Below are 230,686 nucleotides of genomic sequence, written 5' to 3'. Positions count from 1 at the left end.
ATCAGGGACGGCTGAAACAAAAAATGGTGGTGTTAGATAGTCCGATGGCAATTGAAATCACCAAAATTTACAACAAGTTAATTGACGAGTTTGACCAGAAAGACACCAAAGTATTTGCCCGGTATGGAGCAACAGACTTACAAAGCTTTTTGCCAATTTTACATGTAACCGAAAAGGTTGAGCAGTCGATGGCGCTCAATCGCATCAGTTCTGGCGCCATTATTATCGCGGGTTCCGGCATGTGTAATGGCGGTCGGATCACCCACCATTTAAAACATAACTTGTGGAAAAATGCCAACCATCTGATTTTTGTTGGTTTCCAAGCCAAAGGTACTTTGGGGCGGCGGCTGGTCGATGGTGAAACCCGGGTGAAAATTATGGGGCAACCGATTGTGGTGAAAGCGGCTATTCATACCATCGGCGGTTTTTCCGCCCATGCCGGCCAGTCGCAGCTGCTTGATTGGGCAAAACATATTGGCGGCAAGCCACAATTTTATTTGGTGCATGGCGAACCGCAGGCGCAATTGGCGCTGCAGGAAAAAATGCGCGAAAGCGAAATGCAGGTAGAAATTGCGGCGATGGGGCAGACGATTACCCTTTAGTTTTGGCCGGTGCTGGTTGGATTTGTGTCTCAACCCGCATTCACCCAGCAGCAAATCGCAGCGTTGTCAGTAAACTCTGCGATTTGCGCCCGAAGATCTCATCCGTTGGCAGACATCAACTTTGCACTTGGGTTGGGCTGACATCTTCGCTTGGATAACAGCCCAACACTTTGACAAAGCGGGTGATCCGGTTCAGCTCATCCAAAGCGCGGGTCATGGCGTAATCTTCCAGATTGGCCAGCACGTCGACATAAAACATTTCTTCCCACGGGTTGCCCGGAATAGGCCGCGATTCCAGCTTGCCCATGCTGATACCATGTTGTTTCAGTACCAACAACGCATCAACTAAAGCTCCAGGCTGCTGACCGGTGTACATGATAAAAGTAGTTTTGGCCGGAATGGCTTTGGCCACTGTAATAGCTTTACGCGCGACCACAATAAAGCGGCTGACGTTGTCTTTCTGGTTGGCTAAATCGCGACCCAACACTTCCAGCCCGTAAAGTTGTCCACCTTCTTCACCACCAATTGCAACTACCGATAAATCTTTGGCCTGACGAACCCGCTCAAAGGCATCGCTGGTTGCTTCACAATATTCAATCTTCACCTGCGTCAGACTTTGCAGATAGTTGCTGCACTGCGCGATGACTTGCGGATGGGCGCAAATTTGCCGGATATTGGCGAGGTTCGTGCCAGGCAAACCCATCAGGCAATGTTTGATTGGATGTGTTAATTCGCCAACGATCGATAAGCGTGTATGCTGCAGCAAATCAAATACTTCGTTGATACTGCCACTGGAGGTGTTTTCAATCGGTAGTACCGCGTAATCGGCATGGCCGGTTTCGACCGCCTGCACGATTTCGTTAAAGCTGTCACAGCCAATTTCAATCAGCTTTTCAGCGCGGCGGGTGAAGTATTTCTGAGTTGCCCAGTAGCTGTAAGAACCTTGCCGCCCTAAGAATGCGACGCGGCAGACCGGGCCATTTTCGCCGTTTAGCTGGCCTTGCACTTTGGCCTGCTGTTGCAGCACCGAGTCTTCAATGATCACATGGTACAACTTAGTGACATAACCAGCATCAAGACCCAGCGGTTTGCCTTTTTCAATTAATGACACCAACAGTTCCTGTTCACGCTTTTGGTCGCGAATAGGCTTGTTTTGCGCCAGTTTAGCTTCGGCAACCGCCAGCGCCAGCGCCCGGCGTTTGGATAATAACCCCAGTAATTGCTGGTCGGTGTCGCTGATATCTAGCCTGATTTGGTCCAGTTCAATTGGCATCTTCGTTGGCATTTTTCTTTAATCCTTAAATGAAAAAACCTCCCGTTTGGGAGGTTTTTGACTGGTGTTTAACGCGTGCAGCCAGTTACCTCCCGTGTTGGGTGGTAAAGCTAAAAAAGAAGCGGGCTGCAAGCTTAATCTGTTTCATGTCCCTACAATAATCAGTCTGGATGGCTAAAGTCAACCACGGGGTTGTAATTCGAGCAGATATTTTTGCTCACCCGGTAAAAAGCCAAGTTCCGCTTCGTTCAGCCAAAAGGCGTGATCGGCCCGGTAAAACGGCGATAACGGATGACCAGATTGTCCGGCTGGTATTGTCAGGATGCCTTTAGCTTCCTGCCCCGGCGCCACCACCATCCGCTGTGACTGGCCATGGATCGGCTGCTGTACCCGCGGCATATGCCGATCGCCGGCCATTTCGCTGGCAGACATATTCAAAAACTGCCCGAACCAAGGAATGGCACTACTGAGTGGATGTTCAATTTTTGCCTGATTGAATAAGCCCCAGCGCGCGTTGGCCAAATCGCCATCGGTTTTTGCCAGCAGCGCATCGCGGCTTTTTAGCACCGCTTGTTCCAAAAGTTGTTGCCAGGAAATAAAGGGGGCAGGTACGGTATCAGGACGTTTCGCCTGGATCAGCGCCCAGCCTGGTGTTTCCAGCACCAATTTTAAGTCGGTCAGTTTTAATTTTTGCTGCTCCATTAAACTGGCAATGGGTGCAAACACCTGCTGCAGGCTCTGATCCCGAAAGGCTCGCACCAGACTGTAACCAACTGAAGCTGGACTTGCCGCAGCACTGTCCAGCTCGACATAACTACGGTATTGACCTAGCTGATGGCGCGCGACAAAGTCATCCGTCAGTACTTCAAGTAACAATTGCTGCCAGCGTTTTAAAAATAACGCCCGGTGATCAAGCTGAATTTGATGCAGGCTTTGTTCGGAATGTTGATCAACCGCTAGTAAGCCATCGCGGATTTGCATACCACGGGCGCCTAAATCATAACCGCCATCACCCAGCAATTTTAATGCATCACCACCAACCACCCGCGAATTGGCGGTCCATAACCGCTGTGTGTCTGGGTTTTTCACAGTTGGATAGTCGGTGTCGGATAAATATCCGTCCCAGAAATTATGGCCGGTACTCCAGTCCTGCGGCGTGTCCATATCCTGTAAGGTACGTTTGGGAATAGGGCCAATGAGGGTCCAGGCATGGTTCCCTTGCTTATCGGCGACTAACAGATTCTGTGCTGGCATACCGACTTTACTGGCAATTTTTAACGCGTCGTCAACCGTTCTAACTTGTTCAAGCTGTTGCAGCTCCAGATTGAGCGCTTGTGGATCATACGCCACCCAGCGCAGCGCAAACTGGCCGAAGGGAGCTGGCATCACCGGGCCCCATTCGGTTTCTTTGACCAGCATCACCACGTCCGCCAGACCTTTAACTTTAATCACTTCATTGTTGTAACTGTATTCTTTGGCCCCGGCTGGCGTGATGTAGCGCTGCGGGTTTTCATCGGACTGCAGCTTAATCACATCGTGCCAGTCGGCGGTGCTGTTGGTAAAACCCCAGGCAATATGGCCGTTACTGCCGGCAACAATACTCGGTGAGCCTGGCAAACTAACGCCGGCCACACTGTGTTGAGCTTCGCCTTCGCCCCAAATCAACTGCGCTTTAAACCAGGTGCCCGGCACCCGGATCCCTAAGTGCATATCGTCGGCCAGCAGCGCAGCACCGTGGCTGGTGAGCTTGCCGGAAACGGAAAAATTATTGCTGCCGATGTCGCGGCTATCACGCAGGCGACAATCCTGACAGGCAACTTTCTGGTTGGATAACACTCGCGGGTAATCTGATTCAGGCAGAGGAATAGCTGTTACTTTGCTGCCATCAATAGCAGCTTGCCAGTCACTGCTGTGCTGATTTAAAAACTGGTACCAGTCATCCGGGATTGCTTGTTTTAACACACCTTGCGCCAGTTCATCTGCACCGGCGGCGCTTTGCAAATCCAGATACATGCTGTAAGCCACCAACAGAGAATCGGTATCCTGCCATGCTGCGGGTTTTTGTTGCAGCAGCCAGTATTCAAAAGGCCGCATCGGCAATTGCGTGAGCCCTTCGTTGACGCCTTGTGTGTAGTGTTGCAGCAATAATTTTTGCGGCGCAGGCAGCGTGGTCAAGATGGCTTCAGCCCGATCGCGAAAACGATGCATCCGGCGGCTGATATCCATCGGTAGGGCGCGTTCACCAAATAATTCGGACAGCTCGCCTGCCGAATTCCGGCGCAATAAATCCATCTGGAAATAGCGGTCTTGCGCATGTGCAAAGCCGAGACCATAAGCCGCATCCAGCCGGTTTTGTGCCCGTACTGTCAGATAACCCTGCGCATCGCGGCTAAGCTGCACTTTAGCCGTCACTTCGGCACTGGTGGCTCCTTCGTACAGCGGTAAGCTACTGTGCAAGGCGCTATACAAGGTGATTGCAACAATCGCCACTAAAGTGAGGACGACATAGAACATCGGTTTGAGCCATTTCATCGATTTTTGAGCCTTTTTTCCGGTACAATCTGCAGGTTAGCACAGAAATTTTGAAGAAGGGTAACATGCAAAAAAGCAAAATCTGGGACGGCGCAGTCCGCATTTTTCACTGGAGTCAGGTGTTACTGCTGGCGGGGTTATGGTATAGCGCCGATCAGGAATGGTATGGCTTGCATATGACTTTAGCCTATACGCTGGCGGCGCTGCTGTTGAGCCGGGTGGCCTGGGGTTTTGTTGGCAGTGAAAATGCTCGTTTCAGCCATTTTGTTAAATCCCCGCGTCAGGCCTGGTTATGGCTTCGACGATCGCCAAAACCAGCTGGCACCGGCCATAATCCGTTATCCGGTTATATGGTGTTACTGATGTTGACACTGCTGTTACTGCAGTTTGTTACCGGTTTAATGACCAGCGATGACATTCTGACCGAAGGCCCCTTGGTCGCGCTGGTGCCATCCGCCTGGGTGAGTGTTGCCAGTGTGATCCATCAGTGGAATATCAATGTTATTCTGACGCTGGTGGCGGTGCATATCATTGCGGCAATCTGGCATCAATGGCGCGGCGATAAAGTGATTACGGCGATGGTGACTGGCCGTAAGCTAAGCGCTGAAAATGCTGAATTTAAATTTCGTGCTGTGGGTCTGTATCTGCTTTTTGTACTGGTGGTAGGGGGAGTATTTTATCTTTGGCAAGGCGACGTCGTATTAGAGATGTTGCGCTCAGAATGGATTTAAACTTCGGAGAATGGTGTGGGCTGTTGCCGGCACATGCCAGATTTTTTCAGTTAAAAAAACCGGTCACAACGACCGGTTTTGCTTTTGCAGCGCGAAATTAATCTGCTTTATATTTATCGTGGCAAGCTTTGCAGTTTTTGGCAAAAGCGGCAAACGCAGCTTTTACGGCGGCTTGGTCAGTGCCTTTGGCGGCAATTTGCAGCTGTAATGCGTCTTGCTGCAGCTTATCGGCGCGACTGTTAAAGTCCTGCAGATTGGCCCAAATGTCGGCTTTGGCATCGCCTGATGCTTTATCCGCACCTGGCACGGTAAAAGCTTCCCAAGGTAAGGTGGTGACAGCAGCTAAGGCGTTGGCGCGTTTTTGCACCCTGGCGGCATCATAAGGCACATTGCCGCGGATCATATCGCCTAAGTCCATCATGTTATGACGGATCAACTGGAAGCTGGCTTTGCGGTATTCGATGGCATCTTCGCTATCAGTAAAAGCGCTGCCGGCAAATAAGGGCAGGCTGAGGCTGGCGAGTACGGTGGAGGTGATCAAGAGTTTTTTCATTAGCAGATTCTCATTTGTTTGAATAGCATGCAATAATGTTAAAGCTTTTCAGCGCTTTGGTATATACCCTTCATCCTTGAAGATTCGGGGTTGTTGCCTTCGCTCTCTCACCCCAGTCACATAGACAGCTATGTTCCTGGGGCTTCGCTCCCTCGTCGCCTACCCGAATCTTCAATGATTTTGGGTATACTGAAACTGATGGACGAATAAAAAGCGCTTTACCTTATTCAGGGTCTTCGGATCCTGCTGTAACCCGATCACAAGATTGCAACTATCAGGCGTAGCGAGTGAAGGAAGCAAATTATCAAACGACCGGTTTAAATTCACTCAGCATCAAGTTTTCGGCTTTGGTGTTTTTGCTGACAGTTGTCGCCAGTACGGTGATTGCCTTTGCTATGCTAGCGCTGCAGCAAGATGTGTTAATTGAACAGGAACGGCTTGAACTGTTGCAAACCACCAACAGATACGCCAAACAACTCGACAGTGAATTCTGGCAAAAAGAGAAAAAAGCCATCAGTGCTAATCAGGTGGTCAGTCGTTTTCTTGCGCAACAATCCAAATTACCACCACTGCAGCTGGAAAAGTTTGCCGATGGCAGTATTCGCAGCAAAGATGATTTGTCGGCAGCCTTTCAAAAACACAGCACTTTTGTCGCGACTAAACACCGGTATTTTGAGCAAACCGAACTGTTGTGGCAGCAACTAGCGCCGGTATTGCTGGAAGATTTCTTTAATTTCTATTTTATTTCCAAAGACGGATTTATCCGGATATCCCCTTCAGATTGGGCGCTGGAAATTCCGGCTGACCATCAGTTCAGCACTGATATCTTTTTTGACATTGCCACACCAGCAAACAATCCAGCCCGGTTGCCCCGCTGGACGCCACTGTACTTTGATGCCATTTGGCAAAAGTGGATGACCAGTCTGGTAATCCCGGTCTATATCAACGATGAATTTGTCGGCATTACCGGCACCGATGTAGTTCTGGATGAGATATTCAGCAATTTAGGACAAATTTCACAGTGGGAATCTGGCCGCGAGGCGATGTTATTTGACGGGCAGGGCAACTTGCTGCATGACAGCCAAAACAGTCTGCAACAAGCGATTGGCAACCCGGTGATGAATCAGTTGGCGGTAGGCGTGCAGTCGTCAAATCCGCAGCTGGCGGCCTTTATCAAACGCGTGGTGAGCACACCTGCCGAGCAGCAAAACAACAGTAAAATGCTGGACGATTATGTGGCTTCGGCGGCAAAAATTGAGCGGCTGGACTGGTTTGTCGCTTTGTATCATCACAAAGACAGCGTGATTCAAAGCCTTGATGACTACCGCGACAACGTCGTGCTGCTGTTTTTGATGGTGGCGTTAATTGTTGCGCTGGCACTGCAGTTTTTTATCTACAAGTTTGTATTAAAACGCTTAACCCGGTTAGCCGGTGCCGTGCAACGCTTATCTTATGGTGAACCGGCGCAGCTGGAACTGGATCAAAGACCCGATGAAATTGGGTTGCTGAACCGGGCTTTTGTCCGGATGTCGGATGAAATCCATCAGTTGATTTCCGGTCTGAATACCCGCATTCTGGAAAAAGAAGAAGCAGAGCGAGCCACCCGTAAACTGAGTAAAGCGGTGGCTTTTTCCAGTTCCGGTATTGTCATTACCGACCATCAGCTGGTGATTGAATATGTAAATCCGTTTTTGCTGGAAATGATTGATGCCACGGCAACGGCGGTGATTGGTCAGCCGCTGCATATATTATTTGCGCAGGAGATGAAGTTTGTGGGGGCCGATATTCTGCAAAGTTTGCAGGAACGGCAGCACTGGCGCGGTGACATGTTGTTGCAGCAAGGCAACAAACAATTTTGGGCCAGCCTAGCGATAGCGCCAATCCGTGATGATAAAGGCGACGTCGGCAACTATGTGTGCGCGATGCAGGATATTTCGTTCATCAAAGAAAGTCAGCGCAAAATGGAACAGCTGGCTTATTACGATGTGCTGACTGGCCTCGCCAATCGAAGTTATTTTCGCGATCAGCTGCGTAAAGCCATTGCCATGTCGAGTCGCGGTTATTACCACTTTGCCTTGTTATATTTTGATTTAGATGAATTTAAACGGATCAACGATACCCTCGGTCATGATGCCGGCGATGAACTACTTAAAGAAGTCGCCCGCAGGCTGATCAGCCGTTTACGGGAAGAAGACACCATTGCGCGCCTCGGCGGCGACGAATTTGCGGTGATTTTAAGTGGTATTTCCGATCGTAAACAAGCCGCATCCATTGCCACCAATCTGCAACAAGCCTTTGCGCTGCCGGTTAAACTGGCCGGGCACGACGTGTCGATCAGCGCCAGTATTGGCATTACCATCGCGCCGGAAGATGCCGATGAAGAAGAATTGCTGCTGAAACATGCCGACCTTGCGATGTATGAAGCCAAAGCGCGCGGTAAAAACACCTTCCACTTTTTCAGCCAGGATTTAAACGAAGCGGCAAACGAGCGGCTTCAAATTGAAAACCAGCTGCGCGAAGCCATTCGTGAGCAGCAATTCCTGCTGTACTACCAGCCGAAAATTGATATCCGCACCGAAAAAATTATTGGTTATGAAACGCTACTGCGTTGGTTACGCCCCGACAACACCATGGTGCCACCACTGCGCTTTATTCCGGTCGCTGAATCTACTGGTCTGATTGTGCAAATTGGCGAATGGATTATCTGGGAAGCCTGCCGCTTTTTAACCCGGCAGCATGCGCGTGGTCATTTGATTACGGTGTCGATTAACTTATCTGCCCGCCAGTTTACTGATCAGGATTTACCGGCACTGGTGGAGCGTATTGTGAAACGTACCGGGGCGTCGCCGGCGCATTTAATCTTTGAAATCACTGAAAGTATGTTAATGGGCGATATCGATGCGGCTATTGTCCAGTTAAATGAGTTAAAGCGGCTCGGATTGGCTTTATCTATCGACGACTTTGGTACAGGCTATTCGTCGCTAAGTTACTTGAAGCGATTCCCGGTAGACGAGCTGAAGATAGACCGTTCATTTGTCAAAGATATCCCTGAAGATAAAAACGACATGGACATTACTGCCGCTATTATTGCGATGGCGCAGAAAATGGATTTACGTGTGGTGGCCGAGGGGGTGGAAACCATTGAACAGGTTGAATTTTTAAAGAACAACGCTTGCTACCTGGTGCAGGGTTATTACTACAGCATGCCTTTGGCAGAGCAGGAGTTAACCCGGCTGAATTTTGAGACTATTTAAAAAAATCTGATCATTCTTGCTGATCGGCAAAATAGAGATAAAACCCTGCATCATTAAGGATGACGGGGATATACCACCAGGAACCCAATATGACCCCATTTCGCTTATCGTTGCTAAGCGCGGCAATCGTCTGCTCGATTGCTCCGTCTTTTGCCGATCAAACCAGTCCGGTTTATGGCATCCGCGACAAAACTCCTAATTTACTCGCTTTTACCAATGCTACAGTCCATACCGAACCCGGTAAAACCTTAGAAAACGCCACTGTGTTGGTGGTTGACGGTAAAATCAGCGCCGTTGGCAGCAGCGCCGTGCCCGCTGGTTATCGGAAAATCGACGCTACCGGTCATCATTTGTATGCCGGTTTTATTGACGCCTACAGCAACTACGGTGTGGAAAAAGCTGCCGACGAAAAAGCCTTTGAATTTGGCGGCAAACCTGTTTATCAAAATAGCCGTAAAGGTGGTAATGCCAGCAATGGCGCGATCCACGCTGAGCAACAATGGGTCAATAGTTTTGTACCATCGGCCGAAGATGCCAAAACCTATCAGCAACAAGGTTTTACCGCGGTTCAATCTGCCCGCTTAGACGGTATTTTTCGCGGCCAGTCATTTGTGGCTTCTTTAGCCAACGGTATGCCGGGTGAGCTGATTCTTAAAGCCAATGGCCCGCAGTTTATGGCGTTTGGTAAAGGCAGTTCGAAACAAAGTTATCCATCGTCCTTAATGGGCAGCATTGCGCTGATCCGTCAGACATTATCCGATGCCAATTGGTACCGCGCCGCTTATGGCAAGCAGGATCAACTGCAAAGCCGTCAGCCGGTCGAGTTTAACGCTGCGCTTTCGGCGCTGACTAACCTTGAACAAAGTGGTCTGGTGTTTGAAACCAGTGACGATCGCGCTTTACTCCGGGTCGACAGTTTACTCAAAGAATTTAATGTAAAAAATGCCGCACTGCTGGGCTCAGGTTATGAGTACAGTCGGGTGGCTGATATCAAAAACACCGGTCGCACCGTGATTGTGCCGGTGGCTTATCCGGCGGCGCCAGCGGTAGCGAATATTGATGATCAGCTGGACGTCAGTCTGGCCGATTTACGGCACTGGGAACGTGCACCAACCAACTTAGCTGTGATGGCGAAAGCTGGGGTGCCTTTTGCGCTGACGACTCATGCGCTGGAGAAAAAAGATCAGTTCTGGCCCAATCTGCGCCTGGCGATGAAACATGGTTTAACTGCTGAGCAGGCCTTAGCTGGCTTAACCACTGTGCCGGCAAAGCTGGTTGGTTTGCCAGAGCAACTGGGTAAAATTGCTGTGGGTTATCAGGCCGACCTGGTGATTGCCAAAGGTGATTTATTCGCCGAAGGTGAAATTGTCGCAACCTGGACGCGCGGTCAGGAACAACAATTTAAACCGTTGCAACCAGTCGAATTTGCCGGTACTTACGCGGTTGACTTGGCTGGTAAAGCGCTGACGCTGGAGCTTTCTGGCACTGGAGATAAGTTATCCGGCAAACTGAAGCAGGCTGATAAACATAGCGAACTTAAAAATGTGTCGCAAAAACAGCAGCAGTTGCAATTTACCGTCGATTTGGCGGCGGCCAATGCCGGTACCGGTGTGTTGCAATTCCAGGGGGTGCTGGACGGTAATCTGTTAAGCGGGCAGTGGTTACTGCCAAGTGGTCAGACGCAAAAAGTCATGCTGAGCAAACAAGCCGCCACTGCTAAAGCTTTGGATAAAAAAGCCGATGTGGTAGATACCAAACTGGTGTCGATGCTGACTTTCCCGAACCGGGCTTTTGGGACGCAACTGGCACAAGGCCGTCAGAATGCCCATATCAAAAATGCCACGGTCTGGACCTCAGATAAAGCCGGCAAACTGGAAAATACCGACGTTATTGTAAAAGACGGTAAATTCAGCAAAATTGGCCAAAACTTGTCGACGCCATCTGGTTATCAGGTGATTGATGCCACCGGCATGCACCTGACTGCCGGTATTATCGACGAACATTCGCATATCGCCATTGAAGCCGGTGTCAACGAAGGCACCGATGCAGTGACTTCTGAAGTGCAGATTGGCGATGTATTAAACCCGGAAGATATCAATATTTACCGTGGTCTGGCGGGTGGTACCACCACTGCACAATTGCTGCACGGCAGCGCCAACCCAATTGGCGGCCAGGCCCAGGTGATTCAGCTGCGCTGGGGTGTCACGCCAGAGCAATTAAAGTTTAAAGACGCGCCGCCAAGCATCAAATTTGCTTTGGGTGAAAACGTCAAGCAGGCCAACTGGGGCGAGGATTTTACCAGCCGTTACCCACAAAGCCGGATTGGTGTTGAAACCACCATTCGCGATGCGTTCCAGGCTGCGAAAGAGTACAAAGCTGCTTTTGCGGCATATGACGATTTATCCCGTGGTAACAAAGACAAAGTTGCGCCACCACGCCGTGATTTCCGCCTGCAAGCGCTGGTCGAAATTCTGGATAAACAACGTTATGTGCACACGCACTCTTATGTTGCTTCTGAAATTCTGATGCTGATCCATTTAGCCGATGAAGTTGGTTTTAAAATTCATACCTTTACCCACATTCTGGAAGGTTACAAAGTAGCCGACGAAATGGCCAAACATGGCGCCAGCGCCTCGTCGTTTGCCGATTGGTGGGCCTATAAAATGGAAGTGCAGGACGCCATTCCAACCAATACCTGTTTGATGGCCGACCGCGGCGTGATGGTGTCGATTAACTCGGATAGCCCGGATTTACAGCGTCGTCTTAATCAAGAAGCAGCAAAATCGGTCAAGTATTGTGGTATGTCAGAAATTGACGCCTTAAATATGGTGACGATCAATCCGGCTAAGCAGCTGAATATCCAGGATAAAGTCGGTTCAGTGACCGAAGGCAAACAGGCTGATTTTGTGCTCTGGACCCATCACCCTTTGTCGGTGTACGCCCAGGCCAAACAAACCTGGATCGACGGCATTCGCTATTATGATCAGGAACGTGATGCTCAGGTGGCTGCGCAGGTTGTGGCTGAAAAACAACTACTGATGCAAAAAGTACTAGGTGCTGCCGACAGTGCGAAAAAAGGCAGTGGTGGTGCAGTGAAAAAAGATGATCCAATTTGGCATTGTGAAGACAACGGCGATTGGCTACATGCCAAGTTCAGCCAGGACCAAGTTCAACATCAGCACAGTGCGCACTAAGGAGCATCCGATGAAATTTCAAAAATCTATATTTGCACTGTTGCTGGCGGCCGTCGCTTTACCGACGTTAGCCAATGACATAGTTCCAGGCGCTAAACAAAGCGCACCGATTTTACTCAAAGGCGGCACGCTGCATACCGCTAGTCAAGGCGTGCTGGAAAACAGTGACCTGCTAATGGTCGATGGCAAAATTGCCGCCATTGGCAGCAATTTAACCGCACCAGCCGATGCCAAAGTGATTGATGTCACGGGTAAACATTTGTATCCAGGCTTAATTGCGTTGGCGAATCAACTGGGTCTGATTGAAATTGAAGCGGTGCGCGCCACCGACGATACCAACGAAGTGACCGACACCAACCCGGATTTACGGGCACGGATTGCGTACAACGCTGATTCCGAAGTTATTCCTACGGTGCGCGCCAATGGTTTTAGCTACAGCCTGGTCTATCCAAAAGGCTCGGCGCTGATGGGGCAATCAAGCCTGATGCAACTGGATGCCTGGAACTGGCAAGACGCGACTGTCGCTGATGGCGTTGGTTTACATATTAACTGGCCAAGTGCCAGTGTTGCCGGTAACTGGTGGAACAAGAAAAAAGCGGAAGATCTGGCCAAAGAAAACGCCAAACGACTGCAACAGGTGAAAGACTATTTTGTGCAGGCCAAGGCTTATGTCGACGCTGAAGCGGCGGGTCTTAACAAAGGCGTGGATTCACGCTGGCAGGCGATGATCCCGGTGTTTAAAGGCGAGCGGCCGTTGTTTGTGCACGCCGATGATATCCGCCAGATCAAACAAGCAATGTTATTGGCCAAAGAGTACCAGCTGAAACTGGTGATCGTGGGTGGTCGTGACAGCTGGCGGATGGCCGATGAACTGGCTGCGGCCAAAGTGGCGGTAATTTTTACGGCACCTTATGGCATTCCTGAGCGTGACGACGAAGCGAATAATACTGCGTTCAAAACCCCGGCCTTGTTACAAAAAGCCGGCGTACAGTTTGCCTTATCGCTCGATGGTTACTGGGATACCCGCAACGTGGTTTTTGGCGCAGGCCAAGCGATCAGTTACGGTTTAACACCTGAGCAAGCGCTGGCGTCGGTGACCATCAATGCCGCAACAATTGCCGGTGTGGAAAGCCAGATTGGCTCACTGGATGTTGGTAAAGCGGCATCGGTGGTGGTGTCGGACGGTGATATTTTCGATTACCTGACGCACAAAATCCGTTACATGTGGATTGATGGCCGGGCGGTAGATTTAAACAACCGCAACCAGCAATTACATGACAAGTACAAACAGCGGCCGGCGGGTTAAGTTTTTAGCTGAGTTGACTGTAAAAAGGGTAGCCGTGGCTACCCTTTTTTCTGGCAGATTGTGCGTCGCAGATTGTTTTAGTGCTGCTCTAACAGATTAAACAACAAGGCTCGAACCGTCTCTGGTTCAAAAGGTTTATCACAAAGGGCATTAACGCCACTTTGCGCGATGTAGCTTAGGTGCGTATCGTTCGCTTCACTGGTTACCATCAACACCGGCAAGTGGGATTGTTGGCTGTGCTGACGAATATATTCAGTCAATTCCTGACCGTTCACTTCTGGCATGTTGTAGTCGGTTACTACCAAATCAAACATCTGATTTTTCAGAATATCAATCGCTTGCTGGCCATCTTCGGCCTCAACCATCTGCACGATGCCAAGATTAGATAACACCCGTTTAATGTGATTTCGCGCTAAGCGGCTGTCGTCGACCACCAGCACCCGCACATCAGTCACATCGTACAGGCTTAATTGCAGCTCGGAAGGTGACAATAAATCCAGCGCGGCATTCAGCGCTTTGCCGAGGTGCAAGCGGGTAAAAGGTTTTGGCAAAATGGCGATCACGCCGGATTGCTTAAACTCTTCCAACTGCGCTTTACGGGTTTCGCTGGACACCAGCATAAAGGGAATATCGGCGTCGCTGGCGCTGTTTTTTAAGGCTCTGAGCAGTTCCAGGCCAGTGCCATCAGCAAAATGTAAAGCGCTGACAATAAGATCGGGCCGATGGTCGCGAATTTGCCGTAACGCAGCTTGCACTGAATCTGCTTCTTCAATTTTATGAATTTCTTCTTCTTTTAGATGTTTGATAATGATTTTACGTTGGGTATCAGAGGGTTCAACTAGCAGGATCGCTAAATCGGAAGGTGCAATATGTCGCATAAACACTACCTTGCTTTAAAAATGGCTGACTAAACCCGTCATCCTTGAAGATTCGGGGTTGTTGGCCGCCTTCGCTCACTGAAGCGTCAGTCCGACCCAGTCACTTAGAACTGCTAAGCTCCTGGGCCGGGCTGGCGTTCCAGATTCGTTCAGTTGCCGCCTACCCGAATCTTCAATGATTTTGGGTATAAACAGACCGTTGGCTCGTTTGGATGCGGGAAAACCGCAACTCAACCACCAGCCCATTTAAACTTATAGCCAAGTTTAGTCAATTCCTGCGAAATGACTTCACGTTGGTCACCCTGAATTTCAATAATGCCGTCTTTGACTGAACCACCGCAGCCACATTTTTTCTTTAAAAGTGCTGCCACTTCAGTAAGTTTTTCATGGGATTCAGCGAGGCCTGCGATGGTAATGACCGCTTTGCCATTGCGTCCTTTGGTTTCGCGTTTTAGCCGCAAGTGGCCATCGCTAAAGGCGGTACCACCTGTTTTTTCGGATTTTTCTGGTTCGATAGTGCCGCTGGCGGTGCTGTAAACCAAATTTGACGATTGTTGTTGCCAGTCGGCAAGGGAGATTTTTTTCGAAGTCATAACCGTTGCACCTGTTGTGAGCGGGGGAATAGTGGCAAGATAATGCATCTTTGCAAGCTGCGGCAAGTATCCTGCCGGCTTTGAAGTTCGCAACTGACTAATTTTGATGTAATCGGTGAAAAGTCAGCCAAAGCCGTTGGCTTTTTAGCCCTATCTGCTAGACTATCGCGGCTTTTTTGGAAATCTGGACGGCTAATGTCAATTGTTCGTTATCTCAGTTTAAGCGGTTTATTACCCGCAATCGAAACTCAGCAGCAGGCGTTACAGCAGGCTGTTGCTGATTATTTACAACAGTATCAGCTGCTTCTGCAGCAAGCTCAGGCCACAGCCACTGCGCCGGCGATTCAATGGCAGTATCAGGTGCCGGAACTGGGCGAAGGTGGAGCTTGTTCGTTGTTCGGACAGCTTGCCGAGCAACCTTACGATTTAACCGCCATTTTAGGTGGCCAAACTGCAACCAATCAGCAACTGCTGCAGCAGATGACCATGATCAGCGCCTTTTATCAATCGCAGAGCAAAAGTGACTGGTTTGGCATTTATCAGCGCCGGGTGAATCCACAGGGCGAAACTGTGCTGGTGAAATTGAGTTATTTTGGGGCGCCATCGCGCGCTGAATTCCCGTTAACCGCCGAATTTGCCGCCATCAGTAATAACAGTACCGTGGGTTTAACGGGTAAAGCGCGGATCATCAACGATGTTCCGGCGTACCTGCAGCAAGGTGGCGAGTATTACACTTGCGACCCAAAAGTTCTGGCCGAAGCCTGTATTCCGCTTTATGACGAAGCTGGCCATGTGGTTGGCATTATTGATTCCGAAGCTTTCCAGAAACAGCTGTTTGTCACTGATGAGCTGGCGTTATTGATCGCAACAGCGATTGTGGTGCCAACTTTATGGACTGAGCTGGCGGCGACTGCATCGACGGATAAAGCAACTGATTCACATTCGTTAGTTACACAATAAATTTCGCGGCGTTGATGCATATCAGCGCTGTCCATTTGCAGCAACACAAACAGGTAATTTGTCATGTTCTCTCATTTACAGCCAGTCGCTACCGATCCGATTTTAGGTTTAATGGCGGCGTACAAAGAAGATCCGAATCCACTGAAAGTCGACCTAGGTGTTGGCGTCTATAAAGACGAACAGGGCCACACCGCTGTACTTGAGTGTGTGAAAAAAGCGGAAAAACTGCGGCTGGATCATGAAGACAGCAAAACATACATCGGCATGGCTGGTGATTTAAGCTTTAACGCCCATATCGAAAAACTGGCGTTTGGCCCACACAAAGTATTATTGGAAGGCCGCACCACCACAGCGCACACGCCAGGTGGCACCGGCGCTTTGCGGGTTGCCGCTGAATTTATTAAACGCGCTAATCCGGATGCAACCATTTGGGTCACCAACCCAACCTGGGCTAATCACATTTCGATGTTTCAGGCGGCTGGCCTGAAGGTCAAAGAATACGCATATTACGACTACAGCACCAAAGGTCTGCAAGAGGAGCAAATGTTTGCCGAGCTGGCGCAAGTGCCGGCAGGTGACGTAGTGCTGGTGCACGCTTGTTGTCATAACCCAAGCGGCATGGATTTAAATTTCGCCCAGTGGCAACGTTTTGCGGCGCTGGCCAAAGAAAAAGGCTTTACGCCACTGGTCGATATGGCCTATCAGGGCTTTGGTCTGGGTCTGGATGAAGACACCGCCGGTTTACGCCATTTAGCCAACGAAGTCGACGAGCTGATCCTGTGTACTTCATGCTCCAAGAACTTCGGTTTATACCGTGAGCGGATCGGCGCAGTGTCCGTGGTTGCCGCTGACAAAAAAACAGTGGAAATCGCTCGTTCAGTGCTATTGAGTGTGGTGCGTAGCATCTACTCTATGCCACCAGCACATGGCGCTATTATCGTCAGCCATATTCTGGACAGTGCCGAACTGACCGCTTTATGGCATCAGGAATTGGCGACGATGCGGAACCGTATCAATGATTACCGTCAGTTGATCATCGACAAACTGGCCGCTGAAGGCGTGCAGCAGGATTTCAGCTTCATTACCAAACAACACGGTATGTTCAGCTTCCTCGGCATTAATAAAGCGCAAATTGACCGGTTACGCAGTGAATTCAGCATTTATATGGTGGGTTCAAGCCGGGTCAGTATCGCTGGGTTAAATCACAGCAATATTGATTATTTTGCTAAAGCTGTGGCGGCGGTGCTGAAGTAACGTCGATACCCTTTTTATTCAGCGATTTTGGGTATAGATAGCTGGTAAACATCGTGATTTATTTTCCAACAAAGGCAACTTCAGGTTGCCTTTGTTTTTGCCTCTGTTTAAGGTAAAGCTAATACAGTATCCGGAGTTGTTGCAGTTGACAGGTAAATGGAATCCACCAGTAAGTCGGGCATGGTTGCTCAGGTTGTTTTTTGGCGCTGCGCTCGGCGTCGCCATGCCACTGGCTGCAGAAAATTTACGTGTGGTGTTAGAAGTGTCACCACCACATCAAACCTTCGAAAATGGCAAAGTTTCGGGTTTGACCACGGCTGTTGTTGAGCTGATGCTGCAACAGGCTAAGCTCACCCCACAGTATGAAGTTTACCCTTGGGCACGTGCTTTTCGTCTTGCGGCTACCACCCCGAATGTGCTGATTTACAATATGGCCCGCACGCCAGAGCGCGAACAGCAGTTTGAATGGATTGGCAAAGTTGGCAGTTATAAATTTGGTTTTCTGAAACTGGCAAAACGTCAGGATATTCAGGTACAACAACTTAAAGATGTGCACCAGTATGTGGTCGGCGCCCAGCGTGATGATTTCTCCGCCGAATGGCTGAAGAATGTTGCGCGGCAACCTGCATCACAATTGCAATTGCAACCGGACGTGGTCGAAACCTGGCGCTTGCTGGTCAATGGTAAACTGGACTTGATGCTTGATGATCCCAGCGCCATTGACGATATGCTTATTAAACATAAGCTTAAGCTGGCAGAAGTCGAGTTTGTATTGTTCATTCCTGAATTGGAGCAGCAGACCTGGATTGCCCTGAAAAAAGGCTCGGATCCAAAACTGATTGAGCGTTTACGTGATGCCTATCAGCAGGTGGAAGGTTCAGCAGAATTGAAAAAAGTCATGGAGTTGGGGTTGCCGCAGGGAAAGGGAACTGGTTTTGACTTAGTTAAAACAAGCTTGCTGTAATTTATCTTACCGACGCACATCACTGTAATCCAAAATAAAAATCCCCGTAAAAACGGGGATTTTTAGTACTTGATGTAACCGCAAAAATTGCCGCTTCACCGTCATTTCGCGACAACGAAATTAGATTTTCTTATACCTAATGCGATGCGGCGTCATTGTCGTTTGCCTCTTTTACTGATTTAAGGTGAAATTTGACGGATGCGTTCACCATTTTCTGGATCTTTGGCAACGATATACAGTTTGCCATTCACTTCCGCCATTGATGATGTTGGATCAATGAAGACACCTTCGGGCAGCTTAATTTGTTCTGCTTGAATCAGTCCGTCCACAGCGTTAATTTTGGATAATTGCTCGCCCAACAAATACACGTTTTGCATATAAGTCAGCGCCTGATGGAATTTGAAGCCATTGGCTGAAGAAACCGCTCCGTTGGTGTTGAAAGTGCTTCCCCAACTGGTCAGTATTGTAGAACCGAGTACGATTACTTTTGGGTTACCCGAGACACGATAGTTACTACTATCCAGTAACTTTATCGACCCGCTTAGTAAATCGAGCTGGACCAATTCATGAATGTAGATATTGTCATAACCCCCAAGGAGTCCGAACAACTGCTGCTGAAATTCAAAGACGCTTGAAAAAAATCGACCCAAAGCGAAAGCGTTATTTGCTTCAATAGTTAAATTGTTAAGATACAAGATGCCACCATTGCGGTTATCCGAAGCGGGGCCTTTAAATGTCAGATAGAATTTGCCTTGGCTCACATTTAAAATACGTGTGATTTGTAAGTCATCAAACAGTTTGAGTTCTTGATATTGGCCTGTGATCAGACTGAATTTTCTAAAACTGCTGCTAAATCCCTGTGGGTTTTTGGGAGAGGGAAGTAACACAAAATAGTAAAAGTCGTTGTCTATAAGAATCCCTTGGCTGGTGTTTGCCATTGCGCCTTGGGTGCCATTGGCTTCAAACTTATTGGCTTCAACATTAAAACGATAAAACTCGCTCTTTTTCAGCTGCCACAAGGCTGAAGTTCCTGCCAGTAATTTTCTATCGCTTGGTTCTTTGAAGGGTTGCAACATGTCAGTATCAACTATATCGGTACGCCCCGTTTGAGGTTGGTAACGTTTAGTCAGCCACTGGCCATTGTGTTCGTACCAGAATAATTGTTGATTCCAGCTGGTTAGTTGCCGGATCGGCGTTATAGGACGGGATTTGACAGAACTTACTGGAATCTCGATGGTTTGTTGGGCATTGATCCGGTTGAGCCGTGGAGCGCCTGCACGACAGGACTGATAGTGAAAAAACAAGTTAGAACGCAGGCAGCTGTCGGCAATTGTAATGATATCAGCTTCCGTATTGTTCACGCTGGGCAGTTGTACCCATGTTAGCGGGTATGTATATCTGTCTCGTTGTCGAGCAGTGACTAATTCAATAATTTCTGGTTTCGTCTGTAATGGGGCCAATTTAAAAGTACTCTTTGCCCAATTTTGTAGCAGAAAAGTTCCATTTTCACTTAGGGCGAAGGCGGCTTTTACCGAGACGCCATCCGCCTTGGTCCGAAATAGGCTGGTATCAATCAGGTCAATCCGTTGAGTTGGGATATGTAACCGTTTTAATTCAGAGGCCCCAGTTAGAGAGTAGGTTGAGAATAAAATGTAATCCGGTGAGAAAGCCTCAATGGAATAAGACCGTTCGTTGCGTAATGCGGCGATATTAAGCGTTTGCTGTACGTTACTATTCCGATGTTGCATCACCACACGATCTTTCATTGCAAAGAAAATGTAGTTTTTTTGTACCGAAAGAGGTGGCCACCAAGTGAAGTCATCAGGCACATCATAGGTGATCATTGACGGCCATTCAGTACATCGATAAGGTTTTTCGTTCCTTTGGCAAAAAAGTCCATCTTTTTGATAGTCGAAAGAACTTGTTTGTGTTGGATTGATAGGGTCTAGATGAAATTTCATGTCGTCTGCATTTAGACGATACCGTGCGTTGTTGCCACAATTAAGGATCAATCCTTCGTCCAAATCTAATTTACACCAATCAAAGGTCGACGGATTAGAAGAGGCAAACGCATTGCTTAATGTGCCAGTGACTGGATCAAACCATTCTTTGTAGCTAATCAGGAGACGGTTGCCAATTTTATGCAGGTCTGAAAATAGATTTAACGTTGAATCTGTCGTTAACAAGCGCTGCGGTAAATCTATAACTTTGATGATCTGGTGCGTTTCCGGATCCATTTTCAGAATGGCATAAGCACCTTGCTCGAGCGCCGCAATAAAATAAACCTGATTTTCGAGTACAAAGAGATGTTGGCTTAAAGAAGAGACTGATCGCTGAATAGTCTCTTCCTGAGGATCGATGACCTGCTGCGCCAACAAGGGATTGGCGCATGCGAATATCAGTATAAAACTGAGCAATAGTTGCCGCATGATGGGTTTTCCTTGTCTATTTATCCGGCTAATCACAGAGGACTGGTTAAAAACACCGTGGTGTGTCAGTGCACGTTGGGTCTGCAATCCCAGTTTCCGCAATACGACCAAAGCGCTGAACAGGAAGAGCCAAGTGGCTGACAGAGTGCCGCCTGATTTGCCACTTTCTGGGATGGCCGGTGGTTCTGGTTTTTCCGGTGTGACGATTGGTGTTGCACTGACGTTCACTAGCACTTTTGCATTGGCACGGCCGCCACGGCTATCTTCGATGCTGTAACTGATTTCATCGCTGCCGACAAAACCCGCTTTGGGCTGGTAGCTAAGTTGCTGATTGGCCTGAATAGTGACAGCACCATGCGTTGCTTTGGCTTCGAGTACTCGAAGATTATCAATGTCCGGGTCGCTGTCATTTTTCAGCACCTCAATTGAGATTGCGGTGGTATTGTTCGTAGTGGCGGTATCATCAAGTGCCACCGGAGCCCGATTGTCCAACTGGATCTGGCGGATACGTTCGCCTTGTGCGCCATCTGTTGCCACCAGATATAGTTTGCCAGCAACTTCGGCCATCGTTGCTGTGGAGTTAACGACGGTGGTTGCGCCAAGGGATATCGGTTGCACCTGTAAAACACCATTTTTCGATTGTAGCTTTTGCAGGCCGTCACCCAGTAGATATGTACTGTCGGTAAAAGTGAGGGCCTGATGAAAACGCTCATTTAATGGTTGTCCGATCCATGTACCGTCGGCACTGAATTGCTCTCCTGAGCTGGCTAAAATGGTATTGTTGATAATAATTGCTCGACCGCTTTGGTCTGAACCCGCATCGAGGTCAAGGCGTTTTTGCTGTTTCAGGTCTAGCTTGGACAGATATATGCTGCTTCCGCGACCATAGTCGTGGAAAAAGCCTGTGCGGGAAAAGCCGAACAGTTGTTGCTGATGCATAAAGACTCTCAGCAACTGATTGCTATAGTAAATCATACCGCCAGAGGCAGAATAGCCAGCAAATGCATCGTTTTGCTCGATGGTTAGGGTGGTTAAATCCAGGATCCCACCTTTTAAATCACTGTAACTCCAATGCGACCCAATGTTAAATGACAGATATATTTTACCTTGATTAATTCCTAAGATCCGAACGTTGTCTATATCTGCAAATAACTTCAAAGTTTGCGTCTGGCCAGAGCTTAAATTAAAGCGATTTAAGCTGCTGCTCTCGCTAAACAGTGGATTATTGACGAAATAATAAAAATCATTATCAACCAGCATGCCCATCTCTTCAGTCACAGGTTCTGGTCCTTTGGCGCCAGCGGTACCGCTGCTATCAAAACGATTGGTAGTTGGGTTAAAGCGATAAAAATGATCGTCGCTGTACAACCACAACGCCGAGTTCCCCGCTAACAGTCGGCCGCTTTTATCTGTAGCGACAATATCAATTTTTCCGGTACGCGGTTGTAAGCGCTTAAAGCGTGGCTGTTCATCGGTTTCATGCCAGAAGAGTTGTTGGTTCCAGCTGGTCAGATGACGAATTGGGGTGGCTGGGCGACTGTTAACCGACTTGAGTGCTACAGATGTTTGTTGTTGGTTGCTGACATAAACAAAACCCGGAGAATCTGAAACCACACAGCTGATTGACCTGGATAAACTAGTGCCAATATGCCATTTGTAGCAGGTTTCACTGGTGATAACAGCACCATCGCCGATCAATGTCATTTCGACTTGATATACGTCATTGTATGAGCCGCTGACTTGCACCGGTGGTTGTACAACTGCAATTTTGACGTCCTGGGGCGCCAGGCGCCAGATCTCATGAACTGAAGCGTTGCCCCACCATTGCTTCCAGAGCAGGAAGTTGCCATCAGGCCCAAAGGTTTTTCCTTCAACCCCAAAAAGACTGCCGGTTGTGGCTGTAATATCTATCAGATCTATACGTTGTGATGGTAGATGCAATCGTTTGATTGTAATAGGACCGTTTGGCAGTCCTGTCTGGTACAAAACATAATCCTTGGCGAATGCGATGTAGCTGTCTTGGTTTAGCTGCTCGGCGAGCAGAGCGCTGGTATCCAATTTTTGCAGGTCGCCATCATTTCGTGATTGCATGATCACATCCCCATTGGTTTGCACCCAATACAGATGTTTTTGCTCAATATGCAGCCTGGCGTTGGGCTGGTTCTGATAGCTGGTTAAGAATGTTAAATCACCGCATACATCTGAATTGCATAACAATTCTTTACCTCTAAACGAATGAGAAGAAGTCTCGTTTATTTCCTCGATTGGGTAAAATAACGAATCGGTTTTATTGAAGCGGTAAAACTGCTGCTGCAGTTCCAAATCCTGATAATCACTGCATACCAGTAATAAATCTTTGTTCCATTGCAGTTTACATTGCGCTTTAAAAGATGGCGGCTCTGTAGCAAAAGCGCTTTTAAATGTGTTGGATGAAGGGTCAAACCATTGCCGGTAATTTGGCATGAATAACTGATTGCGTATTGGTAATATTCCTTTAGCATCGTCCTGCAGATAAATTGGCTTCGTCGGTAGTAGTTGCATTTCTTCTGGGATATCGGCAACTTTATTAAACTGCTGGCTAGTAGGATTAAACTTCATCAGCGCTGTCGATGCTATTGACCCGGTTAACTCAGCAACAAAATAAACTTCATTGTTGACTGTCACGAGAGACGAGACTGCTTTGACTTGGGCATTCACATTCTTTTCAAGCGGGTCAATGACTTCTTGAGCATGGAGTGGAACTGTCGTGCCAAACCACATGATAAATAAACGGATAAATAGCTTCAGCATTGTTCTTCCTTTTTCAGCCACCTGCTAATTTGGATTGCGCACTTTTTGACACACTAATATCAAAGCATATCAAGTCACGATATAGCCTAAACAAGCAATACAAGAGAGTGCTTCTAAAGTACCTTTTTCTGCTCTAATAGTAAATGATATGTTTCTATGTGACTTATTTATAGAAATACTGCTTAAGCCGCTATTGTCTGAGATTATGTGGAAATCTCTTGGTCGCTATTAGGACCGCGTTTCCCAAAGAGGTGCAGTGAATGCTCTCGGTTTGAGATATTTATCAATCGACCGTTTCTGCGAATGCCACTTTGGATGTGCTGTCGGTGGATTTGATTTACCTGAATGCAAAAATCCCTGACCAAGCAGGGATTTTTATCAATGAACATGGATGTTTAGTCGTTAAATCTTCTTATACCTAATACGATGCGGCTCCAGCGCTGCTGCGCCATAAGTCGCTTTGACCCAGGCTTCGTAATCTGAATAGTTACCTTCGAAGAAATTCACTTTGCCTTCGTCGCGGTAATCCAGAATGTGGGTGGCGATACGGTCGAGGAACCAACGGTCATGCGAGATCACCATGGCGCAGCCCGGGAAATCGAGGATGGCATTTTCCAGCGCCCGCAGCGTTTCAACGTCCAAATCGTTGGTTGGCTCGTCGAGTAACAGCATGTTGCCGCCGGCCTTCAGCAGTGCAGCCAAGTGCACGCGGTTACGCTCACCACCAGATAACTCGCCGATAAACTTCTGCTGATCGTTACCTTTAAAGTTAAAACGACCAACATAAGCGCGGCTTGGAATAGTGAAGTTACCGATTTGCAGCATGTCCTGACCGTTGGAGATTTCCTGCCAGACGGTGTTTTTTGGATTCATGTTGTCGCGGAACTGATCAACGCTCGCCAGTTGCACGGTATCACCTAACGAAATCGTGCCACTATCGGCCTGTTCAGTACCGGAAATCATCCGGAACAAGGTCGATTTACCAGCGCCGTTGGCACCGATAATACCGACGATGGCGCCTTTGGGAATGGCAAAACTTAAGTCGTCGATTAACACGCGATCGCCGTAGGATTTACGTAAGTTGGTCACTTCCAGCACTTTATCGCCTAAGCGTGGTCCAGGCGGAATAAACAGCTCGTTGGTTTCATTCCGTTTTTGGTAATCCTGGCTTTGCAATTCTTCAAAACGCGCCATCCGCGCTTTGGATTTGGCATGACGGCCTTTTGGATTGGTACGCACCCATTCCAGCTCTTGTTTGATTGAGCGCTGGCGGGCGTTTTCAGTTTTTTCTTCAATTTGCAGGCGGGCATCTTTTTGCTCTAACCATGAAGAGTAGTTACCTTCCCATGGAATACCTTCACCGCGGTCCAGCTCTAAAATCCAGCCGGCAACGTTATCAAGGAAATAACGGTCGTGGGTAATGGCGACCACAGTGCCAGGGTAATCGTGCAGGAAACGTTCTAACCAGGCAACCGATTCGGCATCTAAGTGGTTGGTCGGTTCGTCCAGCAGCAGCATGTCTGGTTTTTCCAGCAGCAGACGGCAGATGGCAACGCGGCGGCGTTCACCACCCGATAACACGCTGATTTTGGCGTCCCATGGCGGCAAGCGCAGGGCATCAGCAGCGCGTTCTAAGGTATTGTCGAGGTTGTGGCCATCTTTGGCCTGAATAATGGCTTCAAGTTCGCCTTGCTCGCGGGCGAGGGCGTCGAAGTCAGCGTTTTCGTCGGCATAAGCCGCGTAGACGGCATCGAGGCGGGTGAGGGCGTAAGCGACGTCGGCAACGGCTTCTTCCACCACTTCGCGTACGGTTTTGCTCATGTCCAGCTCAGGCTCTTGCGGCAGGTAACCAATTTTGGTGCCAGCCAGTGGCTTAGCTTCACCTTCAAATTCTTTGTCGATGCCAGCCATAATGCGTAATAAGGTGGATTTACCAGAACCGTTTAAACCCAACACGCCGATTTTGGCGCCAGGGAAGAATGATAATGAAATGTCTTTGAGAATGGTTCTTTTGGGCGGGACTACTTTGGACACCCGGTACATTGAATAAATAAATTGCGCCATAAAGTTGACTCTTCCAGCTGTGAAACAAGTGGCGAAATTGTACGTTATTTTTCAAGTCAACGGAAAGTGATGCAGCGGGCCTTGGCAATTAAATTCGCCGGTACGGGGCGCTTTCTGGGCTGGATTCTGTTTTAATAGCGCATCGGCTGCTATCTGGCAGCGTCTTTTTTATGCCAACAAAAGGAAACAGTCATGTCCGAGTATGCAAATGATCCGGTATTTCAAGAATTTATCGCTGAAGCTCGCACCCATGGTCAAGTTTGGGTATTGGCGCATGGCGAAGATTTATTAGTCGTCGAATCAGTTGATTTTGAAGATACCGACGTGATGCCATTCTGGTCGAGCGAAGATGCCGCCAAACTGCATTGCAGCGAAGAGTGGGCCGAATACAAACCAGAAGCTATTGCACTGGACGTATTTTGTGATGGTTGGTTAAAAGAAATGTACGACGATGGTGTATTGATTGGCACCAACTGGGACGAATCATTAAATGGCCCAGAAGTAGAACCACGTGAAATCCTGGAAGCTTTGGCTCAGGTACAGTAATTGTTAATGAAGGGGTCAGAGTCAATTGTTAACAGCTCGCTGTTAACAATTGACTCTGACCCCTTGTTATTCTGACGGCCTTTATTTAACGGCGGCGTTGCTGACGTAGCAGCATGGCAAACGCTAGCAATAGCAGGGTTGCTGTGGCAGGCGCCGAAACCAATTTGGTCGGTTGGTTTTTCAGATCCAGCGTATATTGATAACTGCCGAACGGATCAAAGCCAAAATCATTGCCACCAACGGCCAGCGTATAGCTGCCGGCTGGTAAGATGAAGTCAATCAGCGTGCCGTCGGACAATGGCGTGAATGGGTCCGTGCCGGTCAGAAAGGTCAGCGATTCACCAGCAAAGCCAAAGAAATCGGCGTAGTTAGAAAATAACATGCCCGGATCCAACAACAATTCACCGCTGTACAGGCTAAATCCAAATACTATATCGGCTAATACGGCGACCGAGAGTTTACTTTCTTCGGTTAAAGTAAGGATCCAAAAATCCACTTCACCAGCACCATAGTTGTTGGTCCAGCCATTGTCGCTAATCACTTCTGACTGGTATTGACCTGAACCATTCAGCTGGATGATTGCGGCATCGGCGTTAGCACTGACCAATGAACCCAGTCCAAGCAACAGCGCAAAAGCTGCTGTTTTTATGATAGAAAACATGAGATTACTCCAAAATTAAATTGTCAAAGGGCGCCGAAGGGCACCCGGTTTGAGGCATGGAAGTTTACAAAGCGCCTTTTTCCCATGGACCAGTGATAGCGAAAGTGACGCCTGGGGTTTGGATGTTCACAAACAACCAGCGATCGTAAAAACAAGCACCACACCATTCGTTGCCGGTCATGCTGCGACGAGCACTGCCATTGGTTGAATTGCCGACGCTGGCTAGAAAATTCGCCTTGGTGCCAGGATAAACGGCATCAATAGCGGTTAAATCGCCCTGATCCAACGCCATCCGGTTTTCAGCAAAATGGAAAGTGTTGCCTTCAAGGGTGAGGCCAATCAGCCGTTTGGGGTTAGATCCGCCATCTTCACACATCAGAATATTGCCACGCGGGCTTATCGCAATATTGTCCGGGCCGTCGACCTGGCTGCGGTTTTGCGATTCAAACACCAGCGTCAGCAGTTCTTTGCGTGGGTCATAACAAAAGATTTGGCCAAGGCGGGCAGCGCCGCCTGAAGTGGAGACAAAGAAAATTTTGCCATCGTCGTACCAGCAACCTTCGCCCCGCTCAATGATGGCGGCGTCCGATGCCTGATTAAAACAGCTCATTGTGAATGCGTCCGGATCCGGCACTTCCTGCCAGCTGACATTCCAGCTACTACCTGGCAGCAAGCCACGACGCAGGTCCACCCTGGCCGTGTTGTTCAGCACCATCGCATACAGGGTGCCGCCGGAGCGTAAGTCGCCCCAGGCACCGCTGGGTACAAATTTGTAAAAAGCAGAGCTGCCGGTATCTTCAGTTTGATAAACCGCGCAAGTTGCTGGATCTACCGCTACTGCTTCGTGCGAAAACCGGCCCATTTCGCGGATCGGTTTGCCATCAGAAATACCAAAACCCGGCACTTCAAACACATAACCGTGATAGATACCTTGAGCTGTTTGGTAAGTTTCTTCACAGGATAACCAGCTACCCCAAGGGGTGGTGCCGCCAGCGCAATTACGGATGGTGCCGCCGAGGCTGTTGTAAGAAGACAAAAACTTGCCTTGCAGCGTATCAAACAAAATATTTGAGGTGCCACCACGCTGGGCTGCGTTGTAGACGCCACGGCCACCACGTGGTGCGGTGTTATGGCCAGAACTGCCTTGTTCATGGTTACGTACCAGGCAAATTACATTGCCTTTGACCGCGGCAATGCCCATACCATCGTGGGCGCCAGGTGTTGGAGTGCCATCGGCCTGAGTGGAACCGGTCCAGCCAAATGAGGTATATTCAAAACCCTCAGGTAACGCCAGTAACATTAAGCCGGTAGCTTTACACGGCTTGACTGATAAAGGCCCGTAAGAGTCGGTGTAAGGCAGGCTGGCTGCCGATGCTTTGCTGGCTAGCATGGCAAAAGCTGTGCTGGCAGCAACCACGCCGGTGGCTTTGAGGAAATCGCGCCGGTTAACAGCGCTTTGCAGTGTTGATTCTGTTGATTCGGTAGTAATGGAACTTGTCATTTCAGATCCTATTGTTATCGGTGTTTAGCTGAAGTAGTGATGTGCAATACAAGCCCCGGCTTGCGTCAACACGGGATCCACCTTAATGCCGCTAAGTGACAAAAATCAGGCTAAAAAGTGACCGTTTTGTAACAATAAAATAGCATTTTGAAGTGGCGAAAACAGAGCTGGATTACGCGCGCGTCAGGGCTGTGTCAGAGTTGTGTTGCCGTGCCTGCCGCCGCAATACGGGCAGCTCGCTGTTGGGCTTTGGCGTCGGCGGCGGTCCAGTGGATGAACAAAATAGACAGTTCATACAACAGCACCATCGGCACGCCCAGTGCGATTTGTGACACCAGATCCGGTGGCGTTAAGATGGCCGCCACCAGGAAAATCAGCACGATGGCATGGCGCCGGTACTGCTTTAATTGGTTACTGCTGACCAGGCCGGCCGTCGCCAGCACCAATAACAGAATGGGCAGTTCAAAACACAATCCAAAAGCCAGGATCAACGCAATCACCAACCCCAGGTATTCACTAACTTTGGCTTCCAACGCCACACTGATGGCGTCTGCACTGCCGGTCGTTTCAAAGCTGATAAAGAAGTGCCAGGCCATCGGCATCACCAGATAAAAGGCCACGGCTGCCCCCAGCAGAAATAACAGTGGCGTCAGGCAGAATAAAACCTGCAGACTTTTTCGCTCATGCTGGTAAAGACCGGGTGTTAAAAAGCGCCAGCACTGGATCAGTAAAAACGGTAAGGTGAAAAACAACGCACTGAAGAATGCCAGTTTTAAATAGGTAAAAAAGGCTTCGTGCAAAGCGGTGTAAATCATCCGCCGACCGCTGTCCGGCCCAAAAATGGTGAGGAGCGGTTGTTGTAAAAACTGGTAAATCACATCGGCGTAACTATAAGAAACCACAAAGGTGATGCTAAAAAATCCCAAACAATACAACAACCGGCGCCGCAGTTCAGTCAGGTGATTTAACAGCGGGGCCGTGCTGGCGTCTGCTTTCTTTTCCGGTTGATGATTTGCCGGTTGCTGATTTGTTGCTTGAGGATCTGCCGGATTGTGTGAAGAGGTCATGGCTTCAATTCTTCGGTGGTTATTTGGTTTGCAACAGCGGGCGTTATTGCCGGAGATGCAGCTTGAGACGTTGCAAGTGTGGATTGCAAAGTGGAATGCTTTTGCTGCGCTTCGGCAATCAGTCGCTGGCGTTCAGCATGTTGCTCCGCCGTCATTGATCCAGGCAGGTAATCGGCAGGTAGATTACGCACTTCCTCCGGCAATAATTGCTCCCAACTTGGTTCAGCAACACCTGCTGGATTGTTGGTCCGGGTCACTTCTTGTTCCAGCTGGTGCATGCTGCGCAGAATACTCCGGTACAGGCGCTGACCTTTCGCAACAAGCTTGCCACCGGCTTTAAACACTGCCGGTAAATCTTTGGGGCCGATGACTAATAATGCCAGCACAGCCACCAACAGCAATTCACTCCAGCTGAGATCCAGCATTGTTAAGCTTGCCTCTGGTGCAGTGGGTCGGTTTGCACGTCAGACCTTGCATCAGCTTTCACTTCAGCCTTCGCTTCAGCGGTCACAGCTTCCGACAGCGGCGCGGACCGAACTTTTTCTGTCGCAGCACTGGTCACTGGCTGGATTTGCTCGTCGGCAATCCCTTTTTTAAAACTGCGAATGCCTTCAGCTAAATCGCCCATCAACGCCGGGATCCGGCCACGGCCAAATAACAAAATAAACAGCACCACCACCAATAAAATTTGCCATATGCTCAGACTCATCACATCGACCTTTTGTAGAAGTTGAGTGATTACCTTAGGTCTGAAATATTTCCTGCAGATGAACGAATTGTGAATGATTGTCGGCTGGTAATGGGGGTTAATATCGGCGTTAGAGTCACTTGTTAACAGCACTCGGTTAACAATTGACTCTGCTCCCAAAGTTAACATTTGGGATGAATGATTGTTAAGTCAGAGTGGCTGTTTCGTCGATTTATTCATGTTGCGCGAAAAAATCCTGAAATTGCTTTGGTTGCTGCGGTAACGTCATATCAACACCTGGCGATAACTGGGTTAGCAGCAGCTGAAAGCAATCAACCCGCGCTTGTGATTTATCATTGCCGTCAATTTGATGCCAGGGGGCATTGTGGGTATTGGTTTGCAGTAACATGTCCTGTTTTGCCGCCTGATAATCTGCCCAGCGGGCGCGGTTTCGTAAATCTTCTTCTGTTAGTTTCCAGCTTTTGGCAGGGTCTTCAAAGCGCTGGCGAAACCGTTTTAATTGTTCCTGCTCAGAAATTTCCAGCCAAATTTTTACTAACTTGACGCCTTCTTGTTGTAATGTCGCTTCAAACTGATTTATTTGCGGGTATGCACGTTGCCAGGCGGTTTCATCACAAAAACCCTCGACTCTTTCCACCAGCACCCGGCCATACCAGGAACGGTCAAACACCGCAAAATGCCCGCGTTGTGGCAAGCGTTGCCAGAATCGCTGTAACCAATGTTGTTGCTGTTCAGTATCATTGGGTGCGCTGATCGGCCACACATGTAGCCAACGTGGGTCCAGACACCAAGCAACCCGCCGGATAATACCGCCTTTACCCGCAGCATCCTGTCCTTCCATCACGATCACGGCGCTTTGCTGCTGCCGGCTCATTGCTTGCTGTAATAACGCCAGTTGTTGCTGTAATTGGGCGAGTTCTGCTTTGTTGTCCATAAAATCTCCAGTGATATTGCGCTTCAGTATAACCAGACTTTGAGCCTGACTGCGTCCCAAATCGCCTTCCGTGTCTTGTTCAAAAACGACGCTGAGTAAAGATCAGGTAAAGAGCATGGCGCCTCAGCTGAATAGCATTGCAAATGAGAAGGATTCTCAGTAAGATCGGCGTATTATTTTTCATCTGTTGTGGTGCAAGGTGTCGTCTGCAGTTCCCAAACCCAGCGTCTGGCTGAGTAAAACCATGCGGTTGGTGCATATCTACAGCTCGATGCTGGTGTTGGTGTTGTTGTTATTTTTTGCCGTCACCGGTATCACGTTGAATCATCCGGAGTGGCAAAGCACTGTTGGCGCAAGTTCAACCAGCCAACAACTGCAATTGCCGGATGCGCTAAAAACCTTGCCGTGGAGTGATGACGAACTCGAGCAAGCGGTGCAGGCCAACAAAATTGCAGCATGGTTACGAGCGCAGCATCAGGTTGAAGGTGCGGTGTTTAACTTCAGTTATGACCCGGATGAACAACTGCTGGAACTCGATTTCAAACGCCCGGCCGGTTATAGCACGGCCGTGATTGAGCTTGCGGCAGGGCAGGTAGAACTCAGTACCGAATATGCCGGCACGCTGGCGCTACTCAATGATTTACACAAAGGCCGTTATGCCGGCAGTAGCTGGAAATGGCTGATTGATATCACCGGAGTTGCTTGTCTGTTGTTTGGGCTGACCGGTTTTTATTTGTTGTGGCGCCAACCATCAAGGCGCCGTAGTGGCATCAATACCGCCGTGTTTGGGGTGATCCTGATGTTACTGGCTTATCTGGCTGCGCTGCATTAACCGGCAGCTTTTGCTTTAGAAGATCAAGCCTGAAAGGATCAGGCACCTGATCACCTACTCGAAAATGAGGGACAAATGAAATTACATTCGATGGCTTTGGCTGCAACTTTGGCTTTTAGTACTTTGCTGGTACCGGCACAAGCAGCTGACACTTTAAACATAGCACTGGAACTGCCAAAACCAGAGCATGGCCCTTATCACCGGCCTTATGTGGCGGTTTGGATTGAAGATGCCAAAGAGCAACCGGTAAAACTCATTGAGCTGTGGCGGGAAAAACCGGATTGGATCAAAGATTTACGTCGGTTCTGGCGTAAAACCGGCCGCAGTGATCAGGCATTGGTAGACGCCCGCACCGGTGCGACCAAAGGCCCGGGCAAATATCAGCTGAGCTGGAATGGCCAGGATAATTCAGGCAAAGCCGTTGCTGCCGGTCAGTACTTGTTAGTGGTGGAAGCCGCACGTGAGCATGGCGGCCGTAATCTGGTGAAACAAGCATTTAACTGGGATGGCTCTGCCGTCGATATTCAAGTCAAAGCCGGCAGCGAAATCGGTGCCATCCAATTATCTAAGGGAGCGAAATAATATGTTGTCCAATAAGCAATGGCTGTCGGCTAAAACGACTGCAAAAACAACGGCCTTGGGTCTGTTAGCTGCAATGTTCAGTCTGCAATTGTCAGCACATACCATGACCGTCGTACCAAGCCATTATGTACAGTCCAAAACCGGCGGCTGGGTCAGCGTTGATGTGTCGGCCACCAATATGACTTTTCAGTGGGATAAAGGCATTCCACTGGAAAACTTCAAAGTCTTCACCCCAGATGGCCAGCAGGGCAAAGTGGACTCGGTATATCAGGGTAAGCGTAAATCTCAGGCTGATGTCGAGCTGGCAACTGAAGGTACATACCGCTTAGAACTGGGTAACGGTAGCCGCTTTTTCACCAGCTATGAACTTAAAGGCGAGCGCAAGCGTTTGATGGCCAATAAAAAAGACCGAGCAGCCCAATTACCGGCCGGTGCTGAAAAAGTCGTGACGACGCAGGGCAACAGCCGTGCACTGGCCTTTATTACCGTGAATAAACCATCCGATGCGGTACTGGCACTGACCAACAAAGGTCTGGAATTTCAATTTGATCGCCATCCAGCGGATATAGTCGCGACCGAAGAAGTCACTGTGACTTTACTGATGAACGGCAAACCGGCGGCAGGTGTGGAACTGGATTTATCGCGTGACGGTGAACTGTACCGGAACGAGCCAGAGCGGATGCACCATAAAACTGACGCCAGTGGCAAATTCAGTTTTACCGCACCGGTGGCGGGTCGTTATTTATTAGAAGCTTCGTATCAGGCCGACGTGAGTAACGAACTGACTGATAAAGTGCGGGAAGGTTTTACGTTGAGTTTTGAAGCAGCGTTGCCGTAAGTAAGCGTACACGTCATCGATATATACCTGAAGTAACAAAGGGCCCGCAGGCCCTTTGTGTTTTGAATGGTTTGGAGATTAATACTCCAGACCCAATTCGTCATCTTCTTCTAAGTCTAACAACCGACGTAATCTTTTTTGCTCCAGCAGATCATCAATTTTGCGTCTGGCTTCGAGTTTATGTTTATTTTTGCTTTCTTTGCCGCTTGTTTTACTCAGCTTCAGTTCTGCTGCTATATCAACAGCGTCATAGTCCCCAACGATCATTTCTGCCATTTGTCGTTACTTCCATGGTTTTATTCTTGTTTTTACCGGTATAGCTGCCCTGGCGCAACAGGTTTAACTATCGGCTGACCCTAGCGTTTTAGCGTTAAAGTTTTCGCTACAAAAGCGATTTATTTTTATCGTGACGATAAATAGTACTACATTTACCGCTAAGTCGTTGCCTTTTATCGCAGTTCTGCGCCGCTTCACCGGCAGTGCCGGATTTAACGCTGGCGACTTTGCTGCTTTAGTGAACAATAAACGGATGCAGAGAGGATCCTTTACCGATCACAAAACGATCTATTCGGTATACTGCAACGTAGATAGGATCACTTCGCAACACACATCAGTCTTTAGCAGGAGAACAACAATGCGTACTTGGATTATCGGATTAGGGGCGCTGTGCCTTGGTCAAGCAGCTTTAGTACAAGCCAATCAGTGTGGTGATATTCTTGGCCATTCAATGCAGCAACTGCATAGCAAAGAAACCATTGATTTATGTGAAGAATATAAAGATAAAACGCTGCTTATTGTCAACACCGCCAGTAAGTGTGGTTTTACGCCGCAATTTAAAGAATTACAGGCCTTATCAGAAAAGTACGCCGACAAAGGCTTAGTGGTGCTGGGTTTCCCTTCTGATGATTTTATGCAGGAACATGACGACGAAGCCAAAACTGCTGAAGTTTGTTATATCAATTACGGCGTGAAATTCCCGATGTTTTCAACAAGCGCCGTGCGTGGTGATGATGTAAATCCGGTATTTAAAGCCTTGATCGCGAAAAGCGGTGAAAAACCTTCCTGGAACTTTAATAAATATCTGGTCAGCAAAGACGAAAAAACCGTGATGCACTTTGGCAGCAAAGTAAGCCCGGCCGATGCTGATTTTGTTGCTGCGGTTGAGAAGATGTTGAAGTAGTTCAGTTTGCAAAGTACCAGTTAGGCATTTCTAGAACTGGTACTTTGATTTTGGATAATTATATTAGTTTGAACATGACCCTTCTGTTACGAGCACAGACGATGCAATGTCATTAAAATTACGTGGAACCAGATCGGAAACATTGGTGCCAAATTTAATTGAGCGACCTTGGAAGTGATTGTGTTCGTACATAGTTACACAGCTTCCAACGCCAACTTTTACCGAGCTGATGTAATCATTTGCATGGTAAACTCGATTCTTGACAGTGTTCCAGTTTCCTTGACCTAAATCTCGGTGAAATCCACTAGGCGGTAATGTGAAAGAAAGTGCTTGATAATCGCGATCCCCGTAGAAGTGATTCATGATTTCGCTATCACAACGATGATGCTTAAACACTTGCAGGGAAGTAGTTTGATTGTCAAAGCCGTATTGGGCTAAATCTGAGTATTCTCCAGCGGAAAAGTATTTTGCTGTGGAGCTATATCCAGCATTCTGAAACAAAACGACACAAGATCCAGCTTCGACTTTAATTGAAGACAATGCATCGTTGTCAAAAACGTTTTGCTTCTTAACTTCGTCAATCATTTCACCGTCAGTAACATATTTTGCGCTTCCAGAAAAATAACTGTGCTCATAAAGTGTTACTCCAGCATGCGAAGATGCCGAAACTAATGCAAGAACTGCGAGTAATGTTTTATTCATATTTAGAATCCTTCTAAGTTTATATCTTGCCAAAACTGGCACTTAGAATTCTATCATTGTTTCTAATTTGTGTAAAAGGTAAGTTTTCTGCTTGTTGTTGAGTCTGTTTGGTTGTGCTTTTTATTTGTTGAAAATTTATTTTTAAATAAAGGTTATATTTTATGCGCGGTGGTTTGTCTATGCAGAATTTAGTTTTTGGCCAAAAGGGATTTATCTTGGCTTCAAGCGTGATGTGACAAAACAAGAATTAACGTTTCTCAACAATTTTGTTTAAGCCACCAGAAGTGTACCACCATCGATGCCAAGCCGCATGTAAACGGTATTTCAGGTTCCTGCCAAATGTGGTGTCACCTTTGCGGCTACCACCACTGATCGCATTGATAACACTGTCAAATTTGCTGGAAGGCCAGATGGTGTATGGCAATAACGAAAATAGTTGTAAATCCAGTTCATGGCCAAACTGTAAATCAATATCGACTGGACGAAAAAACTTGTCGCGACTGAGTAGTTTTCTGGCCCCTTGTAAATTGATGGCATATCCGGTGGCACAGTTAGGAACTTTTTTGAAATTTACCAATTCGAAGCCGGTTTCCAGGTGTAATTTTTGATGTGCTGGGGTGGCTCTATCGTCAGATAACTTGATATGGTCCCAGCCTGTCAGTGCGTTAATTTGCCTGATGGCTTCAGGAAGGCGTGTATCAACATCAATATCATCTTCCAGCACAATCGCCATCTCGATATTTTGGTCTAACATCAGTTGCCAAATGCCGCGATGAGATAAATAGCAACCTATTTCGCCGAGGGATAACGATCGGCGAAAAAGTTGTTTGTTTGCAGGTTTGTCATAACAGGCGTCAATTTCCTCCGGCGTCAAATCCTTGCCATACACCGCATTAAAACGTATCGGCTGAATACCCAAGGCCAGCAGCTGTTGCTCAGCATATTGAAAGCGTTCTTGTGAACTTTGAAGATTGATCACAAAAACCGGGACTTTTACTGGATCCGACACTGACATGAATAAACCTGCTGCTGACTTTAAAATTGGCAGTTTACGCAAATTCACGTCGAATCTCTAGCTTGAGTATATTCTGAATTACCGACTCTATAGTTCAATGTGGCTGGTGAGTTTTGCCCCCCTCTGCAGCAGACTGTTTTTATCTCATGTTACGGTTTCAAATTTAGGCGACCCGCCGCAAATCAAAGCCTAATTGCATAAAATACTGCCGCCAGTCTTGCTGCCAGCGGCTCAGTGATAAACTGCGAACGGCGGTAGCATGTGCCTGAAATGCCATACGCTTCGCGTCTTCCGGATGCTGCAGACAATAGTCCAGCTGCGCAGCGAGGATGTCGGCATCTGGCATCACTATCTGTCCATTGAATTGATCGATGATCATATTACTTAAACCACCCACATTAGTGCTGACAATAGCACAGCCGGCAGCCATCGCTTCCGCCAGACTTAATGACGAACCTTCCGAACCAATCGAAGGTAACAACACCAAATCATGCTGATAATGGATGTGCAAAGCTTCGTCCGGACCATACCGACAGATTTGAACTTGTGGGTGCCCGGCAAAGGCGGCCTGAATTTCGCCTTCCATCGGGCCTTCGCCAGCGAAGGTTACTTGCAGCTTTGGATACTTCAACAGTAATTTTTGCACGACTGCAATTGCCAGCTGAATGCCGCGGTAATCCACAAAACGACGGGCGATGAGTAAGCGGGGGGCGGCCAGCGGCTGTTGCCATTTAAGTTCAAGCTGTTGCTGGCTGATAGCGCCAGCGCTGAAATTCATAATCACCCGTACCAGAGTTTTCGCCGGGAAATGACGATAAGTGCGGTACCAGTTGACAAAATTGTGGTCGACACAGACCAGATTGCGGCAGTCCCGAATGTAATTTAAATACTTTTGATGATTGAGCAGGCTTTTGATAAAGCCAAAAACGCTGTTGGACGCGGGTTTGTCCCATGACACGCCATGCTGGATGGCGATACTGCGGCGATAATGGTTTTTCACATAATAGCTATCAGTACCAAAAATAATGCTGTCAGTCTCATCGTTATAGTTGCTGCTGATAAATTGAAATAACGCCAGTTTTTTACGATTGCCGCGATATGCCCCACAGTGAACCCCCATCACTTCAATGCCTTGAAAACAGGCGCTGAAATCATGGTCAGCGGTTTGTACCACCACACAACGTTGTCCTTCACTTTGTAATAGCCTGGCCAGTTGCAGCAGATAATTTTCAATACCACCAAGCATCAGTTGTTGGGTTTTTGGGTCATAAAAGTGCCGATAAACTAAATAGGTGGTGGCCGGAGCATCATGCTGCATCATAGGGATCCATGGCTTGGGAGTGGGATAGTTCGAATGCTGAAGGCCAATGACCCTCTACAGCTGCGCATTGTGCATGGCAAAGCCGTTAAAAAATGTTTCCGTTTGTGCAGGTTTGTCGGACCAGCGTTGCCGATGATATTGCTGATTGTTTTACTGATGGCATCGTGAGTGAGAAGTAACAACTTGATCACCAGCCAGACAAGCACTACTATCAGCGCTACTGCCAGTTCTGGTTATTACGTTATTCCATTTTAGAATATAGGAATGAAGCCCAATTGTTGCTGACGATGCTTGCCGCGCTGTTTATTGGTTTATGTCTGGGACTGTTTGGTTCTGGCGGTTCCATTATGACAGTGCCGGTGTTGCTGTATTTGCTGCAGTTACCGGAAAAAATTGCGATTGCTTCGGCGCTCGGCATCGTGGCATTGATTAGCATAGTGGCGTTGTTACCTTATCTTTATCGCAAGCATCTGCAGTGGGCATTAGTGGCTAAGCTCGCTCTTCCTGGTATTTTTGGTGCATGGCTTGGCAGTTTGCTCAGTCATCAGGTTGAGGCCTTCTGGCAAATTTTACTACTGGCGCTATTAATGAGTTTCAGTGCGGTGAATATGTGGCGGCAACAGCTGTGGCGCTGGCCACTGTCACGCAGCTGGCAATTGCTGGTGCTGGGAACCTTGTTAGGAGCTGTCACCGGTTTTGTTGGGGTTGGCGGCGGGTTTTTAATAGTACCGTTATTGCTGGCGGTGACTTCGCTGACCATGGCTGCGACCATTGCCACCAGTCTGCTGCTGATTTTCCTGCAAACCAGCAGTGGATTTATCAGCCATTATCTGCAGTTGCAGCAACAAGGTGTGCAGCTGGATCTGCAGTTAATCGCAACCATCGGCGCCTTGGGAGCCTTTGGGAGTTTACTGGCGATGCCGCTCAGTCAACGCTTGCCACAGCCTATGTTACGCAGGGCTTTTGCCGTGTTGTTATTGGTTTTAGGCATCAGTCTGATCGTGCGCCAGCTGACAGCTGGATAGCCATTCAGAGCCCAGCCAAAGCAAGATTATTATTCTGGATCAACCATTCCGACAGTATTCCGATTGTCGGAATGATTAAAAACTTTTACATTAGAAAAATCTAAATTTGAGGTTAACTATGACAGTAGAAAGAGCAATTCTGGCATTCGCCGGACTGATGGTGCTGTTATCGCTGGCTTTAACTTATTACGTGCACCCGAATTTTGTCTGGTTGACAGCTTTTGTTGGCGCCAACTTATTTCAAAGTGCCTTTAGTGGATTTTGTCCGGCAGCGCTGGTGTTGAAAAAAGTATTTGGCATGCCAACGGAAGCCGAAAGAGCCAGAGCTGTTTAAAGCAAAGGTCTTTGCGGTAAAAGCATCAGCCAGTGCTGTGGCAAAGAGTGGGGGAGACACCGCACTAGCTTGCGCTAAAGCCGGTGTCTTCTGCGGTGGCCTTTTCAGTGGCAGCAACTCGCGCCAGTTCGTCACAACGTTCATTCTCCGGATGACCGGCATGACCTTTCACCCATTGCCAGTCAATGTGATGACGGCTGCTAGCGGCATCAAGTCGCTGCCATAAGTCTTTGTTTTTCACCGGTTCTTTTTGACTGGTGCGCCAATTATTGCGCTTCCAGTTTTTTAGCCATTGGGTAATTCCCAGCCGCACGTACTGGCTGTCCGTGGTCAGCACCACACTGCAATCTTCTTTTAAACTTTCCAGCCCAACAATGGCCGCCATCAGTTCCATCCGGTTGTTGGTGGTTAACTTAAAACCGCCTGCCAACTCTTTTAAATGTTGATTGTATTTTAACACCACGCCATAGCCACCAGGGCCAGGGTTACCCAGACAGGATCCATCAGTAAAGATTGCCACAGTTTTACGCATCAATTTATGCCTTTACGCTTCCCAGGTGTTTAAACGGCGTATAATCTAACGCAAAAGCGCAAAAAAACGAACCCAAGATGGCAAAACGACAGATTATTCTCGATACCGAAACCACTGGTATCAACCCACTCGAAGGCCACCGCATCGTTGAAATTGGTTGTGTCGAGATGTTTAACCGCCGGCTGACCGGTAATAACTTCCATGTTTACTTAAATCCAGATCGTTTTATGGATCAGGAAGTTATTAACATTCACGGTATCACCAACGAATTTGTCGCCGATAAACCGCGTTTTCGGGATATTGCCCAAGACTTCTTTGCGTACATTCAGGGCGCTGAGCTGGTGATCCACAACGCCGCGTTCGACGTCGGTTTTATCAATAATGAATTTAATCTGCTCAACCCGCCACTGCCAAAAGTCGCAACCATCTGCGCCGTGCTGGATACGCTGGCGATGGCGCGGGATTTACATCCGGGCCAGAAAAACAACTTAGATGCGCTCTGTCGTCGCTACGATGTTAATAACAGTCACCGGACTTTCCACGGCGCTTTATTAGATGCGGAAATTCTGGCTGATGTGTATCTGGCGATGACCGGCGGTCAGGTTAGTTTGAACCTGGCGGCACATCAGGACAATGCAGCGCAACAACTACAGCAAACCAATCAGGGGTTAATTCGCCGTGGTGTGCTTAATGTGATCAACGCCAGCAGTGACGAATTAGCGGCGCATGAAAAACGCCTCGACTTAGTGCAGAAAAAAGGAGGCAGCTGCCTGTGGCGAAGTTAAAGACGGCGATGAAGTGTAGTATTGCGCTACTGCTGATTGCGGTGAGCCCGGCAGGCGCCCAGACCGCTGATCCAAAAGAGCCGGTGGCGGCAGTGAAGGCCGTTGAAACAAAGGCAGCCAAAATAAAAAATGCCGCAAGCAGCACCGTGGCCGAGCCGGATGACACCAGCACAGGGTTAACCGAGCTTCCTGACTTATCAGCGACTAATCAGATCCCACTGCTGAATAACCGCTTTCGTATTGATTATGAAATTGATGAAATCACCCTGGTATTTTTCCGGAAAAAGGGGGCGCCTTCAGTGGTGCTGGTCAAACCGGATGGCAGTAAAGTGTATGCCCGAACTGCCAAAGACCATCAGATGGAATGGCACGACGATAAAACCTACGACTTAATTAAAATCAAACAACCAACACCGGGTCCCTGGCAGGCGATTGGAAACATTTTGCCGGAAAGCCGGATCATGGTGCTAACCGATATCGATTTACAGGTAGATCCGTTGCCGACCGATATGATGGTAGGGGAGTCGCTGAAAGTTACAGCCCGGCTGACCAACGGTGGTAAGCCTATCAATGCGAAAGATTTTCGCGATGTGCTGAAACTGAATGTGCTGTTGATCAGCACGCAAAAAGCCGAATATGACAATCACAGTCAAACCGTGCTGGAATTCACGTCGTTTCAGGATGATGGTAAAAACTTTGATGAAAGACCGCGTGACGCCATTTTTACCGGTGAGTTTAAACTGGACTTTCCGGCTGGTGAATGGATCCCAAAATACATCGTTAAAACGCCGTTATACACCAGGGAGCTGATGCAGGCGCCGATTATCGTGCAACGGGCTCCGGTTACTTATGCCGTAGTTGAAGCTCTGGATGAAGCAAGTCGTCATCAACTCACTTACACCATTAACGAAGGGCCAGCCGATGGCAACACAGTGGCGTTTCAGGGGCGGATCCGATTTCCGAATAATGAAGTCCAGAGTTTTACCTTAGGTGAAATGCCTGGCACTAACCGGGTGTTGGCGGTTGCCAATGCCGGTATTGGGACCTATCGCGTTGAAAATATGATGTTTGGCCGTACCAAAGGCGGTCGTGAGTTTGTGATGAGTCTGCCCGAATATACCTTTGCTGTAGTAGGGCCTAAGGTAGAGGTGCCGGAAATTGCAGCAGAAAATGCAGCGCCGGCCACCACTGAAGGTGAAGGGGAAGCGGCTGCTATTACGGTGGTTGCAACAACGCCTGAACCCGTCGCCGAGCCGGAAAAACCTTTTCCGATCGGCTGGGTGATTTTCGCCAATGTGCTGATCCTGCTGCTGGGTGGTGGCTCGGTGTTGTGGATGATGCACGACAAATCCCGGCAGATGTTGTCGATGTTACTGGCGAAATTAAACCCGGCTTCCCTTATCAAGCGTAAGAAATCCGGCGCAGGTGCTGACGCAACTGCTGGCGCTGCAACATTGTCGCAAGCTGTGGCTACCGAGACCCCGGCTAAAAAAGCTCAAAAAAACAACGGTGGTGATGATATTTTAGATCTTTCATTACCGGATGATTAAGGATTAGCCAAATGCGCCAAAAAAGAGGTTGACGGCCTATCGGCGAATCCGTATTATTCCCGCCGCAACGCAGCATACCCAATTGAAAATGCTGCTGTGCTTGGCGCGGAGCGGTAGTTCAGTCGGTTAGAATACCGGCCTGTCACGCCGGGGGTCGCGGGTTCGAGTCCCGTCCGCTCCGCCAATATTTCGATGTACACCGGAGCGGTAGTTCAGTCGGTTAGAATACCGGCCTGTCACGCCGGGGGTCGCGGGTTCGAGTCCCGTCCGCTCCGCCACTACATTGAAAATGCTTCCTGATCCGGAGCGGTAGTTCAGTCGGTTAGAATACCGGCCTGTCACGCCGGGGGTCGCGGGTTCGAGTCCCGTCCGCTCCGCCACTTCAGTTAGTTACCTGAAAAAGTTTATTCTTTAACAGGATTTAAGCCAAAGAGCGCAAGCTCACTCCAGCGCGGAGCGGTAGTTCAGTCGGTTAGAATACCGGCCTGTCACGCCGGGGGTCGCGGGTTCGAGTCCCGTCCGCTCCGCCACTTTACTGGGTTGATAACTCAGTAAAAAAACAACCAGCCTAGTGCTGGTTTTTTTTATTTGGAATAAGCTGTCTGACGACAGCAGTTCAGTCGGTTACTCTCTGTTAGAGCATGGCCGGCCTGTCACGCCGGGGGGCGCGGGTTGGACGTCACATGTTCGAGTCCCGTCCGCTCCGCCACTTTTACTGATATGAGTAAAATGATTTCAGTAAAACATCAACCAGCCTAGTGCTGGTTTTTTTGTGCCTGTAATTTGTAAAACCCCCAGTGGCGCCGGCCAAGCTATCCGCAATGCTAGTTTTAGTGATAAATTCTGCCTCAATCTTTCAAATTGGACTGCTGCGATGTTGATGTTTAGCGGCAGTATCAATGACTTCAACATTTAACTTATTCCAGGCAAAACCAGTCATGAAAAAACTACAGTCAAAAGATCAAAAGGCCTTGAATGCATTATTGAGCCAGCTGGATAAATCAGCCCAGGCGGACACATTCAGTTTGAACGGCTTTGAGTCTTTGCTGGCGGTCCCTGCCGTTGCCATGCAGTTGATTGAAATATTGCTGGCGAGCACCGGAGTGCTAACTACAGAGCAACAAGAAAGTCGCGGGATGCTGTTGCAGTACAGTTTGAAGTTGTGTCTGAATGATAATGACTTTGGCAGCAGCGGTGTCGCTGAAATGAAACAGGCAATTGAGCAGCAGCTTAGTCAGTATCTCGCAACACAACAGCCGCCAGATTTTCCGGTACTGCGCGCCCTGATTAATATTTTATTCCGGGCCGAAATTATGATCAGCGACAGTCTGCTGGAGCAAATTAATCAGGCGGAATACCCACAAGCTGAGGGTTCGGCCGAATTCAGTGAACAGGTGCTGCACAATCTTTTGGCGGAGATTGCCGCTGAATCTCAGGATGCCAGTCTTTATGAGCTGACCGAGTATTTATTTGAGCAATTCAGTCAGTTACCGCCAGCGGTCGCGCCGATGATTGCGACGATGTTGTTACAAGCCAAAGACGAAAAGTTACGTCGTTGTGCCACTTTATTTCTATTACATCCACATCCGTTATTTCGAAAGGCGATGCTGGACGCGTTGCCGTCACTGGCGCAGCAGAAGCTCTTACGCTCAATCGATTTGCAGCGTCTGGTGTGGTTACGTAACTGGCTGCAACAGGACGCTCATCCAACGCTGGACCGGTGTATCAAGTTGTTGCAGCGCCAACAATTGCCGGTGGCTCCTATTCCCGAAAAGGTCACGATTACCGCAGCCTCAGCAACGCCGTTTGATAACAATGGCACCATGATGCTGATTGTCGAATTGAAGCAAGATCGTCATTTTTTGCTGTTTTCATTTATGCTCAAACAAGGTGACGGCATTAAAGATGCGTTTATTACGCCACCTTTAACCCGTAAAAACCTGAATGAAATGAAATCGAATATCCATGGTGAAATGCCGGTGGTCGCGATCGATAACGAAGTGCTGGTGGCATTGCTGGAGCATTTTTTGATCTCCAGCCGTGAGCAAAATCGCTTGCCGCTGGCGCTATTTTTGTTTCGGGAACTAACCGCTGATGTCTGGGGAACGCCACACGCCATTAGCGAAGCGCAAGTCCGAACTGCGTTGCAAGGGCAGAAAAACCGTAAAAATAAGCTGGACTTGATTGAGTTTTTGGCTGGCTGGGCAAAACTATCAAACCAGCCCAAGCAAGACCTCTCTAACTATATCAATACGCAGATGGAGCCAATGCGGGAAGTCTGGCGTGAACGTTTTTTATTGACGGCTTTGGTGTTTGCAAAAACAGCCAATGATATGCAGCAACTTTTTCAGGCTGCTACGGATATCGCTGCAGGGCTGCCATTGATTGGCATCGACGCCATCAAAGTGATTGCCATCCACAGCCTTGGTCAGTTAGATCAAGCCGATGATTTGCTGCAGCAATTATTGGCAGCAAACGGCTTGGCTATTGAAGATTTAACGCGTGTTATGGCTACCGAATTGGACAACCTTGCAGCTGGCTTCGACGTGGGACTGCCAGAGCTTGATCCCACCAAGCGGATCAAACGCGCCGTGTATCAGCTGAAAATTCAGCTCAAGGGTAGTAAACCGGTGATCAGCCGTACTTTGCTGGTGATGAATACAGTGAGTCTGGAATCTCTGCACGAAATTCTGCAAATTGCGATGGGCTGGGAGATGGAACACAGTTACGAATTCAAAAATGCCGAGTTGAGTTTTGTGCCCCCTTGGTTCGAATTTACCGATGGGTCTTTTAATAGCAATGAAGGTCAACTACGCGATTTGCTGAAAAATCAAGATGATAAGATGACATATGTCTATGATTTTGGCGATTGGTGGGAGCATCAGATCACCCTTGAAAAAGTGCTGCCGGCCGGGCGTAGCAATATCCCAACACAGCTGCTTAAAGCCAAAGGCGATTGCCCGCCGGAAGATATTGGTGGCATCAGTTTTTACAATCATATACGGGCTGTGTTAACCGATCCAACCCATCAAGACCACAAAAAATTCTGTCGCAAATATAAGATTAAATCAGGCACCTGGGATGCCGATTTTGTTGATATCGAAGAAATTAATCAGTGGTTGCAGCCTGAATAAATTCGGCAAACAGCTGCACTTCCTGAATTCTCAACAATACTGTTGCTGTCGTGGTAGCAAAACAATGGAATTTTGGAGGAATGATGATTAAGGCATATGCAGCAACGGCGGCGGGCTCCCAACTGGCGCTGATAGAATACGATCCTGGTCAACTTGGTCGGCAAGATGTTGAAATTGATGTCGATTATTGTGGTATTTGCCATTCGGATTTATCGATGATCGATAACGAATGGGGCATGTCGAGTTATCCGCTGGTGGCCGGGCATGAGGTGGTGGGGCGTATTGCCGCACTGGGGGCGGATGTCAGGCACCTGCAGCTGGGGCAAGTCGTTGGATTGGGCTGGCATAGTGGTTATTGTCAGGTGTGTGCCAGCTGCGGCAGTGGTGATCAGAATTTATGTGCCGGGGCGCAGGGTACTATTGTCGGTCGGCATGGTGGTTTTGCCGACAAAGTCCGGGCCCATGCCTCAAGCGTGGTGGCGTTGCCGGCCGGGATGGACGCCAAAACCGCCGGGCCCTTATTCTGTGGTGGCATCACCGTATTTAATCCAATGGTGCAGTTTGATGTGAAAGCGACCGACAAAGTCGCAGTGATTGGCATTGGGGGTTTGGGGCATATAGCTTTGCAATTTTTACGAGCCTGGGGCTGTGAAGTGACAGCATTTAGCTCCAGTGACAGTAAGACCTTAGAGGCTAAGGAGCTGGGTGCGCATCACTGCATCAATTCAAGAAATGCCGATGAAATTGCCGCTGCTGCCGGACGTTTTGATTTTATTCTGACCACAGTCAACGTGAAGCTTGATTGGAACCTGTATCTTTCGACGTTAAAACCTAAAGGCCGATTGCATTTTGTCGGGGCAACGCTGGAGCCTTTGGATTTAAACGTATTTAGCCTGATTATGGCGCAGCGATCGGTGTCGGGATCGCCGGTTGGTAGTCCGGCTACCATTAAAAAAATGCTGGATTTTGCGTTGCAGCACGAGATCAAACCAGTGATCGAGACCTTTAAATTTTCACAGATTAACGAAGCAATAGCACATCTGAAAAGTGGTAAAGCCCGGTATCGGATAGTGTTAGAACGTGATACCCGTCATCCTTGAAGCTGCAGGGGTGTTGGCCGCCTTCACTCACCCCAGTCGCATAGACTGCTATGCTCCTGGGGTTTCCTTCAGTTGCCGCCTACCTGCAACTCCAATGATTTTGGGTATCAATTGCAGCAGCTGTAAAATTTATTTTATGCAGGATCTACCCATTATGTTTAGGCTTTTTCAGCTGATAAGCCTGCACTGAATTGCCCAAAAAAGTCGGTACATACAGAATTTGTTTGGTGCTATCCCAGCCAATATCGGCGGTATTGAGATTGTGCGGCCGGTTGTCGAGCAATAAGTCGAGCTTGCCATCGGCATGCACGTAATAGACTAATCCCGCCCAGCAACTCACAATAAAATCGCCATTACCAACATGTTCAACACCATCGGCGCGCTCAGCAAATCCTTGGGCAACAGTGGTTAAATTACCTTGGCCGTCTGCTTTAAACAGTTTATCGCCCGCCCCGATAAACAGCTGTTCGCCAACAAAAGTCAGGCCGTTGGCTGCTTCAACATTTTCCAGCCAAGGGCTGAGTTTATTCTGCTGCAACCGGTACAGCCGGTTTTTGCGGGTATCGGACACATAAACAGTCCCTTGTGAGTCAACTGCTACATCATTCAGAAACACCGAGTCGGGCGCACTGATTTTTTCCAGCACTTTGGCGGTTTCGATATCGATCACCACCAGCTCGGTTAGATCGGCGACGTAAAGTTTGCCCTGAAAGCTGGCCAAACCTTTGGGTGCATTGAGACCACGCAGCCAGTTTTGCTGACGGATACTGCCATCGACGTTTAATAAAGCAATACCACCCTGACCATCAGCCGCATTACCCTGACCTTCAATTTCCGATACAAACAGCGTTGGAGCTTTCGCTGCAGTGCCTAGTAATACCGATTCAGGGATCCGTAGATCTTTGGTGTGCCACAACAGTTCAAGTTGAGGTGTTGCGGCGACGGGCAATGCCAGCGAAAAGCTAAGTAAAATAAACGATTTGAATGACATAGTTGACCTTCTTATGGCGATGTCGGGTTGCGTTGTTCGATACGTGGTTGACCCTGAAATAACCACAGTACCGGATAATCAGCAAAAATGCGACTTGCCATAAACGGGAAAAAGCAGCCCCATGAAGTTGGAGGCTGCTGTGGCGGGAAAGGTCATTTATTGCTTAGCAAACAAATCGTTTGCTGATTATTGCAGGTGCACCTTCAATGCCTGACCCGCCTGGTCCAACTGCATTTTCACTGCCGGCACTTCACTCAGCACATTCAGCAGACCGAAATCGTGGATCATGCCGTTGTAGCGCACCGAAGTCACTTTCACGCCAGCCTGATTCAGTTTCACCGCATATGCTTCACCTTCATCGCGCAGTACATCCAGTTCAGCAGTCTGCACTAATGCTGGTGGCAGACCTTTCAGTTGGTCAATGCTGGCACGCAGTGGCGAGGCATAAATCTCGGAACGCTCTGCCGGATTGGTGGTGTAGCTGTCCCAGAACCAGCGCATCATGTTGCGGCTTAAAAAATAACCTTGTTGAAAATGCTGGTACGAGGCATTGTCAAAGTTGGCATCAGTCACCGGCCATAACAATAACTGGAATTTCAGTTTTGGTGTCCCGGCTGCTTTGGCTTTCAGTGCAACAACTGCCGCCATATTACCGCCGACACTGTTGCCGGCCACTGCCAGACGCTGACCATCAACCTGAATTTCTGCGCCATGTTCGGCAACCCACTGTGTTGCGGCATAAGCCTGATTAATGGCGGTTGGGTATTTGGCTTCCGGTGACGGTGTGTAATCAACATACACAGCAGCAGCACCAGAGCGGCTGACTAAATCACGGATCAAGCGTTCATGGGTTGGAAAATCACCCAACACCCAACCACCACCGTGGAAGAACATAAAAGCGGGGAGGGTACCTGTGCTGCCGGCTGGCCGGACTATCACCAGCTTCAGTTTTTCGCCATTCAGGGTAATCCATTTTTCACTGACATTTGCTGCCGGTAATTTGGCACCGGCCTGCGCGCCACTTAACACGGCACGCGCATCTTTTGGACTCAGTTGTTCCAGCGGTGTGTCACCGCCTTGTGCCAGTGCATTTAAAAAAGCGGCTGTAGTTTGTTCAACTCTTGGTAATTCTGTAGCGGAAGTGACTGTTTCTGCTGCAAATATGCTCGGGCTTGCGACAGCTGACACCAGAGTGAAAGCCAACATGCTGCGGCGGAAAGTACGGTTTAAAAGTTTCATTCGATGCTCCTCGTTGAAAATGGTTGCTGTCGCGAGCCTGGAATAGCCAGTTTGCAGTTGCGAATGTGTGTCGGGCCGCTGCTAAAACGCAGTGCCCGAATCACATTTGCAGTTACAGTTATCGCGATAAGTTAATGATTAAATAAATCAGTATAAAATGGTGTTTATACTAACGTTAACCGAACTTTTAATGAGTTGCGGGTGGCGTTTGAGTAAGGACACACCTGATGCGCTTTGGCGATTAAGTCATCAGCCACTGCGTCAGCGATGCCAGGCAAATTGATAAATAGTTCAACATCCAAACCAAAACCACCTGGAATTTGGCCGATACCTACTTCTGCCCGAACGCTGCTATCTGCAGTCAACGCAATTTTGCTTTGGCCAGCGACATATTTAATCGCACTTAAAAAACAAGCTGAATAACCTGCGGCGAACAATTGTTCAGGATTGGTTGCTTCACCACCGGCACCGCCTAATTCACGTGGTGTCGACAGTTTGACATCTAAAAAGTTGTCGCTAGAAACAGCGCGACCATCACGACCTGAAGTACTGGTTACGGTTGCTTTATAAATTACTTGCATGATATATCTCCTGGGTTTGTTAGCGATAACTGTTATCGCGATAATTTAACGGTTAAAAAAATTGGTTCCTGCATTCCTGTTACGTGCACCACATCAGCAATCTGCTGTCACACTGTGGTCGTCATCAGGGTGTGATATAATATTATTGCGATAACTATTATTGTGCAAGTTTTATTTTTGGTTTTTTGCCATTCTGTAGTTAACGATTTGAATTTAAAGTGATTAAATTTTTTGTTGCCAGCGTTAATCTCGGAAGATGGGATTGCCGCTTCGATAATTTAATCGTCGCCCAGTAATTTGTACAATTCTGCACGGTTACGGCCATTGCGCTTTGCAGCGTATAAAGCTGAATCGGCCTGGGTATATAAGTCTTCAAAAGTGCTGTCGCCTTTGCACAAGGCGATGCCAATCGAGACGGTGATACAGAGTTCGACCGGTCCGGCTTTGATGGGGAAACTGGCCAATAACGAGCGAACCCGTTCGGCTACTTGCAATGCGGTTTGTGGGCTGGTTTCCGATAAAAATACTGCAAATTCTTCACCGCCAATGCGGCCAAAAATATCGTATTCCCGTAAGGCTTTTTTAATGCGGTTGGCGGTGGCCTTTAACACTTCGTCACCGGCCTGATGACCATATAAGTCGTTGACTGATTTAAAAAAGTCCAAATCCAGTAATAGCAGAGCAGAAGGAAGATCCTGACGCTGACAACGCCCTAGTTCGGTATTGGTGGATTCGACAAAACAGCGCCGGTTGGCAACTTTGGTCAGCTCATCAGTCAGCGCTAGTTCGCTCAGGGTTGCTACCCGTGAATGCAGTTGATCTTCAAGGACTTTTTGCTTGGTAATTTCTTTGGCCTGCAACAACATTTCGCCAGTTGGCAATAGTTGTTCTGACATTAAAAACCAGCGGCCATCTATAAGGTCCACTTCGAATAACCGGAATGGGTTCTGGCGACGGCGTTGATGCGCTTCTTGTAACCAAAGATCGATATTTGCGGCTTCGATACGGATGCCTTTGCGCTCGACAAAAGAGCGGCGCATCAGCTCGTCAAAATGAATGCCCTGCATGGTGCGATACTCTTGATAGAAAATATCGGCGAACGCCTGATTGCAGCCAAGCAGCTTGTCATCGGCGGTTAAAATAGCGTAGCCATCGTTACAAACATCAATAAATTCAAGGAGTTTTTGCGAAAATGCAGAGTGGTTGGTGCTCATGATGTACTCAGCCATGCAGGCTTTGATGCATTGATTAGATCAAAGTTAGCAGATGAAAACACCAATCGGCCAGTTCGCGGCTGGCAAAAACTGAACTTCGTTAAATCTTTATGTACCGACCACTAAGTGCCACAAAAAGTCCGGTACGGCACATCTGATACCGGCGCTGTTGCCGACCAGCGTTGATTGTCGGTAGTTTCAGTAAAAGGCATGGTTAAATCCCGGGCAAATTGCTGAAATAACGTGAAATCATTATGTTCAGTTACTTGACTGATAATGAGTTCAATCTGATGATTTCGTGGAATAAAATACGGATTTACCGCGTTCATGCTGTGCTGAATTGCCGCCGGATCGCCGCTTAACTGCTGTTGCCACTGCGCTGCCCACACCAGCCAGCTTTGCTGATCGGCAAACAGTGCTGCGGGCCCTTGTGGATCGGTCGTATCGCTGACGGCAAAGGCTAACTTTCTGAAAAAAATCGTAAAATCGACGTTGTTGGCGGCCAGCAGCTGCAGCAATTGTTCAGCCAGCGCTTTGGCCGCAGCGGTGGATGCTAAACCCAACTTCGCGCTCATCCGGTCTTGCCAGGCTTGGTAATATACCTCCGGGAATTCATTGAGTGCGGCGGTTGCGAGTTCAACGGCCTTGGCTTCGGACTCAGCCAGCAACGGCAACAAAGCTTCAGCCAGCCGGGCCAGGTTCCACTGCGCAATCATCGGTTGATTGCGATAGGCGTAGCGGCCTTGCTGATCAATCGAGCTAAACACTGTATTAAGGTCAAACTGGTCGATAAAAGCGCAAGGGCCGTAATCAATGGTTTCACCGCTGACCGACATATTGTCGGTGTTCATCACCCCGTGAATAAAACCAAGGCTCATCCACTGTGCGACCAGTGCGGCTTGAGCGCGGATCACCTGGTTTAATAAGGCCAGATATGGCTGTGGCGTATCTGCACACGCCGGATAATGACGATTGATCACATAATCGGCCAAACTTTTCAGGGAACTGCCATCCTGCAACATGCTGGCAAACTGAAAAGTGCCAATCCGGATATGACTAGCGGCAACCCGCGTCAAAATGCCGCCCGGCTTGGGTTGGTCGCGATACACCGTTTCGCCGGTGATCACCGCCGCCAAGGCACGACTGGTCGGAACGCCCAGCGCAAACATCGCTTCGCTGACCAGATATTCGCGGATCACCGGGCCGAGCGCCGAACGGCCATCACCGCGGCGGGAATAGGGTGTCGGGCCCGCGCCTTTGAGTTGAATATCACGCCGGCGTTGTTGTTTATCGATGATTTCAGCCAGTAACAAGGCCCTGCCATCACCTAGTCTCGGCGATAAATGGCCAAACTGATGGCCGCTATAGGCTTGGGCCAGTGGTTTGGTCCAGCCAGGTAGTTGGTTACCAGCAAGGAGTTGCAAACCGGCGGCGGTTTCGGCCAATGCCGGATCAAAACCCAATTCGGCTGCTAACGGATGGTTAAACGCCAGCCAACGCGGCGCGGCAACCGGCGTCGGCGCGCACAGTTCAAATAAAACTTCGGGCAGACCGGCGTAACTGTGGTCAATCTGCATCGTCGCTGCGGGTTGTTGGCTGGTGGAATTGGACATCAGAAAAAGACTCAGAAAACTAAAACTGTCCGGATTGTACCTTGACTGGCGTCGCTTGCCGACCCGCAGATTTCAAATTGTCTGTGCATGTAGTTTTTGTCTGCAACGGCTACACTGGAAGCTGGACCATTTTTTGGCATTGAGTTGGAGAACCTGCTTTGTCTGCTGCCAGTAAACAGTTGTCGCGTTTGCAATTTTTGTTTCGACTGACGCTGGTGGTCCTAGCCGGTTTTGTCACCAGCTTTTTCTGGTATGTCAGCACCGAACGCGCCATCGATGCGGCGAATCAGCAACGACTAAACTCCTTTGTACTGGCAGATATTTTGCGCCAATCCTCTGACGATTTAACCCGGATGGTTCGCAGTTACGTGGTGACCGGCGAGTCACGTTATAAAGCGCATTTTCAGGAAATTATGGCCATTCGCGATGGCAAAGCGCCAAGACCAAGGTTTTATCAGCGGGTGTATTGGGATTTAGTCACTGAAGATGCGATGCGGCCACGGCCATCCGAACCTGCAGTTCCTTTACTGGTATTGATGCAACAAGCCGGTTTTACCGCTGCTGAGTTCGCAAAACTGGCGGAGGCCAAAGGGTATTCGGACGATTTAACCAAAATTGAATTTAAAGCCATGCAGTTGCACGAACAGGCCCGCACTATGCCCGCGCCGGAAGCTTTGGAGCTGAACCGCCAAGCGGTGGCGATGTTGTTCGACCAACGTTACCACCAAGCCAAAGCCGGTATTATGCAGCCCATCGATCAGTTTTATCAGATGATTGATATTCGAAGTACCAATGACTTGCAGCAGGCAATGATTGTGGCCGATGCCGCTCGCTATTTGTTTGTCGCCATTGGCTGTTGGCTGTTGTATTTATTGTGGCAAATCCGCCGCTATTTCAGCGCGGTACTTGGTACTTCACTGCCGGTTTTATATCAATATATCAGTGCCTTAGGTTCAGAATTGCAAGGAAAGCCAATTGAAGTTGACGCAGCAAGACAAGATACCGTTTTAGGCTGGTTGGCGAAAACCGAACAACGGCTGATGCAGATGGATGAAAAACGGGCGTTAGTGCAGCACCGGTTGGAACATCTGGCGCATTACGATGCACTCACCGGTCTGGCCAATCGATTGTTATTGCTGCAAACGTTGGAGCAGGCGATCCGCCGTAAACCCGCAGCATTAATAGGTTTGGCCTATCTGGATTTAGACGGCTTTAAAGTGATTAATGATCGTTATGGGCATGCGCTTGGCGATCAGGTGTTGCAACTGCTGGCGGCGCGGTTGCAACAATTGATGCGGCCACAGGATATGCTGGCCAGGTTTGGTGGTGATGAGTTTGTGGTGTTGCTGAATGGGTTGAAAAGTCAGGACGAAGGCACTGAGTTATTGTCGCTGCTGCTGCAACAACTACAGCAGCCACTGCAACTCGATGAATATTCGCTGCAATTGTCCGGCAGTATTGGCGTTACTTTTTATCCACAACGGCAACCGCTGGAAGCTGATCAGTTGTTACGACAGGCCGATCAGGCGATGTATCTGGCAAAACAAGGCGGTAAAAACCGCTATCAGTGTTTTGATGCGGCGCAGGAAGAGTTGCTGCGTGGTTATCATCAGCAAATCGAAGAAATCCGACTGGGCATTTCGTTGCAACAGTTTGTGCTCTATTACCAGCCCAAAGTAAATATGCACACCGGACAGGTGATTGGCTATGAAGCGCTGGTGCGCTGGCAACACCCGCAGCGGGGTTTATTGGCACCGGCGTTGTTTTTACCGCAGCTGGAACAACATCCGGTTGGCATTTTACTGGGGCAATGGGTGGTGACCAACGCTATTTCACAATTGGTGCTTTGGCAGCAACAAGGCTTAACCTTGCCGCTTAGTATCAATATTGCCGCCAATCATCTGCAAAGCGCCGGATTTGTCGGGCAATTGTCGGCGTTATTACTGCCACAGCCACAAATTAGCGGGCTGGTGGAACTGGAAATTCTTGAATCCAGCGCGCTGGAAGATATCAGTCTGGTCAGCACTATCATGCAACAGTGCAGTGAACTTGGGGTGACCTTTGCGCTGGATGATTTTGGCACCGGTTATTCGTCGTTGTCCTATCTGAAAAAACTGCCGCTGCATTTGCTGAAGGTCGATCAGAGTTTTGTCCGTGATATCACCATTGATGATGACGACCTGCCGATCTTGCAGGGTATTCTGGCGCTGGCACAGGCATTTGCACTGGAAATTATTGCTGAAGGTGTCGAAACCGAGCGCCACGGAGTGAAATTATTGCAACTTGGTTATCAACTGGCGCAGGGGTACGCGATCGCAAAACCAATGCCCGCTGCAGCGGTGTTTGATTGGGTGGAGCAGTGGCAACCGCCTGCCAGTTGGCAGCGCAACTGTTGAACCATTCTGGCGCATCCGTGGCGCGGTTGCTGCTTTTTGTGGCAAATGACAGATTTTTGCTCATGGCTGATGAAATTTTTTAACTTATCTTAAATTCATATAAATCATGCAGATAGACCGTGATCCTATACCTCGGATTATGGTTTTTTCTTGTCAGTATCCCTGCTTTTTTTCGGTGCAAGCGGAACTTTCCCCCGGTGGCGTATTGACGCCAGAATCAAAATCACCTAAGTTGTGTAAGCGCTTACAGTTAGTTGTTTGAAGTCTGTTTACAACCTGGTCGGCGCTCAACAAAACAACGCACTTATAAAAATAGTAGCCATAACACAGTCGACAGGGATTACAGAATGAAACCGATAACATTTAGAAAGACCAGACTCGCCACCAGTTTGTCCTTGGTGTTGGGTGTGGGAACTATGCTGCCAGCACAGGCGCAGGATGCCGTGGGCACGGATACCGCGAAAAAATCCGACAAAATTGAAGTGATTGCCGTCACCGGTATCCGTGGCAGCTTAATTAAAGCCATGGATATCAAACGTTCTTCCGACGGGGTAGTCGATGCTATTTCCGCTGAAGATATTGGTAAATTCCCGGATACTAACTTAGCTGAATCGCTGCAGCGAATTGCCGGTGTGTCGATTGACCGGGTCAATGGTGAAGGTAGTAAAGTTTCAGTGCGGGGTTTTGGCCCGGATTTTAACTTAGTTACGTTAAATGGCCGTCAAATGCCGGTTACGACCGGTTCGCGTTCTTTTGATTTTGCCAACATTGCGTCTGATTCGATCAGCGGTGTCCAGGTTCACAAAACAGCTTACGCCGCCAATCCAACCGGTGGTATCGGTTCTACTATCAATGTTGAAACCTTACGGCCGTTAAACTCGCCAGGCATGAAGGCAATTGCCAACGTGGCGATGGTTGACGATAAATCAACTGAAACCGGCTCGGCGACACCGGAATTTTCTGGTTTATATTCAAACACTTTTGATGACAATAAATTCGGTGTGATGGTTTCCGGTAGTTATCAGGAGCGTGAAAGTGGTAACCAACAGGCCAATGTTGGCACCGGCTGGCGCAGCTTTTTAGGCAAAGCTGATGACAACTATGACGCAGGTACCGGCGAGTGGGGCGGTGTGCCACAAACCGGCCAGGTCAATCGTCCAGGCCCAGCGGATATTTATTCAGTACCACAAACCACTATCTACAAATTTGAAGAACAACAGCGGGTTCGTACCAACGGTCAACTGGTGTTGCAATACAGTCCAAACGATTCCATCAAGGCCACGCTTGATTACACCTACATGCGTAATGACGTGGACACTCAATACAATGATGTTTCGGCCTGGTTTACTTTTGCGCCTTCGCAAAACGTTTGGACTGATGGTCCAATTTCGTCACCACTGATTTACGCTGAAAATTACGCCACTCCTGCCGACTTATCGATGGGTGCCGGTGATTTTGGCGTGCGCAACGAAAGTGGTTCTTTAGGCTTAAATCTGGAATGGCAGCCAACTGATCGGTTAAAAGTTAATTTTGACGCGCATCAATCGGACGCCGAAATCAAACCAAACAATATCTTTGGTTCTAACAACACCTTAAGTACTGCCGGTTTTATCCGGACTTATGCTGCGACTGATTTCAGTGGTGATTTACCGGCACTGGCGGTGGGTGGTGGCAACGCTGTCAAGCCATCCGATATGCGGGTAACCGGTAGTGTGTTTGGTAATTCCACCAATCGCTCGGAAATCGACCAGTATCAGGTCAAAGCAAGTTACGATTTAGAAGAAGCCGGAAGTATCGATTTTGGTATTTCGTTGACCGATGTCGACAACCATTCAAAATCGGTCAACGTGCAGCGTAATGACTGGGGTGGCGTCGGTAAAGCCGGTGACTTTGACGACAGCTGGTTCCCGGCTGGTACTATTCACGACAAATTCTCTGCCAACAAAGGCGATTTCTCAGCAGCACCAGGTAAAACTTACGAGCTGTTAAACCGGATTTTCTTCTGGGATTTCCATGCGGTGCGTGACCGTGCCGAACAACTTTATACCCCGGCGGGTTACCAAGGTTTTGGCGATTGTGGTACTGATTTCTGCCCAACTACGGATTATGCGCGTGATACTGACCGTTACACCTTAGAAGAGACGCAAGCGGCATACGTGCAATATAACTTTGCGTCTGAATTCAAAGGCCGCCCTTATGATGTGCATGTGGGGGTGCGGGTTGAAAGTACCGACGTATCTTCAACCGCTGCGGTTGCAGCTTATAACGGTGCGAATTGGATAGCAGATACTGAAATTGCATTAGTGGCCAGCGGTCAGCGTGATTATCAGAACCTGAAAGGTGATTACGATTATGTGTTGCCAAATCTGAACTTTAACATTGAAGTTATTGACGATGTGATGGTGCGGGCAGCCTACAGTGAAACTATCGGCCGGCCGGATTATAAAGCAATCCAGGGCGGTACCGTATTGGACACGTTGGCTAACCGTTCAGGTGGCGGTGGTGCAGCTGGTAATCCAAGTCTTTTGCCACTGGAATCGGAAAACATCGATTTGTCGGTTGAATGGTACTATTCACCAACCAGTTATGCGTCGGTTGGCTATTTCCGTAAAGACACCAGTAACTTCATTAGTAACATTGTGGTAGACACGACTATTGCAGGTATTTTCAACCCAGCTGATGGTAAGAAATACCGTGAAGCTTTAGCTGCTGTCGGCGCTGATGCAGCGGCAATCCGTAACTGGATTTTCGCTAACTATCCAAACGATCCAACAGTGGATGTCACCGGTAAGAAAATCAGCGGTAAATCCGGCGAAGACAACCTGATGAACTTCAAGATCAATACGCCTTCAAATGGCGATACCTCTGAAGCGATCACCGGTTGGGAATTGGCCGTCCAGCATGCCTTTGGTGAGAGTGGTTTTGGCGTGATCGGTAACTACACGATTGTGGATAGTGGTCAGACTTATGACAACTTCCTGCTGAAAGACCAACCAGCCCTCATCGGTTTAAGTGATACCGCCAACGCCATTGTGTTTTATGAAAACTTTGGCTTTCAAGCGCGGATTGCTTACAACTGGCGTGACGAGTTCCTGAACTCCCGCGGTCAGGACACCGGCGCTAACCCGAAATACACCGAAGCCTATTCGCAGATTGATGTGTCGGTTAGTTACGACCTGCCACAAGTGGAAGGCCTGACCATTTACCTGGAAGGTCTGAACGTGACGGACGAGTATATGCGGGTACATGGGCGTGCCAAAGAACAGGTGTTAAGCCTGGTCGAAACAGGTGCCCGTTATAGTATCGGTGCTCGCTACAGCTTCTAAGCATTAGCGCGCAAGGTGTGAATGGATCGGATACTCAATGCTTTAGCCATTGATTGTCCGGTTCTATTCTCACCAGACATACTGCAAAAGCCCATGGTCAGCCGGTGCTGGCCATGACTTTAATCTGCAGCCCAGATGTTGCTTTGCACACAGATGCTGTAGATTATTTTGATGCATTTTATCAATGGCACAGGTCATCCGATGGACAACTCAATCCGCAATATTGTAATCGTCGGCGGCGGTGCTGCAGGCTGGATTACCGCTGGTTTACTGGCAGCGGAACATAATGCTGATCAGGGTGTACTGGCGGCCATTCCCAAACTGACTATTAGCCTGATCGAGTCACCCGATGTGCCTATTATTGGTGTCGGTGAAGGCACCTGGCCGTCAATGCGGCTAACGTTGCAGAAAATCGGCATCAGCGAAACCGAGTTTTTGCTCTGTTGTGAGGCCAGCTTTAAACAAGGTTCAAAATTTATCAATTGGCGTGGGCAGACCACGGCCAATCGCACTTTACCGGACAGCTACTTACACCCCTTTAGTTTGCCAATTGGCCAGCAGGAATTAAATCTGTGTCCATTTTGGTTACCCCATCAGCAGGACGTCGCTTTTGCCGATGCGGTGTGCCAGCAATTCCAGTTGACGGAACTGGGCTTGGCGCCAAAACAAATTGCCACCGCTGAATACAGCTTTATCAATAACTATGGTTATCACTTAAATGCAGGTAAATTCAGTCAGTTACTGCAGAAACACATCACTGAAAAATTAGGCGTCCGCTACATCGCCGATCATGTGTTAACCATTCATAGTCAAGTGAATGGTGATATTAAAAGTGTCGCGACCCGCGAGCACGGTGAGATTGCCGGCGATTTGTTTATCGATTGCTCCGGTCTGCGTTCGATACTGCTTGGTGAACATTTGCAGGTGCCAATGATTAGCCAACAGCAGGTGCTGTTTAACGACAGTGCGCTGGCGGTGCAAATGCCATATCCGACTGCCGACGCACCCATCGCCTCTTGCACCCATTCCACTGCCCAAAGCTGTGGTTGGATTTGGGATATTGGTTTGCCGACACGCCGTGGCATCGGCCATGTTTATTCATCGTCACACATTTCAGACAGTGCCGCCGAGCAGCAATTACGCAGTTATTTAACAGCAGATTTCGGCGAAACAGCAGCGAATAGCGCCGAATTTCGTAAACTCAGCATAGCGCCTGGCCATCGCGCCTTGTGCTGGAAAAATAACTGCATCGCCATTGGCATGGCCGCTGGTTTTATCGAGCCACTGGAAGCTTCTGCTCTGGCGCTGGTGGAATGGACCGCCAAAACCTTGAGCAGCCAGTTACCGGCCAATCGCGCTGTGATGGACATTGTTGCGGCCCGGCTGAATAAAGCATTTTTGCAGCACTGGCAGCAGATCATCGAATTTTTGAAATTACACTATGTGCTGAGTCAGCGGGCGGATCACGATTATTGGCATGATCACCGCGAATCGTCGTCAATACCAGCGTCGTTGCAGGACGCATTACGGCTGTGGCGATATCAGGTACCTTCAGCCATGGATATTAGCCACAGCGATGTGTTATTTCCTGCGGCCAGTTATCAGTATGTATTGTATGGGATGGGTTTCCAGACCCAGTTATCCGGCAGTCAGAAACCTTCGTTGCAACGCAAAGCACAGCAGCTATTTAATGAAAATATCCAACGAATTCAAACGTTAAAGAAAGCTCTGGATGATAATCGCGGTTTATTACAGAAAATCCGCCTGCATGGTTTACCGACGATTTAACCAAAAGATTGCGAAGATAAAATCATAACTACAACAAAATTAAAATGACAGGGATCTGAGATGACAAAAATTGCCTTACTGAACAGTGTTGAACATCAGCCATTAAAAGTAATCACCGCACGCGGCGCGGCATACGGCGACAACTTATGGTTTACGCCAACGTTTCCACTGGAATTTCGCAGTGTGCAGGCGCAATACCCGATTTTTTTCCATAAAGATCAACAGACCGGTAAATTATTTCCAGTGGCGTTGTTTGGCTTTAGTCATCAGGAAAACCTGTTCTTACAAACCAATAACTGGCAGCACAGTTATATTCCGCTATCTGTACTACGGTTGCCATTCTTGATTGGTCGGCAAACTGTGCGCGAAGATGGTGTCGAGCATCAGCAAAGAGTGATTCATATTGATGTCGAGCATCCGCGCGTGAGCAAAGAGCAAGGCGAAGCGTTGTTTTTACCTTTTGGTGGCAACAGTCCCTATCTGGAACAAGTGGCCGGTATGTTGGAAACTTTGCATTTTGGCTTGCAGGACAGTCAGCAGTTTGTTGAACAGCTGTTGGCGCTGGAGTTGCTGGAAGCTTTTGCGCTGGATGTGCAGCTGGACGATGGTACCAAACATCAGATGATTGGGTTCTATACCATCAACGAAGACAAGTTAAAGGCGCTGTCGGCTGAAGCTTTGACCGCTTTACATCAGCGGGGTTATTTGCAGGCGATCTATATGGCGCTGGCGTCGCAGTCGAATGTCCGTACTTTATTACGGCTGAAAAATCAGCTGGTACAGCAGGCGGCGGGTTAAGCCATGCAAGGGCTGGCTTTGTGGCAACAACAGGCGCCTGCAGTCGAATCTATCGATGCAACCGATAGTGCGGCGCTGTTACCTGAATTGCAAAACCTGCTGCAAAACCGCACCACGCCGCTGATTCTAAAAGGTTTATGTCTGAACTGGCCGCTGGTGCAAGCCGGGCTGGTGTCTGACGCCGCTGCTGCCGATTATTTGCTGCAGTTTGAGCAGGGCGAGCCGGTCAGTGTCTGTCAGCTGGCGCCGGAAACGCAGGGGCGGGTGTTCTATAATGCGGACTTTTCTGGCTTTAACTATCAGGCGGGCAAAATACCGTTGCCGCTGTTGTTCAAACAATTACAGCAAAGCGCAGAGCAGCAAGCGGCCGGGAAGCCTGCATCTATCTGGTATATGGGCTCAACCGAAATTCACCGCTGGTTTACCGGGCTCGCTGAGCACAATAGTTTGGCACACTTATTGTTGCAGCCGCTGACCAGCGTCTGGCTTGGCAATCAGGCGCGGATCCCGGCGCATTTTGATTTTCCACAAAACCTGGCTTGTAACGTGGTCGGACATCGGACTTTTACTTTATTGCCGCCAGAGCAAATCGAGAATTTATACCCAGGGCCGATGGAGTTTGCACCTGGTGGCCAGGACATCAGTCTGGTCGATTTTTTGAACCCGGATTTAGACCAATTTCCACGATTTGCCAAGGCGCAACAAGCGGCGTCGATTGCTGCATTAGCACCGGGCGATGTGCTGTTTATCCCGAGTATGTGGTGGCACCACGTGCAGGGGCACGACGCGCTGAATATTCTGGTCAGTCATTGGTGGCGCGATAGTCCGGCTTATTTGGGGCGGCCAACCAATGCCTTGTTGCATAGTATGTTAAGCCTGCGCAGTTTACCTAAAGCACAGCGCCAAGCCTGGCAAGCACTGTTTAACTATTACATTTTTGAACACGAAGATGCACCAGAGCCAGCGATGCCTGAAGCTGCCAAAGGCATGCTGCAAAAACCGCTGGATGAACTTAGCGCCCGGCAACTGCGGGCCGATTTACAGAATAAATTAAAGCGTTAGCCTAAAAACAAGGGGACAACCATGCAACAGGTCAATTTCAGTGCCGCAGCGAGTGACACGCAAAGGCCGATTAAAAAAGTAGTGATCGCCGGTGGTGGCACTGCGGGCTGGATGACCGGTGCGGCCATTAGCAAACTGCTGGGGAAAAACCTGGAAGTGGTGCTGGTGGAATCGGATGAAATCGGCACTGTTGGCGTCGGTGAAGCCACCATTCCAACCTTGCATATTTTCCACCGCTTGCTCGGCATCAATGAGCAGGAGTTTATGGCCGCTACCAACGCTACTTTTAAGCTGGGGATCATGTTTGAAAACTGGCTGCAACGCGATCAGAAGTATCTGCACTCCTTTGGTTTTCTTGGCAAAGATTGTTGGGCCTGTGGTTTTCAGCATTTTTGGAGCAAAGCACAGCAACGTGGCATCGCCCGCGAGATTGGCGATTATTGTGTGGAACATCTGGCGGCACGCCAAGGCCGGTTTGCGGTGTTACCGAATCAGGATTTAAACCATGCTTATCATATGGATGCGACGATTTATGCCAAATATCTGCGCAAGCTGGCCGAGCAACATGGTCTGAAGCGGGTAGAAGGTAAAATTTCCGAAGTACAGCAACATGCTGACGGCCACATCAGTGCGTTGAAGCTGATGTCAGGCGAGCTGATTGAAGGGGATTTATTTATCGATTGCACCGGCTTTCGGGCCTTATTGATCGAACAAACCCTGAATACCGGTTTCGAAGACTGGAGCCACTTTTTACCCTGCGACAGCGCCATTGCCGTGCAAACTAAAACCACTGAATCGCCAGTCGCTTATACCCGCGCAATCGCCCATCCGTCGGGCTGGCAGTGGAAAATTCCACTGCAAAGCCGCGTAGGTAATGGCATGGTGTTTTGCAGCAAATTTATGAGCGATGATGAAGCCAAAGCTTTGTTGCTGGCAAATATTGAAGGGGAACGGTTGATTGAACCGCGGGTGATTAAATTTCGCACCGGCACCCGCCACCAGCACTGGAATAAAAACTGTATCGCCATTGGTTTATCCAGTGGCTTTTTAGAACCGCTGGAATCGACCAGTATTCACCTTATTCAGCGCAGCATTGTGCGCTTGTTGCAGATGTTTCCATCCAACGGCATTCAAACTGCGGAAGTGGATGAATTTAATAAACAAACGCAGATTGAAATGCACAATATCCGCGACTTTATTATTTTGCATTACAAAGCCACCCAGCGCGACGACAGCAAATTCTGGCGTTATTGCCGCGATATGGCGGTGCCTGAATCGTTGACGCATCGGATGGATTTATTCGCGCAATCGGGCAAAGTGTATAAGTTTGCGCAGGAGCTATTTGGCGAAAGCTCCTGGATCCAGGTGATGATGGGTCAAGGGATTTTACCGGCGCAATATCACCCGATTGTCGATGCGATGAGCGATGGTGAACTAACGGATTTCCTTGGCACCATTGCCGCTAATGTGCAGAAAACGGTGCAGAATTTCCCAACGCATCAAGAGTTTTTGCAGTATTACTGTAAGTCGGCGATTGTCTGAGTCATGACCGATTTTGCGAGTGATGCAGCGCGCGCTTTTGCGATCAATACCGCTCTAAAACCGCAGTTGATTTATGTCGGCGCGCAGCAAACGCCGATATTGATCATTGATGATCTGGCTGCGGATCTGTCGGTATTGCTGGCGGATGCTTCTAGCGCTGATTTTCAGACCGACGCGCATTCTTATTACCCCGGCGTGCGGGCGATGTTGCCGCGGCCTTATGTGATTGCAGTGCTGGATGCGGTGTATCAGCTGATTTACCAGGTCTATCAGGTGCCGCGCGAGCGACGACTCAAGCCGCAGGATATTTATTATTCGTTGATCACCACTGCAGAACAGGATTTAAAACCACTGCAATGTTTACCGCATTTTGACAGCACTGATCCGTATTATTTTGCGCTGCTGCATTATTTGAGTCCGGAGCCCCATGGTGGCACCGGCTTGTTTCGCCATCGGCCGACCGGATTTGAAAAAATCACTGCGGCCACTCAGTCCGGGTATTTTCAGGCAGCCGAGCAGCATTTAGCCCGCTTTGGCGCACCGCGACAAGGTTATTGTATCGAAACCAACGATCATTTTGAGTTATACCAAAAGCTCGAATACCGGCAAAACCGTTTGGTCATATATCCTGGGAATTTACTACATTCCAGCCTGGTTAATCCGGCGACCGATATTGCAGCTTCCATCAGCAAAGGTCGGTTGACCGCCAATATATTTATCAACTTTTTAGCCTGAACAAGGGGTAGCGGATGATTGATCATCACCTGCATGCAAACTACACTGCTGAAACACTTTGAAAGCGCTTACAGTTGTGTTAAAAAAGAACAAATTTCAGTGCAAGCAATTGACCAGTGCAGATTTTAAAAGAGCCGAAGTGAACTTATGAAAATTGAATTACCAATAGATTCAAAGCTAAACACCCACCAGTTTTTGTTTGGGGTGGCCACAGCGTCCTTTCAGATTGAAGGCGGTGCGGACAGCCGTTTGCCTTGTATCTGGGATACTTTTTGTGCCACGCCTGGCAAGATCCGCGATGGCTCAGATGGTCTGGTTGCCTGCGACCATTTGCGGTTATGGCGTGAAGACGTGCAACTGATTAAATCACTGGGTGTCGACGCTTACCGATTATCGATTTCCTGGCCGCGGGTGATGCATCAGGACGGCAGTTTAAATGCCGAAGGTGTTGATTTTTATATTCAATTACTTGATGAACTGAAAGCAAATCAAATCAAAGCATTTGTCACTTTGTATCATTGGGATTTACCGCAACATATAGAAGATAACGGCGGTTGGCTCAATCGTGAAACCGCCTATCTATTTGCTGATTATGCCGACAAAATCAGCCGCGCTTTTGGCGACAGAGTGTATTCCTACGCCACCTTAAACGAGCCATTTTGCAGTTCATATTTAGGCTATGAAGCCGGCATTCATGCACCTGGCCTACGCAGTAAAGCCGGTGGCCGGCAATCGGCGCATCATTTGTTGTTAGCGCACGGCCTGGCGCTACGTGTACTGCAGCAAAACAGCCCGCACACCATGAATGGCCTGGTGCTGAACTTCACTCCTTGTTACGCGCAGAGTGACGATCCGGCCGATATTGCTGCAGCGCAGCTGGCGGACGACTATTTTAATCAGTGGTATATCAAACCGGTGCTGGATGGTTGTTATCCGGATAGTTTTGCCTTGCTGGCGGATAGTGATAAACCCACTATCCATGATGGCGATTTTGCCATTATCAGCACACCGCTGGATTTTATGGGGGTGAATTTTTATACCCGCACCGTCTATCAGGCTTGTGCTGAAAACGGATTTGCCCCTGTCGATATGGTTGATGCGCCAAAAACCGATATTGGCTGGGAAATTTATCCGCAGGCCTTCACTGATTTATTAGTTTCTTTGCATCAGCTTTATACGCTGCCACCAATTTACATCACCGAAAATGGTGCGGCGATGGATGACAAACTGGTGCAAAGTCAGGTTCAAGACCTTGACCGGGTCAGTTATTACCAGCAACATCTGCTGGCACTGGATTCCGCTATCCGCCAGGGTGTCAAGGTCGATGGTTATTTCGCCTGGAGTCTGATGGACAATTTTGAATGGGCTGAAGGTTATTTAAAACGTTTTGGTATTGTGTATGTCGATTATCAAAGTCAGCAGCGCGTGATTAAACAAAGTGGTCTGGCGTATCGCGACTTAATCAACAGCCGCAGCTATACCCGTCATCCTTGAAGATGCGGGGTTGTTGGCAGCCTTCGCGAACTGGTGCGCCAGCCCGGCCCAGTCACATAGACTGCTATGCTCTGGGTCGGACTGGCGTTCCAGATACGCTCAGATGCCGCCTACCCGCATCTTCAATGATTTTGGGTATAGTCTGCAAAAAATAATAAAAAGCTACTAAAAAAACTAAAAACAACAATGATAAATGGCGTTAAAGCAGGGGAAGATGATGGTCAGTGTAAGAGAAAAAATTGCCTATGGGCTGGGCGATACCGCCAGCAATATAGTGTTTCAAACTGTGATGTTGTTTTTGACATTTTTTTACACTGATATCTTCGGCATTTCACCGGCTTTTGTCGGCACCATGTTTTTAGCGGTGCGGGTGATTGATGCGATTACTGATCCGTTGATGGGGGCTATTGCCGATCGCACCAACAGTAAACACGGTAAATTCCGGCCTTATTTGTTGTGGTTTGCCTTACCGTTTGGCCTGATTAGCGTGCTGGCGTTTACCACACCGGATTTTTCTGAAAACGGTAAAATGTGGTACGCCTTTATCACTTATACCTTGTTGATGATGGTGTATACAGCAATCAATATTCCATATTGTGCTTTGGGTGGTGTGTTAACGGCCGATCCAAAAGAGCGGGTGTCGGTGCAGTCTTACCGCTTTGTGTTTGCGATGCTCGGTGGCGTGCTGGTGTCGGCTTGTACCTTACCGCTGGTGGAGTATTTTGGTGCCGGCGATAAAGCCAAAGGTTATCAGCTGACGATTTTGGCGATGAGTATTTTAGGCGTTGGGATGTTTCTGGCGTGTTTTTACGGCACGAAAGAACGGGTGCAACCACCTGCTGCGGCGCAAGGCAGTATGAAAAATGATTTCAAAATGCTGTGGCAGAATGATCAATGGCGGGTACTTTCGGTCGCGGCGCTGTTTTTACTGTCCGGCTCGGTGCTGCGTAACACCTTGGCGATTTATTATGTGAAGTACTACCTGGAATTACCAGGCAGCATTAGTTTATTTATTACGCTCGGCATGGTCGGCAGTATTGTTGGTTGTATTGTGGCGCAGCCGTTGGCGAAGAAGTTCTGCAAAGTGAAACTGTACATTGGTATTCAGCTGATTGCCGCATCCCTTTGTATTGCAAGTTATTTTGTGGCAGCCGACCAGGTAGAACTGGCGTTTGCACTGTTTATTCTGTGGAACCTGTTTTTTAACGCCGGTACACCATTGTTGTGGGCGAAAATGGCCGATACCGTTGATTACGGTCAGTGGAAAACCGGCGTGCGCAGCACCGGCATGGTGTATTCGTCGATTGTATTTTTTATCAAGCTAGGCCTCGCCATTGGCGGCGCAGCGGCGGGCTGGTTGCTGGCGGGTTATGGCTATCAGGCCGATGTCACCCAAACCGATACCGCTAAACAAGGCATTTTAATTTCTTTCAGCCTGTATCCGGCAATTGGGTCCATTGTCGTGGCCTTTGTGATGCGTTGGTACATTCTGACCAATGAAAAAATTGACCAGATCAGTCTGGATTTGAGAAGAGTGCCCGTTTAAAAGCTGATAAGCTAACGCCAACTTTTCGTGACGATTATGTGATCAAGGACTTATGGCTACCATTTACGACGTTGCAGAGCGGGCAGGTGTTTCATTGGCGACGGTGTCGCGGGTGATGAATAAAAACACCAATGTCGGTGAAAAGACCAAACAAAAAGTGTTGGCGGCGATGGCCGAGCTAGATTATCGCCCTAATACTTTTGCCCAGTCGCTGGCGTCGAATAGTTCGAACAGCATTGGCGTGTTGGTGTCGCAACTGGATGGTCCATATTACGGTCCGATGATGGCGGAAATTGAATCGGCACTACGGGCGGCCAATAAGCACGTGATTATTGCCGTGGGTCACAGTGACGCGGCGCAGGAAATTGACAGTGTTGAGTTTTTGCTGGGGCGCGGCTGTGACGCCTTGATCCTCGATGTGGAAGCAGTTTCCGATGAATACCTGATTGAACTGAGCCAGGGCGCCACACCGATTGTGCTGATTAACCGCTATATCAGCGAGATCAGCGAGCGTTGTATTTATCTTGATAACGAACTAGGCGGTTATCTGGCGACCCGCCATGTGCTGGAGCTGGGTCATCGCGATATTGCTTATGTCTCAGGGCCAAAACGTAAACACGACGCCAATGAACGGTTGGAAGGGCACAAAAAAGCTCTGGCTGAATTTGACGTGGTGTATAAGCCCTCGTTGTGCTTCGAAGGTGATTACAAAGAAGATGGTGGTGTGGTTGCCATGGAACATTTGCTCGATAGCGCGCAGCGGTTTAGTGCAGTGGTCTGCGCCAACGACCAGATGGTATCAGGCGCGATTTCGGTCTGTCTGGAACGTGGCCTGAAAGTGCCGGGCGATTTGTCTTTTGTTGGGTACGATAATATTCCTTTTGCCCGTTACATTTCGCCAAAGCTCACCACAGTCAACAACCCAATTCATGAAATGGGCAAGATGGCGGCGTTGTGGCTACTTAAAAATATTTATAAAAACGATCAGCTGGAAGTGACCAATGTGTTTGTGCCAGAGCTGGTGGTGCGTGGATCGGCGCGCCGACCGGGCAATAAATAAGCAGCTGGTCGTTGCACTGTCGTTGAAATGACTGGCTGATGTTCAACGCTGATGTTTAACCAAATGGTTATCCAGGGCGAAAAAATCATTCAGTTCATTCAAACCGGAGTCCCGATGAAAGCTGTTTTAATCTCGTCTTTATGTCTCATGCTCAGTCAGCCGTTACTTGCCAGCGAATGGCGGTCGTTATTTAACGGTAAAGACCTTACAGGCTGGCAGCCTTATGTCAGTTATCAACCTGAAACCAACGCCCACAATTTAATTTCAAAACAGCAACCGCAAGGTTTAAATAACGATCCAAACCGGATTTTTTCGGTGGTCGATGGTTTGTTGCGTGTGTCGGGCGCGGAATGGGGCGGCCTGACCAGCGTCGACGAATTTGAAAATTTCCACCTGCAGCTGGAAGTGAAGTGGGGCAAGCAAAAATGGTATCCAAGGCTGGAAGCGCCGATGGACAGCGGCTTGTTGTATTTCGCCGTTGGACCACAAGGTGCGCAAAGCGGTCATTGGATGCGCAGCCACGAATTTCAAATTCAACAAGGCGACCATGGTGATTACCATAGTCTGGATGGGGTGATTATTGATGTGCATGCCACGGATACCCATATCGGCGACTGGAAATTTTATAAATACGATCCCAAAGCGCCACTGCGCAAAAACATCGCGGATCGGGTTTTGAAGCTGGGTCTACATGAAAAACCGGCCGGAGAATGGGATCTGCTCGAAGTCATCACCGACGGTAAAACCCTGATCCACAAAGTAAATGGCCACGAAGTGTTCCGTGGTTTTAATTCCCGTCAGCCGATTGCCGGCGGTTTTGCGCCACTTACGCGCGGCAAATTACAAATTCAGTCTGAAGGGGCCGAAACATTTTTCAGAAATATTCGGGTGCGCAGTTTAACGAAGCCGGCGGCAGAGTATTAGCTTTGGCGGCGGAATTATAGCCCCGGCAATCTTAACCAGCGTGGCTGGTAGCTCAAAACGAACGCGATGATCAGGCTGGCGAGAGTTGCATATCCCAGCCAGATCAGCAGTGCCAACGCCAGGCCAAGCACATACCACAGCAGTAAAAAATTGAGCCCCAGCACGAGCCAGCCGCAGCTTCTGCGCTTGAGCTCAGCAGGATCCGGCAGTGCTTTGCCCCAAATTTGTTTGCCATGTCTGGCCATGCTTTGCGCCAGCCAGACCAATGCCAACAGCATGCTGAAAAAACAAATGACATAGCCCATCAGCTTACTTTCACTCCCTCGAACACAACTCCAGCTATCACAACGGTCTCTGAAACATCAGCCAGCACCGGCAACTGACAAAGCAGCGTCGCTACAACGCCCGCTCCCAACAGCCACAGGCTGGTGCGGACAAGTCGCTGGCTGGCAAACACCGCCATTATGATGATGCTATACAGCAGAAAACTCAGCAGCATACCGCTGAGTAAACTATTGGCCAGTGGCACGTCAAATAGCACAGCTAATAACCTGGCGGTCAGGCTAATCACAGCGACGGTACAAAAATAACCGCCAACAGTCGCCAGCAGGATCCGCCACACTAAGCTCGCTACCTGCGACAAAGGTTGTTTGGCCGCAGCAGGTGGCGCGCTGGCTATTGGGGATAGATCCAGTTTCATCGGGTGGATGCTCCTGCAGTTCCGGTTAAATCTGCAGTTGCAGCACCGCCAATAGCACTTTGGCTTCGGGTCTCTCGGCGTCGTTGTAATACTCTGGCCGTTTGCAGGCAGCAAAGCCCGGTGACTAAAAATACCAGATCAATACCGGCAAACACCCAATCGGTGTGCCATAGGCTGTAGCCGAGGTGACGGTTGCTGCTGAAAAAATTCCACAGTGGCAATAACAGATAAACCGCCGCCAATAGCTGCAGGCCATCACGCCACAGCAGTTTTGGGTTTCGCAGCAGGCTAAACAACAACATCAGCAGCCAGCCCGCAAAAAAGCCATGGATTTCCCATTCCGGACGGTCGGGCCATTGCAGCGGTAGCAAGCGGTTAGCCCAGAAAAAACAGGCCACGGCCAGCGGTAAACCGAGCACTGTACCGCCGTTTAAACAGTGCACCAATTTGTGGCCAAAATGCGCGGCACCCGGCTGACTGGCACGGCGCGCCGACCATAAAATCAGCCCGCTGCCGATCATCGCAGTCCCGGCCAGACCGGATAAAAAGTACAGCCAGCGCAGCAGCGGATCGGCAAAACGGCCGGAGTGCAGGTTGATCAGCAGATGTCGGATCTGCTCTGGATAAGGCGCTGCGATCGCGGCGTTTAGTAATAACCCGCTGCTGCCGGAATAGCGCAGTTCGCGGCCACCTGAGCCCAGACTGTTGGTGGATGCTTCGCGTAATTCAATCACCGCGGCCGCATCACCCGGCTGATGCACGGTGATAAGACTGATGTCTGCGCCCTGCAGCTCAGTTTGTGCCTGACGCAAAATCTGTTCCAGCGGCACTAATGCAGCAGGCTGGCCGCTGGCGACGATTGGCGGCGTATCACCTTGCAGCTGCGCAAAAAACTGCTGGCTGCTCGGGAAATTGGCCGATACCGCCAGCGCCATATACATAAACATCAAGGTAATCAACCCGGTATAGGTAATCATCAGATGGAACGGCAGCGCCAGCACCGAAGTCAGGGTATGACCGTCCAACCAGCTTTTATGGCCTTTGCGCCACTGCAGCGTGAAAAAATCTTTGAAGATTTTTTTGTGGATCACGATGCCAGTGCAAAGCGCCAGCAGCATCAACATGCTGCAGACGCCGACAATCCAGCGCGCCCAAACTACCGGCAGATGGTACAAATCAAAATGAAAACGATAGAAAAACTGCCCGCCACGCGTTTCGCGTGCAGTTGCTGCAGTGCCATCGCCGGCTAAACTTGCCCGTTCAAACCGCCGATTGGCTGGACGTTTTTCTTTAGTTGACTCTTTAGTTGACTCTTTATTTGACACTGCATTTGTTGCTGAATTGGCCGCCGAAGTTGCAGCTTCAGCCATCGGCGCCGGTCGCCAGAACAAATCGGTGGTGAAACCACGATCGCCTGGCAACACTATGGTCCAGCGATCCGAGCCTGCCGCATGTTGCTGTAAATACTGCTGCGCCTGCGCGACCGCCTGCTCTGGCGAAGCGGCGGCGGGCAGTTCAGGCTGCATCCAGCGGCTGATCTCATGCTGAAAATAAGCCAGGGTGCCGGTCAGGAAAACCGCAAACAACACCCAACCAACCACCAACCCAGCCCAGGTGTGCAGCCAGTTCATACTGTCTCTGAATCTGGCTTTCACCTTGACTCTCCTGTCTCTACGTTATACCCAAAAGCATTGGAGGTGCAGGTAGGCGGCAACTGAACCCATCCCCAGGAGCATAGTTGTCCTATGTGACTGGGGTGGGTGAAGGCGGCCAACACCCCTGCACCTTCAAGGCTGAAGGGTATAAGCATCAGTACTGCCATTTCACGCTGAGGTTAACTTGGCGTGGTTTACCGTAGTTGGCGTAGTCGATATTGGCCCAATACAGTTCATCAAACAGATTGGTAACACTGACGGTGCTGCTGAGGTTTTCGGCGAAATGCCAGCTGGCGTAAAGATTCGCCAGTAAGTAGGCCTTTTGGGTATAAGTAGCACCGGCTTTTTCCAGCGGATGGACAATGCCATAACCAATGGTTTCGCTTTGCCAGTTAAAACCACCGCCCAGTGTCAGGCCAGCCAGGGCGCCACCCAGATCATAGTGGCTGGATAACTGTGCCGAATGCTCCGGCAAGTTGGTCCAGATCTTGTCGTTGGTATGACGTTTGGTGTCGACATAACTGTACCCGGCGTTGACCAGCCAGCCATCCGTCAGCTGACCGCTGGCACTGATTTCAAAACCCTGGCTCTCAGTCCCATCAATACCTTTATAAGCCGAGCTGCCGTCCGGTAACGAGTTTTCCGGCTGGGTCAGATCTCGTACGGCGTAATTGTCCTGGGCGGTTTTGAAAATCGCCGCGTTCAGCGCCAGCGCGCCATCCAGCACACTGCTTTTCAGACCCAGTTCCAGGTTGTTACCAAGCACCGGCGCTAACAGGTTATTGTCTTTGTCTTTGTAGTTTTGCGGGGTAAAAATGTCGGTGTAACTCAGATACAACGCATGCTGCTCGGTCAGATCCCACACCAGACCGACATAAGGTGTGACTTCATCGTTGACTTTATAAGCGCCGCTGGTCGTGGTGTATTTGCCGGCGGTATTGAAATTATCGGTGGCGGTTTCCCAGTTGCTGAAACGCGCACCGCCGACCAGCGACCAGTCCTGACTCAACCGGAAGCGGTTGGCCAGATAAATACCCTGTTGATCAGTACTGGCAATGCGGTAAGCGCCGGTTGGGTTGTACACCGGCATTGGCGCTTTGCCGTCATAGTTCCAGGCATCCGGCACGTTGTAAGACCAACCGGCGACTGAATTGAATAGATCGGTGGTGGACTCCAGCTTTGACACACTGGCACCGGCGATGATGTCATGATCCAGACCAAAGGCCTGATAACTGCCGGTTAAGTACAGATCGAAGCTGCTGCGGGTATCCTCGCCAGCGCCGACACCGGCCAGCAGTTTTAAGCCCTGGCCGGCGGTTTTATCCGGAAAACCAGTGGCGTAAACCCGTAAGCTGGAGACATCGCCTTCGGTTTGATTGACCGCGGCTTTGAGCTGCCATGTTTCATTAAATTGATGGGTGACATCGGCAAATAAAGTGCCGGATTTACGCTGCCAGTGGGTCCATTCTGGCGCGAAACTGCTGCTGACTGGCAAATTTGCTAAGCTGCCGTCAGCGGCATAAATCGGCACCGTTCCCCAAATGGTGCCTTCTGGTTGGTTGTCCTGATCCTGCAAACCAAATGCAACTGTGGTTTGTTCGGTTAAATCAGCTTCAATAATGGCAAGGCCAGCCAGTTTCTTTTCATGATAGCGATCGCGAAAACTGTCGGAATCTAAAGTCGCCACGACCACCCGGCCGCGCACTGCGTCTTCACTATCAAACGGACTGGAAACATCCAGCACGCCACGGCGCATTTGCCAGGATCCGACCGTAGCCGACACCGATGCCGCAAATTCTTTACCTGGTCTTTTCCGGAGCAAATTCACCGTAGCTGAAGGCGAGCCGACCCCGGAAAACAAGCCATTAGCACCGCGGATCACCTCGACGCGTTCATACAGCGCCGTATCGTACTCCTGATTGGTATTACCGCTGTAAGTTGGAATGCTATCGACCTGAAAATCGGTGATCTGAAAACCGCGGGCAAAATACAGCGGCCGCTGCGTATCGTACAAAGTCACATTCACACCAGGCACATGCATCATCACATCGTTGATGTCCAGCATATTGATGGCGCTCATCAGTTCAGCCGAGACTTCGCTAATTGATTGCGGAATTTCACGGGCAGTCAGTGGCAGCCGGGTGGGGGTGCTGACGGTCATTTTTTTGCCGTTGACGGTGATTTTTTCGATGGCAGTTTCACTGTTTTTACGCTGCGCTGAAGCATCACCCTGCGTTTCTGCCAGCAGCTGCGGGCTGCCCAAAGCTAGAGTCATCGCCAGCGCTAAGGGCAATTGGCGAAATTTTGCTGCAGGGTTGGTGTTAGCATTGGTGTGAGCAATGGCTGATAGAGATTGGTGGTGACACTGACGAATTTGAAAAGTACCCATAACTGAACTGACGACTCCTGAGCTTGGACTTGCATTGGATATAAATGATAATGATTCGCATTTATGTTAAGTGAAAAGGTAACTTGATGCAACAGGGTTGGCGATTTCCGGAGTAGACAGCGGGCTGTGGCAGGCCTATGTTGTTGTAGGACAGCGCTCGATATGCCATCGCTGATAGTTTTTTGTCGATTCACATTGAAAGGAAGCCAAGATGAATTTCCGGATTGAACACGACTCGATGGGACCGCTGCAAGTGCCGGCGGATGCGTTGTATCAGGCGCAGACACAACGCGCGGTACAGAACTTTCGGCTGCATCCGGCAACGATGCCGGCGCCATTTATCCGCGCTTTATTATTGATTAAACAAGCCGCTGCCCGCGCTAATCAGCAGCTTGGTTTGTTAAGTGAAGCTAAGGCAAACGCGATCGCTGCGGCAGTGGAGCAGCAGCTGCAACACCTGGATTTGGCGCAATTTCCGGTCAGTCTGTATCAAACCGGCTCCGGCACCAGTTCCAATATGAATGCCAACGAAGTGTTGGCGACCCTTGCCAGCAAAATCCTTAGCACCAAAGCCTATGAGGGCGTCACTCAAGAGTCTGCTGAGAAAATCCATCCCAACGATCATGTCAATCTTGGCCAAAGCAGCAATGACACCATTCCAAGTGCCATTCATGTCAGTGCCAGCCTGGCGATTGCGCTCGAATTGCTGCCGGCGCTGACCCAATTCCAACACGCCATTGCCCGGTTAAGTGCGGAGCAGGGTGATATTTTGAAAACTGGCCGCACCCATTTAATGGACGCGATGCCGGTGCGGTTTAGTCAGGTCTTCAGCGGTTGGCTGGCGCAGCTATCACATGCTGAAAACCATCTTCGTCAGCAGTTATCCGGTTTACAACAGCTAGCGCAAGGCGGCACTGCAGTAGGCACCGGCGTGAATGCGCATCCAAAATTTGCCGCTTTGTGCTGCGCTGAACTTAGTAAAACCACCGGCCTTAGCTTCACGCCGTCAGACAATTTCTTTTTCAGCTTAAGCAGCCAGGATGTGGCGGTTGCCTGTTCCGGTGCGCTAAAAACGCTGGCGGTGGCGCTGATGAAAATTGCCAATGATTTGCGCTGGATGAATTCCGGACCTCTGGCTGGACTTGCCGAAATTGAACTGCCGGAATTGCAGCCGGGTTCGTCGATTATGCCGGGCAAAGTCAATCCGGTGATCCCGGAAGCGGTGGTGATGGCTTGTGCGCAGGTGATTGGTCATGATAGCGCCATCACCATTGCCGGCCAGTCCGGCAATTTTGAACTTAATGTGATGTTGCCACTGGTAGCAAACAATCTACTTGATAGCATCAGTTTGCTGGCGGGTAGTTGTTCGTCCTTGGCCAACCAAGCCATCACCGGCCTGAAAATCCGTCAGGACACCGCTGCTGCAGCGCTGGCGAAAAATCCGATTTTAGTTACGGCGCTGAATCCGGTGATTGGTTACGAACAGGCGGCGAAAATCGCCAAAATGGCCTACAGCCAGCAACGACCGGTGCTGGATGTCGCGTTGGAGCTTACTAACCTGTCGGAAGCGGAACTGCGGGTTTTGCTGGATCCGGCGAGGCTAGCGGATCCGGGCGGCTAAATTTTTTGGTCAAAGCCGCACGTTGTGTAAAGCCGCGCGTTGTACTAGACCACCCGATGCCGCTGCCAGCTCAAGGATGCAACGGATCCTGTGGCAGATAATGCCCGCTGATCCGAAAATTCGCGTCCGAGGTGCGTCGCCCTGGAATACCATCCGGTTTCACAAAAATACCCGGATGGGTGTTTAGCCATTCCTGTAAGGCAACAGCTTTAGCCTGCTGTGCTGGATCGGTAAAAGCGCGTTCGCTGTAATGCACCTGCCATTGACTGGCCTCTGCCACTGGCTGGTCGGCAAATTCAATTAAATCAAGCTCGGCCATCCGGCGCAAAATCACCGCGCAACCACATTGTTGCGACACTGCGGAATCTGACCATCGCCCGTCATGGGTATATTTGCCGCTGACATAATGATTGCTGAACCCCCACAAATAAGGAGAGGGCACATGCGGGTGGTATATGCGATAACCCATGCCATTGTATGATTCCAGCGTGTATAGCAGAGCTGGCAAGCTCCAGTCTTTCACCTTGTTTACCCCTTTCAGACTCAGTGCATCCAAAGCACTTTCTTCCCAGGTAAAAGGCGGATTGCCTTTTTTCGGATGACCGGCCGGTACTTGGACGGTGCGGGCGGTGAGTGGATCACCATTATGCAGATGGCTATTAAAATTCAGTGAAGCTTCCAGCAGATGAATCACTGCAATCACGTACCAAGGTGCGCCGCTGAGCGCACTGACGGCCTGGTAGCGCGTTTTGTTGTTCATTATTTTCTGAATGGTTTGTTCAACTAAGGGGGCTTTGGCGGAGTTAATTTGGCATTGGTCAAACAATCTTTGATAGTCCGCCCGAAGTGCGGCAGTGAGCACAATCTTAGACATGGTCGTTTCCTGTTCCTTTGCGCGGTATGTGTCGCGGTATTTATCGATCGTACCTCCGTTATCGATCGGTGATGTTGTCAGCTGCGATAGTTGCCAGACCTGAGCAAGCATAGCCGCAAATACCGCCAGAACTTATACCGTCGTATAAAAATTGATCAAATTATTTTCTAATCCAAATCCGTATGAAACACGTATCGTGATAAAAATAAGAATGATTCCTGATAGCAAAGCTAATTGACAATAATTGCTATTCACGGTTAGACTCGCGCGCAAATTTGCAGCCTGAGTATCGCTGCAATCACTACTTTAGCTAAGGACTTTGATATGTCTTCGAACCCATTCAGCACCCACTTCCGTCCATCCCGATTGGCTGTTGCCGTCGCTATTGCTGCCAGTACTCTAGCCACCGCTGCTAGTGCAGAGGATGCAGCCGAAACCAGAAAGTCTCGTTACACCGGCATGGAAGTGGTGAAAGTCGTTGGGCAAAAAGAAGATCACCGTTTTGAAGCGACCGGTTCGGTGAATCTGGTTGAGCTTAAAGATATTCAACGGGTGCAACCGTTATCGACCGAAGATGTGTTGCGTCGTATTCCTGGTGTGAATATTAAGAGTGAAGAAGAAACCTCAGTTGTCGCCAACTTTGGTATCCGCGGTTTATCGGCCAGCGAGTCTAAATCGCTGATGCTGGAAGACGGTGTACCAGTAGCGCCTGGATTATTTATTGGCAACGACCGTTATTACAACCCTCGTATTCAAAGGGTGGAGCGGGTTGAAGTGCTCAAAGGCTCATCGTCCTTACGCTACGGCCCTTCTACTATTGGCGGCGTGGTGAATTATCAGACCAAAACACCGGATGACGGTGTTGAGCTGTCTGCGCGCGCCGGTTCTTTTAATATGAAAGAAGTTGGCATTGAAGCCGGTAATAAAAACGCCGCTGGTGATGCTTTTGCCGGGATCGTTGCCACTCATGCCACCAGCGATGGTTTTATGGACAAAGGCTACACCATGAACGACGTGATGGCCAAAGCCGGCGTCGAGTTTGGCAATAACCAGAAGCTGGGCGTAAAACTGTCGTGGCATGAAAACGACGTTAATATGTCGTACCGCGGTTTACTGCTGGGTGATTATCAGGCTGGCGCCGACTATAACCCGGCACCGGATGACGATTACCTGACCGACCGGGTGGCTTTTGATATCAATCATGAATGGTTGTTAAGCGATAGCGCCACCTTAAAAACGTTGTTGTATTGGAGTGATGTCACCCGCGATTACTGGCGTTATGCGGTCAATACTGCAGCGTCAAATGCGGCTGGCCGCTGGGTTTATACCAACAGCCTGACCGGGAATAACCGCTCTTTTGAACGAGCCGGCGCCGAAAGTCGCTTGACTCTGGATCAGCCATTATTCGGGCTGAATGCCACCACTGAAGTTGGCCTGCGCTTGATGCATGAAAAGTCCAATGATCTGCGGATCACCGCAACCCGCGCCGCTGATCGCACCGGCACTATTGCCGGTCATTTACAAGACAGCGCCGACAGCGTGGCAGGTTATGTGCAAAGCCGGTTGGAACTCAGTGACAAGCTGGCGGTGACACCTGGTCTGCGGATTGAATCTTACGAACAAGAACGTCTTAATCTGCAAACCAATGCTTTGGCTAAAACTTCGAATACTGAAGTGTTGCCTGGTGTGGGTCTGACCTATGAACTGACCGAAGCTGCACAGCTGTACGGCGGTGTGTACCGGGCATTTTCACCTGCGACCAACGCCGTTGCTCTGACAGGCCTGACCGATCAGCAACTGGACGGTGAGCGTTCCGTCAATTACGAAATTGGCGTGCGCGGCGTGGCTGGTACTGCCAACTATGAAGTGGCTGCCTTTGTGATGGATTTCAGCAATCAGGTGGTGACCGGCAATAGTAACCCGGCCTTGTCTTTGTCCAATGCCGGTGCAACCAGCCATCACGGCATGGAATTTAGCTTTAGCCAGCCACTAACTGCCGGTTTGCGCCTTGATACCAACGCTACCTGGGTGCCGGAGTCGGAATTCGAGACCGGAACCAATGCCGGTAAGCGTTTGTCCTATGCGCCAAAAATTCTGGCGAACCTCGGCTTGAACTATCAGCTGGAGAAACTGGATCTGTCATTAAATCTGCACCACCGTGGCGAGCAATTTGGTGACCCGACCAACATCGTGGCCATTCCAACCAATGCCGCCAGCGGCATCTGGGGTGGTTTAATTCCGGCTTACACCGTGGTCGATTTACTCAGTCAGTATCAGGTTACTGAAAACTTTAGTGTGTCAGGTTCAGTGAAAAACCTGGCCGATAAACGGTATATCAGCGGTTTGCGTGAAGGTATTTATGTCGGCCCTGAACGTTCTTTTGAAATTGGTGCCCGTTACCGGTTCTGATCGCTTTAGAAGCAAATAGCTTGTTAAGCGGGTAGCTTTATAAAGAAATAACTGGCTATGATAAGGCCGGGACTCAGGGTTAACCCACTGAGTTCCGGCCTTTTTTATTTGCTCAGGATATTGGTATGGACATAGACAACGTTACTCAAAAAGCCGACTCACCGCATAAATTCAACACAGCTGCTAAAACCGGCGGCATCCGCATCGACTATTTGGCCAATCACTCTACGGTGATCCCTGAGCTCAGCACTTTGTTATACAACGAATGGGCCGATCTTTATCAGGCAGCAGGGCTGACCAAACAAGATCTGACGACTGCTTTAGAGCTGCGCTGTGCCACCAACCAATTACCCCTCACGCTGGTCGCTATCGCCACAGACGGCCAATTGCTCGGCGCCGGCAGCATTAAACTGGACGAACCCGGCACCAAACCAGGTTTATCGCCATGGCTTGGTGGTATTTATATCAAAGAACAGCAACGAGGCCTCGGGCTTGGCGCTTTAATTGTCACTGCTCTTGAAGACAAAGCCCGCGAGCTTGGCGTGTCTGCCTTGTATTTATCTGCTGATACCGCTGAAGGTTTTTACCAGAAATTGGGCTGGTTCGTGCTGGAGCGATTAGAGTCACACGGCGTGCGGAACGTGGTGTTGATGAGTAAGAAGTTGCAGTGATAGCTGGCTTTGTTGGTTTTAGTATTTGGGTTTGTGGCAAATGACGTACTGCCGCTGTCGCGGCGAGTATCGCCCTACTATTTTTTGAATTCAATATGTTAAGCGAATATTGACCGTAGGGCGCGACTCAGCCGCAGGCTAGTCCGCCATAAAGCCGACTCCTATCAAATCACCATCCCTTGTACTACCGCCGCCATGGCGATTACCATTGCAAAAAGACTTTATATTCCGAGGGGGTCGTTGAAGTAATTAAAAATTATCGTGATGTTATTGGCCTTTACAGCAGGTTATGGCTTATCAGAATATATCTCTCAGCGAGCGTTGCTTGTCCATAAGACCGATGATTATCAAAGAGAAATTCTTGTTTCAATACGACTACTTCAGGTGTATGCACATAGTTGCGATGTAAATGCTCATGGCAATTTTTCTGCGTATGTGGAACATGCGACAACAGCTTATGACAGGCTTAAAACAAAAGCCGAAATTTTCCCATTTTACTTAGCTAAAGAGTTTATCAACGATAATCAGACAGTGTGTCGCAGTTCTATGAGGGAATCTCACTGAGCAGACAGATTGCAGATCGATGTAGCAAAACATCACATTGACCTTGTTTTCAACAAGGGATATTTAGGAACCATCGTGGCGGTTTTTTAGCCCTGATTATTAAGCGCAGGCTGAGGGTTTTGTGGTTGCTAAAATTATAGAGTGACACTAAAGTGCTACTATCTGACTAATTCAAGGCGAGTCTATGAAAGTTGAGCTTGTAACTAACCTGAAACGTCAAGCCACCAAGATCTTGGCCGATCTTCATCTGACCAAGGAACCTGTGTTGATCACTGAACATGGCCTGCCATCCGCGTATCTGGTTGATGTGCAGGATTTTGAGTTTATGCAGCGTCGATTGGAGTTGCTTGAAGGGCTGTCGCGCGGCGAGTTGGCGGTGTTTGAGGGAAGAATGCATACCCAAAATGAAGCCAAAGCGAAAATGAGCAAATGGCTGAAGTAATCTGGACTGATCCGGCGTTACAACAGCTGGATGCTATTGCTGACTACATCGCTTTGGATAATTTCGCTGCGGCAAGCCAGCTGGTTAAAACGGTTTTTGACAAAACCGAGCGGTTAGCAGATTTCCCGCAATCTGGACGCGTCCCTCCCGAGTTATCGAATTCCATTTACCGTGAGTTAGTCGTACCGCCACTGCGGATTTTTTATCGTGAAGGTGGTAACAGAGTTTTGATCCTATTGGTGATGCGGGAAGAGCGGCAGCTTCGTGCATATATGTTGGATAAACGTTGACCAATAGATTGATTCAACAGCACCGCAGATAGCAGAACCAACAACCCGTCACTCAATTGATTTGATCAAATAGCTAGAAATCTCATTGCAATATGTTGCCTTGCCTCAAAAAACACCCAATAGATTGATGTTTTTATTTTACAAAATATCCATCTGAATTAACATTGGGTGTGGCAATCAAGAAAGGTTCAAAACCATTCCAACAGATATATCTTCCGTCACAAGCAACAAGCCATTTAATTCGCAATTTAGTTAGCTGTCGATCAGCGTGAAAAACTTAAGGAATTTATGAATATGGAACAACAAAACACCAATCTTCCCCGCAAAATAAAGCAACCGCCAGTGCTGTTCAGTAAAACTCAAGCCGTCATAGCGCAAGCGAGTAGTTTGCTTGGTGGTCCGCTGATTACTTATTGGAATAATCCACGTGGCTCGGTCTGCGCAAATGATGTGGTTGCATTAAATGAAATCCTTGAACGCGTAGGTTCGCACGAAATAATTTATCTTTTTCTAAAATCAGATGGCGGAAGTGGCCAGGCGTCACTGCGTTTTGTGAACCTTTTACGGCAACATTGCCAAAAACTTGTGGTGCTAGTGCCGCTTGAATGTGCATCTGCAGCCACCATGATTTCGCTAGGTGCCGATGAAATCAGAATGGGGCCCACGGCTTATTTAACCGCTGTTGATACGTCACTGAACCATTCACTTTCCCCGGTAGATCGCAATAACGATCGAGTCAGTGTCAGCCTTGATGAGATAAATCGGGTCATCAATCGCTGGCGCGCCGAACAGCACGATTCGACTGACAATCCATATAAAACACTATTTTCATTTGTACATCCGTTGGTGATTGGCGCGGTAGACAGAGCTGAATCGCTGTCCGTGATGTTGTGTCGTGAGCTACTGTCTTACCATATTGAAGACGAGGGAAAAGCACATGAGATCGCTGCAACGCTGAATTCGAAATATCCATCCCATAACTATCCGATCATGCTCAATGAAGCGGTTAAAATTGGCTTGAAAGCGATGCCGCTGAACAAAGAAATCAATACGCTTTTGCTTGAGCTCAATCGTCTGTATAGCGAAATGGGTCAAAAGGCGACCACAGACTTTGACGAGATGCGAGCGCATGGCAATGAAATTCTGAACATTTTGGAAGGTGAAAACCTGCAAGTGTTCTATCAACATGACAAGGACTGGTTTTATCGCAGTGAAGAACGGCGATGGATTACCATGAACGATGAAAGTAGCTGGCGGCGGATTGAAAAAGTGCGCGGCAAACTGCAGCGCAGCCCGATGCATATTGCATAGCGAATTCAAAAACAGCTTCCGCTGATGCGTTTTACCGATCCAGGCAAACGTACCAATTCAGCGGATGCTCTTCTGACAAGTTTCTATGCACTAGATGCGATGGAGGTTGCCCGTATCAGCTTCGCTCATTTATCAGAAGCCAAAACCAACAACCGGCAATTGCGCAGTGAGCAATCAAAAGTGAGCGCCGGAGGCGCGAACGGGCGAACGGAGTCGTTATCGGTGGTTGGTTTTTCCACGTCGGATACGCCAACCCACGTTTTTTAATCCGCCCCCACCAAAGGCAAAAACACGACGACCTGATAACTCTGTCCTACCCTAAACTCGCGGATCAATAACTCTGGTAATAACACTCCATCCAGCCACAACTGCGGTGTATCGACACCCGCTGCACGGCTAAACCGGATATCAAAACGCGCGCCACGAAACAACCGGACAATACTGGCTTCGGTCCATTGCGAGGGTAATTGTGGTTCGACACGTAGGCCATCGGCACAACCTTTCACCCCAAACATCCCTTCGACCAAAGCGCGATAAACCCAGGCAACGGTGCCGGTATTAAACAATTGGCTGGAGCGACCGGCGGTGCCGGGCAGGGTTTGATAGGCGCCGCGATAGTAATTGGGGATAAAGACTGGCAGTTGGCCGCGTTGTTTTTGATCGGCGACGTCGTCAGAAGGCAGCATTTGTTTTAATAGCTCGCAGGCCAAATCCGCTTCACCAATCTGATACAGCGCATACAGATAAAAGGCCGCCGCATGGTTATAGACCGAACCATTCTCGGCTGAGCCCGGAAATTTCTGGGTTAAGCGGCCAATATCCTGCACCATCCGGGTATAAGCCGGCGCCAGCATTTGTACGCCATAAGGCGTTTGTAAGTGCTCCTGGATCGCATTTAGCAGCAACCGAATTTTGTTGGCATCCGCCGCGCCCGACAGCATGGCCCAACTTTGTGGATTCAGGTACATCCGTCCTTCAGTCTCGGCACTGACGCCAAAGATCCGGCCATCATCGGTGATACCACGTCCATACCAGTTACCATCCCAAAGCTGGGTATTCACTGCCTGGTTAAACTGCGCCGCTTCTTGCCGATAGTGTGTGGTAAGTTCTGGCAAACCATGCTGCTGGCAGATGTCGGCAAAACAGTTCAGCGCGTAGGCACTGGCCAGTGACAACCAACCCGACACGCCGCGGCCCTTATAGCCCACCATATTCATCGGATCGCACCAGTCGCCTTGTTCGATATAACTTAAGCCGCGTTGGTCTTTTTTCAGCACCAGCCAGGCCATGGCGCGCTTTAGGTGCTCAAAAACCGGCTGTGCAATGGTTTCGTCGGAAAAAGGCACTAACTCATCCAGCAGCGCATAGTCAGCGGTTTCCGCCAGATAAGCAGTCAAACACACCGGTAACCAGACACATTGGTCGGTATGCGGCACCTGATTGATGTATTTAAGCATGGCCTCTGGGTGCAGCAAAATACCATCCGGCATTTCGCCGCTGGCATGTTGCTGCGACAAAGCTTTTAGCAGGGCCTGACGGAAAGAATCAGGCTTTAAATAACACATCCCCATATGATCCTGCAGATAATTGCGGGTCTGCGGATCGGTGGTAAAACGGTTACTTTCGCCATGATAAAACTGCTGGCGTGGCAGCCAGTGATTGACGAAATTATTCAGTGTTTCATCAGGCGTATGGATTTGCAGGCAAGGATTGAGCTCATTTAGACGGTTGGCGGCTTGTTGTTGGGCCTGGGTAAAACCGTCAGCAGGTGAGGCTGCCGTTGATTGCAGTGCTGTATCGCCAAAATAGCGTTGCCGTACTGCCGCAATCTCAAACTTGTCATAAGCCGGGCCAAATACAAAACGGTAAACCCTACTTTCACCCGGCGCTAAGGTCAGCGCATATTGCATGGCGCAGACCGGCGTCTGATAGTGCGCCGCTTGATTGCCTAAAGTCGAGCCCATTAGTGCATCGGGTCGCTGTAAACCACCTTCGCCTTCAAACAGGTTTTGATTGGCGCACCAGGCGATAGGCGGTTGTTCCGCCAGTAAAAAGGTCTGATCTTTAAAAAACTGCTGTTTAAAAAAGTCCGGGTATTTTTGATATGGCGTCACGCTTGTGCAAACTACCGCATTCAAATCAGCGTTAAAGTCACCGGATTGATTCATCCATGACATATAACCGACTGGAAAATAAGGGTAAATGCTGAGTTGGCGTGGCTGCGCATGCTCATCTGTGGAGCTGAAGTTTTGCACGGTCAGCTGCCACAGCTCATGCGGCGCATCCGGGCTTAACGTCACTTGCCAATTTAGTGCTAAACCAGCTTGTTGCACCTGCCACTGCACATCACTTTTGCCAACCGAAAAACAAAACTGCTCGGCCTGCTGCCTTGCCGGTTCATAGGGCAGCGAAAAAATGCGGCCATCCTGCTCATCTTTGAGATACACAAACCGCCCCGGATGATGGGCAAAATAAGGTTGCTCCGGCTGCATAAAGGTTTTGGCTTCCAGCACCGGCGCATGGGCATATTTAGCCGGCTCCGGCTGCATAAATTGCGCTGTGGCAAAACCGCGGCAATTGAGCTGCAGCAGAAGCATCGGGTTCCATAAAAAGCTGCAGGCGGCTGGCATCGCCGTTGGGCTAAATAGCTGATAACGCTGGCCATCTGCTGTGGGTTGCATGATTGGTTGCAGCGCATTTTTTTCAAGCAAAGACATAATCAGACCGCTCCGGCAGATGAGTTTGATGCTACAGCCGCAGCTTTTTGCACCTGCAATTGTTGCTGGATTTCCGAAAGCCGGGCTTCAGTCAGTGGATAAAACCGCATTACCCAGGCCGCCAGTAACGCAATCACCCCAGGAATAATCGTCATCAGCCATAAAATGCCTTGCTGCGAACCCGCGCTTTGTTCGGCATTGGCGACATAGCCAATGGCAGCCAGCAGCCAGCCAATCATCGCCGAAGCCAGAGCACCACCGAGTTTTTGCGAAAAAGTGGCGGCTGCAAAGGTCATTGCTGTGGCGCGCCGACCGGTGCGGTATTCGTTGTCATCCGCCGTGTCGGCATACATCGAAAACGCCAGCGGCGATTTTGGCCCGAGTAAAAAGCCAATCAATAAATTCAGGCCAAAGATCAGGCTGACGGCATCGGCTGGCACAAAATACAGGCTGATTGATAACAATCCGACCAAAGTCATCAGCAGCATTAATAAGGGTTTTTTATCCAAAAATTTGGTCATCAACGGCGTGCAGGCCGCGCCAAGTGCCAGTGCCAGCATATATGAGGATAAAAACTCACCGACTAAATCCGGCCGCTGCAGATAATATTTCAGGTAATACACCGCGCTGCTGGCACGCATGGTGATGGTCACCATAATGATCAGCGCCAGCGCAAACAACACCAGCCAGGCTTTGTTGTGCATTAAGTCTTTCAAATCTTGCGATACAGCAGCTGGCTTGGCGGCAATCGGTTGCACTCGCTCGCGGCAATTGGCAAAGGTGATTAAAAACATCAGTGCAGCCGCGATACCAAAACAGCCCATTGTCAGCTGCCAGCCAAGCGCTTCATTGCCCTGACCCAGCCACACCACCAGTTTTGGTGTCAGATAAGTCACCACTATCCCACCGCTAAAACCGCCGATAAAGCGCAAGCTTACTAACTGCGTGCGTTGTTGACTGTCGCCGGTCATCACACCGGACAGCGCCGAATAAGGAATATTAATCGCGGTATAACAGAGCATCAGTAGCGAATAAGTGCCATAAGCCCACAGCAGTTTGCCGTTTTCAGACAGGTCTGGCGTGGAGTAAGTGAGCACGCCAGCGCCGGCCAGCGGCAATGCCATCCACAACAAATAAGGCCGGAATTTGCCAAAGCGGCTCTGTGTGCGATCGGCAATTGCACCCATCAGCGGATCGGTAATGGCATCAATGATTTTGGTGATCAGCATCATGGTGCCAGCGGCAGCGGCTGAAATGCCAAACACATCGGTGTAATAAATTAATAAAAAGGCCGAGATATTAGCCCAATAAAAGTTAAAACCCATATCGCCCAGGCCATAACTGATTTTCTCGCGCCAGCGTAGTGGGGATGTATGGATAAGATTTGAAGTGTTGCTCTGATCTGAAAAAGCTATATCGGCCTGTTGCTGTGACATCTGGGTGCTCTTTTCATTGCAAAAAATGCAAATTACGCCGGGCTCGTGAAGCTTGTGGCTGCTAGGTGCCCGGCGGTTTTAACCAGTGCAGGATCTGCTGCAATAATGCCGCGGGCTCTTGGTCAATCGAAAAAGGTTGTACATCAACTTCGCTGCTACTATTTTGCATGCTGTCGAGCTGACTTTGCAGCAAACTGGCTGGCATATAATGACCACTGCGCTCTGCCAGTCGTGCCGCTAATAGCTCAGCCGAACCCTGCAGATAAATAAAGCGGGTCTGTGACCCGGCTTCACGTAACTGCTGGCGTTGGCTGGCAATTAAACCTGAGTAACTCAGCACACAAGGCTTGTCAGTGGCGGCATGCTGCATCAGAGTTACAGCTAGCCGGTCGACCCACTCTTGACGTAAATCGCTGCGAAGCGGGGTACCCGACGCCATCATCGCTTTGGCTTCATCACTGTGAAAATCATCACCTTCCAGAAACAGGTAATTTAATTCGGCCGCCAACAGCTTACCGACGGTGGATTTCCCACTGCCAGCAACGCCCATGATAATCAAGGTCTGAGGTTGTGCCTGCACTTTTACGTTACCAATTTTCATTTAGAACTGTTTATTTTTCATCGGCGATACTGCATCCGGCATGTTGTTCCGGGCTGGCGAACCAACCCGGAGTTTCATCGCATCAGCTTTGTGGGCACTGCAGTTTCACCGCATCAGCTGTGCCTTGTGGTAATAACTTCAGCTCGGCGAAACTTAGTTGCAACTTGGCGCTGCTGCTCAGCGCCAGCGGAACTGCAATTTGCGCTAAATCCACGCCTTTACCGGTAAAGCAACTGACGTCCACTTGTAGTTCAGTCCAGACACCGGCTTTAAGCTGTTGTAACTGTGGGCTGATATCGAAGCTGGCGCTACATTGTTCGTTACAGTGCATCGACAGATCCACCGGCGCCGTCACTGCTGCATCCACTTTCAGCATTAAACTCAGCACCGCTTCTTTGCCACCAAATGCGCGTAAATCCCGTGGGAAATTACTGCGAAGGGCCACACTGGCTTTGGCCGAACCATCAAAGCTGATTAAACGCGCATCTTCCTGTACATTGCGGTCAAAACTTTGTAATTTCACTGCACCCAGCGTCTGTTGGTTGCTGCTAACTGCGGCGGATTGTTCAGCGCTTTGCAGCACAAACTGCCATGGCGCTTTAATGTCGCGGTCAAACAACGGCAGCGCACTAAGGGTGTTGCTGGTGCTACTGGTTTCCGGCAGTGGCGCACTAAACAAGCTGGCCGCTTGCTCAGGTGTATCGGCATAAGTTAAACCATAACCATAGGCAAAGAGCGGCTGATAGTCGGTATCAGCTTTATTGACTTTGGTTTGATCCGGACCATTTGGCCAGGAAAATGATAACTTACCGCGAAAATCTTGCTGCACTTTGCCGTCTTTGTCGCTAAATAATACCGGCGCTATGGCATGGCCTTCGCTACCTGGTAACCAAACGGCGACAAAGGCGTCCGAAGCATTCAGCTCGGCATTGACCCATAATGGCCGGCCGCTGATAAACAACGACACCACTTTAATGCCATCGGCCTGCAATTTTTTCAGCAGCGTTAAATCGGTTTTATTGCCACGCTGATATTCGACATTGTCGATATCACCATTGCCTTCGGCATAAGGCTGTTCGCCAAATACCACAATCGCCACATCAGGTTTTTGCTGATAACTGCCGTCGTTACTCAGTTGTACCTGGCCACCAGCGGTTTCGACCTGGGTTTTAATACCGGCATAAATTGAGCTGCCGCCAGGGAAATCGGCGTTATTGTTGCCAGTGCCTTGCCAGGTGATGGTCCAGCCGCCACTTTGCATACCGATATTGTCAGCCCCTTGGCCTGTCACCAGAATTTTCTGGGTTGGCTTTAACGGCAGCAAGCTTTGTTGGTTTTTCAACAACACCAAAGATTGTTGCACAGCGGCAGCTGCCACAGTACGGTGTTCGGCCGAGCCGATAATTTCGGTTTTACCAGATAGTGGCCGCTTGGCCGGACTTGGTTTTTCAAATAAACCGGCACGAACTTTCACCCGTAAAATCCGGGTCACGGCATCATCAATCCGGCTTTGTGCAATGTCACCACTTTTCACCTGTGCAATCAGGTTTTCATACAATGGTTTCCAGGCCGGAGTTGGCACCATATATACGTCCAAGCCAGCGTTAGCAGCGGCAGCGCAGTTATCGTTACTGCAACCTTTAATTTGACCATGGCCATTCCAGTCACCGACCACCAGACCATCAAAACCCATCCGGGTTTTTAACACATCAGTAAGTAAGTATTTGTTACCATGGATTTTTTCACCATGCCAGCTGTTAAAAGACGCCATCACTGTTTGCGCGCCTGCCTGCAAACCACCGACATAACCCTGGGCATGGATATCAAACAGCTGTTGTTCGGTCGAAATATTGTCGCCCTGATCAATACCGCCTTCAGTGCCGCCATCACCAAGGAAATGCTTCACTGTACTGATGACCCGTTCATCACCTAAAAAGTCGGCATCCGGTGCGCCTTGTAAACCTTTGACAATAGCCGCGGCGTAGTTGCGGACAATGGTTGGATCTTCGGAGTAACCTTCATAAGTGCGGCCCCAGCGGTCATCGCGTACTACGGCAACGGTCGGTGCAAATACCCAGTCGATGCCGGTCACCATCACTTCGCGGGCGGTAGCTTTGGCAATTTGTTCAATTAAATCTGGGTTATTGGCAGCGCCAAGACCAATATTGTGCGGAAATAACGTCGCACCAATCACGTTATTGTGGCCATGCACGGCGTCAGTGCCCCACATGGTTGGAATGGTTGAACCATCCTGGCTGGCATCAATCGACGCCTGATACATATCTTCAGCCAGTTTAATCCAGTCTGCCGGTGTGGCGTGTTTATTACCGGCCGGGAAAGAACCGCCACCATTGAGGTAAGAGCCAAAACCATATTTGCGCATATCTGCAACGGTAATATCGCGGATTTCCGGCTGAATCATCTGTGCAATTTTTTGTTCCAGCGTCATTGCCGCTAATAGCTTGGCGATTTTAGCTTCTTCTTCGGCATTACCCTGACGTGGGATCTGTAGTTTGGGCCAGATAGCTGCTGGATCTGAAGTTACAGTAGCTTCGTTGGCGGCAACAGTAGGTTCTGCGGGAGATGTTGTTTCAGGTGCAGCTGATTTTGGCTGGCAACCCGTCAGCGCCATCAGCAAAGCGGCAGCAACAGGTGTCAGGCCGACGAATAAACGGCGGTGTGGTAAAGATGGCATCATTTAGTCAAGTCCTTGTTTCAGCGATTATTTTTAAAGGTAGCTTTGCAAAGCTCAACCCAATGCTGATGATATTGTGCCGTGCTCCAAAGCGGCAGAGCCGACAAAGAGCGACACAAAATCAGCAAAGATGCCACCTGATAATTATGGAATATGCTGCTGTAAGCGCTTTCATTTATATCATATTGGTTGCTGATGGCAACGTTTTTCTGCCGAATAACCACGAGCCTGCTTGCAGTTGGCTGTGGGCTTTGTCATGCTGGCAATAGATGGCTGACTTTCGCTGTAAAACAGCCGCAAAGTTTTGCTAAAAGCTGAAAATTCAAGCAAGCTGGACGCTTTAGAATTAGCTCATTCAAACCATTATCGGAGACTGCCACTCAGGATGAAGTTGTTGTCGTATTTGTCATTGCCTGTCACTTGCCTGTTGCTTGGCACTTGCTTACTGTCGCTGTTGACCGGTCATGCTGTCGCCGCTGAACGTCAGGCCCGGCTGATTTTTACCGCCGAATTGCCCCGCATTCTCGAAACCGAACAAGGCGATTACGCCGAGCTTGCCAGCATCGTCAAAACCCAGCGTAAGCAACCCATACCTACTTTTTTTCTGTTTGGCGGCGATAGCTTAGGGCCCAGTACTCTGGCTTCCTTTGACCGCGGTTCACACATTATTGATATCCTGAATTTGCTGGAGCCGGACGCGATGGGCGTGGCGAAACGTGAATTCAGCTTTTTTGAAGACGAGTTATCACTGCGCAGCTATGAAGCATCCTTTCCGGTGGTGGCCAGCAATCTGTTTGATCCTATTACCGGAGGTAATCTGGATGGCCTCGAATCGTCAGTGATTGTGCAACAAGGTGATGTTCGTTTAGGTGTAATAGCGGTGTTTTCGCCGGCAGCTGCCGAGCAATATCCGCTTAACCGGGTGATGATTACGTCGCCTGAAGAAGCAGTCCGTGAGCAATCGGTGTTGTTACGACAAGCCGGCGCTGAGCTGATTGTGTTGTTATATTCCGCCAATTTTGATTTTGTCGACGGTCTGATCCAACAACGGGTGGTCGATGTTGCTTTGCGCAAAAACGAACTGTTCCGGCTGACTAAAACCGAGTTACCCAAAACGCTGCCTGCCAATATTAACTTAAGCGCACCAGGTGAAGTGGCGGTGGTCGATTTACACTGGACCGCCGGCGCGCCGGAAACTTTGCAACTCAAACCTACCTTTCAACAGCTGAAAGCGCAGCAGGCGGATCCGGCAGTATTGAAGGTGGTGAAAAGTCACTCCGCCCGACTGGAACAATTATTAGGTGAAACCATTGGCACCACCACGGTCGAGCTGGATACCAACCGCCGTCTGGTGCGTAGTCAGGAAAATGCGCTGGCGAATCTGGTGGTTGATGCCATGGTCTGGCATACCGGCGCCGATATCGCGCTGGTCAATGCCGGTAATATTCGTGGTGAAAAACACTATCCGGCCGGGACTACTTTAACAAGGCGCGATATTGCGATGGAGTTACCCTACCGCAATCAGGTAGTGCTGGTGCAGGTGACCGGCAAACAACTGCTGGCGGCACTTGAAAACAGCTTAAGTGAATTTGAATTATTGCGCGGCCGTTTTGCCCACCTCAGTGGGATGCAAATGCAGTTTGACCCGAGCCAACCTGTTGGAAAAAGGGTGATTTCAGTGCTCATTAATGGTCAGCCTTTAGTACCCAAACAGCAATATAAGCTGGCGACTTTTGATTATCTGGCCGAAGGGGGTGATGGCTACAAAGCGCTGGTTGAGTTGCCGCAGCTTAATTACAGCAATCAAATGAACAAGCTGATTGCCGAAGTGGTGGTCGATTACATCAAAATGCAAAAAAATATTGCGCCTGTGCTGCAGCAACGGTTGGTCAATACTGCGCGGAGCCAGCCATGAGCTATGCCAGCCACGACAAAACGGGTCATGACAAAACAAGTAGCCACAAGCCGCTGACCCTGCCAATTGCTGAACTGCGCGGTATGGTGCCGATTAAACGCCGTTATTCGATTACCACCATGCTGACGTTAACGTCGTCGCTGGTATTACTGTTGTTGATTTGCATGGCTGCCATGATGCAAAGCCGGTTAATGCGGCTGCAGGGGAATATTGGTGATATCGCCACTAATGCTATTCCATCTGTGGTGCACTCAAGTAAAGTGTACAGTAAAATCAATCAGTTACTTTATTTAACCGAAGCGATGGGTCAGGCGCCCAGCCAGGCAGTAAGGCATAATCTTTATCTGGATATTCAGCAAAATTTGCTAGGTTTAGAGCAGCTGACTGCCGATCGGCAAAGTGTGTTGTATCAGGAAGCGCAATTGGTCGCGCTAACCGAAGAGCTCCACAGTCTGAACGAACTGACCAGCCAGCGGCTGGATCTACAGCAGCAAGTGCAAACGCGACTGACCCAGGTGTATCTGCTGTATGAACAATTACAGCGCGCCGCCAAAACTGAAACTTCTGCCAGCGGGCAGCAAGCCGTAGGTTTGCTGGACGTCGCTGAAGTTGTTGCGCAATCAGGTAAAGCTCTGACCATCAATCGTTTGTTGATGCTGCGGCAATTACAGCAGCAGGTGAGCAAGCAACTTGCACAAGTTGCGCCTGGAAGTCCGCAGGCTGTCGCCAGTAAAACTAATTTGTTGCAACAGCAATTACAGCAGCTACTGCTGGCCGATGATGGTGTGTTTCCACTACGTATCGAGCAGCTGGTGGTGACCGGCCGCGCCAATGGCCGTAGTAATTTTGTGCGCAATTTAGTGCTCGATTATGCCAGGCTCGCTGAAAATAGCGCTTATGATGTCAGCGTCACAGTGCTGGCCGATGCCGAGCTCAGCAATACACAAATCCGTCAGTACAGTCAGCAAATTCTGCTGGTGTCAGCGTTGGCACTGTTGTTTCTGGCGGCTGGTATTTATCTGGTGCATTTGCGGGTAGTGCGCCGGCTGGAGCAACTAAACACCAATGTGCTGAAACAGATGCAAGGTAAACCGGCAGCTCATCAAATTTCCGGTCATGACGAAATTGCTGCGATTGCCCGATCGTTTCAGTTTTTCGCTGCCACCGTGAAACAACAACAGCAAGCACTGGAATTGTTGTCTTACACCGATAGTCTGACCGGGCTTGCCAATCGCCGTGCGCTGGAACTGCGGCTGGCTGAGCAGCTGGCACAGGCGCAACGGCAACAATGGCCGTTGTCGTTACTGATGATTGATGTCGATTGCTTTAAAGCCTTTAACGATCATTATGGCCATCAGGCTGGTGATCGGACTTTACAGCAAATTGCCGGGTTGTTGCAGCAAGGTTTTAACCGCGCGACCGACAGTGTGGCGCGTTACGGCGGTGAGGAATTTGTAGTGATCCTCCCCAATACCAACAAAATCGGCGCGCTAGCGTTGGCACATCAGCTACAGGAACTGGTGGGACAGGCGGCCATTCCGCACGAGCACAATCTGGCGGCACCTTATGTAACGGTCAGTATTGGCGTGACGTCACTGGAGCGAGCCGGGCCTGCCGACTATGACATGATTTTACGGCAGGCCGATAATGCGCTTTATCAAGCCAAAGATGCGGGCCGCAATACTGTGGCCTGAACAAATGCTGACCCTTCACAGCTTCAGCATTTGTCCCGACACAAGCTGGCTTATTGTTTAATGGCCAGTTCGTTGTTCACCGCTTTCACACCATTGACTAATTTTACCAACCGCACCGTTTCATCAATCTGCGCCTGAGTGCCCAATAAGCCGGTCAACTTGACATCACCCTTGGTTGATTCGACTGCGATATCAAACATATTAATTTCCGGCGCTTCCAGCAGTGCTGCTTTCACATCTGCGGTTAACGCCAGATCGCTGGGTTCCACCGGCACGGTTTCGGTGGTGTAAGGCGCTGGTTTGACTGAAGGCGGTTTATCGCAACCACTGACTACCAGTAAGCTGCTGGTGGTCAGCAACAGTATCCCTAATGGCTTGATGATATTTCTGGTTATGTTCATGTGTGCTCTCACTGGTAAGCCACTTTCGGGCGAAAGAGGTCACCACCATACTGCACTGGTACCAAAGTCCGGTCTGTGCGCTGGCGTACCTCAATGGATGTGTGGTGTTGCGGACTGGCTTCGAAGCTGTAGAAAACTTGTACGATAAAAGCTGCAGATGCTATTTTGTATAAAAGAACGAGTCGGAGTGGTGATGAAGGCTGTTGTGTTGTTGGTATTGCCACTGATATCCGGCACTGTGCTGGCCAAACCTGGCATTGACTGGCTCAGCGTGCACTGGCCGCCATTTCGCATTGCTGATGGTGCCGAAAAAGGTCAGGGGCACGTTGATCAGATGCAGCAAATGTTGATGGCGGAATTACCGCAATATCGACATCAGGTGCACTACAGTAATTTCGCCAGAGTAGAACAGGCCTTAGCTGCACCCACAGCTCAAACTTGCATTTTTTCGTTGCTTTACAATGAGACCCGCGCCAAAACCATGCGTTACAGTATTCCGGCGGTGATTTCGGTGAATGTGATGTTGCATGTAAGGGCAGAACACCCGTTAGCACGGCAATGGCAAACCGGAGCCGGAGTGGCGCTGGCCGAAGTGACCGCCGATCCGGCGATTAATGGCATGGTTGAGCGCAATCGTGGTTACCCGGCAATCGTGAAACAATATCTGGACGTTGCCGACAGTAATTTAAGCAGTCAGTCACTGCAAAATATTAATCCGGTGGATTTGCTGCTGGCAAACCGCTTTGATTATCTGATTGAATTTCCAGACAGGGTTCGATATTTCCAATCGATTGCACCGCAAAAAAGCCAGTTGGTTGACTTGCCTATCCGCGGACTAGATCCGTTGATGGTTTCATATGCAGCTTGTCAGGATAGTGCGGAAGGGGAATTGCGGTTGCGGGATATTAACCGGGCACTCCAAAAGTTGCGTTCGACCAAGGCTTATCAGACCTCGATGATGCAGTGGTTAAGTCCACACCGCCAACTGCAGCTGCAAAAATACTTACCGCAGTTTATTAGTGATGTGAACCCACCAAAGTCTTCAAAATAATCAATCGGTGATTGATGATTTTTTTAACGGTTATTCTTTGATTGTCAGTCGGTTATTGACTGATTTTACCCCAGCGACTGCCGTAGCGACCCGCAGCGCCTGATCAACTTCGGCCTGCTTGTTTACTTCACCGCTGAGTTCAACTGCTGCATCATTACTAGTGACCATAATTTCATAACTTTTCATCATACTGTCACTTTGCAGCGCATGTTTGACGCGGTTGCTAATGTCAGTGTCGGTCTGTGCGGCGACCGTGGTCTGGTCGTTTGGTGCGTCGGCAACTGCGGCGACAGCCAGCAGCGGCGTACCCAATAACAGCAGGGCGAAAGTTACAGGTTGGAATAATTTCATGATAAAGCTCCATCTACATTTAAAGTGAGGGGGCCGGTTGATGCCCCGGTTTTACTTCCTACGAACAATTCTTTGCCAGCGATAATGGCCATCGTCAACAGCGACTGATCACTTCACCCGCATATCATTTTTAACTGATGTCACGCCTTTGACCTGACGTGCCACAGTGACTGCTTTATCGATATCGCCTCTGGAATTGACAAAGCCGCTCAGTTGCACCACACCTTTAAAGGTTTCGACGTTAATTTCAGCAACTTTTAGTGTCTCTTCGGCGAAGATCGCAGTTTTTACCTTGCTGGTAATCACGCTGTCGTCGAAGTATTCGCCGGTACTTTCTTTGTTGGTTGATGCGCCACAGCCAATCGTTGAAGCCAGTGCCAGAGTCAGAAAAAACGCGGTAATAATTTTTAAGCTCTTCATATCAAATCAATCCTATTGTTTTGGTTTAAATGGTGTTTTGGTTTAATCAATTGTGTTTTGTCGAAAGTTTAAAAAACTTAGTGCTGACCGATGTTGCGCCAGTCGGCTGCTACATGCGTCCGGTCAATGCCAGCACGATAACGATGATCAAAATCACGCCAAGGAAGCCGCCAGGCCGGTAACCCCATTCCCGGCTGTGCGGCCAGGTTGGCAGGACGCCAATCAACAACAAAATCAGTACTACCAATAAAATGGTGCTCATCAGGTCACTCCTCTGCCAAAAATCCTATGTATCAGTGCTGTAGTGTAAAAGTGGCCATCAACAGTGTCGGTGCGCTGGCGCACCAGCCGCATAATTAAATGCAACGAGTAACGAATGAGCTGCTGGCGATGTCAGTGTGTTGTGCCGTACAGACAGCGTCCGGTGTATCGCTCAGGATAAGTCTGGCGACAAACCTGTCGCCGGCAGTGACCGCGCCCGACCTTTGCAGCAGTTGTAAGCCGTTTGAGCATGCATGCCAGCGTCCGGACGCGGCCCTTTGAGATTCAATGGAGTTGACGATGAATTATCATGATCGTGATACCTATGGCATGTACAAAAGTCCTGGTTTTATTCCAGGCGTCACTGAACGTGGTCCGGGACCACAACTGATGGGCGCAGAAACCCTGATTGGTAATGACGTTTATAATTTGGCCGGTGAAGATCTCGGTGACATCAAAGAAATTATGCTGGACGTGCCAAGTGGTCGCATCGCTTATGCCGTGTTGTCGTTCAGTACTTTTCTGGGAATGGGCGAAAAATTATTCGCAGTTCCGTGGAGCGCTCTGACGCTGGATACTGTTGAAAAACGCTTTGTGCTGAATGTTGATCTGGACCGGCTCAAAGATGCGCCAGGTTTTGATAAAGGCCATTGGCCGGATATGGCGGACAGCAATTGGGGCAAGCGGATCCATGCGTATTATGGTGTGGAAACTGATCACCACGGCTAATCACCTTGGATACGCGGATTAAATCTTTGTCATAGCTGAGTCATATCAGCCCGGACTGTCGCCGATGGCATGGCAGTCCGGTTTTGTTGCATCATTAAAAGCGCGCAGAGCTGCGGCTTGGATTTGTGTGATGGGTGCAAAAATGGATGAAAAAACTGAGCTTTGATAGCCAGATCAGTTGTTAGAAATACCAGGCCGGTCTGCACTGGCGAATACGCCGACAAACATGTCGATCAATATTCTTTAAAATGGGTCTAGTAAGGCGGGTGTCGATGATTGAGTTTAATCAGCTTATGCCGGACCACATCTCGAAACAGCTGGGATTGCCATAACTGTTGCAGCAACCACCAGATACTTTGGGTTAACAGTGGCAAACTGAGTAAGGTGCTCCAGTAAGATTGCGGTTCTGCTGCAATTGGTGCCGAGGCATCTGCCGACATTTCTGATGTTGGTGCTGTCGCCAATTCGGGCGGGCGTTGTACCTGAGCATTTTCGGTGATGTATGCCCGACGCAACAAAACACCAGCGGCAATGCCACCCAGTAACACCGGCCAACTGGTCAGGCGCTCGGTCAGAATTTGCCGGAACTGAAGCTGGTTGTGTTGCTGCAACTTACGCTCGGCAGCGATCTGTTGTTGCAGTTGCTGAATTTGTTCATTCAGCGAATAGACTGGTTGTGGCGTGGTTTTTTGCTTAGACATCGCGGTTATTCCCGGTTGCTGTGGGCTGTTCAGCCGCCGCGGTGGTTGTTTTTGTGGTGGGTTCGATCGTTGGTTTTGAGGTTGGTTTTAACAGCGCCATGGTCGCCGGAAAACACAGATAACAGCTTTGTGTCCGGATAAGTTTCAGACAAAGCAGCAGTGCCAGTACGTTCAGCAACAACACGCAACAAAGTGCCGCCAGGGTTGATAATCCGACACTTTTTAATAACAACACCCCAATACCAAGCAAACCGAGCCAGCAGCTAATTAATAACAAAGCCGCGAATAACGCCAGCATCAGCATATGCACCAGACTTTGGGCCGCGCGCTGTGTTTCCAGAGTCAATAATTGCAGTTGTGAATATAGCCGCTGGCGAAAACCAAACCACAACGCCACTACCGCAGCTGTTAAACTGCGGTCGGGCGTTGCGGGTTCAGCATTGGTTGTGTCTGCTGCTGCGCTTGCCTCTCCCGGCGTTACAACAGTCGCTGCTACCTCAGAAGGTGCTGCAGCACTGTCAGCGTCGGTTAACCCAGCCGTCAGGGCCTGATCAACCGGATCAGCAGTCACTCTGTTTGCTTGTTCAGCCACCTTAGTTGCTGGACTTGCGTGATTTCAGTAACCAGCTCAGTACAATGCCAGAAGCAACGGCTACGCCAATGGTGGTTAATGGACGAGCCTGGATCTGGCCACGTACTTTTTCGGTCAGACGCACCCTCGCAGCGTTCAGTTCTGCCGTTTTCAGCTCCATATTTTCCGCAGCATGGCCAGCAGCACCCGCTAAACGGTCCACTGCATTGTGGGCGGAGGTGGTCACACTGTCGATTGCCGGGTGGATAGCATCTGACACATGGTGAATGGCACTGTTGACACTTTGACGTACTTGTTCAATTTTCTGGTCTTTGTTGTTCGACATAAAATCACTTGGATTAGACATAATAACCTCGGGTTAGGTGCCTGGTGCGCCAGTTGGCGACTAAGCTGGTAAAAAAGTCAGTATGGCCGTTGCCGGCCTGGTTGTCGGTGCGTCAACACACGCACAAGGTGAGAATACGATTTTGTCGAAAATCCAGTCAGATCAACAGCATGGCCATTGTGATGGCTGTGGGTATCGGCGCTGTAAATACTAAAACAGCTGCCACCCCGGCGTTTCGACTGGTACATTGCATCATCAGCGGCCTGAATTAACATCTGCGCTTCGGTGCCGTGGATCGGATAAAACGCGATGCCAAGACTGGCGCGGATCTGCACTGGCTTATCGACAAAAATCACCGGAGCGGCCAGTGCCTGCAGAATTTTAGTGGCGATGGCAGCAACGGCTTCGTCGCTGTCGATCGCCGACAGTAGAATTAAAAACTCATCGCCGCCATGGCGGCTGATGGTATCGGAATCACGTAACACACTGCTTAGCCGGCGCGTCACCAGCTTCAGTACGTCATCACCGGTCTGATGACCCATGTTGTCGTTAATCTGCTTAAAATGATCAAGATCGAGAAAAATTAATGCGAGTTGCCGGTGATGGCGGCGGGCATAACTGATTGAACGGGAAATGCGGTCCAACATCAGTGTGCGGTTGGGTGTATCGGTGAGCGCATCACGCTGACTGGTGCGGGTGAGTTCGCCTACGTGGCTTTTCACTTGTTCCAGTTCTTGCTCGGCTTGCATTGAGGATAACACCAATTGCTGGTTCGCAGCGATTAAATCGCTGTGATGAGTTTGGCTGAATTCTGCTTGTAGCAGATCCAGACTTTGTCGCAGCCGCAGCAGTTCGATTTTGAACTGCACGGCTTGTTGGTGGAGACTGTTTAACGTGAGATGGGCGGCGGCAAATCCTGGGTGTATTTGAGGATCAGCCATGTTGATAAGTGCTCTGCACGGTAGCGACCTGATTTAGCAAGCGACGGCTCAGCGACAATCCAAGCAGCTTGGTAATCAGCTGACAACCACGAAACCATAATGATTGCCGGGCAAAAGCAGCAGAAGCCTGCGGCAATTGTTGCAAAGTATTTTGTACTGTTGCCAGTTGCTCGGGCCAGCTATGTTTTGGGTTGATTGCACCGAGCGCCGGGTATTGCGTGCCAAGCTGGCCGATGCTGTGAAAAAAAATTGCGGCGCTGCCTTCGGTTCCAACCAACATACTGAGTTGCTTTAACAACAAACGCCAGCTTTCCATCGAGCCAACGGCGTTGATATCTTCGGGCTGAACTGAACCATAGCCCGGTTGAGGCCAATGGCTAGTGACAGTGGTTGTCGTGCGCTGCGGCGAACTTGTGTTAGGTTCCATTTGTTCGGCAGGGCGACGGCTGGCGACTAGTCGAACCGGTACTGCGGCCAAACGTCTGCCCGACAACATGTGCTGGCGGTTGCCAATGCTACTGATCGGTGAATCGGTAAGTACTGGCTTGAATTTTTTCAACATGTCATTGGCCCCTCTGCAGTATTCGGTGGTTCGTACAGATGCTCAGTTTGGCTGTTTAGCCGCAAGCTGTCTGTCTGCAATCGCACATAAACGGTGGTTTTTCGTACAGAAACAGCGGCTGGAGCAATTGTTGAAAAATGTGTTGAAAAAGAAGGGAAGGAGCCGGGCGCAGCACGTGTTAGTGCTTTGCCCGGTATGTTGTTAGTTTTAAACAAAATATTTGGTTGAGCATCCTTGCTCAGAACTTAACTTATTTCGACGCAGTCATCGCATCGGTGATAATCACTTCCACCCGGCGGTTTTGCTGGCGGCCAGAGGCACTGTCATTACCGGCGACCGGCAAAGATTCACCTTTGCCGGCGGTGGTTATCCGGCTCGATGCGATGCCCTGGCCGAGTAAATAACCCTGCACGCTATCGGCGCGGCGTTGTGACAATCCGAAGTTGTAATCTTCATCGCCCACGCTATCGGTATGACCTTCAATGATCACACCGCGCTCCGGATAGGCTTTTAAGAATGCCGATAAATTGGCTAAATGGCTGCTGGAGCTGGCTTTCAGGTTCGACTGGGCAGTGTCAAACAGCACATCGCCCAACGTCACTACCAAACCACGTTCGGTGGTTTTTGCATTCAAAGCCGCTATTTGCGCTTGTAAATCAGCTGATTTGGCGTTGGCACTGTCAGCTTCCTGCTGCGAAAGTGCCGCTGCATTACGCGCTTGTTCTGCGGCAAGACGGTCTTGCTCAGCACCAGTGCGGGCTTGTTCAGCAGCCATTCTTTCCTGCTCTGCAGCAGTTCTGGCTGCAACCGCTTCGTCACGGGCACGTTCAGCGTCATTGCGGGCGACACTGGCATCCGAACGGGCTAAATCAGCTTCGCGGGTACGGGAATCAAGGCGGGCAGCATCACGGGCATCGGTCAGCAATTTGCGTTGATCCTGCGCGTGTTTGTCTTGCGCCTGTGCCCAGGCAATATTCACTTTACGATCGGCAATAAACACCAGATGATCAGACAACGCTTTGTCTTTGGTTGGTTTTTCCGCATCCTGTACTGCGGCATCAGCCTGCCGGATTGCGACCGGTGCTAACGCAGCAAGTTCGGCACTGGCCTGCAGTTTATTCAGTTGTTGCCTGGCGTAAATGGCGCCTTCAGGTGTTGCCGGTTTGGTGGCGCATGCGCCTAACAGCATTAAACTGATCGCTGCAGCCACAGCCGTTGGAGCCGACCTTTTCAAATTGTTCATGGTTTGACTCCGCTTTGATTGCGTAACATTTCCTGTTGCAGGATTTCAGTACTTTTTTTCATTTCGTCATTGACGGCAATGGCCTCAGCAGCGCCAGCGCGGGCTAAAGCTAATTCAGCGTCTAACTTTGATTGTTGTGCCAGACGACTGGCCTGCAGCATGTCTTTTTGTACGACAGCTGCACGTGCGTCCTGTAGTTTTTTCCGGGCTTCCGCCAGTTCGGAAGCCGCGTAAGTATTCACCCGCGCCTGCTCGGCGGTTAAAATTGCCTGCTCGGCGGCGGCTAATTCAGCGACCGGTGCCGGTACTGAACTACAGGCCATCACACTGCAAAGCACTGTGGTCATGATCAGCCAGCGGCTGGTGGCACCCACAGTCCATTGTCCTGTTTGTAAACGAGATTTCATAAATAACTTCCTTTATAGGACGGTGGAGATGGCCACCGTTTGCCAGTAAATCAGCCACGCGAAAACCAGGGTGCTGCAGCCGCTGTTGACGTCGGGAGGGTCACCCCTTCGAAGTCAACAGAACTTGCTCAGCCCCTGTAATAGTTCATGTGATCAATATTTTTCAGAAGGTCAGCGCCTTCGAGCTCACGCTTTTTACCCCGCGGATATTTTGCGCCAGCTCAATGGCCAGCGAACGTTCCGCGCCGCTGTCGACTTTGCCGGTCAGGGTTACAATGCCGGCATTGGTGCTGACGTTAATGTCAGTACCAGCCACATTGCTGGAATACAAATAAGTGGATTTCACTTTGGTGGTGATCCAGCCATCAGAAATGTTGTGGCTTTCGTCAGCATTTTTGTCTTTGGCGATTTTGGTGCGTTCGGCGGCAGTCAGCGGTTTGCCGCGGACTTTCAACTCATTGTTGATTTTGCTAACACCCCGGGTGTTTAAAGCCAGTTTGCCAGCGGCGTCTTTATCCGCCTGGGTATCGGCCGGACCTGTTAAGGTGACCACGCCCATCTTGGTACTGACATCAATGTCGGAGCCGTCGGTATTTTTGCTCCATAACAATTTTGATTTCACGGCTGCTGTGATGTTGGCATCGTCCATCCGTTCGCCATAACTGCCACCTGGCAGGGTCGGCCGGTAGTCGGCGGCGATTTCAATCTGATTGTCGACATCAGTAATACCGGAAACACCCAATGCGATAGCGTTGGCCAGCTCTTTGTTGACCTTTTCATCGACTTTACCGGTGAGTACGGCTTTGCCGTTTTGTACCACTACTTTTAGATCGTTGGCGCGAAGATAAGGATTCAACGCGTAGGTAGTCCAGATTTGTGCTTCCTGACGGGCATCATTCACCGCGGTAGAAGTGGCGTCCGCAGCAAATACATTGGGTGCTGACATGGTTAACAGCACGGCGGAAGCGAGCATAAACTGGCGATAATCTTTGTTCATAGTATTTCTCCAAAATCGAAACGGCGACGCCGCTATAAAAGGCAGTACTACTGAATACACTGCCACTGTTGGTCTGTTACTGGTTATGAGCCGTCGGCTGATGATGCTGACCATTGCGCACTGAAATGCCCTGTGCTTAGCAATTGCACTTATCTAAAAACTGTTTGACCTGTTTGTTTGCGTCACCCAGGCTGATCGAATAACGCAGATGAACCAGTTCGGCCAGGTTCTTTGCATCACCTTCGGATTTGAGCAGTTCGCTGGAACTCAGCTTGCCCCAATTTGATTTGGCCGCATTCACCTTTGATTTCCATTTACTTTTTAAAGCATCAGGTCTGTCAGCAGCTTTCATTGCAGTGGTCGCAACTGGGGTTTGGGTTTTGCTGGCTTTGTCGGCCGATTTGTCAGCGGCGACCACGGCAAGCTTTTTCTGCGCCTTGCTGCTGTCATCCTGATCGTCATGACTGTTATCTTTTCGCTTGCCGGTTGGTGCCTTGTTCTGATCACTGAATTTGTTCATGTTGACCTCTGGCTTGCACCGGAAATTGCGAGTTTGCAACCGCGGCGAAATCCAAGCTTAGGGAAGCGGGCACAGGCTGTCGGTGCGCCGCCGCTCATAGCCGGTGGTTTATCGTACAAAGCTAATCTCACACCACTCAGTGGCAGTAAATTTTGGTGGAAATAAATTTCGTCAGGCAATTAGCCAGTTATGTGTGGTCGCGCACAACATTGGCTGCAACAGCGTTGCATACTCGCGTCAAACCAGCATGGTGCTGGCGGCGAACGGGGCACCTTTTATGTCGAGTTCAACCATAGGTTCAGACTTTGGCTCTGGCGCAAATCAGTTGCTGGCGAAGTTGCCACCAAGGCAACGTCAGCAGTTGCTGCAATATTGTATGCCGGTTGAACTCAGCCTCGGCCGGTTGCTCTATCAGGCAGGGAAACCAATCAGCCATCTATATTGGCCGGTGAATGCGGTGTTATCGCTGGTGGCGGAGCTGCCGGGGCATTTGCCCTTTGAGCTGGCGCTGATCGGTCATGAAGGCATGCTGGGTGCGAGTACTATACTTGGGGTGTCGTGGGCGCCGGTGGATGCGATAGTGCAGGGCCGTGGTTTGGCGTTACAGCTACCGGCAGCGCAACTGCCACTGGTGCTTAGTAAAGTACCGGCATTGGCGACTATTCTGCAGCATTATCTGGTGGTGCAGCAGGCACAGGCGGCGATGCTGAGTGCTTGTGTACACTTTCATCAGCTACAACCAAGATTGGCGCGCTGGTTATTAATGACTGCTGACCGAACTAACAGCAAAGAGTTATTTTTGACCCACGATTTTCTGGCATCAATGCTCGGAGTCAGGCGCAGCGGCATCACAGTTGCAGCCGGGCGTTTACAGCAGCTGGGGCTGATTAGTTACCATCGCGGCACCATGAAAATGGTGAATCGGCAAGGGCTGGAAGCCGAAGCCTGTTGTTGTTATCAGCAACTAAAACACTGGTATCAGTTTGGGTTTAGCCAACCATTACCTAAGAATAATTGAATATATTTGTCCGTCTGTGCGTTGGCACACATATAAATGTGAGGATCTGTATATACTGATTGCTCTGCAACCGGCAGGATGCTCGGCAATCAGGGACAATTCACATGGTCAAAGAGGATTTTTTTGAACAAAATCACTTGCTTAGAGAGTTTCCACAGGATGTGCAGCAGCGGTTGTTTCCGCTGTTGGAATTGGTTAACTTACCGCTAGGTAAAGTTTTATATGATTGTGGGGATACCTCACAATATGTCTATTTCCCTACCGATGCCATCGTTTCGTTGTTGTATGTGATGGAAAGCGGCGCTTCAGCGCAAATCGCGATGGTCGGTAATGATGGGGTCGTTGGCGTGTCGTTGTTTATGGGCGGTGAAAGTACCACCAGCCTTGCAGTGGTACAATGTGCCGGTAATGCTTACCGGCTGAATGGCCAGCGTTTAAAAGATGAATTTAACCGCCACGGCGCTTTATTGCATTTGTTGTTGCGATACACCCAATCTTTAATCACCCAGATGTCACAGACGGCGGTTTGTAACCGCCATCACAGTATTGATCAGCAGCTGTGTCGTTGGTTGTTACTGTCCAATGATCGACTGCCGAGTGATCAACTGCATATGACGCAGGAATTGATCTCGAACATGCTGGGGGTCAGACGGGAAGGGATCACGGACGCGGCTGGTCGTTTGCAACGTCTTGGTGTCATGGAATACAGTCGAGGTCATATCCGTATTTTGGATCGGCCACTTCTTGAAACCTTGTGCTGCGAATGTTATGCGGTGGTCAGAACGGAAACTGAACGGCTATTGCCCTGGGTCTATCAAAAAGGCCGAACTGTGAAAACGACGCATGCCAGTATGGCCGTAGCCGATGAGACGCACACCAGCAATGCTCATACTACGTCTTCTCATGACAGTATTACCACCATCCAGCATGACATCCAGCCAAGATTTAGCAGCGCCGGTTAGCAGTTTTGTAAACATCATCCATGTTGGGTTGTCGCTGGCTGCAACTTATGCAGCCAGCTTCAGGTCTTCAGAAAATTTCCAATATCCGGTCAAACCAGGAACGCTGTACCAGCGGGCCTGCTTTGCTGACATTCAGTTCCTTGGCAAATTCCTGTCGCCTGGTTTTGGTGAAATGGCTCGATACCTGAAGTGTGCATTCAGGAACCGGGCTGTTAAATCCTGCAGTGAGGATTTTACGTGGCCTGATAGGGTTTGGTGAATCTGGTTGCTGTGGAAGGGTGGACGCCATAACTACCTCGGTTGATGTTCAGTAAAAAAACAAAACAGCTCTGTTCAGTCAATGCGGTCGGCAGTTAAAGAATAGCTTGATTTGTAAATCTGCAGCAGCGACCGCCAGCTGCAGTTTTTGTTTTGGCAAATTCTTTAGTCTGCTAATTGTATCGGTGCTTTGTGTCAGCTTTGTGATCGTCAACCCGCGCCAATTCTGGACAGCAGGGTTCCATGACTGTTGCCACATCCAGCGGCTGTTCCTGTTTTTACTATATAATTGTAAATAGTTGTGTACGTCACTACCGCCCACAGCAGCAATTTTGCTTGGCGGCACCACAAAAAATAATAGTTGCATTAAACCGCTCCTTGTTTAGCTCATCGCGACTGTTTAGCCGTGACCTGCAGCAAAATCCAACGAGCTGGCATGATCAAGGTTTAGGTATTTCTCGTCGGTGCGATAGCTCACATAACTTGCAGAATGTTCGAATGCTGACTGCAGATTTTGACAGCCGGGGTTACAGGGCGCAAAATTGAAACTTGGTGTTTTTCGTGGAGTTGTTATGCGACTGTTATTTTACAGCTGTTGTTTGCTGATGTTGTTCAGGTATGCCAGCGCCACGGAACTGACGGTGGTCAGCAGTGAAAAAATGCCCTACAACTTTAAGCAGGACGGTCAGGTCGTGGGGATGTCGGTGGACGTTGTACATGCGTTATTGCCGCAAATTCCGCCACTGCCAATTGAGATCATGCCGTGGCCACGCGCCTTTGATACTGCGTTGAAAAACCCGGAAGTCCTGATTTTCACCCTGGGTAAAACCAAACAACGACAACAGCAAGGCTTTGTTTATATTGGCCCGCTGTCGACCCGCAATCATGCCTTATATGCCAAAGATGCTTCATTCAAACCACTGCAAAGCCTGGCCGATATTCAGCATCGCCGTCTAGTGGTGGTGGGTCTACGTGGTGGTTGGCTCAGTGCTGAACTGCGCCGGCAAGGCATTGATGTGCAGGAAGTGGGCGATTATCAGCAGGCTTTGCAGATGTTGTTGCACGGCCGGGCGCATTTATGGCTGACCAATGATTTAGAAGTGGGGTTGCATTTAAAGCAGGCCGGTCATTTGCAGCCGTTAACTATCGCTTTGCCGCTGCGCTGCTCCGAAAATTATCTGGCGTTATCACCTGGCACTTCAGCAGCAACCATTCAAAAAATGCAACAAGCTTATAAACAGTGGAGCAAAAGTGCGGCGCCGGCAAAACTGGCTTTGCACTGGCAGCAACAGCTACAACAACCGGTGCGTTATTACCCACAGCATGGTTTTGTTTCTGGGGTCGCGCCCGCTAAAAAATGCCCGGATCAGGGTTAATTGTTCAAGTGAAGCTCCCAAAGTTCAGGTTCGATATCGTTTAGGTAAGATAAAACCGCTCGCGATAGGCCTTTGGCGTCAGGCTGGTGTATTGCTGAAATAGTTTTCGAAATGACGATAAATCCTCATAACCCACCACATTCAGCAGTTGCTCAATTGGCAACTGGCTGCTTTCCAGTAATTGTTTGGCTTTTTCAATCCGTTGTTTTTGTAAATAAGCCATCGGCGTATCGCCGGTACTTTGTTTAAAGCGGCGGATCAAGGTGCGCTGGGTCATCGCAAAGTGACTGGCTACTTGGGCCAGTTCAATATTTTCCGCCAGGTGGTCCTGTAAATACTGCTGAATTTTCAGGATTTTATCATCGCGTTGCGGTGCCATTTGCGACAAGGTCAAATAAGGGGTTTGTGAACTGCAGTTTGGATCGGTCAGCATAATTTTCGCCATTTGCTGGCTGAAACGCACGCCCTGGTGCAGCTGGGTTAAGGCTAAACACAGCTGAATATAAGCATTAGTGGCGCCTGCGGTATAGAGACCGGTTTGCTCCGACACTTTATGGTCAACCTGTAATTGCACTTGCGGAAAATAATAACGGAAAAACTCCGCTAAAAACCAACAGGTGGTAGCGGCTTTACCATCCAGTAAACCGGTGGCGGCCAGCGCAAAACTGCCATTACAGCTGGCGGCAATCGGGATCTGGCGCTGATGGGCATCAGCAAAATGCTGCTTTGCTGTGCTAAACAGGCTCATTACCGCCGTTAATTCGATATTGTTGTGGGCATAACTGCCTGGGATCACTATCAGCTGGCTGTGCTGGAAATCGAGCGGCTGGCACTCGAACTTCATCATGCCGGCCTGATGTTGCCGCTGATTGCTGATATCCATCAATTGCACCTGATACAGCGGCGCTTTCAAATCCGGCTGCTGGAACTGCGCTAAATCATTACAAAAGCGAAAATAATCGGCGATACCACAAACCTGACCGCTGGCAACCCCCGGATAAAGCACAATGCTGACCTGAATCATAATGTCAATTATCACCTTTTAAATGTCAATACTGACACTTTAGGTGAATTTGCCAGCGCTGTAAAGTGGCTGCAGATGTAAAGGCATAACCAGTGAAAGCAGATAGAGCAAGGAGTTCAGGATGAAACAAATTCATATCCAACTGATGGCGTTAGCGTTGCAATGGGGCTTGATCTTATGGCTGAATCTGCGGATTGAAGCAGATCCATTTATTCAACTGGTGGTGACGCCATTATTGTTACTGTTAAGTCTGGCGTTGTTGCCGGGGCGGCCGCAACAGCAGTCAACGCATTAAAAAGAGCTGGTCAATGTCGGCGAAAAAAAAGCCACAGTCAAACGACTGTGGCCGAGCAAAAAGCTCTACGCAGGACAGACTCTTACACACAGGGTTACGACAGCTTACGCACTACAACTTTATGAATTTCAAATATCTAACATTAATCAACATCGTGCTGTTACCAGCACTTTTGGCGGTTAAAAGGTATAAGCCAGACCGATCCTGGCATAACGGCCAGGTTCACTAAAACGTTCGATTCCATTACCGAGCACGCCACCTAGCACCGCGCCAGGGCTTTGATTAATAAAGCGAATGCGCTCCCAGCGATAATATTGTTTGTCCAGCAGGTTAAACACGCCGGCAGTGAGTTGCAGCTGCGGGTTGATATACCATTGCAGCGACAAATCCAGCACCGCAGCACTGTTGCTTAAATAAGTACTTGCAGGAACCACAGTGCCATTGGCTTGGGTCATAGTTGCGTCCTCGCGGCGTTTGCCTTGCACAAATCTGGAGTTCAGCTGCAGCGACACAGCATCCAGCTGATGACTGATACCTAGCACTGCCGACCAGGGGTTGATGCTTAAATACGGATCACCATTGGCTTTTTCACCACTTTGATAAGCACCTGACCAATGCATTTGCCAGGCATTGGCGCTCTGCCAGTGACCGGAAACTTCCGCCCCATGGACCTCGACTTCGCCGATATTTTGCGTCTGGCTATACACTGTGCCCATTGATTCAGTACAAACACCGCGGAAGCAACTCTGGTAGCGGGTCCCCGGGTTTTGCACCTGCTGTACCGATTCAATCAGATCGGTATATTGGTCACGAAACAGCGCAAACTTGTGCTGACTTTGTGCCGTTTCCAGCTGATAGGCCAATTCCAGATTCAGACTGCGCTCGCTTTTAAGCTCCGGGTTGGCGATAGCGCTCAGCACCGTCACTGTTTGTTTGCTGACGGCTTCTACTGCTGTCGTGGTAGCAGTTTGCAGGTATAAATCTTCGACCGTTGGCGCGCGAAAGCCACGGCCGAGCTGCGCTGAAACCGTATGGCCCGGCGTCAGCTCATACTGCAGTTGTGACTGCCAGCTCAGCGCCGCAAAATCGACATCCTGCACAGTGCCGGTTTTATCCTGATAACGTGGACCTGTGGTTGGTTGATAGTCGAGCTTGTCGTAACGCGCGCCCAGTACCAGCGTGGTTTGCTCATCGTTAAATTTAATTTGATCCCGCGCAAACAACGCATATTCATTGACTTGCGTCTCCGGTACCAACGCCGGATCCAGCTCGGTACTGGTCAGGGTGCTGCTTTGGCCGAGGTAACGCCGGTCGACAAAATCTGAGGCGACATTTTTTTGCTGGGTGCTAACGCCATACAGCCATTGCTGATTAAATGCGCTGCCGCTGAGTTCTTTGTCCAGCGACAGGCGCAATTGCTCAGCTTTCTGGCGGAAGCTGCGATCTTCAGCCCGCAAACAAGGCGTGACATTTTGCGCACAAGGCGAGGTCACCAACATCGTGCTGAGGCCTTTATTCAAGCTGTTCTGATGGTCGTAATTCAGCGTCAGCAAGTCATAAGCGGGGGTTGCGCCGCTATGTTCGTACTGCAGCCCATAACGGAAACGTTCACTTTGATCATCACCAAACCGGGCTAAATACGTGGCATCCTGCCGCGACAAATTCGACAACAAACTTGTCGAGCGTTGTAAATCTGCAGTCAGGCCAATCTGATGATCCGGCAGCAGTTGGTACTGCAATTTTGCTAGCAGATTATCGCTGCTGCTGTTCAACGGATCGGCGCTGGTGCGCGCCGGGCCGACGCTTTGGTCATCTTTGCGATACGCCTGCTGTTGATGGCCATCGCGTTTGGTGAACACCAGCAAAGCTTCCAGGCCTTGTTCGCGCCCGGCGACAATCATGCTTTGCATCCATTCCCGGTTCGAACCACTGTACTGCGCGCTTAATAGGGCATAGGCACTGTTGCCTTCTTGCGGTAAAAAGTCTGCAGCATCTTTGGTTTGAAATTGCACCGCGCCACCTAAAGATCCACTGCCGCTGGTGATCGCATCCGCGCCTTTGAGCACAGTCACCTGCTTTAACGCCGCCGGGTCCAGGCCACCACGACCGACCCGGAAAAAATCATAAGTGGCGAAACTGGCCGGATCCAGACTTTCACCCAGCGCCATGCCATCGACGGTCATCGAGATTTGATCACTTTCCAAACCGCGGATATTGATACCTGAGGAGCCAAAACGGCCGATATCGGTGACTGCAACGCCAGGCACGTAGCGCAGCATGTCGGTCAGATTAGTTGCTTGCTGCCGCTCCAGCTGTTTACTGTTGATGCTGGTTTGATTTAATACCGGGCTTGGCGACACATCAATGATGGTTGCGATTACTTCAACCGTGGTCAGTGTGGCGGTTTTGCTGGTTGAATTAGCTGCGGAGTTATTGCCAGAGGGCGCAGCTCGGTTTGAATTATCAGCAGCTAGGGCCGGTGCATCGGCAGCTAAAGTGAAAGCGTTGGCCGCACAGCCACAACTGATGGCCAGTGCCAGAATCGACAGCGAAAATTTCATGATAGTTTACCTTTGTTGATGCAGTTATTGATGCAGGTTCAGTACTGCAGGATGGCGCACACTCTAGATCAAATGAGAATCATTCGCAACAATAAAGATGAAATAAATATATATAAAACAATGACATAGGTATTTTTCAAACGTAGAATCCCCACTCGAATTGGTTCGGGTAGGGGGCTATGATCCAGACTGCGGTTGCTATCTGGATTGGTTGCTGCGAGAAGAAGAGGCTTGCACGATCTGCGTTGATTTAACCTGCCATTGAATGTCACCGAGCTCGAAGCGGCCATTAGTTTTGCCGTTGCTACCAGCCGTGAACTGCAGCGGTAAACTGAGTTTTTCGTGCTCACCATGTTCGCGGGCTATTTCCAGATGCAATACGTATTCACCTGGCGGCACCGGTCGGCCCTGTTCGTCGCGGCCATCCCATTCCAACTGATAAGAACCGGCTTTGCGGGTCGCGCCTGCCAGACTGTCCAGCGCTAACTGCGCCGGTTTGCCAATCCGCCGCCACCATTGGCGCAGCTCCTGATACCAGCGGGCTTGTTGACCCTGCAGGCTCAGTTGCCTTACCAACTGCTGCTCCTTGGTGCTCACCCAAATCGCCAGATATGGCCGTTTTGCCGCGGCAGCTTGTGGTCGGATCTGATATTTCAGTTGCATGGCCGCCTGCGGTTGCCACCGCTGTTGCTCGGCTAACCAGCTATACCACTGGGTTGAAGGTTGCAATACCGTGCTGGTGGCAGTGGTGATCTGCATTAAAGCTGCCGCTGGCGTTTTGCCATTGTTACCAGCCAGCAACGGCGGATGCAGCTCCTTCGGCAACACCGCCAGACTTTGCGCCAGCAACCAGGCGTCGACTGCAGTGGTCGCCACTACTGCCACTTGCGGGCCATATTCAACCGGCCAGCCTTCGCTTGGGTGCAGTAACGGACTGTAGTTGCGGTAACTCAGCTGATAGCCGCCTTGTTGTTTGCTATAAGCCAGCGCTACTTGTTGCAAACTGAGATCCAGCAAAGCAGCGGTGTTACTGTTATTGATTTGCCACGGCAAGGTAACGGCCCCTGCAACGCCATCTATGACGGTTACATCGCCAAGTTGTAGCTTCAGTTGGGAGCTTTGTGGAAACAACTGCTGACACCACTTTCTCAGTTCATCGAGCAGAAACGCCTGCTCCAGACCGCGGAAATTCCAGTGGATGTGCCGGTTTTGCATCGCCACTTCAGGGGGGGGGTGTTGCAACTGCCGGCTTTGCTGACGCAATGCCACCCGATCCGGCAATTGTCCCTGTAATTGCGCGCGCTGCCATTGCTGGTGAATACTGCCAAGCCGACAGCTAAAACCACGGGTTTGTTGATACCAGTGCTCGCAGCGTGTCAGCAACGATGCTAATGCCGAGTCCGGCGCAGGCTGTACACCTTGCTGATTGAGCTGCGACAGCGCTGAATCCGCTAAACTTGTATCCAGCTGTTGCGACAACAGGGTGATTTTTTGCTGCAGTTGCCGCTGCTGACGGGCAAAATCAGCAGTGCTGACACCTTGCAGTTCCAGCTGCAAGGTGGCGCCAAATGCCGGTTGTTGCCATCGTAGCGTAGGTCCGGCGCTGACCGGGTGACCGACCAGCACTACCAGGCCAAGCAAACCGCAGCATAGCCGCTGGCTTTGGCGGTTATTGGGGTTGGTATTGGGTTTTGGCAGTAACATCTGGTGTGCTCTTGTCGCCTTTTTCAGCTGCATAAGCTGTCACCGCTTTGGTGGTAGCTGCTGTTTTTGCTGCATTTTTGGTCGCGGTTTCGGCTTTTGGTAATGCCTCAGCCATTGTTACCAGCGCATCACCGGACGTATCCCAACGCTTAAACATCCGCGCACCCGAGGCAGCATATTCGGCCTGACTGAGCCAGCTATTGTCGTCTTTATCCAAAGCTTTAAACCGGACCAATGCTTGTTTGAGTTGGCTGGTGCGTATTGAAGCGACTTGCCGATCTAACCGGTCGACAAATTCGTTCAGATACTCATCCGCTGACAACAGGCCGTCGCTATTTACATCGGTGCGGTTAAAAGCGGTTTGCCGCTGTTCGAGATATTCAGCTTTGCTGACCAAACCATCCTGGTTTTGGTCATACATTTCCAGCATGCCCGCCAGATTATGGCTGGTGGGCATTTTTAATACGCTATTTGGCCGTACAGTTGACCGCACTGTTTGACGAACAGCAGCCCGTGCGGTAGCTTTTTCGGGCTTATCTGCAGCTGATTTGGTAGCGCTGACATTTACAGCCGCAGGGCGCTCCGAACGTGGCGTTGGCGCCGGATCCTGCTTATTGATCTGTAGGTCTTTATTGGTATCTAAAAAGGCAAAAGCCCGTTCACCACTGGCCTGATATTCCGCCAGACTGATAGCGCCATCCTGATCTTTATCCAGCGCTTTGACCCTGGTATGGGTTTGCTGAATTTGGCCATCACGCTCTTGTTTTAACTTCCGATCCAGGCGATCAGCATATTCAGTCTGGTAATTAACCGCCGTCACTTGCTGGTTTTTCTGTTGATCCATCTGCTGATAACGTTGCTGGCGGATCAGGTTAAATTCGGCCTGGCTGACATTGTCATCGTTACTCTGGTCAAACTCGGTGATAAAGCTGGCTTTGGCGGCCAAACTTGGCTGATGGCCGCTATCTGCCGGCTGCTTTTTCGCTGTGGTTTCTGCAGTGGCTGTTTGTAAATACACGCTACTCAGCGCCAGAAATAACGCCACAGAGATTTTATGATTTTGCATCATGAGTCCTTATAATTTATTGCTTAGTCGGTAATTTCAACCACAGCGCTATAGCTGTAGCTATACGTTGGCGCCTTCGCACCGGCCGGGGCAGCGGCGCGGTGTTTTGCCAGCAGTAAATAAGTGGCGGCATCTTTGACTTCAAAGCTGATTTCACCGGCAGCGTTACTGGCCACTTTGCTGGTTACCGGCTCGGCATTGCCCATTGCACGATGGATTTGCACCTCGCTGTTGGCCAGCGGTTTACCTTCAAACCACAGACGGGCTTTCACCGGCTGATTAATATACAAATCATTGGGATGTGAGATAAATTCCAATTCAAGGCCTTTACCCCAGGGTTTCAACACGGCAGCCGTTGGTTTGCCTTTGCTGACATAAGTTTCGGTCAGCGTGATCGACTGAAAATGTGCGGTCAGCGGCACACCGGCGGGTGGTTGTTGTTTTGGATCGCGGCTGTTCACAGTTTTACCGTCTTGCAACCAGCTTCGAAACACCGCACCTTCGCGCACGCCGCTGCTAAAACGATAACTACCGTCGGAGGTTAGTTGATGTTCCAGCACAATTCGGCTGCGGACCGCTTGTTGTTCGGCTGGTTTTTCCAAAGTACCAGTGGGTGTACGCACCTTAAATTCGCTCTGGTCAAACTTGGCTTCCGGCAGAAAAAACTTGTCGGCAAAAGACGCTTCCAGACTGACCCAACCCCGGATCGGTTCAAAACTTTCCGGTGCCAGATAAGGCACGTGGGCCTGGGCTCCGCCGGCACTTAGCAAAGTGCCGGCGACCAGCATGCTTTGCCATGAGCAGTTGTTGAGTAATAAAGATTTCCGGCGAACGGCAGTGTGACGGGGGGCTGTCATAATATCTCCAGTTGATAATAATTCGCATTTAGATTAATGCGAACGATAACTGAAAATAAACCTATTTGCAAATGAGAATTGATATCATTTGATCTGTTCATCTAGCCAGATAAGCTATGCAGATCATTTGTGAAGTTCGCCAGTACCGATCATCAATGCAGATAATTCACCGTTGCCGATGTCAGGCCAGAAGGATGTTTATTGCCAGCAAAGTCGAACGTGGTGGTGTTATTGGTTTCACCTTGACGGGCAAACTGTTGTTCCGATAGCGCCAGTAATTGACGTTGCTCCATTAACTGGCTGACCAGCAACAATTTGCTTTGATGCATCAATACCGCCACCGTCGCAGGGTGTTCGCTGTCACAGCCGTCGAGCATTTGTTCAAACCAATACAAGCCTTGTTTTAAAGTGCGACGACAACGCCGCCAGCGCTGCTGACTGGCATAACTTTCGGCCAGATTTAATAAAGTCACTGCCAGACAATGAGTTGGCAGTGCTGCTTCGTCGGTATTGAGTTCAACCGGGCATTCTACAAAGGCACAGTGGTACCAAACCGGCCACACATCGGCCAGCGCTTGCTGATAATACTGCTGCGCCAGTTGCTGCTGATGCAGCGAAAATGCCTGATTGCCAAGGGTGATCCAATGCTGCCATTGTTGCATTTATAAACTCTCAATTGATAATAGTTATCATTTAATCTAGCGAAAGGCTGGCTTGCATACAAGAGCTGCGCTAAATTAAATGCGATTAATTCCTATTTACTGCAATATTTGAGGGTGTACATGAAAGAAATTATTTTGCAGCAACTACGCAAAAAGCGCTGGCCGTTGACGATTGTCGGGGCGATGTCGGCTTTTATATATCTGCAGCATCACTGGCAATGGTTCAGCTAATTTGTTTGAATTTTTATGCGCAAGATCAATACCTGCTTTTTCTAATCACCGATAATCATCCATAGACGAACAACCTTCGTATTCACCCTCACTGCCGCTGCGCGTCATTGTTTTTACAACGCCGCAGCTCGCGCAGTTCGCAAGCAAAAACGCATCAAACACCACTGCTGGAGTTAATTTATGTCGCAACTTGATCGCCGTAACTTTTTAAAGCTATCCGCCTGCAGTCTGGTCGGGATCACGATGGGGAGCATCAGCCTGCGGGCTGTGGCTGATGAGCAGTTAAAACCAGATGATCCGCTGGCCGCAGCGATGAAATATGTCCATCAATCAACGGTCGAAGGGGCAAAATGCGGTAACTGTGCGCATGTCAAAGGTGACGCAGCGGCGCAGTGGCGTCCTTGCAATATTTTCCCGGCGAAACTGGTCAATACCAATGGCTGGTGCGCTGCCTGGATGAAAATGCCCGGCTAGCTGAACTTCGGCTTTTGACTGCGGCAGAGTACAGGCTCTGGCGCAGTTCATTGCGCCAATCCCGATCCTACTTTTTACCGTTGATCCGCGGCTCTCTAATGAACGTAATTTTATAAAATGTCGCTTTGGATTTAACTGTGATGTCGTTGTCAGATCCCTCCGTTACCACATACAACACCGCAAATTTCACCCCGGCCGAACTTTCCCGTATCATCGAAATGGCGTGGGAAGATCGCACTCCTTTTGAAGCCATCGCCCATAGTTTTGGTTTGAACGAAAGCGCGGTAGTGCAGCTGATGCGACGCGAGCTCAAGAGTTCAAGCTTTCGAATGTGGCGTCGGCGAATGGCCGGTCGGGGTACCAAGCATCAGCAATTGCGCTCTCCGGGCATCAGTCGGGCTTATTGTCCCAGCCAATACAAGCGTTAATAGGAAAATGAGGAGTCTTTGGCATGCGGGATACACTACTTATTACCGGCGCAGCACAGCGGGTTGGTCTTTATTGCGCACTGGCGCTGCAACAGCAGGGTTATCAGGTCATAATCAGCTTCCGCACCCGCCACGCTGCAGTGGCTGAACTGGAGGCCGCTGGCGTTATTTGTCTGCAGGCTGATTTAACCGATCTTGTTAGTATGTCGCGATTTATCGCCGAAGTTAAAAGCCATAGCCCGCAATTAAGAGCCATTATCCACAATGCTTCTGACTGGCAAAAAGACTTGCCGATCGCACCGACTACAGCCAGCGACACTGATTTATTGGCACAGTTGCAACAAGATGCGGCGGTGTTTGATGCGATGTCGCATATTCATACCAGGGCTGCTTATTTACTCAACCGGGCGTTATTGCCGTTATTGCAGGCTTATGTTCGGGAAAACAGCGAGGGTAGCAGATCGGAGAAACAGGGTTTAGCAGGGGGTCTAATGGCCGATATCATTCATCTCACCGATTTCGTCGCCAGTGTCGGCAGTGAAAAACACCAGGCCTATGCCGCGTCCAAAGCGGCATTGGAAAATCTGACGTCTTCGCTGGCGCGCCAATTAGCTCCGACGATTAAAGTAAACGCCATTGCACCAGCTTTGTTGATGTTTAATGAAGATGATGACGAGCATTACCGGAAAAAAGCACTGGCCAAATCCTTACTGGGCGTGGCCCCTGGTGCTGATGAAGTGTTGGCGACCATCAATTATCTGCTACAAAGCCGTTATATCACCGGCCGGGTATTGCCACTCGATGGTGGCAGGCAGCTGCGGTTGCCGTGATGTCGGTTCATTTGGAAGCTATAAAATCTTCGCCAAGCATCCGCCGCGATTCGCAGCGACTGCAACGGCCATACTTTAGAAATGGCCCCAATCATCGTGCCGGAGCCGATGTCAGTTTCGGCGATATCGTGAAAATATTTGATTTTCAAAGAATAAAAATCGGCCGATGGGTCAGTGCAGCTGAACTACAAATTGCCGCCAACCTGTTTTTTGATGCCCTTTGTGATTTGCAGTTGTTATTGCAGGTGCCGGCGCAGGTGATTTCACTCAACGGTACTTTAGCGCTGAGTTTTGGCATTGGCGGCAGACCGGGCAGTTGTGCATTTTATCAACCGGCTGGTCGGTTGCTGGCGCTGGCAAAAAACGCTGGTGGCGGCAGTCTGGCGCACGAGTGGTTTCATGCTTTTGATCACTATATAGCCGCGAAAATGTTTGAAAATATAGGTTCAAGGCATAGTTTTGCCAGTAAATTATGGTTACAACAGAGTGCACTGCGACCACACCCGCTCAATGCGCTATTAAATCGGGCTTTTAGCCTACTGTATTTAGATAGTAGCGGTCAGCAGCAAAGTGAGTTTTTTAAGATTTGTCGTGATCATGATCACAAATCGAGCCAGCTTTATTATGCGATGCCGGAAGAAATGGCCGCCAGGGCGTTTGAACATATGTTGCAGCAACAACCGCTACAGAACAGCTTTCTGGTTTCAGGTTGTTTAACTGGACCAGCTGCAAAAGCCGGTTTGTATCCAAACGCTGAATTATCGGGAAATTTGACGCAGTGTTGGTTGGAATATTTTTTTACGCTAGGCCAGCTGTTGCAACACAAACAGCTGGCTGAGCGCACAAAAGATACTTAACCGACGATCCGCACCCGGATATTGCGGCCTTTGATGCCCTGGCTAAACATGCCAAGCGCCAGTTTGGTGATATCACTGCGCACCGCGACATAAGCCCAATCATCAAATAAACTGATTTTACCAATATGGTCCCGGCCCAGTTGCTGGTCGGCGGTTAAGGCACCAAGCACATCACCGGCGCGCAGTTTTTGCCGTTTACCAGCGTCAATTAACAAACAAGTCATCGGTGGTTGCAGCGGAGGCAAGCTCAGCACTGACAGATCCGGTAACGGCTCTGCTTCAATAGTGCCGTTCAGCGTATCTTCCAGCAGGCCAATTTTATAACCGTCTTGATCGTTAAACAAACTGCAGGCAATACCGCTGCTGCCGGCACGACCAGTCCGGCCAATACGGTGGGTGTGGGTGTCGACATCATGGGCTAACTGATAGTTAATCACCGCGTCCAGCGCATCAATATCCAGACCACGGGCAGCAACGTCAGTCGCGACCAATACCGAAACCGACTTATTGGCAAAACGCACCAGGGTTTGGTCGCGGTCGCGCTGTTCCAGATCGCCGTGTAATGCCATTACGCTGAAGCCTAAATCTGCAAGTGAATCAGCAACTTCCTGGGTTTCTTTGCGGGTATTACAAAACACTACTGAGCTGACAGGGCGATGCTTTAATAGCAATAATTGCACCGCTTGTAAGCGTTCGGCATTCGAGCCAATTTTGAAAAAATGCTGGCTGATGCTTAAATTGTTGTGGCTGGATTCGACCTGGATCAATTCCGGGTTTTTCATCAGCCGCTCGGCCATCGCCTGAATTTGTTTCGGGTAAGTGGCGCTAAATAATAACGTCTGACGCTCCACCGGCGTATAGGCCATGATTGCGTCTAACGTCGGTTGAAAACCCATTTCCAGCATGCGGTCGGCTTCGTCCAGCACCAGGGTAGTTAAGTCATCAAGTTTTAACGAACCTTTGGCTAAGTGTTCTTCCACCCGGCCCGGCGTACCAACAATAATATGGGCGCCATGTTCCAGACTGCCCAGCTGCGGACCAAACGGCACACCACCACAAAGCGTTAGAACTTTAATATTATGAATGCTGCGACCCAGTTTGCGGATTTCTTTGGCGACCTGATCAGCCAATTCACGCGTTGGGCAAAGCACCAGGCTTTGGACCCGGAATCTTTTTACATCTAATTTGGCCAGAATACCCAAACCAAAAGCGGCAGTTTTACCGGATCCGGTTTTACCCTGACCAATCACATCTATGCCGGTCAATACTTTTGGTAAAGAAGCCGCCTGGATCGGGGTCATTTCGGTATAACCTAAACCGGTTAAGTTTTCGACTAACGCAGAAGGGAGTGCCAAACTGGCAAATGTTAAATTGCTCACAATTTAATCCTGTTAAGTTGCAGCCGCGGCTGCATAAATGAAAAGAGTACAGCCCCGGAACACCCAGGATTTCTCTGAAAACAAAAAGGCCAGAAGCAATTATTAATCAACATTAACAATTGATTCTGACCTTATTACATTGGCATCACGTCATTCCGTTGATGTCACCGTTGCATGCTCCCAGCAACAACGGACATAAAAAAGGGCAACATCCGAAGAGTTGCCCTGATTTAGTTTGGTAAGGTTAACTTACCAAAGTCGGAGTTCTAATTACAGAACAACGATTTTCTCAGCCTGAGGACCTTTCTGGCCCTGAGTTACTGTGAAAGACACGCGTTGGCCTTCCTGCAGTGTTTTGAAGCCAGTGCTAGCGATTGCGCTGAAGTGAGCGAAAACGTCTGGACCTGAAGCTTGTTCAATGAAGCCAAAACCTTTAGTTTCGTTGAACCATTTTACTGTACCGGTAGTTGTATTAGACATGATATGTATCCTGTATATATTTGATAATTAAGCCTGGTATCAGGCGGTGGTGCTGGAAGTGGTGCTATGACTTATGAATACAGGACGTACTAATACAACAGTAACTGTTCGGTGTGCATAAATATGGTACTAACTTTCAAACTGTCGCCATTGTATAGTGTTTAAGCATTCCGTCAAACTTTATTTCAAAATGATTGATGAATTTACACCTGTTCAATCAATTATTATAATTAATGATGATTGAAATCATTGGCTTAGTGTTTATTTGGATGTCGATAATATTTTAGGTAATAGGCTTGAATGGCAGCTGTACGGTCTTAATGCAAAAAAAAACGCCCCCTTGCGGAGGCGAAATATTGGAGATTTTCAGGTATGAATGTCAGAAAAAGATTAAGAAGCGGCTTAGTCGTCGCTGTTCATAAAGCCTAATAACTGCAGCAGGCTGGTAAATAAATTAAAAATGGATACGAACAGGCTGACCGTCGCCATGATGTAGTTGGTTTCGCCGCCATGTACGATTTCGCTGGTTTGCCATAAAATCATCCCGGACATCAACAACACAAACATCGCCGACACCGCCAGGCTTAACGCGGCGATTTCAAAGAAAAACGCGCCAAGCCCTGCCAAAAATGCCACCAGAATACCGACCGTTAAAAAACTGCCCATAAAACTGAAGTTGGTTTTTTTAATTAAGGCATACGCCGACAACGCAAAGAAAATACTGGCAGTACCCGCCATCGCTAAGGTGACAATTTCACCGCCGTTTGGCATCGATAGGTAACGGTTGATGATCGGGCCCAGCGTATAGCCCATAAAACCAGTCAGGGCGAACACACCAACCAGACCCAGGCCGCTGTTGCGAAACTTAGTGGTAAAAAACAACAAACCAAAATAACCCAGTAGCGTGAGTAGAATACCTGGATGTGGCAAATTCAGGCTGCTGCTGACGGTAGCGGTCACCGCGCTGAAAGCCAGCGTCATGGCGAGTAAGGTATAAGTGTTACGAAGGACTTTATTGGTTTCAATCGCAGAAACCTGGCTGGTATAACTATGCTGACGAAGGGTTTCCATAAGTGGTTCCTCTTGTTGCTTAACGAATTACATCGGCTGGCAGAACGAGAGTGCTGCGCCTTTTTCCCAGATTGCAGTTATACCCAAGCTTACAATTCAGGTAAAATCGAATATACCTGAGTTATAATTCGTTAATTTCGAAGGTGTAGCATGACCCCCGTCAATTTTAATCAGCTGTTTTATTTTTACCTGGTCGCCAAAGAAGGCAGTATCGCCAGAGTGAGCGAGCAATTACATATCACGCCGCAGACCATCAGCGGTCAAATCAGTGCGCTGGAATATAGCACCGGCAGTGCCTTGTTTAACCGGCAGGGTAAAAAGTGGTCGCTGACCGAAGTCGGTCGAGTCAGTTATCGTTATGCCGAGAGTATTTTTGAACTGGGGGATGAATTGCGAGCCGTGCTGAAACATCAGAATGTGCGGCATTGGCAAACTTTTACCGTTGGAATTACCGATGTGCTGCCAAAGGCTTTTATATATGAAATGTTAAAACCGGTTTTTAGCATGCCGGAACAACTGCGGTTAATTTGTCGTGAAGGCGAGCAGGCTAGTTTGTTGGCAGAGCTTGCGGTCAATAAAATAGATTTAGTACTGACCGACCAGCCGCTATTACCCAGCAGTTCGATCAAAGCCTATAACCACCAAATCACGGAATCGACCACCAGTTTTTTTGCGGCGAAGAGCCTGGCTGCAACTTTGGCCTTGCAGAGTTTTCCGCAATGTCTGCATCAGCAACCCATCTTGTTACAGAGTAAACGCTCGTTGATCCGGCAGCGCCTTGATGCCTGGTTTGAACAACATGGCATTGCCCCTGCGGTGCGGGCGGAATTTGATGACAGTGCGCTGATGAACGCATTTGGTCAGCAGGGCCTTGGCGTTTTTTCAGCTCCGTCACAAATCGAGCAACAAATTTGTCAGCAATATGAAGTGGTGGTGGTTGGGCGTACTGATGCGGTGAAAGAAGTGTTTTATGCCATTTCACCTGAGCGCAAGTTAACGCACCCGGGCGTGTTGCAGCTTGTGAATTCGCTGGTGCGATAACTGATATCAGATTTCTAAATCTGCAGCATGCGAAAGGAAGGTCAATGGCTGCGACTTAAAGGAGCAACTATGGTGACTGCAGAAATAACAAAGCCGCAGGCGGTGCTGCGGCTTTTTGCTTGCAAAAAAACGCTTATAGTCGTTCTAACATCGCCGCCGTAAAATCGGTGGTGCCATGCACGCCACCAAGGTCACGGGTGGTACGATCGCCGGAAGCAATGACATCGGTCAAAGCTGCACGGATTTTTTGCGCTTTGTCAGCCATGCCCAGATATTCCAGCATTTGGATCGATGCCAGGATCACTGAGCTAGGGTTGGCCAGGTTTTTACCGGCAATATCAGGGGCGCTGCCATGGACAGCTTCAAACACAGCGCAATCGTGGCCAATATTTGCACCGGGCGCCATACCTAAACCACCGACTAAACCAGCACATAAATCGGACAGAATGTCGCCGAATAAGTTGGTGGTGACAATGACGTCAAACTGTTGTGGATTCATCACCAACTGCATACAGGCGTTATCGACAATCATTTCAACGGTTTGAATATCTGGGTACCGGGTAGCCACTTCACGGGCCGTTTTTAAGAACAAACCTGAAGTTGATTTCAGAATGTTGGCTTTATGCACAATGGTGACTTTTTTGCGGTTTTCGCGACGCGCCAGTTCAAAGGCAAACTCAACAATCCGCTCAGAACCTTCGCGGGTGACAATACTCATAGCTTCCGCCAGTTCGCCTTCGTTCTTCACGATTTGGCCGGCTCCGGAATACATACCTTCAGTGTTTTCACGCACGGTAATAATATCGATATTCTCGTAGCGGGCCTTGGTGCCTTTAAATGAAATGACCGGGCGGACATTGGAGTACAAATTGAATTTTTTGCGCAAGGTCACGTTAATGGAAGTGAAACCTTCGCCAACCGGCGTGGTTAAAGGACCTTTTAAGGTGATTTTGTTGCGGGCAATTGCATCTAAAGTTGCTGCAGGTAATAAGTCACCGGTTTTTTCCAGCGCGGTCAGGCCTGCATCTACATATTCGTAATTGAACTGGCACCCGGCTTTATCCAGCACCGCAATGGCCGCTTCAACGATGCTTGGGCCAATGCCGTCGCCTTTAATCACAGTAATAGTTTGCGAACTCATAAAGTTCCTTAATTCTGGTGTGCAGGAAGGGAGATGTCAGTTGGCAGGATCTGAACCAGGCTGAAAAATATCGCCTTGGCCTGACATCAAAAACGCGGGAATGGTAGCATTTTCCGTTATTCGTTTCCAGTTCAGGCAGAACCTTGCCCCATACAGCAGATTGATACTGAAAATAACTTAGTTTGATGTAAGAAAACTACATTCCTGGTTGAATTGGATAATAACAACCACAACGCGCACTGAGTTGTTGTAACCACTCGTGCCAGGGAAACAACGGTAAATCCAGCGCATGCCGGGCGTTTTTGTAGGTGTTTTCGGTGATTTCTGGTTTAACATTCACCCCAAAAAACACCGCTTCGGTCATCATCCAGCCCAAGGCAATGAGTAAACGAGCACACTGCTGCTGTGTGTAATTATTTTGTATTTCAACTAGTTGTCGATAATAAAGCGCACCATCCTGCCACATCATCGGTAAACCAACGGCTGCAACACTTTGTGAAACCTGCCGCGGATAATCCGTTTGTTGCCAGCACATTTGGTAACTGAATTGCAGCAGTGGTGATGGCTTGTCCAATGTCGCTTGCAATGGCAAGTACCGGCAGCGCTCATCTTGTTGCAGTGGCAACACAAAGCATCCGGCAAGCAATTCAGCATCTGTTGCCGAAAGCACCACTGAATTTGTATGCTCGGCCAGCAATTGCCAGGCGTTGGCGAGACACAGCTCCAATTGGCTAAACCAGCTTTGATAAGGCTGGCGGCAGAGCTGACTTTGTTGTTGCAACCAGCCCTGACGCAAAATTTGCGGCAACTGATCGGCGCCAATTAATGCGACTGCATGCGACAAACTTTCGATCTGCAGCCCCTTGCGGGTGCGTTTTCCGGCCTGTTGTAATAAATGGCTGCTCAGTTGTGGATGTTGCTCCAGCCACGCCACTTGTTTTCGCACCGGATGATTTGGGTTCAGCTGCTGAATTTCCGCGATGGCCAGTGGCGGCAATACCGTCTGCTCCCGGGCTGCAGTGACAAACAAATCCAACCATTGACTGCTCGGCAGCAGTCGTGGCGGTAACAATTTCAGGCTGGATTCGGTCAGTTCGATAGGGTGAGGCTGTAGTTTTTTGCTGGTTAAATCAAATATATGGCCGGAGAGTGCTGGCTCAGCGGTGATGATCAGAGCCACTTCACCAATAGTGTCACTGCAAAACCTGCCTGCGAGTAGCAGAGTCCGGCCTAACTTAGCAAGTTGTCCGGCAAAATGACGCTGCTCCGGATTTGCTGGCTTGTGCATAAGTTGCTGGATCACCAGCTCCAACCCAGGCACAGTTTTTGTCAGGCCAGGCGTAATTTGCAGACTCAAGTCATTGCAGAACATTAATGCGGCTGCATAAGGTACCCGCTGTGTCGTCGATTTTGGCTGCTTACTGACACTGCTGTCGGTCAGCAATTGTCGCCAGTGTCGATGTTGGAAGTCTGCGCCAAAAGCTTTGAGCGTATACAAACCGGCCTGCTGGCTGAGCTGTAGCGCTTGCTCCTGTGATGCTGGAGTGGTCTGACTGAGCTGATGAACAATGCCGGTCAGCCGAAACAAATTGCCAGCCAGTAGTTCTTCCAAAACCGTTGATGGCCAGTCGCCTGCAGTTGCCAATGCTGATAGCAGCACCGATTGTTTCATCGCCAACTGGCTGATGTACATAGTGTTGACCGGAGTTAACGCCAGTTGACTGAATGCCAGTATTGGCTGTTGCTGGCATATTTTCGCCAGCTGCACCGCAATTTGTTCGGCAATCAGCGGCAGTTTGTCGCCATCTGGCGGTGATTTTACTTGTTGGTAAAATCGATCCAGATATTGGTAAAGCTGCAGCAATGCCGTCGATTCTTTAAGCATGTGGTTTGGTAACTTGCTGATACAACGTAACTGCGTCGGTATCCAGTGCAATCAATTGTTGGTTTTTGAACAATAAGGCCGTGCATTCATGTGTAGTGGTAATACCGTCGGAAACTGCGCGTTTGGTGCGGTAGTACATCAATTGGTAAGTATCAGCACCAATCTTTTCCGCTTCAGTAATATCCGGGCCACCTAATTTTTCAATGAGGTCGGTTTGCTTGACAGCGCTGGTGTTGGTCAGTTGAGAGATGAACTTGTGATTAAAAGCTTCGCGATCACTCCAGACCATTTGTGACGGATCATCCGGGTAGTAATTCAGCACCATCCAGGTTATGACTGGATAACACAAGACCGCACCGGTCAGTATCCACCAAATTCGCTTACTCATGTGTTTTGCTCCGACACTGCCTGGCAGGTTGTGTTTGTAGCAACCGGTGGCGATACCGCCTGAAATTCGCGGCGAGTCCATCGCTCAGATCGGTGGCCATTGGTTGCCATTGATTAATACTGGTACAAAAAGGATACAAAAAGCTTGCCATATATTGTAGCGCTGCCTGATGCTAACCAATTTTATGCTGTTTGTCAGGGCAGATCAGGTCAACAACAGCCCACGACGACCAGTGTCGTGGGCTGGTTTTTCGAGACGGAATTCAGAGGGCGATTTTATAACAAGGAACATATTTGCTGCCAGGCAGTTTCATCCGGCCCTGTGCGACAAAGGCCTCTAACAGCTTGTCCATCAGCACCATTAATTTCGGCTCACCCGACAATACAAAAGGTCCGTGCTGCGCAATGGCTTTGATGCCTTCATCTTTTACGTTGCCAGCGACAATGCCGGAAAAGGCACGCCGCAGATTAGCCGCAAGCTTGGCCTTGTCTTGTTCCAGGTGCAAATTCAGCGCCGCCATATTCTGGTGAGTAGGTGCAAATGGGTGCTGGAAATCACTGTCAATTTGCAGCGACCAGTTAAAATGATAAGCATCACCGACAGTTTTACGGAATTGACGAAGGTCAGCGCAACCTTGTTTCAACTTTTGTGCGACCAGTGCCGGATCATCAATAATTACTTCAAACAATTTTAATGCCGCAGGGCCTAACGTTTGTTCGATAAATGACTGTAATTCCAGGAAATAAGCTTCGCTTTGTTTTGGTCCGGTCAGGATCACCGGTAACACCTGATCTGCATTGTCCTGATGCAACATAATACCCAGTAAATACAGCAATTCTTCAGCAGTGCCAGCGCCGCCGGGGAAAATAATAATGCCATGGGCTGTGCGGACAAAGGCTTCCAGGCGTTTTTCGATATCCGGTAAAATCACCAGTTCATTGACGATTGGATTTGGCGGTTCAGCAGCAATAATGCTCGGTTCGGTCAAGCCCAGATAACGACCGTGACGGATCCGTTGTTTGCTGTGGCCAATGGTAGCGCCTTTCATCGGGCCTTTCATCGCGCCCGGTCCGCAGCCGGTACAAATATTCAGACCGCGCAAACCCAGTTGATAACCGACTTCTTTGGTGTATTTATATTCAACTTCATTAATAGAATGACCGCCCCAGCAGACAATCATATTGGGTTCGGTGCTGGAATTGATGACCCTGGCATTTCGCAAAATATCAAACACAGTGTGGGTCAGGTGATCACTGTTTTGTAAATCAAAGCGGTTTTGATCAACGCCAAGTTGGGTGTGGTAAAACAGAATATCGCGCAGCACAGCGAATAAATGCTCGTGAATACCTTTGATGATTTGGCCGTCGACAAAGGCATTTAACGGCGGGTTAAACAACTCAATTTTTATTCCGCGTTCACGTGCAATCAGATTGACACTAAAGTTCTCAAATTGCTGATAAATTTCCGCCGAACTATCAGTGTGACTACCGACATTCAACACAGCTAAACAGCAATTGCGGAACAATCGGAAAATTTCGCTGTTGGCATTTTGTTTCAGTTGATCAACTTCCAGCTGCGACAATAAATCCATCGCACCCAGTGGGTTCAATTGTACATGCATGATGACTCCTTGTGGGCTGACATCACCACGACAAGCTGATGTCAGGATCGAATGTGCGGGTCGGCTCTGGTGATATTTCAGCGTTATTTTTTGAAAACCACCTTGTCCCGGCCATTACGTTTGGCTTCGTACAATGCTTCGTCGGCGCGATCAAAAGCTTCGCGGTTGGTGTCAGCACCACGTAATTCGGTGGCGCCAAAAGAAATGGTGATAGGCACATTGGTGTCTTTAAACTTAAACGGGATCCGTTTGATTTTTTCCCGGATCGCATTCAGCGGTACCGACAAATCTTCCATTGCAGTTTCCGGAAACAGCAAAATAAATTCTTCACCACCGTAACGGGCAATAAAATCGGTATCCCGCAGACTTTGCTTGAGAGCCTTGGCAATGACTTTGAGCGTTTTGTCACCGGCACTGTGACCATAGCTGTCATTGATGTTTTTAAAGTGATCGACATCGCCAAGCACAATGGCTAAAGGTTTGCCAGAGCGCTTAAAGCGTTTGACTTCAAGTTCGTAACGTTCATCAAAGGCGGCGCGGTTTGGTAGTTCGGTTAATGAGTCCTGTAAGCTTCTGAATTTTTGTTCGGCCAGCCGTTTTTTGAACTGAGACGCTTCTTCTTCCAGCTCTTTTAACCTTGCATCCATTTGCTGTACTGCTTGTAGCAACAGCTGACGCTCCTGACGTTCCAAATCTTCTTTATCTTTTAACGAGGCGGTGATAGCGCCTAACTTGTCCGATACCATCAGCTGCAATTGCTCCAGCGATGTGGCGGATTTGGTTTCCTGTCCCAATAATTCAATTTGACGCTCAATCTGCTGATTAAGCACCTGCATTTTTTCTTTGATGTTATTGCTGGTATTCAACGAAGTTACTAACGATTGCTGCACGCTGGTCAGGGCTTCGTTCAACTTCAGTAGGAAATGCTGGGCAGACTGGCGTTCGTCGTTGATGCTGGAAATAATAATTTCGATGGTGTGCAGACAAGCTTCCAGCAGCTTTTCGATGCCAAGTTCTGATAATAGACTCAACCGAATGCTTTCAATCGACTTGGCGTATTGCCCTTCAAACGCAAGTTCACTGAGTAAGTTAGTAAGTTCAACAGAGATTTGCCGACAAATTGCTTCATAACGCGTGGCATCACTAAGCTCTTCAATCGCCATATTTTGCTTGGCATTCAGTGCCAGTTGGTACAGTTCGGTCAGGTGCGTCAGATGAGGTAAAAAGGCCTGGACACTCGGTGTAGGCTCGTCGACTTTATTCAATAAATCGCGTAAATCCCGTCGCAGCTGGTCGGGCAAACCGCGTTGCTTTTGCAACAATTTGCCGGCAACGGTCAAGCTTAGTTGTGCCCGTTTAACTTCCTGATGCTGTTTCGATTCGAGGATTTTCAGATGTTCAGTGGTGCCGTCTACCAGCGGTAATACTTTTTCAAGATCAACGCCTTTACCCAGTTCCACCCGCAATTTTGCCAGTTTATTGTCTAACTCAATGTCAATCCCTTTACAGACTAAAGACAAACGGGACACGAACTGAGTCAGAATTTTAAACTGACCTTCGTAGGTATCTTCGAGTTGTTTTCGGGCTTTTAATGCCGCTGTGAGTTGTTGCTTGAGATTGTTTTCAGTGTCCACTACAAACGTTTTCCTGGCGCTCACCGAGTTAACTTGCCGGTAAGTATATCGTTAATAACGGAAAAAGCGCAGTCGTTTTGGCAGTTGCTTTAAAAAAAGCACGATGGATGCAAGGGGCCGTGCGGTAGGTTACAAAACGATGGTCGGCTCCATAAAAAACGGCAAGCCGTGGCTTGCCGTTTTTTGGTCCGATTCCGGACTTTATTATTATTTCCTGGTCAGGTAGTAGGGTAACCAGGATTGTTCTTCAGCAGAGGTCAGAATTGTCATCGAAACTGTCCTTCAATTATGGGTGGGTTGATGTGTCTGGCATCAACGTTGGTAATTTAAACATATTTCGTTTCGAAAGTAAAAGTCATCTTGTAATGTTTCATGTTGACCGACAAAAGTGTTTTTTTGGTAATTGAAAGGAAAAGTGTACAGCTTGAACGCATTTCGCTGGTAAAACTGCGGCATTTCCCCTAAGTTCCCGATTTAACAAAGGAGTCCTTATGTCTGTATTCGTCCGTCGTTTTGTGCTGTTGTTGTTGATGTTTCAGGCTTGGCTAGTTCATGCTGACACCCAATATCAGATTGCGATTACCCAGCCAGAGCATCATTTGGCCGATATCGAAATGCAATTTGTTGCCGAGCGTGCAGGTCCGTTGCAGGTGAAACTGCCAGCCTGGCGTAGTGGTAAATATCAAATCATGGATTTAGCCAGCGGTGTGCGGTTATTTCGGGCGACAGACAGCAATAATCAGCAGTTAACCTTTGATAAGATTGAAAAAAGCATCTGGGAATTGCAAATCCAAACCCCTGGAATTATTACCATTAAATACCAGATTTATGCCAACGAGCTGGCGCAGCGCACCCGCCATATTGACGATAGTCACGCCTATATCAATGCTTCTGCTTACCTGATGTATACCGATCAAACCCGGCACCTACCTGTGTCAGTGCAATTAAAAGTCCCTGCAGCGTGGCGCAGTACTTCTGGCATGCAGCGTGGTGAAAACCCACATCAGTTCCTGGCGGCCGATTACGATGTATTGGCCGATTCGCCGATTGAAACCGGTATCCATCAATTCTATAGCTTCGAAGCCGATGGCCGTAGTTACGAAGTGGTGATTTGGGGGGAAGGTAATTACGATTCGAAACAAATGGTCACTGACTTACAAAAATTAGTCGCTCAGGCACCGACGATTTGGCAAGGATATCCCTATCAGCACTATCTGTTTATCATTCATGCCACCCATGGTGCCAAAGGTGCCACTGAACACCTGAATTCGACGGTTATTCAGCGTGAACGCTTCAGTTTTGGTAGTCGTGAGCACTATTTGCAATTTTTGTCGACCGCGGCACATGAGTTGATCCACACCTGGAACGTCAAGGCTTACCGGCCGGCTGAGCTGGTGCCCTATGATTACTTACAGCCAAACTACAGTAAGTTGTTGTGGATCTCGGAAGGTTCCACCAGCTATTTCCAAAATCAGTTATTACTGCGCGCCGGTTTAATGACGCATGCTGAGTTTTATGCGGATTTGGCAAAACGGCTGGATAAATTTGACCGGTTACCTGGCGCCCATGTGCAATCGGTGGCACAGAGCAGCTTTGACAACTGGATTAGCCTGAACGGTGATCACGCCGACAATTTCAGTGTGAACATTTACAGCGAAGGCTATCTGGTCAGCTGGTTGCTTGATCATTATTTACTGAGTCATTCTGGCCTTAAAGCCAGTTATCGCAGCGTACACCAGCAGCTTTATCAGCGTTTTGGCGAAACAACTGCTTTCACAGCGAAAGATGTGCAAAGTATTGCCGAAGAATTGACCGGCAAGTCGTTGTTGCCATGGTGGCAACAACAAGTCGATTCACCACCACAAGTTGACAGCGACAAACTGTTAGCGGCCGCCGGATTAGAGCGGGTCTTGGTGAAAGAGCAACAAGCCTGGTTGGGTTTGACCGGTGAATTTAAAAACGGTAGCGACAAAATCAGCAAAGTTGAACGCAACTCGCCGGCCTGGAAGGGCGGGGTGACCATCGACGATGAAATTGTTGCGCTGAATCAGCTGCAATTAAAAGCGTCATTGCTGGATCGAATGAAAGATTTTAAGCCAGGGCAAACGATTGAACTGAGTTTGTTCCGCGAAGGTCGTTTGCAGCATAAGAAGGTGATGTTGGGAGCATTACCAGCCAAACCTTCGCAGATCACACCCGTAGCGAAGCCCACCGCAGCGCAGCGTAAGTTTCATCAGGCATGGTTGGGCGTGGATATCGATAAGGTTAAATTAACTCGTTGATTCTACTTGAGTTGCTGAAATGAGAGCGATTGGCTGACAGCGACAAATCACTGTCAGCCACTAGGTCGCTATTGCCGTGTTAAGCGGATATTTGGTGGATTATAAGGGCTGCTGCTGCGTAGCGGATTAATATCCAGACCACCGCGGCGGGTATAACAAGCATAAACCGCCAGGAATTCCGGTTGCGCTAACCGCATCAAATCCAGGTAAATCCGTTCAACACATTGTTCATGAAATTCATTGTGATGGCGAAAGCTGATCAGGTAACGCAGCAAACTTTCGTGATCAATGGCCGGCCCGCGATAATGAATAAATACGCTGGCCCAATCTGGCTGCGAGGTGATCAGGCAGTTCGATTTCAGTAAATGTGAGTGTAGTTTTTCTTCGATCACCGTTTCAACGCCAGTCAATTTTAATAAGCCAGCATCAAACTCGTAAGTGTCGACTTCGATATCCAGATCATCGAGGCAACGGCCCTGGATCCAGGTTGGCTGAAAGGCAATCAGTTCATTTACATGGTGAATGGTGACAGAAACTTTGTCACCGGCGCAGGCTGATAAATCATTTACCAGCGTCTGATAAAGCTGACTGATATCGCGAAATCGGGTCTGATTCAGACTGTTCAGATAAAGCTTAAAAGATTTCGATTCAATCAGGTTGGCAGAAGTGACTGGCACCACAAAAGTCGCTAATGCCACCATGGGTTTACCTTTATGGTTTAACCACGACAGCTCATATGCATGCCAGATGTCCTGGCCAAAAAATGGTAATGCCGCAGTGCTGGCTGCTAACCCAATGGCATCCCGACCCAGTTGACGAGGCACTGCCTGCAACAATGTGGCATCGTATTGATCGGTATAGGCGGTTGCTTTGCCCAGATTCAGGTGGGCCAGTAAAGATTCATCAGGTTTTGTCATGCGAGGCTCGAACCGGTTAGAATAGGGCAATTTTATCACAGGATCATCTGAGCGATATGTCTGAAGTGACACAAGTTTTCACCCTATTACTGCAAAATGCACGTACTACAGCTGAATCTGCCGGCAATAGCTGGTTTAGTTATGCCGATCCGGAATTAGCGTCACCCTGTCAGTACGGTGATGTTTCTGGTGATCAACAAGTACGTTGGTGGCCAGTTATGCGCAGTGAATGCCAGGATTTCAGCAATTTGGAACATGGTCTGGAATTTAGCTTACATCCTGATTTGCAAGCCTTTTACGGGCATTGTTATGGCGGTGGGCTCAAGGTTCAGCACCAACGCGGCAATGCTGAATTATTGATGGTGTGGCATCAGGAAGACTTTAGTCGGTTACAGCAAAATATCATCGCGCATATTCTGATGAAACGACGCTTAAAGCAGCGCGAAACGGTGTTTTTTGCCGTTACGGACGATGATGACATTATGTTGTCTATACTGAATGAAACTGGCGCTGTCTACCTTGAACACGCTGGTTGTGAAGTGAAAGAACAGCTAGCCGGCTCGCTGGCCGAATTTTTACAGCAACTGACGGTCGCTGAGTAAAGTGACAAGAGCGATCACTGGCACTGCCAGGCAATATTGCTGACCAACAAGCACTTATGGCACTGAAAATCGAACTGCTGATGTAATGGTTCTGCCAGGCGCCACGCCTGACCACATCCAGGGCAACATTTATCAGTTTCGGTCTCGCAGTTGCGACTACTGCCACTATACAAAGCAAAATACACCGGGATTTGTTGTTGGCGAGCGATTTTCGCCGCAAATTGACGGCCCTGGCGATTCAGCGTGCTATTGAGTTGTTGCAGGCTGTTTTCCGCTATTTTTGGTAGCACCCGTTGTTCCTGCATCTGAATTTCATCCAGCGCCTGAAATTGTAGCTGCCAGCGGATCAAATCCTGATGATCAGGTTCTGAAGTTGGTAAAAACCGGTACAGCGGTACCGGTGCAAAATGTTCGGCGCAATACAACACAGAATTCATCAAACCAAAACGGCAATAGAGTATAAGTGCAGTTGGCGCCTCACATGGATCGGTATGATTTGACATCAAATCTTCACCCAACAGTGTCAACTTTGGAAAAGCCAGACCTGCTTCACCTAATGCCATGAGTGCATGTTGGGCCGCGGCACTGTGATGGTGACTAGCCAACGCCGCAGTTTCCGGCAAAATAATCCGGCTGATAAAACAGTCTTGTTGCAAATAAGTCGGAAATTCCCGCCCTAAAATCTGACCATTAAAAATCAGCGTTTCCAGGTAATTGCGAATGGCTTGCTCAGCCAGAGGATAACTAGTGTCGGCGATAATATTAAATTGCAATTCAGCGACGTACATTGGCAATTCCCGCTGGTAAAATCTGCTGTGCAACGATCTGTTCAGCTAACTGTTCTATGAATAGGGTCAGTCGATCAACTTTGACATGAAGTTGGGCCACTTCCTCGCGTAATGCTTTGATTTCACAATCTTTAGACGATTCAGCTGCCGTACATTCCTGCTCTGTTGAAGTGGTTGTCGCTTGCTGCGTTTCGGTAAGCACTGCTGGCGGATTGCTGCGCCATTGTTGGTACGCTGAAAACAAAGCTGCTGCATCCAGCCCTTTACCGGCATGAGCGCGCACCAGCGCCAAACTTGGGGTTTTTCCTTCAGCCTGTAGTTTTGCCGCAGTTTGGCAAACCAAGGGATATAAATCGGTCATATCGAAGCACTCATTCGAAGCACTATGGCTAAAAAGTGGTTTAATTTACCACTTTGTGGATGCGAGAAGCGAGCGCTCATATTTTAACTTATTGAAAATTATCTGTTTTTAAACTGGCATTGCATTTGCTTGTGCCTGATTGAACCAAAACCAGTAGCTTGGATAGATATAAGAAGTTACTGATTCAAAACATAAAAAGGAATCTCTATGCATACTTTAGCTAAATTATTCGCAGCAACTGCAGTCATCGTTGGTTTATCAGGTTGTGTGGTTGCAGTTGGCAACGACAACGACGACGAAGAATGGGACAAAACCAAAAAAGCTCAGGTCAACAATCAGACGTTTATCAATCAACTACAAACAGGCGCGACTTTGGCAACAGTACGTAACAGTTTAGGCGCCCCTGATTTCAGTGAAAATTTTCAGAAAAACGGCGAAACTATCGAAGTATTTTTTTACCGCACCCACCGTACTCACGGTGATGGCATGACCACCAAAGACGAATGTACTGCACTGATTTTTAAACAAGGTTTATTGGTCGGCTGGGGTGACAAAGCTTACCAACAACTGTAAATCTTCTTTGTGTTGTGCTGCAGACCGGTTAGGTTGCCGGTCTGCAGCAAACATTTCTCAAAACCGCACTCTGCTCCACGATTTAACCCTGATCCAGATTATCCTTTTGCGCAACCGCAGCAAGAGGCGCCGCACCATAGCAACTTTCCAAAGCACCCGGCAGCAAACGGACAACGGCAACAAGTTTGATACAGCACTAGATCTGTCTGTATTTTAACCAATCTGCTGTTTGCGTCCGGCAGTTTGCCTGCTATGTTGATGAAGCCACAACAACAATAAAAGGCTACCACGCATGCACCAGACCGACACCTCAACCGAACAAGCTCTGACCGTGGAAGTACTGAACGCTGAACAGCTCAAATTAGCGGCTTCTATTTTATATATGGCCTATCACGATGATCCGCTGTTGATGCAGATTTTCCGTGCTGAACAAACCGACTATGAAAAACGTCTACGCTCTGCCATTCGCGAAGATTTGGCAGCATTCTGGGATGCAGGTCAGCCATTGCTGGGGCTAATGCAGGGTGAACAATTGTTAGGCGTTGCCTGTATCACCACGCCTTCCAGTGCGCTCAGTGGCGACCGGTTCTGGCACTGGCGGCTGAAAATGTTACTGACTGCCGGTTTGTTGTCGACCCGGCAAATGCTCGACAAAGAGCAAAAAATCCATGCTGCGATGCCGGCCGAGCGTTACCACATGCTGGCATTTCTGGCGCGTAATCCGGCGTATCATCACCCGGCCGCAATGCGGACATTTCTGCAGGCCATTGATCATTGGGTTGATCTGGAACCAGAATCGGAAGGCATTGGTGTCTTTGTTACTTTAGATAAATACCTGCCGTTATTTCATCAGGATGATTATCAGAAGGTCTGCACCCTTGAATTTCAAACAGTGAGTGGTACCTTATTGTTTAGATCTAAACAACCGGCAAGCTAACTTCAAATGACACTATCACCTGACGCGGACAAGCGGCAAAAGTTTACGACTTTTGCCGAATTTTACCCTTATTACTTATCTGAACATCAGGTGCCTGCCTGTCGCTTGTTGCATTACTTTGGCAGTTCGCTGGTATTGGCCTTGCTGGGATTTATGCTGTGGAGCGGGCAGTGGCAATGGTGGTGGTCATTATTAATAGCGGGTTATGGTTGTGCCTGGATTGGCCACTTTTTTATTGAACACAACAGGCCGGCCACCTTTAAATACCCGTTTTACAGTCTGGCGGCAGATTGGGTGATGTTTAAAGATATGCTGACCGGCCAGCTTGCAGCGAAACTCGCAAAACTTCCCGCAAGCTCGGCACAATAACCGCGTTACATTTTAAAGGCCGGTAATTCAAACGCCGCCAGTTTCTGACCTTTGAGCCAAAGTTCAGCCTGATAGCGGCTTTCACCATCGCCACTGAAATCAACCAGATACAAAGTCCGAAAGCCTTTTTTACCATTGACTGAGGTCCAACGATGGCTGTCTCTGGCACAATCTAAAAACTGGATCTGCTGCTGCTGACACAGTTGTCTGGCAAGGCCGGTCGCACGTTCGTCCTGGCGTCTTTGCAGTAAAAACAGATAAGCCACGAACATCAATAAAATCAGGATAAACACCGAGCCCATCTATTTTGGTTCCATCGTCAATAAGTTTGCAGAATATCGATCATGCGGTTCGCTGCAGCAAATTACAAGTCGTGTTAGGATCGCAGGCAATATCTTTCGTACGACGAAGACTTATACCCGAATCTTCAAGGATGACGGGGATACACCTGTCAGTAGGAATCCATGAACTATCAACAGACTACGCTGTTATTGCAGCAAATTGAATCTGAAATGAAGGCTTTACAGTGGTGGAGCCAGCAAGCCCCTTCGAAAGAGGCATTGGCCAGTACTGCGCCTTTTGCTTGTGATGTGATGACGCTGGCGCAGTGGCTGCAGTTTATTTTTTTGCCTAAGATGCAGGCACTGATTCAAGAGCGTTTACCTTTACCGCGCAACTGCCATATTCAGCCGATGGCAGAACTGGCCTGGGCACCACTGACGGCAACTCAACAGCCTTTGCTGGATGCGCTGAAAAATTTGGACACTTTGCTCAGTAACGCAGTCCCAGCCGGACGGCATTAAGATGACTATTTCGCAATCGCATCAGCGACACGAGCCATCAGATCCAGTTGTTGTTGCTACGGAGTGTCAGGACCTGGTGCCGGTGCTAACCATTTTGTACCTGGATCAGTATCTGGTGGCCGTTGATAAACCGGCCGGCATGCTGGTGCATCGCTCATTTTTAGACAAACACGAAACTTTGTTTGTAATGCAAACCTTGCGCAATCAGCTCGGCCAGCATGTGTTTCCGGTACACCGGCTGGATCGGCCAACTTCGGGCGTACTGGTATTTGCACTTTCATCAGAAATTGCCAGGTTACTCACCGAACAACATCAACAGGAAAGCTGGCAAAAATTTTATCTGGCGATAGTGCGCGGTTATGTCAAAGCGCCATTGCTGTTGGATTATCCTCTGTACGAGCAACTGGACAAAATCGCTGACAAACAAGCAAACCAGCATAAAGCGGCGCAAGATGCCCGTACTGCGCTGTGGCCTTTGGCGCAGGTGGAATTGCCGATTGCAGTTGGCCGATACGCCGCCGCGCGTTACAGTTTGCTGGCGTTGCAACCCTTAACTGGACGCAAGCACCAGTTGCGCCGCCATGCTGCGCATCTGCGCCATCCGATTGTTGGCGATACCAGTCATGGTGATGGCAAGCATAATCTGTTGTTTGCCAAGCATTTGTCGGCACAGCGGTTGATGTTGGTGGCAAAACGACTACAAATTCTGCATCCGGTAACAGGCCAGCTGTTGCAATTTGATGCAGGATTACAAGAGCTAGAGCCGTTATTTTTACAGTTTGGCTGGCCAACAGATGCAGCTTATTTTCAGCAGCTGTGGTCAACTTTGGATTATCAACAATTACCGGTACAAGTTGATCCGGCAAAACAAGGAACATAGCCAATGGCTAAAATTGCAGTAATGGTGGGGACAGTCTACGGCGGCGCCCAATATGTGGCGGAGCAGGGGATTGAATTATTGGGGAGAATGGGCCATCAGCCACGACTGTTTCATCCCGCGCGGCTGAGTGACGTACAACAGTTTGATGCTGATCATTGGCTGGTGATTACCTCCACCACCGGCCAGGGCGATATTCCCGATGATTTAGTACCGTTTTATGTTGCAGTGCAGGACAAATTTCCACTTTTTGGCAACAAAAGTTGGGCGGTGATAACGCTCGGTGATAGCAGTTATGGCGATACTTATTGTGGCTCAGGCGAGAAGATCCGGCAGTTATTCAGCGAGTTACAGGGTACTGAACTCACACCAATGCTCCGGATTGACGCCGGTGAAACCTTGCAGCCTGAAGATGTGGCGCTGCCGTGGCTTGCTGAGCACTATCGGGCGTTGTTGGCTACCAGCTAAACTCCATAATATCAGTGCTGATTGTTTGTTTTTGATTAAACAAAATCTGCTCTGCACTGGCATCGCTGATCCACAGATTGCGATCCTTCGGCAGAGCTACCAACTGTGTCTTTTGCAACTGCAAATCAACCTGCAATAATTCGCCACTTTTGGTGGTTGCCAGCAGATTTTCACCTTCTATGGTAAAAGCGCTCAGCTTGAATTCCGGCAATACAGCTTTTACAACGTTCTGATTTTTAGGAAGTTGATATAAGTTAAAACTGGCATCGCTAAACCACAAAGTACCGTATTGGTCGAGTCTGGCATCATCAAAATTACCATGCTGTATCGGCTCAAGTGTGCCGGTTGTTGGTTGATAGAGCGCCAGCATTTCCTGAAATTCGTGCTGATATTCAAGCAGTAACAGTCCCTCTGCTGTCGCCTGATGCAGGTATTTAATTCGCACCGGGCTATTCAATTGGCTCATCTGCCCATCCAATGCAAACTGATAAAGCAAGTCGTTGACAACAGCCAGCACTGAGTGGCCATCAGCGGCCCACACCAGACCATTGATTTTCACCGATGTACCAAAGGTACTCAATTGCCGCAGCACTGAGCCTTTTGCCGGCCAGGAGCCTTCGGCCAGCCAGATTTGGTTTTGGCCACTACGATCCGACACAAACACCATGTTTTGCTGTTTGCTGGTTCCTGCAGGCGACAACTTTGCCTGCGACTCAAAAGCCGGAGAGCGTTGTAGAGTCTGCAGGTTGGTACCCTTAGGATTGCTGCTGATGATATCGAGATCAATGCCGCCCATGCTTGCTACTGCGTTTTTGCCAGCAAATGCAAAACGACTTAACCTTAAGCTGGAAGGGACGGGCACAGGCTTGATCGTGCCATCTTGCAGTAAAGTAAAAAGCTGACCGTCAGATTCCAGGATCAACTGGTTGGTATCCGTCAGATAGGACAACCTGACTTGATTAAACGCCGAAGTATGCTGTCGGTACTGGATCGCTACCCGCGATAATATTTCTCCATGTAAGCTGACTTTCAGCAATTCACTCTGACCATTGCCTGCGTGGGAAATTGCCAACAATTGTTGATTGGGCAGCTGCGTAAACGTCAGAATATCGCCTTCACTTAGCAACTCTTTGAGCTGGCCATCGCTGACGGACATTTGCACCAGCGTGCGCCTGCCCGTATTTTTTGTCTGCCGCAGCATCAGCAGTTGCTGATAGTCCTGCCAGACTGGATGACTAAGTTGCTGGTGCTCACAGGCTCCAAGTTTGTTGAATGTGGCTGGGGTTTTGTCCTTAAGGAGTGCAACGAGCTCAATCAGCTGAACCTGCCAGCATTGCGAATGATCTGGCGCAACACAGTGATTGCTGCTGATCATTGCCAGTTGTGTTGCATCTGAGGACCAGGCTGATCCGCTAAATTGTTGTGGCACATGCGTCAGCTGCAATTCACTTTTATCGCTACGTTGTTGTAACCAGAAAGTACTGCTGCAAAAACTGCTAAATCGTTCAAAAGCGATAAATCGCTGGTCCGGTGAATAACTGGCATTGTCTTCATGTAAATCCGACGCGGTGATCTGGCTTTGCAACTGCAGCATTACCGGGGTTGGTAGTGGTGTTTGAAAGGCGATTATAAACAACGCCAACGCCACTGTCGTGATGCCGACAAGCCAGCGGGTAGTTTTGGCTGTTTTAGTTGATTTAGTTGTTTTGCCGGATTTCAGCGGTGATAAAGCAGCTTGTCTGTTGTCGTCAGGTGCAGTGATGGGCGACCTGAAGTCATCAGCTTCTGTTACAACCGGAACAATCAGTGCATAACCGCGTTTTGGGTAAGTTTTGATCACGTTCTGGGTTTGACTGGTTTCGCCAAAGGCTTTTCGCAGCTGAGCAATACAACGCTGCAAGGTGTTGGGGGAAACCACCGTCTGGCCCCACACTTCCAGCATCAGCGTATCAATACTAACCAACTGCCCCTGTTGTGCCATCAGGCAGGTTAATACCTGCAGCACTTTGCCTTGCACCTGCAACACAACACCTTCACGACTGATGGTATGCTCCTGAAAATCGACAATGCTGGTGTGAATACGAACACGCTGTGACATCTGTGTTACCTGTTGCTGACGTGCACTCTGCCAGAGAAACAATCGAATTCCCATAAGCCAGAACGTCTTTGATTCTGCTCAATAAAAGGTCGGGACGAGCATACCGTATAAAATCACTATTCAGGGTTAAATCAGCAAAAAATCAGCATTTCCGCCAGTGTTTTTAACCTAGGCTGTTAACGTGAACTGGCTCGTCATAGTTTGAAAATATCCTTTATCTCCAGGAGTAACTTTATGAAAAATAATCAAATTATTCTCATGTGTTTCGTCGCATGTAGTATTGGTTGGTGCAGTGCGCCTTTGATCGCTGCCGAAGCAAAAACTGCGGCGGCAACGCAAACTCACCCATCGCAAATGTCAGCGCCCCAGATCCTGGCATTGGTGCATCAAATCACCGAATTACAGAACAAAGCGATGTTGACCACTTCAGTGATAGCTGATGTTGATGCGTTGTTTGCTTTATACAGCCCGGATTTTGAATATGTGCACGAAAAATATGGTGGTACCTATAGCCGTGATTTGCTGTACCGCAATATGCTTAAAGCCATTGAAGCCAAAAGTTTTAAAGACCAACTGCCGCGTTATCAGATTGAAGTGGTGTTACCCGGCCTGAATGCCGCTGCGGTCCGGCGTTATCAACAAACCGGAACCCCGGCCTATCACCTGGCTATGTTCGAATTTGCCGATGGCAAAGTACGTCGGATTGTTGAGTATTGGTAGCGGTGCGAGGGCTTGTTAAACGCACATTAAAACATTGGTAGTTCGTATAAAAGGATTATCCATGAAGTTGACATTGTTATTTTTCGCCGTGATCTACCCGGCCATTGGGTGGGCAAATACTTCGAACATTTCGGTCACCAAATTGTGCGAAGACGCATTTATTTTAAATGCTATCGGTTATGGCACAAATATTGGTTTGTTCAAAACGACAGACGGAATTGTATTGGTCGATCCAATGCCGGGGGAAAAAAATCTAGACGCTTTGCATGCGTTGATCGATAACCTTACTGGAGGATCTGCAAGATTTATATTAAATACGCATGTGCATAGCGATCACTCCGATGGAAATAATTATTTTATTGGCAAAGGTGGCTTGCTGATGAACGATGCAGTTCATTTAACAGAGATTGAAGATTTTGTGGCTATATCTCATTCACTTGTGGATAAAGTTTATTTTCACTCTAAGAGTAACAGTATTTTTGTGGGAGATATTTATGACACCAGCTGGCATCCAACATTTTATGCGGGTGGCGTGTCCGGGTTTAGCAAGGCCATTGAAGGCATTCTAAAACTAGGCAATGACGAGAGTTTGATTGTCCCTGGCCACGGTAAACCAACCGGTAAAACCGAACTTCAAATGTTTAAGAATAATACTTTAGCTTGGGTGGCAAGAGTTACAAAGCTGAAGGGGGATGGTAAATCGGCAATCGAAATTAAGAATGATGCCCAAATGAAAATTATTTTGGGAAAGTTTAACGTGGAAAACAAAGCTGATTTTATACCAGAAGAAGCATTTGTCCGTTTTATCGAAAGAACTTTAGCAGTCATTGAAAAGGGCGACTAACAAAACATTATTGCGGAAAATTTAGCCTAACCAAAACAACAGCCGCAAAAGCGGCTGTATTAGTTTCAACCTATCGTGATCGGCAACGACACGCTGCTACTCGATACTGCGTAATAACGCATTAATCCCGACTTTAGCACGGGTTTGGGCGTCAACCCGTTTCACGATGATTGCAGCGTATAAACTATGGGAACCATCTTTACTTGGAATTGAGCCTGGCACCACCACAGCACCTGCTGGTACACGGCCGTAGGTCACTTCGCCGGTTTCACGGTCATAAATGCGCGTCGACTGGCTGATATACACGCCCATTGACAGCACTGCACCTTCTTCGATAATCACGCCTTCGACCACCTCAGAACGCGCGCCGATAAAGCAGTTATCTTCGATGATGGTTGGGTTAGCCTGCAATGGCTCTAACACACCACCAATGCCTACGCCGCCGGATAAATGCACGTTTTTACCAATTTGTGCACAAGAACCAACAGTGGCCCAAGTATCGACCATGGTGCCTTCGCCGACATAAGCGCCGATATTGACGTAGCTTGGCATCAACACCACGTTTTTACCGATAAAACTGCCTTTACGCACTGAGGCTGGAGGTACCACGCGCATGCCTTCGGCGACAAAACGCTCGTGGGTGTAGTCGGCAAATTTCATCGGAACTTTGTCGAAGAAACGGTTTTCTGCGCCGTCCATCACCTGGTTGTCATTAATGCGAAAGGACAACAATACGGCTTTTTTCAGCCATTGATGCGTCACCCATTCGCCGGCGATTTTTTCAGCAACCCGGGCCTGACCGCTGTCCAATAAGGCAATAGCGGCTTCCACAGCGCTTTTTACGTCGCTGCTGACCGTTGCCGGAGTGATATTCATGCGGTTTTCAAACGCGTCTTCGATAATGCTTTTTAAATCAGCCATGGTAGTGCTTTAGCCCTCTGTTGCATGGGTAAGTTGTTCCACCAGTACGCGGCGCAGCTGACTTTGCTCGTCAGCTGTTAACGCTTCGTCCTGGCGGGTGGAAATCATAAAAAAGTCTTCGGCACGCTCGCCAATGGTGGTGATTTTGGCGGCGTGAATATTAATTTCGCATTGCGAAAACACCTGACCGATATCAGCCAGCAAGCCCGGTGTATCTAAGGCCGCCAGTTCCAGCATGGTACGCTGTTTGTTTTTACCCGGTAAAAACACCACTTTTGGTGGAACATGAAAAGCCCGTAACTGTTTGTTTGGCCGTGCTTTTTGCCGCTCTGTGGTCGGTGGGTTGGTAATGTAAGTTTCCAGCGCTTTTTTGATGCTGGCGATGCGTGATGTCGAGGTCACCGCAGCGCCGTTTTGCTCCAACACCACAAAGGTATCCATCGCATAACCGTCTTTATTGGTCATGATTTGTGCATCAAAAATACTGACTTTTTTGCTATCAAGTGCTGCCACCATCCGGGCAAATAAGTTTGGCTGGTCGGCGGTGTAGACGAAAATCTGCGTGCCACCGCGCATCGCGCTTGGGCTAATCAGCACCATTGGCTGGCTAAAGTCAGCATGTTGCAGCAGATTTTCCGTATGCCAGGCAATCAACCGCGGATTATAGCGGGCGAAATAGTCGGCTTTAAATTTGTTCCACAGTGGATTGACCTGTACTTCGCTAAAGCCTTTTTCTGCCAACAACCGCAGTGCTTCGGTTTGGTGTTCGCGGATTTGATCGCGCAAATCCATCGGTTTTTCCAAACCACGGCGAAAAGCTTTTTGCGTGCCTAAATACAGCTCCCGTAATAACGAGCCTTTCCAGTCGTTCCACAAATTGTCATTGGTGGCGCGAATATCGGCCAGCGTTAAACAATACAGATAGTTTAGACGGGTTTCATCGCGGACTTTTTCAGCAAATTCTGCAATCACCGCCGGGTCGTGAATATCGCGGCGTTGCGCTGTCACCGACATCAATAAATGTTGTTCAACCAGCCAGACAATCAGCTTGGTATCAAATTCGCTGAGTTTATGCAGCTTGCCAAATTCACGTGCATCCATTGCACCTAAATCGGAGTGATCGCCGCCGCGGCCTTTGGCGATATCGTGGAAAATGCCACCTAAATACAGCAGCTCCGGTTTTTCCAGCCGATTGACGATATCGGTGCACAGTGGAAATTCATTGGCAAATTCTGGTTCGCTGTAGCGATGAAGGTTCTTTAATACCCGGTGCGTGTGCTCGTCTACCGTATACGCATGGAACAAATCAAACTGCATCTGGCCGACGATATTGCGCCACTGTGGCAAATAAGCGGCCAGAATACCGTGCCGGTGCATCAGAGTGATTGCTCTGTCCATGCCATGCGGATGACGGATAATCGCCATAAACAGCTGACGGCATGCTTCATAATCCTGAAGATCCCCCATCAGACGACGACGAACTTGCCGCAGCAAGCGAATGGTTTCCGAGTGAATGCCATGAATTTGCGGATGATTAGCGATATGCCAGAACAAGCGCAGGATATTTTCACGCCGCGCAAACACCGCTTTGTCGGTGGCGTGGATCAGATGGCCCTGGATTTCAAAAAAATCATCCAATGGCAGGGTTTTATACTTGCTGTGGCTTTTTAAAATACTGCCTTCAAAATGCTGCAGCAGCATTTCGTTCAGTTCGCTGACGCGTTGCACGGTGCGGAAAAAACGCTTCATCATCCGCTCTACTGAGGCTTTGCCGTCATCACCAAAACCGAGGCGATTCGCCACAGCTGGCTGATAATCAAACAGAATGCGGTTTTCGTTGCGACCGGCTTCAATATGTAGGGCAAAACGCATCTGCCATAAATAAGCTTCACACTCCATCAGCTCCTGATATTCATCTTCAGTCAGGTACTGATAGGCCACCAGCTCACGCATGGTGCGGGTACGGAAATGTTTTTTTGCCACCCAGCCGATGGTCTGAATATCGCGCAGGCCACCCGGGTTGGCTTTTAAATTCGGTTCGAGGTTGTAAGCGGTGCCGTGATACTGCGCGTGGCGGCCTTGTTGTTCGTGGCGTTTCGCCTGGAAAAAGTCTTTACTGGGCCAGAAGTTATCTTTACTGACTTCCGCCTGCAAACTGTCAAACAGCTGCTGATTGCCCGCCAGATAACGCATTTCCATCAGATTGGTGGCGATGGTGATGTCGTCTTTGCCGAGGCTGACCGATTCTTTAATGGTGCGCACGCTATGGCCAACTTCTAAGCGTAGATCCCACAGCAAGGTGACAAAATGAGCAATTTGTTCCTGCAACGCCGGGCTTAAGCGGGCTTCGGTCAGGATCAATAAGTCGATATCAGAGTAAGGATGGAGTTCGCCACGGCCATAACCGCCAACGGCAATCAGCGTTAGCTGCTTTTGTTTATTCAGATCAAAGTGTTGCCATAAGGATTGCAACACATCGTCCATAAAACGCGCCCGCGATTTCACCAAACTGTTGACGGTCTGGGTTTGCGAGCTGACTTTCAGCCATTCCAGAAAGTCGGCAAAATGTTTTTTGTAACTATCGAGGGTAAAGTGGCTTGGAATGGTCTTATCAAATGCAAGCGCCGTGTTCATGAAAAAATACCCTAAGTGGTTACTTTTTGGTGGTCTGAACTGCCAGCGCCTTAAAATTACTTTTAAAATCAACCGGCAGTCAGGACTCGTTCGATCGTGTCATCCTGGCGTAATGTCAGAATTTCGCAGCCCGTTTCAGTGACCACAATGGTGTGTTCAAACTGAGCTGATAAACTACGATCTTTCGTTACGACCGTCCAGCCGTCTTTTAACAATTTGCTCTGACGTTCACCGGCATTGACCATTGGCTCAATTGTCAGACACATACCGGTTTTTAAAATTTCGCCGGTGCCTGGCTTGCCGTAATGCAATACCTGCGGATCTTCATGGAATACCTGACCAATACCGTGGCCACAATATTCGCGGACAATCGAATAGTTGTGTTGCTCAGCGTGCACCTGAATGGCGTGGCCAATATCACCTAACCGGCAGCCGTTTTTGACTTTTTTCAAGCCCAGATAAAGCGCTTCTTGCGTCACCCGGATCAGCCGTTCGGCCAGAATGCTTGGTTTACCAATCACAAACATTTTTGAGGTATCACCGTGGAAACCGTCTTTGATCACCGTGATATCAATATTGATGATATCGCCGTCTTTCAGCGTTTTATCGTCGGCCGGAATACCGTGACAAATCACATGATTAACTGAGGTACAAATAGATTTTGGAAAACCATGGTAGTTCAGAGGAGCGGGGATCGCCTGCTGCACATTGACAATATAGTCATGGCAGATGCGATCGAGTTCGCCGGTGCTAACGCCAGCTTTCACGTGAGGCTCAATCATTTCAAGCACTTCGGCGGCCAGACGTCCTGCGACGCGCATTTTTTCAATCTGTTCCGGAGTCTTAATGTTTGCGGCCATGCCATTTCTCTCTGCTATACATCTGCTGTAAAACTACCCACTTTGCCGTAAATCTACGCAGCAGATTGTGTTTCAAGGGCGCCTATGGTATAAAGCGCGCCGCAATTTGGCAAATAGCTTGTGGCTTTTTTCACGAAATACTACAAATGATGTTGTCAGCTTAGCGAACCAAACTTAATTAAATAACACACATACACCGTCACATAAGCCGGGGTGCCAGTGAAAACTGGTCGGATTTATGGGGTGTATGGAGGCCTAACCCCCACTCAAAGGAAATAACTCTGATGGCAAAAGTTTCAATGCGCGATATGCTCCAGGCGGGCGTACATTTTGGTCACCAAACCCGTTACTGGAACCCAAAAATGAAGCCTTTCATTTTCGGCGCCCGTAACCGCGTTCATATCATCAACCTGGAAAAAACTGTTCCTATGATGAATGACGCACTGGCTTTCATCCAGTCAGTGGCTGCCAAAAAAGGCAAAATCCTGTTTGTTGGTACCAAGCGCGCTGCTTCAGAAGCAATCAAAGAAGCTGCTCAGCAATCTGATCAGTACTTCGTAAACCACCGCTGGTTAGGTGGCATGCTGACTAACTGGAAAACAGTTCGTCAATCTATCAAGCGTCTGAAAGACCTGGAATCACAAAGCCAGGACGGTACTTTTGACAAGCTGACCAAAAAAGAAGCTTTAGACCGTACCCGCGAGATGGAAAAGCTGGACAAGAGCTTAGGTGGTATTAAGGACATGGGCGGCCTGCCTGATGTTCTGTTCGTGATCGATGCCGACCATGAACACATCGCTATCAAAGAAGCAAACAACCTGGGTATTCCAGTAGTTTCTATCGTTGATACTAACTCTGATCCAGAAGGTGTTGACTTTGTCGTTCCAGGCAACGACGACGCTATCCGCGCTATCCAGTTATACCTGGCTGCCGTGAATCAGGCGATCGTTGAAGGACGTGACAAAAACATCGAAGTTCAGGCTGAAGCCGACAACTTCGTTGCTGCTGAGTAATTAGCAGTGTCTGGTGTTTCTGTCATCTGAAACACGACTATACCCGTTATCCTCAAGGGTGACGGGTGTAAAACGTTTAATTTGAACAGGGGCCGCGGCCCCTGTTTGTCTAACCTGATTGAATGCGAGGAATTCCCATGGCTGTTACTGCCGGTATGGTAAAAGAATTACGCGAGCGCACTGGCGCTGGCATGATGGATTGCAAAAAAGCTTTAGAAGAAACCAATGGTGACATCGAAGGCGCAATCGAATTAATGCGTAAAAACGGTCAGGCCAAAGCTGCTAAGAAAGCTGGTCGGATCGCTGCAGAAGGTACTGTTATTACTCGCGTTGGCAACGGTTATGCTGTTGCAATCGAATTTAACTGTGAAACTGACTTCGTCGGTCGTGACGCCAGCTTCCTGGCTTTCGCCAACTCAGTAGCTGACCTGGCACACGCCAACAAGCTGTTCACTATCGAAGAAATCAGTGCTGCTTCATTAGGTGATACCACCGTTGAAGAAGCTCGTGCGACTTTAGTGACTAAAATCGGCGAAAACATCAACGTACGCCGCATTTCATTAGCTCAGGGCGACGTGATCGGTCAATACACTCACTCAGGCCGTATCGGCGTGTTGACTGTATTAGAAGGCGGTAACGAAGAAATCGCAAAAGACGTGGCAATGCACGTTGCTGCTAACAACCCTTCTTTCTTGACACCAGACGCAGTTCCGGCTGAAGTTGTGGCAAAAGAGCAGGAAATCCAGGTTGAAATCGCTATCAACAGCGGCAAAACTAAAGAAATCGCAGAAAAAATGGTTGCTGGTCGTATGACTAAGTTCACCGGCGAAGTTTCTTTAACTGGCCAAATGTTCGTGAAAGACCCAAGCATCACTGTTGGCGAATTCCTGAAACAGAAAGGCGCCAAAGCTGTTAGCTTCATTCGCTTAGAAGTAGGCGAAGGCATCGAGAAACAGGAAACTGACTTCGCTGCTGAAGTTGCTGCACAAATCGCTGCTGCAAAAAAATAATGCAAGCTTTAGCTAATGGCTAAAACCCGCTAAAATAACCGCGACCCGGCCACGCCCGTCGCGGTTTTTTTTTAAATGAGGGAGCAAGAGTCTCAACCTTTGCTATCTGGTGTTCAGGGTCAAAGCCTGAAACTCAGTTCCTCAAAGCACAGCTGACAGAACATTTTCACGAATGATTGGTCGTAGCTGTGATGAAAAAAAGAGTATGCACCGTGATTGCCTCCAATTCCGGTGATGTTGCAGCGCGGACTGCAATAGCAGCAGCCGATTCCCGGCTGAATGGCATGTAAGGAAACCGCAATAATGTTTACAGATGACACTTCAATCCGGCCTGATGGGGATCTCATGAGCACAAGTCCAAAACCAACCTATAGAAGAATTTTATTAAAACTAAGCGGTGAAGCCCTGATGGGTGACGAAGGTTTTGGGATCGATCCCAAAGTACTGGATCGGATGGCCCAGGAAATCAAAGAGCTGGTGGAGCTTGGCGTCCAGGTTGGTATCGTGATTGGTGGTGGTAATATTTTCCGTGGTGAAGGTCTGGCCAAAGCCGGTATGAACCGGGTGGTTGGCGATCATATGGGCATGTTAGCCACTGTGATGAACGGTCTGGCGATGCGTGATGCGTTGCACCGTGCCTTTGTGAACGCCCGTTTGATGAGTGCCTTTCCACTCAATGGTGTTTGCGATAATTACAGCTGGGCAGAAGCCATCAGTTTACTGAAATCTGGCCGGGTAGTGATTTTCTCTGCCGGTACCGGTAACCCATTTTTCACAACAGATTCAGCAGCGTGCTTGCGCGGAATTGAAATCGAGGCCGACTGCGTTTTAAAAGCCACTAAAGTTGACGGCGTCTATTCAGCCGATCCGGTGAAAGATCCAAATGCGACTTTGTACAGTCAGTTGACCTACAACGAAGTGCTGGATAAAGAACTTAAAGTGATGGATTTAGCGGCATTCACCCTGGCTCGTGACCATAATATGCAAATCCGGGTGTTTAATATGAACAAACCTGGAGCATTAAAGCGGGTGATCATGGGTGAGACCGAAGGCACAGTGATCGACCACGCCGAAAATTTGCAGTAGACTAGCGCCCAGCGTTAACCAGCAGAGCCAGATCCTGGCTTAGCTTATACCCAAAATAATTGAAGATGCAGGTAGGCGACAAGTGAGTGAGACCCTAGGAGCATAGTTGTCCTATGTGACTAGGGCGAACGAGCGCAGGCAACAACCCTGCAACTTCAAGGATGACGGGTATAATAACTCAAAGGAAATAATCAGGTGATTAACGATATTATCAAAGACAGCAAAACCCGGATGGAAAAAAGCGTTGATGCGCTGAAAAACCAGTTGACGAAAATTCGTACCGGTCGCGCGCATCCAAGTCTGCTCGACAGCATTCAGGTTTCTTATTACGGTTCTGACACGCCATTGCGTCAGGTCGCCAACGTGTCAGCAGAAGACTCCCGCACCCTGATGATCACGGTATTTGACCGTTCGATGATCCAGGCTGTTGAAAAAGCCATTATGCAATCTGATTTGGGTTTAAACCCAATTGGTGCCGGCACCTCCATTCGTGTACCTTTGCCGGCGCTGACCGAAGAACGTCGTAAAGATTTGGTGAAAGTGGTTCGTGGTGAAGCCGAAGGCGCCCGGGTTGCAGTACGCAACATCCGTCGTGATGCCAATGCTGATTTAAAAGCGCTGCAAAAAGACAAAGAAATCAGTGAAGATGACGAGCGTCGTGGTTCTGAAGAAATTCAGAAAATTACTGATGTCTGGATCAAAAAAGTTGATGAAGTTTTAGCAGACAAAGAAAAAGAACTGATGGCCGTATAGCCAATTAGATCGTTGCTTTGTATACAAAGCGCCGTGCAGTTACTACGCGGCGCTTTTTTGTTCGGATAAACGCTGCAGGTTTGTACCTGTAGCCGCTGCAGGCAGGCACTGATGACAGAAGAGACACAAGCGTTTAACCACGCTTTGCCGCAACATGTCGGAATTATTATGGATGGTAACGGCCGCTGGGCTGAACGCCAGGGTAAACCTCGGGTCTGGGGACACAAAAAAGGCGTGGACGCGGTGCGTCGCGCTGTCAGTTTTTGCCGTAAGCTCGGTATTCCTTCGCTTACACTATTCGCGTTCAGCAGTGAAAACTGGCGCCGACCGGAAGACGAAGTCTCCAGTCTGATGCAGCTGTTTTTATTTGTGCTGGAAAAAGAAGTAAAAGCGCTGCACAAGAACCAGGTGCGGTTGAATATTATTGGTGATTTGTCGCGATTCAGTGACAAGTTACAGGCCAATATCGAAAAGGCGCAACAGCTCACCGCCAACAATACCGGCTTGACGCTGAATGTTGCCGCCAATTATGGTGGGCGCTGGGATATCGCTAACGCTGCACAGCAACTTGCAACACAAGTCGCGGCGGGGCAGTTACAACCCGCTGACATCACCGAACACATGCTGTCGCAACATATTCAGATGCATGAACAACCAGAGCTGGATTTGATGATCCGCACCGGTGGTGATATTCGCATCAGTAACTTTTTATTGTGGCAGGCTGCTTACGCCGAACTTTGCTTTATCGACACTTTATGGCCAGATTTTGACGACCAGGTGTTTGCTGAGGCAATAGCCAGTTTTGTCAGCCGCGAGCGCCGTTATGGCTGCACCGGTGAACAAATCAGGGCCATGGCTGCCGGTTTCACAGAAGGATTATAAGATTGTTTAAACAACGTCTGCTCACGGCATTAGTACTGGCGCCTTTGGCGCTTGGCGCCGTGTTTTACCTGCCGCCGATTGGCTTTGCCATCTTCCTTGGCTGCGCATTTTTAATCGCGGCCTGGGAATGGGCCAGTTTTTGCGGTTGGCAGACAGTGCCACAACGCTTAAGTTTTACTGTCGGGTCAGCATTTTGGTATTTACTGTGTTATCAGGCGTTACCACCGCAGCTGGCGTGGCCGGTGCAAACCAATCTGGTGGCTGAATCAGCTTTGTGGATTGGCGTGGGCTGGTGGTTGCTGGCGGTATTACTGGTGCTTAGTTTCAGTAATACGAAAGCTTACTGGCAACAGCAGAAATTGTTCAAAGCGATGATGGGCTGGCTGACGCTGGTGCCTAGTTTTGCCGCGTTATTGCTGCTTAGAAATGTCAATTATGAGCAATCGACTTTTACCGGGGCCTGGCTGATTTGCATGTTGCTGGGGCTGGTGTGGGCCGCTGATATTGGCGGTTATGTGATTGGTAAACCCTTTGGTAAACATAAGTTGTTGCCAGAAGTTAGCCCGGGTAAAACGCTGGAAGGTATGATTGGCGGCATGGCGTTTGTGATGGCACTTTTGACCGGTGTTGCTGCTTATTTGCAGTGGCCGCAAGGCGTGGCTCTGTGGTATCTGGCGGCGTTTATCCTGACGTTGTTGTCGGTGTTTGGCGATTTATCCGAAAGTATGTTTAAAAGGGTAGCAGGCCTGAAAGACAGCGGCAGCATCTTCCCTGGTCATGGCGGCATCATGGATCGTATCGACAGTCTGACCGCCACGGCACCGTTATTTGCGTTATTTGTTGCTATGTTAGGTGGCTTTTAATGCCCCGTCAGGTTGTCATTTTAGGCTCGACTGGTTCTATTGGTTGCAATACGCTGGATGTGATAGCACAGCACCCGGAGCGCTTTTCGGTGCTGGCGTTGACCGCGGGCCGGCAAGTCGAAAAACTGCTGCAACAATGTTTGGATTTTAAACCCCGTTTTGCAGCTTTGCTCTTGGAGTCTGATGCACGCTGGTTGCGTGAGCAACTGACGATATCTGGTAGTCAAACTGAAGTTCTGGTTGGCGCAGCATCATTTGCAGAACTGGCTGGTCACACAGACGCTGATATTGTGATGGCGGCGATTGTCGGAGCGGCTGGTTTGTTACCAACGCTGGCGGCAGTGAAACAAGGCAAAACGGTATTGCTGGCCAACAAAGAAGCGCTGGTGATGAGCGGAGAATTGTTTATTGATGCGGTTAAACACCATCAAGCAATTTTGTTGCCGATCGACAGCGAGCACAACGCTATTTTCCAATGCCTGCCACCCGCCTTGCAAGCCCATAGTTATCAAGGATCGTTGCCACAGGCCGGTATCTCGAAAATTCTGCTGACTGGCAGTGGCGGCCCATTCCGGCAAACTGATTTAGCCCTGTTTGATCAGATCACGCCCGAGCAAGCGGTTGCTCATCCCAATTGGGCTATGGGGCGGAAAATCTCCGTCGACAGCGCCACCATGATGAACAAAGGCCTCGAGTTTATCGAGACACGCTGGTTGTTTAATTGTCAGCCGCAAGATATTGAAGTGGTGCTGCATCCGCAAAGTATTATTCATTCAATGGTGCAATACAGTGACGGTTCGGTGTTGGCACAGCTTGGTAATCCCGATATGCGCACGCCGATTGCGCATGCGCTGGCATTTCCAGAGCGCATTGCCAGCAACGTTAAACCGCTGGATTTCTTCAATTTAGGTAGCTTCACTTTTGAACGGCCGGAGCCGCAACGTTACCCTTGTCTTGGTCTGGCGATTGACGCCTGTCGACATGGGCAGGGCGCGACAACAGCACTTAATGCCGCCAATGAAGTGGCGGTTGAAGCCTTTTTACAACAACAGATTTCATTTACCGCGATTGCCAAACTGAATGCGCTCTGCCTGGCGCGCTTTGCCAGCCATCAGGCATCACAACTGGATGATATTCTGGCGCTAGACGCTGAAAGCCGGGCTTATGCCCAACAACAACTAAGGAATTTCGTCCGATGAGTGACATACTCTGGAGCCTGATGTCTTTTGTGGTGGCATTGGGATTATTGGTCACTGTCCACGAATTTGGTCATTTTTGGGTGGCGCGTAAAAACGGCATTCTGGTGAAAAAGTTTTCGATTGGTTTTGGCAAAACCTTGTTTAGCTGGCGTGACCGCCAAGGCACCGAATTTATCATTGCTGCGATTCCACTGGGTGGCTATGTGCGGATGCTGGATGAGCGCATTGACCCGGTGTTGCCGCAATTTGCTGATTTAGCTTTTAATAACAAAACAGTACCGCAGCGGATGGCAGTGATTGCCGCCGGGCCCATTGCCAATTTTTTGTTTGCCATTTTCATTTTGGCGGTAATGTATTTGATCGGTGTACCAACGTTAAAGCCAGTGGTGGCCGATGTCATTCCAAATTCAATTGCCGCAACTGCACAGCTGCCAAACGAGCAAAAGATTGTTGCTGTGAATGGCGAAGCTGTCCGCGACTGGCAGGCCATTAGTTTACTGCTGGTCGGGCAGATTGGCCGCGACAATGTCAGCTTCACGATGCAAGATCCAGAAACAGAGGCTGAAGCAACTTATCAGCTGGATTTACGCGATTGGCGCTTTGATCCGGACAAAGACTCTATTTTTACCAGTTTGGGGCTAGTTCCGAAACAAGCAATCGCATTATTAGAGGTCGCCAGCCTGGAAAAAGGCTCTGCTGCAGAAATTTCTGGCCTGCAAATGGGTGATAAATTTATTGCCGCTGCCGGGGTCAGTTTGCAGCGTTGGGATCAACTAGTGCAAATTATTCAGAACAACCCTGGCAAGCCAATTCCGCTGCTGATTGAACGCCAGGGCGCCGAAGTCCGGCTGGATGTGACGCCGCAAAGCCGCACCATGCCGGATGGCTTTCACCAGGGCTTTCTAGGGGTAGCGCCCAAGGTGCAACCGCTTGAAGATTCAATGTTTTTTGAGCAGCAATATGGTCCGGTTGATGCCGTCTGGCAAGGCACAGTAAGGACCTGGCAACTGGTACGCCTGAGCTTTTCGATGGTCGAAAAACTGTTGTTTGGCGATGTGTCAGTCAAGCATTTAAGCGGGCCAATTTCGATTGCGCAAGGTGCTGGAAATAGTGCAGATTTGGGGCTTATTGCCTTCTTATCCTTCCTGGCGCTGATAAGTGTCAACCTTGGTGTGGTAAATTTACTGCCGTTGCCTATTTTGGATGGCGGCCATTTAATGTATCTTGTGGTGGAACTTCTCACCGGCAGGCCGGTCTCTGAGAAAGCGCAGGAGACAGGTTTTAAAATTGGAGCCTTCGTTCTGCTGATGTTAATGGGAATTGCGCTGCTCAACGATATTTCTCGTTTGTAATAAACTAATCATAAGTAGTCCAAAATAATGACAATTAAACGATTAGTAGCCGCGATGTTGTTGGCCACTGCCAGCAACTCGGTGCTCGCTGAACAATCATTTACGGTGAAAGACATTCAGGTGGAAGGCTTGCAACGCGTTGCATTAGGCGCGGCCCTGAATAATCTGCCATTTAATATCGGCGATACAGTGACAGAATACACCCTGTCCAAAGGTATCAAATCTTTATATGCTGCTGGCCATTTTGATGAAATCGCGGTTTTTCGCGATGGAAATACCATCACTTTCCGGGTGAAAGAACGGCCAACAATCAACGCCATAGAGTTTGATGGCAACAAAGACATCAAAGAAGAACAGTTGTCAGAAAGTCTGACCAACCAGAAAATTATCATCGGTGAACAGCTGGATAAAACCATCATCCGTGAAATTGAAAATGGTTTAACTGAGTTCTATCACGGTGTTGGTAAATACAACGCCAAAGTCGCTATTAAACTGACTTACCTGCCACGTAACCGCGTCAACCTGAAGCTAGAATTTGTCGAAGGTGATGCAGCGTCAGTGCGGCAGATCAATATCGTTGGTAATGAGCTGTTTGATGACGCACAAATTCTGAAAGATACCGAATCTTTGGTTGATTTACCCTGGTGGCGTTTTATGGCATCAGATCGTTATCAGAAAGACACCTTAAAAGGCGATTTGGAAAAAGTCCGCAGTTTTTATCTTGACCGTGGCTATTTACGGTTTGAGATTGAAGCCAATACGGTTGCTGTCAGCCCGGACAAAACTTCGGTTTACGTGACGCTCCAGGTGAAAGAAGGCGAGCAATATACCGTCACTGGTGTCGATTTTGTCGGTGATTTGATTGGCCAGGATGAATTTATCAAAGCCATGCTGCCGCTCAAATCCGGACAGTTGTATAACGGTGCTCTGGTCACTTACACCGAGGAAAGTATTGCCAAGTTTCTGGCAAGCTTCGGTTATGCCAATTCCAAAGTCCGCACCAGTACCAATATCAACGATGAAACCAAAGAAGTATCTTTGACCTTGTCAGTTGATCCGGGTAAACGGGTGTACGTGAACCGCATTCTGGTTAGTGGCAATGCCGCGACCAAAGATGAAGTTATTCGCCGTGAAATCCGTCAGATGGAAGGTGCCTGGTTGTCGAACGACACCCTGGAGTCTTCAAAATTATGGGTACAACGTCTGCCGTATATCGAAAAGGTTGAATTTGAAACCAAGCCAGTGCCAGGCACTGAAGACAAAGTTGACGTCGATTTTAAAATCAAAGAACGTTCGTCAGGCAGTTTTAATGCCGGCGTGTCCTTTGGTAGTTATCAGGGGTTGGCTTTCCAGTTTGGTATTGAGCAACAAAGCTTTTTAGGCTCAGGCAACGCAGCTGGTATTAGTCTGAACACCAACAAGTATCAGAAGTCGATTAACCTGTCTTATACCGATGCATATTTCACCCTGGATGGCATCAGTCTGGGCGGCAACGTCTTTTACAGTGATTTTGACGGCAGCAAAGCGGGTGCAGAAGCATATAACCAGACCAGCTACGGCACCGGTCTTAATTTTGGCTTCCCAATCAACGAATACAGCCGACTGAATTTTGGTACTGCCGTTACTTTCAGCGAAATTGCCTATATTCAGGAATTTGATCAGCTGCGTCACTTCCGTGCAGTGTTGGTTGATCCAAACCGTCCGGATCAAGCCTACAAATTTACCAACTATGATGTCTCAGTGGGTTGGATCCGTAGTACTTTAAACCGCGGTACTTTCCCGACTGACGGTTTGCGCGTATCTATATCCGGTAAAATTACCACGCCAAATTCTGATTTAACCTACTTCAAAACCAATTTTGAAGCAGCGAATTACATTGCGTTAAGTAATGATCACAGTTGGTCGTTCCTGAGCAAATTGGAAATGGGTTACGGCAATGGTTATGGCTCGAACAACGGCTACGATCATACTTTGCCATTCAGTGATAACTTCTATGCCGGTGGCCAGAATTTCCGCGGCTTTGAAAACCGGGTCATTGGTCCACGTGCGGTGTATCGTTACGTCAACTCAATACCAGGTCTGCCTGATCCAACAGGTTCAGGTTCAGGTGCTGTGTTGCCAAATCTGCCAATGTCGCCTGAATTCGACAGTTATGATATTTCGACGCGATCTTTTGGTGGTAATGCGATGGCAATTGCGACGCTGGAGTTAATTACCCCAACGCCGCTGTTAAAAGAAGATTATGCCAACTCAGTGCGGACTAGTTTGTTTGTCGATGCCGGTAACGTCTGGGATACCGAGTTCGACATCAACAGATTCGCCAACCTTACCCGATATCAGAATTCCAATTCTCTGCAAAGCGAATTGCTGGATTATTCAGATGCAGGTATGATTCGGGTCTCTGCAGGGGTCACAGTACAGTGGATTTCACCGATGGGTCCATTAACTTTCAGCCTGGCCAAAATCATCAAAAAGTATGATGGTGATGAGCAGGAGAACTTCAGCTTTAATATCGGCACAACTTTTTAAGAATAATTTTGAGGTCAAAGGACATTATGTTTAAGCCAAGCTTTACTAAAACAGCAGTGTTACTCGCCAGTGTTCTGATGGCTGGTTCTGTTACTGCAAAAGAAATGAAAATCGGTGTGGTGAATGTACGTGCCGTGTTCAGCCAAATCCCACAAACAGCGAAAATTCAGGAAGCTCTGAAAACTGAATTTGGTGCTAAGTTTGCAGAAATGCAAAAGCTGGAAAATGACCTGAAGTTTAACATTGAAAAATTTAAACGTGACGGTTCAACGATGAGCGAAGCGCAGAAAAAAGAACTGCAAACCTCAATCGAAAAACAACAGCAACAATATGAGCCAATGGCACGTAGCTTAGAAGAAAGCTACCGTCAGCGTCAGGGCGAAGAGAACAACAAAATTGGTGCTTTAATCAAAACTGCCATTGAAGGTATTGCTGCTAAAGACCAGTATGATGTGATCCTGAACGCTGAAGCTGCTGTGTTTGCCAAGCCAGAGTTTGATATTTCATCAGCTGTGGTGACTCAGGTTAGCAAAGCTAAATAATGTCGGTTTATACATTACAGACATTGGCTGAGCATTTAGGTGCTCAGCTCCATGGAGACGGCGCTGTTGAAGTCAGCGCCGTTGCCACACTTGAGGACGCAATGTCCGGACAGATTACTTTTCTGTCAAACGCCAAATACCGTAAATTTCTGCAGCAGACCAAAGCCTCAGCGTTGCTTATCAAAGCAGAAGATCTGGAGTTTTGCCCTGTTGCTGCATTGGTCGTTAAAGATCCCTATGTAGCTTTTGCCAAAGTGGCGCAGTTGCTTGATACCACACCCGCAGCGGCCAATGGTATCCATCCCACGGCAATTATCGATAGCTCTGCACAGATAGACCCTACGGCTCAACTTGGGCCTTATGTGGTAGTCAGTAAAGATGTAGTGATTGCTGCTGGTGTGCAGATTGGCGCCGGTAGTTTTATCGGCGAAGGGGCGGTAATTGCCGCCAACTGTAGAATCTGGCCTAAAGTGACGGTTTATCATCGGGTTCGTCTTGGTGAGCGTTGTATTGTGCACAGCGGTGCCGTGCTGGGCGCTGACGGTTTTGGCTTTGCCAACGAGCGTGGCCAGTGGCTGAAAATTCCTCAGGTCGGTACTGTGATTGTTGGTGACGACTGTGAAATTGGCGCCAATACCACCATCGATCGTGGTGCAATCGGCGACACGTTGATTGGCAACAATGTCATTCTGGATAATCAGGTGCAAATTGCCCATAACGTCCAGATCGGCGACCATAGCTGCATCGCTGGCTGTACAGTCGTTGCCGGTAGTACTAAAATTGGCAAATATTGTGTGATTGGCGGTGCTTGCGCTATTACCGGCCACATCGAAATTTGTGATGCCGTGCAAATTACCGGCATGTCGATGATCACCAAAGCCATCACTGAAAAAGGCATTTACTCGTCCGGGATGCCAGCAACGACCAATCTGGAATGGCGAAAAAATAACGCCCGTTATCGTCAGCTGGAACAAATATATCAGCGGTTGCGTGATGTCGAGCAGGAACTGGCTCAATTACGTAACGTCACCGGCGAATAACCACATCGTTTTGTTGTGGTTGTTTGTTCTGGTCTAATCAGTCAGAGGGTTCATTTTGACGAATTCATTAAATACCATCGAAATTCAGGAAATTATGGCGTTGTTACCACATCGCTATCCGTTTTTATTAATCGACAGGGTGCTTGATTACACCCCCGGCGAGTCGCTCACCGCCATTAAAAACGTCACCATTAATGAGCCTATTTTTACCGGCCATTTTCCGGGCATGCCAATTTTCCCAGGGGTGTTAATTCTGGAAGCGATGGCACAGGCCACCGGTATTCTTGGGTTTAAAACGGTTACCGAACGCTCAGAAAACGAATTGTACTTGTTTGCCGCTATCGACGAAGCCCGCTTTAAAAAGCCGGTAATGCCTGGCGATCAGATGGTGATTGAAGTGAAGTTTTTAAAAGAACGCCGCAATCTGTGGAAATTCGCTTGTGAAGCCAAAGTGGATGGACAAATTGTCTGTACTGCTGAATTGATGTGTGCCAGAAGAGAGCTTTAATATGATCCATCCTTCAGCAGTGATCGAACCAGGTGCTGTGATTGGCAATAATGTGCGGATTGGCCCTTTTAGCTACATCGGCGCTGGCGTGACATTAGGCGATGATTGTATTGTCGAATCACACGTGGTGATTAAAGGTCCTTCGACCATTGGCCGTGGCAACCATTTTTTCCAGTTCGCCAGTATCGGCGAAGCTTGCCAGGATAAAAAATATAAAAATGAACCGACTGAATTACATATTGGTGATTTTAATATTTTCCGCGAAGGTTGCACTGTGCATCGCGGCACCATTCAGGACAAAGGTTTGACCCTGATTGGCAGCCACAATTTGTTTATGAATTACACCCATGTCGCGCATGACTGTGTGATTGGTAACAATGTTATTTTTGCCAATGGCGCTTCCACCGCAGGACATTGTCACGTTGGTGACTGGGTGATTATTGGTGGCATGAGTGGAGTGCACCAATTCTGTCAGATCGGCTCGCACAGCTTTATTGGCGGCGGTTCTATTGTGGTCAAAGATGTTCCGCCTTTTGTGATGGCGCATGGTTCACACGCAGTGCCAAACGGGATTAACTCAGAAGGCTTAAAGCGTCGAGGTTTTAGTGCCGAGGCCATTCTGGAAATTCGTCGGGCATACAAAGTGTTGTACCGGCAGGGTTTGACGGTCAATGAAGCACTGACCGAGCTTGCTGACAAAACTGAGCAGTGGCCGGAAATTAAGTTATTTACGAGTTTTATTCAGAATTCAACGCGTGGTATTGTCCGTTAACTGATTGCAATACAACCATTTTTGAAGCGCCGTTGTCGGGTCTGACAACGGCGTTTTTATTTGCGTTCAGCAGCAAAGCAACCCGATAAAATGCTGCCGTGATTGCCTAAAGCAAGGTAAGATCGGTCGTATATATCCAGCAAGGATCCGATAATAACGTGATGCAATCTAATACTTCACCTTTAAAAATTGCCCTGATTGCCGGTGAACATTCCGGTGATATCCTCGGCGCTGATTTAATCCGGGCGCTAAAACTGGCGCAGCCAAATGCTGAATTTTATGGCATTGGCGGTGATCGGATGCGCGCCGAAGGCTTAAAAGCCGTATTTGATATGGAAGAGTTGGCAGTGATGGGGATTGTTGAGGTGCTGGGGCGGTTGCCACGGTTGCTTAAAGTACGCCGTGAAATTCTGGCGCATTTTACCACGCACAAACCGGACTTATTTATTGGCATTGACGCGCCGGATTTTAATTTACCGGTCGAGTTGAAGCTCAAACAAGCCGGTATTAAAACCGTGCATTATGTCAGCCCGTCCGTCTGGGCCTGGCGGCAAAAACGGATTTTTAAAATTGCTGCGGCCACTGATTTAGTACTGGCGTTGTTGCCGTTTGAAAAAGCCTTTTACGATTTACATCAGGTACCTTGTACCTTTGTTGGCCATACCTTAGCCGATCAGATGCCATTACAACCGGACAAAACCGCGGCCAAAGTCGCGCTTGGATTTACTGCGGATAAACCGTTACTGGCGCTGATGCCAGGCAGTCGCACCAATGAAATCAAATTATTAGCGCCAGAATTTTTACGGGCTGCCGTGCAGTTACAGCAGCAAAACCCAGGTTTACAGCTGGTTTGTAATATGGTGACGCCGGTCAAAGCCGAATTATTTAGCCAAATATGCCGCGAGATCGCGCCGGATCTTAGGTTAACCTTGTTGATTGGTCAGGCCAGGCAAACGCTGACCGCCGCCGATGCAGTGTTAATCGCTTCCGGCACAGCGACTTTGGAAGCGATGTTGGCTAAAACGCCAATGGTGGTAGCATACAAAACCAACTGGCTGACCTATCAAATTGCCAGTCGGCTGGTGAAAGTCGACTTTTTTAGTTTGCCGAATTTACTGGCGAAAAAAGCACTGGTGCCGGAATTTCTGCAGGATCAGGTGACAGTGCCGGCGCTGGTCAGCGCGATGCAGCCATTGCTGATGCAATCAGGTAGCGCAACCCAGGCCGCTTTTACCGATATTCATCAACAAATTCGCTGCGATGCCAGCGCGCAAGCCGCTAAAGCGGTGCTGGAGTTATTACATGACTGATTACCAAAGGCCAGACTTCTCATTCATCGCCGGCGTCGACGAAGTAGGCCGTGGCCCGCTGGTAGGCGCTGTGGTCACTGCCGCCGTGATCCTCGACCCAAATAATCCAATCAGCGGTTTAAATGACTCAAAAAAACTCAGCGAGAAAAAACGGCTATTGCTGGCAGAAGAAATTCGCAGTAAAGCACTGAGCTGGAGTTTAGGCCGGGCCGAAGTTGAAGAAATTGACGAGTTGAATATTCTGCACGCCACTATGCTGGCGATGCAGCGGGCTGTCGCCGGGTTACACATCAAGCCAGAGTGGGTGCTGGTGGACGGTAATAGAGTACCTGATGGCCTCAAACACTGCGGTAGTGCGGTAGTGAAAGGCGATAGTTTAGTGCCGGAAATCAGCGCCGCTTCTATTATCGCCAAAGTGGCCAGGGACGCTGAAATGACCGAGTTACATCAGCAATATCCGGAATACAATTTTGCCGGGCATAAGGGCTACCCGACTGCCGAGCATCTGGCGGCTATTGCAAAACACGGTATTCTGGCGGAACATCGTCGCAGCTATAAGCCGGTGCGGGACGCGATTGAACGTGGTCCAGGCGCCGGCGATGACAGCGTTTAACCAGATCTAATTCACAGCATTAGCAAGGATAAGCATGGAACCGGGTTTTGTGCACCTTCGGGTACACAGCGATTTTTCGATGATCGACGGCGTCAGTAAAATTAAGCCGATAGTCAGTGCTGCCAAAAAGCTCGGCATGCCGGCATTGGCGCTGACCGATCAGATGAATATGTGTGGCCTGGTGCGGTTTTACAGCACGGCGCATGATGCGGGCATTAAGCCGATTGTCGGCGCTGATGTCTGGGCGCAACATCCGTTGTTTCCGGGTGAAGCTTGTCGCATGCTCATTCTGGCGGCCGACAACGAAGGTTATCAGAACCTGACCATGTTGCTGTCCAAAGCTTATCTGCGTGGCCATGTGGCGGAAAAACCGCAAATCGACCACGACTGGCTGATTGAACACAATGCCGGGCTGATTGTGCTTTCAGGCGCCAAAGACGGCCCGTTGGGCAAAGCACTCATCAAAGGCAATAAAGGCAGTAGCGATCAGTTAGTGGCCTTTTATCAGCAACATTTCCCCAACCGGTTTTTCCTCGAAGTGACCCGCACTGGCCGGGTTGATGAAGAAATTTATCTGCAACAGGCGGTGACGCTGGCCGAAGATACCGGCCTGCCGTTGGTTGCGACCAATGAAGTGGTGATTTTAACTGCTGATGATTTTTCCGCCCACGAAATCCGGGTCGCCATCCACGATGGTTACACGCTGGAAGACAAACGCCGGCCGAAAAACTACAGCGAGCAGCAATATTTACGCAGTAGCGAAGAAATGCAGGCGCTGTTTCACGATTTACCAGAAGCCCTGGCCAACTCGGTGGAAATTGCCAAACGCTGTAACGTCACCATTCGTTTGGGCGAATATTTCCTGCCGGCTTTTCCGACCGGTGGTATGACCGACGGCGATTTCCTGGTGCTGAAATCACGTGAAGGCCTGGAAGACCGTTTACAAATTCTGTTTCCGGATGAAGCGGCACGCGTTGAAAAACGTATCCCTTATGACGAGCGGCTGCAAATTGAACTTGATGTTATCAACCAGATGGGGTTCCCAGGTTACTTCCTGGTGGTGATGGAGTTTATTCAGTGGTCCAAGGATAACGACATTCCGGTGGGGCCGGGTCGGGGTTCGGGTGCCGGTTCTTTAGTGGCTTACGCGCTGAAAATCACTGACTTAGATCCGCTGGAATTCGACTTACTGTTTGAACGGTTTCTGAACCCGGAGCGGGTGTCGATGCCCGACTTTGACGTCGATTTTTGTATGGATCGGCGCGACGAAGTGATTGAACACGTCTCCGACATGTATGGTCGGGAAGCGGTATCGCAAATTATTACCTTCGGTACCATGGCGGCAAAAGCGGTGATCCGCGATGTTGGCCGGGTACTAGGCCATCCATATGGTTTTGTTGACCGGATTTCCAAGCTGATCCCGCCAACGCCGGGTATGACGCTGGAGCAGGCTTTTATCGAAGAGCCGCGCCTGCCTGAGCTGTATGCCGCTGATCAGGAAGTCAAAGATCTGATTGATATGGCGCGTCGGCTGGAAGGCGTGACCCGAAACGCCGGTAAACACGCCGGTGGTGTGGTGATCGCGCCCACTAAAATTACCGATTTTGCCCCAGTCTATTGCGACAGCGAAGGCAATAACCCGGTCACCCAGTTTGATAAAAACGACGTTGAATATGCCGGCTTGGTGAAATTCGACTTCCTCGGCCTGCGCACCCTGACCATTTTGCAATGGGCAGTGAATATGGTAAACGAGCGGCACCTGAAAGAGGGCAAGCCGCCGGTCGATATCACGCAAATTCCGCTGGTCGATAAAAAAAGTTACGACATGCTGATGAAAGCGGAGACCACTGCGGTATTCCAGCTGGAATCGCGTGGCATGAAAGACTTAATCCGCCGCCTGCAGCCCGACTGCTTCGAAGATATGATTGCACTAGTGGCGCTGTTCCGGCCGGGTCCGCTGCAATCGGGCATGGTAGATAACTTTATCGACCGTAAACGCGGCCGCGAAGCGATTTCGTATCCGGATGCTACCTGGCAACACGAATCGCTGAAACCCATTCTGGAACCAACCTACGGCATTATTCTGTACCAAGAGCAGGTGATGCAGATTGCCCAGGTGCTGTCAGGTTATTCCCTGGGTGGCGCTGACTTATTGCGCCGCGCTATGGGTAAGAAAAAACCGGAAGAAATGGCCAAGCAGCGCGACACCTTCCAGAATGGCGCAGCCGATAATGGTGTTGATCCGGAACTGGCGATGAAAATCTTCGACCTGGTGGAGAAATTCGCCGGTTATGGTTTTAACAAATCGCACTCCGCCGCCTATGCACTGGTGTCGTATCAGACGCTGTGGATGAAAGCGCATTTCCCGGCCGAATTTATGGCGGCGGTGATGTCGGCGGATATGGATAACACCGACAAAATCGTCACTTTGGTCGATGAATGTGAGCAAATGAAGCTCAAACTGATTCCGCCTGACGTCAATTCCGGTTTGTATAAATTCACCGTCAACGAGCTTGGCCATATTGTCTATGGCATTGGTGCGATTAAAGGGGTGGGTGAAGGCCCGATTGAAGCCATTATTGAAGCGCGCACCCAAAAAGGTGCTTTTGTCGATTTATTCGATTTTTGCGCCAAAGTGGATTTAAAAAAGCTTAACCGTCGTGTCATAGAAAAGCTGATATTATCGGGTGCAATGGATAGACTAGGGCCACATCGCGCTTCGTTGATGGCAACGCTGGAAGAAGCGATGAAAGCCGCTGAACAACACGCTAAAGCCGAAGCCGTTGGCCAAAGTGATTTATTTGGCTTGTTGTCGCCAGAACCTGAAATGTCGGCCAAAGCCTTTAAACAAGTGCCGGTGTGGCCGGACGAAGTCTGGCTCGAAGGGGAGCGCGAAACGCTGGGGCTTTATCTGACCGGTCATCCGATCAACCGTTATTTGGCCGAATTGCATCATTACAGCAGTTGTCGACTGGTTGAAATGCAGCCGGGACGGCGTGACCAAACCGTGCATGCCTGCGGTTTGGTGGTGTCGGTGCGGGTGCTGATCAACAAAAAAGGCCGGCGCTGGGCTTTAGTGCAATTAGATGACAAATCAGCTCGCTTAGATGTACGTTTTTTCCCCGAACAATTCGAGAACTTCGAGCATCTGCTGCAAAAAGACCGGGTTTTGGTGGTTTCTGGACAGGTCAGCTTTGATGATTTCAGTGGCGGCCTTACAATGACCGGCCGCGAAGTGGTCGAAATCACCCAAGCGAGGGAAAAATGTCTTAAATCCCTGTTGGTTATGGTAGATTCAGCGCAGGTTGGCGCGGATTATTTGCCGAGGTTACAGCGGGTACTAACCGAATTTAAAGCGGGCACTGTACCGGTACAGGTCCGCTATCAACGCCAGGAAGGCGCTGTAACGATGGCTTTGGGAACTGAATGGTGGGTAACGCCCACAGACGCTTTGTTGCATCAGTTAAAACAATTAGCAACAATACATCTTGAATTTAACTAAGTAGGTAGTGACAGTCGATGATGCTGAATTATTTAGAGTTTGAGCAACCGATTGCGGAACTTGAAGCAAAAATAGAAGAACTGCGCAAAGTCAGCCGCAATGGCGAGTTCGATCTCGGCTTGGAAGAAGAAGTGAACAAGCTCAAAGAAAAGAGCCTGACGCTGACCAAAAAAATCTTTGCTGAGCTGGGTGCCTGGCAAGTCGCACAATTAGCGCGGCACCCGATGCGTCCTTATACGCTTGATTATATTAAGCATATTTTCACTGATTTTGATGAACTGGCGGGCGATCGTACTTTTGCCAATGATGCCGCTATTGTTTGTGGTACTGCCCGGTTAGGTGAGCGCACTGTGATGATCATCGGCCATCAGAAAGGCCGCGATACCCACGAAAAAATTAAACGGAACTTCGGCATGCCACGGCCGGAAGGTTATCGTAAAGCGCTGCGGATGTTTGAAATGGCCGAGCGTTTTAATATGCCGATCATTACCTTTATCGACACCCCAGGTGCTTATCCGGGCATTGGCGCGGAAGAACGTGGTCAGAGTGAAGCCATTGCCCGTAACTTAAAAGTGATGGCTGGGTTAAAAGTGCCAGTGCTTTGTACCGTCATTGGTGAAGGTGGTTCTGGTGGCGCATTGGCGATTGGTGTTGGCGATCAGGTTAACATGCTGCAATACAGTACCTATTCGGTGATTTCGCCTGAGGGTTGTGCTTCTATTCTGTGGAAAAGTGCTGAAAAAGCGCCATTGGCCGCCGATGCGATGGGCATTACTGCACCACGCTTAAAAGAGCTGAATCTGATTGACGAAATTATTCCGGAACCATTAGGCGGAGCGCACCGTGCTCATGAGCAAATGGCCGCCAGTCTGAAACAAGCCTTACTGCGTGATTTAGCCAAACTGGATAAATTATCAGTTGCTGAACTCTTGGATCGCCGTTATAAACGGTTGATGTCCTTCGGTTACTGCTAAACAGGAAGCCGCCTAGTGCGGCTTTTTTTATGCCCGATTTAAAACCTGATCTAACGAAAGAGCCGGTCAGCCACTTGATCCGCGAACTTGATGCGGCGATTGAGCTGCAGCTGCAAAGTTATGCCATTCAAAACGTGGTGTTGGGACTCAGTGGCGGGCTGGATTCGACGCTGCTGTTACAGTTATTGGTGCGCTGGCAGGCAAGCGCACCAAACCGACAGCTGCAGGCAGTGCATGTGCATCATGGTTTAAGCGCAAATGCTGACGCTTGGGCAGTATTTTGTCAGCAGCAGTGTGACAGACTCGGCGTGCCGCTGCGGATCCGTCATATTCGTCTTGCAACATCAGCCAATATCGAAGCGCAGGCTCGGACTTTACGATATCAGGTATTGACCGGGCAGCTGCTTGGTTCCTCCCACAACGCACTATTAACGGCACATCACGCCGATGATCAGCTGGAAACCTTGTTGCTGGCGTTAAAGCGCGGCAGTGGTCCTGCCGGGCTTGCTGGTATTTCGAGTGCAAAACCTGTGGGCGATGCCTGGATATTACGGCCGTTGTTAAATTTTGAACGAGAACAGTTGGAAGCCGCTGCCAAAGATTTGCAGCTGAGTTGGATTAACGATGAAAGTAATCTGGATCCCCGGTTTGACCGCAATTTTTTGCGCCTTGAAGTGCTGCCACTGTTAAAACAGCGCTGGGGATCAATTGCCACGACCGCCAGTCGAAGCTTGCAACAGTTAGGGCAGGTGCAGCAAGTCAACGATCACTTATTGCAGCGCCACTTGGCGGAAATTTCCGGTGCTGAGCAGTTATCGGTTGCCGGCTTGATGCAGCATGATGATTTGACGCAAAACTTGCTGCTGCGGTTATGGTTGAAACAGTTTGGGTTAAATCCTGGCAGCGAGCGGCTGCTGCGGATCAAACAGGAACTGATCCAGGCTAAAGCCGATGCCGAACCGCAAATTTTGTTGGGCGGTCATAGTCTGCGCCGTTTTGCTGGTTATTTGTATTTATTAAACCCGTCACAACATCAGTCTGTTATGACAAAACCACCCAGTCTGCAACCGTTGTTGCCGGGAGAAATTGTCAGGCTAGCGGATGGCAGAAGGATGGTGTGGCAAACACAGCAGGCTGATTTTGGTGCAGATGCCAGTTATTGGCCTTTAGCTGTAGCAACAGATGCTTCATTAGAGTTAGGTTTTGGCTGGCTCAGTTACCGGTTTAAACCGGCTGGTTACCCGCACAATAAGCCGTTAAAACAGTGGTTTAAACTTTGGAAGGTGCCGCCCTGGCAACGTGGCTCCGTGCCGTCAATCATTGCCGGGCAGCAAATTTTACTGGTGGTGGATCATGGGGCGACTTGTGGTCCAACCGCAGCACAAAGTTGGCTTTCGGTTAGTGCTGCACCCCAATCCACTTAAGCTTTGGCGAGTTCTGCCAATGAGGTATTGGCTTTTGCAGATTGCCGTACCAGGTTTTTACCGGCTTGTTTGGCCTGATATAACGCGCTATCCGCGCGATTAAACAGACTTTTGCAATCTTCCGTTTCGACCAATTGTGCCAATCCGGCACTGGCAGAAACACCAAATTTGTCGCAAGTATGGTGCTGTGAAATGGCTTTTACTAAACGATGTGCGACCAATTCGGCACTCGATGCGTCTTCTGAGGTCAATAACACCGCAAATTCATCACCACCAAAACGGAATAAATTGTCGCTGACGCGCAAGGTATTACGCATTGCATCAGCTACTGAAAGTAATACTTCGTCACCGGCGTGGTGACCGTGGTGATCATTCACCGCTTTGAAGTTGTCTAAATCGAGCAGGATTAGTGCACAAGGCTGTTGTTTTCGTTCAGAAAATTGTACGGCCTTAGCAAAGGAATCATCAAAGAACCGCCGATTGCCAAGGCCGGTCAGCGTGTCTTTTAGTGCCAGCTGTTGTAAGCGGGTGACCACCAAAGCATTTCGAAGCGGAAACAACCATTGGGTTTCCAGCTCCAGTAACCGTCTTTGTTGTAGCGGACTAATTTGCACTTCACTTTGATACACCAGTTCAGCCAGACATTGATCGTTGAGTAGCAGCATGCTGCGATATTCATGCTCTGCCGGATACGAGCCCGCCGCGCTGAACACGCCAACCGCAGTATGCATTTCAATTGCCGTCAGCGGCAAAACTTTGCCCGCAGCCATCGAGAAAATTTGCAGCTGCTGTGCCAAATCAAGACTGGTTTGCAGTTGTTCAACCAAACCTGGTCCAACGGTATTGGTCAAATGTGACCAATTTGGTTTTGATGTGACGCTGGCGTAACTTGGAACGTGATCCAAAGACATTTCGCTAAAGCTGAACAATTCCATCAGCCTGCTCCTGTAAAAGAGTGATATTTGTACAGAGCAGGATCTATGCCATTATTTAATAGCTATGGAATACATATGGTTACAAATGTTGATAACTGACAGCCTGTTGGTCGTCAGCAAATTGACGGCAATAAGCTGCCCGTTTAGCTTCAGTTGACTTCAGGCTCTTCAGCGTTTGGCGCTAAAAACGCCATAATTTCGTCCATTTGCAGCATGGCGTCGTCATAACCTAATTCAATCAATCGTTTGGTAAATGACTTTTCAAATAACAGGTAACTGGCGAGACTGGAATCCGAGTGTTGTTTGATGCCGATGCAGCGCAGTAAGGTGCGCACCGCCATCGGCAATGCCAGATAATTTTCGCTGGCGAGCTGATTAAAGTTGGTGCTGGGGTTAATTAGTAAACTTTGCACCGGTTTCAGTTCGGTTTTGATTTGATGCTGCTGCAATGTTTGAATGGTTTTATTCACCCGCAGCATCCGTTCCAGATCTGCGGTTAAAGTATCAGAAAAAATACTGTCCAGCAGATGACCAGCGATAGTGGAAAGATTCGGATGATGGGGCATTTGCTGTAGATGTTCGCGGCGTCTGGGTTGTTCCAACCCGATAATCAGAATTTTGTCGGCGCCGAGGTGAATAGGCGCACTAAGCGGTGCCAATTGATTGACGCTACCATCACCATAATAATGTTGATTGATCCGCACTGACGGCATCACCAGCGGAATAGCGGCCGACGCCATCAGATGGTGAATACCCAGCAAAGTACGCTGACCGCAGCGACGCGAACGTTGCCATTCCGGTGCATCTTTGGACTGGAAAAATGTAATGGAATCGCCGCTGTTATAGCAACTGGCGGTCACTGACACGCTGTCGAGATAACCGCCCATAATATTCCGGTCTAGCCGTTTTAAATCCAGCAGTTCGTTCAGCAGCAGTTTCAGCGGTTTGTTGTCGAGTAACGAGACTGGTTTGTGATTGGCGTAATCTGCCTGAAATGCGCTGAAAAACCCTCGCAGCAGATGATAGGAAGCTCGGAAATAATCGGAATAGTACACATGATGGGTATGAAAGTTTTTCCAGATCCATTCCAGTTTGCGCACCCCTAAGTGAAAACAACTGGCGTAACAGGCGACCGCAGTGCCATTGATCGCGCCAGCGGACGTGCCACAAATAATCTGAAACGGCGATTTACTGTTACGCGGATACTGCTGAGCTATCGCTTTAAGCACACCAACCTGATAAGCAGCTCTGGCGCCGCCACCGGTCAGTAATAAGGCTATTTTGGGGTTTTGCTTTAAATCACTCATACAACACGACAAACAGCCTGCGGCTTTAACTTTACTTTGCTAACTATTGCCGACTTTGCCATACAATGCAACGCTCTGATCTACAGAATGAATCTGTAGTTGTGCCGAAGCTGTAACTGCCGGTGGAACGCCACCGGCGCTTCGGGTACAGTAGCACACTGTTGTTATTCGTTATTTGCGAGGGATCTATGTCTAACCGCACGCCAAGTCAAACCACCGATCGAACTTCTCAACAAACGACTACAAATCCGGCAACGCAGCGCTGGATTGGCCCCGTTGTCGCAGTGATTATTCTGGCAGCTGGCGGCTGGTATTTTTTAAAACCCGAACCTGTGCCAGTGATAGTCACAGAAACAACAGCCGCAGTGCCTGAGGTGACGACACCGGTGACCGAACCGGCCGATGTGTTATCTACAGCGCAAGAGCCTGCCGATGAAATCAGCGCACAGGCGGCGGATGCTGGCATTGACGGCACCGCATTACCAGCCGAGCAGGAAGTGGTCGCCACTGAACCGCTACCGGCACTCGACGAGTCCGATGGGGTGGTAAAACAAAAATTGCTGGCGTTGCCATGGCAAGCAGGATTGTCATCGTTGTTTGTCGGCGAAGAAATGGTCCGGCGCTTTGTCGTGCAGATTGACAATATTGCACAAGGCCGGCTGGTACCGGAACAAGCCCTATTTAAAGGTTTGACACAGGATTTTAAAGCGACGCAAACCGGTCAGCAGTATCAGTTGGATATCGCCAATTATCAGCGTTATCAGCGGCATCTGGAGTTATTGGAAAGTGCGCCACAAGCCGAAGTAGTGGCGCTGTTCAATCAGCTTTATCCGTTGATGCAACAGGCTTATCTGGAGCTTGGTTACCCGGACGCACAATTTCGTGATCGGGTTCAACAAGCGATCCAGCAGCTGTTAGCGGCGCCGGAAATTGCCGATGGTCCAATGTTGGCGCTGGATTCGGTGCAATACACTTTTGCCGATGCCGAAATCGAGCAACTGTCGATGGCGCATAAACAAATGGTGCGGTTAGGTCTGAAAAATCAACAACGACTGAAATTGTTGCTGGCGGCTTATCAGCCGTTGTTGGCAAAAAAATAGCAAAACATATGAATGAAATATTGGCAGAAGAAGGTTGTTGTCAATGACACATTGGCCGGAGTTACCCAAAGAAGCCCCAAAACACCAGAGCCCGGCGGCGCAAAAATTTGGCCGCTGGGTACTTGAAAAGCTCGGCTGGCAAATTGAAGGTAATTTGCCGCCGTTGTCTAAATTTGTAGTGGCGGTGGCGCCGCATACTTCCAACTGGGATTTTGTGATTGCGATGGCCGCCAGTCTGGCGCTGGGCGTGAAAATTTCGTTTTTAGGCAAACACAGTATTTTTGTCTGGCCACTGCGGAACTGGTTATTACGTTGGGGCGGCATCCCGGTGCGCCGCTCCGAGCGACATGGTGTGGTGGAACAAATCGCCCGCCAGTTTGCTGATCAGCCGCAGTTAATCCTTGGTGTGTCGCCGGAAGGCACGCGCAAAAAAGTCACCACCTGGCGCTCCGGCTTCTGGAATATTGCCAGAACCGCCGGTGTACCTATTCAATTGCTTGGCCTGGACTATGCGCAAAAGAAGCTGGTGTTTGGACCTTTACATCAGACAGGTGATAATTTCGAACAGGATTGTCAGCAGATGCGCGTGTTTTTTCAGCAAATGACCGCGAAAAAACCAGAATTTGCGTAGTGTGATGCGAAGAATGGGTTGCGATGCGTGGCGGTTTTGCGCATAATGCGCCCGCGTCAAAGGTAAGCCTCAACTTGCCACGATGCATTTTTCGTTATGTTCGTTACAATGGTGGCCTTATCGGTCCTCTCGCAATACTAGTACGTGAACCCGGTCAGGTCCGGAAGGAAGCAGCCGAAGCGTATGACGTGTGTGCCGGGATGTGGCTGGTAAGGCTACCACCCAAATTCTCCTTTGTTTTACCTCTTTATGTTCCCCGAAATTGCAGTGTTCCCACTTATCCAGTTGGTTTTTTACTACATTAGAAAGATTTTTACACTTGAGGTTCAGCCTTGTGGCTTTATTGCTGCAAAAGCTCGCTGAAAATCAGCCTGTACTATCTCCAGCGCCGCCAGAATCACTGCCGGTGGCAACTGCTGTTGTTCCAGTAACATAATTAAATCAACGGCTAACTGTATTTCGATGGCAGCCTGCGCCAGCGGCACAGGCTTGTTTACCATCGCTATTTCAGATTTTGATTCAGATTCAGGCATCAATAGCGGTCGTGGTTGGGGCGGTTTGGTCATCAGCCTTCAGATTATCCGGACTGTCTAAAAATGCGCGGCCTTTGGCAACGGCTTCTTTCACTCGGGTCACCATTTCAAAACGTTCGGTTTGTGGCAGGTAAAACGCTAAATCCACTTCATAACGAATATATTTACAGGGCAGCTGGTTCAGCACGATACAGGATAAGTCGGCCAGATATTCAGGATCCTGATCCGTTAATCCCAGTTCCAGCAGGTGATCAAGCATCAGTTTTTCGTAATAGTTGTGGATATCATCATGTAGTTTCATCAACTGCTCCATCGTCGTTTGCGGTCAAACAGGTTGACCTGACTGGTTTTTTTGTTCGGCTAAGCATAAACCCTCACCAGCAAAAATGCCACAGCTGGTCAGACTGACATTGTGGCTGATGCACTGCTACAATGCGCAGTCGCAATTAAGGCCATCGGCCGGATCCTCATTATGCAAAAAAATACCACGCCTTGTTATTACGGCGATTACCTGCAACTCGATAAAATTTTGACGGCACAAGCGCCGGAAAGCGCCAAATATGGCAATGAAGCCCACGACGAAACCTTATTTATTGTGGTGCACCAAGTGTATGAGCTGTGGTTTAAGCAAGTGTTACACGAGTTAAAGTCAGTGCTTTCAGTATTCGCTGCGACCGAAGTTAAGGATGAACAACTGACAGGTGTGGTGCATAAGCTAAAACGGGTGATCACCATCCAGCAGCTAATGAACCAGCAGATTGGCGTGATGGAAACGATGACGCCGCAGGATTTTATGTCATTTCGCGACTATCTGGTGCCGGCTTCTGGTTTTCAGAGTGTGCAGTTCAAAATGTTAGAAATTGGTCTGGGTCTGAAAAGTGGCTACCGGATTGATTATGATAAAAACTCCTTTTACAGCCGCCTCAATGAACAAGATCGCTTGTTCTTGCAAAGTCTGGAGCAACAACCGAGTTTGTTTGAGCAAGTCGAAAAATGGCTGGAGCGGATGCCGTTTTTAGAATTTGGCGATTTTAGTTTTTGGCAGATGTACCAAAACGCTACTACCCAAATGCTGGATGAAGACGAACAAACCGTCCGTAGCATTGTGCAAATCGCCGAACATGAGCGTGAGTTGCAACTTGGCGAAATTGACAAAACCCGTGCTAAATTTGCCGCTTTACTGGATAACGATAAATATAAGCAGTTACAACAGGATGGCAGTTTCCGGCTTAGTCAACGCGCGATGCTGGCAGCGCTGTTTATCAGTTTGTATCAGGAAGAGCCGGTGTTTAACCTGCCATTTCAGGTGCTAACCTGCTTGACTGAAATCGACGAAAATCTGACGATCTGGCGGTATAAACACGCCATGATGGTGCAGCGGATGTTGGGAACCAAAATTGGCACTGGCGGCTCATCTGGCCATGATTACTTAAAACGCACCACCGAAAAAAATCGGATCTTTACCGATTTATTCCATATGGCGACTTTTTTACTGCCAAAAGCCAGTCTGCCGCAACTGCCGCAGACATTGAAACGTCAGTTAGGGTTTTATTTTGCAGGAGCAGGTCAGCCGTAACCCGAACTATTGCGCACTGTTATATAAAGCGCTGATGCCGGTTTGTTCGATGTTAAGTCTGAATGTCGATCGGCAACTGCCTGCTGGCAAATGCCGCTTTAAACAGCTGTAAATGCACAGCAGTTAATGCCACCAAATCCCGCTGATAGCCACCACCAATTACGGCGGCCAGCGGGATTTTTAACTCATGACAGCGATTGATAACGCAACTGTCGCGCGCCAGAATGCCTTGGGTGCTCACGGATAATAATCCCAAATCATCCTGCTGATGAATGTCGACGCCGGCATCATACAACACCAGATCGGGCTGATGCAGTGCCAACAAATAATCCAGACTTTGCTGCACGGCTTCCAGATAAGGTGCATCAGTGCAGCCGTTGGGCAGTGCCAGATCCCAATCTGATTGTTGTTTTCGCGCCGGGAAGTTTTTCTCACCATGCAAAGATGCAGTAATGATATTTGGATCATCGGCAAAAATTAACGCACTGCCATCGCCTTGATGTACATCACAATCAAAAATCAGAATTTTATCGACGCCTTGTTGTTGCAGGACCCGGGCGGCAACGGCCAAATCGTTAAACAGACAAAAGCCGCTACCTTCGCCGGCAAATGCATGGTGATAACCGCCACTTAAATGCAGGGCTAAACCATGTTGTAATGCAAGTTGAGCGGTTTGAATGGTGCCGCCGACGGAACGCAGGCTGCGGTTAATCAGAAACTCTGACCAAGGAAAACCAATTCGCCGTATCGCTTTGGCGTCAAGCTGTCCTGAGCACAACGCTTCTATATAAAGAGTGTCATGGACTAACGCCAGTTCAGCCTGGGTTGCCGAAGTGGGTTCGACAAAACAATCAAGAGGCACGCCAGCGGCTAACAATGCCTGATATAAAGCACAGTATTTACCAATGGGATAACGGTGCCTATCCGGTAATTGCAGTTCGCTGTAGCAGGAGTGATAAATAAGCGGTGGCCAGTGCATCAGAACTCGCGTTTTTGTTCCAGCCACTGAATTTCGGCTTCGAGTTGGCTGATAGCTTTACGACAGCGGCCCAAGCGGGCGTGCAAGGCCAGTTGCCGCACCGGATCTTGTTGTTCACGCGCTGCTTCGTTAATTAAATCCAGCAACCGCCTCTCAAACTCATGGGTTTCACTGAGCTTTTGATACAACGCCTGATGTGAACCACCCAGCTCTGCCAGCAGTTGTCCGGCGCGATGCCGTTGCGGTGTTGTTGGTGCCTGCGCCGCGGTTTTTGCCGGACGCCATTTACTTTTTTCACGCTGGCGGACATCAAGACAAGAAAAAGCCCGGCCAAGCGCCTGCATTTGCGCCGATAATTTTTCGGCGAGGCGTTGTTGGTTTTGTTGTTGAATGATCAATAATTCGCCAGCGCCACGGATTGGTTGTTGCAGTCGTTGCAACAATTGCATCGCCTCTTGTACATAATCGAGTAGTTGTGGTGAATGGCATTGAAATAAGTCGGAAGCAAACCAATCGCGACGCTGCCAGGCAGGCGCTTGTTGATCAATTTTGCTGGCCTGACTGGCCAGCTTCAATAACTGTTGTTCCAACTGGTCGGTGAGAAGCTGCCACTTGTATAGAGAAGTGCTGCTGGTCATGTCGAAAACCAGGTTTGCCAAATCAGTCGTAGGGCAATGGCCATCACCATCACTATAAAGAGTGGTTTGATCAATTTACTACCAAAGCGAATGGCGGTGTGTGCGCCGAAGTAAGATCCGACCATCAGGCATAACCCCATCGCCAGCCCCAATTGATAATGAATGTGACCAAGCATCGCAAAGGTCACTAACGCAAAACCGTTACTGACAAAATTCATCGAACGCGCGACACCACTGGTCAGCAGCAGATTGATTTTGTATAACGCCATTGTCGACACCATCCAGAATGAACCGGTACCAGGTCCGGCGATGCCATCATAAAAGCCAAGCGTTAACCCCTGTAGCCGTTGTGTCCAACGATTTTTGCGGTTTTCTTTGGGGAGCATAAGCTGATCATCAGGTTGTACTTTGGCAAACAGACTATAAATTGCGGCTACCAGGATCAGCACTGGCAGTACTTTTTCCAGCGTTTGTTTACTGATTTGATCCACCACCAACACACCCAGGCAAGCGCCAATAGCCGTTGCCAGCAGGGCATGGCGCCAGTACCTTGGATCAAATAGTTTTTTGCGGTAATAAGTAACCGAAGCGGTTAACGAGCCAAAAGTTGCCGCCAGTTTATTGGTGCCAAGCACCAGATGCGGTGGTAGGCCAGCAGTCAGCAGGGCCGGAACCGTTAATAAACCACCACCGCCGGCAATCGCGTCAATAAAACCCGCCATAAAAGCGACCCCACATAGCACCAGCCATAAACTGGGTTCAAGCGCAAATTCCATGATTATCCGTCAATTTGTTGCCGAAACGGCGGGAGTGCTTTTAGCATGGCACTGCCATACGACTTGGTGACTAAACGTCGGTCCAGAATCACAATTTTGCCTTGATCCTGTTCCTGACGCAGCAGTCTACCACAGGCTTGCACCAGTTTCCTTGCCGCAGCTGGCACCGTTAACTGCAAAAATGGATTGCCGCCGCGTTTGGTCACTGCTTCTGCCATCGCTTCTTCAAAGGGGGATGTTGGTACCGCAAAGGGTAGCTTGGTGATGATCAGATTGGTTAATAAAGCGCCCGGCAAATCGAGGCCCTCCGAAAAACTCTGAGTACCAAATAAAATACTGCCGTTGCCACCTTCAATTTTCATTTTATGCAAATCAAGCAACGATTGCCGGCCGGCTTCGCCCTGTACTAACAAGGTAAATCCTTGTTCGCGTAAGGCTTTCGCCACCTGTTCCATTTGCCAGTAACTGGCGAATAGCACCAGATTGCCGACTTGTTTATCCAGATATTGCGGCAACACAGTGATCAATTCAGCGGTGAATACATCGGAACTTGGTTCACTGTTTAATTTAGGGATATGGATTAAACCCCGTTCGGCATAGGCAAAAGGTGAACTGACCTGTAGGGTCTGTAAGCCAGGATGGTCGGTTAAACCCAGTTCTCGTTTGATGTAATCAAAGGAATTTAGCGAGGTTAGAGTGGCGGAACACAACAGCACCGTATGCGCTTGTGAAAATAATAATTCATCAAGTTGAAAACTGACTGACAACGGGCAGGCATGGCCCCGAATTTGCTGGTCGCGCTGACTAAGCCAGCGCGCCTGATTCACATAATTTGTCTGCGGCACTGACCACAGTTGCCACAACTGATGTTGCCCGGAAAACTTTTGTTCCAGCACCGACAGCTCATGTTGCAACGGCAACAGCACTTTATTGCGTACTTTGCCTTCGCTGGCGAGTTCCAATAATTGCTGGAACAACTTTTCGATACAAGACATTAACTTGCCGCTATGTTCAGCCAAGGTATCAGCCTGACGCGAAAACAGCTCTGGTAAGACCGCATCGACAAACCGGTGATGTGGCGAATTGGCGAACCACTGACTTTGTTTGCTAATAGCCTGTTGCATCGGTTTGAGCAGATTAAAAAAGTCTTGCGATAACTCAACCAACTTTAAGGTTTCACGTATGGCGCCGTGGTGGGTCAGATTACTTTGCAAATTCTGATACAGTTTGTCGATTTGTTGTTGCCAATAGTTGCAATCGATATTGAGCTGGGTGTCGGCGGAAAAAAAATCGCGCCCACAATCAGCCAGATGGTGCGCTTCATCAATGACATAAATGCATTCTTCCGGCTTTGGCAAAATACTGTTGCCTGAGGCTAAATCGGCTAGCAGCAAGGCATGATTCACCACCAGCACCTGACTGTTGTCGATTTCAGCGCGAGCCAGATGAAAAGGGCAATTTTTATGTGCCGGATGTTGTTTATGACAATGATAAGCATCGGCCTGGATACCTGCCCAGGCCTGATCCGTCAGCTGAATTGGCAGCGAATCGCGATCACCCAACCAGCTGCGGTCGTCCCAGGCTGCTTGCAACTTGGCTAGCTGTGCCGGATCACTGGCTTGCCATTGTGGTAGCAAATCGGGCTGTAATAGTTGATCACGTAGCCGCTGGATACAGGCGTAGCGCTGGCGACCTTTAATCAGTGTGAACTCAAACGGCAGTTTGCTATGACTTTGAAAAAACGGTAGATCTTTAAACACCAGCTGTTCTTGCAAAGCCACTGTCGCCGTTGCAATGACCAGCGTTTTTTTCTTGTGCAGCGCGAGCGGGGTCGCAGCCAGTAAATAAGCCAACGATTTGCCGGTGCCGGTGCCGGCTTCGATCAGGCCGATGCGATCATGACTATGATAAGAACCAGCAATGATGTTGGCCATTTCAGCGACCAGTTTGTTTTGAGAAGGGCGTGGTTGATAGCCGGGTAATCCGGTTTTGATCAGTTGATGGATGGCTTTGATTTCAGCCTTCTGTCCGGCGCTCAGCATAAGAATACTTGTATAAATTTACAGGTATCTCATTGTAAACAGTCGGTGGATGTCGTGCAAACTCAGATGAACGCCAAAAAACCGACGATGAGATGCAAGTATCCGTTAGCAAATGCCTGACTCTTTATTAACCAAATAACATTTGATTTTACTGGACGGAACTATTTACAGTCATTGTTGTGGCACGACAACGAATTAACGGTTTTGTTCCATCAAATTTGTTGACCTTTGAAAAAAAATACGTTTATTATCGAAGTCGGTTCACGGAAACGTTCCGTAACAGTTCGCCTGAAAGTATATGATTCAGGCTAAAAAAATAGAATCACTTATTACAGTGGTCCAGGGAGAATAAAACATGTTTGCTGCGAATAAACTATCAAAGTCGGTAAAAATCGCGCTGGTCTTAGGGGTTGCCTCACCTCTGTTCTTTTCTCAGGGCGTTGTAGCCCAGGAAGAACCAGCTGCTGATCAAACAGTCGAAAAAATTCAGGTAACCGGTAGCCGGATCCGTAGTGCCAACGCCATGTCGACCAGCCCAATTGCAACCATCGGCGAAATCGAAATTAAGCAACAACAGCAACCTGAAGTTGAACGTATTATCCGTAACCTGCCATCTGCGCTGCCAGGTGACGGTTCAAACGTAAACAACGGTTCTGGTGGTGCTGCTTCAATCAACTTACGTGGTCTGGGCCGTAACCGTAACTTGATCCTGATGAATGGTAAGCGGATGGTTCCGTTTAACACTCAAGGCCATGTTGATACTTCTTCTATCCCAACAGCACTGATCGATCGTATCGATCTGGTCACTGGTGGTGCATCAGCTGTATACGGTTCTGATGCAATTTCAGGCGCCATGAACGTTGTTCTGAAAAACGACTTCGAAGGTGTTGAATTCGAAACAGGCCATTCCCGTTCTGCTGAAGCCGATGCTTTCTCTCAAAATGCCAGCCTGACTTTAGGTGGCAATTTTGATGATGACAAAGGTAACGCTGTTCTGTCTCTCGGCTGGTTAGATCGTGATTCTCTGCTGTTAGGTCAGCGCCCACTGGGTAACCTGGGTATCGTGACTGCAACTGGCGGCAACTACCAAAACTTCCTCGATGGTATTGCTCCAACTCCACCAGCTGATCCAGCGTGTGGTGGTCCAGGTGCAGTAGCTGCTGGCGGTTCAGGTACTACGCTGCCAACGCGTATTGGTCTGTTTGGTGTTCCAAGTGTTGCCGGTCAGTTCCGTGATGGCGGTAATCTTGGTGCAAACTGTTCGGTATTTAACTTCAACCCGTTCAACTACTACCAGACTCCAGCTAAGCGTTACAGCGCTACAGCATTAGCACGTTACAACCTGAACGACGAACATACTGTATTCACAAACGTAAACTACGTAACGACTTCAGTAGACACGCAAGTTGCGCCATCAGGTATTTTCGGTACTGCCTTCTGGATCCCAATGGCAAACCCGTTCTTAAATACTCAAGCTCGTAATTTCATCCTGAACGGTGCAAATGCTGCTCTTGGTAGCATGAATGCGACCAACTGGCGTGACACGAACAACAACGGCGTTGTTGATCAGGCTGACTCCTTACGGATGAACATTTTCCGTCGTACTGTTGAGTTAGGGGCACGTTCAACTGGTTATGATTCTGACCAATTCCAGTTCGTGACTGGTGTGGAAGGTTTCCTGACGGATACCTGGGCTTATGAAGTTTCAGCTCAGCACGGTCAGACTAAACGTTTAGACGTCAGCGCTGGTTACACTAACGTTGCGAACATTGCAAACCAGTTAGATGCAGTATCAGAAACCGCATGTCGTAACGGCGATTCAAGCTGTGTGCCAATCAACTTATTCGGTGGTTTCGGTTCTATCACTGAAGAAATGGCTGCTTATGCTCGTGCAACTGCTTTCGTTGCAACTGAATATCAACAACGTGTGGTTTCAGGTTCTATCAACGGTCCATTCGACGCTATCGTATCTCCTTGGGCTGATTCACCATTGTCAATGAGCTTCGGTTATGAGTGGCGTGAAGAAGAAGCGTTTTCTAACCCAGATGAATGTTGGAAATTAGCTCCAGCCAGCTGTTTAGGTGGCGCCGGTGGTAACCAATTGCCAGTAGGCGGTATGTTTAAAGTAAACGAACTGTTTACTGAAGGTAAAGTGGCACTGATTGAAGATGGTTTCCTGTCAGATGTTGTCGAGCTTGAGTTTGGTTACCGCCATGGTAATTACAACACTGTTGGTGACAACGGTTCATGGAAACTGGGTGTTGCATGGCGTGTCAACGATGAGTTGTTATTCCGTGTGATGAACAACGCTGCAACTCGTGCTCCTAACGTAGGTGAATTGTTCGCGCCACTGACATCAGGTCTGGATAACGCGACGATGGACCCATGTTCAAAGGCCAACGCTGCAAATATTGATGCTACTTTACGTGCCCGTTGTATTGCAACTGGCATGACAAACGCACAAGTAGGCGCTGTTGACGACATCATTTCTGGTCAAATCAACGTATTCTCTGGTTCTGACCCACTGTCTCCACCAGATGCAGAAGATGCAAAAACCACTACCATTGGTTTCGTATGGACACCAGAATTTGACGGTGTTGAACGTGTAAACTTGTCTGTTGACTACTACGATATCTATGTTGATGGTTATATCGATACCAACACGCCACAAGAAGTACTGGATGGTTGTTATATTCTGGGTAACCAGGCTCAGTGTGACCTGATCACACGTGATGGCGGTACGCTGATTTCTGATATCTCTGGTATCCAGCAGTACATCACCAACCTTGATTATCTGAAAACAACTGGTTATGAAGTTCAGTACTCTTTTGGCTTCAACTTAGCGTCTATGGGTACTGTTGATTTCTCTGGTCAATTGAACCACTACATCGATGTTGAAACTTTAAGTGCACCAACTTCAGAAGTGATCGACTGTAACGGTTATTTCGGTACCAGCTGTGATCCGCAACACGAAACTCGTGCGAACCAGCGTGTAACCTGGAACTATGAAGATTACTCATTAGGCTTTATGTGGCGCTGGATGAGTGACATCGATGTTGAGCCTGGCATGGCAAGCGGTACTTTTGCTGCGTTCCGTCACATTGGCTCTTACAGCTATGTAGATATGTACGGCAGCTACCAGATCAGTGAAGCGATGAAAGTGAACTTCGGTGTGGATAACCTGCTGGATCGTGAAGCTCCGGTTGTTGGTAACGAAGCTGCTTCTACCACGTTTAACTCTGGTAACACCTTCCCATCTCACTACGATATGATTGGCCGTACTTACCGCATGACTCTGAACGTTAAGTTCTAATCTGCGCTGCACTGGTGACAGTGCTGAAAGTACGCTATCAGCTGCCAGAACGTCATCGATGTTCCGGCGGATGGTAGAACAAATAAAAAAACCGCCTTCACCGGCGGTTTTTTATATTTGAAGCAGCATAAAGATGTAAGTCATATATTGCTCACGAGTTCCATCAGGGAGCAATTTTTATCTATTTAACGACCACCTCATCAATTAGCGTGCTGACTCAGCAATAGCTAAAAGCTGCAGATCAGGCATAGATTTTTGCCGAGCAATGCTGACAGCGTTGCCGGGCGGGATCGCGCAATAACAGTTCTCGTTCGATACGCTGTTCACAATCGCAGCATAATCCGTATAACCCCATATCCATTAAACTAATAGCGGCCAGTAAGGCTTCCAGTCGCATTGCTTTATTTTTCAACTCCGGTGTTAACCACTGCTGTAACAATTCCGGCCAGTGACTGAGCGGACTCTGCGCCAGTTTTAATGACAGATTGCCAAATTCAGGTTGATGTTCCTGTTGAATGTACTGGACTATTTGCAACCGCAATTGTTGGATCTCTTCAAGCATTTGCGCTCTGAGCATCGTGGTCATGGCTTTTGGCATCTCAAACCTCAAATAACTTTGATGGGACTTGGCTGATTGTGGCCAGTTTTGGCAATCGATGTTCTGATACAGATCAAAGGTAAAGACATTAGCAAGCACGTCGCTGATACTTTATGCTAAACATGCAAAGTGCATGTTTTCAGAGTAACCGGAAAATATGTTGGTCATTTTTTTGTACGCTGAAATTTTATCGCGGTTATCCAGGTCTACTTATCGCAGTCGGGATATTTACCCAAAGTCATTGAAGATTCGGGTAGGCAGCAACTAATCGAAGCTCCAGGAATATAGCTGTTTTAGGTGACTGGGGTGAGTGAAGGCGGCCAACAAGCATCGTCAAGGATGACGGGTATAACCCGGCCAACCTCAACAACAGCAAAGGATTAAAATCATGACAACAATCAATCGAAAAGTTACCGCAGTGGTAGGTGTTTTTGTTTTAGGTTCGCTGAGCAGTATTGGTGCGGTGCAGGCGCAGGATTTTACTGCGACTGAGTTAAGTGGTGGTTATCAGCTGGCAGCCACGGAAGCATCTTGTGGCGCAGATAAAACTAAAACTGATGACAAGACCAAAGAAGCAAAATGTGGTGCAGATAAAGCAAAAGCCACTGCCGATAAAGCCAAAGAAGGTAAATGTGGTGAAGGCAAGTGTGGCGAAGGTAAATGTGGTTCCGACAAGGCTAAAGCTGTAGCCAAAGATAAAGTCAAAGACACCACTGAAAAAGCCAAAGAAGGTAAATGTGGTGAAGGCAAATGCGGTGGCATGAATTAAGATGACAGCTTTTGGCGGGGTAGGGCTTGGGCTGCGACGGGAGCTGTTGGATCCGGTGCTGCAGCATAAGCCTGACATCATCGATTTTTTTGAAGTCGCCCCGGAAAACTGGCTGCCGTTTGGTGGCAAGCTCGGTAAGAAGTTTCGTGCTTTGACCGAGCAACATGCCTTTATCTGTCACGGCCTGTCGTTATCGCTGGGAAGCCCGGATCCGCTGGATCTGGATTTCCTGGCCGACGTGAAAACTTTCCTGAAGACCCATCAAATTAAACTTTACAGTGAACATTTAAGTTATTGCTCGGCTGGTGGCCATTTATACGATTTAATGCCGATCCCCTTTACCAGCGCGGCCGCACGCTATGTGGCAAGGCGCATCCGCCAGGTGCAAGAAGTACTGGAACAGCAGCTGGTGATTGAAAATGTATCCTATTATGCTGCGCCAGGTCAGGAAATGTCGGAGCTGGATTTTACATTGGAAGTGCTGCAACAAGCCGATTGCGGCTTGCTGTTGGACGTCAACAATGTTTATGTCAATTCAGTGAATCATGGATATGACGCTAGAGCATTTATCGCTGCGATGCCGACACGGCAGCTGGTGTACGGCCATATCGCGGGTCATTATCACGCTTCTGATACTTTGCTTATCGACACCCATGGCGCTGCGGTGATAGACCCGGTGTGGCAGCTGCTGCAGTTTGCTTATCAGCAACATGGCGAGTTTCCAACGCTGTTGGAGCGCGATTTTAATTTGCCTGAGTTAGCCGTTTTGGCGCAGGAATTATTACAAATTAAAAGTTTGCAGCAACAAGCTTCGACAGCACAAATAAGGGTTGCCGGCTAATATGAGTGACTTCCAGCAGATCCAAAGTCAATTTGCCGAAGCTATCCGTGATCCGGCACAGCCGCTGCCGCCAGGCGTTGCACAGGAACGAATGGCTGTGTATCAGGACCTGTTTTTTAATAACTTGCTGAATTTTGTCAGCAGTGCTTTTCCGGTGCTCCGCACTTTATATAGCGAGCAACAGTGGCATGCCAAAGCCCGGCTGTTTTTTCAAAGCAGCTGCATGCACAGCCCGTATTTTCTGGATATCGCCGAAAGTTTTTTCACTTGGTTACAACAACAGCCGCTTGAGCCTGAAGATCCACCATTTTTGCTGGAGTTGGCACATTACGAATGGATAGAGCTTCACCTGGCAACCGCTCATCGCCAAGACAACCTGCCGTTGCTTGGACAAATAGATTCGACTCAACAACTGGCACTCGATGAACTGGCATTATTGTTGTGTTATCAATATCCAGTCAGTCAAATCTGCACTGAATTCAGACCTGAACAACCATCAGCGGCACCCAGTTTATTGTTGGTGTATCGTGATCCGGCCGATGACATTAAATTTATGGCGTTAAATCAATTAAGTGCCAGTTTATTACAGTTACTTATTAACACTCCGGGCGCCAGTTTGGCGGAATTAACCACGACGTTACAGACATTAGCCCCGCAATTAACTAACCAGCAGATTGGCGACGGTGCGCTACAATTGCTGCAGGAATTGGCGAAGAAAGGCGTGATCCGAGCTTTTCAATCTGCCTAAAATTCATTACCATGTTCGACCTTAATTTTAACTCTGATGAACAACGGGAATTCCCTGATGGCAGATGCAAATTTCAAAGAATCTTTTGGCCTGGTTCAGTTTTTGTTATTCCTGGTGGTATTCACAGGTTTGTTGTGTCTGGTGCCTATTCTGCGCTGGTTACAAATTCTGGGTTAAGCTACTTTCTGATCAGAAGAACCGCCGGTTGGCGGTTTTTTTGTCGATAGCACCCAGTCAGCACTGTTCTTTCCATTGTTTTTTTATCATTTATTTCAAGAGTGACCACGATTATGAGTCAAACCACAGCTTTCACCACGATGCTCGAGCAGGTGATTAAGTCAGTACCGGACTATCCAAAACCGGGTATTTTATTCCGTGATGTGACCAGTCTGATGCAGGATCCGGTCGCTTTTGCAGCTGTGATCGACAACTTCAAACAGCGTTATGCCAATCAGGGTTTTACCAAAATTGTCGGGACTGAATCCCGGGGTTTTATCTTTGGCGCACCTTTAGCTTATGCCTTAGGCGTAGCATTTGTACCAGTACGTAAACCGGGCAAGTTACCGCGTGAGCGTATTGCCGAAAGTTATCAGCTGGAATATGGTCAGGACACGTTGGAAATTCACCTTGATGCAATAGTGCCTGGCGATAAAGTGTTGTTAGTTGACGACTTATTAGCAACTGGTGGTACTATTGATGCCACGACCAAATTAGTACGCCGCTTAGGTGGCAATGTTAGCGATGCTGCATTTGTGGTGAATCTGCCGGATTTAGGTGGTGATCAACGTCTCGCGGCGTTACAGTTAAATGTCTATAGCCTGATTGATTTTGCTGGCCACTAAGCACTGAATTTGCTGAAGGGCCTCGTCAGGCCCGGTTGTTGGTAATCAAGGAAAGCAGATGAGTTATCAGGTATTAGCGCGAAAATGGCGGCCACAAAATTTTGGCCAGCTGGTAGGGCAGGACCATGTCAAAGCGGCCCTGACCAATGCGCTGACCCAGAATCGTCTGCATCATGCTTATCTGTTTACCGGCACCCGCGGGGTCGGTAAAACCACCATAGCGCGGATCTTTGCCAAAAGTCTGAACTGTGAACAAGGTGTCACCGCGACACCTTGTGGCGTTTGTAGTGCCTGCGTTGAAATCGACAAAGGTTACTTTGTTGATTTACTTGAAATTGATGCTGCTTCCCGCACCAAAGTTGAAGATACCCGCGATTTACTCGACAACGTGCAATACGCACCGAGCCGGGGTCGTTACAAGGTTTACCTGATCGATGAAGTGCATATGCTGTCCAAACACAGTTTTAATGCGCTGCTAAAAACGCTGGAAGAACCACCGCCTCACGTCAAATTTCTGCTGGCAACTACCGATCCACAAAAATTACCGATCACTGTGTTATCGCGTTGTCTGCAGTTCAGTTTAAAAGCGCTGAGCCAAAGCCAAATCAAACAGCATCTTGCTTATATTCTGGGCGAAGAAAAAATTGCCGCTGAAGATGAAGCGCTGGCGTTATTAGCGCGAGCTGCCAAAGGCAGTTTACGTGATTCACTGAGTTTAACCGATCAGGCGATTGCCCAGACCAACGGCCATATTGAGCTTGGCCCCGTGCGCGAAATGCTGGGATTTTTAGAACAGTCCTGGGCCGAGTTATTGCTACAAGATGTACTGAACCGTGATTTGCAGCTGATGCAACAACATTTAATGCAACTGATGACTCAACATAGCCAGGTGCATTCGGTGCTGGACGATATGCTGTCTTTGTTACATCTGGCTGCTTTATGCCAGTTTCAGCTCAGCGCCGCTGAACTTGCTTTGACCGAGTCAGCCTTTGTACGAGCCGTGGCAAAATCACAAAGCGCTGAAGCCATTCAGCTGTACTACCAGCTGTTATTGTCTGGCAAAAAAGATTTACCTTATGCCCCGGACGCCCGCACCGGTATTGAAATGGCGTTATTGCGGGCGATTGCCTTTGTACCGGCGGCACCAGGCCAGGATATAACTGAAAACACCGCACAGAGCGGCCGTGCTGCGGCACTTTCTGCTGCAGGGTTGCCGACAATCGCCACTCCGGTAGCACACCCGGTTGCAGTTCCGGTTCAGGCCGCTACAGTTGCAGATCAGCCTGTTGCCGAACCACACACGACACCAGCGGATATCGTTGCGGATCCGGCGATACCGCAAATCGATCCGATCACTGCCAGTATTATTGCTCGTCGTGCACAGGCGGTAGCTGCCGGAGCTGTTGACGAAAAAAAGTCTGAGCGCCAGCCGGCGCCTCAGCTCTTCAAACCTGTTGCACCGCAGATTACCATCGCGCCAGCATCGGCAGAATCAGCGCCTGCAGCACAGCTGACAACGCCAACAGCCGCTGCTGTTATTGCCGTAATACCATTAGCAGTTGAAGAGCAGGATGACGAATGGCAGCCAATAACGACGATGGCAGCCGTCAATACATCCGTCGATAATAATGATCAGGATGAAGAACCGGACCCGGTAGCCGATAGCGCCGGTGGTAATTGGGCCTGGCAACAATATCAGGCAGATGAACACACTTCTGATCTTAACAAAGACTCTGCTGCTGCGACCGGTGGCGATAATGCACAACCGATCCGCCATGCACTGCTCGATAGTTTGCAAGTGCAGGACCACGACAATACCGATTTTTTGGCCGATACTGTGCAGCAAGTGGCGATAGCCGAAGTCAGCCACCAGCCGCTGTATTTTCATGGCAGCATCGACGCTGGTAATTTTGCCGTGAAATATGCCAGTCAAATAGACCCATGGGCAGCGCGGATTGATCAACTGGCCATTGGTGGCCTGATGCGACTGTTCCTATTACATGCCAGCGCCGAGCGGCAGGACTCGCAGTTAAAACTGCAGGTGATGGCCAGCCAACGTCATTTGGATAACGAAAAGAACCGACAGACGCTGCAAACGGTGTTGTCTGCTTCTTATCAACAACCACTGGTGCTTGAGATTGAATTTTGTGAGCAAGTGCCGGACTGCCCGATCGCTATTCAGCAACGTATTGATGAAGCTCGACGGATTTATGTTGCGGCGGTACTGGCGGCAGATCCGTTGATACTGGCGCTGCAGCAACATTTTGCTGCCGAGCTGGTGGCGGATAGCTTGTTGGTTAATTAGCCGACTGCAGCTTGCGGACTCCGGATCCCTTGTATTTTGACTGTGATCTGATTATCGTGTCGGCCAGAACAAAGCAGAGCAGCGCATCGCTGGTGACTGCAGAAGTTGGGCGTCATAGCGCCAAATGACGCGACATTTTTGGTAACCATTTTTGATAACTATTAGACCATCGCCAGCGGGTTGCATCAGATCCGTATTGCCGCGATGATCCAAGCCTAACGCAAAGAGAGAGCATAATTATGTTTAAAGGTGGCATGGGTAATATCATGAAACAGGCGCAGCAGATGCAGGAAAAAATGCAGCGTGCACAAGAAGAAATTGCCAAGTTAGAAGTCACAGGCGAAGCCGGTGCCGGTATGGTCAAAGTGACGATGCTCGGTAACCACAACGTGCGTCGGGTCAGTATTGATGACAGCCTGATGCAAGACGATAAAGAAATGCTGGAAGATTTAATTGCAGCTGCAATTAACGACGCAGTGCGTCGGGTCGAAGAAACCAGCAAAGCAAAAATGTCCGGTGTTGCCGGTGGTATGCAGTTACCTCCAGGTTTTAAAATGCCGTTCTGATACGGCGCTAAGTTTCAGGATGATATGGCATGGGTAAGCATACACCGCTGGTACAGCAACTGATTGACGCGTTACGACTGTTACCTTCAGTTGGGCCAAAGTCGGCGCAGCGTATGGCGTATCAGCTGCTGGAGCGTAATCGCGAAGGTGGTTTACAACTGGCGCAGGTGCTGCAGCAGGCGATGCAAAAAGTCGGACATTGTCAGCAATGCCGCACCTTCTGCGAAGGCCTGCTGTGCCAGATTTGTTCCCATCCGGTTCGTGGCCATAGTGCAGTGATGTGTATTGTCGCCAGTGCCGCAGATTTATATGCGATTGAACAAACAGGCTTGTTTGCCGGGCGATATTTTGTGCTGCGCGGGCAGTTATCACCGCTTGATGGTATTGGTCCGGCTGAGCTGGGGCTGGATCAGCTGGCTAAACAATTGGCGCAAGGTCAGGTGCAGGAAGTGATCCTGGCGACGAACCCTACGATTGAAGGTGATGCGACCGCTTTTTACATTGCGGAACTGTGCAAGAAACATCAGATCCAGGTGTCGCGTCTGGCGCAGGGTATGCCAGTTGGCGGTGAATTGGAATATGTTGATGGCAGCACGTTGTCGTATGCCTTCAGTGGCCGTAAACCTTTTTAACCGGCCAACAATTTTATCCAGATGATTCACCAGAGCCTGACGTTTCAGGCTTTTTTGACTCAACAACCAACCAATTTCCCCCCCCTTGAAACTTTTGTCTTGCTCCCCCATATAGCTGTCAGTTCAAAACCAATTAGGTTTGAAATTTTCGGGTACATACCCTGCAATGCCCGCGGCACTGATGTGGCGTGAGTGGCGACAATATTGATAACAGGAGCGGTAAATGACTGAAACGACTCAAAAACAAACGCATGGCTTTCAGGCCGAAGTAAAACAACTGCTGCAGTTAATGATCCATTCTTTGTATTCAAACAAAGAAATCTTCCTGCGTGAACTGGTTTCCAACGCATCGGATGCGGCCGACAAACTGCGCTTTTTAGCCTTATCCGACAGCAGCTTATACGACAACGACGGCGATTTACGCGTACGGATCAGCCTCGACGATGCTGCCAAAACCATCACCATCAGCGATAACGGCATTGGCATGAGCCGCGACGAAGTGATCAGTCACTTAGGCACCATCGCTAAATCCGGCACCAAAGAATTCTTTTCCCAATTATCCGGCGAAGCCAGCAAAGACTCGCAGCTGATCGGCCAGTTTGGTGTTGGTTTTTACTCAGCCTTTATTGTCGCCGACAAAGTCACAGTCCGTACCCGCAAAGCCGGTGCCGCTGCCGACAGCGCGGTGGAATGGGAATCATCAGGTGAAGGCGAATACACTTTAACCCCAATCAGCAAACCAAGCCGTGGCACCGATATTGTTCTGCATCTGCGTGAAGCTGAATCTGAGTTTCTTGGTAAATGGAAAGTTGAAGGCATCGTCACTAAATATTCTGATCACATCTCTATTCCGGTACAAATGTGGGAAGAAGGCAGTGCTGAAAGCGAAGGTGAAGACGGCGAAAAAATTGCGGCAACTGAAGGCCATTGGAAAGTCGTTAACAAAGCCACTGCACTTTGGATGCGCGATAAATCTGAGGTCTCTGAAACCGAATATCAGGAATTCTACAAACATATTTCGCATGACTGGACCGAGCCATTAAGCTGGAGCCACAACAAAGTTGAAGGTAACAGCAACTACACCAGTCTGCTCTATGTGCCGAAAAAAGCGCCGTTTGATTTATGGAACCGCGAAGCTCGCCATGGTCTGAAATTGTATGTGCAACGTGTGTTTATCATGGATGACGCAGAGCAATTCATGCCAAGTTACCTGCGCTTTATCAAAGGTGTGCTGGACTCTAGCGATTTACCGCTGAACGTCTCCCGCGAAATTCTGCAAGACACCAAAGTGACACAAAGCCTGCGTAAAGGTTGTACTTCACGTGTTCTCAAAATGCTGGAGAAAATGGCCAAGGCTGAAGATCAGGCGGAATACCAGACGTTCTGGAATGAGTTTGGTCAGGTTATCAAAGAAGGCCCGGCCGAAGATTTTGCCAATAAAGATCAAATTGCCAAATTGTTGCGTTTTGCTTCAACTCACAACGACAGCGACATTCAGAACGTTGGACTGGAAGCCTATGTCAGCCGGATGAAAGAGTCCCAAGATGACATTTATTATCTGGTTGGCGACAGTTACGAAGCAGTCAAGCACAGCCCGCATCTGGAAGTACTGCGCAAAAAAGGCATCGAAGTGTTGTTGTTATCTGATCGCATCGATGAGTGGCTGATGCAACACCTGACGGATTTTGAAGGCAAAAAACTGCGTTCAGTGGCCAAAGGTGGTTTGGATCTGAGCAAACTGGATGACGAAGCAACGAAACAAGCTCAGCAGGAAACTGAACAACAGTTTGCTGCAGTTGCGGCACGTTTTAAAGTTGCATTGGGCGACCAGGTCAAAGACGTTAAAGTCAGTCATCGTTTAACCGACAGCCCGGCTTGTATTGTCACTGATGAGTTCGATATGAGCACACAGATGATGAAGCTGATGGAATCAGTTGGCCAGAAAGTGCCTGAAGTAAAACCAATTTTCGAATTAAACCCAGACCATCAATTGGTGAAACATATTGCCGACGTACAGGACGAAAGCCGCTTTAAACAATGGGCTGAGGTTATTTTTGAACAGGCGCTGTTGGCGGAACGTGGCAGTCTGAAAAATCCGGCTAGCTTTGTCACCCGCTTAAACAGCTTGTTGCTTGATCTGGCGAAGTAACAAAACTGCTGTTCCCGAATCGTAGTAAACGGACAAATCCGCGAGGCTTTGTCCGTTTTTTATTGGCAACAACCAGAACTACACAATTTACGCCGATATTCCTTTGCTGTTGCGGATGATGGTTATTCATATCTGCATGATAAATAATCATAAATGCTAAAATAAGTCTCAGTGTAAAGCTGGTGCAAATTTCAGCAGCATCGCAAATTTATTGTCCACCCCGGTAAAACGTATCTGGCCGCTAAGGCTTATCTTTGCTAGCACTTTGGTCTAATGCAACTTGCTGTAACCTAAAAAAAACTATCAAAAAACCAATCTTAAATAGGAAAGTTCAGGCAATCTGCTGATTTGCCATGTTACGACCAAAGTAGCCTTGACTAATCTGATGAGCAGACTTAGGGCGACAAATTTCTTGTCTGATGACGGACATTGTGTAAAGATCCGTCCCTTACAACGATTGGATCAATCCCCAGCTACTCGAGGTTTTGTATGCGTATTATTTTGTTGGGTGCCCCAGGTGCCGGAAAAGGAACTCAGGCGCAGTTTCTGATGAGTAAGTTTGGCATCCCGCAAATTTCCACCGGTGACATGCTACGTGCTGCTATTAAAGAAGGCACACCGCTTGGCGTCGCGGCAAAACAGGTGATGGACGCTGGTCAGCTGGTGTCAGATGATCTGATCATTGGTCTGGTGAAAGAACGGATCGCGAAAGAAGATTGTGCCAATGGCTTTTTGTTAGACGGTTTCCCACGCACTATCCCACAAGCCGATGCGATGAAAGACAACGGTGTGGTGGTTGATTTTGTGATTGAATTTGATGTGCCGGATGACGTAATCGTCGAGCGGATGAGCGGCCGTCGTGTCCATCCAGCTTCTGGGCGGGTTTACCATATCAGCTACAATCCACCAAAAGTGGCCGGTATTGATGATCTGACCGGTGAAGAACTGGTGATCCGCGAAGATGATAAAGAACAAACCGTGCGCAAACGGTTAGGTGTTTATCACGAACAAACTGAACTGTTGGTGGGTTATTACCGTAACCAAGCAGAGCAGGGGCTGACCAAGTATCATCATTTAGATGGTACCCAGCCGGTTGACACGGTAAGTGCGCAGTTGCTGGCATTGTTGGCATAAGTCGGTTTAAGTTGGCTTAACGCAATAGAACAACCTTACATTGAGAGCCCACCTTCAGGTGGGTTTTTTTATGTGCGCGCAAATGTGCCTTACTTTTCCAAAGAGAATAAGTCGATGACTAACATCGCTTTTATTCGATAAGCCAGCATCAAACAACATGCTAAACTTCGACACAGCTTGCTTTTGGGGATACTTCTTGTAATGACCACCAACTTAACTTTGCCACTGCAGCGTTATGCAGTTGTCCTGGTAAATCTCGGCACACCAGATGAACCCACAGTGCCGGCCATTCAACGTTATCTGAAACAATTTTTGTCAGACAAACGGGTTGTCGATTACCCGGCTATTTTATGGCAGTGCATTTTACGTGGGATCATCTTGCCATTTCGCGGCCGGCGCGTTGCGAAGTTATATCAATCAATTTGGTGGGAACAGGGTTCGCCGCTGCGGGTGATTACCGAACGGCAAACCAAAGCGCTCGGTAATGCCATGCTGATGGGTGGGCTGCCGGTGCAAGTGCGTTATGCCATGACCTATGGCAATCCTTCGATTGCTTCGGTGCTGGACGGGCTGCGTGCCCAAGGTGTTGAACGTTTTGTGGTGCTGCCGCTGTATCCGCAGTATTCCGCCACCACGACCGCCGCCATCTCCGATCAAATCGGCAGTTATTTACAGCAGCAGCGGGATTTGCCGGAAATCCGCATGCAAAAACACTATCATCATTTACTGGCTTATCGCAGCGCGCTGGCAGGTTCAGTGCGGGCACATTGGGCAAAGCAGGGGCAGGCCGATGCACTGCTGTTATCCTTTCATGGTATTCCTGAGCGTTTTGTCAGGCTTGGCGACCCCTATGAGCGGCATTGCCGGGAAACGGCCGCCAATCTGGCGACTGATTTGGGCTTAACATCAGAACAAGTGTTAGTTAGCTTCCAATCCAGAGTGGGTAAAGAGCAGTGGTTGCAACCATATACCGATCAACTGCTGGAAAAGTTACCGGGGCAAGGTATTAAAAAGCTCCAGGTGTTGTGCCCGGCATTTTCGGCCGATTGTCTGGAAACACTGGAGGAAATCGCGGTAGAAAACTGCGAAGTATTCCTGCATGCTGGTGGTGAAGACTATCAATACATCAAGGCGCTCAATGATTCGCCTTGTCATATTCAATTATTCCGGCAGCTGGTGCTGCAACAATTACAGGGGTGGTAAACATGACTTTAACCGTACTTCCTTATTATGCTGCAGCCTTGGCCGTAATGTATGTGGTGTTAGCCGGGCTGGTGGTCAGGCAACGTGTTAAGTGCAGGGTAGGCCTGGGCGATGGCCAACAACCTGCTCTGGTGAAAGCAGTGCGGATCCATGGTAACTTTGCCGAATATGTACCTTTATTATTGATTTTATTGCTGATCCTGGAGATCCAGGGCGCCGCGTTGTGGCAGTTACACCTGATTGGTGGTTTAACTTTAGCCGGCAGGCTCAGTCATGCCGTTGGTTTGAGTAAAACCAGTGGCACCTCGGCACCGAGGATGATTGGGATGTTGTCCACCTTTGTTGCTTTGTTAAGCAGTGCGGCTTTTTTGGTGTTGGGCCAGGTTTAATTCGATGAAAATTGTCGGGCAGGGTCAGCCAGTGTTGTTGCTGCATAGTTCACTGAGCAGCCACAAACAATGGTTACCGCTGGTAGGGCAGCTGAGTGAGAAGTTTCAGCTGCTGCTGCCGGATTTGTTGGGTTATGGCAGCCATCCGGTCGCTGAATTTCAGGCAGAACCCAAACATCAGTTGGCCGTCGAAGCGGATGCTGTGCTGGCGCAGATCCCAGTTGCTTTACTGCAACAACCGATGCTGCTGATTGGCCATTCGTTTGGTGGCGCGGTGGCCTTACATCTGGCACGTACCGGTAAAATCAAGCTTAAAGCGTTAATCCTGTATGAGCCGGTGGCTTTTCATTTGCTGGCGAATTCAGCAGATGCAGAGGCTATTGCGCTCACCGCTGAAGTGGTGGCGTTATCGCAGCAGATGCCTCATCTGCCAGCCTGGGACGCCGCACGGTTGTTTGTCGATTATTGGCAACAGCAGGATTATTTTCAGCATCTGCCCGCTCGAATGCAGCAGCAAATGGTGAGTCAGGTTTGGAAAGTGCCGCAGGATTTTTCCGCATTGATTGGTGAACCCGCTACGCTTGCCGACTATCAGCAGATCAGCTGCCCGGTGTTGCTGTTACGTGGGTCAGAAAGTCGCCGTTCGGCTTTATTGATTTCGGAAATGTTAGAAAGAATATGGCCAGAGGCCAGTGTCAAGACGCTGCCAGCCGGTCATATGGGGCCGGTGGCAGCAGCAGAATTAGTCAACGCCCAGATCATTGAATTTATCCGGGCGCTTAATTATACCCGTCATCCTTGAAGATTCGGGGTTGTTGCCTTCGCTCTCTCGCTGAAGCGTCAGTCCGACCCAGTCACATAGAACAGCTATGCTCCGGGCCGGGCTGGCGCTCCAGTCTCATTCGCTTGTCGCCTACCCGGATCTTCAATGATTTAGGCTATAGACAACATTAACTATTACTGGCTACGGTGAGCGCCGGTGTTTCGCTGTTGGCGGCGTTTTGTTGCGTCAGGAGAGTTGACGGCTGGCTCTGGCCAATATTAATCCGGCGTGGTTTTAACGCTTCCGGCACTTCGCGCACAAGTTCAATATGCAACAAACCGCTGTGCACATTGGCACCTGTTACCTTGATATAGTCGGACAGCTGGAACTTACGCTCAAAATTGCGCTCCGCAATGCCCTGGTGTAAAAAGCGCCGATCTTCGGTTTTATCCGCTTTTTGCCCTTTGACCACCAGCTTGTTGTGTTCGGTTTCTATCGATAATTCGTGTTGATCAAAACCTGCAACCGCCATGGTGATCCGATACTGATCTTCGCCGGTCACTTCGATGTTGTACGGTGGATAAGCGGGTTGTTTTTCATTACGGGCAGCGGCGTCCATCAGGCCAGCCAGATGATCAAAACCAATAAATGAACGGTAAAATGGAGTGAAGTCTAAAGTTGTCATCGCCAATTCCTCTATAAAGTAAGCAAATTAGTTAAGCATTTGATTAATAAGGACTGTCCACGACGGGACCAGTCCATTTCAGGATCCTGTTCAGGCATCCTGCTTTATAAAATAAGGTCGGCGATGACGGTTTCAAGGGGGAAATTTAAGGTTTTTTTGCACTGATTGTTTTAAGTTGGGCCAGTGCGGCAGCGTAGTCGGGTTCCTGACCCAAACTAGGCACCAATTGCTGGTAAACAAGCTTACCACTGGCATCAATAATTAATACCGCGCGGCTTAAAATGCCCATGTCCTTAATTCTTAACCCATAACTGCTACCAAAATCGCCCCAGACCGCATCCGATAACACCAGCAATTTGTCGACTTTTTCCTGCACACAAAAGCGTTTTTGGGCAAAGGGCAAATCGGTTGAAATAGTCATCACCACCACATCTGCAGGCAAGGCCGCAACTTCCTGATTAAATTTTTTGGTCTGGATTGAACAAACGCCCGTATCCAGACTGGGAACGACACTGAGCAATACCGTTTTGCCACTGAAATCGCTTAGTTTGACTGCTTTGAAAGCCTGATCGGCGACTTTGAAATCGGGAGCTTGTTGCTGCAACACAGCCGGAGTACCGAGTAGTTCAATTTGCCGTTCACCTGCTTTTATATCAGAAAGACGGCTGGGTAATGTTGCGGTCAAATCAACCGCCACGGCACTGAAACTTAACATCGCCAAACCAATCGTTGTGGCGCAGCGTGACATTTTTTTCATTCGAGTTCTCCTTTGGAAACAACACAAGTGGCTTGGGAATTTAATCAGTAATTCAATCTGTTAAGCACATGACGGCTGGTGCTGTGCCGGGATGTTTTTTATTCGCACTATCAAGATTTCAGCGCTACACTGAAAACTAACAATACGTGAATCAGGTGTCTAATGGTAGCTGCGGTTTTGATATGCGATGACTCGAATCTGGCGCGTAAGCAGATGGCACGTAGTCTGCCTGCCGAATGGCAAGAAAAAATTTCCTTTGCCGGGCACGGACAGGAAGCGCTGGAAGTATTAAAGCGCCAGCCGATTGATTTGTTATTCCTCGATTTAAATATGCCGATCCTTGACGGTTATGAGGTGCTGCAGGCAATTTCCCAACAAAAAATTCCAGTCAAAGTGGTCGTGGTTTCTGGCGATATTCAACCGGAAGCCCGCGAGCGAGTGCTCAGTTATGGCGCACTGGATTTTATCCGAAAGCCGGTCGCGGCAGAAAAACTGACTGAAGTACTGCAGCAGTTTATATCTGTTCATAGCGCCGCCGACAGTAAACAAGTGATTGATCGCGCGATGAATGCCAATCAGCTGGCCGGTGATTTTGCGCTGGATCCGATCCTGCGTGATGTATTTCAGGAGCTTACCAATGTCGCGATGGGGCAGGCCGGTGATTTGTTGGCGCGGTTGCTAAAAGTATTTGTAAAACTCCCCATCCCCAACGTCAACGTCATCGAAGTCAGTGAACTGCATATGGCAATTGCTTCGGTGGAGCAAAAGCAAACCACGTCGGCGGTCTGCCAGGGATTTATTGGTGGTGGCATTTCTGGCGAAGCCCTATTAATTCTGAATGATTCGAGTTTTGCCGATATTGCCAAACTACTGAATTACAATGGTAAATTGACTACGAAGACCGAGCTCGAGCTGTTGATGGACATCGGCAATATTTTGATTGGTGCGGTGTTAAAAGGGCTGGCTGAACAAATTGATATGACCTTTAGTCAGGGCCATCCGGTGGTTTTAGGGCAACACGCGCCGATCAGTGAAATGATCAAAGCCAATGCCAAACGCTGGAAGCGCACTTTGGCAATCGAAATAAGTTATGGCATTGAAAACTATAATATTAATTGTGATTTATTACTGCTTTTTACTGAAGACAGTATTAAAACCATGAATTATAAAGTCGCATTCTTGCTAGAAGAGTAGTTATGTCACAAATGAATTCAGATGTATCCGAAGTACACTGGTTACTGGACATGTTCCAGACGGTTGATGTGGGTCTGGTGGTGTTAACCATCGACTACAAAATACAGGTCTGGAACGGTTTTATGGAAAACCATAGTGGTTTGACACCGCGTCAGGTACGTGATCGGCATTTATTTGATTTGTTCTCTGAAATAGATGAAGACTGGCTGCGCCGTAAATGCGATCCGGTGATCCTACTGAAAAATAAAGCTTTTACCATTTGGGAGCAGCGGCCATATATCTTTAAGTTCCGCAACTATCGGCCGATCACCGGCTCGGCCGACTATATGTACCAAAATAGCACCATTTTCCCGATCACCGATGTGCGTGGCGTGGTGACCCATTTGTGTATGATTATTTATGATGTGACCGATGTTGCGACCAGCCGTCTGGAGCTGGAGTCGATGAACGGCCAATTGCGGCAATTATCAAAAACCGACTTTTTGACCGCACTGAATAATCGTGGCCATTGGGAAGACTCGCTGATGACGGAATTCAAACGGCTTAAGCGCAGTGGTCATCGTAGTGCGTTGCTGATGTGTGATATCGACCACTTTAAGCGGGTAAACGACACCTTTGGCCATGCCGCCGGTGATGCGGTGATTAAAGATGTCGCGCAAGCCGTGAAGAAAAACCTACGCGAGACAGATGTGGCAGGTCGTTATGGCGGTGAAGAATTTGCGGTGCTGTTAGTGGATACCACTGAGGATCAGGCGCTATTTTTTGCTGAACGCCTGCGAAAAACAGTCGAAAATTTAGCCATTGAATACAACCAGCAATTACTCCGGGTGACAGTGAGCGTGGGCATTGCTGAGTATCACAGCACAATGCTTGAGCACCGGCACTGGATTGAAGCCGCTGATAAAGCGCTTTATACCTCCAAAGCTAACGGCCGTAATCAGGTCACTTTATGTCAGAGTGCTGAGCAATTGTCGGCTGGCTAAGTTCGGATTTTGTTGAAGGTAATTTGAAAAAAACCGGCCATCTTCGCCGGTTTTTTTCAAAGTGTTGTGCACAGAGTTGAACGTTGGTGGTGCTAGTTCGGCACCATCAACAGCTGCCGCACCGTATTGTCTTCGTTCAGTTGCTCCAGCCTTACGGTAAACCCCCAGAGCCGGTGCAAGTGTTTTAACACCTGATGGTAGCTGTCGGCCAATGGCACCCGTTTATTTGGTACAAAGCGCAGCGTTAACGAGCGGTCACCACTGACGTCGACATTCCACACTTGAATATTCGGTTCAATATTACTCAGATTGTACTGGGCCGACAGCATCGAGCGAATATGCTGATAGCCTTCGTTATTGTGGATAGCTGCCACTTCCAGCGAGTTTTCCTTGTCATCATCAACAATGGCAAACAGGTGAAAATCGCGGATAATTTTCGGCGACAGATACTGGCTGATAAAACTCTCGTCTTTAAAGTTTTGCATCGCAAAATGCATGGTTTCCACCCAGTTGCTGCCAGCAATGTCAGGAAACCAAAGTTTATCTTCGGCTGTCGGATGTTCGCAAATACGCCGAATGTCACAAAACATGGCAAAACCGAGGGCATAGGGATTGATGCCGGAGTAATACTTTGAATTGTAGGGCGGCTGAAACACCACATTGGTATGATTGTGCAGTACTTCCAGCATAAATTTGTCGGTGACTAAACCTTCGCCATACAGATGCTGCAAAATGGTGTAATGCCAGAACGTTGCCCAGCCTTCATTCATCACCTGGGTTTGTTTTTGTGGATAAAAATATTGCGAAATTTTACGGACGATCCGCACAATTTCCCGCTGCCATGGTTTTAGCAAAGGTGCATTTTTTTCAATAAAATACAGAATGTTTTCCTGCGGCTCTGCCGGGAAATGCCGCTCTTCCGCTATCGCTTGTTGTCCTTTATTCGGGATGGTTTTCCACAGTTGATTAACCTGCGACTGCAGATAACTTTCCCGATCTTTTTGCCGGCGCTGCTCTTCATCCATTGAAATTTTCTGCGGTCTTTTGTAACGGTCAACCCCGTAGTTCATCAGCGCGTGACAGGAATCGAGAATATCTTCCACTTCACTGAGGCCATATTTTTCCTCACAATCGCTGATGTATTTTTTCGCAAACACCAGATAATCAATAATGGATGATGCATCGGTCCAGGTTTTAAATAAGTAATTGTTTTTAAAAAAAGAGTTATGACCATAACAAGCATGCGCCATCACCAGCGCCTGCATGGTAATGGTGTTTTCTTCCATCAGATAAGCAATACAAGGGTTGGAGTTGATGACAATTTCATAGGCCAGCCCCATAAAACCACGTTTGTAGTTCTGCTCGGTCTGGATGAATTTTTTGCCATAAGACCAGTGGTTGTAACCCAGCGGCATCCCGACGCTGGAATAAGCATCCATCATTTGTTCGGCGGTGATAATTTCGATTTGATTCGGGTAATAATCGAGTTGATAAAATTTAGCCACCCGTTCAATTTCGGCCTGATATTGGGTCAGTAGATCAAAGGTCCAGTCCGGACCATCCGACAGTGGGGTCACACTTAGTGCTGGTATTGGTGCGGTTTTCGGCTTGGCGGTCATCCTGCACTCCTTGAAGATGTTAAGCAGCTTGTTTCTTAAACAAGGTTCGAAACACCGGGTAGATGTCACTGACCTGACGGATCGGCTGGATGGCAAAATTTTCAAAGCCAACTAACAGCTTTTCGTATTCCTGCCATAAGCTTTGATGCGGCCGCTGGGTGATTTCGATATAGGCGTAATAACGCACAAACGGCAGTAGCTGCTCAGTGAGCAAAGAAGCGCATTGCGGGCTGTCATCGGCCCAATTGTCGCCATCGGACGCCTGCGCCGCATAGATATTCCATTGCGTCGGGTCGTAACGGTCTTTGACAATCTCGGCCATCAGTTTCAGCGCGCTGGAAACAATAGTACCGCCGGTTTCCTGCGAATAGAAAAATTCCTGCTCGTCGACTTCTTTGGCCTGGGTGTGATGGCGGATGTACACCACATCGACGTTTTTATAGCTGCGGCTTAAAAACATATACAGCAGAATATAAAAGCGTTTCGCCATATCTTTAGTGGCCTGATCCATCGAGCCGGATACGTCCATCAGACAAAACATCACTGCTTTACTGGTCGGCTCCGGTCTTTTGGCGAAATTTCGAAACCTTAAATCAAAACTATCAATAAAAGGCACCGCGCCAATCCGTCGTTTTAACTCCAGCACTTCGGCGCGCAGTAACTGCAGCTGATGCTGGTCTGGTACCGGATCTTGCTCCAGCAAGGCAATCTCTTGCTCCAGTTCGTGTAACTGTTTTTTCTTGCCAGCACTCATTGCAATACGTCTTGCTAACGAGCCTTGTAACGAGCGCACAATATCGATATTGCTGGGTACACCTTCCGAGCGATAACCAGCGCGGACATTTTTGTATTGCACCAACTTATCCAATTGATTTTTCTTCAGATTGGGCAGTTCTAAGTCCTCGAACAGCAAATCTAGATATTCATCTTTGGAAATTGAAAATACAAATTCGTCTTCGCCTTCACCGTCCTGGCTGGCTTCACCCTGACCAGAGCCGCCACCTTGTCCACCCAAAGGACGTTTGATTCGATCTCCCGGGCTAAACTGATCGTTGCCAGGATGGATCATTTCGCGATGACCGCCTTTACCCTGATGAAAAAATGGCTCAGTAATATCGCGACCAGGAATAGTCACTGACTCGCCACTGTCAATATCAGTAACGCTGCGTTTACTGATGGCGTCGGAAACCGCCTGTTTAATCTGGTGCTTGTAACGACGGATGAACCGTTGCCGGTTCACCGCGCTTTTGTTTTTGCCGTTCAGGCGTCGATCGATAAAATGCGCCATAAAACCTCCGGCTGACCCTTAGCATCACTGCGATTTCCGTACCCGCAAGTACCACTCCGACAGCAAGCGGACCTGTTTGCGCGTATAGCCTTTTTCCATCATCCGATCGACAAAATCATCATGTTTTTTCTGATCATCGGTCGAGGTTTTGGCATTAAACGAAATCACCGGCAACAGTTCTTCAGTACTTGAGAACATCTTTTTCTCAATCACAGTGCGCAGTTTTTCGTAGCTGGTCCAGGTTGGGTTTTTGCCATTGTTTTTGGCTTTGGCTCGCAGCACAAAGTTCACGATTTCATTGCGAAAATCTTTCGGGTTGCTAATGCCGGCTGGTTTTTCAATTTTCTCCAGTTCCGCATTCAGCGCCGAACGGTCAAACAACTGACCAGTTTCCGGATCCCGGTATTCCTGATCCTGGATCCAAAAATCAGCATAAATCACATACCGATCAAAGATGTTCTGGCCATACTCGGAATAAGACTCGAGATATGCCGTCTGAATTTCCTTGCCAATAAATTCAACATACTTCGGAATCAGGTAACCTTTTAAGTGCTCCAGATAACGTTCTGCAACATCGGCAGCGAATTGCTCCCGTTCAATTTGTTGCTCCAGCACATAAAATAAATGTACCGGATTGGCAGCCACTTCCGTGCTGTCGAAGTTAAACACCCTTGATAAAATTTTAAAGGCAAAGCGGGTTGAAAGTCCGGTCATGCCTTCGTCGACACCAGCGTAATCGCGGTACTCCTGATAGGATTTCGCTTTAGGATCAGTGTCTTTTAAGCTCTCGCCGTCGTAGACCCGCATTTTGGAATACAAACTGGAGTTTTCCGGCAGTTTCAGCCGTGATAATACTGCAAATTGCGCTAGCGAAGTTAAGGTGCCTGGCGCACAAGGCGATACTTTTAACTCACTGTGTTCAAGCAGTTTTTCGTAAATTTTCACTTCTTCCGATACCCGCAAACAATATGGCACCTTGACGATATAGACCCGGTCTAAAAAGGCTTCATTGTTTTTGTTGTTGCGAAAGGTTTGCCATTCAGATTCATTGCTGTGCGCCAGAATAATACCTTCAAACGGCAGCGCGGCGAGGCCTTCTGTGCCGTTGTAATTACCTTCCTGTGTCGCAGTCAGCAGAGGATGTAGCACTTTAATCGGTGCTTTAAACATTTCTACGAATTCCATCATGCCCTGATTGGCACGGCATAAAGCGCCGGAATAACTGTAGGCGTCAGGGTCATTCTGGGCGAAATGTTCCAGCTGGCGGATGTCGACTTTACCCACTAAGGAGGCAATATCCTGATTGTTTTCATCACCAGGTTCAGTTTTGGCGATGGCGATTTGGTCCAGTATGGATGGGTATTTTTTTACCACGCGAAATGAGCTGATATCGCCGTTAAATTCATGCAGCCGTTTACTGGCCCAGGGCGACATAATGGTTTTTAAATAACGTTTGGGGATGCCGTATTCCTGCTCCAGGATATTGCCATCTTCATTTAAATCAAACAGACACAACGGACTGTCGTAGACCGGTGAGCCTTTCAGATAATAAATTGGCACTTGTTGCATCAGCGATTTCAGTTTTTCTGCCAGCGATGATTTACCACCGCCAACCGGCCCCAACAGATACAGAATTTGCTTGCGCTCTTCCAGGCCTTGCGCTGAATGTTTCAGGTAAGCGACGATTTGTTCAATTGCGTCTTCCATGCCATAAAACTCAGAAAATGCCGGATAGCGGGCAATTACTCTATTGGAGAATAACCGACTTTGTTTCGGATCCTGGGCGGTATCAATAAACTCAGGGGAACCAATCGCCATCAACAGCCGTTCCGCCGCACTGGCGTAACAACTTTTGTCACCTTTGCACAGCGTCAGGAATTCAGAAATACTGTATTCCTCTTCCCGAGCGGCTTCGTAACGTGACTTGTAGTGCTCAAAAATACCCATATGCACCTCCGCAACCTTGTCATAAAAAACATGAGACTGAACCGGTGTTATGTTTAAAGGTTAGACAGTAAAATCTGGCTTCGCCCAGCTAATTGACAGAATTTTATGAAATTTTCGACAAACGGCGCTCTGAGGCGATCTGAAGTGCAACAAGCTTAGTTGAATGCCGGGCATGGAGAGTAAAAACAACAAACCCGGCACAGGGCCGGGTTTGTATAGCTGGCAACTAATAGTTACTCAGCTGACGATGACTTCACGAAAGTCATTTATTTAGCAAAGTTTTCCGCCGCGAAGTTCCAGTTTACCAGTGCCCAGAAGGCGTTCAGGTAAGTTGGACGGGCGTTGCGGAAATCGATGTAATAAGCGTGTTCCCACAGATCCACAGTCAGGACTGGTGTCACTGAACTGTCGGTCAACGGTGTACCGGCATTGCTGGTGTTGACGATGTCTAAAGTACCATCGGCTTTTTTAACTAACCAGGTCCAGCTTGAACCGAAGTTGTTAACAGCTTTGTCGTTAAAAGCAGTCTGGAACGCAGCAAATGAACCCCATTTGGCGTTGATAGCGTCTGCTAAAGCGCCTGATGGTTCGCCACCGGCATTTGGTGCCAGGCAGTGCCAGTAAAAGGTGTGGTTCCAGATTTGCGCTGCGTTGTTAAACACCGGGCCTTCTGAAGCTTTGATAATGTCTTCCAGCGATTTGCCAGCATGGGCAGTGCCTTCAATCAAAGAGTTCAGTTTCACGACATAAGCGTTGTGGTGCTTACCGTGGTGATAATCCAGAGTTTCTGGAGAGATATGTGGTAATAACGCATCTTTTGCGTACGGTAATGCTGGTAATTCAAAAGCCATTTCTAATTCTCCACTGACGTTGTTGATGGTGTCTGCATCACGTAGACTACAAAACCCGACTAAAATACTCAAGTTTTACCTAAGACCTTAGCCAAGCAAATGAGCTCGTGATGTTTGTTTTATGCTAGGTTTTATTTTTGGGGCAGATCTTGAAAACTCAAGTGGCTGACCTCAAATCCTCTGGTAAAATGATTTAACTTTTTTGTGCTGTAAGGCAGAGGCTCACCATGGAAACGATCGACAAAATTAAACAACAACTGACAGATAACCCAATTATTCTGTTTATGAAAGGTTCACCAAAATTCCCAAGCTGTGGTTTTTCTGCACAGGCTTCGCAAGCGCTGATTGCTTGTGGTGAACAATTCGCTTATGTCGATATTCTGCAAAACCCGGATATTCGTGCTGAACTTCCAAAATACGCCAACTGGCCAACCTTTCCACAATTGTGGGTAGAAGGTGAGTTAGTCGGCGGCTGTGACATTATGCTGGAAATGTTTCAACGGGGTGAATTGCAGCCACTAATTAAAGAAACTGCCGCGAAATTCAAAAAGCCTGAAGATACCCAAGCTGCTGAATAATTGATACAGGCCAGGTAAGAGACAACATAAAAGCAGCCAAGGCTGCTTTTTTTACTATTTAAATCATTCACTTTGAATGTTTAGTCAACTGCTGAACCGGTAAAGAAGGTTATTCCGCTGCCTGTTCTTCCGGTTCGTCATTGACGCTGCCAAGGAAGGGCGGTGGCCAACCGCCTAAGTTTTGCCAGCGATTGACGATATGACAAAACAGTTCTGCCGTGCGTTCGGTATCGTATAATGCGCTGTGGGCTTCTTTGTTATCAAAAGCAATACCCGCCGCCTGACAGGCTTTTGCCAGTACCGTTTGCCCCAATGCCAGCGCAGCCAGCGTGGTGGTATCAAAAGACACAAAGGCATGAAAAGGTGAGCGTTTGATGCTGTTACGTTCGACAGCCGCGTTCAGGAAACCCTGATCAAAAGCTGAATTGTGCGCCACCATCACCGCGCGCTGGCAACCGGCGTCTTTTTGCGCTTTTCGCACGGCTTTAAAAATTTCAGTCAGCGCTTCGCGTTCGGAAACTGCACCACGCAGTGGGTTATACGGGTCTATGCCATTAAACGCTAACGAGCTCGGGTTTAATACAGCACCTTCAAATGGCTCAACGTGAAAGTGCAGGGTTTGCGCAATTTGCAGTTGACCTGAGTCATCCATGGTCAGCAAAGTAGCGGCGATTTCCAATAAGGCGTCGGTTTGCGCGTTAAATCCGGCAGTTTCGACATCGATGACGACGGGGTAATAGCCACGGAACCGTTGAGAGAGTAATGTTGACGCTTGAGTCATGGGTAAACCTGCAGGCCAGTCGGGCGGGCAGTATGCCAAAAAAAAACAGTTTCGTCTTGTCGCGGCACAGCCTTTGCAAGAAAAAATAATCAGCGTCTGCAGCCGACATTTGCGTCAAGTTCCCGACCTGTAAGTCCTAAAGACTGCCAGAATAGTTAGATAGCGTCAGCATGACCCTTGTTGCGACGCAGGAGGCCCAATGAAATTTAAACAAACTCTGTTATTGGGTTTAGTGCTGGTGGCAACTACCAGCCAGGCGCGAATGAACATTCGGCAATATGCTGCCACGATCGAACAGGCGAACTGGGCCGTTACCAATGCCAGCGCACTAAAATGTGAACTGAGTCATAACATTCCAAATTTCGGCGAAGCGCGGTTTAGTAGCAATGCCAACAAAGAGCTGAACCTGTTATTTGAACTGAAAATGACACGTTTACCGGACGATTATGGTCTCGCCAAAGTTATGTCGGTCCCGCCCCAGTGGCGCGCCGGCGAAATTGCCAAGCCAATTGCTGATTTAGCTCTGCTGAAACAATTTGATGGTGGTTTACCGAAAAAAGCCGCCTGGACCTTGTTGACAGAATTGGAACAAGGTTTTAGCCCGACCTTCTATTTTGCAGACTGGCATAGCCCTTTTGATCAGGTGGCGGCAGCCATTAATCCACTGCGATTTTCCGATCCGTTTCAGAAATTTAATCTATGTATGGCAGGGTTATTGCGGTTTACCTTCGAAGATATCGCGATGACAGTGTTGAATTACCAATCGAACAGTGATGAGTTAACCCGTGAGTCGCAAGCCAGATTGGATCAGATTGCCGAATATTTAAAACATGACAAAGCGGTTGCAGAAGTAAGCATTGATACTTATACCGATAGTTATGGCGGCCGCTGGATCAACGAAGAACTGTCACGTAAGCGCGCAGCCACGCTGAAAGCGTTTTTTGTCAGCGCCGGTGTTGATGCAAAACTGGTGAAAACCGAAGGCTTCGGTGAGAAACGCCACGTCGCGCCGAATGAAACCAGTCGTGGCCGTGGCACCAACCGCCGGGCAGTGGTGCAACTGGCAAAGTTATAAATCGCCTTGGCACTTGATCATGGCTCGCTGTTTAAAGGCTTACGATTTCTCAAATCGTCGTGCAGAAACCAGGGCTGCTATTTCCACCGGCAGCGGTGTCGGTTCACCACAGATCTCTGCCGCCAGCTGTTCCGCCAGTAAAGGTGCGAACAGCAGGCCTCTGGCACCAAGCCCACCCAACACCCAACTTTGGTTTGCTAATTGCCCTGCAAGTGGTAAATGATCTGGAATGGTAGCTCTGAGTCCCGCCTTAGCTGAAATGACAGTCGCATGGCTAAACCAGTCAGGTTGCTGTAATACCTTATTGACCAATGCCAGATTGGCAGCATTATCTTCTTCCAGCTCAACGGCTTGCTGTCTGCTGCGATCAAAGGTCGCACCCACACAATGTTCCTGCTGCCCGCTAAAAATGTCGTTCGCCGGCGTGATATATCCCTGATGACAAATCACCGTTTTGAGCGGCGCCATGCCAGTACAATCAACATGACTGACTTGTCCGCGTACTTGCTTGACCGGCAAACCGGCGGTCATTTCAAAATCGGCGAGGGCGGCACCAGTCGCCAGACACAGCTGACTGCTTTGTAGCTTGCCTTGATGGGTGGTGAGCTCCCACTGCATGGTTTGGTGACTGAATGTCGCCGCTTGCAGTTCACAATTTAATTGCAGGGTAAATCCTGGTTGCTGCTGTAAATATGCAATGGCCGCTTGGCAAAACAGCTGCGGCGCAATCCAGCCGCCTTGCGCAAAAAATAATCCGGGAAATGGTATTGCCAAGCCAGCAACTGCACTGGCTTCGTTGTCGTTCAGGGTTTTTAGCAAGGACGAAAAGACCGGTTGCTGGCTGATTTTCTGTTGTCTGATCGCCAGTTGCTCAGTGCAGGCCAGGGTCAATACCCCGCAAAAAGCATGCGGAAACTGAAAACTCTGCGCGTGCAGCCGCTGATAAAACCGTCGGGCAAAACAAAATGCATGCGCATGAAACGCCGACACCGCGCTAAATGTACTTTGTAGTTGCGGGTATAAGGCGCCCTGGCGGTTGTGGGAAGCGCCGCTGGCTACCTCAGGATCTTTACAGATCAAATGTATTTTTTGGCCGCGGCTGACCAGTGCCAGCGCCAGGCAAACCGAAGCCAGTCCGCCGCCAACAATACAAATATCGGATACTGCTGTTGGTGTTGTTGGTACTGGTGCAGACTCTGGCGACGCAAAAGTACCGACACACATTTCCCGCTTGCGGCCATACCCTTTGATTTTTTTGACCTGAAATCCAACCTCGCTTAAACCACGGCGCACTAAACCTGCGCTGGTAAAAGTAGCGACAGTGCAACCTGGTTTACTTAAGCGCGCCATTTGGCTGAATAATTCTGGTTGCCACATTTGTGGGTTTTTACTCGGCGCAAAGCCATCGAGGAACCAGGCATCAGCCTGATTGTGCGCCGATAACTGCGGCATCGAGTCATGCACGTCACCCAACCATAAATCGAGGATCACCTGACCATTGTCCAGTTGTACCCGATGACAACCGGGAAGCGCGGGCGGATATTGCGCCAGTAATTGTGCCGCCAGCGGCGCCAGTGATGGCCATTGTGTTAAGGCCAGTTCGAGATCGGCATGAGTGATCGGATACTTTTCAAAACTGCTGAAATACAAACGCTGGCAGCGCATGGCGGGAGCGGCGGCCAAAGCTTGCCGAAAATTGTGCCAGGCCAGTAAAAAATTCAGGCCGGTGCCAAAGCCTGTTTCAATGATATGGAAGTATTCTGCAGGATGTTGTAACCAGCGATCCGGTAAACCATTTTGTTGTAAAAACACATATTGGGTTTCTTCCAGGCCACTTTCATTGGAGAAATAGACATCACCAAACAGGTCGGAAACCGGTGTGCCTTGGTCGTTGTAGTGAATTTTCGCGGATTGAATGGCTTGCATGAAAGTGCTCTGGCAGGAAAAAATCGGCACAGTTTAACCTGATTGTCATTTGGATAGATAATATACCCTTCATCATTAACAATTTGGGGTTGTTGACTTCACTCGTTCGCCGCAGTCACATAGTTAACTATGCTCCTGCGGACTCACTCACTCGTCGCCTACCCAAATCGTCAATGATTTTGGGTATATACCCTTCAGCATTGAAATTGCAGGGGTGTTGGTCGCCTTCTCTCACTGGCGTTCCAGCATCGCTCACTTGCCGCGGTTCCACCGTGGCCATCCTGCACCTTTCAATGATTTTGAGTATAGTGTACAACTGTGCGCTGAAATTGGACCAGTTGGCGCGGAAAAGTCCGTACAATAGCTTTTATTAACATATAGCAGCGTTAGTTTGCAGATCTCAGGAGTCAGAATGAAAAGAGCAGTAATCACCGGATTGGGCATTGTATCCAGCATCGGTAACAATCAGGCTGAAGTATTAGCCTCGTTAAAAGCTGGCCGCTCAGGTATTACCTATTCACAGGAGTTTGCTGATCTGGGATTGCGTTCGCAAGTCTGGGGTAATATCAAGTTAGACCCGAGCGAACTGATTGATCGCAAAGCCTTTCGTTTTATGGCCGATGCCGCCGCTTTTTCTTATATCGCGATGCAACAAGCGATCGAAGATGCAGGTTTAACCACTGAACAGGTTTCTCACCCGAGAACAGGTCTGGTCGTTGGATCTGGTGGGGCTTCTTCTAAAGTGCAGGTGGAAGCTGCAGATATCCTGCGCGAAAAAGGTGTGAAGCGGGTTGGGCCTTATGCCGTGCCAAAAACCATGGCCAGTACTTGTTCTGCTTGTCTGGCGACCCCTTTCCAGATTAAAGGCGTCAACTATTCGATCAGTTCCGCCTGCGCCACCAGCGCGCATTGTATTGGTCACGCCGTCGAACTCATCCAGTTAGGTAAACAGGACATTATTTTCGCCGGTGGTGGTGAAGAAGTGCATTGGACCTTAGCCATGGAATTTGATGCGATGGGCGCGTTATCTACCAAATATAATGAAACGCCGGAACTGGCCTCGCGCACTTATGATGCCAACCGCGACGGTTTTGTGATTTCTGGTGGCGGCGGCATTCTGGTGATTGAAGAGCTGGAACATGCCTTGGCCCGCGGCGCAAAAATTTATGGCGAGGTAGTTGGCTATGGCGCAACTTCAGATGGCTATGACATGGTGGCACCAAGCGGTGAAGGCGCAGTGCGTTGTATGCAAATGGCGATGCAAGGCGTGGACGCGACTATTGATTACGTCAACACTCACGGTACCAGTACCCCGGTGGGCGATGTGAAAGAACTCGGCGCTATTCAAGAAGTATTTGCGGGTAAATCGCCAGCCATCAGCGCAACCAAAGCGATGACCGGTCATGCCTTAGGCGCTGCCGGTGTGCACGAAGCGATTTATTCATTACTGATGATGGAGCACGGTTTTATTGCACCATCGATTAATATCGGTGAACTGGATGCGGCGGCCGAAGGTTTGAACATCATCACAAAACCAACCGAAGCGAAGCTGGAAACTGTGATGTCGAACAGCTTTGGTTTTGGCGGCACCAACGCGACTTTAGTAATGCAAAAGTATAAAAATGTATAAAAAGTATCGCGGTTAATTTTAACTTACACTGCAAGCACACTAACAAAGCCACCAAGCGGTGGCTTTGTTATTTCTGGCAGTCTAGAATGCGGTCACTTTTGGCGAACAGGGCCTGAAATGAAAATTTACGCTGATGAAAATATGCCTTACGTGCAGCAGTTTTTTGCTGAGTTAGGCACTGTGCAGTTGGTCGATGGCAGGCAATTAACGCCAGCGCAAGTCGCTGATGCTGATGTATTGCTGGTGCGTTCAGTGACGCAAGTAAATGCGCAATTATTATTACAAAACAATCAGTTAAATTTTGTTGGTACTGCCACTATCGGTGTAGATCACATTGATCAGGCTTATCTAAAAAGCCGTGAGATTAGTTTTAGCAGTGCGCCAGGCTGTAACGCCCAGTCGGTAGTGGAATATGTGCTGAGTAGTTTGTTTTTGCTGGCGGAGCAGCAACAAAAACCATTGCAGCAATGGACGGTGGGTGTGGTCGGCGTTGGTCAGATTGGCTCGCGGCTGGTGAAAGCCTTACAGGCGCTGCAGGTGAAAGTACTACAATCGGATCCGCTACGCGCCGCCAATGAGCCAGATTTTCCACATCTGGATTTCACTGAATTATGTCACAAGGTTGATGCACTGAGCTTTCATGTGCCATTGGTTAAAGGCGGAGCTCATCCAACGCTGAAGCTGTTAAACCAGCACAATTTGCCGCAGTTACCGCCAGCAGTCACCATTATCAACGCTTCGCGCGGTGAAGTGACTTGCAACCAGGCGCTGCTTACCGAAGCGAAAAGTGGTGTACACCGCCCGCTGGTGCTGGATGTCTGGGACAACGAACCCAATGTGCTGCAAGAATTGGTACCTTTCACCACGATTGCCACGGCGCATATTGCCGGTCATAGCATTGAAGGTAAGGCTCGCGGCACCGAAATGTTATATCAGGCGCTGTGTAAAACGCTGAAAATACAGCCAAAACATCAATTGCATGATTTTTGTCCGGTTCCAGTGATGGAAAAGCTGCAAATTTCTGCAAATTTTAGACTTTCAGATGTCCAAAATATCTGCCGTATGTTATATGATGTCCGCCGTGATGACGCTTTATTCAGATTTCATCTGCAAGGTCATGGCTTTGACTGGCTCAGAAAACATTATCCGCCACGGCGGGAATTTAGTTCGTTGCAAGTGCAGCTGGATAATCCAGCTCTCGCAATTCCGGAATTTTTACGTAACTTAGGTTTTAGTTCTAGGTTTTAGGTTTTAGCAGCCAGCATTAGGGGAAACAAACTATGGCGCAGCAATTCGACGTCGCAATTTTAGGTGCAACTGGTTTAGTCGGTCAGCATCTGATTGAAATTCTTGAACAACGTGATTTTCCGGTGAAACGGTTAATCCCTTTAGCAAGTAGTCGTTCCGCTGGCGGGTTTGTCACCTTTAAGGGTAAGAAAATTGAAGTGCTGGATGCCGATAAATTTGATTGGTCAGAAGCGCAAATTGGTTTGTTTTCTGCTGGCGGCAGCATTTCAGCCATCTATGCACCAAAAGCAGCAGAAGCGGGTTGTGTGGTGATCGACAACACTTCGCATTACCGCTATGAAGCGGATATTCCGTTGGTGGTACCGGAAGTGAATCCACATGCGATTGCTGACTACCGCAACCGCAATATTATCGCCAATCCAAATTGCTCTACCATTCAGATGTTAGTGGCATTAAAACCGATCCACGATGCTGTTGGTATCAGCCGCATCAATGTCTGTACTTATCAGTCGGTCAGTGGCGCAGGCCAACAAGGCATCGAAGCGCTGGCCAAAGAAACGGCGCAGTTACTGAATGGTCGGCCGGTGGAAGGGGATGGCAAGTTCAGTCGTCAGATCGCGTTTAATGTGATCCCGCAAATTGACGTGTTCCTGGACAATGGTTACACCAAAGAAGAAATGAAAATGCACTGGGAAACCCAGAAAATCATGGGCGATGACAGCATCAGCGTCAATGCGACTGCGGTGCGGGTGCCGGTGTTTTACGGCCATGCTGAAGCGGTGCATCTGGAAACCCGCCATCCAATCAGCGTTGAGCAAGTCAAAGCCTTATTGGCCAATGCTCCGGGTGTGGTACTGCTGGAAGACAATGCCGATTTCCCGACTCAGGTTGGCAACGCTCAAGGTCAGGATGATGTGTTTGTTGGCCGTATTCGTCAGGATATTTCGCATGAAAACGGCATCAACCTTTGGGTAGTGGCTGATAACGTGCGCAAAGGTGCGGCCACCAACAGCATTCAGATTGCTGAACATTTGATCCGTGATTATCTGTAAGATACGCCACAACTGAACGAGAATAAGGCTCCTGCGGGAGCCTTTTTACTTGCTGTCCCTTTCACGTATGACTCCCATCCATATTGTTTTCCTCCATCCAGCCGGTTAAGTTTCAGGCAATGTCGCAGATAACCTGTGAAATAGCTGGCTTTCTGCGGGCGGTTCGTCGCATTGACTGCTGATCTGGTTTAGAATTCAGAACAAAGTGACTGTGCAATGTGGAACATTGTTTGCAGGAGCTCGTTATCAAAAGTGTAAATGTGATGGCACCGCGCAATTCAGGTGACATATTGACGCCAAAGCGGTTAGGGAATTTTGAATGCATCAACTGCGATTATTAATCCTGTTGCTGATTGTCAATTTTATGACGGTTGCAGTGGCGGATACCACCGCAAAATTGCGTGGACCGAAAGAGTTTGACGCTCCAGCAGTCACCCGGCTGGGTCCGTTGTCTGCACGTGACACCTTGTGGCGACTTGCCGAACAAGCAAGACCAGATCCGCGTTTGAATATGTATCAAGTGATGCACGCGCTTTACTTAAAAAATCCTGACGCTTTCCTCGAACAAAATTTTAATCACCTCAAACCAGGTTCGTACCTGGAAATCCCAACTATTCGTGAAATTCTCGCCATTAATGCGGTGGAAGCGCAACGTAAATCTGAAAATGACGACCGGGTGTGGGCGGAGAAAATCCGCAGCGTGGCCAATGCCAAGCCGGATGAAAAAGCTGCCCGCCAGCAAGACGTCGCCAAGGCCACCAAGCAGATTACTGAAGAATTAAATCGGGTTGAATCACAGCAAACCGAGCAAATGAGCGATATCCGTGATCGGCTTGGCGCTTCAATGGCCAATGTTGAAACCATCGTCGTCGAAAACACCCAGCTGAAAAAACAATTGGATACTGTGGTTGAAGAACTGACGCTGGTTAAAAGTAAACTCGATAAAGACAGCGAAATTCAAACCCAGTTGCAGCAGTTATTGTTACAACAAACCGAGCTGCTGGAACAGCAACGCGAACAAATCAGAAAAGCCGAAGAGGGGTTCAATTTTGCCGAAACCTGGCAAAAACTTGCCTCAAGTCCGGTAGGCTGGGCCATTGCAGCTTCGTTGCCTGCCATTATGTTATTGTTGATTATCGTGTCGTTTATCCGTCGCCGTGGCCAAAAAGCCGCGGATGTGGTGTCAGCTGCGACAGCATCGCCAACAGTCGATCCAAATTATCGCTCGCCGTTGCCGCCGCTCGATGACAGTCTGGATTTTGATGAAAGCAGCCTGATCAATCTGGATGATTCCCTGCTCAATGACAGTCTGAATTCAGGTATTCGACTGGATGACGACAACTTTGCGCCTAAATCGGTCAAACCGGCGATGACAAATAACTTTGCTGACTTTGCCGATGATCTGCTGGATGATAGTTTTGACTCGCCAAGCCCGGTCAATAAAGGCAGATCAGAATTTGATCTGGATGATTTGCTGGACGAGCCACTGGATGCGCCTGCTGCTCCCCGCACCGAATTTGACGCCAACAACATCCTTTCCGGCGACGATCTATCATCGTTATTTGATAATCTGGACGAAGAACCGGCTTTTACTGCCAAAGAAGATTTTGATCCGAAAAATATACTGTCTGGCGATGATTTAAGTTCACTGTTTGACAATCTGGACGAAGCAGAAGATCCGGATGACATTTTTGCGCAGGCGCTGGCAGCTCAGGACGCCACGGCTGCAAGTGCAGCACCAGTAGATGATGTTGATGACTTACCATCTGATCGGCCACTTGCTGCGGATGCATTGCAAAACGCCGCCGCACAAGCCGATGAATTTGATGAACTGTTGGAAGAAATTGAACTGGATATTCCAACCGATCCAGACGATTTAGTGTCATTGGACGAAGAGTTTGATATCGATGCATTAATGGCTTCCACCCAGGCTGCACAGCAGAACACAGTAGCTCCGGCTGCTGCACCAACAACACCAACAGCGGCACCGATGCAACCGGACGATGATGATTTTGATATCGATTCGTTATTGGCAGCGAACGCCGAATCCGCAGCTGTACCAAAAGCTACTGCTATGGATGTTGCAGAGCCAAATCTGACCGCAGCGGACTTTGTTGCCGATATGCCGGAAGCAGAGAAAGTCAGCACTTTTGACAGCTCGGAGCTGGATGCATTTGCTGAATCGCTGGCCGAGGAAACACTGGCTGAATCTGTAGTTACTGAACTCAATGATGACGATTTGGCCTTAGTTGCTGCCGAGTTCGCGCTGGAAGCTGAGCATATCACCGAAGCGGTTGAACCAGACGAAGCGGATTTGGCCAGCGAACTTGACGATATTTTGTCGGAAGTTGCCGAAATCCGGGCGCAGAGTCAGTTACATGCCGCGACGCTTGCCGGATTGTCGTTGCCGGAATCTGCGCTGGCCGAAGCCAATGAAGATTTCGACGAAGCTTCGATTTCAGTGGCTGATGTCAGTTCGATGCTGCAAGACAATGATGATGACGAGCCGGATTTTGTAGCGGCACCAGCACCAGCACCAGCATCAGCGCCGGTATTGCCTGCGTCGGCAGAGTTTTCAGAACTGCCCGACAGTGACGACATTATGCTGGATGATTTTGACCCTGTTTCACCGAAAATCGTCTCTGCTGATCCGGAAGAGCTGAGTGAGTTTGCCACCCTCGATGATAACGACATCCATAAAACTCCGATGCCGGATTTAGAAGAGCTGGACGACAATTCGGTCAGTCGACTCTATGAATCGCTGTCGTCGGTCGAACGGCCCAGTAAAGTATTGGATGAATATCCGGAACTCGAATTGTCGGACGATTTGCTTGCCGACAGTGATGCGGATCTTATTTTTCCAGACGATGATTTGACGGACGAGACGGCTTTACTTGAAACCGCCTTTGACAGCGCTTTTGATACCGGGAATGAAGTTGAGGCTGGGAATGCACTAGCCACAGATCCAACTTTATTGTCTGAGCTCAAAGCGTTAGAACACACCAATTTTGATGAAATGTTGTCCGAGCTCGATCAATTTGAAGCGGTAACTGTGGCGCCGGAACAAGATCTGCAGTCGGCCAAACGCGTGCTGGCTGAATTAGACGCGGCGCAGCAAACTCAACAAAATACCGTGGTCGCAGCAGCAGATCATGATATTCCGGATTATGTGCATATCGACAAGTTGTTGGCTGCTTCGGAAGACGACGAACTGGAACCCGTCAGCAAAGGGGTGCTGAATATTGATGTCGGGTTGGCTGATTTTGAAGATTTAATTTCCGCCGATGAAATGGGCGATGTCGATCACGCCGATGCTGGTTATGCCGGACGACTCGATTTGGTCAGGGCTTATAACGAAATTGGTGATGCCGACAGCGCTGAACAGCTGATCAGAGAAATACTGGCATCCGATGCGCCAGCTCACGTCAAGCAGGAAGCGTTAACGCTGCAGCAAAGCTAAAGTATTGTTGCTGCAGTTGAAAGTCCTGCTATCAAAGCCGTCACTGTCGCCTGGAATGCCAGGCTGGCACACGCCCGTTGGGATTTACCCGCTGCTTTGTTATACTCGCGCCGGTTTAACGAGGAGTGGGCATGCGCATCGCATTGGGTATTGAATATGACGGTACTGGCTTTTTTGGCTGGCAGCGTCAGCGGGAAGTCAACAGCATTCAGGGCGAGCTGGAAAAAGCGCTTAGCCAGGTTGCCAACGAAACCATCGAAATTTTCTGCGCCGGTCGCACTGACGCTGGCGTGCACGGTACCGGTCAGGTGATCCATTTTGACACCAGTGCCGTGCGCGATATGCGCGGCTGGATCATGGGTGCCAATTCTAACTTACCTACAGGTATCGCGGTGCGTTGGGCCAAGCCGGTTAGCGATGACTTCCATGCCCGTTTTTCTGCAACTGCCCGCCGTTATCGTTATGTGATCTACAACCGTAAATACCGCCCTGCCATTTTGGGTCAGGGACTGAGTCATTATCATCAGGATTTAGATGTCAGTCTGATGCAACAAGCAGCGCCGCTGTTGTTGGGAGAGCATGATTTTTCGTCGTTTCGGGCGATCCAATGTCAATCCAATACACCATTTCGTAATCTGATGCATTTACAGATTGAACGCTATCAGGACTTTATTGTCATTGATATCAAGGCGAATGCCTTTTTACATCATATGGTGCGTAACATTACTGGCAGTTTGTTGGAAATCGGCATGAAAAAACGTCCGCCACAGTGGTTGGGTGAATTGCTGGCAGCCAAAGATCGGACTTTAGCGGCGGCTACGGCTAAAGCTGAAGGCCTGTATTTAGTGGCAGTTGATTATCCGACAGAGTTTGAAATTCCGACCACACCAATGGGGCCGTTGTTTTTGCCGGACTAAACCTTGGCTACATGCTCTGGACTGACCTGTTTCAAGGCGACAGCTAAGACCAGTTTTTTATGTTCGGCTGCGCACCTTTATGTTTTAATAACCGCCGTTTGGCATGTTTTCGCTGAATTTTGCCTAAATTCAGGCATTTGTGCGCGAAAATCGTCCAGTGTAGACAAAGGAATCCTTATGAGTTGGTTAGAAAAAATCCTGCCCAGAACTTCGTCGTCAGCGCGTCGTAATATCCCGGAAGGGGTCTGGACCAAATGTACGTCTTGCGAAGCGGTGTTGTACAAAGCAGATCTGGATCGCCAGCTGGGCGTTTGCCCAAAATGCGATAACCATATGCGCATCAATGCCCGCGAACGTCTGGCCAGTTTCCTTGATACCAATACCGGTGTTGAACTGGCTGCCGAGCTCGAGCCGCAGGATATTCTGAAGTTTAAAGACAGTAAAAAATACAAAGACCGTATCGTCGCAGCACAAAAAGAAACCGGCGAAAAAGATGCCATGGTGGTGATGCGCGGTTCACTCAAAGGCATGCCGATTGTGGTTGCCAGTTTCGAATTTAATTTTATGGGCGGCTCGATGGCGTCTGTCGTTGGTGCCAAATTTGTTAAAGGCGTGGAATTTGCGCTGGAACACAAAGTGCCATTCGTTTGTTTCTCCGCTTCTGGTGGCGCGCGGATGCAGGAAGCGTTGTTGTCCTTGATGCAAATGGCCAAAACCAGCGCTGCTTTAGCCAAACTGAGTGAAGCCGGTCTGCCGTATATTTCGGTGTTGACTGACCCGACGATGGGTGGTGTTTCAGCCAGTTTGGCCATGCTCGGTGATGTGAATATCGGCGAGCCAAATGCGCTGATTGGTTTTGCCGGTCCTCGTGTTATCGAACAGACAGTACGGGAAAAACTGCCGGAAGGTTTCCAGCGCAGCGAATTCCTGCTGGATCATGGTGCCATTGATATGATTGTTGACCGCCGCCAAATGCGCGATACAATTGCGCGATTAGTTGCAAAATTCATGCGACTGCCTTCTCCGGTGTCGGAGAATCGCGTCGCCTAAGGCGTTATGAACTCTTCTGCGTTAACAACAAGCCAATCGTGTCAGACCCTGACCGATTGGCTTGCGTTTATTGAACAAAGCCATCCTATTGATCAAATTGAACTTGGCCTGGCGCGGGTACAAACCGTAGCAGCGCGCGGTGCATTGCAGCAATTACCCGGCATCAAAATACTGTTGGCCGGTACTAACGGCAAAGGCTCCAGCGCCCGTTGTCTGGAACAACTGCTGCTGGCGCAAGGTTATTCGGTTGGCGTTTACACCTCCCCGCATTTACTCAAGTTTAATGAACGGCTGCGCCTAAATGGGGTGGATGCTGCTGACGAGCTGTGGGTGGCAGGACTACGTGAAGTCGAAAAGCTACGCGCTGATGTGCCGCTGACCTATTTTGAATTCACCACACTTGCCGCTTTTGCCATGCTGAAACAGCAACAGCCGGATGTTTGCATTATTGAAGTCGGTCTCGGCGGGCGTTTGGACGCCACCAATATTATTGAACCGGACGCTTGTGTCATTACCACCATCGACTTAGATCACCAGGATTGGCTTGGCAACGATCGCGAAAGTATCGGCCGCGAAAAAGCTGGTATTTTCCGCCAGGAGCGCTTGGCCATTGTTGGCGATTTAGATGTACCGCAGTCGATTTTAGCCGAAGCCAAGCGGTTAGCGGTGCCGCTGCGTCTGGTCAATCGTGATTATCAATATCAGTTAGCAGAAGATGGTTTGTCGTGGCAGTGGCAGAGCAAAAGTCTTAAACTTGCCAATTTACCCTTGGCGAAATTACCGCTGCAGAATATCGCCACTTGTCTGGCGTGCCTCGAAGCACTGCAGTTATTGCCGCCACCAGCCAAGATTGCTACAGTGTTGGCTGAGCTGACGCTGGCCGGACGGATGCAATGGCTGCAACAGCAACCGGCTATTTTACTGGATGTGGCGCATAATCCGCAGTCGGCGAGCTACCTCGCATCACAACTTGCATTGCTTGCACCACGTTATCAGCGTGTTCATGTGTTGGTAGGCATGCTCAAAGATAAAGACATGCGCCAAAGTCTGGCCGATTTTGCCGGTTTGGTCAGTACCTGGCATTGCGCCGGTTTACCGCCGCCGCGTGGTGCCACTGCCGAATTACTGGCAGCCCAGTTACCGGATGGGGCAAATGTTGTTTGCTACCCCGATGTAACAACGGCCTGGGCTACTTTGAGTACAGATCTTCACGACACTGATTTAGTGTTGATTTTTGGTTCATTTGTCACTGTGTCGCAGTTTTTAGCACACTGGCAACAGGGAAACGTATGACCGAAGTATTTAAAAACCGGCTGATTGGTAGTGCCATCTTGATTGTGGCTGCCATTGTGTTTTTACCGGATTTATTAGATGGCCAAAAACAAGTGGTCAAAGATGATTTTAAAGCAGTGCCGGAGCGTCCGGAATTTGCCGCTGTTGCGCAGCAACAGGTGTTTGCGCAGGATCAGCATGATGCCAGTCGTCAACAGGCGATGACCTTACCGACAGACACCAGCCCGGCCTTAGACGATCCGTCAGCTGCCGGCAGTACGACTGATCCACAACCCGGGGCTGTGACCGATCCAACTTTGATCGATCCAACTGTAACAGATAAGGCTACGACAGACCCTGCACCAACCGACACATTGCCTGATCAAACCTATGCTTCTGTTGATACCGACAGTGCTGCGGCGAAACCTGTAACCACAACTGCAGCGACCAATCCCGCTGCGACTGAAGCCAAGCCAGTCGCCGAGAAAGTTTTGGTTCCGCCAAAGCCATTAACTGAAGCGGCCTGGGTGGTGAAAGTGGGGTCATTTGGTAAAGAACAAAATGCCAATGCGTTAGTCAGTAAATTACGGCAGGCAGGTTTTGCCACCTTCAGCCGAAAAATTACCAATGGTCAGGGTCAGACCATGATTAGCGTGCTGGTGGGACCGGATCTTAAAAAAGAGCAACTTGAACGTAGCCTGCCACAACTGCAACAACTGGCTGCGGTGAAAAACTTAAAGGTGATGGCCTTTTCACCGGTTGAAAATAATTAGCCTAACCGGCGCGCCATTTGGTAGAATGCGCGCCGTCATCGAGCAGCCTTTGGAAGCACATGGTCTGGGTTGATTATGCCATTTTGGCAATAATTGGATTATCGACTGTTATCAGTCTGGTCCGCGGTTTTGTAAAAGAAGCCATTTCACTGATCGTCTGGATCACAGCGTTTTTCGTTGCCAGTCATTATTATCCCTATCTCGCCCCCTTTTTCTCCAATATTGAAAATTTACTGATCAGAAATGCAGTCGCTATCGGCTTGCTGTTTATCAGTGCGCTGTTGCTTGGCGGTTTGATCAACTATCTGGTTGGCAAACTGGTGCACTCGACTGGCTTAAGCGGCACCGACCGTTTGCTCGGTGTATTGTTTGGCGCCTTGCGTGGGGTGTTAGTGGTTAGTGCTGTGTTGTTTTTTCTGGACGCTTTTACGCCTTCAGCCGGATCAGACTGGTGGAAAGCCTCAGTTCTGATCCCCGAATTCGACTTTATTATTGAATGGTTTTTCAGTTACCTGAAAGACAACTCGAGTTTTATGCAACAGGCATCCGTGCTGACGAGGTAAGGTTCCATGTGTGGTATTGTTGGTATCGTAGGTAAATATCCGGTCAATCAGGCCTTGTATGACGGTTTAACCGTGTTACAACATCGTGGTCAGGATGCGGCAGGGATCGTCACCGTCGACCAGGACCGGCTGCGGCTGCGCAAGGCCAACGGCCTGGTCAAAGATGTGTTTGAAGAGCGGCATATGGAGCGGTTGTCGGGCAATATCGGCATCGGCCATGTACGTTATCCAACAGCGGGTTCTTCCAGCACCGCTGAAGCCCAGCCATTTTACGTCAACAGCCCTTTTGGTCTGGCGCTGGCGCACAATGGTAATTTAACCAACGCCGAACAAGTCAAAGCTGAGTTGTTTAAAGTGGCGCGCCGCCATGTCAATACCAGTTCTGACTCTGAAGTATTACTCAATGCCCTGGCGCATGAACTGCAGGGTGACGGCTCGATGCAATTGATGCCGGACGCCATTTTTCGCGCCGTGACTAATTTACACCGCAAAGTGCGCGGCGGCTATGCCGTGGTAGCGCTGATCATCGGCCATGGTTTAGTGGCTTTCCGTGACCCACATGGCATCCGTCCATTGGTGATGGGTAAACGTGAAACGGCACTTGGCACCGAATATATGGTGGCTTCAGAAAGCGTGGCACTTGATGCTGACGGTTTCACCGTGCTGCGGGACGTGTCCCCAGGCGAAGCAGTGTATATCACCGAAAATGGTGAGTTATATAGCCAGCAATGTGCTGAAAACCCAACTTATACACCATGTATTTTTGAATATGTTTATTTTGCCCGCCCTGATTCCACTATTGATAACGTGTCGGTTTATGCCTCACGGGTGGCAATGGGTAAAAAGCTGGGCGAAAAAATTAAAAAAGAATGGGCGCATCTGGATATCGATGTGGTCATTCCAATTCCTGAAACCAGTAATGACGCGGCTTTGCAAATTGCCACTGAACTGGGTTTACCTTATCGCCAGGGATACGTGAAAAACCGCTATATTGGCCGGACCTTTATTATGCCGGGGCAGGGTGAGCGGAAAAAATCGGTCAAGCGTAAACTGAATGCCATTTGGCAAGAGTTTAAAGGCAAAAATGTGTTGCTGGTCGACGATTCAATCGTACGCGGCACCACTTCAGAGCAAATCATTGATATGGCGCGTGAAGCCGGAGCCAACAAAGTGTATTTCGCTTCTGCGGCGCCGGAAATTCGCTTCCCGAATGTGTATGGTATTGATATGCCATCGGCCAATGAGCTGATTGCGCACGGACATGACGTGGAAAGCATTTGTAAAATCATCGGTGCTGACGGTTTGATTTTCCAATCGTTGCCAGATTTAGTCGAAGCGGTACGCAGTCAGAATCCGGATATCAAAAAGTTTGAAACGTCAGTGTTCGACGGCGTTTATGTCACCAATGACATTACCCAGGAATACCTGAATAAACTGGACGCTTCGCGTAACGATGCCAAAAAAGGCAATAAAACAGCGTTGATGGCCGGAAATCTGGAAACTTATAACGAAGGTAACTGAGTTCAAGTAAGGTAACTTCAGATAAAACAAAGGGAGCCGCAGCTCCCTTTGTTTTATTTTAACACCCGCGTTTTACTGGTTCAGGCAAGACCGTCGTCAGTGCGTAAACACCGGCTGGAACCCTGAGCTCCATAAAATAGCGGTAGACGCTAATACACACACCAACAAAATCAGGCCACAAGTGACGACCGAGCTGGCGTAAATAAAACCCCGTTCTTCCGGGATGTGCATCAAAATTGGCACACCGACGTACAGCAGATAGACCGAATAAGACAAACCCGCCAGCCCAACCAGCATCACAAACCACAGTTCCGGATACAAGGCGGCGATCCCCACCATAAATAATGGCGTGGACGTATAGGAAGCCAGTTCCAGGGTTTGGGTGTACGTTGGTTCAGAGCCAAAAGTATGCGCCATCCAGTGCGCTAAATAACCCAGCGCAAACACGCCGAGGATCAACGCAAAATACATGGCGGTGCCGAGCATCAGCGCGCTGTCCGAGGTTAAATGAATCGGTTCACCCACGCCAATGCTCCAGCCAATATGAACGGCAGAGACGTAAGCGCAAATGGAGGGGATGAGAGCAACGAGCATGATGTGGATTAAACTGTAGCGTAAACTTTCGTGACGAGCGTCAATGGTATGCCATTCTTCTTTCGGGTGGGCATACAGCCCCCATAAATGGTTTAGTATCATTTTTTATTATCCTTGTCGACTGCTGTACTGATGGTGTCTGAGCGACAACGTAACACTCATGATTAAGTTATGACCAACAGAACCGCACTCGTCAAGTATTGACTGTGTTCAGGGGGAAATAGACGGCTTTAAACCGGGCACCCGCTGTGAAACTTAAAATCCTCATCGGCAGTAGAAATCAGCTCAGCTTCCAACTTGCCAAAGAAGTCCACTCTCGGTTTGATATCGGTTTTGGACATCACCTGCGCCAGCTCCAGATAGTCAGCAAAGTGGCGGGCTTCGGAGCGCAATAACGAGACGTAAAAAGCGCCGAGTTTAGCATCCACCAGCTCGGCCAGTCTGGCAAATCGCTCACAGGAGCGGGCTTCGATATAAGCACCACAAATAAGTTTATCGATCAGGATTTGCGGTTCATGGGTTTTGCAGCTTTGCACCAATGTTTTGGCATAACGACTGGCAGTGATGTTTTCATAAGGGATACCCCGTTGCTGCATGATTTCCAGCACCTGGCAAAAATGATGTAACTCCTCGCGGATCAGCAATACCATCCGGTCAATAATCAGATTGGAATGAGCAAAGTCAGAACGGCCAATAATGCTTTTATTGAGTTTTTCCGCTTGTTTTAAGCTTTGTACATCACCGTTAAAACGATATGCAAAGTCCTCAAACGGCTTTAGCCAGTGTAATAACGTGGTGGAGCTTTCCTGATCGCAGGCATACCGGCGCAGCAGATACATCGCTGTTTGCGCGGCTTTTAATTCACAGATCAGATGATCCTGCAGCAGAATTGGTAAGCGTTCAGTTTTTGTCGCTTCATCCAGCCAGCGCGTAGGGGTTTCGCATTGCAAAAAGCTGAGGATCGGTATCAGCAGGTCATTGTTTTTCATCATTTACTCCATACTGCAATGCAAAGCGGACTTGTTGTCGTGAGTATCAGGTGGCACGACTTTAAAGCGGAGACGCTGCTGCCAAAGGGCAAAAATGTAAAGTCCACTCATCTTTGGTGATAGCAAGATATGAGCTTTGCTGATACCAGTCACCCACCACATAGCGGTAAGCTTGCTTACCATCAAGCCCTTGAAATTCATGGACTGCCGGGCGGTGAGTGTGGCCATGAATTAAATACTGCACCTGATACTCGCTCATCACTTTGGGTACTTCATCCGGTGTGACATCCATGATCATGGCAGTTTTTTGCTGTTTATCCTGCTTGCTGATGCGCCGTGCTTTGCGCGCCAGATGCTGGCGATACCACAAAGGAGTGGCCAAAATCAGCCATTGCCACCAGGGTTGGTCCCACCATGAGCGGAATTTCTGATACTGAAAGTCCAGCGTGCACAGACTGTCGCCATGCATCAACAATGCTTTTTTGCCATAAAAATCAGCGATATGATAAGGCGGCAGTAATTCAAAACCAGCACGCTTGGCAAAGGTTTGTTTGAGCAGAAAATCCCGGTTGCCATGACAGAAATACACCAACACCCCATGGGAGCGCAGCGAGCTAAGTGCGTTGGCGACCTGAGTCAGCAAAGGGGCAGGGTTGTCATCGCCAATCCAGACTTCAAATAAATCGCCGAGGATATACAGCGCGTCGGCTTGGCTGGCGGTGACTTTAACAAAATCGAGAAACGCCGCGGTGATATCCGGGCGTTCCTGACTTAAATGCAAATCCGCGATAACAAGGGTTAAGCCCTTAGCCATGCAGTTCTGCTTTTTCGATCACCACGTTTTCTACCGGCACATCGGCGTGGCCAAATTTACGGCCGGTTGCGACGGCGCGGATCTTATCGACCACATCCATGCCTTCAACGACTTCGGCAAAAACACAGTAGCCCCAGCCTGATGAATTCTCAGAAGTAAAATTCAGGAAGCTGTTGTCAGCGATATTGATAAAAAATTGGCAGGTTGCAGAATGTGGATCGTTGGTACGGGCCATTGCCACAGTGCCTTTTTTGTTTGGCACTTTGTTGTTGGCTTCATTTTTAATCTGACCTTTGGTTTCTTTTTGTTCCATGTCTGGAGTAAAACCGCCACCCTGGATCATAAAACCATCAATCACCCGGTGAAAAATGGTGTTGTCGTAAAAACCGTCTTTGACATAACTTTTGAAGTTTTCCACGGTAAGCGGGGCTTTGTCGGCAAATAACTGTAATTTAATCACGCCGAAATTGGTGTGTAAGCTGACCATCATTCAATCCTTCTTTAAGGGCTATCCCCGTCATCCTTGAAGTTGCAGGGTTGTTGACTTCGCTCGTTCGCCCCAGTCACATAGGACTACTATGCTCCTGGGGTCTCACTCACTTGTCGCCTACCTGCAGCTTCAATGATTTTGGGGCGGTAAAATTTGGCGCTAGTTTAGCGCAACCAGCGCTGAACACAAAGCCAGATCGACCGCCAACAGACCATAGCCGAGCCTTAACACCGGTGTTACACTATCGCTTTTTCGCCGTCAGCGTTTATCCGAGGAAGTCATGTTACAGATTTATAATACCCTGAGCCGTCAAAAAGAGACGTTTGTGCCAATGCAACCAGGCAAAGTCGGCCTTTATGTCTGTGGTATTACAATTTATGACTTCTGTCACGTTGGCCATGCCCGTACCTATGTCGCTTTTGACGTGATTAATCGCTATTTGCGGTTTTCTGGCTATGACGTCACTTATGTCCGCAATATCACAGATGTTGACGACAAAATTATTCGCCGCGCCAACGAAAATGGTGAAAGTTGTGATGCTTTAACGGCCCGTTACACTGAAGCCATGCATGCCGATTTTAACGCTTTAAGTTTATTGCCAGCCGATATCGAGCCACGGGTCACTACCCATATGGCGGAAATCATCGAGCTCATTCAGACGTTACTTGCGAAAAAACACGCTTATGTCGCTGTAGATGGTGATGTGCTGTTTGATGTTAGTACCTACGAAAACTACGGTCAGTTAAGCCAACAAAATCTCGATATGCTGCAAGCTGGCGCCCGGGTTGAAGTGGATCAGACGAAAGACGATCCGCTGGATTTTGTGCTGTGGAAAATGGCCAAGCCAGGTGAGCCAAGTTGGGAATCGCCTTGGGGCGCTGGTCGTCCGGGCTGGCATATCGAATGTTCGGCGATGAGCGCCAAGCATTTAGGTGCGCATTTTGATATTCATGGCGGTGGCTCGGATCTGCAGTTCCCGCATCATGAAAACGAAATTGCCCAGTCGTGCTGCGCGCATGGTACCAAGTACGTCAATACTTGGATCCACACCGGTATGGTGCAGATCGACAAAGAAAAAATGTCGAAATCTTTAGGCAATTTCTTTACGGTAAAAGACGTGTTGGCCGAATATAACCGCGAATCGGTGCGGTATTTCCTGATTTCCAGTCAGTACCGCAGTCAGCTCAATTACAGTGCCGAGAACCTGCAGCAAGCGCATGCGGCTTTAGGGCGCCTCTACACTGCACTGCGTGGCGTGACCCCAGCTGCTGAAGTAGCACTCGACAGCGTGTATGTGGCGCAGTTTAAACAAGCGATGGATGATGATTTCAACACCGCGCTGGCGTTACCGGTATTATTTGAACTGGCGCGTGAAATTAACAAAGAAAAAGAACTGAATCCGCAAAAAGCCTCAGAGCTGGCTGCAGTGCTGGTGAAACTGGGTGAAGTGCTGGGTATTTTGCAGGGTGATGCCGAAACTTTCCTGCAGGCCGGCGGTTCAGATGATGATGTAACGGAAATTGAAGCTTTGATTGCCAAACGTAATCAAGCCCGCATCAACAAAGACTGGGCGGCTGCTGATGAAGCGCGTACCGCACTTACTGCCAAAGGTATTGTGGTTGAAGACAAAAATGGCGTCACCAGCTGGCGTCGTGGCTAATCGCTTATACCCGTCATCCTTGAAGATGCGGGGGGGTTGACTTCACTCATTCGCCGCAGTCACATAGTTAACTATGCTCCTGCGGTCTCACTCCCTCGTCGCGGTTCCACCGTGGCCATCCCGCATCGTCAATGATTTTGGGTATATAGCGCTTTTACTGAAAGTAAAAAAACAAAAACGCGAAACCGCGTTTTTTTATGGCTTTTGTTTTTGCAGCAGACTAGCTCAAATCGTGAAACTGCTCACAGGCTTCCAGCGTGTTCTCTATCAAACATGCCACCGTCATCGGGCCAACACCACCAGGCACTGGTGTGATAAAACGGGCATGTTCAACCGCTTTGCTAAATTCGACATCGCCGACTAACTTGCCGGAATCCAGCCGGTTAATACCCACATCAACCACCAACGCACCAGGTTTTACCCAATCGCCAGGAATAAACTCAGGTTTACCAACTGCAACCACCAGTAAATCAGCGCGTCGTACCTGTTGTTCCAGGTTTTTGGTGAATTTGTGGCAGATGGTGGTGGTGCAGCCGGCTAATAACAGCTCCAGCGCCATTGGGCGGCCGACAATGTTCGATGCGCCTACCACAACAGCATCCATACCACGGATTTGTACACCGGTGCTCTGCAGCAGCTTAATGATGCCTTTCGGAGTACAAGGGCGCAGTGCCGGCATCCGCTGTGCCAAACGGCCGATATTATAAGGGTGGAAGCCGTCGACGTCTTTGAGTGGATTTATCCGTTCCAGAATGGCGGAAGCGTCTAAGCCTGCTGGCAACGGCAATTGCACCAGAATGCCGTCGATGCTGGTATCAGCGTTTAGCTGGTCAATCAAATCGAACAGTTGCTGTTGTTTGGTATCGGCGGGTAAATCATAAGAGAAGGAGGCAAAACCGACTTCTTCACAGGCTTTGCGTTTACTGCCAACGTACACTTGCGAGGCCGGATCGGCTCCCACTAACACCACGGCTAAGCCTGGTGCGCGTTTTCCAGCTGCCAGTCGTTGTTGCACGCGCAGTGCCACTTGTCCGCGGGTCGCTTGTGCAACTGCTTTACCGTCAATAATTTGTGCTGCCATGAAGCGCCTCTGATCCAAATCTGAAAAGTTGCCGTATTTTCTCACAGCAGGCGACAATGCGCCAAGTACAATGGTTGGCGCGGCGGAAATTTCTGTAAAATCAGTGAAATTGCATGCTTTTGCAGCAGAAAACTGCCGGAAGGTTCAAATTATAGGCAAACAGTTTTTTTCACTAAAAAAACGTTTGACGCATACGGGGTCGGGTTGTAATATTGCGCCCCGTTGCACTAGTGTAACTCAGTCGGTGATTAGCGCAGCTTGGTAGCGCACTTGGTTTGGGTCCAAGGGGTCGCAAGTTCGAATCTTGCATCACCGACCATCTTTAAGTTGGTATGCGCTCTGTGACTGCACTTGTTGCGTCCGTAGCTCAGCTGGATAGAGCAACGGCCTTCTAAGCCGTGGGTCATAGGTTCGAGTCCTATCGGACGCGCCATTAACTTAAAGATATGTTTGAATTGAGACCGTGGTGGCTGTAGCTCAGTTGGTAGAGCCCCGGATTGTGATTCCGGTTGTCGTGGGTTCGAGCCCCATCAGCCACCCCATTCAGTTCAGGACTTTTATCCAGAAAAGTCCAAATAAGTTCTAAAAAATATCAAAGAGTTCATAGTCGGTGATTAGCGCAGCTTGGTAGCGCACTTGGTTTGGGTCCAAGGGGTCGCAAGTTCGAATCTTGCATCACCGACCATTCTCCCTCCAAAAGTTTCTGCTCAATTTTATTTTCAATTCATCGTTTTATTCTAATTGCAGCTATGTTCTTGTTACTTCTTCAATTGGTTGCAACTGCTGCAACAAATTGCTTTATCGCCGTTAAACCCTGGCTGGCGCCTGATCCCGACTCGTGCTAATCGTCACCGAATCCGTAATAATCTCTAGCTGCAGATCGGTTTTTGCAACACTGCAGCAAGCGAAGATAATGCCGGAGTTCAGTTCGGTCGAAGTTAGCTTTGCAGTATTTTCAATGATCTGTTCGACCTTGCCGCTAATCAGCCGGCATTTGCACATGCCACAGCCACCGGCCTTACAACCATGCGGAATGTTCACACCGTGCAGCAGCGCGCTTTGCAGTACCGTCTGGTTAGGTGAAATATCGATGATCTGATGGGCTAAATGCATGCGATAGCGGGGGGCGGGCGCGAACCAAGACTTGAACATTGTTGTGACATCCTGTCCCGAATTTATTAATTAGCATAGTCGACAAAAAAGGAAAAACCAGAGTTTTGGTGACGCCGACATCCGGGCATAAAAAAAGCCGGCACTTTGGCCGGCTAGTCATCTTAAAACTTCTGATCCCGCTGTATCATCTGAGCTCGTTTAAGCAGCTTGCTCAGTCTTGCAGGCGGGTTTGGCATCAAACAGCGACTTGTCAGCGGCCAGATCCAGCGGATCAAAGTCATCAACATTAATCACATGCAAACGGCCGGCTTCAGCAATCCGCAGTTTTTCTGCTTCAGCCTGACTTAGTACACCAAGCTCCAGACCCAGATCGGCCACTTCACCTAAGCGGTAAAATGGCAGACGCTTGTTCGCAGCATGCACCACTTTATCAAACAGCGGCTCGGCGGCCAGAATGTCGGTCAGGGCTTTTTCCAGCAGACCTAACTGATTGTTCGGCTCCTGCGTCAGATACAAGTGGCTGCCAAGGCGTGTACGTGCTTCACAAGGCGTTTGCATGATGCGGGCAACCTTGTGATCCAGCGCGTCACTTGGACGACGCAGCAAGCGGCCCCAAGGGAATACCACGCGTTTTAGCACTGTTGCGACAATCCGGTTCGGGAAGTTGTCGAACAATTCGTCCAGCGCCAGCTGTGCTTTAGCCAGGTTGTCTTCACAGCCCCATTGCACCAGCGGTAAATCCTGCACCTGGCGACCTTCATCGTGGTACTTTTTCAAAATGGTTGAAGTCAGGTACAACATCGACAAAATATCACCAAGACGGGCTGAAATCCGCTCACGGCGTTTTAAGTCACCGCCCATAGTTGCCATCGCAATATCTGACATTAATGCCAGTGAAGCGCTGAAGCGATTCATTTGCTTGTAGTAAGCAGCAGTTTCATCTTTAACCGGTGCATGCGAAAAGGCAGCGTTGGTCAGCGATAACCAGAAAGTGCGGAAGAAGTTACTGATGCTAAAACCGATATGGCCGAATAATGCGCGGTCAAAGGCGGTTACTGCAGCACGTTCGTCATCCAGCTGCGCAGCCTGTAACTCTGCAAGGACATATGGATGGCAACGAATGGCGCCCTGGCCGTAGATAATCATATTGCGGGTCAGAATGTTTGCGCCTTCAACAGTAATTGCCACCGGCGCACCCTGATAACCACGGGCTAAATAGTTGGTCGGGCCCATGCAAATGCCCTTACCGCCATGCACATCCATCGCATCAATCACTGCCTGACGCATCCGTTCAGTCATGTGGTATTTGGTGATAGCTGAAATCACCGACGGTTTTTCGCCTAAATCAATCGAGCCAACTGACATGGTTGTAGAGGCGTCGGCCATATAAGCGTAACCGCCAATCCGTGCCATTGCTTCTTCCACGCCTTCCATTTTGCCGATTGGCAATTTGAACTGACGACGAATACGGGCATAAGCGCCGGTCGCCATCGCAGCGGCTTTGATGCCACCGGTACTGTTCGACGGCAGGGTAATAGCGCGGCCAACCGATAAACATTCGACCAGCATCCGCCAGCCTTGACCGGCCATTTTCGGACCGCCAATAATGTAATCAAGTGGCACAAAAATATCTTCGCCTTGGGTCGGACCATTCTGGAATGGCACGTTTAATGGGAAATGACGACGACCAATTTTCACGCCAGGGGTGCTTACTGGAATCAGCGCACAGGTAATACCTAAATCAGTTTTATCACCGAGCAATTTGTCCGGATCCTGCAACTTAAAGGCTAATCCCAGTACAGTGGCAATAGGCGCCAGCGTAATATAACGTTTGTTCCAGGTCAGGCGCATACCGAGAATTTCTTCGCCTTGCCACTGACCTTTACAGACAATACCGAAATCCGGAATAGCACCGGCATCAGAACCAGCTTCCGGTGAAGTCAGCGCAAAACAAGGAACTTCCAAGCCTTTGGCTAAACGCGGCAGGTAATGGTCCTGCTGCTCTTTGGTGCCATAGTGCTGCAGCAATTCGCCTGGGCCAAGCGAGTTAGGTACGCCAACTACGCTGGATAAAACCATGCTTTTGCTGGTTAATTTTTGCAGAACACAAGATTGGGCGAACGCTGAAAATTCCAGACCGCCATACTGCTTTTTGATGATCATGGCGAAGAAGCCCTGATCTTTTAAATATTGATACACTTCCGGTGCTAAATCGGCGCGGTCATGCGTGGTGTGCCAGTCATCAACCATCGCCAGCAGTGTTTCTACCGGGCCATCAAGGAATGCTTGTTCTTCAGCACTCAGTCGCGGTTTTGGAAAATTGTGCAGCTTGTGCCAATCCGGGTTGCCGCGAAACAAATCGCCTTCCCACCAGGTGGTACCGGCATCAATAGCTTCTTTTTCCGTGGTCGACATTTCCGGCATGATTTTGCGGTAAAGTTTTAACAGCGGTTTGGTGATATGTTGCTGGCGAATGCTGGCGATATTCAGCGGAATGGTGATTGCTGCAAAAATCAGCCAACTAAAAATCCCTACAGTTCCGGCAAAGGTACCGGCGACGAGCAAAGCGGCGATAGCGCCGGTAAATAATGTAAGACTGGCCCGGTGATAGGCCAAAATGCCGATTGCTACCAGCAATGCAGCGATAAAGATTAACACATCCATAATTATCTCCAGATAAGAGGTCTGACCACTAACCGGGTTAGCGTAAAGTGGATTGGCCGAAGATGCAAGTGATTCCTGCTGTAGTGTAGTTGATTCAGTGTCAACTTTTCTGGTCATACCCGTCATCATTGAAGATTCGGGGTTGTTGCCTTCGCTCATTCGCCCCAGTCACATAGAACAGCTATGCTCCTAGGGCCTCACGTGCTCGTCGCCTACCCGAATCTCCAATGATTTTGGGTATAGACCTGTGCATTATTGTTTTTACGGCCAAAACGGCAGGTTGAGGGTTGTGAAGTTGAACGGAACACTGCTAACCTCAGGGCATATTAAATAGAAACTTCCAATCAAATAAATATATGTGTGAACTGCTTGGGATGTCGGCGAATGTGCCGACCGATATTTGTTTTAGCTTTAAAGGCCTGAGAGAGCGGGGTGGTAATACCGGTCCGCACAAGGACGGTTGGGGCATAGCTTTCTATCAGGGGAAGGGGGTGACCACTTTTAAAGATGCACAGGCCAGCCATCAATCGGAAGTGGCAAAACTAGTGACCGACTACCCGATTAAAAGTAATGTGGTTGTTGGGCATGTGCGACAGGCTAATCGCGGTCGGGTCGCACTTGAGAACACTCACCCGTTTACCCGCGAATTGTGGGGACGTTATTGGACTTACGCCCATAATGGTCAGCTGAAAGACTACAAATCGCTGGCGCAGGGGCGCTTTAAAGCGGTTGGCACCACGGATAGTGAATCGGCATTTTGCTTTATCCTATCGGAGCTGGCAGCGCGCTATCCTGATAAACCACCTGCACGTAAGCAGCTGTTCCGCCTGATTAAAAAGCTCTCTGACCAGTTAAAGCAGCAAGGTGTATTTAACTTGTTGTTATCTGATGGCGAATATTTGTTTTGTTATTGCAGTACCAAATTGCATTGGATCACCCGCCGCGCACCATTTGGCACAGCGAAATTATCAGATGTGGATGTGGATATTGATTTCAGTCAGGAAACCACACCTAACGATGTGGTAACGATAGTCGCAACCTTGCCTTTAACCACCAACGAGCAATGGCAGGCGATGGCACCTGGCGAAGCTTGTTTGTTTAGAGCAGGAGAACAGGTTGAACTGCTGTAAGTTCAACCTATTGTTGTCTGAATTGGGTTTTGAACGGTATCAAATGCAAAACTACTGCGGCTGATACTGACTCAGCTGCACATCAAATTGCTCAACATCATCTTCTGATTGCCACAATCGAACCAACAGATAATCCAGCTCTGGTGCCAGCCAGGCATACACCTGTTTATCAGGGCCTTGGCCATACCGTTCGATGCGGATTGCTTTGACCTTGCCATAAGGCAAAGACAGCCATTCTTCGGTAGCCACTTTGTATTTATAAGTGCGGTTTTCACCATGGCGGTTAAGTACGTCGTAAACAAAATCAGTTTTGCCTTGTTGAATATCCAACACAATCTGGCCATGGAAACTCAACATATCCAGCCATTGGTCATTCCATGGAATTTGTTTGACGACTTGCTTTTTTTCCGTTTTTAACTGCTTCTGCGCCCAATCAAGACTCAGTTCATAATGACGGCTGGGGCCAGTGCCAGAACGTTGCATTAAATAATGGCTTGGTTTGAGCCGGCCTTGTTCAATCACAAAACGTGAGCGTTCTTTACGTTCATCTTTGAAGACCAACCAGCTGATTTTGCTGTTATAACCAAGTTCATAGCCGACACCATCCCGTTTTAAATAACGCGATGCTTCGCCATGCTTTTTACCTGAACGTAAAATCTGATAACTGGCTTCAAAGGGCTTAAAGCCAATGGCTGCATCGGTACTGACCGCCACCGGAACCTGAGCGGCAGGCTTCGCTGTTGCTTCTGTGGCAACCGCAGTATTTTGTGCGGCAAACACTTGTGGAATGGCGAGGCAAAAAAATGACGCCATCAGGCGCCATTTATGAATTGTCGTGATCATCATCGTCGGCATATCCATGGTCTGATAAAATCTGGCCATCCAACAATGCCTTATCTGCCTGCTGTTGTAAACGTCCCTGACAAAACCAACGGACCACAAGTGGGTAAATTTGGTGTTCCTGTTCGTGTACACGCTCGGCAATTATCGTCGCATCATCCCCGGTAAAAATAGGGACTTTAGC

The 230,686-nt window shown here is 49.0% G+C and carries 203 protein-coding genes, 8 tRNA genes and 1 other RNA gene (2 of these 212 only partly in view); 119 read left to right on the top strand and 93 right to left on the bottom strand.

Going from position 1 to position 230,686, the window contains the following annotated elements; translation table 11 throughout:
• Window positions 1-602 carry the end of an MBL fold metallo-hydrolase RNA specificity domain-containing protein gene (locus tag A5320_RS12000; protein WP_068064668.1) on the top strand. Its footprint begins 805 nt before the window's first position, so the window shows 602 of its 1,407 coding nt (coding positions 806-1,407); the start codon falls outside the window, past its left edge; the stop codon is at window positions 600-602.
• 115 nt (window positions 603-717) lie between these two features.
• On the opposite strand, the gene A5320_RS11995 is transcribed toward A5320_RS12000, so the two are convergent.
• Window positions 718-1,887, bottom strand: a complete 1,170-nt coding sequence (locus A5320_RS11995; RefSeq protein ID WP_197490074.1) for a chorismate mutase — start codon at window positions 1,885-1,887, stop codon at window positions 718-720.
• A gap of 168 nt (window positions 1,888-2,055) precedes the next feature.
• Window positions 2,056-4,407, bottom strand: coding sequence for a penicillin acylase family protein (locus A5320_RS11990; protein WP_068064665.1), 2,352 nt, complete (start codon window positions 4,405-4,407; stop codon window positions 2,056-2,058).
• Between the two features lie 65 nt (window positions 4,408-4,472).
• Here A5320_RS11990 and A5320_RS11985 point away from each other — a divergent pair, with 65 nt between their 5' ends.
• Window positions 4,473-5,138 carry a cytochrome b/b6 domain-containing protein gene (locus A5320_RS11985; protein WP_068064661.1) on the top strand — a complete coding sequence of 222 codons (666 nt, stop codon included), beginning with the start codon at window positions 4,473-4,475 and terminating at the stop codon, window positions 5,136-5,138.
• A gap of 97 nt (window positions 5,139-5,235) precedes the next feature.
• Here A5320_RS11985 and A5320_RS11980 read toward each other — a convergent pair whose 3' ends face one another.
• On the bottom strand, window positions 5,236-5,691 hold the full coding sequence (locus A5320_RS11980) for a c-type cytochrome (RefSeq protein ID WP_068064658.1): 456 nt from the start codon (window positions 5,689-5,691) through the stop codon (window positions 5,236-5,238).
• A 287-nt stretch (window positions 5,692-5,978) separates the two neighbouring features.
• Here A5320_RS11980 and A5320_RS11975 point away from each other — a divergent pair, with 287 nt between their 5' ends.
• The 3 genes from A5320_RS11975 (at window position 5,979) to A5320_RS11965 (ending at window position 13,445) form a co-directional block, all read left to right on the top strand.
• Window positions 5,979-8,945, top strand: coding sequence for a bifunctional diguanylate cyclase/phosphodiesterase (locus A5320_RS11975; protein WP_068064655.1), 2,967 nt, complete (start codon window positions 5,979-5,981; stop codon window positions 8,943-8,945).
• A gap of 89 nt (window positions 8,946-9,034) precedes the next feature.
• Complete coding sequence (locus tag A5320_RS11970) at window positions 9,035-12,139, top strand: amidohydrolase family protein (RefSeq protein ID WP_068064651.1); 3,105 nt, start codon at window positions 9,035-9,037, stop codon at window positions 12,137-12,139.
• Window positions 12,140-12,149: 10 nt separating this feature from the next.
• Window positions 12,150-13,445, top strand: coding sequence for an amidohydrolase family protein (locus A5320_RS11965; protein ID WP_068064648.1), 1,296 nt, complete (start codon window positions 12,150-12,152; stop codon window positions 13,443-13,445).
• A gap of 77 nt (window positions 13,446-13,522) precedes the next feature.
• On the opposite strand, the gene A5320_RS11960 is transcribed toward A5320_RS11965, so the two are convergent.
• Window positions 13,523-14,323: a response regulator gene (locus A5320_RS11960; protein WP_068064645.1), complete on the bottom strand. Its 801-nt coding sequence runs from the start codon at window positions 14,321-14,323 to the stop codon at window positions 13,523-13,525.
• Between the two features lie 230 nt (window positions 14,324-14,553).
• A complete protein-coding gene (locus A5320_RS11955) occupies window positions 14,554-14,916 on the bottom strand; it encodes a translation initiation factor (protein ID WP_068064642.1) in 363 nt (120 codons plus the stop codon).
• A 195-nt stretch (window positions 14,917-15,111) separates the two neighbouring features.
• Between A5320_RS11955 and A5320_RS11950 the strand changes: the two genes are divergently transcribed.
• The 3 genes from A5320_RS11950 (at window position 15,112) to A5320_RS11940 (ending at window position 18,094) form a co-directional block, all read left to right on the top strand.
• Window positions 15,112-15,876, top strand: a complete 765-nt coding sequence (locus A5320_RS11950; protein ID WP_068064639.1) for a GAF domain-containing protein — start codon at window positions 15,112-15,114, stop codon at window positions 15,874-15,876.
• Between the two features lie 63 nt (window positions 15,877-15,939).
• The gene (locus A5320_RS11945) at window positions 15,940-17,130 is read left to right on the top strand and encodes an amino acid aminotransferase (protein ID WP_068064636.1); all 1,191 of its coding nucleotides are present in this window, start codon (window positions 15,940-15,942) and stop codon (window positions 17,128-17,130) included.
• A 145-nt stretch (window positions 17,131-17,275) separates the two neighbouring features.
• Complete coding sequence (locus tag A5320_RS11940; protein ID WP_157605789.1) at window positions 17,276-18,094, top strand: substrate-binding periplasmic protein; 819 nt, start codon at window positions 17,276-17,278, stop codon at window positions 18,092-18,094.
• Between the two features lie 179 nt (window positions 18,095-18,273).
• On the opposite strand, the gene A5320_RS11935 is transcribed toward A5320_RS11940, so the two are convergent.
• Window positions 18,274-23,313 carry an Ig-like domain-containing protein gene (locus tag A5320_RS11935; RefSeq protein ID WP_068064630.1) on the bottom strand — a complete coding sequence of 1,680 codons (5,040 nt, stop codon included), beginning with the start codon at window positions 23,311-23,313 and terminating at the stop codon, window positions 18,274-18,276.
• A gap of 402 nt (window positions 23,314-23,715) precedes the next feature.
• Window positions 23,716-25,377: an energy-dependent translational throttle protein EttA gene (gene ettA, locus A5320_RS11930; RefSeq protein ID WP_068064627.1), complete on the bottom strand. Its 1,662-nt coding sequence runs from the start codon at window positions 25,375-25,377 to the stop codon at window positions 23,716-23,718.
• Window positions 25,378-25,569: 192 nt separating this feature from the next.
• Between ettA and A5320_RS11925 the strand changes: the two genes are divergently transcribed.
• Window positions 25,570-25,923: a DUF2750 domain-containing protein gene (locus A5320_RS11925; protein ID WP_068064624.1), complete on the top strand. Its 354-nt coding sequence runs from the start codon at window positions 25,570-25,572 to the stop codon at window positions 25,921-25,923.
• An 85-nt stretch (window positions 25,924-26,008) separates the two neighbouring features.
• Here the strand turns inward: A5320_RS11925 and A5320_RS11920 are convergent, their stop codons facing one another.
• The 6 genes from A5320_RS11920 to A5320_RS11895 form a co-directional block, all read right to left on the bottom strand.
• Complete coding sequence (locus A5320_RS11920; RefSeq protein ID WP_068064621.1) at window positions 26,009-26,584, bottom strand: hypothetical protein; 576 nt, start codon at window positions 26,582-26,584, stop codon at window positions 26,009-26,011.
• A gap of 64 nt (window positions 26,585-26,648) precedes the next feature.
• Window positions 26,649-28,085, bottom strand: coding sequence for an alkaline phosphatase PhoX (locus A5320_RS11915; protein ID WP_068064618.1), 1,437 nt, complete (start codon window positions 28,083-28,085; stop codon window positions 26,649-26,651).
• Window positions 28,086-28,279: 194 nt separating this feature from the next.
• Window positions 28,280-29,152 carry a twin-arginine translocase subunit TatC gene (gene tatC / locus A5320_RS11910; RefSeq protein ID WP_082971705.1) on the bottom strand — a complete coding sequence of 291 codons (873 nt, stop codon included), beginning with the start codon at window positions 29,150-29,152 and terminating at the stop codon, window positions 28,280-28,282.
• A complete protein-coding gene (locus A5320_RS11905) occupies window positions 29,149-29,577 on the bottom strand; it encodes a twin-arginine translocase TatA/TatE family subunit (protein WP_068064615.1) in 429 nt (142 codons plus the stop codon). The genes tatC and A5320_RS11905 overlap by 4 nt, the downstream gene beginning before the upstream one ends.
• 2 nt (window positions 29,578-29,579) lie before the next feature.
• Entirely contained in the window at window positions 29,580-29,861 is a 282-nt protein-coding gene (tatA, locus tag A5320_RS11900; protein ID WP_068064612.1) for a twin-arginine translocase TatA/TatE family subunit, read from the bottom strand.
• Between the two features lie 211 nt (window positions 29,862-30,072).
• The gene (locus A5320_RS11895) at window positions 30,073-30,795 is read right to left on the bottom strand and encodes a polyphosphate kinase 2 family protein (RefSeq protein WP_068064609.1); all 723 of its coding nucleotides are present in this window, start codon (window positions 30,793-30,795) and stop codon (window positions 30,073-30,075) included.
• 199 nt (window positions 30,796-30,994) lie between these two features.
• Here A5320_RS11895 and A5320_RS11890 point away from each other — a divergent pair, with 199 nt between their 5' ends.
• From A5320_RS11890 to A5320_RS11880, 3 genes are all read left to right on the top strand, one after another.
• Complete coding sequence (locus A5320_RS11890; protein ID WP_231916717.1) at window positions 30,995-31,627, top strand: PepSY-associated TM helix domain-containing protein; 633 nt, start codon at window positions 30,995-30,997, stop codon at window positions 31,625-31,627.
• A gap of 75 nt (window positions 31,628-31,702) precedes the next feature.
• Window positions 31,703-32,209 carry a DUF2271 domain-containing protein gene (locus A5320_RS11885; RefSeq protein WP_068064602.1) on the top strand — a complete coding sequence of 169 codons (507 nt, stop codon included), beginning with the start codon at window positions 31,703-31,705 and terminating at the stop codon, window positions 32,207-32,209.
• 1 nt (window position 32,210) lies between these two features.
• Complete coding sequence (locus tag A5320_RS11880) at window positions 32,211-33,047, top strand: DUF4198 domain-containing protein (protein ID WP_082971704.1); 837 nt, start codon at window positions 32,211-32,213, stop codon at window positions 33,045-33,047.
• Between the two features lie 78 nt (window positions 33,048-33,125).
• Here the strand turns inward: A5320_RS11880 and A5320_RS11875 are convergent, their stop codons facing one another.
• A complete protein-coding gene (locus A5320_RS11875) occupies window positions 33,126-33,323 on the bottom strand; it encodes a PA3496 family putative envelope integrity protein (RefSeq protein ID WP_068064599.1) in 198 nt (65 codons plus the stop codon).
• A gap of 358 nt (window positions 33,324-33,681) precedes the next feature.
• Here A5320_RS11875 and A5320_RS11870 point away from each other — a divergent pair, with 358 nt between their 5' ends.
• A complete protein-coding gene (locus A5320_RS11870; protein WP_068064596.1) occupies window positions 33,682-34,227 on the top strand; it encodes a glutathione peroxidase in 546 nt (181 codons plus the stop codon).
• A 63-nt stretch (window positions 34,228-34,290) separates the two neighbouring features.
• Here A5320_RS11870 and A5320_RS11865 read toward each other — a convergent pair whose 3' ends face one another.
• The 3 genes from A5320_RS11865 to A5320_RS11855 all read right to left on the bottom strand — a co-directional run bounded on the left by A5320_RS11865 (window position 34,291) and on the right by A5320_RS11855 (window position 37,265).
• Entirely contained in the window at window positions 34,291-34,929 is a 639-nt protein-coding gene (locus A5320_RS11865) for a beta/gamma crystallin-related protein (protein ID WP_068064594.1), read from the bottom strand.
• A gap of 247 nt (window positions 34,930-35,176) precedes the next feature.
• Window positions 35,177-35,944, bottom strand: a complete 768-nt coding sequence (locus tag A5320_RS11860) for a glycosyltransferase family 25 protein (RefSeq protein WP_068064591.1) — start codon at window positions 35,942-35,944, stop codon at window positions 35,177-35,179.
• A gap of 163 nt (window positions 35,945-36,107) precedes the next feature.
• The gene (locus A5320_RS11855) at window positions 36,108-37,265 is read right to left on the bottom strand and encodes a glycosyltransferase family 4 protein (RefSeq protein ID WP_082971703.1); all 1,158 of its coding nucleotides are present in this window, start codon (window positions 37,263-37,265) and stop codon (window positions 36,108-36,110) included.
• Window positions 37,266-37,540: 275 nt separating this feature from the next.
• On the opposite strand from A5320_RS11855, the gene A5320_RS11850 reads away from it, so the two are divergent.
• On the top strand, window positions 37,541-38,290 hold the full coding sequence (locus A5320_RS11850; RefSeq protein ID WP_157605787.1) for a sulfite exporter TauE/SafE family protein: 750 nt from the start codon (window positions 37,541-37,543) through the stop codon (window positions 38,288-38,290).
• 118 nt (window positions 38,291-38,408) lie between these two features.
• Complete coding sequence (locus A5320_RS11845) at window positions 38,409-38,624, top strand: YgaP family membrane protein (RefSeq protein WP_068064581.1); 216 nt, start codon at window positions 38,409-38,411, stop codon at window positions 38,622-38,624.
• Between the two features lie 64 nt (window positions 38,625-38,688).
• Here the strand turns inward: A5320_RS11845 and rnhA are convergent, their stop codons facing one another.
• The gene (gene rnhA / locus A5320_RS11840; RefSeq protein ID WP_068064578.1) at window positions 38,689-39,156 is read right to left on the bottom strand and encodes a ribonuclease HI; all 468 of its coding nucleotides are present in this window, start codon (window positions 39,154-39,156) and stop codon (window positions 38,689-38,691) included.
• Between the two features lie 77 nt (window positions 39,157-39,233).
• Here rnhA and dnaQ point away from each other — a divergent pair, with 77 nt between their 5' ends.
• The 8 genes from dnaQ to ahr all read left to right on the top strand — a co-directional run bounded on the left by dnaQ (window position 39,234) and on the right by ahr (window position 45,725).
• Window positions 39,234-39,941, top strand: a complete 708-nt coding sequence (gene dnaQ, locus A5320_RS11835; protein ID WP_068064575.1) for a DNA polymerase III subunit epsilon — start codon at window positions 39,234-39,236, stop codon at window positions 39,939-39,941.
• Window positions 39,929-41,491: a TIGR03503 family protein gene (locus A5320_RS11830; protein ID WP_157605785.1), complete on the top strand. Its 1,563-nt coding sequence runs from the start codon at window positions 39,929-39,931 to the stop codon at window positions 41,489-41,491. The genes dnaQ and A5320_RS11830 overlap by 13 nt, the downstream gene beginning before the upstream one ends.
• Window positions 41,492-41,598: 107 nt before the next feature.
• Window positions 41,599-41,675, top strand: a tRNA-Asp gene (locus A5320_RS11825).
• A 17-nt stretch (window positions 41,676-41,692) separates the two neighbouring features.
• A tRNA-Asp gene (locus tag A5320_RS11820) sits at window positions 41,693-41,769 on the top strand.
• Window positions 41,770-41,794: 25 nt separating this feature from the next.
• A tRNA-Asp gene (locus A5320_RS11815) sits at window positions 41,795-41,871 on the top strand.
• A gap of 73 nt (window positions 41,872-41,944) precedes the next feature.
• Window positions 41,945-42,021, top strand: a tRNA-Asp gene (locus A5320_RS11810).
• A gap of 408 nt (window positions 42,022-42,429) precedes the next feature.
• The gene (locus A5320_RS21720) at window positions 42,430-44,625 is read left to right on the top strand and encodes a plasmid pRiA4b ORF-3 family protein (RefSeq protein ID WP_197490073.1); all 2,196 of its coding nucleotides are present in this window, start codon (window positions 42,430-42,432) and stop codon (window positions 44,623-44,625) included.
• Between the two features lie 83 nt (window positions 44,626-44,708).
• On the top strand, window positions 44,709-45,725 hold the full coding sequence (ahr, locus tag A5320_RS11800; protein ID WP_068064995.1) for an NADPH-dependent aldehyde reductase Ahr: 1,017 nt from the start codon (window positions 44,709-44,711) through the stop codon (window positions 45,723-45,725).
• Window positions 45,726-45,870: 145 nt separating this feature from the next.
• Here the strand turns inward: ahr and A5320_RS11795 are convergent, their stop codons facing one another.
• The 5 genes from A5320_RS11795 to A5320_RS11775 form a co-directional block, all read right to left on the bottom strand.
• Window positions 45,871-46,716 carry an SMP-30/gluconolactonase/LRE family protein gene (locus A5320_RS11795; protein WP_068064572.1) on the bottom strand — a complete coding sequence of 282 codons (846 nt, stop codon included), beginning with the start codon at window positions 46,714-46,716 and terminating at the stop codon, window positions 45,871-45,873.
• Between the two features lie 186 nt (window positions 46,717-46,902).
• Entirely contained in the window at window positions 46,903-47,955 is a 1,053-nt protein-coding gene (locus A5320_RS11790; RefSeq protein ID WP_082971700.1) for an alpha/beta hydrolase, read from the bottom strand.
• 164 nt (window positions 47,956-48,119) lie between these two features.
• The gene (locus A5320_RS11785; RefSeq protein WP_068064569.1) at window positions 48,120-48,536 is read right to left on the bottom strand and encodes an organic hydroperoxide resistance protein; all 417 of its coding nucleotides are present in this window, start codon (window positions 48,534-48,536) and stop codon (window positions 48,120-48,122) included.
• Between the two features lie 278 nt (window positions 48,537-48,814).
• Window positions 48,815-49,750, bottom strand: a complete 936-nt coding sequence (locus A5320_RS11780) for a GGDEF domain-containing protein (RefSeq protein ID WP_068064566.1) — start codon at window positions 49,748-49,750, stop codon at window positions 48,815-48,817.
• A gap of 122 nt (window positions 49,751-49,872) precedes the next feature.
• Complete coding sequence (locus A5320_RS11775; RefSeq protein ID WP_082971699.1) at window positions 49,873-51,363, bottom strand: protein adenylyltransferase SelO; 1,491 nt, start codon at window positions 51,361-51,363, stop codon at window positions 49,873-49,875.
• A gap of 158 nt (window positions 51,364-51,521) precedes the next feature.
• Here A5320_RS11775 and A5320_RS11770 point away from each other — a divergent pair, with 158 nt between their 5' ends.
• The 11 genes from A5320_RS11770 to A5320_RS11720 all read left to right on the top strand — a co-directional run bounded on the left by A5320_RS11770 (window position 51,522) and on the right by A5320_RS11720 (window position 68,034).
• Window positions 51,522-53,759 (top strand): putative bifunctional diguanylate cyclase/phosphodiesterase, encoded by a 2,238-nt coding sequence (locus A5320_RS11770; RefSeq protein ID WP_068064559.1) that lies wholly within the window; start codon window positions 51,522-51,524, stop codon window positions 53,757-53,759.
• 347 nt (window positions 53,760-54,106) lie between these two features.
• On the top strand, window positions 54,107-57,085 hold the full coding sequence (locus tag A5320_RS11765; RefSeq protein ID WP_068064556.1) for a TonB-dependent receptor: 2,979 nt from the start codon (window positions 54,107-54,109) through the stop codon (window positions 57,083-57,085).
• A gap of 201 nt (window positions 57,086-57,286) precedes the next feature.
• Window positions 57,287-58,873 carry a tryptophan halogenase family protein gene (locus tag A5320_RS11760; protein WP_068064989.1) on the top strand — a complete coding sequence of 529 codons (1,587 nt, stop codon included), beginning with the start codon at window positions 57,287-57,289 and terminating at the stop codon, window positions 58,871-58,873.
• A gap of 60 nt (window positions 58,874-58,933) precedes the next feature.
• Window positions 58,934-59,671 (top strand): SapC family protein, encoded by a 738-nt coding sequence (locus A5320_RS11755; protein WP_068064550.1) that lies wholly within the window; start codon window positions 58,934-58,936, stop codon window positions 59,669-59,671.
• Window positions 59,672-59,674: 3 nt separating this feature from the next.
• Complete coding sequence (locus tag A5320_RS11750) at window positions 59,675-60,733, top strand: cupin-like domain-containing protein (RefSeq protein ID WP_082971698.1); 1,059 nt, start codon at window positions 59,675-59,677, stop codon at window positions 60,731-60,733.
• A gap of 21 nt (window positions 60,734-60,754) precedes the next feature.
• The gene (locus A5320_RS11745; RefSeq protein ID WP_068064547.1) at window positions 60,755-62,275 is read left to right on the top strand and encodes a tryptophan halogenase family protein; all 1,521 of its coding nucleotides are present in this window, start codon (window positions 60,755-60,757) and stop codon (window positions 62,273-62,275) included.
• Window positions 62,276-62,278: 3 nt separating this feature from the next.
• Complete coding sequence (locus A5320_RS11740; protein WP_068064542.1) at window positions 62,279-63,010, top strand: DUF6445 family protein; 732 nt, start codon at window positions 62,279-62,281, stop codon at window positions 63,008-63,010.
• Window positions 63,011-63,157: 147 nt separating this feature from the next.
• Window positions 63,158-64,504 carry a GH1 family beta-glucosidase gene (locus A5320_RS11735; protein ID WP_068064541.1) on the top strand — a complete coding sequence of 449 codons (1,347 nt, stop codon included), beginning with the start codon at window positions 63,158-63,160 and terminating at the stop codon, window positions 64,502-64,504.
• Between the two features lie 217 nt (window positions 64,505-64,721).
• Window positions 64,722-66,050: a glycoside-pentoside-hexuronide (GPH):cation symporter gene (locus A5320_RS11730; protein WP_068064987.1), complete on the top strand. Its 1,329-nt coding sequence runs from the start codon at window positions 64,722-64,724 to the stop codon at window positions 66,048-66,050.
• A 52-nt stretch (window positions 66,051-66,102) separates the two neighbouring features.
• Window positions 66,103-67,110, top strand: coding sequence for a LacI family DNA-binding transcriptional regulator (locus A5320_RS11725; RefSeq protein WP_068064538.1), 1,008 nt, complete (start codon window positions 66,103-66,105; stop codon window positions 67,108-67,110).
• A 114-nt stretch (window positions 67,111-67,224) separates the two neighbouring features.
• Window positions 67,225-68,034, top strand: a complete 810-nt coding sequence (locus A5320_RS11720) for a 3-keto-disaccharide hydrolase (RefSeq protein ID WP_068064983.1) — start codon at window positions 67,225-67,227, stop codon at window positions 68,032-68,034.
• Window positions 68,035-68,048: 14 nt separating this feature from the next.
• Here A5320_RS11720 and A5320_RS11715 read toward each other — a convergent pair whose 3' ends face one another.
• From A5320_RS11715 to A5320_RS11700, 4 genes are all read right to left on the bottom strand, one after another.
• Complete coding sequence (locus tag A5320_RS11715; protein ID WP_068064535.1) at window positions 68,049-68,339, bottom strand: DUF3325 domain-containing protein; 291 nt, start codon at window positions 68,337-68,339, stop codon at window positions 68,049-68,051.
• Entirely contained in the window at window positions 68,339-68,734 is a 396-nt protein-coding gene (locus A5320_RS11710; protein WP_068064533.1) for a hypothetical protein, read from the bottom strand. Before A5320_RS11710 ends, A5320_RS11715 begins: the two co-directional genes overlap by 1 nt.
• The gene (locus A5320_RS11705; RefSeq protein WP_068064531.1) at window positions 68,731-70,389 is read right to left on the bottom strand and encodes a PepSY-associated TM helix domain-containing protein; all 1,659 of its coding nucleotides are present in this window, start codon (window positions 70,387-70,389) and stop codon (window positions 68,731-68,733) included. Before A5320_RS11705 ends, A5320_RS11710 begins: the two co-directional genes overlap by 4 nt.
• A 154-nt stretch (window positions 70,390-70,543) precedes the next feature.
• Window positions 70,544-72,778 (bottom strand): TonB-dependent siderophore receptor, encoded by a 2,235-nt coding sequence (locus A5320_RS11700; protein ID WP_197490072.1) that lies wholly within the window; start codon window positions 72,776-72,778, stop codon window positions 70,544-70,546.
• A gap of 211 nt (window positions 72,779-72,989) precedes the next feature.
• Here A5320_RS11700 and A5320_RS11695 point away from each other — a divergent pair, with 211 nt between their 5' ends.
• Window positions 72,990-74,399, top strand: coding sequence for a class II fumarate hydratase (locus A5320_RS11695; RefSeq protein ID WP_068064529.1), 1,410 nt, complete (start codon window positions 72,990-72,992; stop codon window positions 74,397-74,399).
• A 70-nt stretch (window positions 74,400-74,469) separates the two neighbouring features.
• Here the strand turns inward: A5320_RS11695 and A5320_RS11690 are convergent, their stop codons facing one another.
• Entirely contained in the window at window positions 74,470-75,273 is an 804-nt protein-coding gene (locus A5320_RS11690) for a hypothetical protein (RefSeq protein ID WP_068064527.1), read from the bottom strand.
• A 324-nt stretch (window positions 75,274-75,597) separates the two neighbouring features.
• On the opposite strand from A5320_RS11690, the gene A5320_RS11685 reads away from it, so the two are divergent.
• From A5320_RS11685 to A5320_RS11660, 6 genes are all read left to right on the top strand, one after another.
• Complete coding sequence (locus tag A5320_RS11685; protein ID WP_068064525.1) at window positions 75,598-77,682, top strand: TonB-dependent receptor family protein; 2,085 nt, start codon at window positions 75,598-75,600, stop codon at window positions 77,680-77,682.
• Window positions 77,683-77,807: 125 nt separating this feature from the next.
• Window positions 77,808-78,353 carry a GNAT family N-acetyltransferase gene (locus A5320_RS11680; protein WP_068064523.1) on the top strand — a complete coding sequence of 182 codons (546 nt, stop codon included), beginning with the start codon at window positions 77,808-77,810 and terminating at the stop codon, window positions 78,351-78,353.
• 748 nt (window positions 78,354-79,101) lie between these two features.
• Window positions 79,102-79,359, top strand: a complete 258-nt coding sequence (locus A5320_RS11675; protein ID WP_068064521.1) for a type II toxin-antitoxin system Phd/YefM family antitoxin — start codon at window positions 79,102-79,104, stop codon at window positions 79,357-79,359.
• On the top strand, window positions 79,347-79,649 hold the full coding sequence (locus A5320_RS11670; RefSeq protein WP_068064519.1) for a type II toxin-antitoxin system RelE/ParE family toxin: 303 nt from the start codon (window positions 79,347-79,349) through the stop codon (window positions 79,647-79,649). Before A5320_RS11675 ends, A5320_RS11670 begins: the two co-directional genes overlap by 13 nt.
• Before the next feature lie 294 nt (window positions 79,650-79,943).
• Complete coding sequence (locus A5320_RS11665; RefSeq protein ID WP_068064516.1) at window positions 79,944-80,960, top strand: SDH family Clp fold serine proteinase; 1,017 nt, start codon at window positions 79,944-79,946, stop codon at window positions 80,958-80,960.
• Window positions 80,961-80,984: 24 nt separating this feature from the next.
• Window positions 80,985-81,227 (top strand): hypothetical protein, encoded by a 243-nt coding sequence (locus A5320_RS11660; protein ID WP_068064514.1) that lies wholly within the window; start codon window positions 80,985-80,987, stop codon window positions 81,225-81,227.
• On the opposite strand, the gene A5320_RS11655 is transcribed toward A5320_RS11660, so the two are convergent.
• From A5320_RS11655 to A5320_RS11640, 4 genes are all read right to left on the bottom strand, one after another.
• Window positions 81,224-83,677, bottom strand: coding sequence for a GH36-type glycosyl hydrolase domain-containing protein (locus A5320_RS11655; RefSeq protein ID WP_082971696.1), 2,454 nt, complete (start codon window positions 83,675-83,677; stop codon window positions 81,224-81,226). The two genes, A5320_RS11660 and A5320_RS11655, sit on opposite strands and share 4 nt — an antisense overlap.
• Window positions 83,678-83,679: 2 nt before the next feature.
• Window positions 83,680-85,113 carry an MFS transporter gene (locus A5320_RS11650; protein WP_068064512.1) on the bottom strand — a complete coding sequence of 478 codons (1,434 nt, stop codon included), beginning with the start codon at window positions 85,111-85,113 and terminating at the stop codon, window positions 83,680-83,682.
• Between the two features lie 61 nt (window positions 85,114-85,174).
• Complete coding sequence (locus A5320_RS11645) at window positions 85,175-85,714, bottom strand: gluconokinase (protein WP_068064509.1); 540 nt, start codon at window positions 85,712-85,714, stop codon at window positions 85,175-85,177.
• An 82-nt stretch (window positions 85,715-85,796) separates the two neighbouring features.
• Window positions 85,797-88,412, bottom strand: coding sequence for a glycoside hydrolase family 3 protein (locus A5320_RS11640; RefSeq protein ID WP_157605783.1), 2,616 nt, complete (start codon window positions 88,410-88,412; stop codon window positions 85,797-85,799).
• Window positions 88,413-88,803: 391 nt separating this feature from the next.
• On the opposite strand from A5320_RS11640, the gene A5320_RS11630 reads away from it, so the two are divergent.
• Window positions 88,804-90,324 (top strand): bifunctional metallophosphatase/5'-nucleotidase, encoded by a 1,521-nt coding sequence (locus A5320_RS11630; protein ID WP_197490071.1) that lies wholly within the window; start codon window positions 88,804-88,806, stop codon window positions 90,322-90,324.
• Window positions 90,321-92,018, top strand: coding sequence for a GGDEF domain-containing protein (locus A5320_RS11625; RefSeq protein WP_068064504.1), 1,698 nt, complete (start codon window positions 90,321-90,323; stop codon window positions 92,016-92,018). The genes A5320_RS11630 and A5320_RS11625 overlap by 4 nt, the downstream gene beginning before the upstream one ends.
• Window positions 92,019-92,068: 50 nt before the next feature.
• On the opposite strand, the gene A5320_RS21715 is transcribed toward A5320_RS11625, so the two are convergent.
• Window positions 92,069-92,419, bottom strand: a complete 351-nt coding sequence (locus A5320_RS21715) for a BON domain-containing protein (RefSeq protein WP_082971694.1) — start codon at window positions 92,417-92,419, stop codon at window positions 92,069-92,071.
• Window positions 92,420-92,612: 193 nt separating this feature from the next.
• On the opposite strand from A5320_RS21715, the gene A5320_RS11615 reads away from it, so the two are divergent.
• Window positions 92,613-93,470 carry a hypothetical protein gene (locus tag A5320_RS11615; protein WP_068064502.1) on the top strand — a complete coding sequence of 286 codons (858 nt, stop codon included), beginning with the start codon at window positions 92,613-92,615 and terminating at the stop codon, window positions 93,468-93,470.
• A 30-nt stretch (window positions 93,471-93,500) separates the two neighbouring features.
• Here A5320_RS11615 and A5320_RS11610 read toward each other — a convergent pair whose 3' ends face one another.
• The 3 genes from A5320_RS11610 to A5320_RS21710 all read right to left on the bottom strand — a co-directional run bounded on the left by A5320_RS11610 (window position 93,501) and on the right by A5320_RS21710 (window position 94,503).
• Window positions 93,501-93,821, bottom strand: a complete 321-nt coding sequence (locus tag A5320_RS11610) for a BON domain-containing protein (RefSeq protein ID WP_068064500.1) — start codon at window positions 93,819-93,821, stop codon at window positions 93,501-93,503.
• A gap of 108 nt (window positions 93,822-93,929) precedes the next feature.
• The gene (locus tag A5320_RS11605) at window positions 93,930-94,241 is read right to left on the bottom strand and encodes a BON domain-containing protein (protein ID WP_068064498.1); all 312 of its coding nucleotides are present in this window, start codon (window positions 94,239-94,241) and stop codon (window positions 93,930-93,932) included.
• A gap of 109 nt (window positions 94,242-94,350) precedes the next feature.
• Window positions 94,351-94,503 carry a DUF3309 domain-containing protein gene (locus A5320_RS21710; protein ID WP_082971693.1) on the bottom strand — a complete coding sequence of 51 codons (153 nt, stop codon included), beginning with the start codon at window positions 94,501-94,503 and terminating at the stop codon, window positions 94,351-94,353.
• Window positions 94,504-94,802: 299 nt separating this feature from the next.
• Between A5320_RS21710 and A5320_RS11600 the strand changes: the two genes are divergently transcribed.
• Window positions 94,803-95,231 carry a PRC-barrel domain-containing protein gene (locus A5320_RS11600; RefSeq protein WP_068064495.1) on the top strand — a complete coding sequence of 143 codons (429 nt, stop codon included), beginning with the start codon at window positions 94,803-94,805 and terminating at the stop codon, window positions 95,229-95,231.
• A 254-nt stretch (window positions 95,232-95,485) separates the two neighbouring features.
• Here the strand turns inward: A5320_RS11600 and A5320_RS11595 are convergent, their stop codons facing one another.
• From A5320_RS11595 to A5320_RS22150, 9 genes are all read right to left on the bottom strand, one after another.
• Window positions 95,486-95,932 (bottom strand): hypothetical protein, encoded by a 447-nt coding sequence (locus A5320_RS11595; protein ID WP_068064493.1) that lies wholly within the window; start codon window positions 95,930-95,932, stop codon window positions 95,486-95,488.
• Window positions 95,925-96,524, bottom strand: coding sequence for a hypothetical protein (locus A5320_RS11590; RefSeq protein ID WP_068064491.1), 600 nt, complete (start codon window positions 96,522-96,524; stop codon window positions 95,925-95,927). Before A5320_RS11590 ends, A5320_RS11595 begins: the two co-directional genes overlap by 8 nt.
• Window position 96,525: 1 nt before the next feature.
• The gene (locus A5320_RS11585) at window positions 96,526-96,870 is read right to left on the bottom strand and encodes a hypothetical protein (RefSeq protein WP_082971692.1); all 345 of its coding nucleotides are present in this window, start codon (window positions 96,868-96,870) and stop codon (window positions 96,526-96,528) included.
• Between the two features lie 56 nt (window positions 96,871-96,926).
• The gene (locus tag A5320_RS11580; RefSeq protein WP_068064488.1) at window positions 96,927-97,790 is read right to left on the bottom strand and encodes a GGDEF domain-containing protein; all 864 of its coding nucleotides are present in this window, start codon (window positions 97,788-97,790) and stop codon (window positions 96,927-96,929) included.
• A complete protein-coding gene (locus tag A5320_RS11575; RefSeq protein ID WP_068064486.1) occupies window positions 97,783-98,352 on the bottom strand; it encodes a hypothetical protein in 570 nt (189 codons plus the stop codon). Before A5320_RS11575 ends, A5320_RS11580 begins: the two co-directional genes overlap by 8 nt.
• 250 nt (window positions 98,353-98,602) lie before the next feature.
• Window positions 98,603-99,595, bottom strand: coding sequence for an OmpA family protein (locus A5320_RS11570; protein WP_068064484.1), 993 nt, complete (start codon window positions 99,593-99,595; stop codon window positions 98,603-98,605).
• Window positions 99,592-100,002, bottom strand: a complete 411-nt coding sequence (locus tag A5320_RS11565) for a DUF4398 domain-containing protein (RefSeq protein ID WP_197490070.1) — start codon at window positions 100,000-100,002, stop codon at window positions 99,592-99,594. The genes A5320_RS11570 and A5320_RS11565 overlap by 4 nt, the downstream gene beginning before the upstream one ends.
• 163 nt (window positions 100,003-100,165) lie before the next feature.
• On the bottom strand, window positions 100,166-100,999 hold the full coding sequence (locus tag A5320_RS11560) for a BON domain-containing protein (RefSeq protein WP_068064482.1): 834 nt from the start codon (window positions 100,997-100,999) through the stop codon (window positions 100,166-100,168).
• 136 nt (window positions 101,000-101,135) lie between these two features.
• Window positions 101,136-101,519: a hypothetical protein gene (locus tag A5320_RS22150; protein ID WP_197490069.1), complete on the bottom strand. Its 384-nt coding sequence runs from the start codon at window positions 101,517-101,519 to the stop codon at window positions 101,136-101,138.
• Window positions 101,520-101,796: 277 nt separating this feature from the next.
• On the opposite strand from A5320_RS22150, the gene A5320_RS11550 reads away from it, so the two are divergent.
• The 3 genes from A5320_RS11550 (at window position 101,797) to A5320_RS11535 (ending at window position 105,133) form a co-directional block, all read left to right on the top strand.
• Window positions 101,797-102,537: a Crp/Fnr family transcriptional regulator gene (locus A5320_RS11550; RefSeq protein WP_068064963.1), complete on the top strand. Its 741-nt coding sequence runs from the start codon at window positions 101,797-101,799 to the stop codon at window positions 102,535-102,537.
• A gap of 104 nt (window positions 102,538-102,641) precedes the next feature.
• Complete coding sequence (locus tag A5320_RS11545; RefSeq protein ID WP_082971691.1) at window positions 102,642-103,499, top strand: Crp/Fnr family transcriptional regulator; 858 nt, start codon at window positions 102,642-102,644, stop codon at window positions 103,497-103,499.
• A gap of 830 nt (window positions 103,500-104,329) precedes the next feature.
• Complete coding sequence (locus tag A5320_RS11535) at window positions 104,330-105,133, top strand: substrate-binding periplasmic protein (protein WP_068064477.1); 804 nt, start codon at window positions 104,330-104,332, stop codon at window positions 105,131-105,133.
• Between the two features lie 40 nt (window positions 105,134-105,173).
• On the opposite strand, the gene A5320_RS11530 is transcribed toward A5320_RS11535, so the two are convergent.
• The gene (locus tag A5320_RS11530) at window positions 105,174-106,157 is read right to left on the bottom strand and encodes a GlxA family transcriptional regulator (protein ID WP_068064473.1); all 984 of its coding nucleotides are present in this window, start codon (window positions 106,155-106,157) and stop codon (window positions 105,174-105,176) included.
• 121 nt (window positions 106,158-106,278) lie between these two features.
• Here A5320_RS11530 and A5320_RS21960 point away from each other — a divergent pair, with 121 nt between their 5' ends.
• Window positions 106,279-106,452, top strand: coding sequence for a hypothetical protein (locus A5320_RS21960; RefSeq protein ID WP_157605781.1), 174 nt, complete (start codon window positions 106,279-106,281; stop codon window positions 106,450-106,452).
• Window positions 106,453-106,631: 179 nt separating this feature from the next.
• Here A5320_RS21960 and A5320_RS11525 read toward each other — a convergent pair whose 3' ends face one another.
• The 5 genes from A5320_RS11525 to A5320_RS11505 form a co-directional block, all read right to left on the bottom strand.
• Window positions 106,632-109,013 carry a TonB-dependent hemoglobin/transferrin/lactoferrin family receptor gene (locus A5320_RS11525; RefSeq protein ID WP_068064467.1) on the bottom strand — a complete coding sequence of 794 codons (2,382 nt, stop codon included), beginning with the start codon at window positions 109,011-109,013 and terminating at the stop codon, window positions 106,632-106,634.
• A 198-nt stretch (window positions 109,014-109,211) separates the two neighbouring features.
• Entirely contained in the window at window positions 109,212-110,717 is a 1,506-nt protein-coding gene (locus tag A5320_RS11520) for a DUF2271 domain-containing protein (protein ID WP_068064461.1), read from the bottom strand.
• Entirely contained in the window at window positions 110,683-111,783 is a 1,101-nt protein-coding gene (locus tag A5320_RS11515) for a hypothetical protein (protein ID WP_068064457.1), read from the bottom strand. Before A5320_RS11515 ends, A5320_RS11520 begins: the two co-directional genes overlap by 35 nt.
• Window positions 111,784-111,806: 23 nt before the next feature.
• The gene (locus A5320_RS11510) at window positions 111,807-112,640 is read right to left on the bottom strand and encodes a DUF4198 domain-containing protein (protein ID WP_082971689.1); all 834 of its coding nucleotides are present in this window, start codon (window positions 112,638-112,640) and stop codon (window positions 111,807-111,809) included.
• A gap of 152 nt (window positions 112,641-112,792) precedes the next feature.
• On the bottom strand, window positions 112,793-113,302 hold the full coding sequence (locus A5320_RS11505) for a hypothetical protein (protein ID WP_068064455.1): 510 nt from the start codon (window positions 113,300-113,302) through the stop codon (window positions 112,793-112,795).
• A gap of 411 nt (window positions 113,303-113,713) precedes the next feature.
• Here A5320_RS11505 and A5320_RS11500 point away from each other — a divergent pair, with 411 nt between their 5' ends.
• The 4 genes from A5320_RS11500 (at window position 113,714) to A5320_RS11490 (ending at window position 116,122) form a co-directional block, all read left to right on the top strand.
• Window positions 113,714-114,007, top strand: coding sequence for a high-potential iron-sulfur protein (locus tag A5320_RS11500; RefSeq protein WP_068064452.1), 294 nt, complete (start codon window positions 113,714-113,716; stop codon window positions 114,005-114,007).
• 140 nt (window positions 114,008-114,147) lie between these two features.
• Window positions 114,148-114,435: a TIGR03643 family protein gene (locus A5320_RS21705; RefSeq protein ID WP_082971688.1), complete on the top strand. Its 288-nt coding sequence runs from the start codon at window positions 114,148-114,150 to the stop codon at window positions 114,433-114,435.
• Between the two features lie 23 nt (window positions 114,436-114,458).
• Window positions 114,459-115,265 (top strand): dihydromonapterin reductase, encoded by an 807-nt coding sequence (gene folM / locus A5320_RS11495; protein WP_068064450.1) that lies wholly within the window; start codon window positions 114,459-114,461, stop codon window positions 115,263-115,265.
• Entirely contained in the window at window positions 115,265-116,122 is an 858-nt protein-coding gene (locus tag A5320_RS11490) for a CLCA_X family protein (protein ID WP_068064447.1), read from the top strand. The genes folM and A5320_RS11490 overlap by 1 nt, the downstream gene beginning before the upstream one ends.
• Here the strand turns inward: A5320_RS11490 and dbpA are convergent.
• The 3 genes from dbpA to A5320_RS11475 form a co-directional block, all read right to left on the bottom strand.
• On the bottom strand, window positions 116,119-117,501 hold the full coding sequence (gene dbpA / locus A5320_RS11485; protein ID WP_068064444.1) for an ATP-dependent RNA helicase DbpA: 1,383 nt from the start codon (window positions 117,499-117,501) through the stop codon (window positions 116,119-116,121). The two genes, A5320_RS11490 and dbpA, sit on opposite strands and share 4 nt — an antisense overlap.
• A gap of 270 nt (window positions 117,502-117,771) precedes the next feature.
• The gene (locus A5320_RS11480) at window positions 117,772-117,981 is read right to left on the bottom strand and encodes a cold-shock protein (RefSeq protein ID WP_068064442.1); all 210 of its coding nucleotides are present in this window, start codon (window positions 117,979-117,981) and stop codon (window positions 117,772-117,774) included.
• A 402-nt stretch (window positions 117,982-118,383) separates the two neighbouring features.
• Window positions 118,384-119,052, bottom strand: a complete 669-nt coding sequence (locus A5320_RS11475; RefSeq protein ID WP_068064440.1) for a Bax inhibitor-1/YccA family protein — start codon at window positions 119,050-119,052, stop codon at window positions 118,384-118,386.
• Between the two features lie 150 nt (window positions 119,053-119,202).
• Here A5320_RS11475 and nhaR point away from each other — a divergent pair, with 150 nt between their 5' ends.
• Window positions 119,203-120,093, top strand: a complete 891-nt coding sequence (nhaR, locus tag A5320_RS11470; RefSeq protein ID WP_068064437.1) for a transcriptional activator NhaR — start codon at window positions 119,203-119,205, stop codon at window positions 120,091-120,093.
• Window positions 120,094-120,226: 133 nt separating this feature from the next.
• On the opposite strand, the gene A5320_RS11465 is transcribed toward nhaR, so the two are convergent.
• The 5 genes from A5320_RS11465 to A5320_RS11445 all read right to left on the bottom strand — a co-directional run bounded on the left by A5320_RS11465 (window position 120,227) and on the right by A5320_RS11445 (window position 126,762).
• Window positions 120,227-121,234 (bottom strand): isocitrate dehydrogenase, encoded by a 1,008-nt coding sequence (locus tag A5320_RS11465; RefSeq protein ID WP_068064435.1) that lies wholly within the window; start codon window positions 121,232-121,234, stop codon window positions 120,227-120,229.
• Between the two features lie 196 nt (window positions 121,235-121,430).
• Window positions 121,431-123,119 (bottom strand): hypothetical protein, encoded by a 1,689-nt coding sequence (locus tag A5320_RS11460; protein WP_068064433.1) that lies wholly within the window; start codon window positions 123,117-123,119, stop codon window positions 121,431-121,433.
• The gene (locus A5320_RS11455) at window positions 123,112-123,507 is read right to left on the bottom strand and encodes a DUF3192 domain-containing protein (protein WP_068064957.1); all 396 of its coding nucleotides are present in this window, start codon (window positions 123,505-123,507) and stop codon (window positions 123,112-123,114) included. The genes A5320_RS11460 and A5320_RS11455 overlap by 8 nt, the downstream gene beginning before the upstream one ends.
• 262 nt (window positions 123,508-123,769) lie before the next feature.
• Window positions 123,770-125,128, bottom strand: a complete 1,359-nt coding sequence (ppnN, locus tag A5320_RS11450; protein WP_068064430.1) for a nucleotide 5'-monophosphate nucleosidase PpnN — start codon at window positions 125,126-125,128, stop codon at window positions 123,770-123,772.
• An 83-nt stretch (window positions 125,129-125,211) separates the two neighbouring features.
• Window positions 125,212-126,762, bottom strand: coding sequence for a GGDEF domain-containing protein (locus A5320_RS11445; protein ID WP_068064427.1), 1,551 nt, complete (start codon window positions 126,760-126,762; stop codon window positions 125,212-125,214).
• Between the two features lie 491 nt (window positions 126,763-127,253).
• Here A5320_RS11445 and A5320_RS11440 point away from each other — a divergent pair, with 491 nt between their 5' ends.
• Window positions 127,254-129,044: a M61 family metallopeptidase gene (locus A5320_RS11440; RefSeq protein ID WP_068064424.1), complete on the top strand. Its 1,791-nt coding sequence runs from the start codon at window positions 127,254-127,256 to the stop codon at window positions 129,042-129,044.
• Between the two features lie 68 nt (window positions 129,045-129,112).
• Here A5320_RS11440 and queF read toward each other — a convergent pair whose 3' ends face one another.
• Window positions 129,113-129,961: an NADPH-dependent 7-cyano-7-deazaguanine reductase QueF gene (gene queF, locus A5320_RS11435; RefSeq protein ID WP_068064423.1), complete on the bottom strand. Its 849-nt coding sequence runs from the start codon at window positions 129,959-129,961 to the stop codon at window positions 129,113-129,115.
• Window positions 129,962-130,017: 56 nt separating this feature from the next.
• Between queF and syd the strand changes: the two genes are divergently transcribed.
• A complete protein-coding gene (syd, locus tag A5320_RS11430) occupies window positions 130,018-130,563 on the top strand; it encodes a SecY-interacting protein (protein ID WP_068064422.1) in 546 nt (181 codons plus the stop codon).
• A 14-nt stretch (window positions 130,564-130,577) separates the two neighbouring features.
• On the opposite strand, the gene A5320_RS11425 is transcribed toward syd, so the two are convergent.
• Window positions 130,578-131,351, bottom strand: a complete 774-nt coding sequence (locus A5320_RS11425; protein ID WP_068064420.1) for a DUF2310 family Zn-ribbon-containing protein — start codon at window positions 131,349-131,351, stop codon at window positions 130,578-130,580.
• Window positions 131,338-131,712 (bottom strand): DNA-binding protein, encoded by a 375-nt coding sequence (locus A5320_RS11420; protein ID WP_068064418.1) that lies wholly within the window; start codon window positions 131,710-131,712, stop codon window positions 131,338-131,340. The genes A5320_RS11425 and A5320_RS11420 overlap by 14 nt, the downstream gene beginning before the upstream one ends.
• Before the next feature lie 207 nt (window positions 131,713-131,919).
• Here A5320_RS11420 and A5320_RS11415 point away from each other — a divergent pair, with 207 nt between their 5' ends.
• The 3 genes from A5320_RS11415 to A5320_RS11405 all read left to right on the top strand — a co-directional run bounded on the left by A5320_RS11415 (window position 131,920) and on the right by A5320_RS11405 (window position 133,591).
• Window positions 131,920-132,285, top strand: coding sequence for a DUF3192 domain-containing protein (locus tag A5320_RS11415; protein ID WP_068064416.1), 366 nt, complete (start codon window positions 131,920-131,922; stop codon window positions 132,283-132,285).
• A 292-nt stretch (window positions 132,286-132,577) separates the two neighbouring features.
• Entirely contained in the window at window positions 132,578-133,222 is a 645-nt protein-coding gene (locus tag A5320_RS11410; RefSeq protein ID WP_068064415.1) for a GCN5 family acetyltransferase, read from the top strand.
• A 6-nt stretch (window positions 133,223-133,228) separates the two neighbouring features.
• Window positions 133,229-133,591: a DUF962 domain-containing protein gene (locus A5320_RS11405; protein ID WP_068064414.1), complete on the top strand. Its 363-nt coding sequence runs from the start codon at window positions 133,229-133,231 to the stop codon at window positions 133,589-133,591.
• Window positions 133,592-133,596: 5 nt separating this feature from the next.
• Here A5320_RS11405 and A5320_RS11400 read toward each other — a convergent pair whose 3' ends face one another.
• On the bottom strand, window positions 133,597-133,893 hold the full coding sequence (locus A5320_RS11400; RefSeq protein WP_068064412.1) for a DUF3301 domain-containing protein: 297 nt from the start codon (window positions 133,891-133,893) through the stop codon (window positions 133,597-133,599).
• A 162-nt stretch (window positions 133,894-134,055) separates the two neighbouring features.
• On the opposite strand from A5320_RS11400, the gene A5320_RS11395 reads away from it, so the two are divergent.
• The 3 genes from A5320_RS11395 to A5320_RS11385 are packed head-to-tail and all read left to right on the top strand — an operon-like array spanning window position 134,056 to window position 135,739.
• Window positions 134,056-134,394 (top strand): YqcC family protein, encoded by a 339-nt coding sequence (locus tag A5320_RS11395; RefSeq protein WP_068064410.1) that lies wholly within the window; start codon window positions 134,056-134,058, stop codon window positions 134,392-134,394.
• A gap of 1 nt (window position 134,395) precedes the next feature.
• Window positions 134,396-135,274 (top strand): tRNA pseudouridine(65) synthase TruC, encoded by an 879-nt coding sequence (gene truC / locus A5320_RS11390; RefSeq protein ID WP_068064409.1) that lies wholly within the window; start codon window positions 134,396-134,398, stop codon window positions 135,272-135,274.
• A gap of 3 nt (window positions 135,275-135,277) precedes the next feature.
• Window positions 135,278-135,739, top strand: a complete 462-nt coding sequence (locus A5320_RS11385; RefSeq protein ID WP_068064408.1) for a flavodoxin — start codon at window positions 135,278-135,280, stop codon at window positions 135,737-135,739.
• On the opposite strand, the gene A5320_RS11380 is transcribed toward A5320_RS11385, so the two are convergent.
• The gene (locus A5320_RS11380; protein WP_068064407.1) at window positions 135,729-137,837 is read right to left on the bottom strand and encodes a winged helix-turn-helix domain-containing protein; all 2,109 of its coding nucleotides are present in this window, start codon (window positions 137,835-137,837) and stop codon (window positions 135,729-135,731) included. The genes A5320_RS11385 and A5320_RS11380 overlap by 11 nt on opposite strands.
• Window positions 137,838-138,071: 234 nt before the next feature.
• Between A5320_RS11380 and A5320_RS11375 the strand changes: the two genes are divergently transcribed.
• The gene (locus A5320_RS11375; protein WP_068064406.1) at window positions 138,072-138,557 is read left to right on the top strand and encodes a nuclear transport factor 2 family protein; all 486 of its coding nucleotides are present in this window, start codon (window positions 138,072-138,074) and stop codon (window positions 138,555-138,557) included.
• Window positions 138,558-138,618: 61 nt separating this feature from the next.
• Complete coding sequence (locus A5320_RS11370) at window positions 138,619-139,401, top strand: hypothetical protein (protein WP_068064405.1); 783 nt, start codon at window positions 138,619-138,621, stop codon at window positions 139,399-139,401.
• Between the two features lie 96 nt (window positions 139,402-139,497).
• Here A5320_RS11370 and dapD read toward each other — a convergent pair whose 3' ends face one another.
• The 3 genes from dapD to map all read right to left on the bottom strand — a co-directional run bounded on the left by dapD (window position 139,498) and on the right by map (window position 143,816).
• A complete protein-coding gene (gene dapD / locus A5320_RS11365) occupies window positions 139,498-140,322 on the bottom strand; it encodes a 2,3,4,5-tetrahydropyridine-2,6-dicarboxylate N-succinyltransferase (protein ID WP_068064403.1) in 825 nt (274 codons plus the stop codon).
• A gap of 9 nt (window positions 140,323-140,331) precedes the next feature.
• Entirely contained in the window at window positions 140,332-142,956 is a 2,625-nt protein-coding gene (gene glnD / locus A5320_RS11360; protein WP_068064953.1) for a [protein-PII] uridylyltransferase, read from the bottom strand.
• Between the two features lie 68 nt (window positions 142,957-143,024).
• Window positions 143,025-143,816, bottom strand: a complete 792-nt coding sequence (gene map / locus A5320_RS11355; protein ID WP_068064401.1) for a type I methionyl aminopeptidase — start codon at window positions 143,814-143,816, stop codon at window positions 143,025-143,027.
• Window positions 143,817-144,100: 284 nt separating this feature from the next.
• On the opposite strand from map, the gene rpsB reads away from it, so the two are divergent.
• From rpsB to tilS, 18 genes are all read left to right on the top strand, one after another.
• The gene (rpsB, locus tag A5320_RS11350; protein ID WP_068064399.1) at window positions 144,101-144,829 is read left to right on the top strand and encodes a 30S ribosomal protein S2; all 729 of its coding nucleotides are present in this window, start codon (window positions 144,101-144,103) and stop codon (window positions 144,827-144,829) included.
• Window positions 144,830-144,966: 137 nt separating this feature from the next.
• The gene (gene tsf / locus A5320_RS11345; protein ID WP_068064398.1) at window positions 144,967-145,839 is read left to right on the top strand and encodes a translation elongation factor Ts; all 873 of its coding nucleotides are present in this window, start codon (window positions 144,967-144,969) and stop codon (window positions 145,837-145,839) included.
• Between the two features lie 345 nt (window positions 145,840-146,184).
• The gene (gene pyrH / locus A5320_RS11340) at window positions 146,185-146,925 is read left to right on the top strand and encodes a UMP kinase (protein WP_068064950.1); all 741 of its coding nucleotides are present in this window, start codon (window positions 146,185-146,187) and stop codon (window positions 146,923-146,925) included.
• Between the two features lie 195 nt (window positions 146,926-147,120).
• Complete coding sequence (gene frr / locus A5320_RS11335; RefSeq protein ID WP_068064397.1) at window positions 147,121-147,678, top strand: ribosome recycling factor; 558 nt, start codon at window positions 147,121-147,123, stop codon at window positions 147,676-147,678.
• Window positions 147,679-147,789: 111 nt separating this feature from the next.
• Window positions 147,790-148,560 carry a polyprenyl diphosphate synthase gene (uppS, locus tag A5320_RS11330; protein WP_068064395.1) on the top strand — a complete coding sequence of 257 codons (771 nt, stop codon included), beginning with the start codon at window positions 147,790-147,792 and terminating at the stop codon, window positions 148,558-148,560.
• 2 nt (window positions 148,561-148,562) lie between these two features.
• On the top strand, window positions 148,563-149,423 hold the full coding sequence (locus tag A5320_RS11325) for a phosphatidate cytidylyltransferase (protein ID WP_068064393.1): 861 nt from the start codon (window positions 148,563-148,565) through the stop codon (window positions 149,421-149,423).
• Entirely contained in the window at window positions 149,423-150,622 is a 1,200-nt protein-coding gene (ispC, locus tag A5320_RS11320) for a 1-deoxy-D-xylulose-5-phosphate reductoisomerase (protein ID WP_068064391.1), read from the top strand. The genes A5320_RS11325 and ispC overlap by 1 nt, the downstream gene beginning before the upstream one ends.
• Window positions 150,619-151,974, top strand: a complete 1,356-nt coding sequence (gene rseP / locus A5320_RS21955) for a sigma E protease regulator RseP (RefSeq protein WP_068064389.1) — start codon at window positions 150,619-150,621, stop codon at window positions 151,972-151,974. Before ispC ends, rseP begins: the two co-directional genes overlap by 4 nt.
• 27 nt (window positions 151,975-152,001) lie before the next feature.
• Window positions 152,002-154,503, top strand: a complete 2,502-nt coding sequence (gene bamA, locus A5320_RS21950; protein WP_068064387.1) for an outer membrane protein assembly factor BamA — start codon at window positions 152,002-152,004, stop codon at window positions 154,501-154,503.
• Window positions 154,504-154,529: 26 nt separating this feature from the next.
• Window positions 154,530-155,045 (top strand): OmpH family outer membrane protein, encoded by a 516-nt coding sequence (locus A5320_RS11305; protein ID WP_068064385.1) that lies wholly within the window; start codon window positions 154,530-154,532, stop codon window positions 155,043-155,045.
• On the top strand, window positions 155,045-156,085 hold the full coding sequence (gene lpxD / locus A5320_RS11300; protein WP_068064383.1) for a UDP-3-O-(3-hydroxymyristoyl)glucosamine N-acyltransferase: 1,041 nt from the start codon (window positions 155,045-155,047) through the stop codon (window positions 156,083-156,085). The genes A5320_RS11305 and lpxD overlap by 1 nt, the downstream gene beginning before the upstream one ends.
• A gap of 55 nt (window positions 156,086-156,140) precedes the next feature.
• Window positions 156,141-156,593, top strand: a complete 453-nt coding sequence (fabZ, locus tag A5320_RS11295) for a 3-hydroxyacyl-ACP dehydratase FabZ (protein WP_068064381.1) — start codon at window positions 156,141-156,143, stop codon at window positions 156,591-156,593.
• A gap of 1 nt (window position 156,594) precedes the next feature.
• Window positions 156,595-157,365 (top strand): acyl-ACP--UDP-N-acetylglucosamine O-acyltransferase, encoded by a 771-nt coding sequence (gene lpxA / locus A5320_RS11290; RefSeq protein ID WP_068064379.1) that lies wholly within the window; start codon window positions 156,595-156,597, stop codon window positions 157,363-157,365.
• A gap of 161 nt (window positions 157,366-157,526) precedes the next feature.
• Window positions 157,527-158,675, top strand: a complete 1,149-nt coding sequence (lpxB, locus tag A5320_RS11285; protein ID WP_197490093.1) for a lipid-A-disaccharide synthase — start codon at window positions 157,527-157,529, stop codon at window positions 158,673-158,675.
• A complete protein-coding gene (rnhB, locus tag A5320_RS11280) occupies window positions 158,668-159,288 on the top strand; it encodes a ribonuclease HII (protein ID WP_068064376.1) in 621 nt (206 codons plus the stop codon). Before lpxB ends, rnhB begins: the two co-directional genes overlap by 8 nt.
• A gap of 34 nt (window positions 159,289-159,322) precedes the next feature.
• Window positions 159,323-162,790, top strand: coding sequence for a DNA polymerase III subunit alpha (gene dnaE, locus A5320_RS11275; protein WP_068064374.1), 3,468 nt, complete (start codon window positions 159,323-159,325; stop codon window positions 162,788-162,790).
• 17 nt (window positions 162,791-162,807) lie between these two features.
• Entirely contained in the window at window positions 162,808-163,764 is a 957-nt protein-coding gene (accA, locus tag A5320_RS11270; protein ID WP_068064372.1) for an acetyl-CoA carboxylase carboxyl transferase subunit alpha, read from the top strand.
• A gap of 29 nt (window positions 163,765-163,793) precedes the next feature.
• Entirely contained in the window at window positions 163,794-165,188 is a 1,395-nt protein-coding gene (gene tilS / locus A5320_RS11265; RefSeq protein WP_068064369.1) for a tRNA lysidine(34) synthetase TilS, read from the top strand.
• On the opposite strand, the gene A5320_RS11260 is transcribed toward tilS, so the two are convergent.
• Both A5320_RS11260 and A5320_RS11255 read right to left on the bottom strand, forming a co-directional pair.
• Window positions 165,185-166,123, bottom strand: coding sequence for a GGDEF domain-containing protein (locus tag A5320_RS11260; protein WP_068064365.1), 939 nt, complete (start codon window positions 166,121-166,123; stop codon window positions 165,185-165,187). The genes tilS and A5320_RS11260 overlap by 4 nt on opposite strands.
• Window positions 166,124-166,272: 149 nt before the next feature.
• Entirely contained in the window at window positions 166,273-167,430 is a 1,158-nt protein-coding gene (locus A5320_RS11255; RefSeq protein WP_068064363.1) for a patatin-like phospholipase family protein, read from the bottom strand.
• 188 nt (window positions 167,431-167,618) lie between these two features.
• On the opposite strand from A5320_RS11255, the gene A5320_RS11250 reads away from it, so the two are divergent.
• The 3 genes from A5320_RS11250 (at window position 167,619) to ffs (ending at window position 169,376) form a co-directional block, all read left to right on the top strand.
• A complete protein-coding gene (locus tag A5320_RS11250) occupies window positions 167,619-168,530 on the top strand; it encodes a DUF3014 domain-containing protein (protein ID WP_068064359.1) in 912 nt (303 codons plus the stop codon).
• Between the two features lie 43 nt (window positions 168,531-168,573).
• Window positions 168,574-169,161 carry a 1-acyl-sn-glycerol-3-phosphate acyltransferase gene (locus A5320_RS11245; protein ID WP_068064352.1) on the top strand — a complete coding sequence of 196 codons (588 nt, stop codon included), beginning with the start codon at window positions 168,574-168,576 and terminating at the stop codon, window positions 169,159-169,161.
• Window positions 169,162-169,279: 118 nt separating this feature from the next.
• Window positions 169,280-169,376: signal recognition particle sRNA small type (ffs, locus tag A5320_RS11240), an RNA gene on the top strand.
• A gap of 111 nt (window positions 169,377-169,487) precedes the next feature.
• Here ffs and A5320_RS11235 read toward each other — a convergent pair.
• Both A5320_RS11235 and A5320_RS11230 read right to left on the bottom strand, forming a co-directional pair.
• Window positions 169,488-169,661, bottom strand: a complete 174-nt coding sequence (locus A5320_RS11235; RefSeq protein ID WP_082971726.1) for a DUF2496 domain-containing protein — start codon at window positions 169,659-169,661, stop codon at window positions 169,488-169,490.
• A 25-nt stretch (window positions 169,662-169,686) separates the two neighbouring features.
• Window positions 169,687-169,995 (bottom strand): late competence development ComFB family protein, encoded by a 309-nt coding sequence (locus tag A5320_RS11230; RefSeq protein ID WP_068064947.1) that lies wholly within the window; start codon window positions 169,993-169,995, stop codon window positions 169,687-169,689.
• Window positions 169,996-170,166: 171 nt separating this feature from the next.
• On the opposite strand from A5320_RS11230, the gene A5320_RS11225 reads away from it, so the two are divergent.
• Window positions 170,167-171,270 (top strand): tryptophan 2,3-dioxygenase family protein, encoded by a 1,104-nt coding sequence (locus A5320_RS11225; protein ID WP_068064943.1) that lies wholly within the window; start codon window positions 170,167-170,169, stop codon window positions 171,268-171,270.
• A 52-nt stretch (window positions 171,271-171,322) separates the two neighbouring features.
• Here the strand turns inward: A5320_RS11225 and A5320_RS11220 are convergent, their stop codons facing one another.
• The 4 genes from A5320_RS11220 to dinG are packed head-to-tail and all read right to left on the bottom strand — an operon-like array spanning window position 171,323 to window position 175,705.
• Complete coding sequence (locus A5320_RS11220) at window positions 171,323-172,249, bottom strand: histone deacetylase family protein (protein ID WP_068064349.1); 927 nt, start codon at window positions 172,247-172,249, stop codon at window positions 171,323-171,325.
• Window positions 172,249-172,887 (bottom strand): primosomal replication protein PriC, encoded by a 639-nt coding sequence (priC, locus tag A5320_RS11215; protein ID WP_068064347.1) that lies wholly within the window; start codon window positions 172,885-172,887, stop codon window positions 172,249-172,251. Before priC ends, A5320_RS11220 begins: the two co-directional genes overlap by 1 nt.
• Window positions 172,884-173,663: a sulfite exporter TauE/SafE family protein gene (locus tag A5320_RS11210; RefSeq protein ID WP_197490068.1), complete on the bottom strand. Its 780-nt coding sequence runs from the start codon at window positions 173,661-173,663 to the stop codon at window positions 172,884-172,886. Before A5320_RS11210 ends, priC begins: the two co-directional genes overlap by 4 nt.
• Before the next feature lie 2 nt (window positions 173,664-173,665).
• Window positions 173,666-175,705, bottom strand: coding sequence for an ATP-dependent DNA helicase DinG (gene dinG / locus A5320_RS11205; RefSeq protein WP_068064343.1), 2,040 nt, complete (start codon window positions 175,703-175,705; stop codon window positions 173,666-173,668).
• A gap of 355 nt (window positions 175,706-176,060) precedes the next feature.
• Between dinG and A5320_RS11200 the strand changes: the two genes are divergently transcribed.
• Window positions 176,061-179,018, top strand: coding sequence for a TonB-dependent receptor domain-containing protein (locus A5320_RS11200; protein WP_068064341.1), 2,958 nt, complete (start codon window positions 176,061-176,063; stop codon window positions 179,016-179,018).
• Between the two features lie 241 nt (window positions 179,019-179,259).
• Here the strand turns inward: A5320_RS11200 and A5320_RS11195 are convergent, their stop codons facing one another.
• Window positions 179,260-179,616 (bottom strand): hypothetical protein, encoded by a 357-nt coding sequence (locus A5320_RS11195; protein ID WP_068064339.1) that lies wholly within the window; start codon window positions 179,614-179,616, stop codon window positions 179,260-179,262.
• 388 nt (window positions 179,617-180,004) lie between these two features.
• On the opposite strand from A5320_RS11195, the gene A5320_RS11190 reads away from it, so the two are divergent.
• The 12 genes from A5320_RS11190 to A5320_RS11135 all read left to right on the top strand — a co-directional run bounded on the left by A5320_RS11190 (window position 180,005) and on the right by A5320_RS11135 (window position 191,996).
• Window positions 180,005-180,385 (top strand): HvfA family oxazolone/thioamide-modified RiPP metallophore, encoded by a 381-nt coding sequence (locus A5320_RS11190; RefSeq protein WP_068064338.1) that lies wholly within the window; start codon window positions 180,005-180,007, stop codon window positions 180,383-180,385.
• Window position 180,386: 1 nt separating this feature from the next.
• Complete coding sequence (locus tag A5320_RS11185; protein ID WP_068064332.1) at window positions 180,387-181,226, top strand: HvfB family MNIO-type RiPP peptide maturase; 840 nt, start codon at window positions 180,387-180,389, stop codon at window positions 181,224-181,226.
• A gap of 1 nt (window position 181,227) precedes the next feature.
• Window positions 181,228-181,974, top strand: coding sequence for an HvfC family RiPP maturation protein (locus A5320_RS11180; protein ID WP_068064330.1), 747 nt, complete (start codon window positions 181,228-181,230; stop codon window positions 181,972-181,974).
• Window positions 181,975-182,264: 290 nt separating this feature from the next.
• Window positions 182,265-182,816 (top strand): adenine phosphoribosyltransferase, encoded by a 552-nt coding sequence (apt, locus tag A5320_RS11175; RefSeq protein ID WP_068064328.1) that lies wholly within the window; start codon window positions 182,265-182,267, stop codon window positions 182,814-182,816.
• 58 nt (window positions 182,817-182,874) lie between these two features.
• Window positions 182,875-185,121: a DNA polymerase III subunit gamma/tau gene (dnaX, locus tag A5320_RS11170; protein ID WP_068064326.1), complete on the top strand. Its 2,247-nt coding sequence runs from the start codon at window positions 182,875-182,877 to the stop codon at window positions 185,119-185,121.
• A gap of 239 nt (window positions 185,122-185,360) precedes the next feature.
• The gene (locus tag A5320_RS11165) at window positions 185,361-185,687 is read left to right on the top strand and encodes a YbaB/EbfC family nucleoid-associated protein (protein ID WP_068064324.1); all 327 of its coding nucleotides are present in this window, start codon (window positions 185,361-185,363) and stop codon (window positions 185,685-185,687) included.
• Between the two features lie 29 nt (window positions 185,688-185,716).
• Window positions 185,717-186,319, top strand: a complete 603-nt coding sequence (gene recR, locus A5320_RS11160; RefSeq protein ID WP_068064322.1) for a recombination mediator RecR — start codon at window positions 185,717-185,719, stop codon at window positions 186,317-186,319.
• Between the two features lie 223 nt (window positions 186,320-186,542).
• Window positions 186,543-188,468 carry a molecular chaperone HtpG gene (htpG, locus tag A5320_RS11155; RefSeq protein WP_068064320.1) on the top strand — a complete coding sequence of 642 codons (1,926 nt, stop codon included), beginning with the start codon at window positions 186,543-186,545 and terminating at the stop codon, window positions 188,466-188,468.
• Between the two features lie 489 nt (window positions 188,469-188,957).
• Window positions 188,958-189,602: an adenylate kinase gene (gene adk, locus A5320_RS11150; protein ID WP_068064318.1), complete on the top strand. Its 645-nt coding sequence runs from the start codon at window positions 188,958-188,960 to the stop codon at window positions 189,600-189,602.
• Between the two features lie 201 nt (window positions 189,603-189,803).
• Complete coding sequence (gene hemH, locus A5320_RS11145) at window positions 189,804-190,805, top strand: ferrochelatase (RefSeq protein WP_068064316.1); 1,002 nt, start codon at window positions 189,804-189,806, stop codon at window positions 190,803-190,805.
• Between the two features lie 2 nt (window positions 190,806-190,807).
• Window positions 190,808-191,194 (top strand): MAPEG family protein, encoded by a 387-nt coding sequence (locus tag A5320_RS11140; RefSeq protein ID WP_068064312.1) that lies wholly within the window; start codon window positions 190,808-190,810, stop codon window positions 191,192-191,194.
• 4 nt (window positions 191,195-191,198) lie between these two features.
• A complete protein-coding gene (locus tag A5320_RS11135; RefSeq protein ID WP_068064310.1) occupies window positions 191,199-191,996 on the top strand; it encodes an alpha/beta fold hydrolase in 798 nt (265 codons plus the stop codon).
• 148 nt (window positions 191,997-192,144) lie between these two features.
• On the opposite strand, the gene A5320_RS11130 is transcribed toward A5320_RS11135, so the two are convergent.
• Window positions 192,145-192,642: an Hsp20 family protein gene (locus tag A5320_RS11130; RefSeq protein ID WP_068064308.1), complete on the bottom strand. Its 498-nt coding sequence runs from the start codon at window positions 192,640-192,642 to the stop codon at window positions 192,145-192,147.
• 145 nt (window positions 192,643-192,787) lie between these two features.
• Window positions 192,788-193,399, bottom strand: coding sequence for a thiol peroxidase (gene tpx, locus A5320_RS11125; RefSeq protein WP_068064307.1), 612 nt, complete (start codon window positions 193,397-193,399; stop codon window positions 192,788-192,790).
• 213 nt (window positions 193,400-193,612) lie between these two features.
• On the opposite strand from tpx, the gene A5320_RS11120 reads away from it, so the two are divergent.
• Both A5320_RS11120 and A5320_RS11115 read left to right on the top strand, forming a co-directional pair.
• Window positions 193,613-194,593, top strand: coding sequence for a response regulator (locus A5320_RS11120; RefSeq protein ID WP_231916716.1), 981 nt, complete (start codon window positions 193,613-193,615; stop codon window positions 194,591-194,593).
• A 2-nt stretch (window positions 194,594-194,595) separates the two neighbouring features.
• Window positions 194,596-195,576, top strand: a complete 981-nt coding sequence (locus A5320_RS11115; RefSeq protein ID WP_068064305.1) for a sensor domain-containing diguanylate cyclase — start codon at window positions 194,596-194,598, stop codon at window positions 195,574-195,576.
• A 92-nt stretch (window positions 195,577-195,668) separates the two neighbouring features.
• On the opposite strand, the gene A5320_RS11110 is transcribed toward A5320_RS11115, so the two are convergent.
• The 4 genes from A5320_RS11110 to A5320_RS11095 all read right to left on the bottom strand — a co-directional run bounded on the left by A5320_RS11110 (window position 195,669) and on the right by A5320_RS11095 (window position 201,281).
• A complete protein-coding gene (locus A5320_RS11110) occupies window positions 195,669-197,195 on the bottom strand; it encodes a SpoVR family protein (RefSeq protein ID WP_068064303.1) in 1,527 nt (508 codons plus the stop codon).
• 19 nt (window positions 197,196-197,214) lie between these two features.
• Complete coding sequence (locus tag A5320_RS11105; protein WP_068064301.1) at window positions 197,215-198,483, bottom strand: YeaH/YhbH family protein; 1,269 nt, start codon at window positions 198,481-198,483, stop codon at window positions 197,215-197,217.
• A gap of 24 nt (window positions 198,484-198,507) precedes the next feature.
• The gene (locus A5320_RS11100) at window positions 198,508-200,430 is read right to left on the bottom strand and encodes a PrkA family serine protein kinase (protein ID WP_068064299.1); all 1,923 of its coding nucleotides are present in this window, start codon (window positions 200,428-200,430) and stop codon (window positions 198,508-198,510) included.
• Between the two features lie 266 nt (window positions 200,431-200,696).
• A complete protein-coding gene (locus A5320_RS11095; RefSeq protein WP_068064297.1) occupies window positions 200,697-201,281 on the bottom strand; it encodes a Fe-Mn family superoxide dismutase in 585 nt (194 codons plus the stop codon).
• A 227-nt stretch (window positions 201,282-201,508) separates the two neighbouring features.
• Between A5320_RS11095 and A5320_RS11090 the strand changes: the two genes are divergently transcribed.
• Window positions 201,509-201,859 (top strand): Grx4 family monothiol glutaredoxin, encoded by a 351-nt coding sequence (locus A5320_RS11090; RefSeq protein WP_068064296.1) that lies wholly within the window; start codon window positions 201,509-201,511, stop codon window positions 201,857-201,859.
• Window positions 201,860-201,968: 109 nt separating this feature from the next.
• Here the strand turns inward: A5320_RS11090 and rnt are convergent, their stop codons facing one another.
• Window positions 201,969-202,640, bottom strand: coding sequence for a ribonuclease T (rnt, locus tag A5320_RS11085; RefSeq protein WP_068064295.1), 672 nt, complete (start codon window positions 202,638-202,640; stop codon window positions 201,969-201,971).
• Window positions 202,641-202,839: 199 nt separating this feature from the next.
• Here rnt and A5320_RS11080 point away from each other — a divergent pair, with 199 nt between their 5' ends.
• Window positions 202,840-203,715 (top strand): flagellar protein MotY, encoded by an 876-nt coding sequence (locus A5320_RS11080; RefSeq protein WP_068064294.1) that lies wholly within the window; start codon window positions 202,840-202,842, stop codon window positions 203,713-203,715.
• Window positions 203,716-203,754: 39 nt separating this feature from the next.
• On the opposite strand, the gene mnmC is transcribed toward A5320_RS11080, so the two are convergent.
• On the bottom strand, window positions 203,755-205,641 hold the full coding sequence (gene mnmC, locus A5320_RS11075; RefSeq protein ID WP_068064290.1) for a bifunctional tRNA (5-methylaminomethyl-2-thiouridine)(34)-methyltransferase MnmD/FAD-dependent 5-carboxymethylaminomethyl-2-thiouridine(34) oxidoreductase MnmC: 1,887 nt from the start codon (window positions 205,639-205,641) through the stop codon (window positions 203,755-203,757).
• Between the two features lie 412 nt (window positions 205,642-206,053).
• Here mnmC and fabB point away from each other — a divergent pair, with 412 nt between their 5' ends.
• The 10 genes from fabB to purF all read left to right on the top strand — a co-directional run bounded on the left by fabB (window position 206,054) and on the right by purF (window position 219,127).
• A complete protein-coding gene (fabB, locus tag A5320_RS11070) occupies window positions 206,054-207,271 on the top strand; it encodes a beta-ketoacyl-ACP synthase I (RefSeq protein ID WP_068064288.1) in 1,218 nt (405 codons plus the stop codon).
• Window positions 207,272-207,388: 117 nt separating this feature from the next.
• Window positions 207,389-208,519 (top strand): 4-phosphoerythronate dehydrogenase, encoded by a 1,131-nt coding sequence (locus A5320_RS11065; RefSeq protein ID WP_068064286.1) that lies wholly within the window; start codon window positions 207,389-207,391, stop codon window positions 208,517-208,519.
• Between the two features lie 32 nt (window positions 208,520-208,551).
• On the top strand, window positions 208,552-209,571 hold the full coding sequence (locus tag A5320_RS11060) for an aspartate-semialdehyde dehydrogenase (protein ID WP_068064284.1): 1,020 nt from the start codon (window positions 208,552-208,554) through the stop codon (window positions 209,569-209,571).
• Window positions 209,572-209,890: 319 nt separating this feature from the next.
• Window positions 209,891-213,031 (top strand): FimV/HubP family polar landmark protein, encoded by a 3,141-nt coding sequence (locus A5320_RS11055; protein ID WP_068064282.1) that lies wholly within the window; start codon window positions 209,891-209,893, stop codon window positions 213,029-213,031.
• Between the two features lie 131 nt (window positions 213,032-213,162).
• Window positions 213,163-213,948: a tRNA pseudouridine(38-40) synthase TruA gene (truA, locus tag A5320_RS11050; protein WP_068064280.1), complete on the top strand. Its 786-nt coding sequence runs from the start codon at window positions 213,163-213,165 to the stop codon at window positions 213,946-213,948.
• A gap of 177 nt (window positions 213,949-214,125) precedes the next feature.
• Entirely contained in the window at window positions 214,126-214,998 is an 873-nt protein-coding gene (gene accD, locus A5320_RS11045) for an acetyl-CoA carboxylase, carboxyltransferase subunit beta (protein WP_068064279.1), read from the top strand.
• A gap of 6 nt (window positions 214,999-215,004) precedes the next feature.
• Window positions 215,005-216,291: a bifunctional tetrahydrofolate synthase/dihydrofolate synthase gene (gene folC / locus A5320_RS11040; protein ID WP_068064278.1), complete on the top strand. Its 1,287-nt coding sequence runs from the start codon at window positions 215,005-215,007 to the stop codon at window positions 216,289-216,291.
• Window positions 216,288-217,043, top strand: a complete 756-nt coding sequence (locus A5320_RS11035; RefSeq protein WP_068064277.1) for an SPOR domain-containing protein — start codon at window positions 216,288-216,290, stop codon at window positions 217,041-217,043. Before folC ends, A5320_RS11035 begins: the two co-directional genes overlap by 4 nt.
• Window positions 217,044-217,102: 59 nt before the next feature.
• A complete protein-coding gene (locus A5320_RS11030; RefSeq protein WP_068064275.1) occupies window positions 217,103-217,606 on the top strand; it encodes a CvpA family protein in 504 nt (167 codons plus the stop codon).
• A 6-nt stretch (window positions 217,607-217,612) separates the two neighbouring features.
• Complete coding sequence (purF, locus tag A5320_RS11025; protein ID WP_068064273.1) at window positions 217,613-219,127, top strand: amidophosphoribosyltransferase; 1,515 nt, start codon at window positions 217,613-217,615, stop codon at window positions 219,125-219,127.
• A 96-nt stretch (window positions 219,128-219,223) separates the two neighbouring features.
• Here the strand turns inward: purF and A5320_RS11020 are convergent, their stop codons facing one another.
• The 4 genes from A5320_RS11020 to A5320_RS11005 form a co-directional block, all read right to left on the bottom strand.
• The gene (locus A5320_RS11020; protein ID WP_068064272.1) at window positions 219,224-219,823 is read right to left on the bottom strand and encodes a Yip1 family protein; all 600 of its coding nucleotides are present in this window, start codon (window positions 219,821-219,823) and stop codon (window positions 219,224-219,226) included.
• Window positions 219,824-219,951: 128 nt separating this feature from the next.
• The gene (miaE, locus tag A5320_RS11015; protein WP_157605777.1) at window positions 219,952-220,710 is read right to left on the bottom strand and encodes a tRNA isopentenyl-2-thiomethyl-A-37 hydroxylase MiaE; all 759 of its coding nucleotides are present in this window, start codon (window positions 220,708-220,710) and stop codon (window positions 219,952-219,954) included.
• Window positions 220,711-220,771: 61 nt separating this feature from the next.
• Window positions 220,772-221,524, bottom strand: a complete 753-nt coding sequence (locus A5320_RS11010) for a UDP-2,3-diacylglucosamine diphosphatase (RefSeq protein WP_068064268.1) — start codon at window positions 221,522-221,524, stop codon at window positions 220,772-220,774.
• Complete coding sequence (locus tag A5320_RS11005; protein ID WP_068064266.1) at window positions 221,517-222,011, bottom strand: peptidylprolyl isomerase; 495 nt, start codon at window positions 222,009-222,011, stop codon at window positions 221,517-221,519. Before A5320_RS11005 ends, A5320_RS11010 begins: the two co-directional genes overlap by 8 nt.
• 283 nt (window positions 222,012-222,294) lie before the next feature.
• Between A5320_RS11005 and cysS the strand changes: the two genes are divergently transcribed.
• Window positions 222,295-223,674 carry a cysteine--tRNA ligase gene (cysS, locus tag A5320_RS11000; protein WP_068064264.1) on the top strand — a complete coding sequence of 460 codons (1,380 nt, stop codon included), beginning with the start codon at window positions 222,295-222,297 and terminating at the stop codon, window positions 223,672-223,674.
• 220 nt (window positions 223,675-223,894) lie between these two features.
• Here cysS and folD read toward each other — a convergent pair whose 3' ends face one another.
• Complete coding sequence (gene folD / locus A5320_RS10995) at window positions 223,895-224,755, bottom strand: bifunctional methylenetetrahydrofolate dehydrogenase/methenyltetrahydrofolate cyclohydrolase FolD (RefSeq protein WP_068064262.1); 861 nt, start codon at window positions 224,753-224,755, stop codon at window positions 223,895-223,897.
• Between the two features lie 242 nt (window positions 224,756-224,997).
• Between folD and A5320_RS10990 the strand changes: the two genes are divergently transcribed.
• From A5320_RS10990 to A5320_RS10975, 4 genes are all read left to right on the top strand, one after another.
• Window positions 224,998-225,074: transfer RNA gene (locus A5320_RS10990), tRNA-Pro, on the top strand.
• A gap of 37 nt (window positions 225,075-225,111) precedes the next feature.
• Window positions 225,112-225,188, top strand: a tRNA-Arg gene (locus A5320_RS10985).
• 33 nt (window positions 225,189-225,221) lie between these two features.
• Window positions 225,222-225,297, top strand: a tRNA-His gene (locus A5320_RS10980).
• A gap of 66 nt (window positions 225,298-225,363) precedes the next feature.
• Window positions 225,364-225,440 (top strand) — tRNA-Pro (locus tag A5320_RS10975).
• Window positions 225,441-225,562: 122 nt separating this feature from the next.
• On the opposite strand, the gene A5320_RS10970 is transcribed toward A5320_RS10975, so the two are convergent.
• On the bottom strand, window positions 225,563-225,907 hold the full coding sequence (locus tag A5320_RS10970; protein WP_068064260.1) for a 2Fe-2S iron-sulfur cluster-binding protein: 345 nt from the start codon (window positions 225,905-225,907) through the stop codon (window positions 225,563-225,565).
• Between the two features lie 159 nt (window positions 225,908-226,066).
• Entirely contained in the window at window positions 226,067-228,532 is a 2,466-nt protein-coding gene (gene fadE / locus A5320_RS10965) for an acyl-CoA dehydrogenase FadE (protein ID WP_068064259.1), read from the bottom strand.
• Between the two features lie 356 nt (window positions 228,533-228,888).
• Here fadE and A5320_RS10960 point away from each other — a divergent pair, with 356 nt between their 5' ends.
• On the top strand, window positions 228,889-229,662 hold the full coding sequence (locus tag A5320_RS10960; RefSeq protein ID WP_068064258.1) for a class II glutamine amidotransferase: 774 nt from the start codon (window positions 228,889-228,891) through the stop codon (window positions 229,660-229,662).
• A 51-nt stretch (window positions 229,663-229,713) separates the two neighbouring features.
• Here A5320_RS10960 and A5320_RS10955 read toward each other — a convergent pair whose 3' ends face one another.
• Together A5320_RS10955 and purN are read right to left on the bottom strand one after the other, a co-directional pair.
• On the bottom strand, window positions 229,714-230,544 hold the full coding sequence (locus tag A5320_RS10955) for a DUF3108 domain-containing protein (RefSeq protein ID WP_068064256.1): 831 nt from the start codon (window positions 230,542-230,544) through the stop codon (window positions 229,714-229,716).
• A protein-coding gene (gene purN / locus A5320_RS10950; protein ID WP_068064254.1) for a phosphoribosylglycinamide formyltransferase crosses the window boundary here: on the bottom strand, window positions 230,486-230,686 show its 3' end. Its footprint extends 456 nt past the window's final position; only the last 201 of its 657 coding nucleotides appear in the window; its start codon lies beyond the right edge, outside the window — the gene reads right to left on this strand; the stop codon is at window positions 230,486-230,488. Before purN ends, A5320_RS10955 begins: the two co-directional genes overlap by 59 nt.

It is taken from the genome of Rheinheimera sp. SA_1, assembly GCF_001669775.1.
Taxonomy (GTDB): Bacteria; Pseudomonadota; Gammaproteobacteria; order Enterobacterales; family Alteromonadaceae; genus Pararheinheimera.
The sequence above is the reverse complement of the archived record's forward strand: the minus strand, read 5'-3'. Positions and strand labels throughout refer to the sequence as shown.

Bases quoted from the DNA above. Each gene is read 5' to 3' on its own strand.
- A5320_RS11995 (WP_197490074.1), bottom strand. From the start codon at position 1,887: ATGCCAACGAAGATGCCAATTGAACTGGACCAAATCAGGCTAGATATC.
- A5320_RS11990 (WP_068064665.1), bottom strand. From the start codon at position 4,407: ATGAAATGGCTCAAACCGATGTTCTATGTCGTCCTCACTTTAGTGGCG.
- A5320_RS11985 (WP_068064661.1), top strand. From the start codon at position 4,473: ATGCAAAAAAGCAAAATCTGGGACGGCGCAGTCCGCATTTTTCACTGG.
- A5320_RS11980 (WP_068064658.1), bottom strand. From the start codon at position 5,691: ATGAAAAAACTCTTGATCACCTCCACCGTACTCGCCAGCCTCAGCCTG.
- A5320_RS11970 (WP_068064651.1), top strand. From the start codon at position 9,035: ATGACCCCATTTCGCTTATCGTTGCTAAGCGCGGCAATCGTCTGCTCG.
- A5320_RS11965 (WP_068064648.1), top strand. From the start codon at position 12,150: ATGAAATTTCAAAAATCTATATTTGCACTGTTGCTGGCGGCCGTCGCT.
- A5320_RS11960 (WP_068064645.1), bottom strand. From the start codon at position 14,323: ATGCGACATATTGCACCTTCCGATTTAGCGATCCTGCTAGTTGAACCC.
- A5320_RS11955 (WP_068064642.1), bottom strand. From the start codon at position 14,916: ATGACTTCGAAAAAAATCTCCCTTGCCGACTGGCAACAACAATCGTCA.
- A5320_RS11950 (WP_068064639.1), top strand. From the start codon at position 15,112: ATGTCAATTGTTCGTTATCTCAGTTTAAGCGGTTTATTACCCGCAATC.
- A5320_RS11945 (WP_068064636.1), top strand. From the start codon at position 15,940: ATGTTCTCTCATTTACAGCCAGTCGCTACCGATCCGATTTTAGGTTTA.
- A5320_RS11935 (WP_068064630.1), bottom strand. From the start codon at position 23,313: ATGCTGAAGCTATTTATCCGTTTATTTATCATGTGGTTTGGCACGACA.
- ettA (WP_068064627.1), bottom strand. From the start codon at position 25,377: ATGGCGCAATTTATTTATTCAATGTACCGGGTGTCCAAAGTAGTCCCG.
- A5320_RS11925 (WP_068064624.1), top strand. From the start codon at position 25,570: ATGTCCGAGTATGCAAATGATCCGGTATTTCAAGAATTTATCGCTGAA.
- A5320_RS11920 (WP_068064621.1), bottom strand. From the start codon at position 26,584: ATGTTTTCTATCATAAAAACAGCAGCTTTTGCGCTGTTGCTTGGACTG.
- A5320_RS11915 (WP_068064618.1), bottom strand. From the start codon at position 28,085: ATGACAAGTTCCATTACTACCGAATCAACAGAATCAACACTGCAAAGC.
- tatC (WP_082971705.1), bottom strand. From the start codon at position 29,152: ATGACCTCTTCACACAATCCGGCAGATCCTCAAGCAACAAATCAGCAA.
- A5320_RS11905 (WP_068064615.1), bottom strand. From the start codon at position 29,577: ATGCTGGATCTCAGCTGGAGTGAATTGCTGTTGGTGGCTGTGCTGGCA.
- tatA (WP_068064612.1), bottom strand. From the start codon at position 29,861: ATGAGTCTGAGCATATGGCAAATTTTATTGGTGGTGGTGCTGTTTATT.
- A5320_RS11895 (WP_068064609.1), bottom strand. From the start codon at position 30,795: ATGGACAACAAAGCAGAACTCGCCCAATTACAGCAACAACTGGCGTTA.
- A5320_RS11885 (WP_068064602.1), top strand. From the start codon at position 31,703: ATGAAATTACATTCGATGGCTTTGGCTGCAACTTTGGCTTTTAGTACT.
- A5320_RS11880 (WP_082971704.1), top strand. From the start codon at position 32,211: ATGTTGTCCAATAAGCAATGGCTGTCGGCTAAAACGACTGCAAAAACA.
- A5320_RS11875 (WP_068064599.1), bottom strand. From the start codon at position 33,323: ATGGCAGAAATGATCGTTGGGGACTATGACGCTGTTGATATAGCAGCA.
- A5320_RS11870 (WP_068064596.1), top strand. From the start codon at position 33,682: ATGCGTACTTGGATTATCGGATTAGGGGCGCTGTGCCTTGGTCAAGCA.
- A5320_RS11865 (WP_068064594.1), bottom strand. From the start codon at position 34,929: ATGAATAAAACATTACTCGCAGTTCTTGCATTAGTTTCGGCATCTTCG.
- A5320_RS11860 (WP_068064591.1), bottom strand. From the start codon at position 35,944: ATGTCAGTGTCGGATCCAGTAAAAGTCCCGGTTTTTGTGATCAATCTT.
- A5320_RS11855 (WP_082971703.1), bottom strand. From the start codon at position 37,265: ATGATGCAGCATGATGCTCCGGCCACCACCTATTTAGTTTATCGGCAC.
- A5320_RS11845 (WP_068064581.1), top strand. From the start codon at position 38,409: ATGACAGTAGAAAGAGCAATTCTGGCATTCGCCGGACTGATGGTGCTG.
- rnhA (WP_068064578.1), bottom strand. From the start codon at position 39,156: ATGCGTAAAACTGTGGCAATCTTTACTGATGGATCCTGTCTGGGTAAC.
- dnaQ (WP_068064575.1), top strand. From the start codon at position 39,234: ATGGCAAAACGACAGATTATTCTCGATACCGAAACCACTGGTATCAAC.
- A5320_RS21720 (WP_197490073.1), top strand. From the start codon at position 42,430: ATGAAAAAACTACAGTCAAAAGATCAAAAGGCCTTGAATGCATTATTG.
- ahr (WP_068064995.1), top strand. From the start codon at position 44,709: ATGATTAAGGCATATGCAGCAACGGCGGCGGGCTCCCAACTGGCGCTG.
- A5320_RS11795 (WP_068064572.1), bottom strand. From the start codon at position 46,716: ATGTCATTCAAATCGTTTATTTTACTTAGCTTTTCGCTGGCATTGCCC.
- A5320_RS11790 (WP_082971700.1), bottom strand. From the start codon at position 47,955: ATGAAACTTTTAAACCGTACTTTCCGCCGCAGCATGTTGGCTTTCACT.
- A5320_RS11785 (WP_068064569.1), bottom strand. From the start codon at position 48,536: ATGCAAGTAATTTATAAAGCAACCGTAACCAGTACTTCAGGTCGTGAT.
- A5320_RS11780 (WP_068064566.1), bottom strand. From the start codon at position 49,750: ATGAGCACCAACCACTCTGCATTTTCGCAAAAACTCCTTGAATTTATT.
- A5320_RS11775 (WP_082971699.1), bottom strand. From the start codon at position 51,363: ATGTCCAATTCCACCAGCCAACAACCCGCAGCGACGATGCAGATTGAC.
- A5320_RS11765 (WP_068064556.1), top strand. From the start codon at position 54,107: ATGAAACCGATAACATTTAGAAAGACCAGACTCGCCACCAGTTTGTCC.
- A5320_RS11760 (WP_068064989.1), top strand. From the start codon at position 57,287: ATGGACAACTCAATCCGCAATATTGTAATCGTCGGCGGCGGTGCTGCA.
- A5320_RS11755 (WP_068064550.1), top strand. From the start codon at position 58,934: ATGACAAAAATTGCCTTACTGAACAGTGTTGAACATCAGCCATTAAAA.
- A5320_RS11750 (WP_082971698.1), top strand. From the start codon at position 59,675: ATGCAAGGGCTGGCTTTGTGGCAACAACAGGCGCCTGCAGTCGAATCT.
- A5320_RS11745 (WP_068064547.1), top strand. From the start codon at position 60,755: ATGCAACAGGTCAATTTCAGTGCCGCAGCGAGTGACACGCAAAGGCCG.
- A5320_RS11740 (WP_068064542.1), top strand. From the start codon at position 62,279: ATGACCGATTTTGCGAGTGATGCAGCGCGCGCTTTTGCGATCAATACC.
- A5320_RS11735 (WP_068064541.1), top strand. From the start codon at position 63,158: ATGAAAATTGAATTACCAATAGATTCAAAGCTAAACACCCACCAGTTT.
- A5320_RS11730 (WP_068064987.1), top strand. From the start codon at position 64,722: ATGGTCAGTGTAAGAGAAAAAATTGCCTATGGGCTGGGCGATACCGCC.
- A5320_RS11725 (WP_068064538.1), top strand. From the start codon at position 66,103: ATGGCTACCATTTACGACGTTGCAGAGCGGGCAGGTGTTTCATTGGCG.
- A5320_RS11720 (WP_068064983.1), top strand. From the start codon at position 67,225: ATGAAAGCTGTTTTAATCTCGTCTTTATGTCTCATGCTCAGTCAGCCG.
- A5320_RS11715 (WP_068064535.1), bottom strand. From the start codon at position 68,339: ATGGGCTATGTCATTTGTTTTTTCAGCATGCTGTTGGCATTGGTCTGG.
- A5320_RS11710 (WP_068064533.1), bottom strand. From the start codon at position 68,734: ATGAAACTGGATCTATCCCCAATAGCCAGCGCGCCACCTGCTGCGGCC.
- A5320_RS11700 (WP_197490072.1), bottom strand. From the start codon at position 72,778: ATGGGTACTTTTCAAATTCGTCAGTGTCACCACCAATCTCTATCAGCC.
- A5320_RS11695 (WP_068064529.1), top strand. From the start codon at position 72,990: ATGAATTTCCGGATTGAACACGACTCGATGGGACCGCTGCAAGTGCCG.
- A5320_RS11690 (WP_068064527.1), bottom strand. From the start codon at position 75,273: ATGTCTAAGATTGTGCTCACTGCCGCACTTCGGGCGGACTATCAAAGA.
- A5320_RS11685 (WP_068064525.1), top strand. From the start codon at position 75,598: ATGTCTTCGAACCCATTCAGCACCCACTTCCGTCCATCCCGATTGGCT.
- A5320_RS11680 (WP_068064523.1), top strand. From the start codon at position 77,808: ATGGACATAGACAACGTTACTCAAAAAGCCGACTCACCGCATAAATTC.
- A5320_RS11675 (WP_068064521.1), top strand. From the start codon at position 79,102: ATGAAAGTTGAGCTTGTAACTAACCTGAAACGTCAAGCCACCAAGATC.
- A5320_RS11670 (WP_068064519.1), top strand. From the start codon at position 79,347: ATGGCTGAAGTAATCTGGACTGATCCGGCGTTACAACAGCTGGATGCT.
- A5320_RS11665 (WP_068064516.1), top strand. From the start codon at position 79,944: ATGGAACAACAAAACACCAATCTTCCCCGCAAAATAAAGCAACCGCCA.
- A5320_RS11660 (WP_068064514.1), top strand. From the start codon at position 80,985: ATGCGTTTTACCGATCCAGGCAAACGTACCAATTCAGCGGATGCTCTT.
- A5320_RS11655 (WP_082971696.1), bottom strand. From the start codon at position 83,677: ATGTCTTTGCTTGAAAAAAATGCGCTGCAACCAATCATGCAACCCACA.
- A5320_RS11650 (WP_068064512.1), bottom strand. From the start codon at position 85,113: ATGTCACAGCAACAGGCCGATATAGCTTTTTCAGATCAGAGCAACACT.
- A5320_RS11645 (WP_068064509.1), bottom strand. From the start codon at position 85,714: ATGAAAATTGGTAACGTAAAAGTGCAGGCACAACCTCAGACCTTGATT.
- A5320_RS11640 (WP_157605783.1), bottom strand. From the start codon at position 88,412: ATGATGCCATCTTTACCACACCGCCGTTTATTCGTCGGCCTGACACCT.
- A5320_RS11625 (WP_068064504.1), top strand. From the start codon at position 90,321: ATGAGCTATGCCAGCCACGACAAAACGGGTCATGACAAAACAAGTAGC.
- A5320_RS21715 (WP_082971694.1), bottom strand. From the start codon at position 92,419: ATGAACATAACCAGAAATATCATCAAGCCATTAGGGATACTGTTGCTG.
- A5320_RS11615 (WP_068064502.1), top strand. From the start codon at position 92,613: ATGAAGGCTGTTGTGTTGTTGGTATTGCCACTGATATCCGGCACTGTG.
- A5320_RS11610 (WP_068064500.1), bottom strand. From the start codon at position 93,821: ATGAAATTATTCCAACCTGTAACTTTCGCCCTGCTGTTATTGGGTACG.
- A5320_RS11605 (WP_068064498.1), bottom strand. From the start codon at position 94,241: ATGAAGAGCTTAAAAATTATTACCGCGTTTTTTCTGACTCTGGCACTG.
- A5320_RS21710 (WP_082971693.1), bottom strand. From the start codon at position 94,503: ATGAGCACCATTTTATTGGTAGTACTGATTTTGTTGTTGATTGGCGTC.
- A5320_RS11600 (WP_068064495.1), top strand. From the start codon at position 94,803: ATGAATTATCATGATCGTGATACCTATGGCATGTACAAAAGTCCTGGT.
- A5320_RS11595 (WP_068064493.1), bottom strand. From the start codon at position 95,932: ATGTCTAAGCAAAAAACCACGCCACAACCAGTCTATTCGCTGAATGAA.
- A5320_RS11585 (WP_082971692.1), bottom strand. From the start codon at position 96,870: ATGTCTAATCCAAGTGATTTTATGTCGAACAACAAAGACCAGAAAATT.
- A5320_RS11580 (WP_068064488.1), bottom strand. From the start codon at position 97,790: ATGGCTGATCCTCAAATACACCCAGGATTTGCCGCCGCCCATCTCACG.
- A5320_RS11575 (WP_068064486.1), bottom strand. From the start codon at position 98,352: ATGTTGAAAAAATTCAAGCCAGTACTTACCGATTCACCGATCAGTAGC.
- A5320_RS11570 (WP_068064484.1), bottom strand. From the start codon at position 99,595: ATGAACAATTTGAAAAGGTCGGCTCCAACGGCTGTGGCTGCAGCGATC.
- A5320_RS11565 (WP_197490070.1), bottom strand. From the start codon at position 100,002: ATGAAATCTCGTTTACAAACAGGACAATGGACTGTGGGTGCCACCAGC.
- A5320_RS11560 (WP_068064482.1), bottom strand. From the start codon at position 100,999: ATGAACAAAGATTATCGCCAGTTTATGCTCGCTTCCGCCGTGCTGTTA.
- A5320_RS22150 (WP_197490069.1), bottom strand. From the start codon at position 101,519: ATGAACAAATTCAGTGATCAGAACAAGGCACCAACCGGCAAGCGAAAA.
- A5320_RS11550 (WP_068064963.1), top strand. From the start codon at position 101,797: ATGTCGAGTTCAACCATAGGTTCAGACTTTGGCTCTGGCGCAAATCAG.
- A5320_RS11545 (WP_082971691.1), top strand. From the start codon at position 102,642: ATGGTCAAAGAGGATTTTTTTGAACAAAATCACTTGCTTAGAGAGTTT.
- A5320_RS11535 (WP_068064477.1), top strand. From the start codon at position 104,330: ATGCGACTGTTATTTTACAGCTGTTGTTTGCTGATGTTGTTCAGGTAT.
- A5320_RS11530 (WP_068064473.1), bottom strand. From the start codon at position 106,157: ATGATTCAGGTCAGCATTGTGCTTTATCCGGGGGTTGCCAGCGGTCAG.
- A5320_RS21960 (WP_157605781.1), top strand. From the start codon at position 106,279: ATGAAACAAATTCATATCCAACTGATGGCGTTAGCGTTGCAATGGGGC.
- A5320_RS11525 (WP_068064467.1), bottom strand. From the start codon at position 109,013: ATGAAATTTTCGCTGTCGATTCTGGCACTGGCCATCAGTTGTGGCTGT.
- A5320_RS11520 (WP_068064461.1), bottom strand. From the start codon at position 110,717: ATGTTACTGCCAAAACCCAATACCAACCCCAATAACCGCCAAAGCCAG.
- A5320_RS11515 (WP_068064457.1), bottom strand. From the start codon at position 111,783: ATGCAAAATCATAAAATCTCTGTGGCGTTATTTCTGGCGCTGAGTAGC.
- A5320_RS11510 (WP_082971689.1), bottom strand. From the start codon at position 112,640: ATGACAGCCCCCCGTCACACTGCCGTTCGCCGGAAATCTTTATTACTC.
- A5320_RS11505 (WP_068064455.1), bottom strand. From the start codon at position 113,302: ATGCAACAATGGCAGCATTGGATCACCCTTGGCAATCAGGCATTTTCG.
- A5320_RS11500 (WP_068064452.1), top strand. From the start codon at position 113,714: ATGTCGCAACTTGATCGCCGTAACTTTTTAAAGCTATCCGCCTGCAGT.
- A5320_RS21705 (WP_082971688.1), top strand. From the start codon at position 114,148: ATGTCGTTGTCAGATCCCTCCGTTACCACATACAACACCGCAAATTTC.
- folM (WP_068064450.1), top strand. From the start codon at position 114,459: ATGCGGGATACACTACTTATTACCGGCGCAGCACAGCGGGTTGGTCTT.
- A5320_RS11490 (WP_068064447.1), top strand. From the start codon at position 115,265: ATGTCGGTTCATTTGGAAGCTATAAAATCTTCGCCAAGCATCCGCCGC.
- A5320_RS11480 (WP_068064442.1), bottom strand. From the start codon at position 117,981: ATGTCTAATACAACTACCGGTACAGTAAAATGGTTCAACGAAACTAAA.
- A5320_RS11475 (WP_068064440.1), bottom strand. From the start codon at position 119,052: ATGGAAACCCTTCGTCAGCATAGTTATACCAGCCAGGTTTCTGCGATT.
- nhaR (WP_068064437.1), top strand. From the start codon at position 119,203: ATGACCCCCGTCAATTTTAATCAGCTGTTTTATTTTTACCTGGTCGCC.
- A5320_RS11465 (WP_068064435.1), bottom strand. From the start codon at position 121,234: ATGAGTTCGCAAACTATTACTGTGATTAAAGGCGACGGCATTGGCCCA.
- A5320_RS11460 (WP_068064433.1), bottom strand. From the start codon at position 123,119: ATGCTTAAAGAATCGACGGCATTGCTGCAGCTTTACCAATATCTGGAT.
- A5320_RS11455 (WP_068064957.1), bottom strand. From the start codon at position 123,507: ATGAGTAAGCGAATTTGGTGGATACTGACCGGTGCGGTCTTGTGTTAT.
- ppnN (WP_068064430.1), bottom strand. From the start codon at position 125,128: ATGCATGTACAATTGAACCCACTGGGTGCGATGGATTTATTGTCGCAG.
- A5320_RS11440 (WP_068064424.1), top strand. From the start codon at position 127,254: ATGTCTGTATTCGTCCGTCGTTTTGTGCTGTTGTTGTTGATGTTTCAG.
- queF (WP_068064423.1), bottom strand. From the start codon at position 129,961: ATGACAAAACCTGATGAATCTTTACTGGCCCACCTGAATCTGGGCAAA.
- syd (WP_068064422.1), top strand. From the start codon at position 130,018: ATGTCTGAAGTGACACAAGTTTTCACCCTATTACTGCAAAATGCACGT.
- A5320_RS11425 (WP_068064420.1), bottom strand. From the start codon at position 131,351: ATGTACGTCGCTGAATTGCAATTTAATATTATCGCCGACACTAGTTAT.
- A5320_RS11420 (WP_068064418.1), bottom strand. From the start codon at position 131,712: ATGACCGATTTATATCCCTTGGTTTGCCAAACTGCGGCAAAACTACAG.
- A5320_RS11415 (WP_068064416.1), top strand. From the start codon at position 131,920: ATGCATACTTTAGCTAAATTATTCGCAGCAACTGCAGTCATCGTTGGT.
- A5320_RS11410 (WP_068064415.1), top strand. From the start codon at position 132,578: ATGCACCAGACCGACACCTCAACCGAACAAGCTCTGACCGTGGAAGTA.
- A5320_RS11405 (WP_068064414.1), top strand. From the start codon at position 133,229: ATGACACTATCACCTGACGCGGACAAGCGGCAAAAGTTTACGACTTTT.
- A5320_RS11400 (WP_068064412.1), bottom strand. From the start codon at position 133,893: ATGGGCTCGGTGTTTATCCTGATTTTATTGATGTTCGTGGCTTATCTG.
- A5320_RS11395 (WP_068064410.1), top strand. From the start codon at position 134,056: ATGAACTATCAACAGACTACGCTGTTATTGCAGCAAATTGAATCTGAA.
- truC (WP_068064409.1), top strand. From the start codon at position 134,396: ATGACTATTTCGCAATCGCATCAGCGACACGAGCCATCAGATCCAGTT.
- A5320_RS11385 (WP_068064408.1), top strand. From the start codon at position 135,278: ATGGCTAAAATTGCAGTAATGGTGGGGACAGTCTACGGCGGCGCCCAA.
- A5320_RS11380 (WP_068064407.1), bottom strand. From the start codon at position 137,837: ATGTCACAGCGTGTTCGTATTCACACCAGCATTGTCGATTTTCAGGAG.
- A5320_RS11375 (WP_068064406.1), top strand. From the start codon at position 138,072: ATGAAAAATAATCAAATTATTCTCATGTGTTTCGTCGCATGTAGTATT.
- A5320_RS11370 (WP_068064405.1), top strand. From the start codon at position 138,619: ATGAAGTTGACATTGTTATTTTTCGCCGTGATCTACCCGGCCATTGGG.
- dapD (WP_068064403.1), bottom strand. From the start codon at position 140,322: ATGGCTGATTTAAAAAGCATTATCGAAGACGCGTTTGAAAACCGCATG.
- glnD (WP_068064953.1), bottom strand. From the start codon at position 142,956: ATGAACACGGCGCTTGCATTTGATAAGACCATTCCAAGCCACTTTACC.
- map (WP_068064401.1), bottom strand. From the start codon at position 143,816: ATGGCCGCAAACATTAAGACTCCGGAACAGATTGAAAAAATGCGCGTC.
- rpsB (WP_068064399.1), top strand. From the start codon at position 144,101: ATGGCAAAAGTTTCAATGCGCGATATGCTCCAGGCGGGCGTACATTTT.
- tsf (WP_068064398.1), top strand. From the start codon at position 144,967: ATGGCTGTTACTGCCGGTATGGTAAAAGAATTACGCGAGCGCACTGGC.
- pyrH (WP_068064950.1), top strand. From the start codon at position 146,185: ATGAGCACAAGTCCAAAACCAACCTATAGAAGAATTTTATTAAAACTA.
- uppS (WP_068064395.1), top strand. From the start codon at position 147,790: ATGACAGAAGAGACACAAGCGTTTAACCACGCTTTGCCGCAACATGTC.
- ispC (WP_068064391.1), top strand. From the start codon at position 149,423: ATGCCCCGTCAGGTTGTCATTTTAGGCTCGACTGGTTCTATTGGTTGC.
- rseP (WP_068064389.1), top strand. From the start codon at position 150,619: ATGAGTGACATACTCTGGAGCCTGATGTCTTTTGTGGTGGCATTGGGA.
- bamA (WP_068064387.1), top strand. From the start codon at position 152,002: ATGACAATTAAACGATTAGTAGCCGCGATGTTGTTGGCCACTGCCAGC.
- A5320_RS11305 (WP_068064385.1), top strand. From the start codon at position 154,530: ATGTTTAAGCCAAGCTTTACTAAAACAGCAGTGTTACTCGCCAGTGTT.
- lpxD (WP_068064383.1), top strand. From the start codon at position 155,045: ATGTCGGTTTATACATTACAGACATTGGCTGAGCATTTAGGTGCTCAG.
- lpxA (WP_068064379.1), top strand. From the start codon at position 156,595: ATGATCCATCCTTCAGCAGTGATCGAACCAGGTGCTGTGATTGGCAAT.
- lpxB (WP_197490093.1), top strand. From the start codon at position 157,527: ATGCAATCTAATACTTCACCTTTAAAAATTGCCCTGATTGCCGGTGAA.
- rnhB (WP_068064376.1), top strand. From the start codon at position 158,668: ATGACTGATTACCAAAGGCCAGACTTCTCATTCATCGCCGGCGTCGAC.
- dnaE (WP_068064374.1), top strand. From the start codon at position 159,323: ATGGAACCGGGTTTTGTGCACCTTCGGGTACACAGCGATTTTTCGATG.
- accA (WP_068064372.1), top strand. From the start codon at position 162,808: ATGATGCTGAATTATTTAGAGTTTGAGCAACCGATTGCGGAACTTGAA.
- tilS (WP_068064369.1), top strand. From the start codon at position 163,794: ATGCCCGATTTAAAACCTGATCTAACGAAAGAGCCGGTCAGCCACTTG.
- A5320_RS11260 (WP_068064365.1), bottom strand. From the start codon at position 166,123: ATGGAATTGTTCAGCTTTAGCGAAATGTCTTTGGATCACGTTCCAAGT.
- A5320_RS11255 (WP_068064363.1), bottom strand. From the start codon at position 167,430: ATGAGTGATTTAAAGCAAAACCCCAAAATAGCCTTATTACTGACCGGT.
- A5320_RS11250 (WP_068064359.1), top strand. From the start codon at position 167,619: ATGTCTAACCGCACGCCAAGTCAAACCACCGATCGAACTTCTCAACAA.
- A5320_RS11245 (WP_068064352.1), top strand. From the start codon at position 168,574: ATGACACATTGGCCGGAGTTACCCAAAGAAGCCCCAAAACACCAGAGC.
- A5320_RS11235 (WP_082971726.1), bottom strand. From the start codon at position 169,661: ATGGTAAACAAGCCTGTGCCGCTGGCGCAGGCTGCCATCGAAATACAG.
- A5320_RS11230 (WP_068064947.1), bottom strand. From the start codon at position 169,995: ATGAAACTACATGATGATATCCACAACTATTACGAAAAACTGATGCTT.
- A5320_RS11225 (WP_068064943.1), top strand. From the start codon at position 170,167: ATGCAAAAAAATACCACGCCTTGTTATTACGGCGATTACCTGCAACTC.
- A5320_RS11220 (WP_068064349.1), bottom strand. From the start codon at position 172,249: ATGCACTGGCCACCGCTTATTTATCACTCCTGCTACAGCGAACTGCAA.
- priC (WP_068064347.1), bottom strand. From the start codon at position 172,887: ATGACCAGCAGCACTTCTCTATACAAGTGGCAGCTTCTCACCGACCAG.
- A5320_RS11210 (WP_197490068.1), bottom strand. From the start codon at position 173,663: ATGGAATTTGCGCTTGAACCCAGTTTATGGCTGGTGCTATGTGGGGTC.
- dinG (WP_068064343.1), bottom strand. From the start codon at position 175,705: ATGCTGAGCGCCGGACAGAAGGCTGAAATCAAAGCCATCCATCAACTG.
- A5320_RS11200 (WP_068064341.1), top strand. From the start codon at position 176,061: ATGTTTGCTGCGAATAAACTATCAAAGTCGGTAAAAATCGCGCTGGTC.
- A5320_RS11195 (WP_068064339.1), bottom strand. From the start codon at position 179,616: ATGCCAAAAGCCATGACCACGATGCTCAGAGCGCAAATGCTTGAAGAG.
- A5320_RS11190 (WP_068064338.1), top strand. From the start codon at position 180,005: ATGACAACAATCAATCGAAAAGTTACCGCAGTGGTAGGTGTTTTTGTT.
- A5320_RS11185 (WP_068064332.1), top strand. From the start codon at position 180,387: ATGACAGCTTTTGGCGGGGTAGGGCTTGGGCTGCGACGGGAGCTGTTG.
- A5320_RS11180 (WP_068064330.1), top strand. From the start codon at position 181,228: ATGAGTGACTTCCAGCAGATCCAAAGTCAATTTGCCGAAGCTATCCGT.
- apt (WP_068064328.1), top strand. From the start codon at position 182,265: ATGAGTCAAACCACAGCTTTCACCACGATGCTCGAGCAGGTGATTAAG.
- dnaX (WP_068064326.1), top strand. From the start codon at position 182,875: ATGAGTTATCAGGTATTAGCGCGAAAATGGCGGCCACAAAATTTTGGC.
- A5320_RS11165 (WP_068064324.1), top strand. From the start codon at position 185,361: ATGTTTAAAGGTGGCATGGGTAATATCATGAAACAGGCGCAGCAGATG.
- recR (WP_068064322.1), top strand. From the start codon at position 185,717: ATGGGTAAGCATACACCGCTGGTACAGCAACTGATTGACGCGTTACGA.
- htpG (WP_068064320.1), top strand. From the start codon at position 186,543: ATGACTGAAACGACTCAAAAACAAACGCATGGCTTTCAGGCCGAAGTA.
- adk (WP_068064318.1), top strand. From the start codon at position 188,958: ATGCGTATTATTTTGTTGGGTGCCCCAGGTGCCGGAAAAGGAACTCAG.
- hemH (WP_068064316.1), top strand. From the start codon at position 189,804: ATGACCACCAACTTAACTTTGCCACTGCAGCGTTATGCAGTTGTCCTG.
- A5320_RS11140 (WP_068064312.1), top strand. From the start codon at position 190,808: ATGACTTTAACCGTACTTCCTTATTATGCTGCAGCCTTGGCCGTAATG.
- A5320_RS11135 (WP_068064310.1), top strand. From the start codon at position 191,199: ATGAAAATTGTCGGGCAGGGTCAGCCAGTGTTGTTGCTGCATAGTTCA.
- A5320_RS11130 (WP_068064308.1), bottom strand. From the start codon at position 192,642: ATGACAACTTTAGACTTCACTCCATTTTACCGTTCATTTATTGGTTTT.
- tpx (WP_068064307.1), bottom strand. From the start codon at position 193,399: ATGAAAAAAATGTCACGCTGCGCCACAACGATTGGTTTGGCGATGTTA.
- A5320_RS11120 (WP_231916716.1), top strand. From the start codon at position 193,613: ATGGCACGTAGTCTGCCTGCCGAATGGCAAGAAAAAATTTCCTTTGCC.
- A5320_RS11115 (WP_068064305.1), top strand. From the start codon at position 194,596: ATGTCACAAATGAATTCAGATGTATCCGAAGTACACTGGTTACTGGAC.
- A5320_RS11110 (WP_068064303.1), bottom strand. From the start codon at position 197,195: ATGACCGCCAAGCCGAAAACCGCACCAATACCAGCACTAAGTGTGACC.
- A5320_RS11105 (WP_068064301.1), bottom strand. From the start codon at position 198,483: ATGGCGCATTTTATCGATCGACGCCTGAACGGCAAAAACAAAAGCGCG.
- A5320_RS11100 (WP_068064299.1), bottom strand. From the start codon at position 200,430: ATGGGTATTTTTGAGCACTACAAGTCACGTTACGAAGCCGCTCGGGAA.
- A5320_RS11095 (WP_068064297.1), bottom strand. From the start codon at position 201,281: ATGGCTTTTGAATTACCAGCATTACCGTACGCAAAAGATGCGTTATTA.
- A5320_RS11090 (WP_068064296.1), top strand. From the start codon at position 201,509: ATGGAAACGATCGACAAAATTAAACAACAACTGACAGATAACCCAATT.
- rnt (WP_068064295.1), bottom strand. From the start codon at position 202,640: ATGACTCAAGCGTCAACATTACTCTCTCAACGGTTCCGTGGCTATTAC.
- A5320_RS11080 (WP_068064294.1), top strand. From the start codon at position 202,840: ATGAAATTTAAACAAACTCTGTTATTGGGTTTAGTGCTGGTGGCAACT.
- mnmC (WP_068064290.1), bottom strand. From the start codon at position 205,641: ATGCAAGCCATTCAATCCGCGAAAATTCACTACAACGACCAAGGCACA.
- fabB (WP_068064288.1), top strand. From the start codon at position 206,054: ATGAAAAGAGCAGTAATCACCGGATTGGGCATTGTATCCAGCATCGGT.
- A5320_RS11065 (WP_068064286.1), top strand. From the start codon at position 207,389: ATGAAAATTTACGCTGATGAAAATATGCCTTACGTGCAGCAGTTTTTT.
- A5320_RS11060 (WP_068064284.1), top strand. From the start codon at position 208,552: ATGGCGCAGCAATTCGACGTCGCAATTTTAGGTGCAACTGGTTTAGTC.
- A5320_RS11055 (WP_068064282.1), top strand. From the start codon at position 209,891: ATGCATCAACTGCGATTATTAATCCTGTTGCTGATTGTCAATTTTATG.
- truA (WP_068064280.1), top strand. From the start codon at position 213,163: ATGCGCATCGCATTGGGTATTGAATATGACGGTACTGGCTTTTTTGGC.
- accD (WP_068064279.1), top strand. From the start codon at position 214,126: ATGAGTTGGTTAGAAAAAATCCTGCCCAGAACTTCGTCGTCAGCGCGT.
- folC (WP_068064278.1), top strand. From the start codon at position 215,005: ATGAACTCTTCTGCGTTAACAACAAGCCAATCGTGTCAGACCCTGACC.
- A5320_RS11035 (WP_068064277.1), top strand. From the start codon at position 216,288: ATGACCGAAGTATTTAAAAACCGGCTGATTGGTAGTGCCATCTTGATT.
- A5320_RS11030 (WP_068064275.1), top strand. From the start codon at position 217,103: ATGGTCTGGGTTGATTATGCCATTTTGGCAATAATTGGATTATCGACT.
- purF (WP_068064273.1), top strand. From the start codon at position 217,613: ATGTGTGGTATTGTTGGTATCGTAGGTAAATATCCGGTCAATCAGGCC.
- A5320_RS11020 (WP_068064272.1), bottom strand. From the start codon at position 219,823: ATGATACTAAACCATTTATGGGGGCTGTATGCCCACCCGAAAGAAGAA.
- miaE (WP_157605777.1), bottom strand. From the start codon at position 220,710: ATGAAAAACAATGACCTGCTGATACCGATCCTCAGCTTTTTGCAATGC.
- A5320_RS11010 (WP_068064268.1), bottom strand. From the start codon at position 221,524: ATGGCTAAGGGCTTAACCCTTGTTATCGCGGATTTGCATTTAAGTCAG.
- A5320_RS11005 (WP_068064266.1), bottom strand. From the start codon at position 222,011: ATGGTCAGCTTACACACCAATTTCGGCGTGATTAAATTACAGTTATTT.
- cysS (WP_068064264.1), top strand. From the start codon at position 222,295: ATGTTACAGATTTATAATACCCTGAGCCGTCAAAAAGAGACGTTTGTG.
- folD (WP_068064262.1), bottom strand. From the start codon at position 224,755: ATGGCAGCACAAATTATTGACGGTAAAGCAGTTGCACAAGCGACCCGC.
- A5320_RS10970 (WP_068064260.1), bottom strand. From the start codon at position 225,907: ATGTTCAAGTCTTGGTTCGCGCCCGCCCCCCGCTATCGCATGCATTTA.
- fadE (WP_068064259.1), bottom strand. From the start codon at position 228,532: ATGGATGTGTTAATCTTTATCGCTGCATTGCTGGTAGCAATCGGCATT.
- A5320_RS10960 (WP_068064258.1), top strand. From the start codon at position 228,889: ATGTGTGAACTGCTTGGGATGTCGGCGAATGTGCCGACCGATATTTGT.
- A5320_RS10955 (WP_068064256.1), bottom strand. From the start codon at position 230,544: ATGGCCAGATTTTATCAGACCATGGATATGCCGACGATGATGATCACG.